Source organism: Microbacterium sp. ZW T6_19, assembly GCF_044987465.1.
In the GTDB taxonomy this organism is placed as follows: domain Bacteria; phylum Actinomycetota; class Actinomycetes; order Actinomycetales; family Microbacteriaceae; genus Microbacterium; species Microbacterium natoriense_A.
In genome coordinates this window covers 1-210,976 of sequence record NZ_JBJDRH010000008.1, presented here as the reverse complement: position 1 = coordinate 210,976, position 210,976 = coordinate 1, and the positions used below count along the sequence as shown (strand labels likewise).

Annotated in this window: 190 protein-coding genes, 1 tRNA gene and 1 pseudogene; 95 read left to right on the top strand and 97 right to left on the bottom strand. The window is 68.8% G+C overall.

Features of this window, described 5'->3' with window-relative positions:
* Positions 1 to 1,029 (bottom strand): MFS transporter (locus ACI3KT_RS13965; protein WP_404904922.1); only part of this gene is annotated, 1,029 nt, incomplete at its 3' end.
* A 206-nt stretch (positions 1,030 to 1,235) separates the two neighbouring features.
* On the opposite strand from ACI3KT_RS13965, the gene ACI3KT_RS13960 reads away from it, so the two are divergent.
* From ACI3KT_RS13960 to ACI3KT_RS13935, 6 genes are all read left to right on the top strand, one after another.
* Positions 1,236 to 2,474 carry a sensor histidine kinase gene (locus ACI3KT_RS13960; protein ID WP_307292386.1) on the top strand — a complete coding sequence of 413 codons (1,239 nt, stop codon included), beginning with the start codon at positions 1,236 to 1,238 and terminating at the stop codon, positions 2,472 to 2,474.
* Positions 2,471 to 3,193, top strand: a complete 723-nt coding sequence (locus ACI3KT_RS13955; protein ID WP_404904919.1) for a response regulator — start codon at positions 2,471 to 2,473, stop codon at positions 3,191 to 3,193. The genes ACI3KT_RS13960 and ACI3KT_RS13955 overlap by 4 nt, the downstream gene beginning before the upstream one ends.
* A gap of 36 nt (positions 3,194 to 3,229) precedes the next feature.
* The gene (locus tag ACI3KT_RS13950) at positions 3,230 to 4,411 is read left to right on the top strand and encodes a benzoate/H(+) symporter BenE family transporter (protein ID WP_404904916.1); all 1,182 of its coding nucleotides are present in this window, start codon (positions 3,230 to 3,232) and stop codon (positions 4,409 to 4,411) included.
* Between the two features lie 9 nt (positions 4,412 to 4,420).
* Positions 4,421 to 5,560 carry a hypothetical protein gene (locus ACI3KT_RS13945; RefSeq protein WP_292905021.1) on the top strand — a complete coding sequence of 380 codons (1,140 nt, stop codon included), beginning with the start codon at positions 4,421 to 4,423 and terminating at the stop codon, positions 5,558 to 5,560.
* Positions 5,561 to 5,671: 111 nt separating this feature from the next.
* Entirely contained in the window at positions 5,672 to 6,568 is an 897-nt protein-coding gene (locus ACI3KT_RS13940; RefSeq protein WP_404904914.1) for an ABC transporter ATP-binding protein, read from the top strand.
* The gene (locus ACI3KT_RS13935; protein WP_404904912.1) at positions 6,565 to 7,650 is read left to right on the top strand and encodes an ABC transporter permease; all 1,086 of its coding nucleotides are present in this window, start codon (positions 6,565 to 6,567) and stop codon (positions 7,648 to 7,650) included. The genes ACI3KT_RS13940 and ACI3KT_RS13935 overlap by 4 nt, the downstream gene beginning before the upstream one ends.
* Before the next feature lie 186 nt (positions 7,651 to 7,836).
* Here ACI3KT_RS13935 and ACI3KT_RS13930 read toward each other — a convergent pair whose 3' ends face one another.
* Complete coding sequence (locus ACI3KT_RS13930) at positions 7,837 to 11,331, bottom strand: proline dehydrogenase family protein (protein ID WP_404904909.1); 3,495 nt, start codon at positions 11,329 to 11,331, stop codon at positions 7,837 to 7,839.
* Between the two features lie 141 nt (positions 11,332 to 11,472).
* Here ACI3KT_RS13930 and ACI3KT_RS13925 point away from each other — a divergent pair, with 141 nt between their 5' ends.
* On the top strand, positions 11,473 to 12,381 hold the full coding sequence (locus ACI3KT_RS13925) for a LysR family transcriptional regulator (RefSeq protein ID WP_292905013.1): 909 nt from the start codon (positions 11,473 to 11,475) through the stop codon (positions 12,379 to 12,381).
* Here the strand turns inward: ACI3KT_RS13925 and ACI3KT_RS13920 are convergent.
* From ACI3KT_RS13920 to ACI3KT_RS13900, 5 genes are all read right to left on the bottom strand, one after another.
* Positions 12,326 to 13,312, bottom strand: a complete 987-nt coding sequence (locus tag ACI3KT_RS13920) for a carbohydrate kinase (RefSeq protein ID WP_404904907.1) — start codon at positions 13,310 to 13,312, stop codon at positions 12,326 to 12,328. The genes ACI3KT_RS13925 and ACI3KT_RS13920 overlap by 56 nt on opposite strands.
* Positions 13,309 to 13,614, bottom strand: coding sequence for a putative quinol monooxygenase (locus ACI3KT_RS13915; RefSeq protein WP_404904906.1), 306 nt, complete (start codon positions 13,612 to 13,614; stop codon positions 13,309 to 13,311). Before ACI3KT_RS13915 ends, ACI3KT_RS13920 begins: the two co-directional genes overlap by 4 nt.
* A complete protein-coding gene (locus ACI3KT_RS13910) occupies positions 13,611 to 14,411 on the bottom strand; it encodes an ATP-binding cassette domain-containing protein (protein WP_404904904.1) in 801 nt (266 codons plus the stop codon). The genes ACI3KT_RS13915 and ACI3KT_RS13910 overlap by 4 nt, the downstream gene beginning before the upstream one ends.
* Positions 14,408 to 15,439: an ABC transporter permease gene (locus tag ACI3KT_RS13905; RefSeq protein ID WP_292905005.1), complete on the bottom strand. Its 1,032-nt coding sequence runs from the start codon at positions 15,437 to 15,439 to the stop codon at positions 14,408 to 14,410. The genes ACI3KT_RS13910 and ACI3KT_RS13905 overlap by 4 nt, the downstream gene beginning before the upstream one ends.
* A gap of 74 nt (positions 15,440 to 15,513) precedes the next feature.
* Complete coding sequence (locus ACI3KT_RS13900; protein ID WP_292905003.1) at positions 15,514 to 16,626, bottom strand: substrate-binding domain-containing protein; 1,113 nt, start codon at positions 16,624 to 16,626, stop codon at positions 15,514 to 15,516.
* 119 nt (positions 16,627 to 16,745) lie between these two features.
* Here ACI3KT_RS13900 and ACI3KT_RS13895 point away from each other — a divergent pair, with 119 nt between their 5' ends.
* From ACI3KT_RS13895 to ACI3KT_RS13885, 3 genes are all read left to right on the top strand, one after another.
* Complete coding sequence (locus tag ACI3KT_RS13895) at positions 16,746 to 17,789, top strand: LacI family DNA-binding transcriptional regulator (RefSeq protein WP_404904903.1); 1,044 nt, start codon at positions 16,746 to 16,748, stop codon at positions 17,787 to 17,789.
* 107 nt (positions 17,790 to 17,896) lie between these two features.
* The gene (locus ACI3KT_RS13890) at positions 17,897 to 20,833 is read left to right on the top strand and encodes a GH32 C-terminal domain-containing protein (RefSeq protein WP_404904900.1); all 2,937 of its coding nucleotides are present in this window, start codon (positions 17,897 to 17,899) and stop codon (positions 20,831 to 20,833) included.
* Between the two features lie 176 nt (positions 20,834 to 21,009).
* The gene (locus ACI3KT_RS13885) at positions 21,010 to 21,597 is read left to right on the top strand and encodes a nitroreductase family protein (protein WP_307292414.1); all 588 of its coding nucleotides are present in this window, start codon (positions 21,010 to 21,012) and stop codon (positions 21,595 to 21,597) included.
* 149 nt (positions 21,598 to 21,746) lie between these two features.
* On the opposite strand, the gene ACI3KT_RS13880 is transcribed toward ACI3KT_RS13885, so the two are convergent.
* From ACI3KT_RS13880 to ACI3KT_RS13870, 3 genes are all read right to left on the bottom strand, one after another.
* Positions 21,747 to 23,543 (bottom strand): glycoside hydrolase family 15 protein, encoded by a 1,797-nt coding sequence (locus ACI3KT_RS13880; protein ID WP_292904997.1) that lies wholly within the window; start codon positions 23,541 to 23,543, stop codon positions 21,747 to 21,749.
* An 85-nt stretch (positions 23,544 to 23,628) separates the two neighbouring features.
* On the bottom strand, positions 23,629 to 25,086 hold the full coding sequence (locus ACI3KT_RS13875; protein WP_404904898.1) for a nucleobase:cation symporter-2 family protein: 1,458 nt from the start codon (positions 25,084 to 25,086) through the stop codon (positions 23,629 to 23,631).
* A gap of 65 nt (positions 25,087 to 25,151) precedes the next feature.
* Complete coding sequence (locus tag ACI3KT_RS13870) at positions 25,152 to 26,519, bottom strand: 8-oxoguanine deaminase (RefSeq protein ID WP_404904896.1); 1,368 nt, start codon at positions 26,517 to 26,519, stop codon at positions 25,152 to 25,154.
* A gap of 263 nt (positions 26,520 to 26,782) precedes the next feature.
* Here ACI3KT_RS13870 and ACI3KT_RS13865 point away from each other — a divergent pair, with 263 nt between their 5' ends.
* Entirely contained in the window at positions 26,783 to 28,147 is a 1,365-nt protein-coding gene (locus tag ACI3KT_RS13865) for a glucose-6-phosphate dehydrogenase (RefSeq protein ID WP_404904894.1), read from the top strand.
* 7 nt (positions 28,148 to 28,154) lie between these two features.
* On the opposite strand, the gene ACI3KT_RS13860 is transcribed toward ACI3KT_RS13865, so the two are convergent.
* The 3 genes from ACI3KT_RS13860 to ACI3KT_RS13850 form a co-directional block, all read right to left on the bottom strand.
* The gene (locus ACI3KT_RS13860; RefSeq protein WP_404904892.1) at positions 28,155 to 29,039 is read right to left on the bottom strand and encodes a hypothetical protein; all 885 of its coding nucleotides are present in this window, start codon (positions 29,037 to 29,039) and stop codon (positions 28,155 to 28,157) included.
* Between the two features lie 163 nt (positions 29,040 to 29,202).
* Positions 29,203 to 30,669: a DUF222 domain-containing protein gene (locus tag ACI3KT_RS13855; protein ID WP_404904890.1), complete on the bottom strand. Its 1,467-nt coding sequence runs from the start codon at positions 30,667 to 30,669 to the stop codon at positions 29,203 to 29,205.
* A 234-nt stretch (positions 30,670 to 30,903) separates the two neighbouring features.
* The gene (locus tag ACI3KT_RS13850; protein WP_404904889.1) at positions 30,904 to 33,108 is read right to left on the bottom strand and encodes an ATP-dependent Clp protease ATP-binding subunit; all 2,205 of its coding nucleotides are present in this window, start codon (positions 33,106 to 33,108) and stop codon (positions 30,904 to 30,906) included.
* A gap of 153 nt (positions 33,109 to 33,261) precedes the next feature.
* On the opposite strand from ACI3KT_RS13850, the gene ACI3KT_RS13845 reads away from it, so the two are divergent.
* Genes ACI3KT_RS13845 through ACI3KT_RS13835 form a run of 3 tightly spaced genes read left to right on the top strand, consistent with a single transcriptional unit; the run spans position 33,262 to position 37,051 of the window.
* The gene (locus ACI3KT_RS13845) at positions 33,262 to 34,506 is read left to right on the top strand and encodes an ATP-binding protein (protein WP_404904887.1); all 1,245 of its coding nucleotides are present in this window, start codon (positions 33,262 to 33,264) and stop codon (positions 34,504 to 34,506) included.
* Positions 34,503 to 35,777 (top strand): tetratricopeptide repeat protein, encoded by a 1,275-nt coding sequence (locus ACI3KT_RS13840; protein WP_404904886.1) that lies wholly within the window; start codon positions 34,503 to 34,505, stop codon positions 35,775 to 35,777. Before ACI3KT_RS13845 ends, ACI3KT_RS13840 begins: the two co-directional genes overlap by 4 nt.
* Positions 35,774 to 37,051: a tetratricopeptide repeat protein gene (locus tag ACI3KT_RS13835; protein WP_404904884.1), complete on the top strand. Its 1,278-nt coding sequence runs from the start codon at positions 35,774 to 35,776 to the stop codon at positions 37,049 to 37,051. The genes ACI3KT_RS13840 and ACI3KT_RS13835 overlap by 4 nt, the downstream gene beginning before the upstream one ends.
* A gap of 37 nt (positions 37,052 to 37,088) precedes the next feature.
* Here the strand turns inward: ACI3KT_RS13835 and allB are convergent, their stop codons facing one another.
* The 7 genes from allB to ACI3KT_RS13800 all read right to left on the bottom strand — a co-directional run bounded on the left by allB (position 37,089) and on the right by ACI3KT_RS13800 (position 45,644).
* The gene (gene allB, locus ACI3KT_RS13830; protein ID WP_307292430.1) at positions 37,089 to 38,489 is read right to left on the bottom strand and encodes an allantoinase AllB; all 1,401 of its coding nucleotides are present in this window, start codon (positions 38,487 to 38,489) and stop codon (positions 37,089 to 37,091) included.
* A 60-nt stretch (positions 38,490 to 38,549) separates the two neighbouring features.
* The gene (locus tag ACI3KT_RS13825) at positions 38,550 to 39,275 is read right to left on the bottom strand and encodes an aspartate/glutamate racemase family protein (RefSeq protein ID WP_404904881.1); all 726 of its coding nucleotides are present in this window, start codon (positions 39,273 to 39,275) and stop codon (positions 38,550 to 38,552) included.
* A 17-nt stretch (positions 39,276 to 39,292) separates the two neighbouring features.
* A complete protein-coding gene (locus tag ACI3KT_RS13820) occupies positions 39,293 to 40,822 on the bottom strand; it encodes an NCS1 family nucleobase:cation symporter-1 (protein ID WP_307292434.1) in 1,530 nt (509 codons plus the stop codon).
* A 155-nt stretch (positions 40,823 to 40,977) separates the two neighbouring features.
* Complete coding sequence (locus ACI3KT_RS13815; RefSeq protein WP_404904880.1) at positions 40,978 to 42,093, bottom strand: glycerate kinase; 1,116 nt, start codon at positions 42,091 to 42,093, stop codon at positions 40,978 to 40,980.
* Between the two features lie 7 nt (positions 42,094 to 42,100).
* Complete coding sequence (gene gcl, locus ACI3KT_RS13810) at positions 42,101 to 43,888, bottom strand: glyoxylate carboligase (RefSeq protein ID WP_404904878.1); 1,788 nt, start codon at positions 43,886 to 43,888, stop codon at positions 42,101 to 42,103.
* A 42-nt stretch (positions 43,889 to 43,930) separates the two neighbouring features.
* Positions 43,931 to 44,806, bottom strand: a complete 876-nt coding sequence (locus ACI3KT_RS13805; RefSeq protein WP_404904877.1) for a 2-hydroxy-3-oxopropionate reductase — start codon at positions 44,804 to 44,806, stop codon at positions 43,931 to 43,933.
* Between the two features lie 34 nt (positions 44,807 to 44,840).
* Positions 44,841 to 45,644, bottom strand: a complete 804-nt coding sequence (locus tag ACI3KT_RS13800) for a hydroxypyruvate isomerase family protein (RefSeq protein ID WP_404904875.1) — start codon at positions 45,642 to 45,644, stop codon at positions 44,841 to 44,843.
* Positions 45,645 to 45,883: 239 nt separating this feature from the next.
* On the opposite strand from ACI3KT_RS13800, the gene ACI3KT_RS13795 reads away from it, so the two are divergent.
* Complete coding sequence (locus tag ACI3KT_RS13795) at positions 45,884 to 47,287, top strand: MFS transporter (protein WP_292904964.1); 1,404 nt, start codon at positions 45,884 to 45,886, stop codon at positions 47,285 to 47,287.
* A 305-nt stretch (positions 47,288 to 47,592) separates the two neighbouring features.
* Here the strand turns inward: ACI3KT_RS13795 and ACI3KT_RS13790 are convergent, their stop codons facing one another.
* From ACI3KT_RS13790 to ACI3KT_RS13780, 3 genes are read right to left on the bottom strand one after another with little or no spacing between them, the layout of a single operon-like run.
* Positions 47,593 to 48,408, bottom strand: a complete 816-nt coding sequence (locus ACI3KT_RS13790; RefSeq protein ID WP_404904873.1) for a bifunctional allantoicase/(S)-ureidoglycine aminohydrolase — start codon at positions 48,406 to 48,408, stop codon at positions 47,593 to 47,595.
* Positions 48,405 to 49,661 carry a DUF6986 family protein gene (locus ACI3KT_RS13785; protein ID WP_292904960.1) on the bottom strand — a complete coding sequence of 419 codons (1,257 nt, stop codon included), beginning with the start codon at positions 49,659 to 49,661 and terminating at the stop codon, positions 48,405 to 48,407. Before ACI3KT_RS13785 ends, ACI3KT_RS13790 begins: the two co-directional genes overlap by 4 nt.
* Positions 49,662 to 49,669: 8 nt before the next feature.
* Positions 49,670 to 51,067 carry an NAD-dependent malic enzyme gene (locus ACI3KT_RS13780; RefSeq protein WP_404904871.1) on the bottom strand — a complete coding sequence of 466 codons (1,398 nt, stop codon included), beginning with the start codon at positions 51,065 to 51,067 and terminating at the stop codon, positions 49,670 to 49,672.
* 197 nt (positions 51,068 to 51,264) lie between these two features.
* Here ACI3KT_RS13780 and ACI3KT_RS13775 point away from each other — a divergent pair, with 197 nt between their 5' ends.
* Positions 51,265 to 52,032 (top strand): IclR family transcriptional regulator, encoded by a 768-nt coding sequence (locus ACI3KT_RS13775; protein WP_307292445.1) that lies wholly within the window; start codon positions 51,265 to 51,267, stop codon positions 52,030 to 52,032.
* Between the two features lie 251 nt (positions 52,033 to 52,283).
* Here ACI3KT_RS13775 and aceE read toward each other — a convergent pair whose 3' ends face one another.
* Positions 52,284 to 54,977 (bottom strand): pyruvate dehydrogenase (acetyl-transferring), homodimeric type, encoded by a 2,694-nt coding sequence (aceE, locus tag ACI3KT_RS13770; RefSeq protein WP_404904870.1) that lies wholly within the window; start codon positions 54,975 to 54,977, stop codon positions 52,284 to 52,286.
* A gap of 56 nt (positions 54,978 to 55,033) precedes the next feature.
* On the opposite strand from aceE, the gene ACI3KT_RS13765 reads away from it, so the two are divergent.
* A complete protein-coding gene (locus ACI3KT_RS13765; protein ID WP_404904868.1) occupies positions 55,034 to 55,780 on the top strand; it encodes an SDR family oxidoreductase in 747 nt (248 codons plus the stop codon).
* Between the two features lie 325 nt (positions 55,781 to 56,105).
* On the opposite strand, the gene ACI3KT_RS13760 is transcribed toward ACI3KT_RS13765, so the two are convergent.
* The 4 genes from ACI3KT_RS13760 to uraD form a co-directional block, all read right to left on the bottom strand.
* Entirely contained in the window at positions 56,106 to 57,623 is a 1,518-nt protein-coding gene (locus tag ACI3KT_RS13760) for a nucleobase:cation symporter-2 family protein (RefSeq protein ID WP_404904865.1), read from the bottom strand.
* Positions 57,624 to 57,823: 200 nt separating this feature from the next.
* A complete protein-coding gene (pucL, locus tag ACI3KT_RS13755; RefSeq protein ID WP_404904864.1) occupies positions 57,824 to 58,717 on the bottom strand; it encodes a factor-independent urate hydroxylase in 894 nt (297 codons plus the stop codon).
* An 8-nt stretch (positions 58,718 to 58,725) separates the two neighbouring features.
* A complete protein-coding gene (uraH, locus tag ACI3KT_RS13750; RefSeq protein ID WP_292904946.1) occupies positions 58,726 to 59,067 on the bottom strand; it encodes a hydroxyisourate hydrolase in 342 nt (113 codons plus the stop codon).
* Entirely contained in the window at positions 59,064 to 59,567 is a 504-nt protein-coding gene (uraD, locus tag ACI3KT_RS13745; protein WP_404904861.1) for a 2-oxo-4-hydroxy-4-carboxy-5-ureidoimidazoline decarboxylase, read from the bottom strand. The genes uraH and uraD overlap by 4 nt, the downstream gene beginning before the upstream one ends.
* Positions 59,568 to 59,909: 342 nt before the next feature.
* On the opposite strand from uraD, the gene ACI3KT_RS13740 reads away from it, so the two are divergent.
* Positions 59,910 to 60,515: a hypothetical protein gene (locus ACI3KT_RS13740; protein ID WP_404904860.1), complete on the top strand. Its 606-nt coding sequence runs from the start codon at positions 59,910 to 59,912 to the stop codon at positions 60,513 to 60,515.
* 27 nt (positions 60,516 to 60,542) lie between these two features.
* On the opposite strand, the gene ACI3KT_RS13735 is transcribed toward ACI3KT_RS13740, so the two are convergent.
* The 4 genes from ACI3KT_RS13735 to coaBC form a co-directional block, all read right to left on the bottom strand.
* Complete coding sequence (locus ACI3KT_RS13735; protein WP_404904858.1) at positions 60,543 to 60,863, bottom strand: PASTA domain-containing protein; 321 nt, start codon at positions 60,861 to 60,863, stop codon at positions 60,543 to 60,545.
* 149 nt (positions 60,864 to 61,012) lie between these two features.
* A complete protein-coding gene (bcp, locus tag ACI3KT_RS13730; RefSeq protein WP_404904856.1) occupies positions 61,013 to 61,477 on the bottom strand; it encodes a thioredoxin-dependent thiol peroxidase in 465 nt (154 codons plus the stop codon).
* Positions 61,478 to 61,554: 77 nt separating this feature from the next.
* Positions 61,555 to 62,421: an HpcH/HpaI aldolase/citrate lyase family protein gene (locus ACI3KT_RS13725; RefSeq protein WP_404904854.1), complete on the bottom strand. Its 867-nt coding sequence runs from the start codon at positions 62,419 to 62,421 to the stop codon at positions 61,555 to 61,557.
* Between the two features lie 46 nt (positions 62,422 to 62,467).
* Positions 62,468 to 63,697: a bifunctional phosphopantothenoylcysteine decarboxylase/phosphopantothenate--cysteine ligase CoaBC gene (gene coaBC / locus ACI3KT_RS13720; protein WP_404904852.1), complete on the bottom strand. Its 1,230-nt coding sequence runs from the start codon at positions 63,695 to 63,697 to the stop codon at positions 62,468 to 62,470.
* Positions 63,698 to 63,751: 54 nt separating this feature from the next.
* Here coaBC and ACI3KT_RS13715 point away from each other — a divergent pair, with 54 nt between their 5' ends.
* The 8 genes from ACI3KT_RS13715 (at position 63,752) to ACI3KT_RS13680 (ending at position 75,620) form a co-directional block, all read left to right on the top strand.
* Positions 63,752 to 64,948 carry a hypothetical protein gene (locus ACI3KT_RS13715; protein ID WP_404904850.1) on the top strand — a complete coding sequence of 399 codons (1,197 nt, stop codon included), beginning with the start codon at positions 63,752 to 63,754 and terminating at the stop codon, positions 64,946 to 64,948.
* 135 nt (positions 64,949 to 65,083) lie between these two features.
* Positions 65,084 to 66,571 (top strand): xanthine dehydrogenase small subunit, encoded by a 1,488-nt coding sequence (locus ACI3KT_RS13710; RefSeq protein WP_404904849.1) that lies wholly within the window; start codon positions 65,084 to 65,086, stop codon positions 66,569 to 66,571.
* A complete protein-coding gene (gene xdhB, locus ACI3KT_RS13705; protein WP_404904847.1) occupies positions 66,568 to 68,964 on the top strand; it encodes a xanthine dehydrogenase molybdopterin binding subunit in 2,397 nt (798 codons plus the stop codon). The genes ACI3KT_RS13710 and xdhB overlap by 4 nt, the downstream gene beginning before the upstream one ends.
* 5 nt (positions 68,965 to 68,969) lie before the next feature.
* Positions 68,970 to 69,797, top strand: coding sequence for a xanthine dehydrogenase accessory protein XdhC (xdhC, locus tag ACI3KT_RS13700; protein WP_404904845.1), 828 nt, complete (start codon positions 68,970 to 68,972; stop codon positions 69,795 to 69,797).
* A gap of 264 nt (positions 69,798 to 70,061) precedes the next feature.
* The gene (locus ACI3KT_RS13695; RefSeq protein ID WP_404904842.1) at positions 70,062 to 71,264 is read left to right on the top strand and encodes an XdhC family protein; all 1,203 of its coding nucleotides are present in this window, start codon (positions 70,062 to 70,064) and stop codon (positions 71,262 to 71,264) included.
* Positions 71,255 to 72,181 carry an FAD binding domain-containing protein gene (locus ACI3KT_RS13690; RefSeq protein WP_404904840.1) on the top strand — a complete coding sequence of 309 codons (927 nt, stop codon included), beginning with the start codon at positions 71,255 to 71,257 and terminating at the stop codon, positions 72,179 to 72,181. Before ACI3KT_RS13695 ends, ACI3KT_RS13690 begins: the two co-directional genes overlap by 10 nt.
* Positions 72,178 to 75,015, top strand: coding sequence for a molybdopterin-dependent oxidoreductase (locus tag ACI3KT_RS13685; protein ID WP_404904838.1), 2,838 nt, complete (start codon positions 72,178 to 72,180; stop codon positions 75,013 to 75,015). Before ACI3KT_RS13690 ends, ACI3KT_RS13685 begins: the two co-directional genes overlap by 4 nt.
* Before the next feature lie 2 nt (positions 75,016 to 75,017).
* Entirely contained in the window at positions 75,018 to 75,620 is a 603-nt protein-coding gene (locus ACI3KT_RS13680; RefSeq protein ID WP_404904931.1) for an NTP transferase domain-containing protein, read from the top strand.
* A 160-nt stretch (positions 75,621 to 75,780) separates the two neighbouring features.
* Here the strand turns inward: ACI3KT_RS13680 and ACI3KT_RS13675 are convergent, their stop codons facing one another.
* Positions 75,781 to 77,292 carry an NCS2 family permease gene (locus ACI3KT_RS13675; protein WP_404904836.1) on the bottom strand — a complete coding sequence of 504 codons (1,512 nt, stop codon included), beginning with the start codon at positions 77,290 to 77,292 and terminating at the stop codon, positions 75,781 to 75,783.
* 87 nt (positions 77,293 to 77,379) lie between these two features.
* Positions 77,380 to 77,877 carry a nucleoside deaminase gene (locus ACI3KT_RS13670; RefSeq protein WP_373426309.1) on the bottom strand — a complete coding sequence of 166 codons (498 nt, stop codon included), beginning with the start codon at positions 77,875 to 77,877 and terminating at the stop codon, positions 77,380 to 77,382.
* Positions 77,878 to 78,134: 257 nt separating this feature from the next.
* Here ACI3KT_RS13670 and ACI3KT_RS13665 point away from each other — a divergent pair, with 257 nt between their 5' ends.
* The 5 genes from ACI3KT_RS13665 to moaA all read left to right on the top strand — a co-directional run bounded on the left by ACI3KT_RS13665 (position 78,135) and on the right by moaA (position 82,459).
* A complete protein-coding gene (locus ACI3KT_RS13665) occupies positions 78,135 to 78,539 on the top strand; it encodes a molybdopterin-binding protein (protein WP_404904834.1) in 405 nt (134 codons plus the stop codon).
* Complete coding sequence (gene modA / locus ACI3KT_RS13660) at positions 78,539 to 79,327, top strand: molybdate ABC transporter substrate-binding protein (RefSeq protein WP_404904832.1); 789 nt, start codon at positions 78,539 to 78,541, stop codon at positions 79,325 to 79,327. Before ACI3KT_RS13665 ends, modA begins: the two co-directional genes overlap by 1 nt.
* Positions 79,328 to 79,362: 35 nt before the next feature.
* Positions 79,363 to 80,142 carry an ABC transporter permease gene (locus ACI3KT_RS13655; RefSeq protein WP_404904829.1) on the top strand — a complete coding sequence of 260 codons (780 nt, stop codon included), beginning with the start codon at positions 79,363 to 79,365 and terminating at the stop codon, positions 80,140 to 80,142.
* Between the two features lie 121 nt (positions 80,143 to 80,263).
* Entirely contained in the window at positions 80,264 to 81,319 is a 1,056-nt protein-coding gene (locus tag ACI3KT_RS13650; protein ID WP_404904827.1) for a sulfate/molybdate ABC transporter ATP-binding protein, read from the top strand.
* 45 nt (positions 81,320 to 81,364) lie between these two features.
* Positions 81,365 to 82,459, top strand: coding sequence for a GTP 3',8-cyclase MoaA (moaA, locus tag ACI3KT_RS13645; RefSeq protein ID WP_292904910.1), 1,095 nt, complete (start codon positions 81,365 to 81,367; stop codon positions 82,457 to 82,459).
* Between the two features lie 17 nt (positions 82,460 to 82,476).
* On the opposite strand, the gene ACI3KT_RS13640 is transcribed toward moaA, so the two are convergent.
* Both ACI3KT_RS13640 and ACI3KT_RS13635 read right to left on the bottom strand, forming a co-directional pair.
* A complete protein-coding gene (locus ACI3KT_RS13640; RefSeq protein ID WP_404904825.1) occupies positions 82,477 to 82,884 on the bottom strand; it encodes a molybdenum cofactor biosynthesis protein MoaE in 408 nt (135 codons plus the stop codon).
* Complete coding sequence (locus ACI3KT_RS13635) at positions 82,881 to 84,089, bottom strand: ThiF family adenylyltransferase (RefSeq protein WP_404904822.1); 1,209 nt, start codon at positions 84,087 to 84,089, stop codon at positions 82,881 to 82,883. Before ACI3KT_RS13635 ends, ACI3KT_RS13640 begins: the two co-directional genes overlap by 4 nt.
* A 160-nt stretch (positions 84,090 to 84,249) precedes the next feature.
* Between ACI3KT_RS13635 and ACI3KT_RS13630 the strand changes: the two genes are divergently transcribed.
* The 7 genes from ACI3KT_RS13630 (at position 84,250) to ACI3KT_RS13600 (ending at position 90,015) form a co-directional block, all read left to right on the top strand.
* On the top strand, positions 84,250 to 84,498 hold the full coding sequence (locus tag ACI3KT_RS13630) for a MoaD/ThiS family protein (RefSeq protein ID WP_292904904.1): 249 nt from the start codon (positions 84,250 to 84,252) through the stop codon (positions 84,496 to 84,498).
* Between the two features lie 5 nt (positions 84,499 to 84,503).
* Positions 84,504 to 85,772 carry a gephyrin-like molybdotransferase Glp gene (gene glp / locus ACI3KT_RS13625; protein WP_404904820.1) on the top strand — a complete coding sequence of 423 codons (1,269 nt, stop codon included), beginning with the start codon at positions 84,504 to 84,506 and terminating at the stop codon, positions 85,770 to 85,772.
* Complete coding sequence (gene moaC, locus ACI3KT_RS13620) at positions 85,765 to 86,235, top strand: cyclic pyranopterin monophosphate synthase MoaC (protein ID WP_292904901.1); 471 nt, start codon at positions 85,765 to 85,767, stop codon at positions 86,233 to 86,235. Before glp ends, moaC begins: the two co-directional genes overlap by 8 nt.
* On the top strand, positions 86,232 to 86,699 hold the full coding sequence (locus tag ACI3KT_RS13615; RefSeq protein ID WP_404904818.1) for a molybdenum cofactor biosynthesis protein B: 468 nt from the start codon (positions 86,232 to 86,234) through the stop codon (positions 86,697 to 86,699). Before moaC ends, ACI3KT_RS13615 begins: the two co-directional genes overlap by 4 nt.
* A complete protein-coding gene (locus ACI3KT_RS13610) occupies positions 86,699 to 87,409 on the top strand; it encodes an NRDE family protein (RefSeq protein WP_404904816.1) in 711 nt (236 codons plus the stop codon). The genes ACI3KT_RS13615 and ACI3KT_RS13610 overlap by 1 nt, the downstream gene beginning before the upstream one ends.
* Before the next feature lie 85 nt (positions 87,410 to 87,494).
* The gene (locus ACI3KT_RS13605) at positions 87,495 to 89,714 is read left to right on the top strand and encodes a chitosanase (protein ID WP_404904815.1); all 2,220 of its coding nucleotides are present in this window, start codon (positions 87,495 to 87,497) and stop codon (positions 89,712 to 89,714) included.
* A 151-nt stretch (positions 89,715 to 89,865) separates the two neighbouring features.
* Positions 89,866 to 90,015: a hypothetical protein gene (locus ACI3KT_RS13600; RefSeq protein WP_404904813.1), complete on the top strand. Its 150-nt coding sequence runs from the start codon at positions 89,866 to 89,868 to the stop codon at positions 90,013 to 90,015.
* A 15-nt stretch (positions 90,016 to 90,030) separates the two neighbouring features.
* Here ACI3KT_RS13600 and ACI3KT_RS13595 read toward each other — a convergent pair whose 3' ends face one another.
* Entirely contained in the window at positions 90,031 to 91,002 is a 972-nt protein-coding gene (locus ACI3KT_RS13595; protein ID WP_404904811.1) for a GlxA family transcriptional regulator, read from the bottom strand.
* A 113-nt stretch (positions 91,003 to 91,115) separates the two neighbouring features.
* Here ACI3KT_RS13595 and ACI3KT_RS13590 point away from each other — a divergent pair, with 113 nt between their 5' ends.
* From ACI3KT_RS13590 to ACI3KT_RS13575, 4 genes are read left to right on the top strand one after another with little or no spacing between them, the layout of a single operon-like run.
* Positions 91,116 to 91,277: a hypothetical protein gene (locus ACI3KT_RS13590; RefSeq protein WP_292904889.1), complete on the top strand. Its 162-nt coding sequence runs from the start codon at positions 91,116 to 91,118 to the stop codon at positions 91,275 to 91,277.
* A 41-nt stretch (positions 91,278 to 91,318) separates the two neighbouring features.
* Positions 91,319 to 91,924 carry a hypothetical protein gene (locus tag ACI3KT_RS13585; RefSeq protein WP_307292521.1) on the top strand — a complete coding sequence of 202 codons (606 nt, stop codon included), beginning with the start codon at positions 91,319 to 91,321 and terminating at the stop codon, positions 91,922 to 91,924.
* Positions 91,925 to 91,937: 13 nt separating this feature from the next.
* Positions 91,938 to 92,399 carry a hypothetical protein gene (locus tag ACI3KT_RS13580; RefSeq protein WP_292904885.1) on the top strand — a complete coding sequence of 154 codons (462 nt, stop codon included), beginning with the start codon at positions 91,938 to 91,940 and terminating at the stop codon, positions 92,397 to 92,399.
* A 46-nt stretch (positions 92,400 to 92,445) separates the two neighbouring features.
* Positions 92,446 to 93,078, top strand: coding sequence for a LysE family translocator (locus ACI3KT_RS13575; protein ID WP_404904808.1), 633 nt, complete (start codon positions 92,446 to 92,448; stop codon positions 93,076 to 93,078).
* 18 nt (positions 93,079 to 93,096) lie between these two features.
* Here the strand turns inward: ACI3KT_RS13575 and ACI3KT_RS13570 are convergent, their stop codons facing one another.
* From ACI3KT_RS13570 to ACI3KT_RS13560, 3 genes are all read right to left on the bottom strand, one after another.
* Entirely contained in the window at positions 93,097 to 94,296 is a 1,200-nt protein-coding gene (locus ACI3KT_RS13570) for a glycosyltransferase (protein ID WP_404904929.1), read from the bottom strand.
* 2 nt (positions 94,297 to 94,298) lie between these two features.
* On the bottom strand, positions 94,299 to 95,498 hold the full coding sequence (locus ACI3KT_RS13565) for a glycosyltransferase (RefSeq protein WP_307292526.1): 1,200 nt from the start codon (positions 95,496 to 95,498) through the stop codon (positions 94,299 to 94,301).
* 106 nt (positions 95,499 to 95,604) lie between these two features.
* Positions 95,605 to 96,588, bottom strand: coding sequence for a hypothetical protein (locus tag ACI3KT_RS13560; RefSeq protein WP_404904805.1), 984 nt, complete (start codon positions 96,586 to 96,588; stop codon positions 95,605 to 95,607).
* A 104-nt stretch (positions 96,589 to 96,692) separates the two neighbouring features.
* Here ACI3KT_RS13560 and ACI3KT_RS13555 point away from each other — a divergent pair, with 104 nt between their 5' ends.
* Positions 96,693 to 97,274, top strand: a complete 582-nt coding sequence (locus ACI3KT_RS13555; RefSeq protein WP_404904803.1) for a hypothetical protein — start codon at positions 96,693 to 96,695, stop codon at positions 97,272 to 97,274.
* A gap of 34 nt (positions 97,275 to 97,308) precedes the next feature.
* Here the strand turns inward: ACI3KT_RS13555 and ACI3KT_RS13550 are convergent, their stop codons facing one another.
* Entirely contained in the window at positions 97,309 to 98,736 is a 1,428-nt protein-coding gene (locus ACI3KT_RS13550) for a DUF222 domain-containing protein (protein ID WP_404904801.1), read from the bottom strand.
* A 118-nt stretch (positions 98,737 to 98,854) separates the two neighbouring features.
* Here ACI3KT_RS13550 and ACI3KT_RS13545 point away from each other — a divergent pair, with 118 nt between their 5' ends.
* Positions 98,855 to 99,316: a MarR family winged helix-turn-helix transcriptional regulator gene (locus tag ACI3KT_RS13545; protein ID WP_307292531.1), complete on the top strand. Its 462-nt coding sequence runs from the start codon at positions 98,855 to 98,857 to the stop codon at positions 99,314 to 99,316.
* Positions 99,313 to 99,960 (top strand): hypothetical protein, encoded by a 648-nt coding sequence (locus ACI3KT_RS13540; RefSeq protein ID WP_404904798.1) that lies wholly within the window; start codon positions 99,313 to 99,315, stop codon positions 99,958 to 99,960. The genes ACI3KT_RS13545 and ACI3KT_RS13540 overlap by 4 nt, the downstream gene beginning before the upstream one ends.
* 3 nt (positions 99,961 to 99,963) lie before the next feature.
* On the opposite strand, the gene ACI3KT_RS13535 is transcribed toward ACI3KT_RS13540, so the two are convergent.
* Entirely contained in the window at positions 99,964 to 100,374 is a 411-nt protein-coding gene (locus ACI3KT_RS13535) for an MmcQ/YjbR family DNA-binding protein (protein WP_292904869.1), read from the bottom strand.
* A 68-nt stretch (positions 100,375 to 100,442) separates the two neighbouring features.
* Between ACI3KT_RS13535 and ACI3KT_RS13530 the strand changes: the two genes are divergently transcribed.
* Positions 100,443 to 101,219: a hypothetical protein gene (locus ACI3KT_RS13530; RefSeq protein WP_404904796.1), complete on the top strand. Its 777-nt coding sequence runs from the start codon at positions 100,443 to 100,445 to the stop codon at positions 101,217 to 101,219.
* Between the two features lie 143 nt (positions 101,220 to 101,362).
* On the opposite strand, the gene ACI3KT_RS13525 is transcribed toward ACI3KT_RS13530, so the two are convergent.
* The 5 genes from ACI3KT_RS13525 to ACI3KT_RS13505 all read right to left on the bottom strand — a co-directional run bounded on the left by ACI3KT_RS13525 (position 101,363) and on the right by ACI3KT_RS13505 (position 109,044).
* Positions 101,363 to 104,353, bottom strand: a complete 2,991-nt coding sequence (locus ACI3KT_RS13525) for an alpha-mannosidase (protein ID WP_404904794.1) — start codon at positions 104,351 to 104,353, stop codon at positions 101,363 to 101,365.
* Positions 104,354 to 104,440: 87 nt separating this feature from the next.
* Entirely contained in the window at positions 104,441 to 105,910 is a 1,470-nt protein-coding gene (locus ACI3KT_RS13520) for a family 20 glycosylhydrolase (protein WP_404904792.1), read from the bottom strand.
* On the bottom strand, positions 105,907 to 106,797 hold the full coding sequence (locus ACI3KT_RS13515) for a carbohydrate ABC transporter permease (protein WP_292904859.1): 891 nt from the start codon (positions 106,795 to 106,797) through the stop codon (positions 105,907 to 105,909). Before ACI3KT_RS13515 ends, ACI3KT_RS13520 begins: the two co-directional genes overlap by 4 nt.
* The gene (locus ACI3KT_RS13510; RefSeq protein ID WP_292904857.1) at positions 106,794 to 107,741 is read right to left on the bottom strand and encodes a carbohydrate ABC transporter permease; all 948 of its coding nucleotides are present in this window, start codon (positions 107,739 to 107,741) and stop codon (positions 106,794 to 106,796) included. The genes ACI3KT_RS13515 and ACI3KT_RS13510 overlap by 4 nt, the downstream gene beginning before the upstream one ends.
* Before the next feature lie 25 nt (positions 107,742 to 107,766).
* Positions 107,767 to 109,044, bottom strand: coding sequence for an ABC transporter substrate-binding protein (locus tag ACI3KT_RS13505; protein ID WP_404904789.1), 1,278 nt, complete (start codon positions 109,042 to 109,044; stop codon positions 107,767 to 107,769).
* A 158-nt stretch (positions 109,045 to 109,202) separates the two neighbouring features.
* Between ACI3KT_RS13505 and ACI3KT_RS13500 the strand changes: the two genes are divergently transcribed.
* Positions 109,203 to 110,489, top strand: a complete 1,287-nt coding sequence (locus ACI3KT_RS13500) for a glycosyl hydrolase (protein ID WP_404904787.1) — start codon at positions 109,203 to 109,205, stop codon at positions 110,487 to 110,489.
* 7 nt (positions 110,490 to 110,496) lie between these two features.
* Here ACI3KT_RS13500 and ACI3KT_RS13495 read toward each other — a convergent pair whose 3' ends face one another.
* Positions 110,497 to 111,519, bottom strand: a complete 1,023-nt coding sequence (locus ACI3KT_RS13495; RefSeq protein WP_404904786.1) for a LacI family DNA-binding transcriptional regulator — start codon at positions 111,517 to 111,519, stop codon at positions 110,497 to 110,499.
* A 138-nt stretch (positions 111,520 to 111,657) separates the two neighbouring features.
* On the opposite strand from ACI3KT_RS13495, the gene ACI3KT_RS13490 reads away from it, so the two are divergent.
* Positions 111,658 to 112,932, top strand: coding sequence for a hypothetical protein (locus ACI3KT_RS13490; RefSeq protein WP_404904784.1), 1,275 nt, complete (start codon positions 111,658 to 111,660; stop codon positions 112,930 to 112,932).
* Between the two features lie 118 nt (positions 112,933 to 113,050).
* Here the strand turns inward: ACI3KT_RS13490 and ACI3KT_RS13485 are convergent, their stop codons facing one another.
* The 4 genes from ACI3KT_RS13485 to ACI3KT_RS13470 form a co-directional block, all read right to left on the bottom strand.
* Positions 113,051 to 114,685 carry a fucose isomerase gene (locus ACI3KT_RS13485; protein WP_404904781.1) on the bottom strand — a complete coding sequence of 545 codons (1,635 nt, stop codon included), beginning with the start codon at positions 114,683 to 114,685 and terminating at the stop codon, positions 113,051 to 113,053.
* On the bottom strand, positions 114,682 to 117,231 hold the full coding sequence (locus ACI3KT_RS13480; protein ID WP_404904780.1) for a GH116 family glycosyl hydrolase: 2,550 nt from the start codon (positions 117,229 to 117,231) through the stop codon (positions 114,682 to 114,684). The genes ACI3KT_RS13485 and ACI3KT_RS13480 overlap by 4 nt, the downstream gene beginning before the upstream one ends.
* On the bottom strand, positions 117,228 to 118,724 hold the full coding sequence (locus ACI3KT_RS13475) for an FGGY-family carbohydrate kinase (protein WP_404904778.1): 1,497 nt from the start codon (positions 118,722 to 118,724) through the stop codon (positions 117,228 to 117,230). The genes ACI3KT_RS13480 and ACI3KT_RS13475 overlap by 4 nt, the downstream gene beginning before the upstream one ends.
* Positions 118,725 to 118,836: 112 nt before the next feature.
* A complete protein-coding gene (locus ACI3KT_RS13470) occupies positions 118,837 to 119,823 on the bottom strand; it encodes a LacI family DNA-binding transcriptional regulator (RefSeq protein WP_292904841.1) in 987 nt (328 codons plus the stop codon).
* A 104-nt stretch (positions 119,824 to 119,927) separates the two neighbouring features.
* On the opposite strand from ACI3KT_RS13470, the gene ACI3KT_RS13465 reads away from it, so the two are divergent.
* Together ACI3KT_RS13465 and ACI3KT_RS13460 are read left to right on the top strand one after the other, a co-directional pair.
* Positions 119,928 to 121,061 carry a glycoside hydrolase family 172 protein gene (locus ACI3KT_RS13465; RefSeq protein ID WP_307292546.1) on the top strand — a complete coding sequence of 378 codons (1,134 nt, stop codon included), beginning with the start codon at positions 119,928 to 119,930 and terminating at the stop codon, positions 121,059 to 121,061.
* A gap of 10 nt (positions 121,062 to 121,071) precedes the next feature.
* Complete coding sequence (locus ACI3KT_RS13460; RefSeq protein WP_404904776.1) at positions 121,072 to 121,659, top strand: hypothetical protein; 588 nt, start codon at positions 121,072 to 121,074, stop codon at positions 121,657 to 121,659.
* 119 nt (positions 121,660 to 121,778) lie between these two features.
* Here the strand turns inward: ACI3KT_RS13460 and ACI3KT_RS13455 are convergent, their stop codons facing one another.
* The 6 genes from ACI3KT_RS13455 to ACI3KT_RS13430 all read right to left on the bottom strand — a co-directional run bounded on the left by ACI3KT_RS13455 (position 121,779) and on the right by ACI3KT_RS13430 (position 128,032).
* A complete protein-coding gene (locus ACI3KT_RS13455; protein ID WP_404904774.1) occupies positions 121,779 to 122,219 on the bottom strand; it encodes a DoxX family protein in 441 nt (146 codons plus the stop codon).
* A 125-nt stretch (positions 122,220 to 122,344) separates the two neighbouring features.
* Positions 122,345 to 123,445, bottom strand: coding sequence for a DUF4185 domain-containing protein (locus ACI3KT_RS13450; RefSeq protein ID WP_404904773.1), 1,101 nt, complete (start codon positions 123,443 to 123,445; stop codon positions 122,345 to 122,347).
* 32 nt (positions 123,446 to 123,477) lie between these two features.
* A complete protein-coding gene (locus ACI3KT_RS13445) occupies positions 123,478 to 124,371 on the bottom strand; it encodes a carbohydrate ABC transporter permease (protein ID WP_404904771.1) in 894 nt (297 codons plus the stop codon).
* Positions 124,371 to 125,297, bottom strand: a complete 927-nt coding sequence (locus tag ACI3KT_RS13440; RefSeq protein WP_404904769.1) for a carbohydrate ABC transporter permease — start codon at positions 125,295 to 125,297, stop codon at positions 124,371 to 124,373. The genes ACI3KT_RS13445 and ACI3KT_RS13440 overlap by 1 nt, the downstream gene beginning before the upstream one ends.
* Before the next feature lie 73 nt (positions 125,298 to 125,370).
* A complete protein-coding gene (locus ACI3KT_RS13435) occupies positions 125,371 to 126,735 on the bottom strand; it encodes an extracellular solute-binding protein (RefSeq protein ID WP_404904768.1) in 1,365 nt (454 codons plus the stop codon).
* Between the two features lie 151 nt (positions 126,736 to 126,886).
* Positions 126,887 to 128,032: a DUF4185 domain-containing protein gene (locus ACI3KT_RS13430; RefSeq protein ID WP_404904766.1), complete on the bottom strand. Its 1,146-nt coding sequence runs from the start codon at positions 128,030 to 128,032 to the stop codon at positions 126,887 to 126,889.
* A gap of 73 nt (positions 128,033 to 128,105) precedes the next feature.
* On the opposite strand from ACI3KT_RS13430, the gene ACI3KT_RS13425 reads away from it, so the two are divergent.
* Together ACI3KT_RS13425 and ACI3KT_RS13420 are read left to right on the top strand one after the other, a co-directional pair.
* The gene (locus ACI3KT_RS13425; RefSeq protein WP_404904764.1) at positions 128,106 to 128,279 is read left to right on the top strand and encodes a hypothetical protein; all 174 of its coding nucleotides are present in this window, start codon (positions 128,106 to 128,108) and stop codon (positions 128,277 to 128,279) included.
* Positions 128,280 to 128,338: 59 nt separating this feature from the next.
* Entirely contained in the window at positions 128,339 to 128,986 is a 648-nt protein-coding gene (locus ACI3KT_RS13420) for a Pr6Pr family membrane protein (protein WP_404904762.1), read from the top strand.
* Here the strand turns inward: ACI3KT_RS13420 and ACI3KT_RS13415 are convergent.
* The 5 genes from ACI3KT_RS13415 to dnaK all read right to left on the bottom strand — a co-directional run bounded on the left by ACI3KT_RS13415 (position 128,967) and on the right by dnaK (position 134,321).
* Positions 128,967 to 130,328 (bottom strand): FAD-dependent oxidoreductase, encoded by a 1,362-nt coding sequence (locus tag ACI3KT_RS13415; RefSeq protein WP_404904760.1) that lies wholly within the window; start codon positions 130,326 to 130,328, stop codon positions 128,967 to 128,969. The genes ACI3KT_RS13420 and ACI3KT_RS13415 overlap by 20 nt on opposite strands.
* A 72-nt stretch (positions 130,329 to 130,400) precedes the next feature.
* On the bottom strand, positions 130,401 to 130,832 hold the full coding sequence (locus ACI3KT_RS13410) for a heat shock protein transcriptional repressor HspR (protein ID WP_292904809.1): 432 nt from the start codon (positions 130,830 to 130,832) through the stop codon (positions 130,401 to 130,403).
* A 27-nt stretch (positions 130,833 to 130,859) separates the two neighbouring features.
* Positions 130,860 to 131,840 carry a DnaJ C-terminal domain-containing protein gene (locus ACI3KT_RS13405; protein ID WP_404904758.1) on the bottom strand — a complete coding sequence of 327 codons (981 nt, stop codon included), beginning with the start codon at positions 131,838 to 131,840 and terminating at the stop codon, positions 130,860 to 130,862.
* Positions 131,841 to 131,847: 7 nt separating this feature from the next.
* On the bottom strand, positions 131,848 to 132,459 hold the full coding sequence (locus ACI3KT_RS13400; RefSeq protein WP_404904756.1) for a nucleotide exchange factor GrpE: 612 nt from the start codon (positions 132,457 to 132,459) through the stop codon (positions 131,848 to 131,850).
* 2 nt (positions 132,460 to 132,461) lie between these two features.
* Positions 132,462 to 134,321: a molecular chaperone DnaK gene (dnaK, locus tag ACI3KT_RS13395; protein WP_292904803.1), complete on the bottom strand. Its 1,860-nt coding sequence runs from the start codon at positions 134,319 to 134,321 to the stop codon at positions 132,462 to 132,464.
* Between the two features lie 200 nt (positions 134,322 to 134,521).
* On the opposite strand from dnaK, the gene ACI3KT_RS13390 reads away from it, so the two are divergent.
* From ACI3KT_RS13390 to ACI3KT_RS13360, 7 genes are all read left to right on the top strand, one after another.
* Positions 134,522 to 134,998, top strand: a complete 477-nt coding sequence (locus ACI3KT_RS13390; RefSeq protein ID WP_404904754.1) for a hypothetical protein — start codon at positions 134,522 to 134,524, stop codon at positions 134,996 to 134,998.
* A 153-nt stretch (positions 134,999 to 135,151) separates the two neighbouring features.
* Positions 135,152 to 135,865, top strand: coding sequence for a DUF1684 domain-containing protein (locus tag ACI3KT_RS13385; protein ID WP_404904752.1), 714 nt, complete (start codon positions 135,152 to 135,154; stop codon positions 135,863 to 135,865).
* 63 nt (positions 135,866 to 135,928) lie between these two features.
* Complete coding sequence (locus ACI3KT_RS13380) at positions 135,929 to 137,419, top strand: ABC transporter substrate-binding protein (protein ID WP_292904797.1); 1,491 nt, start codon at positions 135,929 to 135,931, stop codon at positions 137,417 to 137,419.
* A 78-nt stretch (positions 137,420 to 137,497) separates the two neighbouring features.
* Positions 137,498 to 138,457, top strand: a complete 960-nt coding sequence (locus ACI3KT_RS13375; protein ID WP_404904749.1) for an ABC transporter permease — start codon at positions 137,498 to 137,500, stop codon at positions 138,455 to 138,457.
* The gene (locus ACI3KT_RS13370; protein WP_404904747.1) at positions 138,454 to 139,308 is read left to right on the top strand and encodes an ABC transporter permease; all 855 of its coding nucleotides are present in this window, start codon (positions 138,454 to 138,456) and stop codon (positions 139,306 to 139,308) included. The genes ACI3KT_RS13375 and ACI3KT_RS13370 overlap by 4 nt, the downstream gene beginning before the upstream one ends.
* A complete protein-coding gene (locus ACI3KT_RS13365; protein ID WP_404904745.1) occupies positions 139,305 to 140,111 on the top strand; it encodes an ABC transporter ATP-binding protein in 807 nt (268 codons plus the stop codon). The genes ACI3KT_RS13370 and ACI3KT_RS13365 overlap by 4 nt, the downstream gene beginning before the upstream one ends.
* Entirely contained in the window at positions 140,108 to 140,881 is a 774-nt protein-coding gene (locus tag ACI3KT_RS13360) for an ABC transporter ATP-binding protein (protein WP_404904742.1), read from the top strand. Before ACI3KT_RS13365 ends, ACI3KT_RS13360 begins: the two co-directional genes overlap by 4 nt.
* Before the next feature lie 74 nt (positions 140,882 to 140,955).
* On the opposite strand, the gene ACI3KT_RS13355 is transcribed toward ACI3KT_RS13360, so the two are convergent.
* The gene (locus ACI3KT_RS13355; protein WP_307292586.1) at positions 140,956 to 142,290 is read right to left on the bottom strand and encodes an HNH endonuclease signature motif containing protein; all 1,335 of its coding nucleotides are present in this window, start codon (positions 142,288 to 142,290) and stop codon (positions 140,956 to 140,958) included.
* 214 nt (positions 142,291 to 142,504) lie between these two features.
* Between ACI3KT_RS13355 and ACI3KT_RS13350 the strand changes: the two genes are divergently transcribed.
* From ACI3KT_RS13350 to ACI3KT_RS13290, 13 genes are all read left to right on the top strand, one after another.
* Positions 142,505 to 143,173: a sirohydrochlorin chelatase gene (locus ACI3KT_RS13350; protein WP_404904740.1), complete on the top strand. Its 669-nt coding sequence runs from the start codon at positions 142,505 to 142,507 to the stop codon at positions 143,171 to 143,173.
* A 343-nt stretch (positions 143,174 to 143,516) separates the two neighbouring features.
* On the top strand, positions 143,517 to 145,238 hold the full coding sequence (locus tag ACI3KT_RS13345; RefSeq protein WP_292904783.1) for a nitrite/sulfite reductase: 1,722 nt from the start codon (positions 143,517 to 143,519) through the stop codon (positions 145,236 to 145,238).
* Positions 145,235 to 145,996, top strand: a complete 762-nt coding sequence (locus ACI3KT_RS13340) for a phosphoadenylyl-sulfate reductase (protein ID WP_404904738.1) — start codon at positions 145,235 to 145,237, stop codon at positions 145,994 to 145,996. The genes ACI3KT_RS13345 and ACI3KT_RS13340 overlap by 4 nt, the downstream gene beginning before the upstream one ends.
* The gene (gene cysD, locus ACI3KT_RS13335) at positions 145,993 to 146,943 is read left to right on the top strand and encodes a sulfate adenylyltransferase subunit CysD (RefSeq protein ID WP_292904779.1); all 951 of its coding nucleotides are present in this window, start codon (positions 145,993 to 145,995) and stop codon (positions 146,941 to 146,943) included. The genes ACI3KT_RS13340 and cysD overlap by 4 nt, the downstream gene beginning before the upstream one ends.
* Positions 146,943 to 148,286 (top strand): sulfate adenylyltransferase subunit 1, encoded by a 1,344-nt coding sequence (locus ACI3KT_RS13330; RefSeq protein ID WP_404904737.1) that lies wholly within the window; start codon positions 146,943 to 146,945, stop codon positions 148,284 to 148,286. The genes cysD and ACI3KT_RS13330 overlap by 1 nt, the downstream gene beginning before the upstream one ends.
* A gap of 87 nt (positions 148,287 to 148,373) precedes the next feature.
* Entirely contained in the window at positions 148,374 to 149,396 is a 1,023-nt protein-coding gene (locus tag ACI3KT_RS13325; protein ID WP_404904927.1) for an ABC transporter substrate-binding protein, read from the top strand.
* Positions 149,393 to 150,274, top strand: coding sequence for an ABC transporter ATP-binding protein (locus tag ACI3KT_RS13320; RefSeq protein ID WP_373426311.1), 882 nt, complete (start codon positions 149,393 to 149,395; stop codon positions 150,272 to 150,274). Before ACI3KT_RS13325 ends, ACI3KT_RS13320 begins: the two co-directional genes overlap by 4 nt.
* Positions 150,264 to 151,169 (top strand): ABC transporter permease, encoded by a 906-nt coding sequence (locus ACI3KT_RS13315; RefSeq protein ID WP_292904773.1) that lies wholly within the window; start codon positions 150,264 to 150,266, stop codon positions 151,167 to 151,169. Before ACI3KT_RS13320 ends, ACI3KT_RS13315 begins: the two co-directional genes overlap by 11 nt.
* On the top strand, positions 151,166 to 152,086 hold the full coding sequence (gene cobA, locus ACI3KT_RS13310; RefSeq protein ID WP_404904734.1) for a uroporphyrinogen-III C-methyltransferase: 921 nt from the start codon (positions 151,166 to 151,168) through the stop codon (positions 152,084 to 152,086). The genes ACI3KT_RS13315 and cobA overlap by 4 nt, the downstream gene beginning before the upstream one ends.
* Before the next feature lie 19 nt (positions 152,087 to 152,105).
* Positions 152,106 to 153,554 (top strand): FAD-dependent oxidoreductase, encoded by a 1,449-nt coding sequence (locus tag ACI3KT_RS13305; protein ID WP_404904732.1) that lies wholly within the window; start codon positions 152,106 to 152,108, stop codon positions 153,552 to 153,554.
* A complete protein-coding gene (gene fdxA, locus ACI3KT_RS13300) occupies positions 153,551 to 153,880 on the top strand; it encodes a ferredoxin (protein ID WP_292904767.1) in 330 nt (109 codons plus the stop codon). The genes ACI3KT_RS13305 and fdxA overlap by 4 nt, the downstream gene beginning before the upstream one ends.
* Positions 153,873 to 154,796 (top strand): NAD(P)/FAD-dependent oxidoreductase, encoded by a 924-nt coding sequence (locus ACI3KT_RS13295; RefSeq protein WP_404904730.1) that lies wholly within the window; start codon positions 153,873 to 153,875, stop codon positions 154,794 to 154,796. The genes fdxA and ACI3KT_RS13295 overlap by 8 nt, the downstream gene beginning before the upstream one ends.
* A 39-nt stretch (positions 154,797 to 154,835) precedes the next feature.
* The gene (locus ACI3KT_RS13290) at positions 154,836 to 155,498 is read left to right on the top strand and encodes a hypothetical protein (protein ID WP_404904728.1); all 663 of its coding nucleotides are present in this window, start codon (positions 154,836 to 154,838) and stop codon (positions 155,496 to 155,498) included.
* 15 nt (positions 155,499 to 155,513) lie between these two features.
* Here the strand turns inward: ACI3KT_RS13290 and ACI3KT_RS13285 are convergent, their stop codons facing one another.
* Positions 155,514 to 155,996, bottom strand: coding sequence for a DUF3817 domain-containing protein (locus ACI3KT_RS13285; RefSeq protein ID WP_404904726.1), 483 nt, complete (start codon positions 155,994 to 155,996; stop codon positions 155,514 to 155,516).
* Between the two features lie 118 nt (positions 155,997 to 156,114).
* Here ACI3KT_RS13285 and ACI3KT_RS13280 point away from each other — a divergent pair, with 118 nt between their 5' ends.
* Positions 156,115 to 157,023 carry a helix-turn-helix domain-containing protein gene (locus ACI3KT_RS13280; protein ID WP_307292610.1) on the top strand — a complete coding sequence of 303 codons (909 nt, stop codon included), beginning with the start codon at positions 156,115 to 156,117 and terminating at the stop codon, positions 157,021 to 157,023.
* A gap of 157 nt (positions 157,024 to 157,180) precedes the next feature.
* On the opposite strand, the gene ACI3KT_RS13275 is transcribed toward ACI3KT_RS13280, so the two are convergent.
* A complete protein-coding gene (locus ACI3KT_RS13275) occupies positions 157,181 to 158,386 on the bottom strand; it encodes an MFS transporter (RefSeq protein ID WP_307292612.1) in 1,206 nt (401 codons plus the stop codon).
* Between the two features lie 103 nt (positions 158,387 to 158,489).
* Complete coding sequence (locus ACI3KT_RS13270) at positions 158,490 to 159,398, bottom strand: RNA polymerase subunit sigma-70 (protein WP_404904724.1); 909 nt, start codon at positions 159,396 to 159,398, stop codon at positions 158,490 to 158,492.
* A 114-nt stretch (positions 159,399 to 159,512) separates the two neighbouring features.
* Here ACI3KT_RS13270 and ACI3KT_RS13265 point away from each other — a divergent pair, with 114 nt between their 5' ends.
* Entirely contained in the window at positions 159,513 to 159,884 is a 372-nt protein-coding gene (locus tag ACI3KT_RS13265; protein ID WP_292904752.1) for a nuclear transport factor 2 family protein, read from the top strand.
* Positions 159,885 to 160,066: 182 nt separating this feature from the next.
* Positions 160,067 to 160,912: a serine protein kinase RIO gene (locus ACI3KT_RS13260; protein ID WP_404904722.1), complete on the top strand. Its 846-nt coding sequence runs from the start codon at positions 160,067 to 160,069 to the stop codon at positions 160,910 to 160,912.
* 222 nt (positions 160,913 to 161,134) lie between these two features.
* On the opposite strand, the pseudogene ACI3KT_RS13255 reads toward ACI3KT_RS13260, so the two are convergent.
* A pseudogene (locus tag ACI3KT_RS13255) lies at positions 161,135 to 161,407 on the bottom strand (arginase family protein); the annotation flags it as partial.
* A gap of 189 nt (positions 161,408 to 161,596) precedes the next feature.
* Here ACI3KT_RS13255 and ACI3KT_RS13250 point away from each other — a divergent pair.
* Both ACI3KT_RS13250 and ACI3KT_RS13245 read left to right on the top strand, forming a co-directional pair.
* Positions 161,597 to 163,006 carry an MFS transporter gene (locus ACI3KT_RS13250; RefSeq protein ID WP_404904720.1) on the top strand — a complete coding sequence of 470 codons (1,410 nt, stop codon included), beginning with the start codon at positions 161,597 to 161,599 and terminating at the stop codon, positions 163,004 to 163,006.
* A 29-nt stretch (positions 163,007 to 163,035) separates the two neighbouring features.
* Positions 163,036 to 163,959, top strand: coding sequence for a cation diffusion facilitator family transporter (locus ACI3KT_RS13245; protein WP_404904719.1), 924 nt, complete (start codon positions 163,036 to 163,038; stop codon positions 163,957 to 163,959).
* Here ACI3KT_RS13245 and ACI3KT_RS13240 read toward each other — a convergent pair.
* Positions 163,956 to 164,516: a MarR family winged helix-turn-helix transcriptional regulator gene (locus tag ACI3KT_RS13240; protein WP_404904717.1), complete on the bottom strand. Its 561-nt coding sequence runs from the start codon at positions 164,514 to 164,516 to the stop codon at positions 163,956 to 163,958. The two genes, ACI3KT_RS13245 and ACI3KT_RS13240, sit on opposite strands and share 4 nt — an antisense overlap.
* A gap of 104 nt (positions 164,517 to 164,620) precedes the next feature.
* On the opposite strand from ACI3KT_RS13240, the gene ACI3KT_RS13235 reads away from it, so the two are divergent.
* Complete coding sequence (locus tag ACI3KT_RS13235; RefSeq protein ID WP_404904715.1) at positions 164,621 to 165,415, top strand: MarR family winged helix-turn-helix transcriptional regulator; 795 nt, start codon at positions 164,621 to 164,623, stop codon at positions 165,413 to 165,415.
* 92 nt (positions 165,416 to 165,507) lie between these two features.
* Here ACI3KT_RS13235 and ACI3KT_RS13230 read toward each other — a convergent pair whose 3' ends face one another.
* Together ACI3KT_RS13230 and dcd are read right to left on the bottom strand one after the other, a co-directional pair.
* Complete coding sequence (locus ACI3KT_RS13230) at positions 165,508 to 166,464, bottom strand: hypothetical protein (protein ID WP_404904713.1); 957 nt, start codon at positions 166,462 to 166,464, stop codon at positions 165,508 to 165,510.
* Position 166,465: 1 nt separating this feature from the next.
* Positions 166,466 to 167,071, bottom strand: a complete 606-nt coding sequence (gene dcd / locus ACI3KT_RS13225) for a dCTP deaminase (RefSeq protein ID WP_045257217.1) — start codon at positions 167,069 to 167,071, stop codon at positions 166,466 to 166,468.
* A 197-nt stretch (positions 167,072 to 167,268) separates the two neighbouring features.
* Here dcd and ACI3KT_RS13220 point away from each other — a divergent pair.
* The 5 genes from ACI3KT_RS13220 to ACI3KT_RS13200 all read left to right on the top strand — a co-directional run bounded on the left by ACI3KT_RS13220 (position 167,269) and on the right by ACI3KT_RS13200 (position 173,758).
* A tRNA-Gly gene (locus ACI3KT_RS13220) sits at positions 167,269 to 167,342 on the top strand.
* 3 nt (positions 167,343 to 167,345) lie between these two features.
* Positions 167,346 to 169,022, top strand: coding sequence for an MFS transporter (locus ACI3KT_RS13215; RefSeq protein ID WP_404904711.1), 1,677 nt, complete (start codon positions 167,346 to 167,348; stop codon positions 169,020 to 169,022).
* 153 nt (positions 169,023 to 169,175) lie between these two features.
* On the top strand, positions 169,176 to 171,608 hold the full coding sequence (locus ACI3KT_RS13210; RefSeq protein WP_404904709.1) for a glycosyl hydrolase family 95 catalytic domain-containing protein: 2,433 nt from the start codon (positions 169,176 to 169,178) through the stop codon (positions 171,606 to 171,608).
* Positions 171,598 to 172,569, top strand: coding sequence for an acetylxylan esterase (locus ACI3KT_RS13205; RefSeq protein WP_404904707.1), 972 nt, complete (start codon positions 171,598 to 171,600; stop codon positions 172,567 to 172,569). The genes ACI3KT_RS13210 and ACI3KT_RS13205 overlap by 11 nt, the downstream gene beginning before the upstream one ends.
* 22 nt (positions 172,570 to 172,591) lie before the next feature.
* Complete coding sequence (locus ACI3KT_RS13200) at positions 172,592 to 173,758, top strand: ROK family protein (RefSeq protein ID WP_404904705.1); 1,167 nt, start codon at positions 172,592 to 172,594, stop codon at positions 173,756 to 173,758.
* An 88-nt stretch (positions 173,759 to 173,846) separates the two neighbouring features.
* Here ACI3KT_RS13200 and ACI3KT_RS13195 read toward each other — a convergent pair whose 3' ends face one another.
* Genes ACI3KT_RS13195 through ACI3KT_RS13185 form a run of 3 tightly spaced genes read right to left on the bottom strand, consistent with a single transcriptional unit; the run spans position 173,847 to position 177,484 of the window.
* Entirely contained in the window at positions 173,847 to 175,478 is a 1,632-nt protein-coding gene (locus ACI3KT_RS13195) for an extracellular solute-binding protein (RefSeq protein WP_404904703.1), read from the bottom strand.
* A 57-nt stretch (positions 175,479 to 175,535) separates the two neighbouring features.
* Positions 175,536 to 176,516 carry a carbohydrate ABC transporter permease gene (locus ACI3KT_RS13190; RefSeq protein WP_307292646.1) on the bottom strand — a complete coding sequence of 327 codons (981 nt, stop codon included), beginning with the start codon at positions 176,514 to 176,516 and terminating at the stop codon, positions 175,536 to 175,538.
* Positions 176,510 to 177,484 (bottom strand): ABC transporter permease, encoded by a 975-nt coding sequence (locus tag ACI3KT_RS13185; protein WP_404904702.1) that lies wholly within the window; start codon positions 177,482 to 177,484, stop codon positions 176,510 to 176,512. Before ACI3KT_RS13185 ends, ACI3KT_RS13190 begins: the two co-directional genes overlap by 7 nt.
* A gap of 242 nt (positions 177,485 to 177,726) precedes the next feature.
* Between ACI3KT_RS13185 and ACI3KT_RS13180 the strand changes: the two genes are divergently transcribed.
* The 3 genes from ACI3KT_RS13180 (at position 177,727) to ACI3KT_RS13170 (ending at position 183,831) form a co-directional block, all read left to right on the top strand.
* A complete protein-coding gene (locus ACI3KT_RS13180; RefSeq protein WP_404904700.1) occupies positions 177,727 to 179,931 on the top strand; it encodes an alpha-galactosidase in 2,205 nt (734 codons plus the stop codon).
* A gap of 104 nt (positions 179,932 to 180,035) precedes the next feature.
* Positions 180,036 to 182,651, top strand: a complete 2,616-nt coding sequence (locus ACI3KT_RS13175) for a X2-like carbohydrate binding domain-containing protein (protein WP_404904698.1) — start codon at positions 180,036 to 180,038, stop codon at positions 182,649 to 182,651.
* 70 nt (positions 182,652 to 182,721) lie between these two features.
* On the top strand, positions 182,722 to 183,831 hold the full coding sequence (locus tag ACI3KT_RS13170; protein ID WP_404904696.1) for a mandelate racemase/muconate lactonizing enzyme family protein: 1,110 nt from the start codon (positions 182,722 to 182,724) through the stop codon (positions 183,829 to 183,831).
* A 27-nt stretch (positions 183,832 to 183,858) separates the two neighbouring features.
* Here the strand turns inward: ACI3KT_RS13170 and ACI3KT_RS13165 are convergent, their stop codons facing one another.
* From ACI3KT_RS13165 to ACI3KT_RS13140, 6 genes are all read right to left on the bottom strand, one after another.
* Positions 183,859 to 184,326, bottom strand: a complete 468-nt coding sequence (locus tag ACI3KT_RS13165) for a MerR family transcriptional regulator (protein ID WP_404904694.1) — start codon at positions 184,324 to 184,326, stop codon at positions 183,859 to 183,861.
* 18 nt (positions 184,327 to 184,344) lie between these two features.
* Complete coding sequence (locus ACI3KT_RS13160; RefSeq protein WP_404904692.1) at positions 184,345 to 185,217, bottom strand: SDR family NAD(P)-dependent oxidoreductase; 873 nt, start codon at positions 185,215 to 185,217, stop codon at positions 184,345 to 184,347.
* Positions 185,218 to 185,265: 48 nt separating this feature from the next.
* A complete protein-coding gene (locus tag ACI3KT_RS13155; RefSeq protein WP_404904691.1) occupies positions 185,266 to 185,634 on the bottom strand; it encodes a hypothetical protein in 369 nt (122 codons plus the stop codon).
* On the bottom strand, positions 185,631 to 185,801 hold the full coding sequence (locus ACI3KT_RS13150) for a hypothetical protein (RefSeq protein WP_292904729.1): 171 nt from the start codon (positions 185,799 to 185,801) through the stop codon (positions 185,631 to 185,633). The genes ACI3KT_RS13155 and ACI3KT_RS13150 overlap by 4 nt, the downstream gene beginning before the upstream one ends.
* A gap of 86 nt (positions 185,802 to 185,887) precedes the next feature.
* Complete coding sequence (locus ACI3KT_RS13145; RefSeq protein ID WP_292904727.1) at positions 185,888 to 186,697, bottom strand: CPBP family intramembrane glutamic endopeptidase; 810 nt, start codon at positions 186,695 to 186,697, stop codon at positions 185,888 to 185,890.
* A gap of 155 nt (positions 186,698 to 186,852) precedes the next feature.
* Positions 186,853 to 187,338 (bottom strand): MarR family winged helix-turn-helix transcriptional regulator, encoded by a 486-nt coding sequence (locus ACI3KT_RS13140; protein WP_404904688.1) that lies wholly within the window; start codon positions 187,336 to 187,338, stop codon positions 186,853 to 186,855.
* 78 nt (positions 187,339 to 187,416) lie between these two features.
* On the opposite strand from ACI3KT_RS13140, the gene ACI3KT_RS13135 reads away from it, so the two are divergent.
* Both ACI3KT_RS13135 and ACI3KT_RS13130 read left to right on the top strand, forming a co-directional pair.
* Complete coding sequence (locus ACI3KT_RS13135) at positions 187,417 to 188,616, top strand: FAD-dependent oxidoreductase (RefSeq protein WP_404904686.1); 1,200 nt, start codon at positions 187,417 to 187,419, stop codon at positions 188,614 to 188,616.
* 51 nt (positions 188,617 to 188,667) lie between these two features.
* Positions 188,668 to 189,090: a hypothetical protein gene (locus ACI3KT_RS13130; RefSeq protein ID WP_404904685.1), complete on the top strand. Its 423-nt coding sequence runs from the start codon at positions 188,668 to 188,670 to the stop codon at positions 189,088 to 189,090.
* Between the two features lie 33 nt (positions 189,091 to 189,123).
* Here ACI3KT_RS13130 and ACI3KT_RS13125 read toward each other — a convergent pair whose 3' ends face one another.
* Positions 189,124 to 189,645, bottom strand: a complete 522-nt coding sequence (locus ACI3KT_RS13125; protein ID WP_404904683.1) for a helix-turn-helix domain-containing protein — start codon at positions 189,643 to 189,645, stop codon at positions 189,124 to 189,126.
* Positions 189,646 to 189,719: 74 nt separating this feature from the next.
* Between ACI3KT_RS13125 and ACI3KT_RS13120 the strand changes: the two genes are divergently transcribed.
* Positions 189,720 to 190,484: an ABC transporter ATP-binding protein gene (locus ACI3KT_RS13120; protein WP_404904682.1), complete on the top strand. Its 765-nt coding sequence runs from the start codon at positions 189,720 to 189,722 to the stop codon at positions 190,482 to 190,484.
* Positions 190,481 to 191,281, top strand: coding sequence for an ABC transporter permease (locus ACI3KT_RS13115; RefSeq protein WP_404904680.1), 801 nt, complete (start codon positions 190,481 to 190,483; stop codon positions 191,279 to 191,281). Before ACI3KT_RS13120 ends, ACI3KT_RS13115 begins: the two co-directional genes overlap by 4 nt.
* A 24-nt stretch (positions 191,282 to 191,305) precedes the next feature.
* On the opposite strand, the gene ACI3KT_RS13110 is transcribed toward ACI3KT_RS13115, so the two are convergent.
* A complete protein-coding gene (locus ACI3KT_RS13110) occupies positions 191,306 to 191,902 on the bottom strand; it encodes a hypothetical protein (RefSeq protein ID WP_404904678.1) in 597 nt (198 codons plus the stop codon).
* A 132-nt stretch (positions 191,903 to 192,034) separates the two neighbouring features.
* On the bottom strand, positions 192,035 to 192,679 hold the full coding sequence (locus ACI3KT_RS13105) for an MIP/aquaporin family protein (protein ID WP_404904676.1): 645 nt from the start codon (positions 192,677 to 192,679) through the stop codon (positions 192,035 to 192,037).
* Between the two features lie 243 nt (positions 192,680 to 192,922).
* Between ACI3KT_RS13105 and ACI3KT_RS13100 the strand changes: the two genes are divergently transcribed.
* Complete coding sequence (locus ACI3KT_RS13100) at positions 192,923 to 194,275, top strand: APC family permease (protein ID WP_404904673.1); 1,353 nt, start codon at positions 192,923 to 192,925, stop codon at positions 194,273 to 194,275.
* Here the strand turns inward: ACI3KT_RS13100 and corA are convergent.
* Together corA and ACI3KT_RS13090 are read right to left on the bottom strand one after the other, a co-directional pair.
* Complete coding sequence (gene corA / locus ACI3KT_RS13095) at positions 194,253 to 195,269, bottom strand: magnesium/cobalt transporter CorA (RefSeq protein WP_404904671.1); 1,017 nt, start codon at positions 195,267 to 195,269, stop codon at positions 194,253 to 194,255. The two genes, ACI3KT_RS13100 and corA, sit on opposite strands and share 23 nt — an antisense overlap.
* A 25-nt stretch (positions 195,270 to 195,294) precedes the next feature.
* Positions 195,295 to 196,581, bottom strand: a complete 1,287-nt coding sequence (locus tag ACI3KT_RS13090; protein ID WP_292904709.1) for a serine hydrolase domain-containing protein — start codon at positions 196,579 to 196,581, stop codon at positions 195,295 to 195,297.
* A gap of 87 nt (positions 196,582 to 196,668) precedes the next feature.
* On the opposite strand from ACI3KT_RS13090, the gene ACI3KT_RS13085 reads away from it, so the two are divergent.
* Together ACI3KT_RS13085 and ACI3KT_RS13080 are read left to right on the top strand one after the other, a co-directional pair.
* Positions 196,669 to 196,983, top strand: coding sequence for a DUF2470 domain-containing protein (locus ACI3KT_RS13085; RefSeq protein ID WP_404904669.1), 315 nt, complete (start codon positions 196,669 to 196,671; stop codon positions 196,981 to 196,983).
* A gap of 32 nt (positions 196,984 to 197,015) precedes the next feature.
* Complete coding sequence (locus tag ACI3KT_RS13080) at positions 197,016 to 197,663, top strand: heme oxygenase (biliverdin-producing) (RefSeq protein ID WP_292904705.1); 648 nt, start codon at positions 197,016 to 197,018, stop codon at positions 197,661 to 197,663.
* 86 nt (positions 197,664 to 197,749) lie between these two features.
* Here ACI3KT_RS13080 and ACI3KT_RS13075 read toward each other — a convergent pair whose 3' ends face one another.
* Positions 197,750 to 199,135 (bottom strand): ATP-dependent RecD-like DNA helicase, encoded by a 1,386-nt coding sequence (locus tag ACI3KT_RS13075; protein ID WP_307292681.1) that lies wholly within the window; start codon positions 199,133 to 199,135, stop codon positions 197,750 to 197,752.
* 112 nt (positions 199,136 to 199,247) lie between these two features.
* Between ACI3KT_RS13075 and ACI3KT_RS13070 the strand changes: the two genes are divergently transcribed.
* Complete coding sequence (locus tag ACI3KT_RS13070; protein WP_404904667.1) at positions 199,248 to 200,321, top strand: hypothetical protein; 1,074 nt, start codon at positions 199,248 to 199,250, stop codon at positions 200,319 to 200,321.
* Positions 200,322 to 200,333: 12 nt separating this feature from the next.
* Here ACI3KT_RS13070 and ACI3KT_RS13065 read toward each other — a convergent pair whose 3' ends face one another.
* The 6 genes from ACI3KT_RS13065 to rpmB all read right to left on the bottom strand — a co-directional run bounded on the left by ACI3KT_RS13065 (position 200,334) and on the right by rpmB (position 204,919).
* Entirely contained in the window at positions 200,334 to 202,331 is a 1,998-nt protein-coding gene (locus ACI3KT_RS13065) for a cytochrome c oxidase assembly protein (protein WP_404904665.1), read from the bottom strand.
* A 97-nt stretch (positions 202,332 to 202,428) separates the two neighbouring features.
* Positions 202,429 to 202,716 carry an HU family DNA-binding protein gene (locus ACI3KT_RS13060; RefSeq protein WP_045257248.1) on the bottom strand — a complete coding sequence of 96 codons (288 nt, stop codon included), beginning with the start codon at positions 202,714 to 202,716 and terminating at the stop codon, positions 202,429 to 202,431.
* A gap of 357 nt (positions 202,717 to 203,073) precedes the next feature.
* Positions 203,074 to 203,898: an endonuclease domain-containing protein gene (locus ACI3KT_RS13055; protein WP_404904664.1), complete on the bottom strand. Its 825-nt coding sequence runs from the start codon at positions 203,896 to 203,898 to the stop codon at positions 203,074 to 203,076.
* Positions 203,899 to 204,203: 305 nt separating this feature from the next.
* Positions 204,204 to 204,509, bottom strand: coding sequence for a 30S ribosomal protein S14 (gene rpsN / locus ACI3KT_RS13050; RefSeq protein WP_017829734.1), 306 nt, complete (start codon positions 204,507 to 204,509; stop codon positions 204,204 to 204,206).
* Positions 204,510 to 204,512: 3 nt separating this feature from the next.
* On the bottom strand, positions 204,513 to 204,683 hold the full coding sequence (rpmG, locus tag ACI3KT_RS13045; RefSeq protein ID WP_045250846.1) for a 50S ribosomal protein L33: 171 nt from the start codon (positions 204,681 to 204,683) through the stop codon (positions 204,513 to 204,515).
* The gene (gene rpmB / locus ACI3KT_RS13040) at positions 204,683 to 204,919 is read right to left on the bottom strand and encodes a 50S ribosomal protein L28 (RefSeq protein ID WP_017203559.1); all 237 of its coding nucleotides are present in this window, start codon (positions 204,917 to 204,919) and stop codon (positions 204,683 to 204,685) included. Before rpmB ends, rpmG begins: the two co-directional genes overlap by 1 nt.
* A gap of 202 nt (positions 204,920 to 205,121) precedes the next feature.
* Between rpmB and ACI3KT_RS13035 the strand changes: the two genes are divergently transcribed.
* Complete coding sequence (locus ACI3KT_RS13035; RefSeq protein ID WP_404904663.1) at positions 205,122 to 205,784, top strand: hypothetical protein; 663 nt, start codon at positions 205,122 to 205,124, stop codon at positions 205,782 to 205,784.
* Positions 205,785 to 205,812: 28 nt separating this feature from the next.
* Here ACI3KT_RS13035 and ACI3KT_RS13030 read toward each other — a convergent pair whose 3' ends face one another.
* The 5 genes from ACI3KT_RS13030 to ACI3KT_RS13010 are packed head-to-tail and all read right to left on the bottom strand — an operon-like array spanning position 205,813 to position 210,783.
* Positions 205,813 to 206,502, bottom strand: a complete 690-nt coding sequence (locus tag ACI3KT_RS13030) for a DNA-3-methyladenine glycosylase (RefSeq protein WP_404904924.1) — start codon at positions 206,500 to 206,502, stop codon at positions 205,813 to 205,815.
* A complete protein-coding gene (locus ACI3KT_RS13025; RefSeq protein ID WP_404904661.1) occupies positions 206,502 to 208,538 on the bottom strand; it encodes a hypothetical protein in 2,037 nt (678 codons plus the stop codon). The genes ACI3KT_RS13030 and ACI3KT_RS13025 overlap by 1 nt, the downstream gene beginning before the upstream one ends.
* The gene (locus ACI3KT_RS13020; protein WP_292904688.1) at positions 208,528 to 209,265 is read right to left on the bottom strand and encodes a TIGR03943 family putative permease subunit; all 738 of its coding nucleotides are present in this window, start codon (positions 209,263 to 209,265) and stop codon (positions 208,528 to 208,530) included. Before ACI3KT_RS13020 ends, ACI3KT_RS13025 begins: the two co-directional genes overlap by 11 nt.
* A complete protein-coding gene (locus tag ACI3KT_RS13015) occupies positions 209,258 to 210,355 on the bottom strand; it encodes a permease (protein ID WP_307292773.1) in 1,098 nt (365 codons plus the stop codon). Before ACI3KT_RS13015 ends, ACI3KT_RS13020 begins: the two co-directional genes overlap by 8 nt.
* Positions 210,352 to 210,783 (bottom strand): Fur family transcriptional regulator, encoded by a 432-nt coding sequence (locus ACI3KT_RS13010; protein ID WP_292904684.1) that lies wholly within the window; start codon positions 210,781 to 210,783, stop codon positions 210,352 to 210,354. Before ACI3KT_RS13010 ends, ACI3KT_RS13015 begins: the two co-directional genes overlap by 4 nt.
* Positions 210,784 to 210,976 lie beyond the last annotated feature (193 nt).

The following is a 210,976-nucleotide window of genomic DNA, read 5'->3' as shown; positions in this document are numbered from 1 at the left end:
ATCCCCCAGCTCCCGCCCCAGCTCGGCGCTGCCCATCGTGCGGCCCATGCGCTCCGGAGGGGTCGAGGCGGCGAGATGCGAGAACGCCACAGGTGTTGCGGCGCCCACCCCCGCACCGACGAGAACGGCCGCCACCACGAGGGAGACAGGGTGATCGACCGCCGCGACAAGCCCGATGCCCGCCGCGATGAGCCCGAGACCGCCGACCGCACCCAGACGGACGGATATGCGACCTCGGTCGTTCGCCGCGCCGACCAACGGCTGAATGACACTGGACACGACGGCCAGCACGGTCACGATCGCCATGCTGCCGACGGTGCCGAGACCGATCTGCCGCCCGAGCAGGGGCAGGAAGCCGACAGCCACGGCGAGCGCGCCCGTGGTCGCAGCGAGCACGAGGGTCGGTACGAGGAAGCCGGGAGCGATCAGCTCGCGCCCGAGGTCGACGAGGGTGACGCGCTTTCGCGGCAGCACGGGCACCTCGGGCACGGCGAACCCCACCCAGGCCGCGGCCGCGACCCCCAGCACGGCGAGAGCCCAGAACAGCGCCGGCATCCCTCCCCAGACGACGAGGACCGCTCCGAGCAGCGGACCGAGCGCGTAGCCGAGGCTCTTCCACGATCCGTACCGGCCGAAATAGCGCCCGCGCGACGAATCGTCGACGAGGCGGGCCACGGCCGCGCTGGAGGCGGGCGAGAAAGCGGATGCGGCGGCCCCCTGCCCGAATCGGGCGATCACCAGCGCGATCATCCCCGGCGCCACCGCACCCACCACGGAGAAGACCGAGAACGCGAGCAGACCGCCCACGATCACGGGGCGCACGCCGACGCGGTCGCTGAGCGCTCCGAACAGCGGCTTGAGCAGGACCTCGGCCAGGTCGTACAGGGCGAGGGTGAACCCGAAGGCGAGCAGGGTCCAGCCGATGTCCTCGCTCTCGGCGCCCAAAGCCGCCGCGATGCCGTGCGCGCCGAAAGCGGTCGTGAAGCCGGCGAGATAGAGCGGAGCCAGGCGGGGGCGCGGGGAGGTCACGCTCGATTCTCGCAGGGTGGGGTGTGGTCGATTCGGCACCGCCGGCGCGCGTGAGTGGCCACTTTCGCTGCTCCGCGGGGAGATCGCGGTGCATTTTCGACCACTCACGGCGGGGACGCGGGGCGGGCGAGGCGGGGAGCGCGGGCTCCGCCCATCCACCGCGAGGGGGATGCCGCAGCATCCCCCTCCGCCCTACCGTGGAGAGCATGCCCTTCATGCGCACCCCCTCCGCTCGCGAGCACCGCGGCGATCTCGTGCTCGCCGGCGTCCTGCTCGTCGGCACGGTGCTCAGCGCTGCGCTCTCCTCGATCGCGCAGGTGTACGGCGATGAGGCCCAGGAACTGTGGACCGCCCTCGTCTACGCCGTGTTCATCGCGGTTCCTCTCGCCGTGCGTCGGCGTTGGCCGGGCATCGTCGCGATCGTCGTCTCACTCGCATACTTCGCCGCGGTCTCGCTGAAGGTGCCGGAGATCTTCGTCGGCAACATCTCGATGTTCGTCGCCCTGTACACGGTCGGCGCCTGGATGAACGACCGCCGCCGAGCCATGATCGTACGGATCGGGATCATCGTCGGCATGTTCGTGTGGCTCATCATCACGATGTACCGCGACGCGATCACCGAGGCCGACAAGGCGGATGTCGCGGCGGGCCTGTTCTCTCCCTACATCGCGTACATGCTGATCCAGCTGCTGCTGAACATCCTGTACTTCGGCGGCGCGTACTACTTCGGCGAGCGAGCCTGGGCTGCAGCCGCCGAACGAGCCGTGCTCGAGGAGCGCACCGCCGAGCTGGAGCGCGAGCGCGAGGTCACCGCGGCGCAGGCGGTCGCCCTCGATCGGGTGCGCATCGCCCGCGAGCTGCACGACGTCGTCGCCCATCACGTTTCGGTCATGGGCGTGCAGGCGGGCGCCGCGCGACTCGTGATCGAGCAGGACCCCGACGGCGCCCGCCAGCTGCTCACGGGCGTCGAGACCTCGGCGCGAGAGGCCATCCGCGAGCTGCACCAGCTTCTCGAGACCCTGCGCACCCCGGGCGGAGACGCGACCGAGACCGCGTCGACCCTCGGCCTCGACGACATCGCCGAGCTCGCCGCCTCTTCCACGGAGGCGGGCCTGCCCGCCGACTACGCCGTGATCGGAGACCCCGTCCCGGTGCCGCCCATGATCGCGGTCAACCTGTACCGCATCGCCCAGGAGTCGCTCACGAACGCGCGCCGCCACGCCGGAGCCGGCGCGACCGCCGATGTGCGGGTGCGGTACGACGACGACGGTGTCGAAGTCGAGATCGTGAACACGGGCCGCAGCATCGTGAACCTCCGTCCCGGCCTCGGCCAGCTCGGCATGCGCGAGCGGGCGACCGCGTCGGGGGGCACGCTCGAGGTGACTCCGCGGCCCAGCGGCGGACTGCGGGTGCGGGCCCGGGTCCCCCTGGAGGCACGCGCGTGATCCGGGTGCTGCTGGTCGACGACCACGCCATGCTGCGGGCCGGATTCCGCACGATCCTCGAGAGCCAGCCCGACATCACCGTCGTCGGCGAGGCGGGTACCGGGGCGGATGCAGTCGACCAGGCATCGACGCTGCTCCCCGACGTCATCACGATGGACGTGCAGATGCCCGACATGGACGGCATCGAGGCCACCCGCCGTATCGTCGCCGACCCGCGGGTATCTTCCGCCATCGCGATCGTGACGACCTTCGACCGCGACGACTACCTCTTCCAGGCGCTGGACGCAGGGGCCGCGGGATTCCTCCTCAAGAACGCCGGACCGGAAGACCTCATCACCGCGGTCCGCGCACTCGCCGCAGGCGACGGGATGCTGTCGCCCGAGGTGACGCGACGCGTGCTCGCTCGATTCGCCACGACGCCCGGGATCCGCGGCCGGACCGACCGACACGACGCACCCGCGGCGGTCGCGGCATCCGCTCCCGGTACCGCAACGCGCCCGTCGTCCACCACGCCGGTCGTGCTGGCCGAGCCCCTCACCGACCGCGAGGCCGAAGTGCTCGTGCTGCTCGCCGACGCCCGCAGCAACGCGGAGATCGCGACCGCCCTGTACATCGGCGAGGCGACCGTGAAGACGCACGTGTCGAGGATCCTGCAGAAGCTGGGCGCCCGCGACCGGGTGCAGGCCGTCGTGACGGCGCACCGGCTGGGGCTCGCCTAGACCAGCACCGGAGCGACCAGCGATAACCTCGGAGGCATGCCCGAGGCCGCACCGTTGACCCGCCCGATCACGGCCGGCGTCGTCACCGCCCTCGTCGGATTCACGAGCTCTTTCGCCGTGGTGCTCACGGGGCTGTCCGCCGTCGGCGCGACGCCCGCGCAGGCTGCGAGCGGGCTGCTCGCGGTGTGCCTCACGATGGGCGTCGCGTGCGTTGTGCTCGCCTGGCGGTATCGGATGCCGATCACCGTCGCCTGGTCCACCCCCGGGGCCGCCCTGCTCGCCGCGACCGGCGCGGTGGAGGGCGGATGGTCAGCAGCCGTCGGCGCGTTCCTCCTCACCGGCGCGCTGATCCTGCTGACCGCCCTGTGGCCCGCTCTCGGGGCCCTGATCGCGCGCATCCCGCCGTCCATCGCTCAGGCGATGCTCGCCGGGGTCCTCCTTCCGCTGTGTCTCGCACCGATCACGGGCCTCGTCGAGAACCCCTGGGGCGTCGTGCCGGTCGTGCTCACCTGGCTGGTGTTCGCCCGGCTCGCGCCGCGCTGGGCCGTGCCGCTCGCGTTCGTCGCGGCATCCGTCGTCGTCGCGATCTCGCTCGTGCAGACCGGATCCCCCGTCGACCCTGCCCTGCTGCTGCCACGGATCGAGCTGACGGCGCCCACGTTCTCCCTGGGCGCCGCGGTCGGCATCGCCCTGCCGCTGTTCATCGTGACCATGGCCTCGCAGAACGTGCCGGGAATCGCCATCATGCGCAGCTTCGGCTACGAGGTCCCCTGGCGGCCGGCGATGCTCGTGACCGGGCTCGGCACCGCGCTCGGCGCCACCGCGGGCGGTCACGCGATCAACCTCGCCGCCATCAGCGCCGCTCTCGCGGCCGCCCCCGATGCCGATCCGGACCCGAAGCGCCGCTGGATCGCCGGCGTCTCGACCGGTGTCTCCTATCTCGTGCTCGGCGGATTCTCGGCGGCGTTCGCCGCTCTGGTGCTGCTGGCTCCGCAGGCCGTCATCCCGGCGGTCGCGGGCCTCGCCCTGTTCGCAGCCTTCGGCTCGGCCGTGCAGCAGGCCATCGACGACCCCGGCGAGCGCCTGCCCGCGGTCGCGACCTTCCTCGTCGCGGCATCCGGAATCGCCGTGCTGGGAGTGAGCGCCGCCTTCTGGGCTCTCGTCGCCGGCCTGCTCGTGCGGGCGGTGCTGCACGCGGGGAAGCGCCCGCAGGGTTAGCGTGGAACCGTGACCGCCCCCGGATTCTTCGACGCCCGGCCCCTCGTCGATCCCGTCGACAACGCCGAGGTCGCGCGGTTCGCCCGCGCGCAGCGCACGTCGCAAGCCTCGGGCGCGCAGGTCGCCATGTACATCATCCTCGGCGTCCTCCTCGCCTTCTTCGTGCTTCCGATCATCTACGTGATGGCGATGGGTCTCGGCTACGCGATCGCCCGCGGCACGGGTGCGGCTGTCGCCGCGCTCGTCGCCACCGTGTTCACGGGTGGACTCGTCACGCTCGCCGTGATCGCGGCACAGCGCGGCAGGGCGGCACGCGAACTCGCGAGCTACCGGCTCTCCGGCTTCGCCGCCGCGAACTCGATGGAGTACTTCGCCAAGCTCGACGCCCCACCGCTGCCGGGCATGATCTATTCGCACGGAACGAGCCGTATGTCGACCGACGTCGTGCGCGGAACCACCCCTCGTTTCGTCGAGTTCGGCAACTATCAGTACACGACCAGCAACGGCAAGAACTCGACCACCCACCGCTGGGGCTACGTCGCGATCAAGCTCGACGTGCCGCTGCCGCACATCGTGCTCGATGCGCTGAGCGACAACACACTGGGATCCGACGTGGCCGCGGGATTCTCCCGCGAGCAGCGGCTGTCGCTCGAGGGCGACTTCGACCGGTACTTCTCGCTGTTCTGCCCGTCGGGCTATGAGGTCGACGCGCTCTACCTGTTCGCCCCCGATGTCATGGCGCGCTTCATCGACAACCTCGCGCAGCTCAACGTCGAGATCGTCGACGACTGGATGTTCTTCTACACGCGTCGCCCGGTGTCGACGCTGGACCCCGCGACCTGGTCGTGGCTGTTCGGCGCCGTCGGCGCCATGATGACCAAGCTCGATCAGTGGGCACGCTGGCGCGACGACCGGCTGCGAGCGATGGCGCAGCCCGTCGTCGCGGCGCCTTCGGCTGCGGCATCCGCTCTGCCCTTCGCACCGCCGGCCGCGCTGCTCACCCCGCCGCCGCCGGGTGTCGCCCCGCCGGGTCAGCGCCTGCGCACCCGGAGCCCGTGGCTGATCATCACGATCCTCCTCGTCGTGGTGGGCGGGATGGCGCTGCTGCCCTTCGCCTTCGCCGTCATCGCGGTGCTCTTCGCGCGCTGATCCACCCTCAGGGGGACTCCGCGGCAATCCCCCCTGCGGAGGATGCCCCCGCGTGGCCTGCGGTCATAGCGTGAAGCCATGCGATGCACTGACCGAACGGAGTGAGCCGAAGTGACCACAGGAAAGCTCGAATTGAGCGGCATCACCAAGAGCTATGGCTCGCGGCTCGTGCTCGACGACGTCTCGTTCCAGGTCGCCCCCGGGCGCCTCACGGGCTTCGTCGGCGGCAACGGAGCCGGCAAGACGACGACCATGCGGATCGTGCTCGGCCTGCTATCGGCCGACGGCGGACGTGTCGAGCTCGACGGCTCGCCGCTCACCGCCGAGGACCGCAGGCACTTCGGCTACATGCCGGAGGAACGCGGGCTCTACCCGAAGATGAAGGTGCTCGAGCAGATCGTCTACCTCGCGCGACTGCACGGATTCAGCAAAGCGGATGCCGCGGCTCGTGCCACGGCCCTTCTCACCGAACTCGGACTCGACGCCCGCCTGAACGACACCATCGAGTCGCTCTCGCTCGGCAACCAGCAGCGTGCGCAGATCGCGGCGTCCCTCGTGCACGATCCCGAGGTGCTGATCCTCGACGAGCCGTTCTCCGGTCTCGACCCCCTCGCGGTCGACGTGGTCGCGGGAGTACTGCAGGCGAGCGCCGCGAAGGGCGCCTCGATCCTGTTCTCCTCCCACCAGCTCGACGTCGTCGAGCGGCTCTGCGACGACCTCGTCATCCTCGCCGGCGGCACGATCCGCGCGTCCGGATCCCGCGACGCGCTGCGCGCCGAGCACGCCGGAGACCGCTACGAGCTGGTGTCGGCGGGCGACGCCGGCTGGCTGCGCACCGAGCCGGGCGTGAAGGTGCTCGACTTCGAAGGCGGGTACGCCCTGTTCGAGGCCGAGAGCGCCGACGTCGCGCAGCGCGTGCTGCGTGCCGCAGTCGACCGCGGCGATGTCGCGAGCTTCGCCCCCAAGCATCCGTCTCTCGCCCAGATCTTCAAGGAGGTCATCCAGTGAACCCTTCGACCGGCTCAGGGACCCAGGCTGTCTGGCTCGTCGCCGAGCGCGAGATCGCCTCGAAGCTGCGCAGCAAGACGTTCCTGATCTCCACCGGCATCCTGCTTCTCATCGCGCTCGCCGGCATCCTGATCGGCGGGTTCGCCAGCAAGAACCCCGAGGCCACCGCCGTGGCCGCGACCTCGCAGACGATCGCCGCCGTCGAGGCGCTGCCGAACGTCGAGGTCACCGAGGTGGCCGACCGCGGAGAGGCCGAGAAGCTCGTCCGCTCGGAGGACGTCGAGGCGGCCGTGCTGCCTGACGACGGCCCGCTCGGCTACACCGTGATCGCGCTCACCGATGCACCGGGCAGCATCGTCAGCGGGCTGTCGGTCTCGCCGTCCGTCGAGATCCTGGAACCGGCGACCACCAACCCGCTGCTGCGGTACTTCATCGCGATCGGGTTCGGTCTGGTGTTCTTCATGGCCGCGTCGACGTTCGGCGCCACGATCGCGCAGAGCGTGGTCGAAGAGAAGCAGACCCGCGTCGTCGAGGTGCTGCTGTCGTCGATCTCGGCGCGCACGCTGCTCGCCGGGAAGGTGATCGGCAACACGGTGCTGGCGATGGCGCAGATCATCGCCCTCGCCGCGATCGCCACGGTGGGGCTCATCATCACCGGGCAGAACGCGGTGCTCGCCGGTCTCGGCGCCCCGATCATCTGGTTCGCCGTGTTCTTCCTGTTCGGCTTCGTGCTGCTGGCGGCGCTGTACGCTGCGGCCGCGTCGATGGTGTCGCGCATGGAGGACATCGGATCGACCACGACGCCGATCATGATGCTCGTGATGGCGCCGTACTTCCTGGTGATCTTCTTCAACGACAACCCCCTCGTGCTGACGATCATGTCGTACGTGCCGTTCTCGGCTCCGGTGGGGATGCCGATGCGACTGTTCGTCGGCGAGGCGCAGTGGTGGGAGCCGCTGATCAGCCTCGTGATCCTGCTCGCCTCCTGCGTCGCCGCGATCATGATCGGCGCGAAGATCTACGAGAACTCGCTGCTGCGCATGGGTACCAGGGTCAAGTTGGCGGACGCGCTGCGCGGCTGACTCGCCCGGCCCGATCACCGAGACCCCCTGTCGCCACCGAGACCCCCAGCTGCAACCGGGGGTCTCGGTGGCAACGGGGGGTCTCGGCGTTACGCGACGTCGGCAGCTGGGGGTCTGGCCGGCGTCAGAGGGTGCCGGCGTTGGGGCGGCGGCACCGGGGGAAGCGGGGATCGTCCCGCGAGGGGTTCAGATCACGCCGTCGGCCAGCGCGGTCGGGTTGCCGAAGCGGTGGTTGGTGATCGAGACGGCCTGCTCGTGCAGGAACGGCAGCATCTCGACGCGGCCGGCGCCGGTCACGGCGTGCGACCAGACGGCGACGTCGGGGATCCCGCCGAGAGCCTCGAACAGGGGGGCCGGGTCGCCGCCGACGAGACGGACGCGCTGCCAGGTGTGCGCGGCCTTCGCCTGAGCCTTCGCGACGTGCTTGACCCACGAGGCATCCTTCTCGTGCGTGACGGCGATGCCCGCTGTGCGCAGCGCCTTCTCGACCGATGAGGGCAGGGCGGGTGCCGAAACCGTGAACGGGCTTCCGCTGCGCAGGGCCGCGGCCAGGACGCGGATGCCGTCGGCGAGAGGCGCCTGCTCGGCGATGCGCACGTCGACGGCGGTCGGACGGTAGCGGAACACGTTGCGTTCGACTCCGAGGCCGGACTTGTCGCTGATCACGCCGAACTCGTTCGTCCAGGCCTGCTCATCGGAGGCCGCAGCGGAGCGCAGCCACTCGGCTTCCGCCGCGTCGAGCACACCGTCGGCGGCGGCGAGCAGCCGGGCGACCGGCTCCGAGACGGCGGCGCCGGGCGCTGCAGCGGGAAGCTCGGCGGGCGTCCACTCCCCCAGGCCGAACAGATAGTTCGGGCCGCCGGCCTTGGCGCCGGCGCCCACGGCCGAGCGCTTCCATCCGCCGAAGGGTTGACGCTGCACGATCGCACCCGTGATGCCGCGGTTCACATAGAGGTTGCCGGCCTCGACGCGGTCGAGCCACGTGGCGACCTCATCGGAGTCGAGCGAGTGCAGCCCTGCGGTCAGGCCGTAGTCGACGGCGTTCTGCAGGCGGATGGCCTCGTCGAGGTCCTTCGCGCGCATGACGCCGAGCACCGGGCCGAAGAACTCGGTCATGTGCGTCGTGGATCCGGGGGCGACTCCGGTCTTCACGCCGGGAGTCCACTGCCGGCCCTCGTCGTCGAGCTTCTTCGGCTCGACGAGCCAGCGCTCGCCCCGCTCGAGGGTCGTGAGGGCCTTGAGCAGCTTGCCGTTCGCAGGCTCGATGATCGGGCCCATCTGGGTGGCCGGGTCGCTCGGCAGGCCGACGCGCATCGAGGTCACGGCGTCGACGAGCTGGCGCTCGAACCTCTTCGAGTCGGCGACCGAGCCGACGAGGATCGCGAGCGATGCCGCAGAGCACTTCTGCCCCGCGTGACCGAAGGCGCTGCGCGCCACGTCTGCGGCGGCGAGGTCGAGATCGGCCGACGGCGTCACGATGATCGCGTTCTTGCCGCTCGTCTCGGCGAGCAGCGGCAGATCCGAGCGGAACGAGCGGAACAGCTGGGCGGTCTCGTACGCGCCGGTGAGGATCACCCGGTCGACGATCGGGCTCGAGACGAGCTGCGTGCCGAGCTCGCGCGAGCCGAGATCGACGAGCGCGAGCAGGTCGCGCGGCACGCCCGCAGCCCACAGCGCCTCGACCATCACGGCTCCGCAGCGCTGGGTGAGCTTGGCGGGCTTGATGACCGCGGCCGAGCCGGACGCGAGGGCGGCGAGCACACCGCCGGCGGGGATCGCGACGGGGAAGTTCCACGGCGGGGTGACGACCGTGACCTTCGACGGAACGAACTCCGCACCGGGGATCTTCTCGAGATCGAGGGCGCGCTCGGCGTAGTAGTGCGCGAAGTCGATCGCCTCGGAGACCTCGGGGTCGGCCTCGGCGATGGTCTTGCCCGCCTCGTGAGCCATGATCTCGATGAGCTGGCCCCGTCGCGCGGCCAGCTCGGCGCCCGCACGGTGCAGTACGGCGGCGCGGTCGGCGGCAGGCAGCGCGGCCCACTTCTCGGCGGCGGCGGATGCGGCGGCGAACACGTTATCGAGCTGCGCGGGCGACTCGACGCGCGCAGCCGCGATGGCCCCTTCGCCCAACGTCGTGCTCACACTGCGGCGCAGGATCTCGCGCCCCCACGCGCGGTTCGCGGCGAGCGCCGGATCGGTGTCGGCCTGGTTGTGGAAGCCGGTGCCCGTCGACGGGCTCTGGGACCCAGCGGATTCCGCCTCCTCCGCGCGGTTCTGCACGCGGTGCGGGGCCGGAACCCCGCGGTCGGCCTCGAGGCCGGCGAGCGAGCGTTCGAAGCGCTCGCGCTCGCGCGTCAGCAGAGCGGGGTTCGAGGCGAGCTCGAACACCGCGGACATGAAGTTCTCGGGGCTCGCGTTCTCTTCGAGCCGGCGCACGAGATAGGCGATCGCGACGTCGAACTCGGCCGGGTTCACGACCGGCGTGTACAGCAGCAGGCGGCCGACGTCCTTGCGGACCGCCTCGGCCTGGCCGGTGGCCATGCCCAGCAGCATCTCGTACTCGACGGGCGCCTGCCCTGAGCTTGTCGAAGGGTCGGTGACGCCCCGCGCCTTCGCGAGCAGCCACGTGTATGCGATGTCGAAGAGGTTGTGCCCCGCGACGCCGATGCGCACCGCGTCCAGCCGCTCCGGAGTCATCGCCCAGTCCAGCACGCGCTTGTAGTTCGTGTCGGAGTCCTGCTTGGTCGAGTAGGTCGCGAGCGGCCAGTCGTGGATCTTCGCATCGACCTCCTCCATCGCGAGGTTCGCGCCCTTGACGACGCGCACCTTGATGGGCGCTCCGCCCTTGGCGCGGCGCGCTGCCGCCCACTCCTGCAGGTGCTGCATGGCGCCGAGGGCGTCGGGGAGGTAGGCCTGCAGGACGATGCCGGCCTCGAGGTTCTCGAGTCCCGGCTGATCGAGGATGCTGGTGAATGCCGCGATCGTGAGATCGAGGTCGCGGTACTCCTCCATGTCGAGGTTGATGAACTTCGCCTTGCCCTTCGCCTCTGCGGCGGCGGCGAGCTCGTACAGCGGGGTGAGCTTCTCGACGACGTCGGCGACCGCTTCGTCGAACGACCACATCGACAGCTGGCTGACGACGCTGGACACCTTGATCGACACGTAGTCGACGTCGTCGCGAGCCAGGAAGTCGTAGGTGCCCTTGAGGCGTCGTCCGGCCTCGCGCTCGCCGAGCACGGCCTCGCCGAGCAGGTTGAGGTTCAGGCGGTTGCCGCTCTTGCGCAGCTTCGCGATCGCGGGCCCGAGCTTCGAGGGTGTGGCGTCGAGCACGAGGTGTCCGACCATGGCGCGCAGCACCCGGCGCGAGATCGGCACGACGACGCCGGGGAGCTTGGGCGCCCAGAAGCCGCCGGTCTTGATCGCGGCGCGCAGATAGCCGGGTAGAAGGGTCGGCGTAATCTCGGCGAGATCGGCGAGCTTGCGACCGGCGACGCGGAGGTCTTCGGGCCGCATCACTCCGTCGACGAAGCCGACGGTGAAGTCGAGGCCGTTCGGGTCCTTGAGCACCTCGGAGAGGCGCTGGGCCGCGGGCTCGACGGGGTGCGTCTCGCTCTCCTTCAGCCAGCGCTGCACGAGAGCGGCGACCTCTTCGGTACGCGGAGTGGTGTCGACGACGGTCATTGGCGGGGAACCTTCCACAGACGGGGCGCACACCCGGGTCGCGTACGTCTCCCGATCATTGTGCGACCCGCGAGTAGGCTACGTCTATCAACCGATCTGCGTGATTTCTGTTCGGTTTCACTGAACAATGAAGAGGGACGGATGCTCGACGTCAATCGACTGCGGATGCTCGTCGAGCTGAGCCGCCGCGGCACTCTCTCGGCCGTCGCCGACGCGCTCTCCTACAGCAAGGCCACGGTGTCTCAGCAGCTGAGCGCGCTGGAGCGCGAGGTGGGTGCGCCGCTGCTGCGCCGCGTGGGCCGAGGAGTGCAGTTCACCCCGCAGGGGAACGTGCTCGTGGCGGAGGCCGTCGGCATCCTCGACCAGCTCGAGCACGCGCAGGTCGCCGTCGCCGAATCGCTCACCGAGGTCACCGGCACCGTGCGCATCGCCGTGTTCCAGACCGCCGCGCACGCACTGCTCCCTCCCGCACTGCTCGCCCTGCAGGCGCAGCATCCGGCGCTCCGCGTCGATGTCACCGAGAGCGACCCCGAGACGAGCCTCGTGGGCGTCGCGAGCCGCGACTTCGACCTCATGCTCGCCGAGCAGTACCCGGGGCGCACCCGTCCGATCAACGCCGACCTCGACCGCGTCGTGCTCACGCACGACACGATCGCCCTGGCCCGGCAGCCGGGCGCCCGGCCGATGGCAGATGCCGCCGCGGCCCTCTGGGCGACCCGCGACGATCCCTGGGTGCTCGAGCCGGCGGGCACCGCGTCCCGCGCGTGGGCCGAGCAGCTGTGCCGGACGGCGGGCTTCGAGCCCGACGTGCATTTCGAGGTCGCCGACCTCACCACGCACGTCCGCCTGATCAGGGCGGGGCTCGCGGTCGGGCTGCTGCCCGAGCTCGTCTGGGCCGGCGACGCCCCGACGGTCGACCTCGCTCCCCTGCCGGGGGCCCCTCGGCGCGAGATCTTCTCGTCGGCGCGACGCGTGTCGGCAGCAGCCCCCTCGATCAGGGCCGTGCGTCGTGCATTGGCAGAGGCGGCATCCGTGATCCTGCCGGACTGACGCCCTCGGAGGGTCCGGCCACCTCGTCGAGGCGAGGAGGATCCGCGCCAGGGCGCGAGACCGTCACCGCGGCCGCCGCTGCACCGAACGCGAGCATCGCACGCACGAGCTCCTCGTCGACGCCGCGCAGCGCCTCACGAGAGGCCGCTCCGGAGAGCCCCGCATCCCGCAGAGAATGGATCAGCGCAGCCATGAACGTGTCACCCGCGCCGACCGTGTCGACGACGTCGACTCGGTGGCCGCCGACGCGGACCACACCGGCGGCGGTGACTGCATCCGCGCCGTCACCGCCACGCGTCACCACCACGATGGCGGGGCCCGAGCGCTGCAGACGCTGCGCGACCTCGAGCGGATCCTCTCCGGGGTACAACCAGCCGAGGTCCTCGTCGCTCGCCTTGACGACGTCCGACGCGGCGACGAGAGCCTCGACGTCTCGCAGAGCCTGCGCGCGGTCGGGAACCAGCGCCGGGCGGATGTTGGGGTCGTAGCTGATCAGCGCATCGGGCCGCAGAGCCTCGAGCAGCGAGCGCACGACGTCGGCTCCCGGATGCAGCAGAGCGGCGACGGAGCCCACGTGCACGATACCCGGGTGCTCGCCGACGACGGACTCCGGATCGACGCCGTCGAGAGTCCAGCCCAGATCGAACTCGTACCGGGCCGATCCGTCGGGGCCGAGCTGCGCCGACGCGGTCGAGGTGCGCTCCGCCCCGGCCACGAGCACGTCGACGCCTGACGCCGCGAGCCAGGCCCGCACGGCCCTCCCGCGCGGATCTTCTCCGAGCTGAGTCAGCAGCAGCGGTTCGTCGCCGAGGCGGGCGAGTGCGAGAGCGACGTTCGCGGGACTGCCCCCGGGAGTCTCCTCGATGCGGCCGGCCTCACGATGAACGATGTCGACGAGGGCCTCACCGATCACCAGGACGTCGCGGCTCACGCGCGCCGCACCGGCGTGAGGAAGCTGAGAACACTGTGCGGCTCGACGATCAGCGGTTCGAGACGTGCGTTGAACGCACCGCCGGCCTCACCGCCGAGATGCTCGTCGAAGGCCGCACGATCACGGTAGACCTCGAAGACGACGAACCGGTGGTCGTCCTCGTGCCGCCGAAACACCTCGAATACCTGGTTCCCCGGCTCCGTGCGAACGACCTCGGCGTACTCGCCGATCAGCCCCTCGACCGTGCCCGCAGCTCCCGATACCGCCGTGAACTCGGCGTACAGCGCGACCTGCTCGCTCATGCGGTCGCCGCTCCCGTCATGATCGCGACGGCATCCGTCATCGAGTGCGATTCAGGTGTGATGGTGGCCGCCTTCTTGCCCAGACGCTGGATGTGGATGCGATCCGCGACCTGGAAGACGTGCGGCATGTTGTGCGAGATGACGATCACGGGAACCCGGTTCTGTCGGAGCCGCTGGATCAGTTCGAGCACCTGGTTCGACTCGCGCACTCCGAGAGCGGCAGTCGGCTCGTCGAGGATGACGACCTTCGACCCGAACGCCGCGGCACGTGCGACCGCGACGGCCTGGCGCTGACCACCCGACAGGTTCTCGACCGGCACCGTGACGTCCTGAAGAGTGGAGATGCCCAATCGCTGAACCTCGGCGCGGGCGTCCGCCCGCATCCCCTTCGTGTCCAGCGCGCGGAACAGCGAACCCATGATGCCCGGTTTGCGCCGCTCCCGGCCGAGGTAGAGGTTCGTGGCCACATCGAGCGCGGGTGAGACCGCGAGGTTCTGATACACGGTCTCGATCCCGGCGTTGCGCGCGTCCTGCGGTCCGCGGAACTGCACCGGCTGACCGTCGAGAAGCAGCTGGCCTTCATCCGGGATGTACGCCCCGGTGAGGCATTTGATCAGGGTCGACTTCCCGGCGCCGTTGTCGCCGATGATGGCCAGCACCTCTCCGGGGAAGACCTTGAGGCTGACGCCGTCGAGACCGACCACACGACCGAAGGTCTTGACGAGGCGCTTCGCCTCGAGCACGGGAAGGCCTTCCGGAGTCGGTGCTTCGAAGGGCTGGGTTTCGGTGGCGCTCACTTGCGTACCTTCCTGATCCACTGGTCGATGGCGACCGCGACGATGACGAGGATGCCGATGGCGAGGGTCTGGTACAGACCGTCGACGCCGGCGAGGAACAGACCGTTGCGGAACACGCCGACGATGATCGCGCCGAGCAGGGTTCCCCAGATGATGCCGCGTCCACCGAACAGCGACGTTCCGCCGATGACCACGGCGGTGATCGAGTCGAGGTTGAGGTCGGCGCCCGCGTTGGGGCTCGCCGCCCCGGAGCGCCCGATCTGGATCCACGCGGCGACGGCGAGCACCGCTCCCGCGGCCACGTAGACGCTCATCAGCACCTTCTTGGTCGAGATGCCGGCGAGGCGGGCCGCCTCCGCATCGTCGCCGACGGCGTAGACGTGCCGGCCCCAGGCGGTGCGCCCGAGCACGTACGCGACAACGAGGTACAGCGCGAGCATGATGACGACGCCCACGGTGAGCCGCACATCTCCGAGCGGGATGGCGGTCGAGGTCCAGGTGAGGAGCTCGGGCATGTCCGCCTTGCGGATCGTCTGCCCGCCGCTGTACAGCAGCGTCAGCGCGATGAAGACGTTGAACGTGCCGAGCGTGGCGATGAACGGAGGCAGCTTCACCCTCGTCACGAGCAGTCCGTTCAGGGCGCCTGCGGCGAGTGCGGCGATCAGGCCGGCCAGCAGGGCGATCGGAGCAGGCAGCCCGTTGTTCGCGGCGGTCTGTGCCATCACCATCGAGGTGCCGATCATGAGCGCACCGACCGAGAGGTCGATGCCTGCGGTGAGGATGATGAGGGTCTGCGCGATCGCGACGGTGCCGACGACGGCGACCTGGTCGAGCACCAGGGAGAGGTTCGCCGCGGCGAAGAAGCGCGGGTTGATGATACCGAAGACGATGACGGCGATCACCAGCACGACTGCGGGGCTGATGGCGGGATAGCGGTGGAGCAGGCCGCGGATGCGGTCGACCGGTGTCCGCCGGTCGAGGAACTCTGCGGCGAGATCCAGGGTCGAGGTGGCTGCTTGCTGAGTCACGGGGTCACTTCCGATCGTGGGTTGGACGGATGCCGCGACCGGACGAGTCGACGGTCGCGGCATCCGAGAAGGTGTTACTTGCCGCCCCAGCAGATGTCGAGAGCAGCGGCGGTGTCGATCGACTCGACGCCGTCCACGGGCGTGTCGGTGACGAGAGCGACACCCGTGTTGAAGAAGTCGAGCCCCTCGGAGTTCGCGGGCTTCGTGCCGTCCTTCACGAGGTCGACGATCGACTTCACTCCGAGCTCGGCCATCTTCACCGGGTACTGCTGGCTGGTGGCGTCGATGATGCCGTCCTTCACCTGGCCGACGCCTGCGCAGCCGCCGTCGATCGACACGATCAGCACGTCGTCCTTGCTCTTGCCTGCAGCCTCGAGCGCCTGGTATGCGCCGTAGGCCGCCGGCTCGTTGATCGTGTAGACGACGTTGATGTCGGGGTTCTTGGCGAGGAGGTTCTCCATCGCCGTGCGTCCGCCGTCTTCGGCGCCCTGGGACGCCTCGTTGCCCACGATCTCGTACGAGCCGCCCTTGCCACCGGTGTAGCTGCCGGTCGTCTCCTCGTCGCCGTTCACCTGCTCGTCGCCGAGGTCGACCCCCAGCCCGGAGAGGAAGCCCTGGTCGCGGCTGTAGTCGACGCTGACGGCCTTGTCGTCGAAGAGGTCGATCAGGCCGATGACGGCGTCCTTGCCGTCGAGCGCGCCGGCGGTCCACTGGCCGACGTACTCGCCCGCGAGGAAGTTGTCGGTGGCGAACGTGATGTCGACGGCGTCGGCGGGGTCGGGAACCGTGTCGAGGGCGATCACGAAGATGCCCGCCTGACGAGCCTTGTCGATCGCGTCCAGCACAGCGGGGCCGTTGGGCGTGATGAGGATTCCCTTGTCACCCTTGGAGATGGCCGCCTCGATCGCCTGGATCTGGGTGTCTTCGTCGCCGTCCTCCTTGCCCGCGGCGAGGGTCAGCTTCACGCCGTCCTTCTCGGCGGCGGCCTTGGCGCCGTCCTGCATGGCGATGAAGAACGGGTTGGAGTTGGTCTTGACGATCAGCGAGACGCCGATTTCGTCATCGGAGCCGCCTCCGGCCGCCGGGCCGGAACCGGCGCATCCGGTCAGGGAGACGGCGAGTGCTGCGGATGCTCCGATCGCAGCGGCGAGCACACGGCGGCTGCGACGGGTGAAGTGCTTCGTCATTGAATGGTCCTCTCGGGCGGTTCGTCGCCTCGTTGACAACGATGTCAGGGACAGTTGTACCCGCATCGCCCAGTAGAGTCAAGTGCAGTCGCCAGAATCGAGACAATCCCGTGACACCGATGTCAGAGCCCCGCCATTCCACCGGATCCCGCCCGAGGGCCACCATGAAGCAGGTCGCCGCCCTCGCCGGGGTCGGCACGAAGACGGTGTCGCGCGTCATCAACGACGAGCCCAACGTCTCCGAAGCCACGGCCGCGCGCGTGTGGGACGCGATTCGCGCACTCGACTACCAACCGGATCTGCAGGCGGGAAGTCTGCGCCGATCGGACGGCCGCACCCGTACGTTGGGCCTGCTCGTGGGAAGCGTCGACAACCCGTTCGCCGGCGCGATCCACCGCGTGGTCGAGGATCTGGCCGCTGAACGCGGCATGGCCGTCTTCGCGTCGAGTCTCGACGACGATCCTGCCCGCGAGGGCAGCGCGGTCCGCGCCTTCTTGCAGCGCAGGGTCGACGGTCTCATCCTCACCACGGCATCCCGCCGGCCCGACTATCTCGGCCAGCTGCAGGAACGCCGCATCCCCGCCGTGTTCGTGGACCGCGAGCCCCTCATCGACGGCGTCGACACGGTCGCCAGCGACAACCACGCCGGCGCGTCGGCCGGAGTCGCACATCTCATCGCACGCGGGCATCGACGAATCGCGCTTCTCGCCGACCGTCTCGATCTGACGACCGCGAGTCAGCGTCAGCAGGGATACCTCGACGCACTCGCTTCGGCCGGCATCTCACGCTCGGACGCGCTCATGGCGACCGACCTGCATGACGTCGAATCCGCGCGCGCCGCACTGGAGCGGATGCTCCGCGCCCCCGAACCTCCGACCGCGGTGTTCAGCGCGCAGAACCTCATCACGATCGGGGCCCTTCACGCACTGCGCGATGCCGGGCGCTCGCACGTCGTCGCGCTCGTGGGCTTCGACGATCTGCCCCTGGCGGATCTGCTCGACCCCGGCGTGACGGTCGTGGCCCAGGACCCGCAGGAGATCGGCCGCCGCGCCGCCGAACGGCTCTTCGCCCTGCTCGAAGGCGCCGACGGCGCTCCGGTCCGCGAAGTCGTGCCCACGCGCCTGATCGCCCGCGGCTCCGGCGAGATCGCTCCTCCCGCCTGACTCGCCTCCGAACTCGGCCTTGCGTTGTCCACTGGACAGGCCGTAAGTTCTCGCGACAGAGATTGACATCGATGTCAATCCTGAGTGTCACGCACGAAGGAGCGCGAATGATCCCCCCTCTGAATCGTCCTCGCGGCAAGCGCCCGAGAGCCCGCACCACTGTGGCCGTCGCGCTGGGAGCGGTGCTGATGATCGGATGCGTCGGCCTGCCGGCCGTCGCCGCCGACGTGGCGCCCGGCGACGAGCAGTACCGGCCACTGGTCCACTTCACCCCCGAGCAGAACTGGATGAACGACCCGAACGGGCTCGTCTACGCCGACGGCGTCTATCACCTGTTCTTCCAGCACAACCCGCAGGGGACCACCTGGGGCAACATGAGCTGGGGACATGCCACGTCGACCGACCTGCTGCATTGGACGCAGCAGCCTCTCGCGATCCCGCAGACGTTCGATGAGGCCGGCCGCCCGATCGAGGACATCTTCTCGGGTTCGATCGTCGTCGACCACGACAATTCCGCCGGGTTCGGCCCCGCAGGATCCAGCCCCATGGTGGCGATCTACACCTCGGCGTACACCGCGCAGCATCCGCAGCACGCCGGACTGCAGGCTCAGTCGCTCGCCTACAGCCTCGACGACGGTCAGACCTGGACCAAGTACGAGGGCAACCCGGTTCTCGACCGCGGCTCGGCGAACTTCCGCGATCCGAAGGTCTTCGAGTACGACGGTCCGGCCGGCAGGTACTGGGTGATGGTCGCCGTGGAAGCTCTCGAGCACAAGGTCGTGATCTCCAAGAGCACTGATCTGAAGAACTGGGAGCACCTGTCGGACTTCGGGCCGGCGAACGCCACCGGCGGCATCTGGGAATGCCCCGACCTCTTCCCGCTTCCGGTCGACGGAGATCCGGGGAACACGAAATGGGTCATGGTCGTGAACCTCAATCCGGGCGGGCCGAACGGCGGCAGCACCGGACAGTACTTCGTCGGCGATTTCGACGGCACGACGTTCACCTCCGAGACGACGGACTCCGCGCCGACGGCGCCGGAAGGCCGCGTGTTCGCCGGATTCGATGGCGGTGACTACGACGGATGGACCGTGGGCAACGATCGGTCCAGCGAGATCGCCGGTCCCTGGGGTGCAGCGCCGGCCGCCGGCACGATCCCCGGACAGCAGGCGGTCTCGGGCTGGATCGGCGACGGGCTGGTGAACGGATTCCTCGGCGGCGACGCCCCGACGGGGACTCTCGAGTCGCCGGCGTTCACGATCGAGGACGACTACATCGACCTGCTGGTCGGCGGCGGCGATCATCCGCACGTCGAGGGCTCCCAGCTCTCCAATCTGCCTCCCGCCGGATCCACGGCGCTGTACGACTTCGAGCTGCCGGACGGGCAGAACCTCGCCGAGTCGGGGTGGAAGCTGACGAACGACTTCGCGACCGACCCCGATCGCAGCCCGTCCACCCAGGGTGGCGAGGGCTATCTCGGCACCCGGCGCATCAACACCTTCGAGGCAGGGCCCAACGGCGATGCGAACCGCGGCGACATGACCTCGCCGGCGTTCACCATCGACGGCGACCACGTGTCGTTCCTCATCGGCGGCGGGCGGCGCACCGACGGGTCGCTGCAGGCGGAACTGCTCGTGGACGGCGAGGTCGTCCGCACCCAGACCGGCGCGAACTCCGGGAGCCTCAACTGGGCCTCCTGGAACGTCGCGGACCTTCGCGGCGAACAGGCCGAGATCCGGATCCACGACGACACCGACGGCGGATGGGGCCATCTGACCTTCGACAACGTCGTGATCGGAGACGAACCGGCCCAGGTCCGCTCCGACGAGACCTCCGTGAACCTCGTCGTCGACGGCCGGATCGTGCGCACCGCCACCGGCTCGAACAGCGAGGCCCTGACGTGGAGGTCGTGGAACGTGGCCGAGCTGCGCGGTGAGCAGGCGCGGATCGTCGCGATCGACAACAACAGCAGCGGCTGGGGTCATCTGCTCTTCGACCAGGTGACCTTCTCATCCGCCGGCGTGCCGGTCCCCGCAGAGGGATACGACTGGCTCGACTGGGGTCGCGACTACTACGCGGGCGTGTCGTACTCGGGCACTGCTGACCCCGGGACACGTGTCATGCAGGCGTGGATGAACGACTGGGACTATGCGGGGGACATCCCGACATCGACCTGGCGCAGTTCGATGGCGCTCCCCCGCGAGGTGCGCCTCGTGAGCACGCCCGAAGGTCCGCGGCTGGCGCAGCGCGTCGTCTCGCAGCTCGACGGCCAGCTCGATCTCAGCAGGGTGCAGACCCGCACGGGTGTCGACGTGGAGGGCCCGACGCCGCTCGGTTTCTCTGCGGAGGTCGCGAAGATCGAGGTCGTGCTGGAGCCAGGGTCCGCGCAGAAGGCGGGGATCACCGTCTTCGGCGATGAGACGAGCGGAACCCGCATCGGCTACGACGCGGAAGAGCAGCGGGTCTTCATCGATCGCACCGACTCGGGAGCCGTCGGCTTCAACCCGTCGTTCGCATCGGTCGACGACGCTCCGCTGCCCGGTGCGACGCTCGCAGCCGACGGCTCGGTGACCCTCGAGCTCTACATCGATCGGGCATCCGTCGAGCTGTTCACGGCCGATGGCCGCGTGTCGCTGACGGACCAGGTGTTCCCGAATGCCGGGGCCGATGCCATATCGGCGTGGTCCGAGGGCGGCGCAGCGCGGATCCGCAGCATCTCGGTGACGCCGATCACGGCGACGATGTGGCAGAGCACGGACGACGGGGCGACCGCTCCCCCGGCGAAGGGGAAGCTCTCGGATTCGAAGACCTCGCAGGGATTCACGGTCAGCATGACCCAGAAGAAGGGCGAGGAGGCGACGGTGTTCCGGCTGTACGAGAACGGAACCCTGATCTCCACCACGCCTGTCGACGCGCACGCGGGGCAGCGTTCCGTGGACGTGCATCTCACCGGCCGTGCGCCGGGGACCTACGTCTACACGGGCGAGCTGGAGAATTCGCAGGGAATCACGACGACCTCGAGCACGAAGATCAAGGTCAAGTGACCGGGACCTGATCCGCGAGGTGGATGCCGCGGCGAGTCGTCACGGCATCCACCTCGCATTTTTTCGTCATCCAGGGAACTTTTCGTCATCCAGGGAATATGCATGCAAATACATGTGTTCCGGCACTGTGTACCCGGACGAAGGAGTCCGATCCGCTCCTTCCGAAAGGCATCCTCATGAGCACTCCCGTTCTCGACCGCACCGCCCCCACCGAGCACCCCGTCCTCGACGTGCTCGCCGCCCGCTGGAGCCCGCGCGCCTACGACGCCGCGAACAAGATCGACGACGCCAAGCTGAACGCCGCGCTCGAGGCCGCGCGCTGGTCGCCCTCGGCGTACAACCTGCAGCCGTGGCGCTTCATCGTCGCCCACCGCGGCACTGCTCTCTTCGACCAGATCGTCGACTCGCTCGTCGAGTTCAACCAGCTCTGGGCCGCGAACGCCTCCGTGCTGATCGTCTCGATCGCCGAGACCGAGTCGGAGGACGGCAAGCCGATCAGCCACGCCGTCTACGACCTCGGCCAGGCCGTCGCGCACTTCTCGGTCCAGGCGCACCACGAGGGTCTCCTCGTGCACCAGATGAGCGGCTTCGACCCCGAGGTCGTGCGCGAGTTCGCCGATCTCGCTCCGCGATTCAGCCCCACCACCGTCATCGCCGTGGGCGAGCTCGGCGACGCGACCGGCCTTCCCGAGGGCCTGCAGCAGGCCGAGACGGCCCCGCGCGTGCGCCGCCCGATCGCCGAGACGGTCATCCTCAGCGCCTGAGCGCCGACCCATCGCACGCCGGCGCCCCCGCTCGGCTGCAGCGCCCCTGCGGAGTCACGTCACTCGGCAGGGGCCTCGCAGCTGAGCGGGGGCGCCGTTGCGTACGACGCGCCGCCGCCGCCGCGACGTGGCGACCGCCGCGCCCCGCGTCACCGCGGTCGGTGCGCGTTCCGCGCCAGAGCATCGGCGGCGCGCACGAGCGCCAGGTGCGAGAAAGCCTGCGGGGTGTTCCCGAGCTGACGGCCGGCGACCGTGTCGTACTCCTCCGACAGCATCCCGACATCGTTCGTCAGCCCGCACAGACGGTCCATGAGTACGTGGGCCTCTTCGTGGCGACCGGTGACCGCGTACTGCTCGACCAGCCAGAACGAGCACGCGAGGAAAGCACCTTCTGACCCGGCGAGACCGTCGACTCCAGTGCCGGTGCGGTAGCGGCGGACGAGCCCGTCGGGCATGAGGGTCTGCTCGATGCGCTCGACCGTCGCCAGCATCCGCGGATCATCCGGGCGGCAGTATCCGACCTGCGGAAGCAGCAGCAGCGATGCGTCGACCTCGGTCGTGCCGTAGTACTGCACGAAGTGCCCGTCGACCACACCCTGACCGTCGATCTCGGCACGCATGCGCTCGCGCAGTCCTCGCCAGCGCTCGACGGGACCTTCCAGCCCGAAGTCCTCGACTGCACGCACCGCGCGGTCGAACGCGGCCCACATCATGACCCGGGAATGGGTGAAGTGGTGCGCATCGCCCCTGATCTCCCACAACCCCTGGTCGGGCCGCTCGAGCTGCTCAGAGGCGAACCGCACCAGCTGCCGCTCGAGCGGCCAGGAGAACTCCGACTCGTCGAGACCCGCCGAACGCGCGGCCGAGAGCGTCACGAGCACCTCGCCCACGACGTCCGCCTGATACTGGGCGGCCGCGCCGTTGCCCAGACGCACCGGCGACGAGCCCTGATAGCCCGGGAACTCCGGCAGCACGCGCTCCAGCAGGTCGCGCTCCCCCGCGAGGCCGTACATGATCTGCAGATCGGCCGGATCGCCCGCGACCGCGCGCAGCAGCCACTCGCGCCAGCGGTCGGCGACGGTGAGGAAGCCGTGATCCAGCAGCGCCTCCAGCGTGAGGGCCGCGTCGCGCAGCCAGACGTAGCGGTAGTCCCAGTTGCGCTCTCCGCCGATCTCCTCCGGCAGCGCCATGGTCGCAGCCGCCGCGATGCCGCCGGTCTCGTGGTTGGTCAGGGCGCGCAGCAGCAGCAGGGAGCGCACGACGTCGCCGCGCCGCGGGCCGTCGTGCGAGATGCGGTCGGCCCAGCTCTGCCACCAGTCCTTGGTTCGCTCGACCTCGTCGTCGACGTCGAGAACCGGGGGCACGTCGCGATGCGAGGGGAACCACGTCAGTTGCAGATCGTGCTCCTCGCCCGCGACCGCCGTCAACTCGCCCCGGTGCTGGTGGTCGACGGCCGTCAACCGCCCACCGCGGATGGCCACGGCATCCGGGCCGCCCATCGCCACCAGACAGGGCTCGTCGGCGGTGCCCGTCTGCCGCACCCACGGCATTCCCCGCGAGTAGTCGAAGCGGATGCTGACCTGCTGCACGAAGTCGATCTCACCCTGCACGCCGACGATCCTGCGGACGAGATCCGTGCGGCGGATGGCGATGTCGGGATCGAGCCCGATCGGCATGAAGTCGTGCACCTCGGCGACCGCGTCGCCGAGCGTCCAGCGGGTGATGAGCACGAAGGTGTCGCCGTCGTACCGCCGCGAGCACTCGGCATCGGGGTCGGCCGGATGCAGTTCCCAGCGGCCGTGCGCCTCGTCGCCCAGCAGGGCGCCGAACACCGACGGGGAGTCGAGGCGAGGCAGACACAGCCAGTCGATGCTGCCCGCCTTCGACACGAGCGCGGCCGTGCGGCAGTTGCTCAGAAGCGCGTAGTCCTCGATGCGGGCAGCCATGACCGGAGTGTTGCACCTCCCCGCATCCGACTCAAGCGGCCGCTCCGCCGAGCCTGCAGAGTTCTCGGCCCGTGGCCACGCCGGCTCAGTGCGCCGGTCTGTCGACGACGACCTCGTTGCCCTCCTTGTCGACCACCTTGCCGTCGACGACGGAGTCGCCGTCTTGGAGGGCGTCGAGGATCGCGATCGGGATGCTGCGGGTCGGCGCCGACACGAATGCGTTCTTGCGGTTCACGCTGCCCAGATGGTTGAACAGCAGGTTGAGCAGGATCGCGGCGACCGCAGCCGAGCTGATGCCGGAGTGGAAGATCGTGTTGAACCAGTCGGGCATCTGGTCGTAGATCGCGGGGGCCGCGATCGGCAGCATGCCGATGCCGAGGGAGGCCGCGACGATGATGAGGTTCATGTTGCCGCGGTAGTCGACTTTCGCCAGGGTGCGGATGCCGCTGGCCGCGACGCTTCCGAACAGGACGATTCCGGCGCCTCCCAGCACGGGCGCCGGGATCGCGCCCACGACGCGTCCGAGTACCGGCAGCAGGCCGAGCACGACGAGCACGACACCACCGGCGGTGACCACGAACCGGCTCTTCACGCCCGTGATCGCGACCAGACCGACGTTCTGCGCGAACGCCGACTGGGTGAAGGTGCCGAAGACCGGTGAGACGGCGCTCGAGAGCATGTCGGCGCGGAGCCCCGCGGCGATGCGCTTGGAATCGACCTTGGTGCCCACGATCTCGCCGACGGCGAGGATGTCGGCCGTGGTCTCGGTCAGCGTCACGAGGATGACGATGAACATCGAGATGATGCCGGCGATCTCGAAGGTCGGCAGACCGAACGCGAACGGCGTCGGGAACGCGAAGATCTCTCCCTCACCGACGGCGCTGAAGTCGACCCGTCCGATGATCGCCGCGAAGATCGTGCCGAGCACGATGGCGAGCAGGATCGACAGCCGTGAGACGGCGCCGACGGGGACCTTGCTGAGCACCAGCACGATGGCAAGGGTCACGAACGCGAGCAGCAGGTTCTGCGGGGCGCCGAAGTCGTCGGCGCCGTCGTTGCCGCCCATGGCCCAGCGGGCGGCGACAGGCAGCAGCGTGAGTCCGATCGTGGTGATCACGACGCCGGTGACGACCGGCGGGAAGAACCGGATGACCATCGCGAACACCGGAGCGATGAGCAGGCCTATGACGGATGCCACGATCACCGCGCCGAACACCGCCGGCAGTCCTCCGCCGTTCGTGACGATCGCGCCCATGGTAGCCACACCGGCGAACGAGACGCCCTGCACGAGTGGCAGCTGCGAGCCGAAGAACGGGATGCCGACGGTCTGCAGGATCGTCGCGAGACCGCCCATGAACAGGCAGGATGCGATCAGCACGCCGATCTCGGCCGAGCTCAGGCCGGCCATCTGGCCGATGATGAGCGGCGGGGCGATGATGCCGCCGTACATCGTCAGCACGTGCTGGAGGCCGTACCCGAAGGTGGCTCCGATAGACAGCCGTTCGTCTTCCGGCCGCGTGGCGACCGCGTTCTTCTTGCTCATATCGACCTCTTCGTCGTGTTTCCGTGGATGCGGGTGGTTCGAGTCGTTCGGGTGGGCGTTCGGGTTCAGGAGTGACGGGCGAGGAGACCGCGCGCCGCCTCGCTGTGGTGGGCGATGAGCCGCGGAACGTCGAGGCCGTCTATCCTGCCGTCGATCACGCGCCAGCGTCCGGCGACCATCACCCGGTCGGCACGATCCGCGCCGCACAGCAGCAGGGCGGCCACCGGATCGTGGCTGCCGGAGAACCGCAGCTCGTCGAGAGTGAACATCGCGAGGTCGGCCTGCGCGCCGGGAGCGAGCACGCCGATGTCACCGCGACCGAGGGCACGGGCGGAACCCGAGGTCGCCCAGCCGAGCGCGCGTTCCGGCGTGATCGCGGCGGCGCCGTAGCGCAGGCGCTGCAGGTACAGCGCCTGGCGCACCTCCTGGATCATGTTCGAGCCGTCGTTCGAGGCCGAACCGTCGACGCCGAGCCCCACGGGAGCGCCGGCCTCTTCGAGTTCGAGCGCACGGGCGATGCCCGAGGCGAGACGCATGTTCGAGGTCGCGCAGTGCGACACCGCGGTGCCTGCCGCCCCCAGTCGGGCTATCTCGGCGTCGTCGAAGTGGATGCCGTGCGCCAGCCACGTGCGATCCGACAACCAGCCGACGCTCTCGAGGTAGTCGACGGTGCGCAGGCCGAACATCTCGCGGCAGAAGTCCTCCTCATCGAGCGTCTCGGCCAGATGCGTGTGCAGGCGGACGTCGAGTCGGTCGGCGAGGGCCGCGGTGTCGCGCATGACGCCGGTGGTCACGGAGAACGGCGAGCACGGTGCGAGACCGATCTGCACGAAGGCGCCGTCGCCGCGCTCGTGATAGGCGCCGATCAGCCGCTCGCTGTCGGCGAGGATCGTGTCGGCATCCTGCACAGTCCGCTGCGGCGGCAGCCCGCCGTCATCCTCACCCAGCGACATCGACCCGCGAGTCAGCGTCGCTCGCATTCCGAGCTTCCTCACGACGTCGACCTGCACGTCGATGCCTTCTTCGAGCCCATTCGGGAACAGGTAGTGGTGATCGGCGGCCGTCGTGCAGCCCGAGAGCAGCAACTCGGCGAGCGCCACGGTCGTGGCGAGCTCGAGGTCGCGCGGCGTGATGCCCGCCCAGACCCCGTAGAGGCCTTTCAGCCAGGGGAAGAGCTCGGCGCTCACAACGGGCCGCCATGCGCGCGTGAGCGTCTGATAGAAGTGGTGGTGCGTGTTGATGAGCCCGGGGATCACGACGTGGCGGGCGGCGTCGAAGACCGAGTCGACCGGGGCTGTAGGCGCGCCACCGGCGGGCACGAGTTCGCTCACGACGGCGCCCTCGAGGACGATCCCGCCCGCGGCATCCGCATCGGTCCCCGTGAAGATGCCGAGCGGATTCTTGATCCAGGTGCGGGCGGCGGGCTGGGACATGGCGACTCCATCTGTGACGGTGGAGCCGGGGAACGGCCCCACGAGGGGCCAGCTCAGTTTCCCTGTCTGCTGATCCAGGTGCCCCGTCATCGGAACAGTTCAGGTCTACCAGCCGCGCGTCGAGACAGTCAAGGCTTTTCTCATATCTCGGACTCGGCATTCCATAAAGCGGAATAGATCGACGGATGCTGCACGGTTGCCACACCGGTACGCGCATCGCCAGAGGGTGGCCTTCGGCTGCGGATCGGGATAACGTCACGGCCATGGCGACCACTCCCACGACCCTGTTCATCCTCGGCGCCTCTGGCGACCTGACGTCCCGGCTGCTGCTCCCCTCGCTCGCCGCTCTGCTCGCGCGGCAACCGCAGCGTCGTGTGGTCCTGCGCGGCTCGGGCACGGAAGAGCAGGATCACGAGGCCTGGAAGAAGCTCGTGGGCGTCGCCTTCTCGGACTTCCCCGGCACGATCGACCGCGTGACGACCGGCGACTACACCTCCGCCGACGTGACCGACCGGGACGCGGTCGCCGCCCTCGTCGACACCCTCGAACCGGGCACCGTGCTGTACTTCGCGCTTCCGCCGGCGGTGACGCGCGCGGCGATCGCGGCCATGCAGGGCATGACGCTCCCCGAGGGCACGGTGCTCGCGATGGAGAAGCCCTTCGGCGACGACGAGAAGACGGCCCGCGAGCTCAACGAGATGCTCACCGCTCTCGTGCCCGAACGTCAGATCTTCCGTGTCGACCACTTCCTCGGCCGCTCGATGCTGCTCAACCTCATGGGCGTGCGGCTGGCCAACCGCATCTGGGAACCGGTCTGGTCGGCGGAGCACATCGAGTCGGTGCTCATCCGATTCGACGAGAGCATCGCCCTGGAAGGCAGAGCCCGCTACTACGACAAGGCGGGCGCGATGATCGACATGATCCAGAGCCATCTGCTGCAGGTGCTCGCCCTCGTCGCGATGGACCCGCCGGCGAGCATCGACGAGCGCGACCTGCGCGATGCGAAGGCCTCGATACTCCGGGCGACGCACGTGCTCGGCGACGACCCGGCGCAGTCGTCCCGCCGGGCCAGATACACGGCCGGGCGGATCGACGATCGAGACCTGCCCTCGTACGCGGACGAGGACGGCGTGGATGCCGCTCGCGACACCGAGACCCTGGCCGAAGTCGTGTTCGAGGTCGCGAACGACCGCTGGGCCGGCGTGCCCTTCGTGCTGCGTTCGGGCAAGGCTCTGGCGGCGAAGAAGTCGGAGGTCGTCGTGACGTTCCGGCCGGTGCGGCACGTGCCGAAGGGACTCGCGGGCTCGCCCGTCGACGGCGGCCGGCTGACCTTCTCGCTGGGGCCCGACGAGATGCGGCTGAAGCTGCACGTGACCGGCGGCGACGACCCCTTCGCGCTGCGCGACGAGGAGCTGTGCGCCGATCTCGGCGAGGGGCAGCGCCGGTCGTACGAGGAGGTCATCGACGAGCTCCTCGACGGCGAGGTCGCCCTGTCGGTGCGCGCAGACGAGGCCGAGGAGTGCTGGCGCATCATCCAGCCGGTCCGAGACGCCTGGGCGTCGGGCGCCGCGCCCGTCGAGGACTATCCCGCCGGGTCCACGGGGCCCGAGGACTGGGCGACGAGCTGAGGAAGGATCAGCGGCGTCTGCCTACCGGCGGAAGATCGGGCAGGGCGACTTCGCGATCGAGAGCCAGGAGAGACGGATGCTCTCGCACCGCGTCGAGGCCGTGCGTCTGCAGCACTGTGAACACGGCTGCGAGTGCTGCGTCATCACCACTTAACAACAACGGCTCGGCTTCCGCGAACTGGCAGACGAGCGTCGCGGCCGCGGCTTCGGGATACACCGCTGTCATCGCGGTGTAGTCGAATGAGAGCCATCGGCCGCCCGCGTGCACCGCAAGCCTGCGGTTCGACACGTACACTGCCGACGCTTGCCATTCCCGCCACTGCGGGGCCGCCTCAGCAGCGGCCCGTGAACGCGCCGAGGAGTTGGCGATAGCCGTGACGGCGAGCGCGCCGACGACGAACGCCGGATTGCCGAGAGCGATCGTCGACGACTGCGAGTACATCACGTCGCGCCCGTAATAGCGCGCGTACGTCAGCTGCGTCCGCGCGAAGAATACTTCGCCGGCATAGGGGACGACGTCCCACTGTGAGATCGTCGCGGGCACCTGATGGCGGAGCAGTGCGATGCGCGCGGCACGAGCCCGCTCCCACGCGTCGCTCGCGAGGAGGCCCCGATCGAGCATCGATTGCTCCCGCTTGGTGAAGCGTCCCTTGGCGCGTTGCGCTCGACGATGCGTACGCGTCATCTGCACGATCGCACGGATCAGCAGGATGACCGGTACCACGACGGCCGCCGCCAGCGCCGCAAACTGGGCGAGCGCGAACCAGACGACGGCCGTCGGGTCGGTCGCTTTGTCACCGGCCGCCGACGACGCCTGCACCACAAGCATGAGCAGCACGTAAGACACGGGGACGGCTGCCAGCAGGATCATCCAGTGCAGGTGGCGTCGCATGACGCCCATGCTGGCAGAGCCCGCAGACGTAAGTACCGCGTCGGCGACGACGTACGTGAAACCCACAACGCGTGAGGACAACAACAGTCATGTCTTGCCACCACGAAGACCTTCGAGCGAGAGCGAGCGTCGTCGGCCCTATCGCATCGACGAGAACGATTCCTCACCCGGTGCGGGCCGCCGCCAGTCCGAGCGATTCGAGAGTGATGCGCGGGGTTCGCCACCGGCGGTCGGGATCCCACCAGGCAGGACCCCGGATCTGCGGAACGCCCTCGAATATGCGTATCTCCCAGCCGGAGGTGTCGAGAGAGCGGTGATGCCACCAGCACAGGGGCACCCCGTTGTCGGTGTGCGTCGGGCCGCCTCTGGAGTGCTCGGTCACGTGATGGATCTCGCACCATGAAGCCGAGACGTGGCACCCCGGGATCAGGCACTCTCGGTCGCGGGCGACGATCGCCCGCCGCTGGTGCACCGTGAACACGCGGTCGGTGACCGTGATCCCGATGATGCGGCCCTCGTCGAAGAGCACCCGTTGGATCGCCCCGGTGCATGCCGTATGCCGCGCGACCGACAGCGGCACGGCGGCCTCCGCACCGGGAAGACGTGCCCAACCCGTTCCCTGTGCCAGGTCGGCGGCATCGACGTGCACGACCAGCGTGGGTGCTGCGCCGCCAAGGCGCGGCATGTCATCGTGCCGCGCGGCGATGCCGAGCGCCGCGGCGAGCGCGTCATGACGCTTCTGGCCGGACGTGCGGGTGTCGATCCGATGCTGCGCGTCGTCGTTGAAAGGATCGCCTTCTACATCCTCGCCGTCGTCGAAGGCGACCACGGGCGCCGGGGCGCCGCCCACCTTCGGGTTGTTGAACGCGTCGAAGATGAGCTGCAGCTGCGCCACGAGTTCGGGCGTGAAGTCGCCGCGCACAGGGTGCACACCGTTGCGCAGACGCCCGACGCTCAGGCTCCGACATGCCTGCGCCGCACGGTCGGAGGGCTCGGCGCCGTCGGGGTCGAGCACCGCCGTGAGGTACTCGGCGGCGTGCCGCAGGTCTTCCGGCGTGGCGGGCGGCCCTTGTCGCGTCTCGGAGGCATCAGCGGTGTCGCCGCCGCAGGAGCGGTCGTCGCCCGGAGACCCCTCTTCGGAGACCGGGCAGCCCCTGGCGTAGCGGGCGAGGTGCTCGTCGACGAGCAGCCGCTCCCCGACGCCGATGCGAGTGTGCGCCCGCTCGATGGGGGCGGTGGCCGCGAGCAGACCTGCGACCCCGATCACTCCGTCGAGCAGAGCCTCGCGCAGCTGCGGCCACGCGGCGGGCAGCCGCTCGCCCGACACGATGCTGACCTCTCGACGCACCACGTTCGAGACCCGGATGATCTTCGACGCGGTCGCGGCGTCGGTCAGCAGCGCCCGCTGGAGGAACTCGTTCGTGCCGCGGCATCCGAACTGGTGCCCGAAGTCCGCCTCGGCAGTGGCGACCGTCTCGACGACGCCTGCGTCGACCAGTCGAGCGACCTCCCCGAAGCCCCGGAGAACCTCGGCGCGTTCGGCGTCGCTCAGCCCGGCGAGGACGTCGCCGGCCAGCACCGTACGCAGGTCGGAGGCGACCTGGGCGAGAGCGTCGGCGGTGCTGGTCATGCCTCTATTCAACAGGGGGCCACCGACATTCCGACCCTGGAAACAGCCCGGTCAGATGATATTTCTTGAGACTTTACCGCCACCCCTCCTAGCGACGCTCTTCGCGCCTCGAGGTGGCAGTTCGTGCCGCTTCAACCGTCGCGAGGCGGCACGAAGGGCCACGCTCGGGCGACTCTCGCCGGAGACGGGAAGAGGGGCGGATGCCGCAGCATCCGCCCCTCTTCCCGACGCGGCTCACTCGTCGAGCAGTTCGGCCTCGATCACGTCGTCATCGGTCGCACCGGGCACCGGTTCGGCCTTTTCGGCGGTGAGGACGAGCCCCGTGCCATCTGCCGCGATGTCGACTCGCACCGTGTCGCCGTCGTGCACGCCGCCCGACAGCAGCGCGGTCGCCAGCTTGTTCTGCACCTCGCTCTGGATGAGCCGGCGCAGCGGGCGAGCACCGAACACGGGGTCGTAGCCGCGCTCGGCGAGCCACGACCGCGCGTCGGGCGTGACGGCGAGCGAGAGCCTGCGGTCATGCAGCCGCTTCTGCAGCGCGTCGATCGTGAGCTCGACGATCTGCGCGAGGTCGTCTTCGCTGAGCGAGGAGAACATCACGATGTCGTCGAGACGGTTCAGGAACTCGGGGCGGAAGACCTGGCGCACGAGCGCAATGACCTGCTCGCGCTTGTCGTCCACCGACAGCGTCGGATCGATCAGGATCGGCGAGCCGAGGTTCGAGGTGAGGATCAGGATGACGTTCGTGAAGTCGACCGTCCGGCCCTGGCCGTCTGTGAGACGGCCATCGTCGAGCACCTGCAGCAGCACGTCGAACACCTCGGGGTGCGCCTTCTCGACCTCGTCGAGCAGGATCACGCTGTACGGGCGACGACGGACGGCTTCGGTGAGCTGGCCGCCCTGCTCGTAGCCGATGTATCCAGGGGGCGCTCCGACCAGGCGCGAGACCGAGTGCTTCTCGCCGTACTCCGACATGTCGATGCGGACCATCGCGTGCTCGTCGTCGAACAGGAACTCGGCGAGCGCCTTGGCCAGCTCGGTCTTTCCCACCCCGGTCGGACCGAGGAACAGGAACGAACCGGTCGGACGACCGGGATCGCTGATGCCGGCGCGCGAGCGGCGCACCGCATCCGACACCGCCTTCACGGCTTCCTTCTGTCCGATCAGTCGCTTGCCCAGCTCGGACTCGAGGTGCAGCAGCTTCTCGCTCTCGCCCTGCAGGAGGCGGCCGACGGGGATGCCGGTCCATGCCGCGATCACGGCGGCGATGTCCTCGTCGGTGACCTGCTCGTTGACCATGCGGGGCTCGGTCGATGCGGTCGCCTCGGCCTGCTCGGCCTCGGCGATGTCGCGCTCGAGGCGCTTGATGGTCTCGTATTCGAGCTTCGACGCCTTCGTGTAGTCGGCGTTGCGCATCGCGAGGTCGCGCTGCGTGATCGCGTCGTCGAGCTGCTTCTTCAGCTCGCCGACCCGGTTGAGCCCCTGACGCTCGCGAGCCCAGCGGGCCTCGAGCTCGGCCAGCTGCTTCTCCATGCCGACCAGCTGCTCTCGCAGAACGCCGAGGCGCTCCTTGGACGCGGCGTCCTTCTCGCGCTTGAGAGCGAGCTCCTCGAGCTTCATCCGGTCGACCTGGCGCTTGAGCTGGTCGATCTCCACAGGCGAGGAGTCGATCTCCATCTTGAGCCGAGACATCGACTCGTCGATCAGGTCGATCGCCTTGTCCGGCAGCTGCCGCGCGGGGAGGTAGCGGTTCGACAGAGCGGCGGCCGCGACCAGTGCGCTGTCGGAGATCGTCACCCCGTGATGCGCCTCGTAGCGGCCCTTGAGTCCGCGCAGGATCGCGATCGTGTCTTCGACCGACGGCTCGCCGACGTACACCTGCTGGAACCGGCGCTCGAGCGCCGCATCCTTCTCGATGAACTCCCGGTACTCGTTGAGGGTGGTCGCGCCGATCATGCGCAGCTCTCCGCGGGCCAGCATCGGCTTGAGCATGTTGGATGCCGCGACCGAGCCCTCCCCGCCACCGGCGCCCATCAGGACGTGCAGCTCGTCGATGAAGGTGATGATCCGCCCGTCGGACTCGGTGATCTCCTTCAGGACGCTCTTCAGACGCTCCTCGAACTGACCGCGGTACATCGCACCCGCCACGAGGGCGGAGATGTCGAGCGAGACCAGCTCCTTGTCCTTGAGCGACTCGGCGACGTCGCCCGCGACGATGCGCTGCGCGAGGCCCTCGACCACGGCGGTCTTGCCGACGCCCGGCTCGCCGATGAGCACCGGGTTGTTCTTGGTGCGCCGGGTCAGCACCTGGCTGACGCGGCGGATCTCGCTGTCTCGGCCGATCACGGGGTCGAGCTTGCCCTGCCGGGCGCGATCGGTGAGGTTTATGCCGAACTGCTCGAGTGCGGATTGCTGTTCTTCGGTCTGAGGCGTGGCCATTCGGTTCTCCCGATGCTCCCTTTCAAAGTTGAGTGACTATGACTCAACTTTACCGCCTGCTGCTCCGTAGATCAACCGCTGAGCGTTCATGCGTCAGGATTCGGCGCGTCTGCAAGAATCGAGGTGGTCGTTGACGACAGCTGAGGGGGCACTATGGCGCACGACGACGAGTTTCTCGCGGTGATCGCTGCCGAGGTCGCGCAGGATCCGCAGAACATCGCGCTGCGGGAGGACTTCATAACCCTGCTGCTGGAACGAGATGCGGATCAGGCGGCGACCGAGATCGACGCCTTCGAGGCGCACGGCGGCGACCCCGCCCGCGCCCGCGTGCTCCGGGCGCGCGTGATGGCCGCACGGCTGCGCAGCGGAAAGGCGAACACCGCGCCATCAGACACGCCGCGCGCGCCCGTGGAACCGGACTCGGCGCGGGTCCCCGAGCCGGAGGCGCCATCGCGAGCCCCGGTCGCGGCCGACGACGACGCTGCGACCGGGGATCGGATCGAGCAGCCCGGCTTGTGGGATGCGGAGCGCCCGCAGGTGACCCTCGCCGACGTGGCCGGTCTCGCCGAGGTCAAGCAGCACCTCGACTCGACGTTCCTCGCCCCGCTGCGCAACCCTGCACTCGCGGCGGCGTTCGGGCAGAAGCCGGGCGGGTCGCTCCTGATGTACGGTCCGCCCGGCTGCGGGAAGACGTTCATCGCTAAGGCGATCGCCGGCGACCTCGGCGCCTCCTTCATCCACGTCACCCTCGCCGATCTGCTCAGCGCCTGGATCGGCGAGAGCGAGAGGGCGATCCAGAGCGTGTTCCGCGATGCCAGAGCAGCCGCGCCGTGCGTGATCTTCTTCGACGAGTTCGACGCTCTCGGAGGACGCCGGGCATCGGGCGGCGGCGGATCGCAGTCGATGCGGATGATCGTGACCCAGCTGCTCGAAGAGCTCGACGGCGTGACGAGTGAGAACGACGGGGTCTACTTCCTCGCCGCCACGAACCGGCCGTGGGACATCGACCCCGCCCTGCGTCGCCCCGGTCGCATCGACAAGACCGTGCTCGTGCTGCCGCCGGATGCGGTCGCCCGCGCCGCGATCCTGCAGGGCGACCTCGACGGCAAGCCGCAGGACGACGTCGATGTCATCGCCGTCGCCGCTGCGACCGAGGGGTTCTCGGGAGCCGACATCGCCCAGGTCGCGAAGCACGCGCTGCAGCGCTCGCTCACCGAGTCGATGGCGGCGGGAGCGATCGTCCCCGTCACCACCGAGGGCCTGCTCGAGTCCGCGGCGAGCATCACTCCCTCCACCACGAGCTGGTTCGACCAGGTGGCCCCCGTGCTCGAATACGGCGTCGACGACGGCACCTTCGACCAGCTGCGCGCCTACCGGGTCAAGCAGGGCATGCGGTGACACACCACGACGACCGCGACAACCTCGAGCAGGTCGCCATCGTCCGAGACCGCGACCTCGCCCTCGAGCTGCTCGGCGCGCAGCCGACCAACCGCAGGATCGCCACCCTGGCCCACAGCGTCCTCGCACGCGAACCCCGCTTCACCGGCACCTACCTCATCCTCGCCCTTCATCACCAGGCACGAGGCGAGCTCGATGACGCGCGTCGAGAGCTGCGTCAGCTCATCGGCTTTCAGGACGGCTACCGCCTCACTGCGGTCCGCATCCTCCGCGACCTCGAGTACGAGAACCGGAGATTCGATGAGGCCCTCCGGCTCGCCGAGCACGCGATGCAGGGCGGGGAAGAGGTCGAGTGGCTCGACCTGATGATGCTCGGCGCCGCGACCGTGTTCACCGGCAGCCGCACCGACGGGTGGGACCTCATGGACGAGGCGGTGGTGTGGACGGGTCGAGTCGATCCCACCCTCATTCCGAAGGTCCTCGCCAAGCGGGCGCTGCTGTTCCTCTCGACCGGGGCGCCGCCCGAGCGCTTCCTCCCGGCCGCCGAGGCGGCGATCGCTGCGAGCCCGTGGGAGAGGCTGCTCTCGATCGCCCTGGCGTACGCCTATCTGTACGACTACCGCGCGGCGGACGCGCGCGACCTCTTCCAGCGCGTGCTCCGCGAGGACCCGACCGACACCGTCGCGCAGGGCGGCATGATCATGGCGCGCGGTTTCCTCGAACCGATCGAGCGCGGCGACGCGACGATGGACCAGCTCCGCGAGGCGGGCATGGGAGAGATGGCCTGGCGGATCATGCACGAGCAGATCTTCGATCTCGACATCGAGCACGCGCTGGCCGCGCTGAGCCGCGTGCTGCCGCGCGCGCTCGTACGGGCACTGCGCGGACCCCTGCGCAGGAAGAAGCTCGAGGCCACGGAGGGAAACCGCTCCCTCCTCGGCTGGCATGACGGTCAAGACCCCGGCACCGGCTACGCCTGGGGGCTCGGCGAACCGGTTCGGCTGCTCTCGGGCGCCGAGGTCGACGCGATGGCGGCCGCCGCTCAGGACCCAGGCGCCTGGCCGGCGTGGTCCGAGGACGACGCCTTCGTCCCGATCGCGACCGACGACGCGGGCTCGTACTTCTTCGAGGGGTACGCCTCGCGCCTGTACCGCCGGACGGTCGGCGGCCCGGATGTCGAGGTCGCCCCCAGCCTCGCCGACTGGGTCTGGGATCGCGTCGTCGACTTCGGCGGCGAGGAGCCGCGACCAGGAAGGGCTCCGAGAGGATGAACACGACGACGAACGACGAACGATCGGCCATCGAGCACGACCGTGACCTCGCGTGGGAGCTCTGGGATGCGCAGCCGACCCATCCGCGCATCCCTGAGCTCGCGCACAGCGTGCTCGCCCGCGAGCCCTCGTTCACCGGCATGATCGTGCTCATCGCTCTGCACCGCGAGGCGTGCGGCGAGATCGACGAGGCGAGACGCCTGCTTCGAGACCTCATCGGGCGGCGGGACCGCCAGTATCTGAACGCGGTGAAGAAGCTCCGCGACCTCGAGATGTCCGACGGCGACTTCGCCGAGGCTCTCCGGCTCTGCGAGATCGTGCTGCGCGAGCAGCCGGATGCCGATTGGATCGAGCACATGGAGCTCGGCAGCGCCCTGGCGTACACCGGCCGCGCCGAGGAAGGCTGGCGCCGCATCGACGAGGCGGTGGGGATCGCCGCGGCGCAGGGCGCGCAGGAGCATGCCATCGCGCTGGGACAGCGCGCCACACGACTCTTCGCCACGGCGGCTGACCCCGAGCGCCTCCTGCCCGCCGCGGAGGAGGCGTACGCCGCAGATCCGACGGAGTACCTGCTCGCGGTGACGCTCGGCTACGCATACCTGAACAGCTATCGGCCAGACGAGGCGCTCGATCTGTTCCAGCGAGCGCTGCGCGAGGACCCGACCTTCGAACTCGCGCAGAACGGCGTCAAGGTCACGAGAGGCTTCCTCGAGCCGATCCGCACCGGCGCCGCGACGATGGACACGATGCGCGAGATGCAGATGGGGGAATACGTCTGGCGACGCTTCGTGGCGAAGGCCTTCGGCGCCGATCTCGCGGATGCGCTCGTCGCGCTCGACGAGGTGATGCCCGAGGCTCTGGCGGCGACTCTGCGCCCGCCGCTCGACCAGGCTGCCGCCGTCGCATCGGGCGGCCTGGACACGATCTTCGCCTGGCATGACGGCCAGGCGGCCGGAACCGGCGAGCTCTGGGGCCCCGGGGAGCGCTTCCGGCTGATGACCGGCGCCGAGGTGGCCGAGATGAATGACGGGGTCGAGCAGGACCCCGCCGCCTGGGGCGACTGGGACGACAAGCCCGACCATTTCTGGGTGATCTTCACGGACGATGCCGGCGACTACCTCCTCGAGGGGCTCGGAGGGAAGCTGTATCGTCGTTCGCCCGGGGTGCCCGACGTCGAGGTCGCGCCGAGTCCGGCGGAGTGGATCTGGGATCGCGTCGCCGCTTTCGGCGGTCGCGATCCCCGCCCGGGTCGCAGTCGACGCACAGCCGGCTGAGCGCTGCCGAGCACCCCGCTGACGGTCATTCCACGGGTCACTCCGAGTCGGTCATGCCCCGGCGCAGCAGGCGTCCGCGCGGGGTCTCGAAGTCGATGACCTCGCCGTGCAGGTACGTCGTGCGCACGACGCCGGCCAGCGCCTTGCCGTGATAGGGCGTCAGGTGGTTCTTGTGGTGAAGCTTCTCCACGTCGACCACGTAGGCGTCGTCGGCCGCGAACACCGAGAAGTCGGCATCGTAGCCGGGCGCGATGCGCCCCTTTCCGGTGAGGCCGGCGAACTGCGCGGGGCGCTCGCTCATCCACGACACGACCGTCTCGAGAGACAGTCCGCGCTGACGCGCCTCGGTCCAGATCAGCGACAGACCGAGCTGCAGCGAGGCGACACCACCCCAGGCCACGGCGAAGTCGCCGTTCTCGAGGTCCTTGAGGTCGAGCGTCGACGGCGAGTGGTCCGAGACGATGAAGTCGATCGTGCCGTCTTCGAGTCCCTGCCACAACAGCTCGCGGTTGCCGGCCTCGCGGATCGGCGGGCAGCACTTGAACTGGGTGGCCCCGTGCGGGATCTCCTCGGCCGTGAGCGTCAGGTAGTGCGGGCACGTCTCGACCGTGATCTTCAGCCCGTCGTGCTTGGCGGTGCGGAGCATGGCCAGGGCGTCGGATGACGACAGGTGGAGGATGTGCGCGCGGGCGCCCGTCCAGCGAGCACGCTCGATGACCTCGGCGATCGCCAGGTTCTCAGCTCCCCTCGGACGCGAGGCGAGGAACTTGCTGTAGTCGTCGCCTTCGGGCTGCGGAGCGCGGTCGATCGCCCGGGAGTCTTCGGCGTGCACGATCATGACCGAGTCGAAGTTCGAGAGCTCGCGCATGTCCTTCTCGAGCTCGTCCGCGTCGAGCGGCGGGAACTCGTCGACGCCCGAGTGCAGCAGGAAGCACTTGAAGCCGAAGACACCGGCGTCGTGCAGGGGTCTCAGGTCGGCCGTGTTTCCCGGCACCGCCCCGCCCCAGAAGCCGACGTCGACATGCGTCTGCCCCTTGGCGGCCTCGCGCTTGACGTTCAGCGCCTCGACGCTGACGGTGGGCGGGATGCTGTTCAGCGGCATGTCGACGATGGTCGTGACTCCGCCGGCCGCGGCGGCGCGGGTGGCGGAGGCGAAGCCCTCCCACTCGGTGCGACCGGGCTCGTTGACGTGCACGTGCGTGTCGACGAGGCCGGGGATCAAGGTCTCATCGGCGGCGAGTTCGATGACCTCTCCGCCGTTCAGGTTGTTGCCGAGCGGCTGCATCGCGACGATGACGCCACCGCGGACGCCGACCTCGCGAGGCCGGATGCCGGCAGAGGTGAGCACGCGCTCCCCGCGGATCACGAGGTCGTAGTGCTCCCCCGTCGGGTCGAGCGAGGCCTGTCCGGCATCCTGCTGTTCGAACTCCTGCGACATGTCGCCGTTCCCTTCCGCCGGCGCAGCCGGCTGTGTGTCCTGAATAGATTCTGCGCGTGTTCAGCGCGTGCGGGTTCCGAAGCCGGTGATCCGCTTCGGGCGAGGCGGTGCGTAGGTGCGCACCTTCGAGGTGGTCAGCCCCAGCCGCACGAGTCCCTCGGCGACCGCGACCGCGGCCTGCACCCCGTCGACGACGGGAACGCCGCACAGCTCGACGACGCGCTGCTTCAGCTCGGCCATGCCTCCGCAGCCGAGGACGATGACCTCGGCGCGATCGATCTCGACCGCGCGCTGAGCCTCGGCCGCGATCGCCTGGATCGCCCGTTCGGGATCGGACTCGAGCTCCAGCACACCGAGACCTGAGGAGCGCACGGATGCGCACCGATCGTGGAGGCCGGCGAGGATCAGCCGGTCCTCGATCAGGGGCACTGCGCGATCGAGGGTCGTGACGACGGAGTAGGAGCGTCCGAGGTACATCGCGGTGGATGCCGCGGCATCCGTGATGTCCACGACGGGCACCGTGAGCAGCTCCTGCAGGCCCTCGCGCCCGTGCTCCCCGTACCCGGCCTGGATGACCGCGTCGTATTGGCCCTCGTACTTGACCACCTTGTCCATCACGGCGATCGCCGCGAGATAGCTCTCGAAGTTGCCCTCGCAGGACTCGGCGCCGAAGTCGGGGGTGAGCCCGATGATCTCGGTGCCGGGCGCGGCCACAGCTCGAGCGGCCTCGGCGATGCCATCGGTCATCGTCTGGGTGGTGTTCACGTTCGCGACGAGGATGCGCATGATCGATGCCTTCCGGGTCAGTGGGTCGGAGTGACGGCGATGTCGCCGGCGGGGACGTCGTGGAACGGGCCGCGACGGTCGGCGATCACGCCGTAGACGACGGCCGCCAGACCCGCCGCGAAGAACCACGAGAACTCGCGAACGGACTCGAAGACCGGCATGAAGGTGAGCAGAAGCGAGATGCCGCCGGCCACGATCAGCGCGATGACCGCCCGCGGGTTGAAGCCGCGAGAGTACGCGTACTCGGCGACGGGCGAAGTCGAGTACAGCTCGGGCACGTTGATGCGCTGCTTCTTGATCAGCCAGTAGTCGACCATGATGATGCCGAAGAGCGGACCGAGCAGGGCGCCGAGACCGCCGAGGAAGACGTTGATCACGACCGGGGAGTTGTACAGGTTCCATGGTGTGATGACGAGTCCGATCACGGCTGACAGGAGCGCCGCCTTGCGGAAGTTCAGGTGCCTGGGCAGCAGGTTCGTGAACGCATAGGTCGGGGCGACGAAGTTCGCCATGAGGTTCACCGCCACCGTGAGGGCGATGAGCGCGAGCGAGGCCAGCACGAGCAGGAGCGTGTTCGGGATCGCGGCGACGACGTCGGCCGGAGAGGTGATGACCGTGCCGTCGATCTCGAAGGTGCCGCCGGCGAGGATCACGACGATCAGTCCGAAGAAGAGCATGTTGATCGGGATGCCCCAGAAATTGCCCTTGACGATCGCCTTGCGCGACTTCGCGCCGCGGGTGAAGTCGCAGAAGTTGAGCACGAAGGTGCCGTAGATCGAGACCCAGAGAGAGGCGGCGCCGAGCATCTTGAGCCACAGCTCGCCGCCCTCGGCGGTCCCGTGCGGCGCCCAGTTGATCTGGAAGCCGCTCTGCACGAGCACCCACACCGCGAGGATGACGAAGGTGCCGAGGATGATCGGTCCGGCGAAGGCCTCGTACTTGCGGATCATCTCCATGCCGTAGCTGACGATGATGACCTGCACGATCCAGAGCGCGACGAAGGTGATCCAGCCGAGGGCCGAGAGGCCGAGGAACGCCCCCTCCTGAAGCGATGCGGCGCCCGGAGCGACCGCGAGGATCACGACCTGGAGCACTTGCGAGGCGAGGAAGGTCTGCACTCCGAACCACGCGATGGCCACGATGCCGCGCAGCAGGCCCGGGATCTGAGCGCCGTGCACGCCGAACGCGATGCGGCTCATGACCGGGAACGGGACGCCCGTCTTCTCTCCCATGAATCCCGAGAAGGTGAGCAGCAGGAACAGGAACAGCGCGCCGAATGCCAGCGCCCCCAGGATCGCCCCGCCGCTGAGACCGAGCGCGAAGAGGCCGATCGCGAACGCGTAGTTGCCGAGGCTGTGCACGTCGTTGGCCCAGAGGCTGAAGATGCTGTAGGCGCTCCAGTGCCGGCCCTCACGGGTGGTCGGAGCCAGGTCGCTGTTGTACAGTCGCGGGCTGATGCCGGCCTGCACGGCGACCGTGATCGAGGGGGCCTCATCGAGGCCTTCGGATGCGCGGCTGGGTATGTGGACGAACTCTTCGGTGGACATGAGCGCCCTTCTTGACTGCGTTGTCAGATGAGTTGTGGAGAGGGAGGATGTTGATTCCGTATCATGGAATCAAACTTTCAGCTAAGGAAATCTCACCACACACGAAGCGCGTTGTCAATGATTTGGCATACCAAAACATTGGACGGCATACCAAATCAGGCGAATTCTGTCGCGATCCGCGCGCCGACCTCGACGAGCAGCGATCTGGCGTTCGCCATGCTCGTGGCCGCATCGGGTTCGAGCTCGCTGAGCGGATAGACGCGACGGAATCCGGCGCCCGCCGCCTGCCCCTCGGACAGCGTCGACCGCCCGCAGACGGCCACGACAGGCACACCGGCAGCCCGCGCAGCGGCGGCCACGCCGAGAGGCGTCTTGCCCCCGAGGCTCTGATCGTCGAGGCTGCCCTCGCCGGTGATGACGAGGTCGACACCCGCCAGACGATCGGCGAGGCCGGTGAGCCTCTGCACCACGTCGATGCCCGGTTCTCTTCGCGCACCGAGCACCGCGAGGGCCGCATAGCCCACGCCTCCCGCAGCACCCGCTCCGGCCGCGCCGGCCGCCGGTCGCACTCCCGGCTGCTGCTCGAGCAGTTCCGAGAACCGGCGCAGGCCCGTCTCGAGGACGGCGACATCGTCGGCGCTCGCCCCCTTCTGCGGCGCGAACACCGAAGCCGCCCCCCGGTCTCCCAGCAGAGGATTGTCGACGTCGCTCGCCAGCACGATCGTCGCGCCGGCGAGGCGCGGATCGAGACCCGATGCATCGACCTCGACGAGCTCGGCCAGCGCCGCACCGCCCGGCCGCACAGGGCGGTCGTGCGCACGCAGCGAGACGCCGAGCGCCTGCAGCATCCCCGCTCCCCCGTCGGTGTTCGCGCTGCCCCCGACTCCGAGCACGATCGTCGTGCACCCACGGTCGAGCGCCGCGGCGATGAGTTCGCCGGTGCCGTGGCTGGTCGCCGTGAGCGCGGCCTTCTCGCCCCGGGGCAGCACGTCCAGCCCGCTCGCCGCCGCCATCTCGATGATCGCCTCGTCACCGCGCACGGCGAACCGCGCATCAAGTGGCGCGCCGGTCGGGCCCGTGACTCGCACGCTGACCGCCTCGAACCCGCTCGCGATCGCGGCCTCGACGGTGCCCTCGCCGCCATCGGCGACGGGCACCGTCTCGATCTCGGCATCCGGCGTCACCGAACGGATGCCGTCACCGAGTGCGGCCGCGACCTCGGCTCCTGTCGCGGAGCCCTTGAACTTGTCGGAGGCGATCAGGACGCGCATGTCGTGCTCAGTCCAGCAGTGCGTACACGGCCTCGGGCGCGTCGGCCGCCGTCGTCGCGAGGTCCTCGAACTCGTTCATGGTGTCGAGATCGGCGCCCATCGCGATGTTGGTCACCCGCTCGAGGATCACCTCGACGACCACCGGCACCTGGAACTCCTCACGCAGACGCTCAGCTTCGGCGAAGCCCGCGGCGAGGTCCTCCGGACGCTCCACGCGGATCGCCTTGCAACCGAGGCCTTCGGCGACCTTGACGTGGTCGACGCCGTAGCCCTGCGCGACGCTGTTCTCGTCGTAGGGGGTGTTGATGTTGTCGAAGGCGAGGGAGACCTCGTAGTCCATCTCGAACGGACGCTGCGACTGGCGGATCAGGCCGAGATAGCTGTTGTTCACCACGACGTGGATGTAGGGCAGCTTGTGCTGCGCCCCCACCGCGAGCTCCTCGATCATGAACTGGAAGTCGTAGTCGCCGCTCAGGGCGACGACGGTCTGCTCCGGCTTGCCCCGCACGACGCCGAGAGCGGCGGGCAGGGTCCAGCCGAGGGGTCCGGCCTGGCCCGCATTGATCCACTGACGGGGTCCGTACACGTGCAGCAGCTGGGCGCCGGCGATCTGCGACAGGCCGATCGTCGTCACGTAGGTGGTGTCATGGCCGAAGGCCGACAGCATCTCCTGATAGACGCGGTGCGGCTTCATGGGCACGTCGTCGAAGTTCGTCTTGCGCTGCAGACGCGCCTTGCGGTCGCGGCACTCCTGCGCCCAGCCGTTGTAGTCGGGCAGCTCGGCGACGCGGTCGCGCGCGGCCCCGAGCAGCGCGTCGATGAACGCGCCGGCGTCGGAGACCACACCGTAATCGGGCGCGAACACACGGCCGATCTGCGTGGGCTCGATGTCGACGTGCACGAAGGTGCGGCCCTTGCGGTACGTGTCGAGACCGCCGGTGTGGCGGTTCGCCCACCGGTTGCCGATGCCGAGCACGAAGTCGCTCTCGAGGAAGCTCGCGTTGCCGTAGCGCTGCGAGGTCTGGATGCCGACGAGGCCTCCGGCCAGCGGGTGGTCGTCGCCGATCGCCCCCCAGCCCATCAGGGTCGGGAACACCGGCGCGCCCAGGGTCTCGGCGAGCTCGACGAGCTTCGCCGAGGCACCGGAGTTCACGATGCCGCCGCCGGCGATGATCGCGGGATGCTTCGAGCCGATGAGCATGTCGAGCACCTTCTCGGCCTGTGCACGCGTCGCCGTCGGCTTCGCGACAGGCAGGGGCTCGTACGTGTCGATGTCGAACTCGATCTCGGTCATCTGCACGTCGAAGGGCAGATCGAGCAGCGCCGGACCGGGGCGCCCCGAGCGCATGATCTGGAACGCCGTCTGGAAGGCGCCAGGGATCTGGCCCGCCTCGAGCACGGTCTTGGCGAACTTCGTGACCGGCTTCGCGATCGAGGCGATGTCGACGGCCTGGAAGTCCTCCTTGTCGAGCTTGGCCACCGGCGCCTGGCCGGTGATGCACAGCATCGGGATGCTGTCGGCGATCGCCGCGTAGAGGCCGGTGATCATGTCGGTGCCCGCGGGGCCCGAGGTGCCGATGCAGATGCCGATGCGGCCGTCGCCGGTGCGGCTGTAGCCGTCGGCCATGTGGCTGGCGCCCTCGACGTGACGGGCCAGGGTGTGCCGGATGCCGCCGCCCTGGCGCATCGCGGAGTACAGGGGGTTGATGGCAGCGCCTGGCAGGCCGAACGCCTCGGTGGCGCCCTCCTTCACCAGGATCTGGACGATGGCGTCCACTGCACGCATGCGAGTCATGAGAAGTCCTTAGGAATCAAGTCGGATCGGGATGCGCTGAGCTCAGCGACCGGAGAGTTCGGCGGTGAGCTTGAAGAGGCCCGAGTGGTCGAGGCCGCCGTCGCCACGGGCGACGAGGGCGTTCACGAGCTGCGCGACGGCTGCACCGAGGGGGACGGTGACCCCCACGGAACGTGCGGCCGAGGTGACGATGCCCAGATCCTTGTTGTGGAGGGCGAGGCGGAATCCGGGGGCGAAGTCGCGGTTCAGCATCTTCTGCCCCTTCTGGTCGAGGACCTTGGAGCCGGCGAGGCCGCCCCCGAGGACCGTGAGTGCGGCATCCATGTCGACGCCGAACGCCTCCAGGAAGACGACGGCCTCGGCGAGCGCCTGGATGTTCACCGCGACGATGAGCTGGTTGGCCGCCTTGACGGTCTGACCGGCACCGGCGGGGCCGACGTGGATGATGGTCTTGCCGATCGCCTGCAACACGGGCTCAGCGGCCGCGAAGTGCTCTGGAGATCCGCCGACCATGATCGAGAGGACGCCGTCGATCGCGCCCTGCTCGCCGCCCGAGACGGGGGCATCGACCGCACCGAATCCTGCGGCGACGGCCTCTTCGGCGAGCGTCTTGGCGACATCGGGACGGATCGAGGAGTTGTCGATCCAGAGCGCGCCGGACTTCGCGTTCGCGAACACTCCGTCCTCGCCGCGCACGACGCCCTCGACGTCGGGGGAATCCGGAACCATCGTGATGACGACATCCGCGTCCTTGACGGCATCCGCGATGCTGGTGGCGCCCGTGCCGCCGGCCTCGACGAGCTTGTCGATCGGCTCCTGACTGCGGTTGAAACCGGTCACGTCGTAGCCGGCCTTGACGAGGTTCTCGGCCATGGGCAGGCCCATGATGCCGAGGCCGATGATGGCGATGCTGGTCATGTCTTCGCTCCTTCGCGGATCTTCTGTCGGTGGTTCAGGCGTTCGTGCTCGTGGTCGAGCTCAGCCAGGCGAAGGGGTCGGCCTGGGTCGCCTTGTATTCGAGCCCGATGGGGCCGGTGTAGCCGCCGGCCCGTGCGTCGGCGATCCACTGCTCCAGAGGCAGGTCGCCCGTGCCCGGCTCGCCGCGCCCCGGGGCGTCGGCGATCTGGACGTGACCGAACTCGGCGGCGTGGCCGGCGATGACCGCGGGGACGTCGTCGCCGTTCACGGCAAGGTGGTAGAAATCGGCGAGAAGCTTGACGTTGTCGACGCCGTGCTCGTCCTTGACGCGCTGGATGATCGCGAGCGCGTCGGCCGCGGTCTTCAGCGGGTAGGCATCCATGCCGGAGACGGGTTCGAGCAGGACGACGCCGCCGATCTTCGCGACGGCCGCGCCGGCGAACGCGAGGTTCTGCACGGCCAGGTCGTCCTGCGCCTGCGGATCCGTGCCTTCGATGCGATTGCCGTAGAGCGCGTTGAACGCCTTGGTGCCGAGGCGCTCGCCGATGCGGACGACGACATCGACGTTGGCGCGGAACTCGTCATCGCGGCCGACCCACGAGACGAGGCCGCGGTCGCCGCCGGGCATGTCGCCGGCGAAGAAGTTGAGACCGGTGAGCCGGACGCCCGCTTCCTCGATGGCCGTGGCGAACTCGTCGACCTCGTCCTGCGCGGGGACCGCGGAGGAGAACGGCCACCAGAACTCGACGGCATCGAAGCCGGCTGCCTTGACCGCCGCGGGCCGCTCGGTGATCGGCAGCTCGGTCAGCAGGATCGAAGCGTTGACGGTGTAGCTCATGACATCATCCTTGATTATCGGATTGTGGAAGAAAAGTTCCTTGTGATGAAAAGAGTACGCCCGCGTCGCGGGCGCTGTCAACCGGCACGACGGCGCGGTGGTGATCCTCAGTTCTTTCATATCGTGGATATGAACTTCTCTATTGCGGAATAGTCCGCTCCGGCGTTACTGTTCTCGAACGCCCTCATTCGGAGAGGCGTCCAGACTCAACTCGATGACGAGCAAGAGAGGTCTCCTCCATGTCTTCCACTGAATCGCCCGATCCTGTCCGATCGCCCACCGGGCACAAGGATCTGATCCCCCGCACCGGACTGATCGTCCCGAAAGCGAAGAAGGTCGGCCGCGTCCGCTGGGCCATCGGCTTCCTGCTGTTCTTCGCGGTGCTGATCAATTACATCGACCGCAGCTCGATGTCCATCGCGGAGCACGACATGAGGATGGAGTTCGGGCTCACAGAGGGTCAGATCGGCATCATCCTCGGCAGCTTCGGCTGGTCGTATGCGCTCATGCAGATCCCCATGGGAATGCTCCTGGACAAGATCGGCATCAAGTGGGTCATGCGGGCCGCGACAGTCCTGTGGGCCGTCTCGTGCTTCCTCACCGCCATGATCAGCGGCATGGGCCTGCTTCTCATCGCCCGGCTGATCCTCGGCCTCGCCGAGGCGCCGATCTTCCCCGGCGCCATGAAGACCACGAGCTACTGGTTCCCGCGCAGCGAGCGCGGAATGGCCACCGTGATCTTCGACAGCGGCCAGCGCCTCTCCAACGTGATCGGCTTCCCCCTCGTCGGCGCCGCCGTCGCCCTGTTCGGATGGCGCGGCGCGTTCATCACCATCGGCGTGCTCAGCCTGATCTACTTCATCGTCTTCTTCGTCTTCTACCGAGACCCGAAGGAGATGAACCGCAAGGGCCGGCTGAGCGACGCCGAACTGAGCCACATCCTCGACGGCGGCGCGCAGCACGAAGACGCTCCGACGCCGAACCCGCTCGCCAACCTCGGATACATCCTGCGCCAGCGCAAGGTCTGGGGCATGTCGCTCGGACTCGGCTGCGCCGGCTACGTGCAGTGGATGCTGCTCACCTGGCTGCCGGGGTTCCTGCAGTCCCAGATGCACATGGACGTCGCGAAGTCGGGTCTGTTCACCGCCGTCCCCTGGTTGTTCGCCGTCGTCGTGCAGTACCTGCTGCCCGGCTATCTGTTGGATCGACTGGTTCGCAACGGGAAGTCCAGCACCGCGGTTCGACGAGTGTTCATCATCGGCGGCATGGTGCTCGCCACCACGATCGTCGGAACGGCGTTCACCACCGACCTCGTCTGGTCGCTCATCTGGATCACGCTGGGGATCACGGGCATCACCATCACCTTCAGCGTGACGAACTCGCTGCCCGCCCTGATCGCCCCGGAGGGCTCTGTGGGTGCGACGGGTGCTGTCATGAACACGGTGAACAACCTCATCGGCACGACCGCCCCGATCGTCACCGGGTTCATCGTGCAGTTCACCGGCAGCTTCGCCTGGGCATTCATCGTCGCCGGCGTCATGCTGGTCATCGGCATCATCTTCTACACGGTGGTGCTCGGCCGGATCGAGCAGATCCCGACCGTCGAGGAGCGTGCCGCCGCCGAGGTCGCGACGAGCGCCTGACCCGTCGGATCCGTCGAAGGGGGTGTTGCCGGTACCGGCACACCCCCTTCGCGCGTCCCTCTGCGCTGACGGTTCGGTCACGTCTGTGGCGGGCCGCCCGGCTCCGCACCCTGCCGATGCGTGACCGAACCCCAGGGCTGTCACGCTCGCGGTGAGCCGAATCCCATCACACCCTGCCGAGGCGTGACCGAGGTGCGCCCACCGCTGACCATGCGCCGACGGATGCGGGCGGGCCGAAATGCGCCGGACAAGCGAATCGCACCTCCCCAGGACGGAGAGGTGCGATTCGTTCGTCAGGACGGCGCTCAGGTGAGCTTGATCTGGCGGTTCATGTCCTTGTAGAGCAGGTAGCGGAAGTCCTCGGGGCCGCCGGCGTAGCAAGCCTGGGGGCAGAAGGCGCGCAGCAGCATGTAGTCGCCGGCCTCGCACTCGACCCAGTCGTCGTTGAGGCGGTAGACGGCCTTGCCCTGCAGCACGAACAGTCCGTGCTCCATGACGTGCGTCTCGGCGAACGGGATCGATCCGCCCGGCTTGAAGGTGACGATGTTCACCTGCATGTCGTGCGCCATGTCGCTCGCGTCGGAGAAGCGCGTGGTCGACCACACGTCGTCGGTGTCGGGCATCGAGACCGGCTCGATGTCCTTGTCGCTCGTGACGAAGGATGCTGGAGCGTCCACGCCCTCGAGCCACTCGTACGCCTTGCGGATCCAGTGGAAGCTCGTGATCTCCTCGCCATCGTTCGCGAGCGACCATGACGCGCCAGGCGCGATGAAGGCGTAGCCGCCCTCCTCCAGCACGTGCGTCTCGCCCTCGAGCGTGAGCGTGAGGCGCCCGGTCGTGACGAACACGACGCCCTCGACACCCGCCTCGGCCTCGGGCTTCGCCGCTCCACCGCCGGGCGCGATCTCGACGATCAGCTGCGAGAACGTGGTCGCCGAGCTCGGGGTCGGCCGCGCGATGATCCACGCGCGGGTGTTCGTGAAGCCGGGAAGGCTGCTGGTGACGATGTCGCGCAGCACGCCCTTCGGGATGAACGTGTAGGCGAGCTTGACGACCGCGCGATCGGTGAGCAGATCGGTCTGCGGCGGCAGGCCGCCGGCCGGGGTGTAGTAGGACATCATGCCTCCTTGGCGATGAGTTTCGGGTGGGCGAGACGCACGAGCTCTGTCGGCTCGGATCCCGTGGCTGAACGCACCTCGTCGATCGTGACGGCTCCGCACTCCAGTCCGCGCACGACGAAGCGGGCGAGGGCTCTGGCTGTGGCGGGCTCGTCCATGATGGTCGCGTCACTGCCGTGCAGGTAATTGTCGAGGCGCTTCGCCGCGGCGGCGAAGCCTTCGCGGTAGAAGGCGTAGGTCGCGAGGAACCGGGTGGGCAGCTGCGGTGCTGCGAGGTCCCAGCCCTGGTAGTAGCCGCGCTCGAGCGAGCGCCGCACGAGTCGGGCGTGCAGCTGCCACGCGGCCAGCGCGTTCTCCCCCACCGGGATCACGTTGGTCGACCCGTCCGAGAGCCGCACGCCGGTCTCGGCGACGGCGACCTGCATGACCTGCTTGGCGTAGTCGGCGGCCGGATGCTCCATCGACTGGTACGCCGCGGCGATCTGGAGCGAGGCACTGTAGTCGTAGGTGCCGTAGTGCAGCGCCGACACCCGCCCGTTCGCCCGGTGCAGAAGCGCTGCGACCGGCACCGAGCCGTCGGCGGCGACGATCAGCTGCGGGGTCTCCATCTGCACCTCGAAGCGCAGGCGCCCGGCATCCAATCCGAGGCGCTCCTCGAAGACCTCGCACAGCGAGACCATCGCTTCGACCTGCGCGGCCGTGGTCACCTTCGGCAGGGTCAGCACGAGCCCGTCGGGGAGAGGCCCGAGCGAGGCGAGCGTCGACAGGAACAGATCGAGGGTGCGGATGCCGCGGCGCCGGGTCGGCGCCTCGAAGCACTTGAAGCGGATGCCGATGAAGGGCGGGGCGACGCCTGCCGATACGGCTGCGGCGACGCGCTGCGCGGCGAGCACGGCATCCGCGTCCTCCTCGTCATCCGGCCGGGCGCCGTAGCCGTCCTCGAAATCGAGGCGGAGGTCTTCGATCGGCTCGGCGAGGAGCTTGGCGTCGACCAGGGGCGCGAGTTCGCCCGCGAGGTGCCCGAGCCCGATCGCTTCGGCCAGTGCCGCCGTGCCGCCGAACGCGGCCACGGCCTCGGCCGCCTGCGCGCCGAAGCGCGACGGGAGTTCGGGGTCGTACCGATCGGCGGGCACGTACAGCGTGTGCACGGGCTGTCGGGTGCCGTCGTCGCCGGGGTACTCGGTGGCGAGAAGGGCGTCGGTGCCGGCGAGCCGGGAGTCGATGCCGGCGAGGTCGTCCTCGGTGAGAGCTGTCATGGCTGCGGTCACTCTTTCGTCGCGCCGGCTTCGACGACGCGGACGATGGCTTCCGCGACCGCGCCGGCCACCAGCGGGTCGAAGACGCTGGGGATGATGAAGCTCGCGTTGAGCTCGTCCTCCCCCACTCGCGCGGCGATCGCGTCGGCGGCTGCGACCAGCATAGGCGGCGTGATGTCCGACACGCCCGCGTCGAGAAGACCGCGGAAGAAGCCGGGGAACGCGAGCACGTTGTTGATCTGGTTGGGGAAGTCGCTGCGCCCGGTGGCGACGACGGCCGCGTGCCTGGATGCGACGATCGGGTCGATCTCGGGCGTCGGGTTCGCCATCGCGAACACGATCGCGTCGTCGGCCATCGCCGCGATGTCGGCCTCGTCGAGCACGTTCGGAGCGCTGACGCCGATGAAGACGTCGGCGCCGACCACGGCCTCTTTGAGCGAGCCCTGGAATCCGCGCGGGTTGGTGGTCGCGGCGATCTCGACGCGGTGCGCGTCGGCGTACTCGCCACCAGCGTGGATCGCGCCGTCTCGACCGGCGGCGACGATGTCGTGCGCGCCCTCGGCGAGCAGCAGCTGGATGATGGCGTTGCCGGCGGCGCCCACGCCTGAGACGACGATGCGCACATCGCCGATCGACTTGCCGACGACCTTGAGCGCGTTGCGCAGCGCGGCGAGGGTGACGATCGCGGTGCCGTGCTGGTCGTCGTGGAACACCGGGATGTCGAGCTCTTCACGCAGCCGGGCCTCGATCTCGAAGCAGCGCGGAGCCGCGATGTCCTCGAGGTTCACGCCGCCGTACACGGGGGCGATCGCCTTGACGATCTTGATGATCTCCTCGGTGTCCTTGGTGTCGAGGCAGACCGGCCAGGCGTCGACGTTCGCGAACTGCTTGAACAGCGCGGCTTTGCCTTCCATCACGGGGAGCGCGGCCTCGGGGCCGATGTCGCCGAGGCCGAGGACGGCGGTGCCGTCGGTGACGACCGCGATCGTGTTGCGCTTGACTGTGAGCTGTCGAGCCTTGCTCTTGTCCTCGGCGATCGCCATGCAGACGCGGGCGACGCCCGGCGTGTACGCGCGGGACAGGTCGTCGCGGTTGCGCAGCGGGACACGGGGGTTGACCTCGAGTTTGCCGCCCAGGTGCATGAGGAACGTGCGGTCGCTCACGAGACGCACCGTGACGCCCTCGAGCGCTTCGACCGCGTCGCGCACCTGATCGGCGTGCTCCTCACCCGTGGTGTTGCAGGTCAGGTCGACGACGATCGTCGTGGGGTGCGATTCGACGACGTCGAGTGCCGTGATCGCGGCGCCCGCTCCGGCAGCAGCGGCGGCGAGCTCGCTCGTGACGCTGAACTTCGACGGGGCGTCGATGCGCAGGGTGATCGAGTTGCCGGGTCCCGGATTGGCCATGTTTCCTCCTCGTCGAGGTGAGCCGGCCGAGATCGGCGGCACACACGATGCACTTCTCTGAAATCTCCACGATTTTCGTATCGTGGACTCTATTATCTACTTTATGGAAAGTTGATGCAAGCCTGGATACGATGAGGGGCGAGATTTTCGATACGCGGCTTTCGCATGGTGAAATGATGGCGAGCAGGAGGTTCTTAATGGCTGAGAGCAAGACCCCGAAGAGCGCCGGATCCGGTGTGCAGTCGGTCGAGCGCGTGTTCGAGCTCCTGGAGCTGGTGACGGATGCCGGCGGCGACGTCACGCTGAGCGAACTCGCGGCATCCACCGATCTGCCCCTTCCGACGATCCACCGCCTGCTGCGCACACTCGTGACGCTCGGCTACGCCCGGCAGCTGCCGAACAGGCGCTATGCGCTGGGCCCGCGGCTGATCCGCATCGGCGAAGGCGCACAACGCCAGTTCGGAGCGCTGGCGCGGCCGCAGTTGAAGGGCCTCGTCGACGCGCTCGGCGAGAGCGCCAACATGGCCGTGCTCGACGGCGACATGGTCGTCTACGTCGCGCAGGTGCCGTCGCTGCACTCCATGCGCATGTTCACCGAGGTCGGCCGCCGCGCCCACCTGCACGACACGGGCGTCGGAAAGGCGATCCTCGCGCAGCTGCCCGACGAGACCGTGCGCGGCATCGTCTCGCGCGCCGGCATGCCCACTCCGACCGAACACAGCATCGGCACGGTCGACGCCCTGCTCGCGGAGCTCGACGTGATCCGCGAACGCGGCTACGCGATCGACGATCAGGAGCAGGAGATCGGCGTGCGCTGCTTCTCGATGGCCGTGCCTGACGCTCCGACCCCGACCGCGGTGTCGGTCTCGGGTCCGATCTCCCGCGTCGACGAGGCCTTCGGCGCACGCGCCGTGCCGTTGCTGCGCCGCGCCGCCGAGGCGATCGTCGGAGACCTCGCCAGCTGAGGTCCGGCCCGGCGCCCCTGCCGTTCGGGAGGAGCTCGCACGTTCGGGAGGAGGAATCATCCGGATTCCTCCTCCCGAACGTCTTCTCCCCTCCCGACCATTTCTCAGGCGGTCACGCTTCAGCGCACCTGCACGCCCTCGAACCCGCCTGAAGCGCGACCGACACGCGGGTTCAGTCACGCTTCGGCCGGCTGGCGCATTCGCCAACCCGCCTGAAGTGTGACCGAACCCGCGCTCCTGAGCGTGAATCCCTACTCCGCGTCGGAGCCGCTCGTGCCGGCGTTCACGTCGAGCAGGCGGTACTTCTCGAAGGCCTGAGCGGGGAGCGCGGCATCCACCTCTCCGCGCTTCGCGAGCAGCTGCAGAGTGCGCACCACGACCGACGGGCCGTCGATCTTGAAGAACCGTCGGGCGGCGGCGCGGGTGTCCGAGAAGCCGAAGCCGTCGGCGCCCAGGGTCGCCCAGTCGTTGGGAACGAACTGGCGCACCTGATCGGGCAGGTCCTTGGCGTAGTCGCTGACGGCGACGATCGGGCCCTCCGATCCCGCGAGCTGCGACACGAGGAAGGGCGTACGAGAGCCGCGGCCGAGGAACTCGTCCTCCTCGGCGGCGACGGCGTCGCGGCGCAGCTCGGTCCACGAGGTGACCGAGAACACCTCGGCGGCGATGCCCCAGTCGTCGCGCAGCAGCTGCTGCGCCTCGAGCGCCCAGGTCACGCCGATCCCCGAGGCGAGCAGGTGGGTGCGCGGGTTATCGACGGGCGAGATGCGGTGGATGCCGCCGAGGACGCCGGGCACATCCACGTCGGAAGGTTCGGCAGGCTGCACGATCGGCTCGTTGTAGACCATGAGGTTGTAGATCACGTTCCGGTCCTGGGACGAGGGGCCGTACATGCGCTCGATGCCTGCACGCATGATGTGCCCGATCTCGTAGCCGAACGCGGGATCGTAGGTGACGACCGCCGGGTTCGTCGCCGCGAGGATCGGCGAGTGCCCGTCGGCGTGCTGCAGCCCCTCGCCGGTCAGTGTGGTGCGCCCGGCAGTGGCGGAGATCAGGAATCCGCGCGCCATCTGGTCGGCTGCAGCCCACAGGGAGTCGCCCGTGCGCTGGAAGCCGAACATCGAGTAGAACACGTACACGGGGATCAGCGGTACACCGTGCGTGGCGTAGGCGGTGCCCGCGGCGGTGAACGCCGCGATGGAGCCCGCCTCGTTGATGCCGACGTGCAGGATCTGCCCCGACGTGGACTCCTTGTACGAAAGGACGATCTCGCGGTCGACCGCCAGGTAGTTCTGGCCGTTCGGGTTGTAGATCTTCGCGGTCGGGAAGAACGCGTCCATGCCGAAGGTGCGCGCCTCGTCGGGGATGATCGGGACGATCCTCTTGCCGAACTCCGGGTCGCGCATGAGGTCCTTCAACACGCGCACGAACGCCATGGTCGTGGCGGCCTGCTGCTTGCCGGAGCCGCGGGCCGCAACCTCGTACGCCTTCTCGTCGGGCAGGGCGATCTCGCCCGAGGCGTGCGGGCGCCGCTCGGGCAGGTAGCCGCCGAGCGCGCGACGGCGCTCCTGCAGATACGCGATCTCTTCGGCATCCGCCCCCGGGTGAAAGTACGGCGGCCGGTACGGGTCGGCCTCGAGCTGAGCGTCTGTGATCGGCACCCGCAGATGGTCGCGGAAGTCCTTGAGGTCCTGCAGCGTGAGCTTCTTCATCTGGTGGGTCGCGTTGCGCGCCTCGAAGCGCTGACCGAGTCCGTAGCCCTTGACCGTCTTGACGAGGATGACCGTGGGCCTGCCGTTGCGCTCCATGGACTTCGCGTAGGCGGCGTACACCTTGCGGTAGTCGTGGCCGCCTCGCTTGAGGCCCCAGATCTGGTCGTCGGTGAGGCCGTCGACCAGGGCCCGGGTGCGCGGATCGCGACCGAAGAAGTTCTCGCGGATGAATCCGCCCGACTCGGCCTTGTAGGTCTGGTAGTCGCCGTCGACGGTGGTGTTCATGATGTCGACGAGGGCGCCGTCGGCATCCGCGTCGAGCAGCGAGTCCCACTCGCGGCCCCAGATCACCTTGATGACGTTCCATCCGGCACCGCGGAAGAAGCCTTCGAGCTCCTGGATGATCTTTCCGTTGCCGCGCACGGGGCCGTCGAGGCGCTGCAGATTGCAGTTGACGACGAACGTGAGGTTGTCGAGGCCGTCGTTCGCGGCGAGCTGCAGCAGACCGCGCGACTCCGGCTCGTCCATCTCGCCGTCGCCGAGGAACGCCCACACGTGCTGGTCGGAGGTGTCCTTCAGACCGCGGCCTTCCAGGTAGCGGTTCGACTGCGCCTGATAGATCGCGTTCATCGGTCCGATGCCCATCGACACGGTCGGAAACTCCCAGAACTCGGGCATGAGCCGCGGATGCGGGTATGACGAGAGCGCGTGCCCCTGGCGGGACTTCTCCTGGCGGAAGCCGTCGAGATCCTCTTCGCCCAGACGCCCCTCCATGAAGGCGCGAGCGTACATCCCGGGCGAGGCGTGCCCCTGAAAGTAGATCTGATCGCCACCGCCGGGGTGGTCCTTGCCCCGGAAGAAGTGGTTGAAGCCGACCTCGTACAGGGTCGCGGCGCCGGCGTAGGTGGAGATGTGCCCGCCGACGCCGATGCCGGGTCGCTGCGCGCGGTGCACCATGACGGCGGCGTTCCACCGCATCCAGGCGCGGTAGCGTCGCTCGAGCTCCTCGTCACCGGGGTACTCGGGCTCGTCGGCGGACGCGATCGAGTTGACGTAGTCCGTCGTGGCGATCGGCTCGGAGCGGATGCCGGCATGGCCTGCCAGCGTGCGGACGATGTGCTCGCCACGGTCGGAGCCGCGTTCGGCGATGAGCGCATCGAGCGATTCGAGCCACTCAGCGGTCTCCTCGGGGTCGAGGTCGGCTGCGGTGGCGGAGGCGCGAGTGTCGGTCACTGTTCGGCCTTTCTTGTTAGATAGGGGGAGAGGTCAAGATCTGAGAGGACTCGAGGATGAGCGCACGCATCGCCGTCGTGACGGGAGCGGGCTCGGGCATCGGCAGGGCGGTGGCGCGCGCGCTGCTGGATGCCGGCTTCCGGGTCGCGCTGGCCGGACGCCGCGAGGACGCCCTGCGAGAGACGGCGGCCGAGCATCCGGACGCCCTCGTGGTTCCCGCCGACGTCACCGTCGAGGCCGAGGTCGAGGCGCTGTTCGCCGCGGTCGTCGCCGAATGGGGCCGCGTCGACGTACTGTTCAACAACGCCGGGGCCTTCGGCCCCGCAGCATCCGCCGCCGAGATCTCGCTCGCCGACTGGCAGAGCACTCTCGACGTGAACTTGACCGGTGCGCTGCTGTGCGCAGGCGCCGCGATGCGCGCCATGATGGCGCAGAGCCCGCAGGGCGGACGGATCATCAACAACGGATCGATCTCGGCCCAGGTGCCCCGACCGCTGTCGGTCGTGTACACCGTCTCGAAGCACGCGATCACGGGACTCACGAAGTCGATCGATCTCGACGGACGGGCCTATGGCATCTCCGCCGGACAGATCGACATCGGCAACGCCCGGACGTCGATCATGACGGAGATCGGCGTCGGCGACGGGGCTCTGCAGGCCGACGGCTCTCGCAAGGTCGAGCCGACGTTCGATGTGGCGGATGCCGCGCGAGCCGTGCTGTTCATGGCGCAGCTCCCTGCGGAGTCGAATGTCACCAGCCTGACGGTCGCGGCATCGGGCATGCCGTTCGGCGGACGCGGCTGAGAGATCAGACGCGGCTGAGAGACCGGACGCGGCTGAGAGATGATGAGCGGTCCCGATCATGTGCGGACCTCCTCGTCCTGTCGCCGGGTCGGCATCGGGTGTGGCGGGCGTGGTCGGGGTGAGCCCGGTGCGTCATCGGGACGAGCTCACCCCCGATGCTCCGGCATCTGATCCGGCGCACCCGCGTGAACATACATTTCGCATTATGGAATAATAGTTTCAGCATGCGTAACAAGCATGGCGCGCGTCCGAGTGCTTGTCAAGGTGCCGCGGGGTCCGTGCGACTCTGACGGGAACGCACAGACCTCGCGGCAGGAGCCGGCCCTCAATGGGCTGATGAGCCCTCCGGCTCCTCGTCGACGACGGGGATGGCCTTCCCCTTGGCGTCGACGAGCTTTCCGCCTTCGTAGCGGTCTCCTTCGCGGAGAACCCGGATGACGTCGGTCTTGACCGCGCGCACCGGGCTCGCGGCGAAGACCGACGGATTCGACGGGTTGCCCTGGGAGAAGTGGTTGAACACGAGGTTCAGCAGGATCGCCATGATGGCGGCCGAGCTGATGCCCGAGCCGAAGATGACCTGGAACCACGTCGGGAAGTTCATGTAGATGTCATGGTTGACCTCGGGCAGCACGCCGAAGGACAGCGAGGCGGCCACGATGATCAGGTTCATGTTTCCGTCGTACTTGACCTTGGAGAGGGTGCGGATGCCGGAGGCGGTGACCGTGCCGAACAGCACCAGCCCCGCGCCGCCGAGGACGGCGGTGGGCACCGCGGCGACGATGCGGCCGAGAACCGGGAGCAGACCCAGGACGATGAGGATGACACCGCCGGCCGCGACCGCGTAACGGCTCTTGATCTTCGTGACGGCGACGAGGCCGACGTTCTGTGCGAAGGCGCTCTGGGTGAACGAGTTGAAGATCGGCGAGACCGCGCTCGAGACCATGTCGGCCCGGAGCCCCGCCGCGATGCGCTTGCGATCGACCTGGGAGCCGGTTATCTCGGCGACGGCGATGATGTCGGCGGTCGTCTCGGTGAGGATCACGAGCACGACGATCGTCATCGAGACGATCGCGGCGAGGTCGAACGACGGCACGCCGAACGCGAAGGGGCTCGGGAACGCGAAGATCGGGCCGTCGAAGACCCGGGAGAAGTCGGCCTTGCCGATCAGCGCCGCGAAGACCGTGCCGACCACCATCGCGATGAGGATCGACAGGCGCGAGATGGTCGAGTTGCCGAGCTTCGAGAGCAGCATGATGACGAGGAGCGTGAAGCCGGCGATGCCGACGAACACCGGATCGGCGTAGTTGTCGGCCTGCGGGTTCGCCCCCGTGATCCAGCGCGCGGCGACCGGCACGAGCGAGAGGCCGATCATGGTGATCACGGTTCCGGTGACGACGGGCGGGAAGAAGCGCACGATCTGCGCGAAGAACGGCGCGATCACGAGACCGATCAGCGACGCCACGATGACGGCCCCGAACACGGCCGGCAGGCCGCTCCCCCGGTTGACGATCGCGAGCATCGTCGCGACGCCGGCGAAGGAGACGCCCTGCACGAGCGGCAGCTGAGAGCCGAAGAACGGGATGCCGAGGGTCTGCAGCAGCGTCGCGAGGCCGCCCATGAACAGGCACGCGGCGACGAGCACACCGACCTCGGTCGGATTCAGGCCGGCGGCGGCGCCGATGATGAGCGGCGGCGCGATGATGCCGCCGTACATGGTCAGGACGTGCTGGAGTCCGAACATGAAGGCCGTGCCGATTCCGAGACGTTCGTCTTCGGGGCGCCTGGATTCTGCTCCGGTCTTGGTGGAGTTGCTGGTCTTGGTCGAGTTGCGTACAGCGAACATCTGGTGGACCTCCTTGTCCGTGACCCGCTCTTCGGGGTGGGCTCGATGGGCATGACGAATAGCGGTCGCCTCACGTCGAGACGACCTCGATGGTTCAGGGGTGAGTCCGGTGCGTCGGGAACGGACTCACCCCCGGCGCCGGATCGGCGACCCGGCGCGGTGTGTCGGACGGAGAGCGCGGCGGCTCCTCGTCCGGCTGATCAGCAGAAGCCGGCAGAGCCGCTCCACGACCAGTGGTCGGTGTCCGCGCCTTCGCGGAGGAACGACGCCTCGATCAGGCCGTAGGGGCGGTCGGCGGCGAAGAACACCTCGTTCGGGTTCTCCAGTCCGAACGGCGACAGGTCGACGACGAAGTGGTGGCTGTTCGGGGTGGAGAAGCGGATCTCGTCGATCTCTGGGTGCGCCTCGAGCACGGCCTCGGCCATCTCCTTCAGCGTGTGCTGCAGTGCGTAGGAGTAGTTGCGCGAGAAGCCCGCGAGCAGTCGGCTGCGGACGTCGGCGAAGACCTCGTTGAAGTCGAGGTCGTTGCGGTTGTAGCGCCATTTGGCCGTGACGGAGGTGGCGAGGATGCGGTCCTCGGTCTCGGGCAGCGTCGTGTACTTCTCCTTCGGGTAGCCGACGAAGCCGCTCTGGGTCGACTTGAGGACCTTAAGATCCTGCAGCCCGGCGATGACGGTGGTGTCGTCGCCGTCGATCTGCACCAGCGCGGTGCGGGTCTCGGTGCCACCTGCCACGAAGGCGTGATCGTGGGGGCCGTCGTCGCCCTCGATGCGCTGCCAGGTGTATTGCTCGGCTTCCCAGCGTCCGCCGGTGACCCAGTCGAACTCGCCCGTGAAGTGGGCGCCGAGACGGAGCAGGAACTCCTCGGGGCTTCCGATGCCGTCCTTCGCGAAGGCGTAGACGGTGTTCTTCTGCGTGTCGGTCGCGACGACGTGCTCGTTGTTGCCGTCGAAGTGCGCGCTCGCGAAGTTACCGCGCAGTTGCGAGGTGACGTTCAGGTCTTCGATCTCGTGACGAGCGGTGTCGCGCGTGATGCGCACGACACGCACCTCGGCCTTGCCGTACTGGTTCTTGCCCAGAATGATGTCGGTCATTTCGATACTCAGCTTCCTCGGTAAGTGGAATAGGCGAACGGGCTCAGCAGAAGAGGCACGTGATAGTGCGCCTGCTCAGCGTCGACCTGGAAGGTCAACACCACCTCCGGGAAGAAGGCGGCCGTGTCGATGCCGGCGAAGTAGGCCGCCGTGTCGAACCGGAGGCGGTACGCACCGCTCTCCAGCCGCTCGGGGCCCAGTTCTTTCACCCGCCCGTCAGCATCGGTGAGGCCCGAACCGATCCCGACCCATCCGTCGCCGACTCGGGCCTCGAGTTCGACGGCGACGCCGGGCGCGGGGCGCCCGATCGATGTGTCCAGGATGTGGGTGGTCACGTGAGAGACGCTCATGCGCGTGCTCCTTCAGTCTCGATGGCTCCGGCGAGGCGGAGTGCGGCGATCTCGCGCAGCTGCTGGTCGATCACGGTCAGCTCCTGTTCGGGGGTGTTGCCCAGTCGCTGCTGCAGCAGAGCGAGGATGTCGTCGGCCGACCGCCCAGCGGCGCGGACCAGATACACACGGTCGAACTTCGCCTCGTAGGCGCGGTTGCCGGCGGCGAGAGCGTCGGCCGCGCTCGCGTCGACGCCGGCCTGCTCACTGCGCGCGTGCGCCGCTTCGGGACTGTCGCCCTGGGCGCGCTCCCCGATGCGGGGGTGGTGCGCCAGCGCGGCGTCGAGCTCCGCCTCGGTGAGCGGCGCAGCCACGTGCATCGCGGCATCCGTCAGCGCATCGATCGAGGCGTAGGGGCGCCCTGCGATGAGCGCGTCATACCAGCGGGGAACATCCAGCGCAGGTTTCGCGACGCTCAGAGCGGCGACGCGGGTGCTGGAGTTGAAGTCCTCGAGCAACATCTTCGATCCTCATCACATGTTGGCATCCGACGTGTAAGGACTATACGGAGCCTCTGTTTCGAGAGGATTAAATTTCCGTATGTCGGAACTGTTATTTCAACATGTGTAAACAGTATGAGCAGGGATGTTCGTGGTGTCAACCCTTGCCCCCACTTTCTAAACTATGCCTGCCGCCAACGCGTCCCGTCCGCACCAGCCACATCGCCTTCGTTCGATCAATCGAATCGACGATTGCTGTTGACCCCCGCTGTCTCCAGGAGTAGATATATCTCGGGGGAACCGTAATTCGCGAAACCGTGGATGACGGGGGATTTTCATGTCAAAGATGACCTAGGAGGAAAAATGCGCTTTCGTCGCGCCTTTGCCACTTCAGTCGTGGCCCTGACACTCATGATCGCTTCAGCTCCACCGGCGCATGCGTCCCCGCCCCAGCCACCCTCGCCCGAAACCACGTCAACGTTCATGCCGATGATGGTCCTGGAGTACGACGCCGAAGTGGCGGCCGCCAACGGCTACAAGATCGTTACCGAGCCTGACGGGACGCAGTATTCGGTCCCGGTAACGCCCGCAGCAGTCGCTCAGCAACAACATTTTGACCAACTCAAAGCGTCAACCTTGAGCGCCAAGGCTGGTGGCGATGCGTGGGGGGATTGCGGTGGATCGGGAATCTCTGCCGTGAAAGGGTCTCTTGACATCCTCCGCTGGCACACATGGTTCACCGTTTTTGGCGCCGCCACCAGCTACTCGTGGCATGTGAGCGCCATCGGTGCCGTCAGTTCGAACTTTTGGGACATGGGTGGTGCAGGACCCGCCTCAGGCTCAAAGTCGTTCGACGGAGCGGGGAAGGTTGTGGGGCCGGGATATGCGACCGTTCCGATCTGGTCAGTCGTGACGCTAGCGAGTGGCGCTGTGTGCTATTCGCTGGGACCGACAGCCTGGTTCGGTTGAGCAAAACGGGCGGTGGCGGCTCTTTCGTCACCGCCCGAGGTCACCGGGCTGTTCATCAACACGAGCGGAAAGAACCGGCTTTGGCCCACCCGGATGCGATGCCACGTCTTCCCGGGCCTGGCCGTCCGCGACGAACGAAATCCTGATCTGATCCCCCCGGTGCGCTACCGTTCCCTCATCCGGATCTTGAGACGTCACGACGAATATCCCTGGCCACGTGGCTGCAGTGATCGGTTCGCCGTCTGGCTCCGATCCCGCAAGATCGAGTCCAAGCTTGAGCAGTTGGTCCCGAGCGATATGCACGTACTGACCCACGATTCCCGGCACAACGACTAGCGCCGAATCCATGATGAACCTTCCGACGGCGCGGACATTCGATGAGAATCATCATGCATCCGCCAGGCCCGCCAGTCGAGCCACTTCGCTCTAAGCGGACACATCGCACGTGCACGGCGTTCGCCAAGCCCTGACCGAGCAAAGTCCGACCTTCAAAGCCGTCAGACGCCGAGTTCGGCGCGCAGGCGTGCGACGTGGCCGTCCGCGTCGACGCCGTACTCGGCACGCTGCACGACGCCGTCTCCGTCGAGCACGAAGGTCGAGCGGATGACGCCGTCGAAGGTGCGGTCGCCGACGGTCTTCTCGCCCCATACGCCCCAGGCCTTCGCCACGGCGGCGTCGGAATCGGCGAGCAGCGGGAAGGTCAGCCCCTCGGCATCCGCGAAGGCGCGGATCTCGTCGACGCTGTCGGGCGAGACGCCGATCACGGCGTAGCCGGCCGCGTTGAGCGACGACAGGCTGTCGCGGAAGTCGCAGGCCTCTGTCGTGCACCCGGGCGTCGCCGCCTTCGGATAGAAGTAGACGACGACGTTGCGGCCAGCGAAGTCGGCGAGCGAGACGGCGTTGCCGTCCGCGTCGGCGAGCGTGAAGGCAGGAGCGGTGTCGCCTGCGGTGAGTTGCGTCATGGGAATCTCCTCGTGGTCGGATACTGCGTTTCGTCTCGCTCCGCTCGCTCAACGAACGGGTGCCGGATGCTGCTCGGTCAGCGCACGACGACGTGCACGTCGAAGGCCTCGGCGAGCTGCATGATCTTGCGCGCGCGCCCGAGGCGAGGAAGGTCGCTTCCGTCACGGACGATCTGCCCGCGCGCATCGAAGTCCTGCAGGAACTCGTAGGCCCATTCGACATCGGTGCGGGTGGGGCTGATGACCTCGTTGACCACGGGGGTCTGATCGGGAGACAGGCAGAGTTTGCCCGTCATCCCCATCGAGACCGTGATCGCGGACTGCTCGCGGAGGATCGGATGGCTCGACCCGACGGTCGGGCCGTCGATCGGACCGGGGAGCCCAGCGGCCCGGCTCGAGACGACCAGGCGGGCGCGCGGATAGGCCATCGCCTCCCGGTCGGCCGACATGCCGGTGTCTCGACGGAAGTCGCCGCTGCCGAACGCCAGGCGGAACACGCCCTTGGCCCGGGCGATCTCCGTCGCGTTCTCGATGCCGATCGCGGATTCGACGAGTGCCACGACGGGCACCTTCGCGCCGAGGCGGTTGTAGGTGTCCATGGCCTGACCGCCGAGCTCGGTCTTCGCGAGCATCACTCCGCGCAGACCCTGAGCCGCGCGCAGCGCCTCGATGTCGGCGGCCCAGTGCTCGCTCGTGGCGTCGTTGATGCGCACCCAGGCGCTGCCGCCCGAGCTGAGCCAGTCCACGACGTCCTGCCGCGCCGCGTCCTTGCGGCTCGCGTCGACAGCATCCTCGATGTCGAGCACGACCGCATCGGCGTGCGATGCGGCGGCGGCGTCGAACGTCTCCGGCCGGGTGGCCGCGACGAGCAGCCACGAGCGGGCGAGCTCAGGCGCGATCTCGCGCGTGGTCACGGGCGCCAACGGTGCCAGCGGAGCGTTCATTCATTCTTTCCGTTCTGTGAAATTTCATTTCTACTAAACGAAAAGACTACTCCTCGCCTCGGCTGCCCGTCCAGAGCGGACGGACCACATCGAGGATGCCTGCTGCGACCTCGCGCTTGGAACCGGATGCCGTCGCGGCCACGGCGCCGTCTGGGGCGAGCACGATCACGGCGTTCTCGACCGCCTCGAATCCCCGCTCCCAGCCGACCTCGTTCACCACCAGCAGATCGACGCCCTTTCGCTGCTGCTTGCGGCGGGCGCGTGCCAGCAGCTCCTCCTGATCGCCCTCGGTCCCCGGGGTCTCGGCAGCGAATCCGACGATCAGCTGCCCGTCACGGCGCGCTCGCACAAGACCCGCCACGATGTCCTCGTTCTCCGCGAGCTCGATCGCCGGAATCCCGCCCGCCTCCTTGGTCAGCTTGCGCGGCGACACCTCGACCGGCCGGTAGTCGGCGACCGCCGCCGCCATCACGATCGCATCGGCGGAGGCTGCGGCCTCCGCCATCGCCTGCCCGAGCTCGGCCGCGGTTCCCACGTGCCGGATGCGGACGGACGGATGCTGCGCTGGGGCGAGCACGTCGCCGGCGACGTTCGCGGCGACGAGGGTCACCTCGGCGCCCCGGGCCGCCGCCTCTGCGGCGAGCGCGACCCCCTGCCTGCCGCTGGATCGATTGCCGAGATACCGCACCGGGTCGATCGGCTCGCGCGTGCCGCCCGCCGAGATCGCGATCCGCAGCCCCTCGAGGTCGCGCGGGGCGAGAAGGGCGAGCGCGGCATCCGCGATGCCCTCCGGCTCGATCATCCGCCCCGGCCCGCTGTCGCCTCCGGCCAGCTCGCCGACGGCAGGCCCGACGATGTGCACTCCGCGGCTCTGCAGCGTGGCGATGTTCGCCTGGGTGGACGGATGCCGCCACATCTCCGCGTGCATCGCCGGGGCGATGAGCACGGGCGCTTCGGTCGCCAGGAGGGTCGAGCCGAGCAGGTTGTCCGCGATCCCCGCCGTCATCTTCGCGATGGTGTTGGCGGTCGCGGGCGCCACGACGACGAGATCGGCGTCCTGGCCGAGAGCGACGTGGCGCACCTTGGCCACGTCGTCGTGCACGCTGGTGGTCACCGGGTTGCGGCTGATCGCCTCCCAGGTGGGCAGGCCCACGAAGCGCAGCGCGTCTTCCGTGGGGATGACCGTCACCTCGTGCCCCGCCTTGATCAGCAGCCGGACGAGCTGCACGGACTTGTACGCGGCGATTCCACCGGTGACTCCGACGACGATGTTCACGGTTCGATTCTGCCTCGTCCGGCGCTCGCCCGGGTCGCCGTTAGCATCGACTGCATGGGGGATCTCGAGGATTGGGAGGCGGGCGTGGTCCGCGACCCGCACACACCGCCGCAGGCACTGGCCGACATCGCCGAGCGACGTTACGACCTGCACCCTGCGATCGCCGCGCATCCTCGCGTGTATCCGGGACTGCTCCAGTGGATGGCGGCGGTCACTCCCGCCCCGACGGCGACCCCCCAACCCACACCGTACGGCTCCGCGCCGGATCAGCCTGCGCAGAACCCGATCACGCAGGATCTCGCTCGATCAGTCTCCCCGCAGAGCCAACCCTCTCAGCCGTCGTCGGCGCAGTACTACCCCATCTCGGCCGGCCGTCCCGCTCCCCCGCCTCGCCGCCGCGGCGTCGGATGCTGGCTCGCCGGGTGCGGGTGCCTCACCCTCGCCGGGATCTTCCTCGTGGTGCTGTTCATACTCGGCGGGCTCGGGTCTCTGACGTCGCCCGATGAGGGAACGCCTTCCGGGCAGTCGGGGTCGGACGAGATCGCCGAGAACATCGCGACCTACCAAGCCGAACTCGAGACGATCCGCACACTGTCGGCCGACTTCGAGGGGAACCCCGTCGCGCCGCTCATCCTCGATCAGCCTCGGCTCGACGAGATCGCGGCGGAGGCGGCCGATCCGGACATGAACGTCTTCGAGTCCCGCGCGCTCGTGCAGGACATCGGCTGGGTCCGTGCCAACCTCGAGCCGATCGTCGCGGCGGCCCAGCAGCGTCGCGCCAACGCCTCGGGAACCGCGTCGGAGGCGCTCGTCGATCAGGCTGGCAACGGCTACATCGACATCGCGTGGGACGCTGCCGAGCACTGCGGCGAGGTCGGAGAACCGAACAAGGTGACGGTGGCATGTCCGACCGGCGGCTCCTCGCCCGTGCTCCACATCATGGAGGAGTCGTACTACCCGAGCCAGGCCGCCTTCGAGCACGTCGTCCTCCACGAGCTCGCGCACCTGTATCAGTCGGCGGATCAGGCCCGATTCGCCGACAGCGCCGGCGACGTGGACCGACTCCTCGCGCAGGGACTGTTCAACGGAAGCGAGGAGTCGTTCGCCGACTGCTACGCGCTCACCTATCAGAACCTCTGGACGCTGGACTTCGGCAACATCACCTACGGCTACGGCTACATCTGCAACGACTCGGAGCGTCAGGCGCTTCGCGACTGGGCAGCAGCACTGAACGTGCCGATGCCCGGCTGACGCGCCGAAGTCCCTGGTGTCTTGACCACCCAGGACACGAGTCATAGGCTTTCAGAACCCGACAACGACTTTCAGAACTCAGAAGTTCACTTTCGGATGTCGGAAGTTCTACTCACCTCGAGGAGGGAGCCGCCCATGAGCGAATCCGCCGTGACCGTGAACGGGGAGCGCCGCTCCCTCGCCGACACCGCGACGCACACCACCGCCCTGGACTGGCTGCGCGGCCGCGGGCTCTCCGGCAGCAAAGAGGGCTGCGCCGAAGGCGAGTGCGGTGCTTGCGCGATGCTGCTCGCGACGCCCGCCCCCGACGGGGGAACCGCCTGGACGCCCGTGAACGCCTGCCTCGTGCCGGTCTACGCGCTCGACGGACAGGAGATCGTGACGGCCGAGGGGCTCGGCGACCCCGAGCACCTGCACCCCGTGCAGGAGAAGCTCGCCGAGGCCGGCGGATCGCAGTGCGGCTACTGCACTCCCGGCTTCGCGTGCAGCATGGCCGGAGAGTACTACCGCGCCGATCGCGCCGGAGATGAGGACGAAGCCCTCGGCGAGGAGCCCTGCCCCGTGCACGACGCCGAGCACGGTCCGAACGGCTTCGACCTGCACGCACTGAGCGGCAACCTGTGCCGATGCACCGGCTACCGCCCGATCCGCGACGCGGCCTACGCCCTCGGTTCGCCCGAACAGGGCGACCCGCTGCAGCAGCGCCTCTCACAGCCGGCGCCCTCGCCCGTCGCCACCGACGTCGAGGTGGCGGGCCGACGCTTCGGGCGACCGGCATCCCTCGCCGACGCCCTGCGGATCCTCCGCGACGAACCCGACGCCCTCCTCGTCGCCGGATCGACCGACTGGGGCGTCGAGGTGAACCTGCGCGGCCGGCGCGCCCCGTTCGTCATCGCGATCGAGCAGCTGGACGAGCTGCGCGGTCTCACCGTCGGCGACGATTCGATCGAGATCGGCGCGGCGCTCGCGCTCTCCGAGGTCGAGAAGCGCCTCGACGGCGCGGTGCCGCTGCTCGCCGAGATGCTCCCTCAGTTCGCCTCGCGACTGATCCGCAACCGCGGCACATTCGGAGGCAACCTCGGCACCGGCTCCCCCATCGGCGACACTCCCCCTGCACTGCTCGCGCTGGGCGCCCGCCTGGTGCTCACGAGCGCCGGCGAGGACGACCGCATCGTCGAGCGCGAGGTCGAGCTGTCGGAGTACTTCACCGGATACCGGCAGACGATCCGGCAGCCCGGGGAACTCATCAAGGCCGTGCGCATCCCGCGCCCGCTCGCCCGCGTCACGGCCTTCCACAAGATCGCCAAACGCCGCTTCGACGACATCTCCAGCGTCGCCGTCGCGTTCGCGCTCGACATCGAGGGCGGCGTCCTGACCGCCGCGAAGATCGGCCTGGGCGGCGTCGCCGCGACGCCGCTGCGAGCCCTCGCGACCGAGACCGCCCTGGTCGGCCGCCCATGGGACGTCGAGACCGTCCGCACGGCATCCGAGGTCCTGGGTGCGGAGGGCACGCCGATGTCCGATCACCGCGCGAGCTCCGAGTACCGCGCCCTCATGCTCAACACCGCGCTGCTCAAGCTGCACAGCCGAACCGTGATCGAGTCGAAGGAGGTGCCGGCATGAGCACGCTCGCCGACCGCCCCGAGAACCCCGTCGTCGGCCGCCGCGCCGCGCACGAGAGCGCTGCGCTGCACGTCACGGGGGCCGCGATGTACACCGACGACGTCGCAGAGCACACCGCGGGCGTGCTCACCGCGTGGCCCGTGCAGTCGACGAACGCCCACGCCAAAGTGACGATCGACGTCTCCGGCGCCTACGAGGTGCCGGGCGTCGTGCGCGTGCTCACCGCAGACGACGTGCCAGGTCTCAACGACGCCGGCATCCGCAACGACGAGCCCCTGTTCCCGAGCGAGGCCATGTTCTACGGTCACGCGCTCGTGTGGGTGCTCGGCGAGACACCCGAGGCCGCGCGCCTGGGAGCCGAGCGGGTGCAGGTCGAGTACGAACCGCTGCCCTCGATCATCACGGTGCAGGACGCCCTCGACGCGCAGTCCTTCCAGGGGACGCCGCGCACGGTGCAGCGCGGCGACGCGTCCGCCGGGCTCGCAGGATCCGCCCACGTGTTCGAGGGGGTGACCGAGTTCGGCGGCCAGGAGCACTTCTACCTCGAGACGCACGCGTCCTTCGCGATCCGCGACTCCGAGGGGCAGTACTTCATCCAGTGCTCCACTCAGCATCCGTCCGAGACGCAGGAGCTCGTGTCGCACGTGCTCGGCATCCATTCGAACGAGGTCACCGTGCAGTGCCTGCGCATGGGCGGCGGCTTCGGCGGCAAAGAGATGCAGCCGCACGGCTTCGCAGCCATCGCCGCTCTCGGCGCCAAGCTCACCGGTCGCCCCGTGCGACTGCGGCTGAACCGCACTCAGGACATCACGATGACCGGCAAACGGCATCCGTTCCACATCGCCTGGAAGGTCGGCTTCGACGCCGACGGAATGCTGCAGGCGCTGGATGCCGTGCTCACCTGCGACGGCGGCTGGTCGATCGACCTGTCCGAGCCCGTGCTCGGCCGCGCCCTGTGCCACATCGACAACGCCTACTGGATCCCGAACGTGCACGCCTACGGGCAGATCGCGAAGACGAACAAGACCTCGAACACCGCCTACCGCGGTTTCGGCGGTCCGCAGGGTGTGTTCCTGATCGAGGACATCCTCGGCCGTATCGCCCCGCAGCTGGGCATCGATCCGCTCGAGCTGCGTCGACGCAACTTCTACCGGCAGGGGCAGACCACGCCCTACGGCCAGGTCGTGAAGGATGCCGGGCGCATGTCGACGATCTGGGATCAGCTCTCCTCCGAGGCTTCCGTCGATGAGCGTCGAGCCGAGATCGCCAGGTTCAACGCGACGAGCCCGCATGCCAAGCGTGCGCTGTCGATGACGCCGATCAAGTTCGGCATCTCGTTCAACTTCGCCGCCTTCAACCAGGCGGGCGCCCTCGTGCACGTGTACAAGGACGGCTCGATCCTGATCAACCACGGCGGCACCGAGATGGGGCAGGGGCTGCACACCAAGATGCTGCAGGTCGCCGCGACCGCGCTCGGCGTCGAACTGGATGCGGTGCGCCTGGCCCCGACCCGCACCGACAAGGTGCCGAACACCTCGGCGACGGCCGCGTCCTCGGGTGCAGACCTCAACGGCGGCGCCGTGAAGAACGCGTGCGAGCAGATCCGCGACCGCATGGCCGCGGTGGCAGGGCGCCTGCTCGGCGTCGACGAGCGCGATGTGCGCTTCGGCGGCGGGTTCGTGACCGCGCTGGGCGCTCCGCTGAAGCAGGTGACGTTCGCCGAGGTCGCCAAGGCCGCCTACCTGCAGCGGGTGCAGCTGTTCGCCGCGGGCTACTACCGCACCGAGGGTCTGCACTGGAACCCCGAGATCATGCAGGGCTCGCCGTTCAAGTACTTCGCGTACGGGGCGGCCGCGACCGAGGTCGAGGTCGACGAGTTCACCGGGGCGTACCGGGTGCGCCGGGTCGACATCGTGCACGACGTGGGCGACTCGCTCTCGCCCATGCTCGACATCGGCCAGATCGAGGGCGCCTACGTGCAGGGCGTCGGCTGGCTGACCCTCGAAGAGCTGCGCTGGGACGAGAGCGACGGCCCGCATCGCGGTCGCCTGCTGACCCAATCGGCATCGACGTACAAGCTGCCGAGCTTCTCGGAGATGCCGTCGGAGTTCTCGGTCAGACTGTTCGAGAACGCACGCGAAGAGGGAGCCGTCTACGGCTCGAAGGCGGTCGGCGAGCCGCCGTTCATGCTCGCCTTCAGCGCCCGCGAGGCGATTCGGGATGCGGTGGCGGCGTTCGGACCGGCGGGCCATTCGGTCGAACTCGCGTCTCCCGCGACGCCCGAGGCCGTGTTCTGGGCACTGCGTGCGGCGCAGGCGGCGAGCGAATCCGCTTCCGCGCTGAACGACGAGACTTCGACCGCCTCCGAGCCCGCACTGGCACCGGCCGGCTGAACGGGATGGACTGGCTCGACGCCCTGCAGGGGCTGCGCGCACAGCGCAGCCCCGCGGTCGTCGTGACCCTGGCGGTGGTGCGCGGCCACGCTCCTCGCAACGGCGGAGCCAAGATGGTCGTCTCGGCGGATGCCGTGTTCGGCACGGTCGGCGGAGGAAACCTCGAGGAGACAGCGATCGACCGCGCGAGGGAGATGCTCGCTGCAGGCTCCGCCGAACCCGAGCTGCTCACCCTGACCCTGAGCGACAAGGCCGTGACGGAGTACGGCGTGCAGTGCTGCGGAGGAGAGGTCACCATGATGCTCGAGCCGATCAGAGTCATCCCGACCGTCGCGGTGTTCGGCGTCGGCCACGTCGGGCTCGAACTCGCGCGCATCCTCGCCCGGCACGAGGTCGATCTGCACCTGATCGACTCGCGCCCCGCGATGCTCGACGCCGGGCGTCTGGGCGAGCCGGGCCGCAGCGGAGTGTTCGCCGACGCGGTCGCGCGCGTGCACATCACGCACGCGCCGGTACCGGAGTCGGCGCTCGCCGCACTGTCCGAAGGCGCCCACGTGCTGGTCATGACCCACGACCACGTCGAGGACCTGGCGGTGGTCGACATGGCCCTGCGCACGCCAGGGCTCGGCTCGATCGGGTTGATCGGGTCGGCGTCGAAATGGGTGCGCTTCCGCAAGAAGCTCGCCGAACTCGGGCAGACGGATGCCGATCTCGAGCGGGTCATGACCCCCATCGGCATCCCCGAGGTGGCCGGAAAGCAGCCCGCGGCGATCGCCGTGAGCGTGGCGGCGCGCATGCTGCAGCTGATCGACGAGCAGGCGCGGCGGGCGTAGTTCCGGCATCCGATACCCGTACGAATGTCGGCCGAGAAGACGAATGTCGGCCGGGATCGGAGTTCAGGACCGACATCTGTGTTCCGGGCCGGCATCTGTGTCGGGCGGATCGATTCGCATCCACCATACGGAAACCAGAATCCGAAGTATGGACATGCCCGCCGAACTCATCTAGAGTCTCCTCAGGCCTAGGCGGGTTCACACAACCATCTACCGGGCACCCCCGCAGCGAAGACGCTGCGGATCGTGACCCGGAGGTGCTTCATGCTCGACCGTCTGACCGACTACGCCGAATGCCTGGCCGATCCCGATCGCTGGGCGATCGCGACGATCGTCGAGGTCTCCGGCTCCGTGCCTCGCCCTGCGGGAACGTCGATGGCGGTGCGCGATGACGGCCGCACGATCGGTTCGGTGTCGGGCGGCTGCGTCGAGGGTGCGGTGGTGGATGCTGCGCTCGAGTGCCTGCGGACCGGCGAGGTCGAGCTGCACTCCTTCGGCTACGCCGATGACGACGGCATCTCGATCGGGCTCATGTGCGGCGGCGACGTGCGCGTGCTCGTGCAGCCGCTTCGCACCATTCCCAGCGGCATCCTCTCCGAACTCGCCCTCCCCGGTCGTGCCCCGAGGCTCGTGCGGGAGCTGCCGCTCGACGACGCGGCTCGCAACGGAGGAGTCCTCACGTTCGGGCGGAGACTCACGACGGAACCCTCCGCCCGAACACGTGTTCTCCTCCCGACCGAGGCGGCCTCGGACCTCGACGATCGGGTGCGCGCGGCGCTCGAGCTCGGCGGCACGCACGTCGTCGAGATCGCCGACCGATCGCAGCCGGGGTGCCCCGTCATCCGCCGCCTGCTCGTGGAGTCGACGACGACTCCCGCACGCCTCGTGATCTACGGGGCGAACGACTTCTCGGCCGCTCTCGCGCAGGCGGCCGCGCTGCTCGGCCGGCACGTCACGGTGTGCGACGCCCGTCCCGTGTTCGCGACCCACGCCCGTCACCCCGGCGCCCAGGAGGTGGTGCTCATGCACCCCGCCGAGCATCTCGCGCAGGAGATGGACGCCGGACGCATCGACGCCCGCACCGCGATCGTCGTGCTCACGCACGACCCACGCTTCGATCTGCCCGTGCTCGATCGCGCCCTGCGGGCCGACCTCGCCTACGTCGGCGCGATGGGATCGCGCATGACGCACGAGAAGCGGATGCAGGAGCTGCGCGCGGGTGGGCTCGGCGAGGAGCATCTCGCTCGCCTGCAATCGCCGATCGGCCTCGACGTCGGAGCCCGAACGCCCGCCGAGGTGGCGGTGTCGATCCTCGCCGAGCTCATCCTCGTCGAGACCGCGTCCCGCGCCGGCGTCTCGGCCGCTTCGCCGCGCACGCTGCGCGAGGTCTCCGGCGACGTGCACGACACCCGTCGCACCTGCGCAGCCGAACCGCGCAGCCCCGAGGCGGCGATGGCATGGATGTGACGAGCGTCGACGAGGTGCTGATGTGCGCCGACCCCACCGTGTGGCGCCCCGGCGACTCGTGGCTGGCCGGCGGCACGGTCATCTACTCGTACGGCACCGACATCACCCGCGGCGCCCCGACCCGCCTGCTCGACATCACGGGAGCCGGGTGGCAGCCGATCACCTGGCACGACAACGGAGACCTCGAGATCGCCGCCACCTGCCGCATCGCCGATCTGCGCGACCTGGCCGACGACCCTCTGCCCGGCGGGGCGCCGCGCAAAGCGCTGCCGGGGCTCGACGTCATCCCACCGGTCTGCGACTCGTTCGTCGCCTCGTGGAAGATCTGGCACGTCTCGACGGTCGGGGGCAACGTGGCCACAGCGCTGCCCGCCGGCCCGATGATCTCGCTCCTCACCGCGTGGGACGCCACGGCCCTGATCCTGCGTCCCGACGGACGCCGACGCCGCTCGTCGGTCGCCGACCTCGTCACCGGCCCGGCCAGGACCCGGCTCGGCTACGGCGAGCTGATCCGCAGTTTCCTGGTTCCTGCCGAGGCGCTGCGCCAGCCGCACGCGTTCCGTCGCATATCGCTCACCGAGCGCGGTCGATCCGCCGCGCTGCTCATCGGCCGCCGCACGACCGAGCGGAGCGCACGAGTCTCGATCACGGCATCCGTCCCCCGCCCGATCGTGCTCGACCTCGTCGTGACACCACGACGAGCGGATGCCGCCGCCTGGCGCACCGCGATCGATACGGCCGCCGTGAGTGCTGGCGGCTGGTACGACGACATCCACGGCGAGCCGGCCTGGCGCCGCCTGATGACGCATCGGCTCGGCGACGAGATCGTCGCCGAGCTGCTCCCCGGCGCCACCGGGGTCGACGAGGCGAGAGGCCGCGTCACCGGCGATCTGCGCATCGAGAGGAGCGTGGCATGAGCATCATCGAGAGCGGTCTCGGAACGGATGCCGCGAGCACGACGGGGCCCGGCCCGCGCCCGGCGACGCTCGACGGCCGCGAGGTCGAGGTCGCCGCCGAACCCGGCCAGTGCCTGCGCACCTGGCTGCGCGATCAGGGATCCTACGGTGTGAAGAAGGGATGCGACGGAGGAGACTGCGGCGCCTGCACCGTGATCGTCGACGGCGAAGCCGTGCACAGCTGTGTTTACCCCGCGCATCGCGCGGCCGGACGCGAGATCGTCACGGTGCAGGGCCTCGGAACACCGGAGCATCCGCACCCCGTGCAGGAGCGGTTCCGCAAGGCCGCCGGATTCCAGTGCGGTTTCTGCACGGCGGGCATGGTGTGCACGGTCGCAGCGATGCCGGAGAGAGCCGAGCACGATCTCGACCGCACTCTGAAGGGCAACATCTGCCGCTGCACCGGATACCGCAGCATCGACGATGCGGTGCACGGGGTGGAGAACATCGACGACCGCGCCGGTGGCGTGGGGCATGCCACCGGCGCTCCGGCCGCGCTCGGCGTGGTGACCGGAACGGCGCGGTACACGATGGACATCGACCCCGACGAACTCCCCGGAGCGCTGCTCTACGGAGCGGTGGTGCGGAGTCCGCACGCCCATGCGCGCGTCATCCGCATCGACGCCACCCGCGCTCTCGCGGCGCCCGGCGTCGTGCGGGTGCTCACCGCCGACGACGCCCCGCGGACGCTGTTCTCGACCGCCCAGCACGAGCTCGTCGAAGACGACCCCGAAGACACCCGCGTGTTCGACGACGTCGTGCGCTTCGTCGGCCAGCGGGTGTCGCTCGTCGTCGCCGAGTCGCAGCGAGCCGCCGATCGAGCCGCCCGTCTCGTCGAGGTCGAGTACGAGGTGCTGCCGTTCAACCTCGATCCCGAACTCGCCGACCACCCGGCCACCCCCGTGCTGCACGGCGACAGCAACGTCGTGATGCAGCTGCACTCCGAGGTCGGCGATCTCGAGGCCGAGCTGGCAGCATCGGCCATCGTCGAGGAGCGAACCTTCCGCACCCATCGGGTCTCGCACACCGCGCTCGAGACGCACGGCTCGATCGCCTGGCAGGACGCCGACGGACGTTACGTCGTGCGCAGCAGCACGCAGGTGCCGTTTCTCGTGCGGCGGTCGCTCGCTCGCGTGTTCGGGCTGCCGAAGGAGGATGTGCGCGTGTACGCCGCCCGGGTCGGAGGGGGCTTCGGCGGCAAGCAGGAGATGCTCACGGAAGACCTCGCTCTGCTCGCGACGAAAGCCACCGGCCGGCCCGTGCGCATCGAGTTCTCGCGCAAGGAGGTGCTCACCGCGACGACCGTGCGGCATCCGTTCCGCATGCGAGTGCGCATGGGCGCGACTTCGGACGGCGTGATCACCGGCATCGCGGTCGACGTGCGATCCGACACCGGGGCCTACGGCAACCACGGTCCCGGTGTGATGTTCCACGGCGTGGGCGAGTCGATCGCGGTGTACCGGGCGGCGGCGAAGAAGATCGACGCGTCGGTCGTGTACACGAACTCGATCCCGTCAGGGGCGTTCCGCGGCTACGGACTCAGCCAGATGATCTTCGCGATCGAGTCGACGGTCGACGAGCTCGCCCGCGGGCTCGGTCTCGACCCCCTCGAGATGCGCACGAAGAACCTGATCGGCCCCGACGACGCGATGATCGCCGCGCACAAGGAGCTCGACCTCATCATCGGCAGCTACGGGCTCGACGAATGCGTCTCGATCGTGCGCGAGCAGCTGGCGCGCACACGGGAACTGGATGCCGAAGCCCTTCATGGCGCCATAGTGCGCGACCGGCTGGCGCGCACACGAGAAGCGGATGCCGCCGGCCTCGCCTCCGGCTGGACGATCGGCGAAGGCGCGGCCGTCGCCATGATCGCGACGGTCCCTCCGCGCGGACACCACTCTCACGTCACGATCCGGCTCGAGCCCGACGGGGCGTTCGGCCTCGACGTCGGCACGGCCGAGTTCGGCAACGGCACCTCGACCGTGCATCAGCAGATCGCGGCCACCGTGCTGCAGACGACCACGCAGCGCGTGCGGCTGCGTCAGGCCGACTCCGACCTCGTCGAGCACGACACCGGGGCTTTCGGTTCGACCGGCACGGTCGTCGCCGGCCGGGCGACGCATGCGGCCTCGACCTCGCTCGCCCTGACGATCCGCGAACGCGCCGCCGCCGTGTTCGGCGCCCCCGTCGAGGCGTGCCTTCTCGCGGGCGATCGTGTGATGTACGGCGGCGAATCTCTGACGCTGCGTGAACTCGCCGCTTCCGGCTCGATCGAGGCGAGCGGATATTGGGGCGGCAGTCCGCGGTCGGTGGCGTTCAATGTGCAGGGATTCCGGGTCGCGATCGACGAGGGCACCGGGGAGCTGCGGATCCTGCGTTCGATCCACGCGGCGGATGCCGGTGTCGTCGTGAACCCCGAGCAGTGCCGCGGGCAGATCGAGGGCGGCATCGCCCAGGCGATCGGCGCGGCGCTGCACGAGATCGTGCGTCTCGACGAATCGGGGCGGGTGATCAGCGACATCCTCCGGCAGTACCACGTGCCGACCTTCGCCGATGTGCCGCGATCGGAGATCTTCTTCGCGCAGACGAGCGACGTGCTGGGTCCGTTGGGCGCGAAGTCGATGAGCGAATCTCCGTTCAACCCCGTCGCCCCCGCACTGGCGTCCGCCATCCGTGATGCGACCGGTATCCGCCTGACGGCGACTCCCTTCACACGCGACCGGATCCACGCCGCGATCATCGAACGTGACGCCGGCGCGTCGACGGAGCAGGCCACGCCGGAGGCGGACCGTTGACGATGCACCACCGTCACGCGATCGTGCTGGCGGCGGGCAGCGGCACCCGTCTGGGGCTCGGTCCCAAAGCGCTCCTGCCGTGGAACGGCGAGGTGCTCGCCACCCGGGCCACACGAGCGGCCGCGCTGGCCGGCTGCAGCGTCTCGATCGCGATCGGCCCGGAGGCGTCGGAGGTGCGTCGTTGGCTGCGTCGCCGCTCGTCCTCCGCGGTCGCGGTGCACGTGCCCGACGCGCAGCGCGGCATGGGCGTCTCGCTGCGCGCGGCGGTCCGCCATCTCACCGCTGCCCCTGACCGACCGGATGCCGTCATCGTGCTGCTCGTGGACCAGCCGGGAGTCGACGACTCCGTCATCCGTCGCCTGTTCGACGCGCACCGGCCCGGCCGTGTGACGCGTGCCGCCTGGACCGGCGCGCCCGGCAATCCCGTGGTCTTCGACACCGACCACCTCATCGCGGCGGCGTCGGTCGCGACGGGCGATTCCGGCGCGAGGGTGTGGCTCTCGGCGCATCCGCGCCTCATCGACGATGTCGAGTGCGGAGACCTCGGCTCCGGCGCCGACGTCGACGAGCCGTCCGACCTCACCGCCTGGCCCGAACTCGGCTGAGCGCGCGCTTGCGTGCGGCGTGCACTCCGGTCTGCTCCGGCGTCGTCCGTGCCGGCATGCTCCATCGCCGGCGCCCCTCCTCAGCTGCGAGGCCCCTGTTCATCTGCGTAGATGAACAGGGGCCTCGCAATCCGGCAGAAGCCTCCCCGCGCCGGGCGGATCAGCCCGCGAGCATCGTCTCGATCGGACCGCGCACGAAGTAGAGCGCGAAGCCGGCAGCGACGACCCACATGAGCCAGTGCACCTTGCGGGCCCGCCCGGAGAGCGAGTTCACGAGGGCCCACGAGATGAAGCCGACACCGATGCCGTTGGCGATCGAGTACGTGAGCGGCATCGTGACGATCGTGAGGAAGACCGGCAGCGCGACGGCGAAGTTCGTGAACTTGATCTCCTTGATCTGCCCCATCATCATCGCGCCGACGACCACGAGGGCGGCGGATCCGACCTCGATCGGCACGACGAGCGTGAGCGGGGTGAAGAACATCGAGAGCAGGAACAGCACTCCCACCACGACCGCAGCCAGCCCCGTGCGTGCCCCTTCGCCGATGCCCGAAGCGCTGTCGACGTAGACCGTGTTCGACGAGGTCGAGGTCGCACCTCCAGCCACGGCGCCGAGACCCTCGACGACGAAGGCCGAGCGCAGCCGCGGGAATGTGCCGTCCTTGTAGGCGAGGCCCGCGTTCTTCGCGAGACCGGTCATGGTGCCCATGGCGTCGAAGAAGTTCGAGAACACGAGTGTGAACACGAGCATCGTGGCCGACAGGGCTCCGATGCGTCCGAACGATCCGATGAGGTCGAACTGCCCGATCAGCCCGAAGTCGGGGATCGTGACGAGCGCGGTCGGGATCTCCGGGATCGTCATGTGCCAGCCGCCCGGATTCTCGAAGCTCGGGCCGAGCTTGAAGACCGCCTGCGCGATGATCGCGAGGATCGTCGAGGCGACGATGCCGATCAGGATGCCACCCGGCACCTTGCGGGCGACGAGCACGCCGATCAGCACGAGGCCGATCAGGAAGATGAGCGTCGGGATCGAGGTGATCGATCCGCCGTCGCCGAGCTGCACGGGCGGGCCGCCGGGAGTGCGGTTGACGAAGCCCGAGTCGACGAAGCCGATGAACGCGATGAACAGCCCGATACCGACCGTGATCGCCGCCTTCAGCTGGGCGGGCACGGCGTTGAAGATCGCGGTGCGGATGCCGGTGGCCCCGAACAGGACGATCAGGATGCCGTTGATGACGACGAGCCCCATGGCCTCGGGCCAGGTCACCTGGCCCACGACGGAGACGGCGAGGAACGAGTTGATGCCGAGCCCCGCGGCGAGCGCGAACGGCAGTCTCGCGACGAGTCCGAACAGGATCGTCATGACGCCGGCGGTGAGCCCGGTGGCGGCGCCGATCTGCGCGCCGTCGAGGGCGTTCCCCGAGACGTCGGCCACGCCGCCGAGGATCAGCGGGTTGAGGATCACGATGTAGGCCATCGTCACGAAGGTGACGATGCCGCCGCGGATCTCACGGCCGATCGTCGAACCGCGACGGCTGATCTCGAAGAAGCGGTCGAGGGCGTTCTTGGGCTCGGCGTCGACCGTGGCGGTCGCTCCGGTGGCCAGAGGCGGGAATTCCGGCGCGGGGACCGCGCCGGTCTCAGGGTCGTTGAAGACATGTGAAGACATCATCGGCTCCAGGGTTGGTCGTGCAGAAGGTGGGCGGATGCGGGGCGGGAGCTCCGCCATCGGGTCGCTGAGGCGCGAGCCCCGTGCGAGTCAGTAGTCGACGCGCGAGGTGTTGGCGTTCCACTCCGTGAAGGGGGCGACGCGCTCGTCGGGCGTCAGCGACTCCTGGCCGACCGGCATGATGGCCCGGTCTTCGGGGCCGCCTTCGAAGTATCGGTAGAAGACCGCGTCGTCGAAGCCGGCGTCGGCCGCGTCGTGGCGGGAGGCGGCGAAGTAGACCCGGTCGATGCGTGCCCACAGTGAGGTGGCGAGGCACATCGGGCAGGGCTCGCAGCTCGTGTAGAGCGTGGCCCCCGTGAGGTCGAACGTGCCGAGCCCTTGGCACGCGTTGCGGATGGCCGTGACCTCGGCGTGCGCCGAGGGGTCGAGGTTCGCCGTGACCCGGTTGACCCCCTCGAAGACCTGTCCGTCGGCCGACACGACGATCGCGCCGAACGGGCCGCCCGCGTCGCGGACGTTCTCGGTGGCGAGCGCGACGGCCCGGGAGAGGTACTCGGCCGGAGTGGGCTGTGAGTCTGTGGCGGACATGCTGATGCTGCTCATGAAGGCTTCCTTGCTGTCGTCGCAGTGATACGGCTTCCGGCAGGGCCCCGTGGGGATCGGCCTCGAGATATACGTCGAACCGCTAGGTTGTGCTTTCTTGCGCCTGGCGACCGTCATCAGTCGTCCAGCCAGCACGACTGTACTCCCGAGAATCGCGGGCGTCCAGAGTGTTCTGAAATTCACATTCCACAATGCGAGATCGGAGATTGCGAATCCGCGCATGCGGAACTATGGTCGTCATCATGACGCATTTTCGGATCAGCGAAGCCGCCCATCTGCTGGGTGTGAGCGACGACACCGTGCGCCGCTGGGTCGGCGACGGCATCCTCGTGGCGTCGCTCGACTCCTCAGGTCGCCAGGTGGTCGACGGTGCCGCCCTCGCCGACCAGGCCACGAGGCTCGCCGGAGGCGCGGCCGACGACGACCCGGTGCGCCGCAGCGCGCGGAACCGCTTCACCGGCCTCGTCACCAAGGTCGAGATCGACGGGCTGATGGCCCAGGTCGAGCTGCAGAGCGGTCCGCATCGGGTCGTGTCGTTGATGTCGGCCGAGGCGGCGCGCGAGCTGCGCCTCGAGGTGGGCAGCAAGGCGACCGCGGTCGTCAAGGCGACGATGGTCGTCGTCGAGACCGAGAAGCAGGCGTCGTGATGGGTGCCATCCGCCCCCTGGCCGCCGTGGCCCTCACGATCGGCCTGTTCGCGGCGACCGGCTGCACGGCATCCGCTCCTGCCGAGCCCACGGCCACCGCATCCGACGAATTGAGCGGCGAGCTGACGATCTTCGCCGCCGCCTCTCTCTCGCAGGCGTTCGACGAGCTCGCCGCCGATTTCGAGCGGCTGCATCCCGATCTCGACGTCCGGCCGATCTCGTACGACGGGTCCTCCGTGCTCGCCACCCAGCTGATCGAGGGCGCTCAGGCCGACGTGTTCGCCTCGGCCGACGAGAAGAACCTGGCGAAGGTGGCGGATGCGGGGCTCGCGGACGCCGGTGAGCCGTTCGCCACGAACGTGCTGCAGATCGCCGTCGCGCCTGGGAACCCCAAGGGCATCGAGACGCTCGAGGATCTCGCGCGCCCCGGCCTCACCGTGGTCGTGTGCGCCGCCGAGGTGCCGTGCGGCAGCGCCGCTCGCACCCTGCTCGACACGGCGGGAGTCGCGCTCACCCCCGCGAGCGAGGAGCAGAACGTCACGGCCGTGCTGTCGAAGGTGCGCTCGGGCGAAGCCGATGCGGGGCTCGTGTACGCGACCGACGTCAGGGCCGCAGGCGACGCGGTGACGGGCGTCGACATCGAGGGAGCGGATGCGGCCACCAACGTCTACCCGATCGTCGAACTCGCCGGAGCGCAGAATCCTGATGCGGCGCAGGCGTTCGTCGCGTTCGTGCAGTCGGACGCGGGGCGAAAGGTCCTCGAGCGTCTCGGATTCGGGGCGCCGTGACCCGGCGCGGCGAGAGTCGCGCGGCGGCGCGACGGATGCCGGTCTGGCTCTGGATCCCCGCCGGGCTCGGCGCTCTGGTGCTGACTCTGCCGTTCGCCGCGCTCCTGATCCGGCTGGACTGGGCCGCTGTGCCCGCAGCCGTCTCCTCGCCCGAGGCGTTGCAGGCGCTGGGCCTCTCGCTGTCCACCGCCGCCCTCGCGACGGTGGTGTGCGTGCTGCTCGGCGTTCCGCTCGCCCTCGTGATCGCACGGAGCACTGGGCCACTCGCGGCGGTGCTGCGCACCCTCACCACGCTGCCCCTCGTGCTGCCGCCACTCGTCGGCGGCATCGCCCTGCTGTCGCTCCTGGGCCGGAACGGACTGCTCGGCGGGGCTCTCGGAGTGCTCGGCATCCGCATCCCGTTCACGACCGCGGCTGTCGTGATCGCTCAGGTGTTCGTGGCGTTGCCCTTCCTGGTGATCTCGGTCGAGGGCGCGCTGCGCGCGGTCGGCACGGGCCATGAGTCGGTCGCGGCGAGTCTGGGCGCGCGCCCCCTCACGGTGTTCCGCCGCGTCACGCTGCCCCTCGCCGCCCCCGGACTCGTCGCCGGCGCGGTGCTGTGCTTCGCGCGGGCGATGGGCGAGTTCGGCGCGACGGCGCTGTTCGCAGGGAACGCGCCCGGTGTCACGCGGACCATGCCGCTCGCGATCTACACCGCATTCAACGGTGCAGGCGTGCGGGAGGACACCGCGATTGCGCTGTCGCTGCTGCTGATCGTCGTGGCGGTGGCCGTGCTGCTGCTGATGCGCGGCTGGCGAGCGGATGCCGTGCGATGAGCCTCGATACTCGATCCCGACCGCGCGATGTGCGCGCTGATGCCGCCCGACGCCCCTGCACCCGACCACATCACGCACCTGGTGCGGCCCGCGGCCGCCCGCGGGCCTCGGGCACCGTGCGATGAGCCTCGACATCGACATCACCGCCCGCGCCGGGGCGTTCCGGGTCGAGGCGGCGTTCACCGTGGCCCCTGGTGAGGTCCTGGCCGTGCTCGGCCCCAATGGCGCGGGCAAGTCGACGCTGCTCGCGGCCATCGCCGGGCATCGGCCGCACGCCTCGGGCGCGATCTCGCTGAACGGCGCTCCCATCGCCGCTGCCATGCCGCCCGAGCGGCGGCGGATCGGCCTGCTCGGCCAGCGCGCGATGCTGTTCCCGCACCTCTCGGCTCTCGAGAACGTGGCCTTCGGCCCTCGCGCGCAAGGACTTCCCCCCGCCGAGGCGCGGCGGCGCGCCCTCGCTCACCTCGACGAGGTCGGGCTGAGCGACGTCTCGCGCCATCGACCGGCCGAGCTCTCAGGCGGTCAGCAGCAGCGCGTGGCTCTCGCGAGGGCTCTCGCGGCCCAACCGCTCGCGCTTCTCCTCGACGAGCCGTTCGCCTCGCTCGACGCCGAGACCGGCACGCAGGCACGGCGCCTCGTGGCGCAGCTGCGTGAGCACCTCGCGATCCCGATCGTGCTGGTCACACACGATCCGCTCGACGCCGTGATGCTCGCTGCTCGCACCGTCGTCGTCGACGAGGGGCGCATCGTGCAGCAGGGCGTGACGGCCGACGTTCTCGGTCATCCGCGGTCTCGGTTCGCGGCGGCGATCACCGGGGTGAATCTCGTCACGGGCACGGGCGACGCTGCCGGCGCCCTGATGGCGGATGGCGGACTCCGACTCCGACTCCGCGGACACGGCGACGTCCTCGTCGACGGTGAGGCGGGATCGGCGGTGTTCTCCCCGGCATCCGTGCGCGTCCTGCCCGACGGCGACCCCGTGTCCGAGAACTCCTGGCGCGGCACGGTGTCGATCATGGAAGCCGTGGCGGGCGGCATCCGCGTGTTCACCGCGGAGCATCCGCAGCTCGCCGTCGACTGTCCGTCGGGTGCTGCTGCGGCACTCGGCATCCGTCCCGGTGCGACTGTCGCCTTCCGCGTAGATCCCGCCGACGTCTCGGTGCGACGCGAAGGCTGACATCCCGGTCGGCGGTGCTACCGTTGCCACTCGAAAGGGTGGACGATGACGATCTCGACGTCTCGCGGAACCGGCGCGCAGGCTGCCGGCGCGCTTCGTCTGCCCTCCGTCGGTCTCATCGACGCGCGTGAGCGCCCGCTGCGCGACCTCCGCATCTCGGTGACTGACCGCTGCAACTTCCGCTGCGTGTACTGCATGCCGCGCTCGGTGTTCGGCCGGGACTACGCGTTCCTCGATCGCGACGAGCTGCTGAGCTTCGAGGAGATCGAGCGGATCTCGCGCATCGCCGTCGCGCACGGTGTGCGCAAGCTGCGGCTGACCGGCGGCGAGCCGCTGTTGCGTCGCGGGATCGAGGAGCTCATCTCGCGACTGGCGGCGCTGCGGACGCCCGAGGGCCGCAAGGTCGAGATCGCCCTGACGACCAACGGCTCTGCCCTCACGCTCAAGGCGCAGGCCCTGAAGGATGCGGGACTCGATCGGCTCACGGTGTCGGTCGACACGCTCGACGACGAGCTGTTCCAGCGTATGAACGACGTGCGTTTCCCCGTGTCGCGCGTGCTGGAGGGCATCGAGGCTGCGCACGAGGTCGGCATCGGTCCCATCAAGATCAACATGGTCGTCAAACGAGGGCTCAACGACCACGAGATCGAGCCCATGGCGGCCCGTTTCAAGGACACCCCGTACACGCTGCGGTTCATCGAGTACATGGACGTGGGCACCTCGAACGGCTGGGAGCTGGACGAAGTGGTGCCCGCCGCCGAGATCGTCGAACGCGTCGGCGCCCTGTTCCCGCTCGAGCCCGTGGGCGCTCGCGCGACCGGAGAGACGGCCAAGCGCTGGCAGTACGTCGACGGCTCGGGTGAGATCGGGGTCATCTCCTCGGTCACGAACACGTTCTGCGGCACCTGCAATCGCGCGCGCATCTCGACCGAGGGCAAGCTCTTCACGTGCCTCTTCGCAACCGAGGGGCACGACCTGCGCGCCCTGCTGCGCGGAGGCGTGTCGGATGCCGAGCTGTCGCAGGCGATGGCCGGCATCTGGGGAGCGCGCGACGACCGGTACTCCGAGATCCGCTCCGAGCTCACGCCCGAGCTGCGCGCGGCGCGGCCCCGCATCGAGATGAGCTACATCGGCGGCTGAGGCTGGAATCGACCGCCCTACAGCCCGACCCACTCCGAGACGCCGTCGTCGTAGTGCTGGCGTTTCCAGATGGGCACACCGCGCTTGATCTCCTCGACGAGGAGCTCGCAGGCCTCGAAGGCCTCGGCGCGGTGGCCGGCGGATGCTGCGGCGAACAGCGCCACGTCGCCGATGCGCAGATCGCCGACGCGATGGGCCGCCGCGACCCGCCGCCCCGTCTCGGCCGCGATGCGCTCGACGATCTCGCTGAGGAACCGCTCGGCGTCGGGGTGTGCCCGGTAGTCCAGCGACTCGACCGCGCGACCGCCGTCGTGATCGCGCACGACTCCGCAGAACATCACCACCGCGCCGTCGGCGTCGCCGCCCACGGCGGCCCGGACGGCTGCCTCGTCGATCGGCTCGTCGGTGATCAGCGCGAACGTCATGCGGGCACTCCTTCTCCGTGCGGGGCAGCGGTGTCGGCATCCGCTCCGTCGTCGCGACCTGACTCGACGTCGCCGCCGACCGCGACGAAGGAGCGAATGCCGCCCACGACGTAGACCGCGTCGAGGCCCTGTCCGCGCAGTGCCGTGGCGGCTCGGCGCGAGCGGGGGTCCTGCTCGCAGTACACGACGACGGGGAGCGTCGTGTCGACGTTCTCGCCCGCGTCGATCCGTCCGACCGGCAGAAGCTCCGAGCCGTGGATGCGCCGCCCGGCAGCCTCCTCCGCCTCGCGGACGTCGAGCAGCAGCATCCGCTCCCCCGCCCTTCGCCGCCTCAGCAGCTCGGCCGCCGAGATCGACAGGCCGGGATCTGCGGCCGTGCCGCACAGGCGCTCGTAGTCATCGAGGCCGGTGAGCTCCGCGCGCGTCTCGTCGACGGCGTAGGCGATCTCTCGGGTGCGGGCGGTGAGCGCATCGTAGAAGAGGACGCGTCCGAGCAGAGGCTCGCCGATTCCGGCGACCACCTTGATGACCTCGGTCGCCATGAGCGAGCCGATCGCCGTGCACAGGCTCGGCAGCACGCCACCGAGCTCGCAGGAGAGCGCCTCGTCAGCGGGGGGCGGAGCGGGGAAGAGGTCGCGGAAGGTCGGTCCGCGTCCCTTCCAGGCGATGCCGACCTGGCCGTGGAACCGGAGGATCGATCCCCACACGAGAGGCTTGCCGGCGAGCTCTGCGGCGTCGTTCGCGAGGTAGCGCGTGGCGAAGTTGTCGCTGCCGTCGACGAGCAGATCGTAGTCGGCGAGCAGCCGCGGCAGATTCTCGGCGCTGACGCGCTCGCGATGGGGGACGACGGCGATCGCGGGGTCGATCGCCGTCACCGTCTCAGCGAGCGAATCGACCTTGGCCCGACCGACATCGGCCGTTCCGTGGCTGAGCTGGCGGTGCAGGTTCGAGAGCTCGACGACGTCGTCGTCGGCGATGCCGATCGTGCCGACACCCGAGCCCGCGAGCACGGGGACGAGAGCGCTGCCGAGGCCGCCGGCTCCGATCACGAGCACGCGCGCCGCCGCCAGTCGCCGCTGCGCAGACTCGCCGAAACCCGGCAGCATGAGCTGCCTGCTGTATCGGGCGATGCGATCGGAATCCAGCGTCGGCCCCGGTTCGACGAGCCCCGTGCGGACGCGCTCTGGGTCGGCGGGCGGAGTCATGCGGAAAGTCTACGGCGCAGCATCCGTCCGGTCTCCGCTGTCCGCTGCTCCCTTCGGTTCTCTGCCGTGGCCAGAATCGCACCGCACACGCCGCTCCCGGATGCGGATCCGACCACACACCGAGCATCCGGTCTCCGTCGCCCGTCATAGGATGAGCGGCATGGCGATCGTGATGCTGAGGTACTTCGCCGCGGCCGCCGACGCCGCAGGACGCGAGGCGGAAGAGCTCGAACTCGGGGCGGAGCACACGCTCGAGGCCCTGCGAGATGCGCTGACGAGCCGATACGGAGAGCCCATGGCGCGGGTCCTCAAGAGCGGGTCGTTCCTCGTCGACGGCGTCGTGCGCCGCGACCTGACTCTCCCCGCCGGCGAGCACATCGACATCCTGCCCCCGTTCGCGGGCGGATGACCGCGATGTCCACCACCGTCGAAGAACACGCCGCGACCGTCGCCGCGCTGCTCGCACCCGCCCTCGCCGCGGTCGCCGACCCGTCCCGCGCCGAGATGGTGCCGCTCACGCCCGCCGGCCCCGCCCACGGGCGTGTGCTGGCCGCCGACGTCCGCAGCCCCCTCCCGGTGCCGCCCTTCGCGAACTCCCAGATGGACGGCTACGCGGTACGCTCCGCAGACATCGCCGCAGCGACGGGATCGCGCCCCGTGCAGCTGCCGATCGGCAGAGTCCGCGCAGCCGGAGACGCGGCCGACGCCCACGAGCCCGGTACCGCGACCCCGGTCATGACGGGCGCCGCGATCCCCGCCGGCGCGGATGCCGTCGTGCAGATCGAGGCCGCCGACCCGCCGCGCTTTCTCGGTATCGGAGCGGCGGGGGGCGACCCGAGCGCGGGTGTCGCGTTCTCGACGCCGGTGGCACCGGGAACCTTCATCCGCGAAGCCGGCAGCGACGTCACCGCAGGTCAGCTGCTGCTCACCGCCGGCACCCGCCTCGGACCCGCCCAGCTGGCCACGCTCGCGGCGGTGGGCCTCACCACCGCACGCGTGCGTCCGCGGCTGCGGGTGCTGCTGGTCTCCACCGGTCACGAGCTGCGCGCCCCCGGCGAGACGCTCGGATCGGGGCAGATCCACGATGCGAACACGGCATCGCTCGCCGCATCTCTCATCGACACCGGCGCCGAGGTCGCCTGCGCCGCAGCTCCGGACGACGCCGAGGCTCTGCTCGCCGTCATCGCAGCGCACCCTGAGGCGGACCTGCTGATCACGACCGGAGGGGTGAGCGCGGGCGCATTCGAGGTGGTCCGCGACGCGCTCGCGCCCAGAGGGGTGTCGTTCGGGCACGTCGCGATGCAGCCCGGTGGGCCTCAGGGAGCGGGGATGCTGCGCCGGGACGAAGTCGCTCCGCTGCCCGTCGTCGCCTTCCCCGGCAATCCGGTCTCAGCCCTGCTGTCGTTCGAGATGTTCCTGCGTCCACCGCTGCGCCGGGCCGCCGGCCTGCGCGATCGGCGTGAAGTGCGCTGGCTGCCGCTCGCCCACGCGATCGAGTCGCCGCAGGGCAAGCATCAGATCCGCCGCGGGATGCTGCGCGACGACGGAAGCGTCTCGGTGGGCGCACCGGGGTCGCATCTGCTGCATGACTACGCTCGGTCGACGGTGCTCGTGCACGTGCCCGCCGGTATCGCCGCGCTTCCCGCCGGTGCAGAAGTCGAAGTCTGGAGGATCGATGAGTGAGCTCTCGCATCTGCGTGCCGACGGGTCGGCGCACATGGTCGACGTCACCGAGAAGCAGGTGACCCGCCGCGAGGCATCAGCGCAGGCCGTGCTGGTGACGACGCCCGAGGTCGTGGCGATGATCGCCGACGGCTCACTGCCCAAGGGCGAGGCGCTGGGCACCGCACGGCTGGCGGGCATCATGGGCGCCAAGCAGACGTCGACGCTGATCCCGCTGTGCCATCCGCTGCCGTTGACCAAGCTCGCCGTCGACCTCGAGCCGCAGGGCGACCGCGTGCGCATCGTCGCGACGGCCGTCACGAACGGCGTCACCGGGGTCGAGATGGAGGCCTTGACCGGCGCGACTGTGGCGGCCTTGACGCTGTACGACATGATCAAGGCCGTCGACAAGCACGCAGTGATCACCGACGTGCTCGTGCTCGCGAAATCGGGCGGCAAGAGCGGCGACTGGTCACGGCCGTGACCCGCACAGCGTGCGTGCTCGTGGTCTCGACCAGGGCCGCGCACGGCGTGTACGAGGACCGCACCGGTCCGGTCATCGTCGAGTGGCTGCGCGATCGCGGGTTCGCAGTGCAGATCGATGTGGTGGCTGATGCCGGTGTCGGCGATGCTCTGTCGGCACTGCTCGCGCAGCATCCGTCCGTCCTGCTCACGACAGGCGGCACCGGTGTCTCGGCCGACGACCGCACGCCGGAGGCGACCAGGGCTCTGCTCGACATCGAGCTGCCAGGGATCGTCGAAGAGGTCCGCCGCCGAGGTGCGACGGTGACGCCGACCGCCGTCCTCAGCCGGGCGGTCGCGGGAGTGGCCGGCGGATGCGTCGTGATGAATCTCCCCGGATCCACAGGCGGTGTGCGCGACGGGCTCGCCGTGCTCGACGGTGTGCTCGAGCATCTGCTCGACCAGCTCGGTGGCGGGGACCACTGATGTGCACGGTCGTGATCGATGCGGCCGACGCGGCATCCGTCCGCCTGCTGGCCGTGCGCGATGAAGACCCGCAGCGCGAATGGGACGAGCTCGGCGCGTGGTGGCCGGATCGGCATCCCGGGGTGATCGGCATCCGCGACCGCCGAGCCGGTGGCGCCTGGCTGGCCGCGAACCCCGCCGAAGGTCGCCTCGCTGTTCTGCTGAACCGCGCCGATGTGCTCGATCTGCCCGCGGACCTGGCGCTGTCGCGCGGCTCGCTCGCCCTCGAATCGGTCATGGGCCGCTCCCCCGCAGCCCCCGAGCGGATGCACGGATTCAACCTGCTCGAGGTGCGCCCCGAGGGCTCGCGCGTGCTCAGCTGGGACGGCGCCTCGCTGCGCGAGACGCCGATCGAACCAGGCACGCACATGATCGCGCACGACGATCTCGACGACGCAGGCACGCCGCGCATCGCGTCGTGGCTGCCGGAGTTCCGCGCGCTCGGGCCGACCTCCGCGAGCACGGACTGGAGAGCGGACTGGGTGCGGATGCTGGCAGCATCCGCCGCTCTCCCGCCCGAGGACGACAGGGCCATCATCCGCGACAACAGGCCGCATGGCTACCCGACCCAATCGCTGCTGTACTGCACCGCCGACGTCTCTGCGACGGGCATCGACGTCGACTACCACGCCTTGCCGACGCCCGCCCATTGGTCGGCACCCGATGCGTGACCCATTGCTCTGATCGCGCTCCTCGGGTACGTTCCTTCGTAAAGAATCTTTCCTAAAGATTCGTCGTCCATCCACCGGAGGAACCATGCGTCAACGCCGACCCCTGCTGGCCCTGCTGGCCGCCGCCGCCCTGATACCGCTCGCCGGCCTCGTCGCCACCTCGGCTCAAGCGGCGTCTCCCGTCACTCTGCGAGATCCCATCAAGCGCGAGATCGCGCAGGAGATCATCACCTCGGCCGAGAACTCCTCGCTGAACTGGTACGACCAGTACAGCTACATCGAGCCATACCCCGACGGCCGGGGTCTGACGGGTGGGATCGTGGGCTTCACCTCGGGCACCCACGACATGCTCGTGCTCGTGCAGAACTACACGAAGAAGCACCCGGCCAACCGCCTCGCGAAGTGGATCGACGAACTCGAGCAGGTCGACGGCACCGACGAGACGGCGCCACTCGGCGAGGCGTACATGGCCGATTGGAGGGCCGAGGGCGCGGTACCCGCGTTCCAGCAGGCGCAGCGCGACGAGGTCACCGTGCAGTACTTCGATCCCGCGGTCGATCTCGCGATCGCCGATGGGCTCGGTGCGCTCGGGCAGTTCGCCTACTACGACGCGGCCGTGGTGCACGGCTTCTCCGGCTTGCAGGATGTGCGCTCCGAAGCGAAGAAGTCCGCGACGACCCCGGCGTCAGGTGGGAGCCAGACGACCTATCTCAACGCCTTCCTCGACGCTCGCGTCATCGAGATGCAGAAGGAGGAGGCGCACGAAGACGTCAGCCGCATCGAGAACGCACAGCGGGTCTGGCTCGACGCCGGCAACCTCGACCTCGACACTCCGTTGAACTGGTCGGTGTACGGCGATCCGTACTCCATCCCCACCGCCCCGACACCGCACTGGCCGGTCAGCGGCACCACACCCACGCCCACACCGACAACGACCCCGGGCACGGCGACGTTGATCTCGAAGAACAAGCCGGTCACGGCGTCGACGGTCGAGGGCACGGGCTTCGAAGCCGCGAAGGCGGTCGACGGGAACGCGACCACCCGGTGGGCGAGCGTGGAGGGCGTGGACCCGCAGTGGGTGCGCATCGACCTCGGCACCGGCTCCACCGTGAACAAAGTCGTCCTGAAATGGGAAGCCGCATACGCCTCCAAATACCGCATCGAGACCTCGAACGACGGCACCACCTGGACCACCCTCGCCACCGAAGCCGCAGGCAACGGCGGCACCGACGAGTTCACCAACCTCACCGGCACCGGCCGCTACCTCCGCATCTACGGCACCGCCCGCGGCACCGCCTACGGCTACTCCCTCTACGAAGCCGAGGTCTACACGGTGACCGGCGGAGGCACCACTCCCACCTCCACGCCGACGCCCACGCCTACACCGACGCCCACGGCGCCGACCGGGCCGACCTGGCCGGGGTCATCGCAGATCACCGTCGCCGATGGCGCGGACACCTTCGGCACGGACCTCAGCGGGCTGTCGTTCTCGGCCGACGGATCTGCCCTGTGGGCCGTGAACAACGGCTCGGGCACGCTGCACCGCCTCGTCCGCAGCGGATCGAACTGGGCAGAGGCGTCCGGATGGTCCGGCGGGCGGACGCTGCGCTACACGAACGGCTCCGGCGCTCCGGATGCCGAGGGCGTCGTCGCGGTCGGATCCGACCTGTTCGTCGCCTCGGAGCGCAACGGCTCGAGCAAGAGCACGAGCCGCCCATCGATCCTGCAGTACCGCCCGGGCGCGTCTTCAGGCTCATTGACGGCGCTGAAGGAGTGGAACCTCACATCCGACCTGCCGTCGGTCGGCGCCAACGACGGCCTCGAGTCGATCGCGTGGATCCCGGATGCCGACCTCGTCGCCAGCGGGTTCGTCGACCAGCACACCGGCTCGGCGTACTCTCCCGCGTCATACGCGAACCACGGCGACGGCCTGTTCTTCGTCGGGCTCGAGGCTGACGGAAAGGTGTACGCCTATGCACTGAACCTCAGCGGCGGGTTCACTCGGGTGGCGAGCTTCGCCTCGGGCTTCGACACCGTGATGGAGCTCGAGTACCAGCCGAGCACCCGCACGTTGTGGAGCGTGTGCGACGACAGCTGCGACGGCGCGGTGAACGCTCTGAAGGTCACCTCCGGCGCCTTCGCCGTGGCGGCGGAGTACGACCGCCCGGCGGCGATGCCGAACATCAACAACGAAGGCTTCGCGCTCGCGCCGGCGTGCGTCGGCGGTGCGCGGTACGCGATCTGGGCGGACGATTCCGACACCTCGGACCACGCTCTGCGTGCGGGGTCGATGAGCTGCAGCTGAGCGTCAGCCATAGTGCGCCCCGGTCGTCCGCGACCGGGGCGCACGTGCAGGATGCCCTTGACCGGCCCCTCGCTCTCCCGATACCCTTTCCGTAAACCAGAAGAATACTTCCGGATAACGGAAGCGACAGCTCGATGGAGAGGTGACCGACATGGCACGCAACGACCAGACGCCGATGAATCACGACGACCACGAGCAGCCGATCGTCAACATCGATCCGGACTTCTACGTCCCCGCAGGGGCCGAGCGCACGAACAGCTACCTTCGAGCCCTCCGCATCCTGTTCCCGAAAGCCGCCTGAGTCAGGCGGCTCGAGTCACGCCGCCGACTCCGCATCGCTCAGGCACGAGAACCGCGTGCGGTAGGCGGTCGGGGTCATCCCCAGCACGCGAGAGAAGTTCTGACGCAGCACGGCCGCCGACCCGAAGCCGCACTCGTCGGCGATGTGATCGAGCGGCAGGTCGGTGCGCTCCAGCATCCGCTGCGCGTGCAGAATGCGCTGGCGGGCGAACCACGCCGCGGGCGTCACGCCGTAGTCGGCCTTGAACCGGCGTGCGAAGGTGCGCGACGACATCAGTGCACGAGCCGCCATCTCGTCGACGCCGATGTCTTCGCGCAGGTTCTGCACGGCCCACTCGGCCACGGCGGAGAGCGAATCGGATGCCACGTGCGGGATCGGCCGGTCGATGAACTGCGCCTGCCCGCCATCTCGTTGCGGCGGTACGACCATGCGCCGCGCGACGCGGTTCGTGAGCTCGGCGCCGATCTCCTGTCGCAGCAGGTGCAGGCACGCGTCGATGCCCGCGGCGGTGCCGGCGCTCGTGATGATGCGACCGTCCTGCACGAACAGCACGTCGGCGTCGACCTCGATCTCGGGATACATCGCGGCCAGATGCTGCGAGTACATCCAGTGCGTGGTGGCACGACGCCCGTCGAGCACGCCCGCGGCACCCAGGATGAACGAGCCGCTGCACACGCTGATCACCCATGCCTCCCGTGCGACGGCATCTCGGGCCAGATCGAGCAGAGCGGGGTCGATCATGCCCCAGTACTCGCGCGGCACCGGGCAGAAGATCACGAGATCGGCCTCGTAGGCGAAGGAGAGGTCGTTCTCGACGTTGACCGAGAAGCCCATCTTCGAGTTCACGACGCCGGCGCGCGGAGCGACGACGCGGAAGTCGAAGTTCGGGACGCCGTCGTCGGAACGATCGAGCCCGAAGGCCTCACAGGCGACACCGAACTCGAACGGGGCGAACCCCGCCTGGATCACGCAGGCCACTGTCTTCATCGTCAATCACTCCCTCTGGGTTGCTGAGCCTGTCGAAATCATGGCGGTTTTCCTACGTCCAGTGTCACTTCTGCCACTCGTGGCGGTTCTGCATTGAACGTAGCGTTTCTGCCATGGTACTCCTCATCGCACTCATCGCGCTCCTCATCTGGGCTCTCATCGCCACTGTCGTGGAGGTGCGCCGCGACGGTTACCGTGCCGTGCCCACCGACTGGGCCCGCGTCGGCGGCCGGGAAACCGCGGCCCAGCCCGAGGTCATCCAGCGATCCCTCTGAATGACTGCCCAAGAGTGGATGCGGGGGCTACGCTCGACTGCATGAGCGAGCCCCAGCATCCACCCGTTCCGCCGTACGGTCAGCCGAGCCCGACCCCGCAGGCGGCCCCCCAGCCCCCGACCGCTCAGCCCTATTCGCCGCAGCAGCCCTACCAGCAGCCGGCCCAGCCCTACCAGCAGCAGCCGTACGCACAACCGCAGTCGCCCGCTCTCGACGGCGCCCCGCAGGGCCACCCGGGCGCGGCACCGCAGCATTTCGGACAGCAGCAGCCGGGAGGCGACTACCCCGTTCCCGGCTACCCCGGCACCGGCTACCCGGCGCGCCCCGCCGCCTCGGGCAAGGCGCTGGGACGCACCGCGCTCATCATCGCTCTGATCGCGTTCGCCGTCGGCGTGCTCGGCTCGTTCCTGTACCCGCTGCTGTACGGGGCCTTCTCGTACTCGTCCGGGTTCAGCTACGGAATCATCTCCGGCGTCACGGGCTTCCTGGTGCTGGTCGGCTCGACCGTCGCGCTGATCCTCGGCCTGATGGCCATCCGTCGTCCGGGGTCGCCCGTCCTGGCCGGCATCGCGATCGGCATTGCCGCGAGCGAGATCGCGGGCACCGTGATCTCGTGGATCTCGTCCCTGTTCTACGCCTTCGTCTGAGACCGGAGCCATCATGAGCGAACCGCAGCAGCCCTCCGCCCAGCCGTATCCTCCCGCGTCGCCCTACGGCTCTCCTCAGGGAACCCCGCAGTACGGCATGCCCTCTCAGGGAGCCCCGCAGTACGGTGCTCCGCCGCAGGGCGGCCCTCAGTACGGCGCCCCCGCCGCCCCCGGCAATCCGCTCGGACGCACCGCGTTCCTCGTCGCAGTCGTGACAGGCGCCATCGGCATCCTGTTCTCGGTGATCACGCCGTTCCTGTATTCGAGCGGCAACTACGACGTCGCCGATTCCCTGGGCACCGTGATCGGCATCCTGGTGCTGATCGGCGGCATCGCCGCCGGCGTGCTCAGCATCCTGGCCCTGCGCCGTCCTGCTCCGCACCTGCTCGCGGCCATCGCCCTCGGCATCGCCGGCTCTGTCGTCGTCGGCCGGGTCATCACCTGGATGGCCTCGCTGCTGTACTACCTGTTCTGATCGTCGCCGAGGGCCGGCGCGCCCGGCCTCGATGTAGGGTCGGCTCATGACTCCCCTCGACAGCCTTCTGGCGTTCGTGGTCACGTCGATCGTGATCATCGTGATTCCCGGGCCGAGCGTGCTCTTCGTCATCGGTCGTTCGCTGTCACTCGGCCGTCGCGCCGGAGCGCTGAGCGTCGTGGGCAACGCCCTCGGCACCGTCCCCGCCGTCGTGGCCGTCGCATTCGGCGTCGGCGCCATCGTGGCGTCCTCCGTCGTCGCGTTCACGATCATCAAGATCGTCGGCGCCGCCTACCTCGTGTGGCTCGGCGTCCAGGCGATCCGCCACCGTCACGACCATCGCGCGGACGTCGCCCGCGAGCCGGCTTCCGCCTGGCGGCTCCTGCGTCAGGGCTTCATCGTGGGCGCCACGAACCCGAAGACCATCGCGTTCTTCGTCGCCGTGCTGCCCCAGTTCGTCTCTGCATCCGGCGGCCCGGTCTGGGCGCAGCTGCTGCTGCTCGGGCTGGTCTTCCAGACGATCGCGTTGGTCTGCGACAGCGTGTGGGTGCTCGCCGCAGGCACGGCCCGCACCTGGTTCGCACGCTCGCCCCGGCGGATGTCGACGCTGTCGGGCACTGGTGGAGTGATGATGATCGGACTCGGAGGCACGCTGGCGCTCACCGGCGCGAAGAGCTGACGACGCAGGCCGGACGGATCAGTGCGATCCCGCGAGCACGCGCTCGTAGAGATCGATCATGGCGGCTGTCCGCGAGGACTGCCGGAAGGCCTCGGCCGTGGCCTCGAGAGGAACCGGGGCGGTTCCGGACGAGATGTCGGATGCCGCCTGCCGCAGAGTCTGCGCGAGTGCGGCGATCCGCTGCGCCTCCGGCGCATCGGAATCCGGCACCGCCCACAGGCCGCCGCCGAGCTCCGCAGCGATGTCGGGATCGCTGATCACCGACGGCGTGCCCAGAGTCGCCGCCTCGAACGGCGTCATCCCCTGCGTCTCGAAGCCGATCGACGTCTGCACGAGAGCGTCGGCCGCTGCGATCCTGGAGAGCGTCTCGGCGTAGGTCAGCTTGCCGGCGAAGCGCACGTTCGGCAGTCCGGCGACGATCTTCTCGGCGGCAGGACGCTGCGCTCCGCCGCCGATGATCTCGAGCTCGGCGTCGACTCCGGAGGCGACGAACGCCTCGAGGAACGGCAGCAGTCGCTTCTCGGGGCTCATCCGCCCGAGCCAGACGAAGCGCGGCCGTCCCGGCATCCGCTCCTCGGGCGCGGCGGCGAGCGTCGCAGCCCGCACGTCATCGTCGATGCCGTTCCAGACCACATCGACGCGCCCGAACACCCCGTGCTGCTCGAGCCGTCGCGCGAAGTGCGTCGAGGGCGCGGTGACAGCGGATGCACCGGCCGCGAGCCCGCGCAGGAACGCCCACCCGTCAGACCCGGCGCCCGTGCCCGGCAGCGCGCGACGACGCCACAGGTTGAGAACCGCCAGGACGGGCCCGGCGAGCGGCGTGACGGCACGGATGCCCACGTCGACGCGGTTGTGCATGGTGTGCACGACGGGGATCCCGTGACGGCGGGCGAATCGGTGACCGATGAACCCGCCCCAGAAATCAGCCTGCACATGCACGAGATCGACAGGAGGCCTGCGCGTCATGGCCCGATCGAGGAAGCGGTCGGTGCCGCGGCCCGGCCAGCTCATCGAGTACTCGCGGTCGGCGGTGATCGGCATCGAAGGGAGGTCGACGTTCGCCGGATCGTACGCGCCCGAGCGAGGTCCGTGCATCTTCGGCGCCACGACGGTGACGGTGTGCCCGGCGCGCTCCAGGAACTCGCGCTGCAGCCGCATCGACACCTGCGCCCCGCCGAGGGAGTCGAGGTGCTGATCGCCGAAGAAGACGATGTGCATCGTCACTCGGGCAGAGGCTCGTCGCGGTACAGCGCCTCGAAGGTGTCGAGAGTGCGGGTGATGTCGTGGATGATGACGCCGTCGAGAGAGGCGCGCTGCATCCGCTCGTACTCCTCCGGCGTCGCGGTCAGCACGTCGGTGAGGCGCGCGGCCAGTTCGTCGACGTTGCCCGGCTCGAAGAGGTAGCCGTTCTCGCCGTCGTGCACGAGATGAGGCAGCGCGACGGCGTCGGCGGCCACGATCGGCAGTGCTGAGGCCATGGCCTCCATGGTCGCGATCGACTGCAGCTCGGCGATCGAGGCGATCGCGAACACCGACGCCCGGGAGAGCAGCGCCCGCAGTTCCTCGTCGGTCGTGCGACCGTGGAACGTGACGCGGTCGGCCAGGCCCAGCTTGACCGTGAGGTTCTCGAGGTTCTTGCGCTGATCGCCGCCGCCGACGATGTCGAAGGTGGTCTCGAGCGCGGGGTCGAGCTTCGTGATCGCGTGCAGGATGACCTCGACCTGCTTCTCTGCGGTGAGGCGGCCGACGAAGACGATGCGGTTCTTCTCGCGCGGACCGATGACGGGGGTGTACTGCGAGCGGTCGATGCCGCAGCTGATCGGGATCACTCCGCTGACTCCGACGGTCTTCTCGAGGAAATCGGCGGCGCGGCGCGTGGGCGTGGTGACGGCGCGCATCATGTCGAAGGTGCGCTTCGCGTCGGACCAGGCGAACTTCTCGACCTTGCGATCGACGAAGTCGGGGAAGATCGAGTGATCGAGGATGTTCTCGGCCATGACGTGGTTGGTGGCGATCACCGGGATGCCGCGCTCACGTGCGATGTGGGCGAGGCCACGGCCGATCACGATGTGCGACTGGATGTGCACGACGTCGGGCTGCACCCGGTCGAGCACGATGCGCGCGTAGTGCTTGGACCGCCACGGCCAGACGAAGCGGATCCAGTCGTGGGCCAGCCAGCGTACCGACGGCAGACGGTGCAGAGTCATCGGCTCGCCCTCGACGACCTCGGTGCGCGGCTGCGCCCGGCGATAGGCCTGGTTGGGAGCGGCGACGTGGATGTCGTGTCCGCGCTGAACCAGACCGGCGGCGAGGCGCTCGGCGAACCGGGCGGCGCCGTTGATGTCGGGGGCGAACGTGTCGCAGCCGATCAGGATGCGCAGCGGACGATGGTCGGTCGAGTCGGATGCGGGAGAAGACATGCTGCCTTTGGAGGTTTCGACGGCCACGGAGCGCCCGGTCGGGCGGTGGCCACTCTACCCGAGGGCTCTGGCCGAGCCGCCCAGGCGTACCGGCATCCGCCCAGGCTCAGCTCTCGGGAGCGCGTTGTGCAGTCGCGCTCGCCATTCTGATGTGCTGCTCGATCGCCGCATACAGCTCGTCTCCGATGAGGCGACCGACGAAGAGCAGCGTCGTCTTCGCGGGCATCGACCGCACCGTCACGACGTTCTGCGTGCGCCTCAGATCGAAGAGCCGGCTCCACAGGAACCTCGTCGCACCGCCCGGGCCCGTCAGCTCGAGAGCGTCCGGAGTGATCGTCAGGGTCTGCGCGGTGCCGATCGTGAGGCTGCGCTTCACTGTGCGGCTCACCGCCGTCACGACTACCGTCGACGAGATGACGGCGATCGCCATGACGGCGGCGGAGAAGCCGATGACGTCGCCTGGCAGGATGCCGGCCGCCCCCAGCATGAGACCGATCACGCCGATCAGAGCGAGCACTCCGAGGACGACGAACAGCTTCCACGACGCGCGGAGCAGGGCTGCGCGCGCGACGCGCTGATCGACCGCGCTGAAGACGATCGAGGAGCTGAGCACGCCCGTCGCGGAGGCCTCCCCCAAGATGTCGGCGCGATCTTCGGCGACGGCAGGTCGTCCGACCAGCTCGATGGCTCTCGCGAATGCCGCATCGTCGATGAGCCGCCCGGGTATCCCCAGCCGTGCGTTGGATGGTGCGACGGTGACGTAAAGGCCGCCGCCGACACGCTTCAGATTCGACAGCTGTCCCCACCGGATGCGGTCGGCCCCTCCCGCACCGTCGATGTCGAAGGTGCCCTCGGTGATCGCCAGGCTCATCTCGGACCCGAGCGGCAGCTGCTTTCGGGTCACCACGGCCTGTATCCAGATCAGGACCGCCGCCCCCACGAGCGCGCTGACCCCGGCGGCGACGACGGACAGCGCGGCCACCCCGCCGAGCAGGATGAAGACGGTGCGCGACTGGGCGAGATGCCCGCGGAGGACGACTCGCTGATCGTCACGATCGATCGTGATCGTCCGCCGCTCGAACGCGTCCATTCGCTGCCCTCCTGCAGTAAGCATGTCGCACGTCACCCTAGCCCGGTGCTCGACGGAGGTTCGCACACCGGCATCCGCCCAGGCTCAGCCTCTAGCGTGGTCCTATGAGACTGACAGCATCCGCCGATCCCGCTCTCTGGATCCCCGTGACGGACTCGCTCGGCTTCAGGGGGCGCCGGCACCGCAAGGCCGCGATCCGGATGCTGCTCGGCCAGGCCAATCAGGCGCTCGGCCGCACGGAGCGCCCCGGCTCGAAACTCGGCGCGTGGGCCATGAGCCAAGCGGCCCCTCTGCTCATGAAGCGCGCCGACGGTCGTGTGCTGGTGTGGACGTGGAAGGCGGAGCCCGAGCTCGTCGTCGCGATGGTCACGGCGCAGGTGCTCACCCCCGACGTGCGGGTCGCGCGCGCGTCGATGCCGATGGACTACGACGACACCGAGTCGTTCCAGAGCCGCTGGCTCGGCAGGGGCGAGAAGCTCGTCGCGCCTGCACTGTCGGGGACGCCGTTCACGACCTACACGTGGGACACGGGGACGCACCTTGTGACCCTCACCGCCGTGTGCGGAGATCGCGAGCGCTTCGGCACCCTCGGCAGTGCACTCGACGACCTCGCGCGCAGCATCCGCATCGCCGACGATCTGACCGGTGGCGAGTCCCCTGAGGTGCTGCGGCTGCCGCCGGCCTGATCCGGCCTGCGCCTCGCGCGAATGAAGCCGCGGCTCAGCGATTCGCCGGTTCGGGGGCAGCTCTGCTCGGCTGCGAGTGACGCGGGGTGCGCCATCGCCGAGCCGCATCCCACCAGGCCGGCCCGCGGATCTGCGGGATTCCATCGGACATGCGGATCTCCCAGCCGGAGTACTCCAACGATCGATGGTGGTACCAGCACAGGGGCACGCCGTTGTCGGTGTGCGTCGGGCCGCCGCGGGCGTGCTCGGTCACGTGATGGATCTCGCACCAGCTCGCTGCGACGTGGCAGCCGGGAATCAGGCACTCGCGATCGCGAGCCACGATCGCACGCCGCTGATGCACGGCGAATACCCGATCGGTGACGCTGATGCCGACGATCCTGCCCTCGTCGAACAGCACCCGCTGGATAGCTCCGGTGCACGCCGTGTGCAGCGCGACAGATGCTGAGACGGGACCGTCGATACCGGGTATGCGCGCCCAGCCGGCCGCTCCGGCCGCCACTTCTTTCGCGTCGACGTGCACCACGAGCGTGGGGGCGGCGCCGCCGAGCGACGGCATGTCTTCATGCCGAGCCGCGATCCCCAGCGCGGCGGCGAGAGCATCGTGCCGCTTCTGCGCAGGGCTGCGCGGATCGATCACGTTCCGCGGGTCGGAGTTGAAGGGATCTTCGTCATCGGGCGTCGAGTCTGTGAACGCGACCCCCGGCGTTGCTGGACCGCTGCCCTTCGGGTTGAGCTGCGCGTCGATGATCTGCTGCAGCTGCGCCTTCGCCTCGGGGAGCAGATTGCCGCGTACCGGGAATACACCCTCGCGCTCACGGCCGATCGTGAGAAAGCGCGAATTCATCGCGTTGCGATCGTTCGGCTCGGCCCCGTCGGGATCGAGGATCATCGCGATCTCCGAGCCGAACAGCCGCAGATCCTCAGGCGTCGCCGGAGGGGCGACATCTCCGGCAGCCGCACCGTCGACCGAGCTCGCGCCGCGCGCGAAATCGGCGAGCATGACGTCGGCGTGCAGCCGGTCGGTCGTGCCGATCCGCGTGCCGGCGCGCTCGATCGAAGCCGTCGCGGCGAGCAGCCCGCTGACTCCGACTGCTCCGTCGAGCAGCGCCGCCCGCAGAGCCGGCCACCGGGCAGGCAGGGGCGCTCCCGTGATCAGTTCGGTCTCGCTGGTCACCAGCCGCGCAGCCTTCACCAGGAGCGCTGCCCCGCGAGCATCCGTCCGCAGCACTCGCTGCAGGACTTCGTTCATGTTCCGGCAGCCGAGCCTCTGTGCGAAATCCACCGGATCGGCCGTGGCGACCGTCTCGACGACGACCGCCTCCAGACGCCGCAGCGCCTCTCCGGCGACCCTCAGAACGTCCATGCGCTCGGCATCCGACAGCGCCGCCAGAGAATCTGCACCCAGCACGCGATCGACGTCGGCGACGACCTGATCGAGCGTGGCGACAGGGCTGTTCATACCTCTATTCAACAGGGGGCCACCGACATTCAGAGGCGGGTTTCAGGCTGATCAGAGTAGGTATCTGCGGAAAGCACAAATTTGTGCATCATGGTAATAGTGAAGTACGGTAACTATTATGCAACCGTTGCTCCTTGACCGTCTTCTCCAGATCGCCGATCTGTTCCAGAAAGACATGGCCCGTGCTTTCGACGGCACCGGACTCACCCCCGCGCGCGTGCATCTGCTCTGGGCGCTGCAGCACGCCGGCCCCTCTACGCAACAGGCGCTCGCTCGCCTCTGCGGCGTCTCGCCGCGCAACATCACGGGTCTGGTCGACGCCCTCGAGGCATCAGGTCACGTGCGACGCTCCCCTCATCCCTCCGATCGGCGGGCCGTGCTCGTCGAACTCACCGGCACTGCGACCGAGACCATGACGCAGATGCAGCAGGAGCACGCCGACCTCGATGCCACGCTCATCGCCGCGGTCGCGCCAGAGGATCGCGCGGCGGTCGAGCGCGGAATCACGGCGATCGCCCTGCATCTCGAGACGCTGGTGGCGGATGCCGCGGCGAGCGAGCCCGCAAAGGGAGCACCATGACATCCACCGCCGCCCTTCCGACCCGAGGCGCCCGCATCTTCGACGCCGCGCGCAGAGCGCTGCACGCGGAGCTCCGCGTCTACTCGAGCATCGGTCGCGCGATCACTCGTCGCCCCGCGATTCCACCTGGCGGCACCGGCCTCGGCTACCACCGGCCAGTACTGACCGTGCTGTTCATCTTCATCGGCCTGTCGGCCGTCGAGATACCGATCATCGATCTCATCGTGCACCGCTGGCCGCCCGTGCGGATCACCATGCTCGTCATCGGCATCTGGGGAGTCACCTGGATGCTCGGCATGCTCTGCGCGATGCTCATGCGCCCCCACACGGTCGGCCCCGACGGCATCCGCGTGCGCAGCGGCTTGGAGATCGACGTCGCCGTCTCCTGGAACGACATCGCGTCGATCGCCGTGTCGCGCCGGGTCGACGAACCGAAGCAGCCGCGAGTGTCGGACGGTGAGTACTCCGAGCGGATGCAGAACGAGACGAACATCCTCATCGAGCTCGAGCGCCCCACCCGCATCCGCCTACCCGGCCTGGCCCCGAAGGGCGGCGAGCATGTCGTCGACAGCATCCGGCTGTGGACGGACGAGCCGCGCTCGTTCATCGCCGCCGCCCGCCCGTTCCTGACGGCGGCGGCGTGACCGTCATTCCAGCCCGCGGGCGGCGAGCCATTCCTTCGCGACCCGGGCAGGCGCCCTCAGCAGCCAGGCGTCGGCGATGATCTCTACCAAGCGCTCGCTTTCGATCGCGTCGAGCCGCACGAGCAGCCCCGGGTAGCCGTCGAAGTGCGGAATGCTGAACAGCCACTCGGGCTCCGCGGCGAGCAAGGCTTCCTTCTCCTCGACCGAGCCGACCCGCACACCGAGCACCGGGCCCTCCGGCCATGCACGTCCGAGGGACTCGAGTTGACGCAGGTCAGCACCCGTCGGGCCGCGCATCCAGGCGATCTGACCGCTCTTCAGCCGCCAGGCCGGCTCCCCCGTGTGTCCGCCTGTGCGCTCCTCGACCCCCGGCAGCGCCAGCGCGATCTCCCGGACGTCATCGATCGTGGCCATGCCGCCATCGTCCCGCGCAGCGACCGTCGACGCAACGGCCGGTCAATAGACTCGGGGTGGGGGGAAACATGGATTCCGGTCTGCTGTACATCATCGGCCTGTTCGTCGTCGGCATGGGCTTCTCGCTCTGGGCGCTGCTGCGCCCGGATTCGTGGATGCGCGTCGATCGCGTCACGTGGGGGTGGATGCTCAAGGGCGGACGTGACGCAGAGCTGAGCGACGGCGGGCGCACGTGGATCCGCATCCGCGGCGTGATCGGCATCCTCGTCACGGTGATCGCCTGCGGCGTCCTGCTGTCGCTGCGCGCCGACGCGATCGGCCGCGCCGATGCCTCGGACCAGCAGAGGACGAGGGAAGAACAGCGGCAGCAAGTGGCCGAGGCGTGGGGAGCCGCCGGAGACGGCATCCGCGTGCTCGTTCCGACCGGTGGCGCGGCCTCCGATTCGATCGCCCCCGAAGAGGTGGCTTCGACCATCACAGGCTTCCAGGTGGTGCAGGACGACGGTGCGAGTCCCGAGTATCTGCGCGAGCTCCCCGTGTTCCGCAACGGCGACGAGCTCGTGATGCGCAAAGACGAGCTGGCGACGGTCTTCGCAGGCGTCGACCTGCTCATCGGCACCACTTCGGTATGCGACGTGAGCGAGGTGATCGTCACGTCCGAACCGGACCGCGTGGTGCTCGACGTCGTCTACGCGACGACCGCGTCGTATGGCGGCTCGTTCACCTGCACGCAGAAGTCCATCGGAAACGTCGGTCTGACCCCCGTGGACCTGCCGGAGCCGCTGGGCGACAGAACCGTCGCGCTGGCTGACGGCACCACCCTCACGGAGATCGGTTCGCGCTGACCTCCTGCGCTCCGCCGACTGCGCTCCGCCGACTGCGCTCCGCGCGAAAAGTCGGAGTCCCCTGGAGACGCGCCGCCCGGAGCACCCCGGGCACCGTGTGTCGCGACGAGACTCCGACTTTTCGAGCGCGGCGCTGCGCGTTCTCAGCGCACGATGCGGACGGTCCGCACCTCGAAAGGACGCAGCGACAGCGCGGCGCCGAGCCGCGGAGCGTCGAGTTCGTCTTCGATCAGCGTGACTTCGCGCACCTCGCGATGCTCGAAAGCGACCGCGAGTTCGCCTGACACCCGGCGCCCGAGCGACTCGTAGAGCCGCACGATCACATCACCCGAGCCGTCGGCCGCGAGCTTGACGCCCGACACGACGATGCCGTCGCCGGACACGGAGACGAGGGGCTTCACCTCGCGCTCACCATGCACCGTCGTCGACGGGGAATTGAGCGCGATGCCCTCGGCGGTCGCGATGGCGGCGTCCGCTCCGATCACGAAGCCGACCTGGATCTCGTGGCGACCGTGGTCGGTGTCGGGATCAGGGAACCGCGGTGCGCGCAGCATCGAGAGCCGCAAGGTCGTGGTCACGTCGTCGTCGGACACCTCGCGCGAGGTGTCGTAGCCGTAGATCGAGTCGTTCACGAGGGCCACGCCGAAGTCCTGCTCGCGCACCAGCACGAAGCGGTGCATCGAGGTCTCGAACTTCGCCGCCTCCCAGCTCGTGTTCGTGTGCGTCACGCGCGCCTGGTATCCGAACTGCGTCTCGGCCTCGGTGTGCGCAGCCTGCACATCGAGCGGGAACGCGAGCTTCAGCAGCTTCTCGGTCTCGTGCCAGTCGATGTCGTTGCGCAACGCGACGGTACGAGAATCCGGTCGCAGGGAGATGGTCTGCTCGATCGACGACTCGGAGAACCGGCGGGTCACCGTCACGACGGCGGCGCGATCGACGAGGGATGCCGTGATCGACGACACCTCGGTGAGATCGACGACACTGTTGCGGTAGTAGCGGTCGATGTCCCACGCGTCCCACATGTTGGGGAAGTCCTGGTGCACCTGGAACAGGTTCGCGGCGCGCCCCGGCGCCACCGCCTCACGGCCCGTGGACTTGTCGACGGCAGAGGCGATCAGGCCGTCGCCGGAGACGAGCACCGAGACGAGGTCGTTCTCCAGTCGCCAGCCTCCGTCCTCTTCAGTCAGGGAGGTGGGGCGTTTCGTCTCGCTCCGCTCGCTCAACGACCGAGTATCGAGGGCAGCGCCGGTCGTCGGGTCGAACCGCAGTTCGCGCTCGCCTTCGCCCGCGAGCGAACGGCGAGCGGCATCCGAGAGCTTCCGCGCCTGCTCGAGCACCTCGGTGAGCACCTCGACGGCCTCGCGATGCACCCAGGCGATCGAGGTGCCGGGAAGGATGTCGTGGAACTCGTGCAGCAGCACGGTCTGCCACAGGCGATCGAGCTCGTCCTGCGGATACGCGGCCCCCGTGCGCACAGCATCCGTCGCCGCCCACAGCTCAGCCTCGACCAGGGCGTGCTCCGCCCAACGGTGCAGCGCCTTCGTGGCGTGCTGGCTGGTCAGGGTCCCCCGGTGGAGCTCGAGGTACAGCTCTCCGACCCAGATCGCCGGATGCTGCAGCTCGGCGCGCGCGGCGTCGAAGAAGACGTCGGGATGCTCCCAGACCACCTGCGCGCTGCCCTCGAGGTCGGCCAGTCGGGACGCCTTTCCGGTCATCTCGCGCGTGGTGCCTCCGCCGCCGTCGCCCCAGCCCACCGGTGCGATCGAGCGGGAGGAGACGCGGTTCTCCTTGAACTGGCGCGAGGCCTTGGCGACCTCCATCCCGCTCAGCTGCGAGTTGTAGGTGTCCATCGAAGGAAAGTGCGTGAACATCTGCGAACCGTCGATGCCCTCCCACAGGAACGTGTGGTGCGGGAAGACGTTCTGCTGATTCCACGAGATCTTCTGCGTGAAGAACCACTCGAACCCGGCACGGCGCATGAGCTGGGGCAGCGCCGGCGAGTAGCCGAAGCTGTCGGGCAACCACACGCCCTTCGAGCGGATGCCGAACTCGCTCTCGAAGAACCGCTGGCCGTATTGGAACTGGCGCACGAGCGACTCGCCAGATGGCATGACCGTGTCGGACTCGACCCACATGCCGCCCAGCGGCAGGAATCGTCCTTCCGCCACCGCTGCCTTGACGCGGGTGTAGACCTCGGGGCGATGCTCCTTGAGCCAGGCGTACTGCTGCGCGCTGGACATGCCGTACTGGAACCCGGGCTGCTCCTCGAGCAGCGTGGTCATCGACGACGTCGTGCGGGCCACCTTGCGGATCGTCTCGCGCACGGGCCACAGCCAGGCCGAGTCGATGTGGGCGTGGCCGACGGCGGAGATGCGGTGCGCGCTCGCCTCTGCGGGAGCGGCGAGCACGTCAGCGAGCTTCGCCCGAGCGTCGGATGCCGTCTCGGCGATGCGCTGCAGGTCGAGCACATCGAGGGCGTCGTCCATCGCCTGCAGGATGCGCATGCGGCGCGGCGAGGTCGCAGGAAGCTCCGCCTGCAGCTCGAACAGCACCTCGAGGTCGAGGGACAGCTCGAAGATCTCCTGCTCGAACACCGCGAGGTCGATGCGTCGGGTGCGGTACAGCGGCTCGGGAGAGGACGTGCGGATGTCGCCCTCCTGCGTCGGAAGGAAGGGGTGGTAGTCCAGCAGCACGGGGTTCGCGGCCGCCTCGAGGTAGAGCTCGACCGGCTCGTCGCCGTGCGCCGACTCGGCGACGGGCACCCACTGGTTGCGCGGATTGATGCTCTTCACCGGAGTGCCGTCTGGGCGGTACGCGAGCGCCTCGCACTGGAAACCCGGCATGTTGATGTCGAAGCCGAGGTCGATCACAGCCTCGACGCGACGGCCCGCCCACTCCGCGGGAACGCGGCCCGAGAGCTTGAACCACGTGGTCGACCAGGCGGGTCCCCACGCGCTCGGCACGGCGACCGGCGCGAAGTCGAGGGCCAGCCCGTCTGCCGGCGCGATCGGCTCACCCGGCAGCTCGTGAGCCTCGACGGTCAGGGGCACGGATGCCGAGTGGATGGCGGGGCGGATGCGCTCATCGAGCACCCGCTTGACGCGGCCGAGGGTGAGAGTGGTGTCGTCATGCATGAAGGAGCGTCTCCGGTCGACGGTCGAGGTTTACTCAGGTTACTTTACTAAAGCGATATAGCCCACGGGTCGATCCGGTGTCCGACGCTACGGCGCGAGCGGGGTGCTCGGAGCGGGGACGCCGATGCGCTCATCGACCTCGCGGAACTCGGCGAGTGCCAGCTGCGATCCCCCGTTCCAGGCCCGCTCGGCCATGGCGCGAAGCGGCGAGCGGATGCCGGCGAGCACCTGCTCAGCACTCTGCGCGTCCGCGTCGTCCGACCACACCGAGAACGCTGAACCGCGCAGGGAGGACGGGTAGGGCTGGGCGATCTCCTGGCGCGTTCCGTCGGTCAGCGCAGGGAACAGCCCCGGGTGCCAGTCGGCCTCCCATATCCTCGCGCTCGTGGGGTAGACGTACCCCGCCTTCTCGCCCAGCACATAGTAGAACAGCGTGTCGTGGAAGTTCACGAGCTCATGTCCAGCGGTCAGCGCGGCCGACAGCGGGCTCATCCCGGCATGCCAGTTCGTCCACCAGGCCAGCGCCACCTGCGGGTCGAGCGCCACGACCTGCCCTCGCAGCATCCCGTCGTTCCAGACGCGGGCGGCGAGACCGCGCTCACGCAGGTGGACCGCAGTCCGGTTCACGAAGTCGGTGAGCAGATCGAATCCCGTGGCCTGCTCGCCGAAGCGCTCACGTGCCGCCTGCTGAAGCACGGGATAGTCGTCGATGCGGGCGAAGTCGACGAACTCGTCACCGCCGAGGTTCCAGCGCGTGCTGTGAGGGAACAGCCGGGCGACGTCGTCGATCAGCATGTGCGCGAAAGCCACAGCGTCGTCGCGGGTGATGTCGAGAGCGTGGTCGATCGGACGCCCGTCGGATGCGGCGAGCCGCAGCTCAGGACGTGAGGCGAGGACGTGCCCCAAGTGCCCCGGCATGTCGAGCGAAGGGACCAGATCGATGTGCAGGTCGGCTGCAGCATCGGCGATCTTCCGCGCCTCCGCACGTGAGACGTGCAGCGGCGAGACGACCTCGGCGAAAGAGTCGGACCCGATCCGGAACCCCTCGTTCTCCGACAGGTGCCACTGGAACGAGTTGATGCCGACATCGGCGAGAACGGGGAGCAGCTCGAGGATCCACGCCGCAGCGAAGTGCTTGCGCGCCGCGTCCAGATGAAAGCCGCGCTCCGGCACCGCGGGCGCGGACCGCACGCGACCGCGAGGCACCGCGCCCTGAGCTCGCAGGTTGTGCAGCACCTGCCTGGTCGCGCGGAAGGCGCCTTCGGGGGTCGATGCGCGCACCTCGATGTCGTCGTCGACGTCGATCGAGAACGCCTCCGCGACGTCGCCCTCGGCCTCAGTCTCGGCCGGGCGTCGCAGGCGCACGATCTGCCGATCGCCGCCGGGAATGCCCCGCTCTGCGAGCTCGCGCTCGAGACGCAACGCCTCGGCGCTCAGCGACGGCTCGTCGGTGACGACCCGCACGGCGTTCGGCCGCCAGAATCCGCCCGTCAGTGCGGCGAGCTGCGGCTGCGGGATCGCAAGCCACCTCGGCGAGATCTCGGCATCCGCTGTCATCCCTTGACGCTGCCCTCTTCGACGCCCTTGAAGAACTGCCGCTGCAGCGCGGCAAAGAGCAGGATGATCGGCACGAGCGCGATCATCGTGCCGGCGGCGATCACGCGCGGATTCGCCGCGAAGTTGGAGCTCAGGTACTGCATGCCGACCGTGAGCGTGTAGTTCGCTGGATCCGAGAGCACGACGAGCGGCCACAGGAAGTCGTCCCACGCCCCGATGAACGCGAACAGCGCGACCACCGAGACCATGCCGCGTACGTTCGGCCACACGATGTGACGCAGCCGCTGCATGGTGTTCGCACCGTCGATCGTGGCCGCGTCCAGCGTGTCGGGCGGGATCATGCGGCACGCCGCCATCATCAGCAACACGTTGATCGCGGCGATCGCGCCCGGCAGGAAGACGCCCCAGAGCGTGTTCGCGAGACCGAGAGACTTCACCGTGAGGTACTGGCTCGTCAGCGTGACCTCTCCGGGGAGGAGCAGCGTGGAGAAGATGACCGCCAGCACGATCCACTTGCCGCGGAACTTCATGGTTCCCAGCGCGTAGCCGCCGATCGTGGCGAACACGACGTTGGTGACCACGGTGCCCACGCCGACGAGCAGGGAGTGCCAGGCGTAGTCGAGCACCGGGATCGTGCGGAACACCTCGGCGTAGTTGTCGAGCGTCGGCGCCGAGGGGATCAGAGATGGAGGGAAGTCGTAGATGTTCTCGGTCGCACCCTTGAAAGACGTCGACATCTGCCAGAGGAAGGGGAACACCATGATCGCGAGCACGATCAGCAGCAGGGCGTACTTTCCGATCAGGCCGCCGAGCGACGGCTTCATGATGTCGGCCGAGCCCTTGGTGCGGTACGCGCGCTCGCGTCGCAGCTCCTGGTTCACGCTCATCGGGTGACCCCCTGCGCGCTGCGCGCGATCTTGGCGGCCTTCGCGGTGCGCCTCGTGGCGAGCGCCTCCTTGATCGTGTCGCTGTTGTTGATCACGCCGACGACCGCGAGCGGCACGAGTGTCAGGAGGAACAGCACGAGCGAGATCGCCGACGCATACCCCACCTGACCGTTCAGGCCCTTGCCCATCGACTGGATCAGCATGACCATGCTCATCGCCCGACCGCCTGGTCCGCCCGATCCGTTGGAGAGCACGTAGAGCTCGGTGAAGACGCGCATCGCGCCGACGCAGACCAACACCGAGACGAGCATCATCGGCCCGCGCACGCCCGGGACGGTCACGGACCAGAACCGGCGCCAACGGCCGGCGCCGTCCATAGCGGCCGCCTCATGCAGCTCACGGCCGACGTTGCCGAGCGCTGCGAGGTACACGACCATGTAGTAGCCGAGACCCTTCCACACGGTGAGGCCGATCGCGCAGCCGATGAGCAGCCAGCGATCCGAGAGGAACTCGATGGGCCGATCGGCGAGGCCGAAGAACTTCAGCGCGGAGTTCACTGTGCCGCTACCAGAGAACAGGAACTCCCAGACGATCGCCACGACCACGGCCGAGGCGATCACCGGGAAGTAGAAGGTGGTGCGGAAGAACCCGATTCCCGGGATCTTGCTGTGCACGAGCATCGCGAGCAGCAGGGGCAGGAATGTCAGCAGCGGCACGCAGACCACGACGTAGACGAGCGAGGTCGACAGGGCGTACCCGAACCTCTCGTCTTCGAACAGCTTCGCGAAGTTCGCGAGGCCGACGAACTCCGCGGGGCGGAGGGGACGAGCATCCGTGAACGCCAGCATCACGGTGTTCAGGAACGGCCACAGCGCGAACACGAACACCCAGATCACCGCCGGCAGCACCAGCAGATACGGCGTGAACCATCTCTGTCTCTTCACGGTCTCGTCCTCTCCGCCGCGGCGCTCAGTCGACGACGTTCTGCTGGGCGTACTCCACGGCCTTGTCCAGTGCCTCCTGGCCGGAGATCTCGCCGGTGATCGCGAGCGCGATCTGCTGCTTCGCGTAGGTCTCCATGGCCTCGGTGTACTGCGGGGCGCCGGTCTGCTTCGCATCGGCCATCTGCTCGGCGGCGAGGGAGGTCGCGGTGCCCTGCAGCTCGTTCACGGGGGCTTCGGCGAAGACCGACGGGTCGGAGTTGGCCTCGATCGTGCCGGGGAAGAACCCGGCTGCGAGCTTCACGAACTCGATCTGGTTCGCCGTGTTCGTCACGAACTCCGCGAAGGCGAGCGCGGTGGCGGAGTTGTCCGAGTTCTTCGAGACGCTGATGCCCTGCACGAACAGCGGCGGATTGCCGAAGCCGTTCGTCACGTCGACGTCCGGAAGGAGGTTCGGCGCGTTCACCGCGACGTCCTTGTCGATGTAGTTCGGGCCCGCCGTCGTCCAGGCGACCCCGCCGGTGTTGAAGATGTTGATGTTCGAGTTCGCCGTGCCCGCGCCCTGAAGCGCCTCGGCCGTGATCGCCCCGGCCTTGTAGAGCTCGGCGTAGCGGTCGATGATCTTCGCGGCTTCGGGGGTGTTGAAGACGAACTCCCCGTCCTTGTAGATGTCGGGAGCGGCGCCGACGATCTGCAGCGTCTTCGGGCTCGGCACCGAGGAGAACATCGGCACGCCCGCTGCGGCGAGCTTCTCGGCGGCATCCAGGGTCTCGTCGAAGGTCGCGGGGGCCTGCGTCACACCGCCCTTCGCGAGCAGCGCCTTGTTCCAGTAGTTGAGTTCGGTGCCGAGATACCACGGGAATGCGAAGGAGCCCTCGACGCCGTCGTACTGATAGGCGGCGACGCCGCCGGCGACGTAGTCGTCGATCGCCTTCGACGCGCTGCCGAGGTCGAGCAGCTGATCGGCGGAGGCGAGGGAGTACGCGTACTCGGGCGGCAGGTTGATCACGTCGGGCAGCTCACCCGACTCGGCCTGCTGCAGGATCTTGTCCTCGTAGCCGTCGCCGGGCTGGTCGATCCATGTGACCTTCGTGCCGGGGTGCTCCTTCTCGAACGAAGCGACGACGTCTTCGAAGTAGGGCGTGAACTTGTCGTTCTTGAGCGACCAGGTCTGGAAGGTGATCTCGCCGGTGATCTCTCCGTCGCCTCCTCCGCCTGGGGCGGGAGAGCCGCCGCCGGTGCAGCCGGCGAGGATGAGGGATGCCGCGACCGCGAGGCCCGCGACTGCTGTGGAACGGTGCTTCATGGACTTCTCCTTCGAAGTGGCCGGGGCTGGGGCGCCTGCGGGAGGCGCTGTGACAACCCTCACTAAAACGGTATAGTGACCATAGCATGCCACATGTCGCTCGACAGGTCGACCCCGGGATGCGCGCCGTTTCAGCGTCGATACTCGAAAGGACAGCGATGCCCAGCTCCCTCGCTCCGCTGCGCTTCGGCGCCAACTACACACCCCGGTCGCAGTGGATGCACTCGTGGATGTCTCTCGACCTCGACGAGGTGAAGCGCGACTTCGAGGCCCTCGCGGAGCTCGGGCTCGACCACGTGCGCATCTTCCCGCTCTGGACGATCCTGCAGCCGAACCGCACCCTGATCAGAGACCGAGCCGTCGCCGATGTGCGCGCCGTGGTCGAGCTGGCCGGAGACTTCGGCCTCGATGCGAGCGTGGACGTCATCCAGGGGCATCTGTCGAGCTTCGACTTCATCCCGTCGTGGCTGTCCACCTGGCATGACAAGAACATGTTCACGCACCCCGACGCTCTGAGCGGGCAGGTCGAGCTCGTGACCCGGTTGGGTCAGGCCCTGGGATCAGAACCGAATTTCCTCGGCTTCACGCTGGGCAACGAGACGAACCAGTTCTCCGCCGCGACCCATCCCTCCCCCTGGCCGGTGAGCGAGTCCGAGGCCGCGAACTGGATCACGACGTTGCTGGATGCCGCCGCGGCCGCCGCGCCCGCACAGCAGCATGTGCACAGCGAGTACGACGCCGCCTGGTACATGGACGGCCACGGCTTCACCCCCAAGCTGGCGTCCCGCCTCGGCGCCCTCACCACCGTGCACTCGTGGATCTTCAACGGCACCGCCCAGCGGTACGGCGGCAGATCGGCGGCATCCGATCGCCACGCCGAGTACATGATCGAACTCGCGCGCGGCTTCGCGACCGATGCCGATCGCCCGATCTGGCTGCAGGAGGTGGGCGCACCCTCGAACTGCCTCAGCCCTGAGGAGACCCCCGGCTTCCTCGAGGCGACGCTGCGCTCGGTCGCGCGCACGGAGAACCTCTGGGGTGTGACCTGGTGGTGCTCGCACGACGTGAGCCGCAGCCTCGCCGACTTCCCGGAACTGGAGTACACGCTCGGCCTGATCGACGAAGAGGGCGAGGCCAAGCCGATCGGGCGGCGGTTCGCCGAGCTCATCCCCGAGCTGCGCGAACGCCGCACCGCTCCCGCCCGCGCGCTCGGCATCGTGATCGACGTCGACGAGGCGGAGACGCCGCTGAACCGCGGCGCGATGAGCCCCGGCGGATCCGTCTTCCAGGCCTGGGTCGACGCGTGCGAGGCGGGTGTCGACGCCGCGTTCGTCACCTCGATCGATGCCGACAGCCCCCAGGCGCTCTCCGCTCGCGGCATCACAGAACTCGTGCATCCGGCTCCCGACGGCGTGGCGTACGACTCGCACAACACCGTGGTGTGAGTCGCGACTAGCGCGGGGCGCCGGTGCTCTCGCGCACCGTGAGCTGCGGCAGTGCGCCGACCCGATCGTCGAGCAGCTCGGCCACCTCGATCTGCTCGAGGAGGAACGCCGCGGCATCGGCTCCGAGCCCGAACGTGTCGCGCGTGATGCTGGTGATCGACGGATGCACGAGTCCCGCGACCACGGAGTCATCGAAGGACGCGATCGACAGGTCGCCCGGCACCGCCAGCCCCATCTCCTGGGCGATGCGCAGGCCGGCGATCGCCATCACGTCGTTGTCGAACACGACGGCGGTGGGCCGATCGGCCCGGCTGAGGATCCGTCGCATGGTGGCGGATGCGGCGACAGGCGAGAAGTCGGTGGCGATCACCTCTCCGGTCACGCTTCGGGCTGTGAGACCCCGCAGCACATCGGTGCGCAATCGCGTGTGCTGGAACTCTGCGGGGCCGGCGACGTAGACGATCGACCGGTGGCCGAGAGCCGAGAGGTAGTCGAAGAGCGAGTGCGCGACCTGGCTGTCGTCCAGCCACAGCGCCGCCGGGTCTCCATCAGCCGAGGGATGGCTGCCGATCACGACGGCGGGCAGCGCGAGCTCGGTGAGCGCGGCGAGACGCGGATCGTCGTCCCGGGGATCGATCACGATCACTCCGTCGACCTGATTGGCGCTGCGCCAGCGCCGGTATGTCGCCACCTCGTCGTCGATCGACGAGACGAGCACCATCTGCATCGCGATGTGCCGCTCTGCGAGAGCCGACTGCACGCCGGCGATGAGATCCGTGAAGAACGCCTCGGTGCCCAGGGTTCCCGCCGGCCGGTTGACGGCGAAGCCGATGACGCCCGCACGGGCGCCGACGAGCGCACGGGCGGCTGAACTCGGCTGCCATTGATGCTCTGCCGCGATGTCGAGGATGCGCTGCCGAGTCTGCTCGCTGACTCCGGGGCGTCCGTTCAGCGCGAAGGACACCGCCCCCTGAGAGACGCCGGCCAGTCGGGCGATGTCCGTGATCGTCACGCGCTTCGGTTTGGACATTCCCCAACTGTAGCGATCGAGTTCGTTCGCGCTTCTTGGACTGTGCACAGAAGCGGTGCTCTGCTAGTGTCTCGCTAAAGCGCTTAAGTAGTCGCAGTGCTGCGACGCGACTTGAGCATCCCCTCGAAGGAGAGAGCAATGAAGCGAACCACCGCGCTCGGATTGGGCGCACTTCTCACAGGACTCGCGGCGTTCACCGCACAGCCGGCGACGGCCGACGCCGCGTCTCCGGCCGGCGCCGGCGATCCGCTCAGCACGACGCAGTGCGAAGCGGCACCGCAGACCATGGCGTACTACCGAACATGGCGGGACGTCACTGTCCCGCAGAACGCGAATTCGAACCTGCCCGACCCGAACGTGACGCGGATGACCGATCTGCCCGCGGAGATCGACGTCGCGATGGTGTTCGATGCCGGAGCGACAGCCGGCACGGACTACTGGCCGACGCTGCGCGACACCTACGTCCCCGCCCTGCATGCCAGGGGAACCAAGGTCGTCTACACGCTCTGGATCGACAAGCTCGCGAAGGCCGACATCCCGCTCGACGACGCCTCGTACCGCGCCTACGCTCAACAGCTCGTCGACACCTACGTGACCCCGTACGGACTGGACGGCATCGACGTCGACGTCGAGTCCTACCCGCAGGGCGACGACCTCACCCGCGCGATCGGCGTGTTCGACGCCCTCGGCGAGCTCATCGGCCCGAAGTCGGGCAGCGATCGCATCTTCATCTACGACACCAACCAGACCGGCGACACGCCGCTGTTCGAAGCCGTCTCGGGCAACATCTCCTACGTGCTGCTGCAGGCCTACGGTCGTGGGGTCTCGGGCATGCAGGCGACGTGGGAGACCTTCGCCGACGACGTGGCGCCGTGCCGGTTCCTCCCCGGCTTCTCGTTCTACGAGGAGCAGGACCGCACGCACTGGGGCGACGCCGAGGGCATCTACGACTCGACGACCGCTCCCTCCTCGACCGCGTACCAGTACGCCATCTGGCAACCGGAGGAAGGCGCGAAGGGCGGCTTCTTCGCCTACGCCGTCGACCGCGACGGCAAGGTCTACGGCGACGACACCATCACGAAGACCGATTTCACGTGGATGCGCAACCTCTCCCGCGTGCAGGACGACGCGGCAGGCGTCGAGCCTGCACCCCCGGCGGCGCCGACCGCCGCTGTCGACGCCGATCGGGTGACGCTGCGCGGCACCGGCGTCGCCGGCGCCGAGATCTCGGCGACCACGAGCGGCCCTGGGCGCACGGCGACCGCCGCGACTGCGGCTGTCGCCGCCGACGGCACCTGGACGATCGTCCTCGATCGCAAGCTGACTCCTCCGCAGTCTGTCGCCGTGTCGCAGAGCGTGGACGGCTCGGCATCCGAGGCCGTCGAGGTGCGCTTCCGCCCCGGAGCGCACTGACCAGGCGCCTCACTGGCATGCCGCAGAACGCGAACCGCCCTTCCCCGATCAGGGAAGGGCGGTTCGCGCGTGGGCGTGGTCGTGGTCGTGGGCGTGGTCGTGGTCGGGGTCGTGGTCGTCAGAGGCTCACATCTCCGACGAGGTTGACCGCGATCCCCATGCCCGCGAACATCGCCGCCTTGGCGATCAGAGCACGATCGGCGGTCTCGGCATCCGGCGCGTAGACGAGCTGCGCGTGGTTGGCCTTGTGCCGCGCCATGAACTGGTCGCGCGTCTGGCCGCGCAGCACGACATGGGCGATCGGCCACTCGGGGTTCGTGGCCTCCTTGCGGCGTCGGGTCTCCTCCTCCGGCAGCTCTACGACCGAGGCCCGGAAGACATCGGCCTGCAGGATGCCGTCGGCGATGAACACGCGCGACAAGACGATCTCGCCCGGCTTCGAGACGCCGTTGATCGTGGCGCCGCCCGCGGGGAAGAACACGTGACCCTGCCGCCACCCCTCGGCCTGGTCCCAGCCGCCGAGATGCGATGCGGGGACGGAGCCGGAGATCTCGTACACCCAGACGAACTCGCCGTCGTACTCCTCTCCCCACCGGACGTCGTGCAGCGTGTTGTCGGGCACGAGTCCCATCGCGCGCCAGACGCGGTCGGTGACGAGCGCGTCGACCGCGACCCCCTCGTCCGCTTCGTTGAAGTGCGGGAAGGCCCGGCCCTCGTGCAGCACGCGCGAGCCGTCGCGCGAGGTCACGGGAGGGCGCTCGGTGGAGTTCAGGATGCCTTCGGCGAGGTCGGATGCCGGCACGAGGTCCTTGAGCCCCTGCTGATACTGGATGCCGACCGCGTCGAGACCGAAGTCGTCCGCGATGCGGAGAGCGGCGATGTACATCTTCAGCTGCCACTGCACCTGCTCGCGGGTGAGTTCGGTGACGGCATCCTCGCCGTATCGGAAGGTCATTCCGTGGTCGATCAGCCAGTCGTAGGCGGCATCCGCCTCGTCCTCGCCGACCTCGAGCATCTCGGCGTACAGCGCCGACTGGGAGAGCCGCTCCTTGTAAATGCCCGTCTTGTTGAGCAGCTCGTCGTCGAAGATCGCGTTGTACATGCCCATGCACCCCTCGTCGAAGACGCCGATGATCGCCTTCTCCGCGTGGAGCTGGGCGGCGAGCGCCTCACCGAGACGCTTCTCCGGGCTGTCGGGCAACTCGGGCAGCGGACGCACGTGCGAGTCGTCGTGGGTGATGGCGCCGGTCTCGGTCCACTCCCTGATGGCGTCGGTGAACCAGTCGTCGGTGTAATCGACCGACCAGGTCGTCGCGTAGGGCTTGCCCATCTTGGTCAGGCCCGCGTTCAAGCCGAGCAGGCCGACGAGGCCCGGCCAGTCCCCCGCGAAGTTCGCCACGGTGAGGATCGGCCCCTCGTGAGTGCGCAGGCCCGCGAGAACGTGGTGCGAGTACTGCCAGTTTGCGATGGCCACGACGAGGGGGGCGTCGACAGGGATGTCTCGGAACACCTCCAATCCCATCCGCTGGCTGGAGATGAAGCCATGTCCGGTCGCCGGGTCGACGCCGAACGGGCGGACGACCGTCCATCCGAGGCCGTCGAGCACGCCGGTCACGCCCTCCTCGAGTTCGACCTGGGTGGGCCAGCCCGCGACGTTCGCCGACTCCCGGAGATCTCCGGAGGTGATGAGATAGGCGGTCTTCGGGGCGGATGCCGGCCGGACGACGGGTGCGGGCAGGGTGTAGGTGGTCATGATGCCTCCGGTGTCAGGGTGTGGATGGTGTGCGACTCCCCGTCTCGGAGTCGGATGCCGCGTCCGACGCTGCGACCGTGCAGCCGCAGATCGCCGATGTCGAGGGTTCCGCCGTCGAGACGGAGCGTGAGCGCATCGCGGTCGATCTCGACCCGGCCCCAGCCGGAGCCGGTCGTGAACAGGCTGCGGAAGGGCCCGTCAGTCGCCGGAGCGAAAGAGAGAACGCGGTCAGGCGCGTCCCATTGCGCCCCGCTCACGCCGAGCAGCAGCGCCCAGGACGCGAGGGAGCGGGCGTAGTGGTTGCCGCACTCGATCTCGTTCCAGGGGCTGCGGTGGGTGCCGTCGTAGCGAGCGCGGAGCGCCCGTTCGATGCGGAGGGCTTCTTCATAGCGGCCCGCGAAGAGGAGGGAGGCCGCGACCTGGTGCTCCACGCCCGTCCACACCTCGTCCGAATAGACGAAGGGAATCGCCGGACGCCCGCCCCGGGGCCAGGACGCGAGCAGCAGTCCGCCCTCGTCGTTCAGCGCGTACACGCGTTGCGTGCTCTCGTGGGCGGAGAGATCGTCGCGCAGGTTGTAGCTGGCGATAGCGCCGAGCGCCGAGTCGACCCGATCCTCGGGCAGCAGATGACCGAGTCCGTTCACGAAGGCGTGGAACTGTCCGAGCAGCTGGTCGGACAGCACGCCGTCGCCGTACTGGTAGCGATGAGCATCGGCATCGTCGATGACCTGCCGGTAGTACTCGCCGTTCCACAGCGTCGCGTCCATGGCGGCGGCGACGTGCTCGGCGCGCGCGGTCCAGCCGCGGGCGCGCTCGACCTCGCCGAGGTGGGCGGCCATCCGCGCCCCCGCCCGCAGCGCGGCGAGGTACACGCCGTTCGCGAGCGGCTCCGCCCCGTGGAACTCGATGTCGTAGGTGTTGTGCATCTCGCCGTCGAGCAGGCCGTCGCCGTCTCTGTCCCACTCGCGGATCGCGTAGTCGAGGGTGCGGGATGCCGCGGGCCACAGCTCGCGGAGGAACTCCTCGTCGCCGCTGAACCGCCACTCCCGGTGCAGGCGGAGCAGGGTGCCGAGCTGCCCGTCGACGGCAGGACCCATGAACCAGGAGGGGCCGCCGAAGATGCGGTTGCCGCGGAACTTCTGCGCACCGGCGTCGTCGGTCTCGAGCAGGTACTCGACCCGGCGAGCGCTGCGTTCGAGCGAGGGGAACAGCCAGGCGAGCGTCTGCGCGTACGACCACACGTGCGTGCAGGTGCCTTCGCAGGAGCCGCCGTGATCGAACGAGCCCTCCCATGCCGCGAACACCGGCCCCTCCCCCAGCTCCGCGTTCGGGGACTCGACGACGAAACCGGTCGTCGAGCGTGCCGCGGCGACGTTCGCGCCGATCGCATCGACCAGGACCGCGTCGAGGCTGCCGCCGTAGAGGGCGTCGACGAAGGCGTCGGTGGCCCGCTCCAGCGCCGGGAGCTCGTCGTGGAGATGCCGCGCGGCCGTCCATGCGTCCGGCCACAGCGTCGCGTAGTGGTTGCGCACGACGCCGTCGTCCGGGTCGTCGAGGACGATGTGCCCGTGCCACCCCCGACGCCGGTTCGGGAAACTCCACGACAGCACGAACTCGAAGTCGCGGCTCTCCCCGGGCGCGAGCGTGTGAACGATCCCCAAGGAGCCGGTGCGGATCCGCGGCAGCTTCGCGAGCATCTCCTGCTCGGTCAGCGGCGCCGCGTCAGGGTCCGCATCGAGCTCGGCGAACAGCCCGCGAGGGCGATCCTCCAAGGTCAGTCGCGGTTCGGCGGCGAGCAGCCCGTCATCGGTGAGGTCGTTCCAGAACAGCCGCGCGCCGTCTGGCCAGTAGCTGGTCACCCATTGCGGCTTGACGGTGGTCGCGGCATCCGTCGTCGTCAGGCTCAGCGTGCCGTAACCGGGGTCGTCCGGAGGAAGGTCGATGCCGAAGTCGAGTCCGCGCACGACGCCGTCGTCTCGCCAGCGCACGGTCTGCGTGGCGCGCATCCCCCAGGGCGCGTCGGGCCCTGGAGCGGCGCGTCCGGCGGTGTGCGAGACGCTGCCGACCACGGTCACCGCCACCGCACACGCACCGGGATTGGTGACCCGGTAGCGGAGGACCGCGGCGGGGATGCCGGAGGCGTCGGCGTCGAGCGGCACGAGCGGCGTGAACGCGTGCAGCGAGACGTCGACCGGAAGGACGCCGTCGGTGAAGTCGATGTCGACGACCGGATACTCGCCGTGCAGCATCGCAGCATCCAGCCGGGGAAGCCCCGCGAGCTGGTCGAAGGAGTAGCCGGCATCCGCGTCGTGCCGCCCGGTCAGTCGCGCCTCCAGTACCCGCGTCACCGCGGGCCCCGTCTCGGGCGCTGCGTGGATCGCGAAGAAGGAGTACGGGTTCCGGCGACCCTTGTCGGGGAGGTTCTCGAACTCCCAGTCGCGCAGCTCGCCGCGTGCTCCGATCGACACGTTGCCGGTGCCGATGCCACCCAGAGGGAATGCGGTCGCCTGCGAGGTGTGCGGGATTCCGCGGGATCGACGGATCATGCCGCCTCCTTCTTCTGCTCGGCGGCGAGCTCGTGCACGACATCCTTCGATCCTTCGTACAGCCGCAGGTATCGATCGAAGAGCGCGTCGTAGCGAGCGCGCAGCGTCTCATCGGGGTGGATCTTCTCGGCGACCGGGTTCCAGTCGGTGATCACGGGAACGCCGGTCGCCGCGGTGGCGGTCGCGGTCGCCGCGAGGAACGCAGCGCCGTAGCTCGCGCCGATCGTCGTCTCGGGAACGTCCTGCACGAGTCCGGTCGCATCAGACACGATCTGCATCCAGAGCCTCCCCTGCGTGCCGCCGCCGACGGCGACGACGCGACCGATGTCGGCGCCCGCCGCCCGCATCGTCTCGACGTTGTGGCGCACGCCGAGCGCCGTGGCTTCGAGCGCCGCCCGGTACAGATCGCCGCGGGTGTGGCCGAGCGTGAGACCGGCGACGACGCCGCGCGCGTCCGCGTCTTGGATCGGTGTACGTTCGCCGGCGAAGTACGGCAGCATCAGCAGTCCGCGCGCTCCCGGGCCGGACTCCTCGGCCTCGGCGAGGAGCTGCGGATAGTCGGCTCCCGTCAGATCCTTCAGCCACGAAGTCAGCGCCCCTGAGGTGGAGAGACCGCCGGCGAGGTTGCGGGTGCCGGCGAACGCCCCCGCCGTCGTCCACATCGACGGTGTGCGCAGCGTCTCCTCGCCGGTGGCGACGAGGAACATCGTGGTCCCGTACATGAGCATGAGATCGCCGACCTCGTGCGCGCCGACGCTCACGGCCTCGGTCCAGGCGTCGATCGTGCCGGTGATGACGGGCGTGCCCTCCGGGATTCCCGTGGCGGATGCCGCTTCGGGGGTGACCGTGCCGGCCACGTCGCCAGCCCATCGCAGAGGAGGCTGCTCGATCGAACCCGCGTAGCGCGCCCACCAGGGTTCATGCCACCGCTCGCCCTCGATGTCGTAGAGGGGAGAGACCTGACTCGCCGACTGGTGATCGAGCAGGTAGGCGCCGGTCAGTCTGCGGGCGAGCCACGAGGCGGGCATGAACAGCCGCCGCGCTCGAGCCCAGGCCTCCGGCTCCTCCTCCGCGACCCAGACCAGCTTCGGCCCGCCGGCCTGCGAGCTGAGCAGCGAACCACCCACGCGGGCGATCTCTTCGGCGCCGATCTGGGCGGTCATCTGCTCGATCTGCACATGTGCGCGCGTATCCACGCCGTAGAGGATGGCCGGGCGGACCGGCACATCGTCGTCATCGACCAGCAGGATGCACGGCCCCATGCCGCTGACGCCCACTCCGCCGATCTCGGCCTCGGGCACCGCGGCGATCAGCTCTCGCGCGATCGCGACGAACTCGTCCCACCAGACCAGACCATCCATCTCGACCCAGCCGGTGTGCGGACGGCTGACCTCGTGCGCCCTGGTCGCGGTCGCCAGGATCTCGCCGTCGACGTCCACCAGCACGCCCTTGCTGCTGGCTGTGCCGATGTCCACCCCGAGGGTGCAGCGCATGGTGTCCTCCTTGAAACCCGGGCCGTCGATGCGAACCTGTCGCCACTGTACGCGAAATCGATTTCATGACGCAAGACGCTGTGCGTCCGGGCCTTCGGAGTGACGGGATCCGTCAGCCGCGGATGACGGAGGCCGACTGGATCTCGTTGCGCAGCACGACCGTGCGCGCAGGCTGGGCGTCGCCGCCGATGCGCTCCAGAAGCATGCGCGCAGCCGTGACGCCCATGTGCCGCGCTGGCAGCCGGACGACCGTCACGGCGGTCGGCGAGAGCGTGGTGAAGGGCAGCGAGCCGATCACCGCGACGCCCACCTGCGGTGGCGTGAGGCCGTGCTCGGTGAGCACCTGGATAGCGCCGACCCCGATGAGGTTGTTGCCCGCGACGACGGCGTCGGGAGGGTCGGGGAGGGCCAGCAGCTCTTCCATCGCCGCTCTCCCGCCGTCGACCCTGAACGTCGCGAACCGTGCGAGTTCGTCGAGGTCGAGCTCGGGTCGCGACGCTCCCAGCACCGCCCGCCAGCCGGCGGCGCGCTCTGCGGCCGTATCGATGTGCTCAGGACCGCCGATGTAGGCGATTCTGCGATACCCTGCGTCGATCAGGTCTTTCGTGGCCGACGTGCCGGCGGCACGGTTGGCCATCACGACCTCGTCGATGTCGTAGTCGGTGCCGCGGTCGACAGCCACGACCGGCCGCCCCGTGGCGAGGACGCTGTCGAGATCGGTGTGCTCGTCGGCGGTCGCGATGATGATCCCCGACATGTGCTCGGCGATCGCGATCCGGAGATAGGTCGCCTCCTTCTCCACCTGCGCGTCGGAGTTGCAGAGCACGACCGAATATCCGGCTTCGGAGGCCACGTCCTCGACGCCCCTCGCCATCTCGGTGAAGTACGGATTCTCGATATCGGGGATGACGAGGGCGATGACCTCGGAGCTCTGCCGACGCAGCGTCCTCGCGGTGCGATTCGGCGTGAAGTTCAGACGGGCGGCGGCGTCGCGGACAGCGGCCACCTTCTCCTCCGACACGCTCGTGCCGTTGAAGACGCGCGAGACCGTCGCCGGAGAGACTCCGGCGAGCTCTGCGACGTCGTAGATCGTGGACATGCGAACCTCACTGCGTTGTCCGGATGTGCCGGATGTGAAGCAACAGTATCGCGCACGCATCCGTTCTCTGGCGTTCTGAGGTGAAATCGATTACATTGGCGCCCATGACTTTCGCACCCTCTGACCTGGCGACCCTCGCGACGCTGCGCCCCGTGCAGACGCGTTCGATCTCGCCGGAGAACTTCGATGGATCCGCTGGGGGCGGTGGCCGGGCGACCGAGGGCACGGGCGCATCTTGCGCGCGTGACCTCGGCCCCGGCTGGAAGATCTCGCCCAGCGTCGATGTGAAGGCGGGCGAGACGTTCGACCTCGCCCGCATCCAGGGTTCGGGCAAGATCACGCATATCTGGATCACCACGCACACCGACAACTGGCGCACCCTGCTGCTGCGCGCGTACTGGGACGGAGCCGAGGAGCCCGCCGTCGAGGTTCCGTACGGAGACTTCTTCTGCAACGGGTGGGGCGTTTTCGCCCAGGTCAACTCGCAGACGATCGCCGCCAACCCGCACGGCGGGTTCAACTCGTACTGGCCCATGCCGTTCCGCGACGGTGCGCGGCTCACGCTCGAGAACACATCGACCGTCGATGTGCGCATCTACTACCAGGTGACGTACGAGGTCGGCGGAGATCACTCCGGCGACGCCTACTTCCATGCGCAGTGGCGTCGCTCGAACCCTCTCGAGGACCTCACACCGCACGTGATCCTCGAGGGTATCGAAGGCCAGGGGCAGTACGTCGGCACCTACATCGCCTGGGGCGTGAACTCGAACGGCTGGTGGGGTGAGGGCGAGATCAAGTTCTACCTCGACGACGACACCGACTACCCCACGATCTGCGGGACCGGAACGGAGGACTACTTCGGCGGTGCATGGAACTTCGACATCCCCGGGCAGGGGTACACCGAGTTCTCCACCCCCTACCTCGGGATGCCGCAGGTGATCAGGCCCGATGGCCTCTACGTGAGTCAGCAGCGCTTCGGTATGTACCGGTGGCACCTGCTCGACCCGATCCACTTCGCCACCGGCATCCCGAAGGTCGACATCCAGGCTCTCGGCTGGCGCAGCGGATGGCGTTACCTGCCGCTGCGTGACGACATCGCGTCCACCGCGATGTTCTATCTCGATCGCCCGACCGCTCGGCGTCCGAAGACGCCGAGCGCGGACGATCTGGAGGTGCACCTAGGAACCGCTCCCGTGCCCGACATCGGCGCGACGCCTCCGCGCGATCCGCGGGCCTGACGGTGACCGGATGCTGTTCTCGCTGACCGGTGCGAGCGGTGCGGGCAAGTCGACCGTACTCTCGCTCCTCGAGACCGTGGACTGGGGAGCGCCGGTCCGCTGCGAGGAGTTCGACTCGATCGGGGTTCCCGATGGGGCGGACACCGCCTGGCGGCACGGCGCCGTCGAGCACTGGGTACAGCAGGCGCTGATCGCCCAGGCCGACGGCGCCCACGTGCTGCTGTGCGGCCAGGTGCCGATGGGCGAGCTCCTCGCCGCGCCCTCCGCCGATCAGCTCGATGGCATCCGCGTATGCCTGCTCGACTGCTCCCCCGACGTGCGCACGGAGCGGCTGGTGCAGCGCGGCGAGCACCTGGAGGTGATCGTGCACCACAACCGCTTCGGCGAGTGGTTCCTCGCGCACACCCTCGACCCCCGACATGCTCCAGAGGTGATCCGTGTCGCGAGCCCCCTGCCGATGCAGTGGTCGCGCTGGGCCGACCTGGAACCAGGAGACCCGCGGTGGCGGGCCGAGGTGATCGACACCGACGCGCTGACCCCACAGGAGGTCGCCGCATCCGTCGAGTCCTGGATGCGGCGCGAACTCGCGGCGCTCTGACGTTCTCCGCTCCCGTCGCGAAATCTCCGGGTATGGATGCCGATTTCCGGGATTTTCTGCGACGGGAGCGGCCACCGGACCGTCTCAGGACACTCGTCGTTCGTGTGGGGCGCGCCTGTTCAGACCAGCCAGGCGGGTGCGCGTCCTCGCAGGACGGCACCGTCTATCGAGAAGCGACCGGCGCCGGTGAAGGCGAGCGCGAGCGCCGCGACACCGAGCACGGCGACGAACTCGTAGCCGCCCTCGCCGACCCAGAGGCCCGCGGGCAGGTGCACGGCCACGATCGCGACGATCATGTCGATCGCCAGCAGGATGCCGACCGGGCGGGTGAAGAGCCCGAGCGCGAGCATGGCGCCGCCGATGAGCTCGACGAAAGCGACGAACGGCGCCGCGATCTCCGGCAGGGGGACGCCCATGTCGGCGAAGCTGCCGATGGTTCCCGGGAGGGTGTACTCGAAGATCTTCTGCGCACCGTGCGCCACGAAGATCAGGCCGACCACGACGCGCAGGACGAGGAGTCCCAGCGAGGCGGACGAGGAGGGGGCGGTGGTGTTCGTCATGAGGAGTTCTTCCTTCGTGGCAGGACACCCGCGCGCCAGGCGCGGAGCAGGGTCGTTCCCTGCCGACCACGCTAGGAAGGGGATCTATCGGTCTCCTGTGCGTGTGACGCCTCGTTACCGTCGCCTCAGACGAGTCCCTGCACCCGGAACTGCTCGGAGTGGTAGACGCTGTTGTTCCCGGTGTTCCATTGGCTCACGCTCAGATGCAGATCCGACAGCGTCGAACCGGGGATGATGTAGCCGCCGTACAGCTGCGCGACGTGCGAGGCGTCCTCGGTGTTCCACTCGGTGCCGTACAAGAGGGTGGTCTTGGCAGCCGTGTAGAGATTGTCTGTCGGGGTGTTCAGCACCATCGCGTCGATCCGGTACGCGCCGGAGTTGAACCACGTGAGGATCCACTTGCCGCCGAGAGGGCGGAGACACATCTCGCCGAACTGGCCGGAGAGGACCTCGGTGACCGGCTTGCCCCAGCCCCAGGAGCCGTTCGCATACCCCCAGGGCTGGTAGGCGGACAGCGTGGTCATGTTGTTCGACGGCACCCGATAGAGCACGATGCCCTTGTCGCGCTGGAAGCCGGTGCCGTAGATGTACACGTAGCCGTCGTTGCCCTCGCCCCACGTGATGCACTGGAACTTTCCTCCGGCCATGTCGGCGGGGAACTGCAGCCCGGTGTGCTGCCAGGTCGCGCCGTTGTCGTCGGACTTCCACAGCTCCGTCCAGCGCACGGTGCCGAACTGCGGGCCGTTGACGATCGCGTGCAGGTACATGCGCGTGCCGATCGTGATGACGTCTGACGGGATGACCGTCGTGAAGTAGTTGTCGTGCGGGTAGTACCAGAGCTGCGGGGCGGTGCCCTGCGTGTTCGCCCCCGCTCCCGCGGAGCCGTTGAACGTGACCCCGGAGACGAGGTTCGTCGTCGACGAGTACAGGGCGACGGGCGAGCGCCAGTTCGCCCCGCCGACGTGGTCGGCCCAGGTGTCGCCGAACATGAACAGCATCCGCCCGTCCGGAGTGCGCGCGGGGATGCCGAGATCCGTCGCCCCCACCCCGTACTGCACCGGTGCTTGGGTGCCGGCCAGCACCTTGACCCTCGTCACGGTGAGCCCCGCTGCGGATGCCGGTGGCGCCGGCGCCGTCGCGGCGATGAAGGCCGCGCCGAGCACCGCCGCGCCCTGGATGAGTCCTCGGCGGCTGACGCCGCGCTCGTTCGTGCTCTCGGTCTCCATCGACCGCTCCTCTCGTCACCGCATGGGTACTGCTACTTGAGACCTGCCATCTTGATGTTGCCGATGATCTGCCGCTGGAAGATCAGGAAGAGGATGATGACCGGGGCCGCTGCCAGGACGGAGCCGGCCATCAGCAGTCCCAGCTCTGTGCTGCGCTCGGAGCGGAAGGTCGCGAGATACTGCTGCAGCACGAACTTCTCCGGAGAGGTGATCGTGAGGATCGGCCAGACGTAGGAGTTCCAGTAGGCCAGGAACGCGGTGATCCCCATCACGACGAACGGCGGCTTGGAGAGCGGGAGGAAGATCCGCCAGAAGATGCCGAAGCGTCCGCAGCCGTCGAGCATCGCGGCCTCCTCGAGGCTCTTCGGGATGTTCAGGTAGAACTGCCGGATGAAGAACACCATGCCCGCGCTCGCGAGTCCGGGGATGACGAGCACCGCGAGGGTGTCGAGCATCGCCAGCCGGGTGACGACGATGAAGCTCGTGAGCAGGATCGTCATACCGGGGATGAACATGGTCGTGATGACGACTGTCCAGATCAGTCCCTTGAAGCGGAAGTCCAGGCGGGCGAACGCATAGGCGGCGAGCGAGTTCACCGCGAGGCTGCCCACCGTGAACAGGATCGCTCCGAAGAACGTCCAGGCCAGCGTCCGCAGGAAGGTCGGATCCGCCAGGATCTGCGCGTAGTTCTGCCAGAGCCAGACCTCGGGGAAGAACTGGAACGGCGTCTCGACGACCTCGGTCTTCGACTTGAACCCGGCGATCACCATCCAGGCGAGCGGGAACAGCGACGCGATGACGAAGAGGGCGCCGAGGATCACCTTCCCGGTGAGGATCAGCCAGCCGCCGGTGCTGCGCGGGACCCGCTGCGACCGCGGCTCCTTCCCTGCCAGCACGATGCGGGTGGTCTCCTGCATGACGGCCATCAGTCCACCAGCCTCTCGGAATTGACGAACTTGAACACGAGCGCCGAGATCGTCCCCAGCACGACGAACAGCAGCAGAGCGGCCGCGATCGAGTAGCCGACGTTCACGTCGTTGCGGAAGTGGTTGAAGATGAAGAGGTTCGGCAGGGTCGTGGAGTCGAGCGGGCCGCCCTGAGTCATGACGAGGGGCAGCTCGAACTGCTGGATCGCGGCCACGAAGCCGGTGATCAGCAGGTACAGCACGACGTTCTTCATCTGCGGGATCGTGATGTACGCCGTCTTCTGCCCCCAGTTCGCTCCTTCCATCGCCGCCGCCTCGTAGTACTCGACGGGGATGTCGACCATCGCGGCGACCATGATGAGGGAGGTGAGGCCCATCCCGAGCCAGATCGCCGGCACGGCGACTGCCAGCAGCGCCCACTTCGGATCGCCGATCCAGGCGATCGGCTCGATCCCGATCGTGCCCAGGAAGGCGTTCAGGAGTCCGCCGGAGTAGTTGTAGATCAGCACGAAGATGATCGACGCGATCACGGCGGAGATGATCGTCGGGATGTAGATGCTGACCTTCAGGATGCTGGCCGCCCGGCGCGACACGGCGACGACGAGGCTCGCGAAGAGGAAGGCCAGCACGAGCATGACGGGGACCGTCATCAGCACGAACGCGAAGCCGCGTCCGATCGTCGCGAGGAAGAGCGGGTCCTTCAGGACGTTGGCGTAGTTGCGGATGCCGACGAACTCCGGATCCTTGTAGAAGCTCCAGTCCTGGAACGACAGATACCCGGCGTAGATCGCCGGCCAGATGACGAAGATCCCCAGCAGGGCCACCACGGGCAGCAGGAACCAGTAGGCGGTCTTGTTGTCGCGGTATCGATAGCGGTTCTTCTTGCGCCGGATGTCGCGGCGCTCCTCCACAGCCTGGCTGGCCATATCCACCTCGTCGTGCTCTCGGGGCGTCGTCCCGCCCGGGGCCTCTGGGCCCCGGGCGGTCACGCCGACAGGGTCAGTTCTTCGGCGCCTTGTCGGGCAGCCCGTCGCGGTCGATCACGGTCTGGATCGCGGCGTTCGCGGTCTTGATCGCGTCGTCCACCGACGCCGAGCCCTTCATGACAGACTCCATCGCGGTGCCGACGGCCAGGTTCACATCCCACGGGTACGTGGAGCCGGCGATGGCGTCCGGGGCGATCTCGTCGACGATGACCTTCGACCAAGGGGCCTTCGCGGCCTCCTCGCTCGCGGCGACGGCATCCTGCACCGACTGGCGTACGGGCACCTTGGTGAACTGGGTGTTCACGAAGAAAGGCACCAGGTTGTCGGGATCGCCGCCGATCGCCCACGACAGGAACTCGCCCGCGGCATCCGCGTTCTTGGTCTTCGCGTCGACGACCCAGGTGAAGTTGCCCATGGTGGTGGCGGTGCGACCGTCGGCGTTCGAGGCGCTCGGGAAGCGGCCGACGCCTGTCTTGTCGAGCAGGTCGGCGTAGTCGGAGCCGATCTCCGACATCATCCACGAGCCGGAGACCTTGAAGGCGACCTTCTGCTGCCCGAAGTCTTCTCCGGCGACATAGGCCGCGAGGGGCTGCTTGGGCATGTAGCCCTTGTCCCACAGCACCTTGTACTGCTCCATCAGAGCACGGTAGCCCTTGTCGTCGACGTCGGGCGCGGACCAGTCGTCGGTGAGTGCGAGGTGGCCGGAGAAGTTGTACTGCTGACCGACCGTCGACCATGCCATCGTCACGGCGTCCTGCGCGGGAGAGATGCAGTACTGGCCGTCGGCGAGCGTGGGCTGGATCTTCGCGCAGGCGTCGAGGAGGTCGTCCCAGGTCTCGGGGGCCTTGCTGGAGTCGACACCCGCAGCATCGAGCATGTCCGTGTTCCAGAAGAGCACGGTCTGCGGCTCGAGGAGCAGCGGGTACGCGTAGTGCTTGCCGTCGATCTCCGAGATGGAGGAGGCGATGTCGAGGATCTCGCCCAGCGCATCCTTCGAGACGATCGAGTCCAGTTCGTGCACGGATCCCGCGTTCACGAGGTCATGGAGGTTGGCGGAGCTCGTGTACACGTCGGGAGCCTTGCCCGCGGCCTGTGCGGCCTTCATCTTCTGGTCCCAGGCATCCGCCGGCACCTCGGTGTCGACGACCTTGATCTTGTCCTGCGACGCGTTGAACTTCTTGACGATGTCGGCGTACCACTCGTTCTCCACGGGGGTGAAGGAGCGGTGCCAGAACTGCACGGTGGTGACGCCGTCTCCGCTGCCCTCCCCCGCCGACTCGCCTGGGGTGCCGGACCCGCAGGCGGCGAGCATCGAGCCGACCGTCAGCGCTCCGAGAGCGGCGATCGCCGTGCGACGCGTGCGTGTGGTGATTCTCATGGGTTCCTCCTCAGGAACGGACTCCTCATCGAGTCGCTGCTGTGTGCTCGGCTGCCGCCGAAGGGATCCGGCCGCGCGTCGATCCTCGGTGACCGGGTAAGCGCCAGATTATGCGAAATCGATTTCATGCGCAAGGGATCAAATCGTCTTCTCAGCCCGCGCGCACCAGATCCGCCGAGAACCAGAACACGTTGTACGGACCCCAGAGGGAGAGCGTGAAGTAGATCGTGCTGCCGTCGTCGCTCACGTAACGCGGATTGAGGTACGGGGAGTACAGCCCCGGGTACTCATCGCCTGACACGAGCTCGATCGCCTGCCCCCACGGACCCCACGGAGTGACGCCCTCGCGGATGTAGGCGTTGCCCGCATCCGAGTAGGTCATGATCCAGCGATCCAGGTACGTCGACCACATGACCGACAACTCGCCGATCGTCCCCTCGACGACCGCCTCGGCATCCTCGAGATCGCTGCTCCATCGCGGGGTCTCGCCGTCGACGCCGGCGAAGTAGGAGTAGGCATCCTGGTCCTCGACCGCGTCCTCCGTGGCCCGCACACGCATCAGCTGCACACCTCCGAATCGCCCCGACGGGATGGACCAGAAGTAGATCCAGTCCTCGCCGCCTTCGTGCACCTCCGCCGTGGCGAACTGCACGAAGTTCGAGTCGCCGGGCCATTCGACGCCGTCCACGGGCGCCCAGCTCTCTCCCCCGTCGCGTGACACGATCAGCGCGGAACGGTTGGCATCCCAGGCGCCCGGCTCTCCCCAGAACTTCACGGACATGTACGAGACGTAGATCGTCTCGCCGATCGCGAAGCCGTAGGTCGGGATCTTGGTGACCTCGCCTCCCGCACCGTTCGCGTCATGGTCCCCTTCGACGAGCGGAGCAGCCAGACCGATGTCGTCTTCGACCCAGCCGTCGAACGAGATCCCGTCGGACGGGTCGTCGTCGGTCGTCCACGCGGCGACGTTCGAGCGCCAGAAGCCTCCCTGCCCTCCGATCGACTCCGGATCGCGTTCGCCGAATGTGTCTCCGAACAGGAAGAACGTGCGGTCGCCGACGTTGACCATCGACCCGAGATCGGTGCCGGCGACCGAGACCGCCGCGGTGTCGTTCATGGCGTCGGGGCCGGTGAGCTGCGCGATCTCCGCGACCTCGGAGACGCCGTCGAGCACGAAGGGCTTGTCGGGGTTCGGATCGACGCTCACCCCCGCACTCCCGGCGCATCCGGCGAGCACGAGGGCGAGGGCGACGGATGCCGCGACGGCGGCCCTGCGGGATGCGGAAGTGACGGACATGATCCTCCTCGATCGGTGACGGTCATGGATCCGAATCTAGCGAAATCGATTTCAACACACTAGGGTCTTCGGCATGACAGACACCCCCTACACTCCGTGGCTGCGCCCGTCCGCGGCCGACGGTTTCGAACCTCGGTGGGGACACGAGAACGGCATGCAGATCGGCATCCCGCCGACGCCGGAACCTCGCGGACTGCTGCGTGTGTTCACGCCCTATCTCGACCACCCGGAAGAAGGCGCACGCTGACCGCATCCCCCACGCGTGCGCCTGAGGGAGCGTCGAGCGCACTTCCGTAGACTCGCCGGATGGCGAAAGTGCGGGCGCGTGCGGTTTTCGGCGCACTGCGTCTCACCGCGGCAGCCGTGTGCACAGTCGCCCTCGTGCACCGGCTGTTCTGGGGACTCAGCTCACGGACGACCGCGGGCGAGAACTTCTTCGCGTATCTGACGGTCGAATCGAACTGCGCGCTCGTGGTCGTGCTGCTGATCGGCACTGCACTCGCGTTCACGCGAGCGACTGACCCACGCTGGTTCACGATCGCTCTCGCCCTCGTGCTGACCTGGACCATCACGGCCGGGCTCGCCTTCGCCTTGATCGTCTGGCAGGCCGGGCTCCGCGGCATCCGCGTCGATGTGCCCTGGTCCGATCAGGTGCTGCACTTCTGGCTGCCCGCCTGCACGGCGATCGCCTGGGTGCTCACACCCGGCCACCGCCGGGTGTCGTGGTGGATCGTGCCGTGGTCGCTGCTCTTCCCCCTCGCGTGGGGCGGCGTGACGATGTGGCGGGGGCCGCTCGTCGGCTGGTATCCGTACTACTTCCTCGACCCACGACAGGTGTCGGGGATGCCCGAATTCCTCCTCACGAGTGCCGTGGCGCTGTCGATCTTCGCGCTCGTGGCGTGCGTGCTGGTGCTGATCAGCCGGATGCCGCAGATCAGGCGATCGGCTGCATGAACGGCGCCAGCGCGGCCATGGCCGCGGCCTGAGCGGCCTCGTCGTCGAGCGCTGCGAACTCGGCGGCGTCGACGCCCCCGACGATCCCGACGAGGATCGCGTCTCCCGTGACGGGTGCGAGGTTGAACCAGGTGCGGATTGTCTGCTCTGCGCCGACCGCATGCCATATGGTGGCATCCGTGTCGACGAGCGGCTCGTCGAAACGCAGCCAGACGGTCTCGATGAAGCCCATGCCGAGGTCGGCGATCGCCCCGCGCTGCGCGAACGGCAGCTTGGGCGCGAACTCGATGCCGTCGCTCTGCAGCACCCCGAGCGGAACCGTGATGATGACGCGGTCGAACGACAGCGACTCCCCGGTGGCGATGCCGAGGCTCACGCCCGCATCGTCATAGGCGACGCGCGAGACGGCCGATGACAGGCTCACCCTGACGCCGTCGACGAGCTGCGCGAGCACTGCGCCGAGGTCGCCGAGCACGGCCGTGCGGGTGTCGGGCGGCAGCGTGGGCGGGAACCACGACGACGCCTGATCGGGGTCGGACCCGGCGGATGCTGCGACGTAGGCGAGCAGCGCCGCGAGCCCCGGTTCTGCGGGGTCGGCGCCGGCATCGGCGAGCGCCTGCGCCAGAGGGACGTCGGCCGGGAGCGCCTCGGCCGCAGCGATCGCGTCGATGACCGGCTGGCTCGACGGCGCGTCGACAACGCCGTCGGGCGAGCTCCACAGAGCGCTCTCGAGGACCGCTGTGCGGATGTCGAGCGCGTTCAGCTGTTCGCCGAGCTCGGTGTCGTCGGCGCCGATGAGCCAGCCGCCGAGCTGCGCGGGCACGGGCCATCGCTCGTCGTCGACCACGCTCTGGATTCGGCCCCCGGTGCGATCGCGCGATTCGAACACCGTGAGCGCGAGACCCGTCGCGGCGAGGCGTGAGGCGGCGGCGGCTCCTGCGAGTCCGGCGCCGACGATCGCCACGCGCTCTCCTGCGCCGGCTGCGGCCAGCAGTTCCTCGGCCGCGCGGGTGCCGGAGCGGAGCGCTCCGGCCATGGTCCCCGGTGCATCGGCATCGGTCGCCTCACCAGCGAAGAACAGGCGGTCGCGGACCGGTGTCGCGAGCGCGTCACGAGCGGCGCTCTGAACGCCGACCGGAGTGAAGCTCGCCGCACCAAGGGCTGACGGGTCGGTCGACCATGCGCTGCGAGCGAAGGCGATCGGGGCGAGGCTGTCGCCGGTCGGGGTCGGCGAGGGAGTGCGATCAGGCGTGGGTGTGGGCGCCGGCTCCGGAGTGCACGAGGCGAGAAGCACCCCGATCACGCCGGCTCCGGCGCCGACCAGCAGAGTGCGACGCGTCATCCTCATCGTGACGCAACGATACCGCGCTCGCCCTGCTGCGCCCCAATGGCCCCCTGCGCTCCGAGGGAGATGTCAGTCGCGGGCGCGCGGATCCCACAGGACGATCTCGGTGGAGCGGCGGATGCGCCGGCCGTTCGGCACGGGCACGACGCCGGCCGACCCGGCGGCGAACACGCGGACGCCAGGGCGGTTCTCCCGTTCGGCGCGCAATGCGGCCTCGAGGCCCGAGACCTGCCGGCGCAGCATCCGGTTCTCGTCCTCGAGGTCGAGCAGCCGCGCGATCGCCGGCAGGCTCATGCCCTCGGACGACAGCTGGGCGACCTCGCGCAGCTGTTCGATGTTGCGGGTCGAATAGCGCCGCGAGCCGCCGGTCGTACGACCGGGGACCACGAGGCCGATCCGGTCGTACTGACGCAGCGTCTGCGGGTGCATGCCGGCGAGCTCGGCGGCGACGGCGATCGCGAACACCGGAGTGTCGGCATCCATGCCCTGTCGTTCAGCCATCGGACTCACCCGCACAGAGCCCGGTCGTCATCGCCGGGCCTTCGCCATCAGGTCGGCCCGCGGGTTCTCGTCGGGCTCCAGCTCGTGGAACTTCTCGAGCGCCTCGCGAGCTGCCTCGTCGAGGTGCGAGGGCACCGCGATCTGGAGTTCGGCGAGCAGGTCGCCCGACCCCTTGGTCGTGGTGACGCCGCGACCCTTGACCCGCAGCACGCGACCCGAAGGCGTACCGGGGGCGACACGGAGCTTGACCGTGTCGCCGCCCAGCGTGGGGACCTCGATCGTCGCGCCGAGCGCGGCCTCGGTGAAGGTCACCGGGACCACGACGCGGAGGTTGAGCCCGTCGCGGGTGAAGACCGGGTGCGGCTTGACGGCGATCTGCACGACGATGTCGCCGTTCTCACCGCCGTCCGGCGAGGGCCGTCCGCGTCCGCGCAGCTTGATCTTCTGCCCGTCTGCAACGCCGGCCGGGATCTTCACCTTGAACGGCTTGCCGTCCTCGCCCTGCAGGGTGATGGTCTCTCCCTGCACGGCGGTCGTGAAGTCCAGCGTCGTGCGCGCGGTGACGTCGGCGCCGCGCTGCGGGCCTCCGTACCCGCGGAATCCGCCCGAGGTCCGCCCGAAACCGCCGGAGCCGAAGCCTCCGCCGCCCTGGTTGAACATCGAGAAGATGTCCTCGAAATCGGCGCTCTGTCCGCGACCCTGCTGGCCGAACCGGCTGAAGACGTCTTCGAAGCCGCCCGCGCCCTGACCACCCGCGGTGAAGCGGGCGCCAGAGCCCATCGCGCGGATCTCGTCGTACTCCTTGCGCTGTTCGGCATCCGACAGCACCGAGTAGGCCTCGCTGATCTCCTTGAACTTCGCCTCGGCGGCCGCATCGCCCTGATTGGAATCGGGGTGGTACTTCCGCGCGAGCTTGCGATAGGTCTTCTTGAGATCAGCGTCGCTGACGTCCTTCGTGACCCCGAGGGTCTTGTAGAAGTCCTTGTCGAACCAGTCCTGGCTAGCCATCTGTCCCCTACTCGGCAGGTACTGCGACGACGACCTTCGCGGGACGCAGCTCGACGTCGCCGAGCCGGTAGCCGACCTCGACGACCTCGAGGATCGTCGTCTTCTCCGCACCAGGCGTGGGCTGCTGGAAGATCGCCTCGTGCTGCTGCGGGTCGAACTCGTCGCCAGCTTCGCCGTACGAGACGACGCCGAGACGCTCGACCACAGTGCGCACCTTCTCGGCGATCACGGCGAAGGGGGTGCCCTCGACCAGATCACCGTGCTGGGCGGCGCGAGCCAGATCGTCGAGCACGGGGATGAGGCCCTTGGCGGCCTCGCCCTTCGCGCGCTCGATGTCGGTCTGGCGCTGCTCCTCGGTGCGACGGCGGTAGTTCGCGTACTCGGCCTGAAGGCGCTTCAGGTCGTTCAGCAGGGTCGCCTCGGCGTCGGCGATCGCGGCATCCTCTGCGGCAGCCTCGTCGGTCTGCTCGGCGTTCAGGATGTCGTCGACCGTGAGCTCCTCATCGGCGCCTTCGGCGGCCCTGGCCTCATCGGAATCCGGGTTCTGCGGCGCGGGGCCGGATGCCTGAGCATCCGACCCCTCCGGAACCTCGTTCTCTTCGAAGTTCTTGTCCGTCATGATTACTTCTTGTCTTCCTCGTCGTCGACGACCTCTGCGTCGATGACGTCCTCGTCGGAGGAGCTGCTGTCATCGGCGGGGGCGCCCTCGGGGGCGCCGGCTGCGGCATCCGCCTGCGACTGCGCGTAGATCGCCTCGCCGAGCTTGGTCTGCGACTGGTTGAGCTTGTCGAAGGCCGTCTTCACGGCCTCGTCGTCGTCGCCGGCCAGCGCCGTCTTGAGCGCGTCGACATCGGCCTTGACCTCGGTCTTCACGTCTTCGGGCAGCTTGTCGTCGTTCTCGGAGATGAGCTTGTCGATCGAGTACGCGAGCGTCTCGGCCTGGTTGCGGACCTCGGCGGCTTCGCGGCGCGCCTTGTCTTCTGCAGCGTGCTCCTCGGCCTCGCGCACCATGCGGTCGATGTCGTCCTTGCTGAGCGACGAGCCGCCGGTGATCGTCATCGACTGCTCCTTGCCCGTGCCCTTGTCCTTGGCGGACACGTGCACGATGCCGTTGGCGTCGATGTCGAAGGTGACCTCGACCTGCGGGATGCCGCGGGGAGCCGGGGCGATGCCGGTGAGCTCGAAGGTGCCGAGCGGCTTGTTGTCGCGTGTGAAGTCGCGCTCGCCCTGGAAGACCTGGATCGCGACGGACGGCTGGTTGTCGTCGGCCGTCGTGAAGGTCTCGCTGCGCTTGGTCGGGATGGCCGTGTTGCGCTCGATGAGCTTGGTCATCATGCCGCCCTTGGTCTCGATGCCGAGGCTCAGCGGGGTGACGTCGATCAGCAGCACGTCCTTGCGCTCGCCCTTGAGGACACCGGCCTGGAGGGCTGCGCCGACGGCGACGACCTCGTCAGGGTTGACGCCCTTGTTGGCTTCCTTGCCGGCCTCGCGCTTGACGAGTTCGGCGACGGCGGGCATGCGGGTCGAGCCGCCGACGAGGACGACGTGCGCGATGTCGGCGACCTTGATGCCGGCCTCGCGGATGACGTCTTCGAAGGGCTTCTTGGTGCGGTCGAGGAGATCCTTGGTGAGGTCCTCGAACTTCGCGCGGGTGATCGTCTCGGAGAGCGAGACCGGGCCGGACTCGGTCAGCGACAGGTACGGCAGGTTGATGCTCGTGCTGGTCGAGGAGGAGAGCTCCTTCTTCGCCTGCTCGGCGGCCTCCTTGAGACGCTGCAGGGCGATCTTGTCGCCCGAGACGTCGACGCCCGTGGTCTCCTTGAACTGCTTGATCAGGTAGTCGACCAGACGCTGGTCCCAGTCGTCGCCGCCGAGGCGGTTGTCACCGGCGGTCGAGCGCACCTGGATGGTGGAGAAGTCGTCGTCCTTGCCCACCTCGAGGAGGGAGACGTCGAAGGTTCCGCCACCGAGGTCGAAGACGAGGATGAGCTCGTCTTCCTTGCCCTTGTCGAGGCCGTACGCGAGAGCGGCGGCGGTGGGCTCGTTGATGATGCGGAGCACGTTGAGGCCCGAGATCTCGCCGGCCTCCTTGGTGGCCTGCCGTTCGGCGTCGTTGAAGTATGCGGGAACGGTGATGACGGCGTCCGTCACCGTGTCGCCCAGGTACGACTCGGCGTCGCGCTTGAGCTTCATGAGGATGCGCGAGGAGATCTCCTGCGGCGTCCACTTCTTGCCGTCGACGTCGAAGCTCCAGTCGGTGCCCATGTGGCGCTTGACCGACGAGATGGTGCGGTCGACGTTGGTGACGGCCTGGCGCTTGGCCGTCTCGCCGACGAGCACCTCGCCGTCCTTCGTGAAGGCGACGACCGACGGGGTCGTGCGGAAGCCCTCGGCGTTGGCGATGACCTTCGGCTCGCCACCCTCGAGGACGCTGACGACGGAGTTCGTGGTTCCGAGGTCGATTCCAACAGCACGTGCCATGTGTTCTCTCCTTGTATGTGTGGAACGGGAAGTCTGCGGCGATCAGGGAAACCTGAGTCGCGATGACTCAACTGTACTCCGAGGGTCGGATGCTGTCAAAAGAAGTTGATATGAATCGGCTCAACTTTGCTTGTCTCGCTGTGCTCGCTCGACGGCCGGTGGGGTCGTCGCTCCGTCTCGCTCTTGGTTATCGTGGTGCCATGAGCGATGCCGTTGCCTTGCACGTCGATGAGGACGGATTCTTCTGCCTCGTCGCGCCCGATACGTATCGTGGCTTCGTCGATGAGGATTGGGAGCTCGAGCAGCTCCTCACCCACTTCGCAGGGCAGATGAACGCGGAATCCCTGTTCATCGCCTATCCCGGCCCGTATGACACCAACGAGACCGTCGTAGTCGCAGATGGCCATGGTGATGCTCCGGTGCTGCGTCAAGCGGTGGGCGTTGTGAACGTCGGCCCCGGAGGGCTGTGGCTCACCGACTACACGCAGCTGACGATGGCCGCGCAGTTCGACGATGAAGCCCCGACCGCGTCTTACGCGATTCGGCTTCCGATCGCAGAGGGTCGGCACCGGGTCGATCTCCGACAGCTCGACGGCGTCCCGCGCTACGTGCTCACCATCACGCCGCTTGCGGATGATGGCCGCGAACCGGTCAGCGCGGTTCCCTGGTTCTCTTAGCCCGCGCCAGCCGAGCGTCACATCCGGTCCCTCGTCTTCCCGACGCGCAGCCGCGCAGCCGCGCCGCCGGGGAATGGCGCACGCGCCGACCGTGTTTCGCTGAATAACGTTCACATTCCGCGACGCCCATTCCCTTCTTACGATGGATCCGCCATGCCTGCACCCGAAGATCACGCCGCCTGGCGCGCACAGCGCCGCGCCGCCGTCACCGCGCCCACGGGCAACCTCGCCCTCGTCGAGACCCGTTGGACAGGGGCGGAGCGACCCGACATCGACGCAGAGCAGGCGGATGCCGCGGCATCCGTCACTGTGACGCCCATCGAGCGCACCGACATCTCGACCGGAGCCGCCGAGTACGGGTTGCGCGTGTGGGACGCGGACGCTCCCGCGATCCGTGCGTTCGAGAGCATCGACACCTACGACTACGACCCCGCATGGGTGATCGAGGCGCAGTTCTCGCCGGTCGAGGCCTCTCGCACCGTGCCTTTCGAGCACATCCGCGACAACGGAGGCACTCGCGAACTCGTCGTGCCCGGCGACATCACCTTCACGCTGAACGGCGCCGAGCACCGCCTTGCCGCCTTCGATGACGGCGGCCAGCTGCTGCTCGTGTTCGGCGACGCCACCAACGGCGCCGAGACGTACGGATCCGGCCGCTTCCTGTTCGTGCGCCGCGACGACGACAGCGCCTTCGGCGCCTCAGGCACGGTCGTGCTCGACTTCAACCGCGCCTTCGTGCCGCCGTGCGGTTTCTCCGCACAGTACAACTGCCCGCTGCCCCCGGCGCAGAACCGGTTCAGCGAAGCCATCCGCGCCGGCGAGAAGAACGTCGTGTTCTCAGGCGGATTCGACATCTACTCCGCCTGAACTCCACTCAGCATCCGTCACCCGAACCCGCAGCATCCCTCACCCACCCACCAGGAGACCCCTGTGAAGAAGTCCCTCGCGCTCGGCGCGACCATTCTCGTCTCGGCCCTCGTGCTCGCCGGCTGCTCGGCCGGCGGCGGCGCGTCCGCCGATGGTCCGGATGCCACCATCCACATCGGATCGATCTACGAGCCCGTCAACCTCTCCAATGTCGCGGGCGGTGGCCAGGGCGTCACCGAGGCCCTGACAGGCAACGTCTACGAGGGCCTGTACAAGCTCACCGATGACGGAGAGGTCGAGCCGCTGCTCGCCGAGAGCGCCGACGTCAGCGACGACGGCCTGACGTACACGATCACGCTGAAGGACGGCGTCGCCTTCCACTCCGGGAAGAAGCTGACCTCGGCCGACGTGAAGGCGAGCATCGAGGCCGTCACCGCCGAGGAGTCGCAGTCGGCGCGCAAATCGGCCTTCGAGGTGATCACGAGCATCGAGACCCCCGACGACGCGACCGTGGTCTTCACGCTCTCGCAGCGCTCGATCTCGTTCCTCTACAACCTCAGCTACGTGTGGATCGTGAACGCCGACGCGACAGACCTGGAGACCAAGGAGGACGGCACCGGCCCCTACACGCTGGACGAGTGGAAGAAGGGCAGCACCCTGACCCTCGACCGCTGGGACGACTACTGGGGCGAGGCGGCCAAGAACGCCGAGGTCGTCTACACGTACTTCACCGATGCGACAGCCGAGAACAACGCCCTGCTCACCGGTGAGATCGACCTCATCACGAGCGTGCAGAGTCCGGATGCCCTCGCGCAGTTCTCGGGCGACGACTACGTGATCTCGGAAGGCACCTCCACCACCAAGGAGCTGCTGGCGTTCAACGACCGCGTCGCACCGTTCGACAACGCCCTCGTGCGCAAGGCGATCTACTCCGCGATCGACACGAAAAAGCTGCTGAACTCCATCTGGGGCGACTACGGCACACTGATCGGCTCGATGGTCCCGCCGACCGACCCCTGGTACGAAGACCTCACCGCTGTGAACCCGTATGACGTCGACCTCGCCACGCAGCAGCTGGCCGAGGCCGGGTACCCGGACGGCTTCGAGTTCACGCTCGACACCCCCAGCTACGACCCGCACCCGGCCGTGGCCGAGTTCCTGCAGTCGCAGCTGGCCGAGGTCGGCATCACCGTGAACATCAACACGATCAGCGCCGACGAGTGGTACACCAAGGTGTTCAAGGAGCAGGACTTCGAGGCGACGCTGCAGGAGCACGTCAACGACCGAGACGTGGTCTGGTACGGCAACCCCGACTTCTACTGGGGCTACGACAACGCCGATGTGCAGCAGTGGGTGGCCGAGGCGGAACAGGCCACGACCACCGACGAGCAGACCGAGCTGCTGAAGAAGGTCAACGAGCAGATCGCTGCGGACGCCGCAAGCGTCTGGCTGTACCTGTATCCGCAGATCGTCATCGCATCCAGCGACGTCACCGGATACCCTGTCAACGGCCTGAACTCGCAGTTCTTCGCCTACGACATCGTCAAGTCCTGACCTTCTCGACGCCTCGTGGATGTCGTGCCCTCCGGGGCGCCGTCCACGAGGCGTCGCCCGTTTCGTCCCAGAGAACCCATGCTCGCCTATCTCGCCCGTCGTTTCGCGTTCCTCGTGGTGTCGCTCGTCGTCGCCATGATCGTGATCTTCGTGCTGCTGCGACTCCTCCCCGGCGACCCGGCGAACGCCCTGCTCTCCGTGAACGCGACCGATGAGCAGATCGCCGCGGCGCGGGCCCAGGTGGGATCGGATCAGCCGCTGCTGCAGCAGTTCCTCACCTGGGCGGGGCAGATGCTGCGGTTCGACCTCGGCAGCAGCTACATCTCGACTCTGCCCGTCGGGCCCGAGATCTCCGCACGGCTGGTCGTGACCCTGCCGCTCACGTTGCTCGCCTTCGCACTCGCGTCGGTGCTCTCGCTCGTTCTCGGCATCACGGCCGCGGTGAAGGCCCACCGCTGGTACGGCGCGCTGCTGAGCGGCTTCGCGCAGCTCGGCATCGCCGTCCCGGTGTTCTGGGTGGGCATGATCCTGGTCTGGATCTTCGCACTCGGACTGGGCGTCCTGCCCTCGGGCGGATTCCCGCGCGACGACTGGGAGGATCCCGCCGACGCTCTGCGTTCGCTGACCCTTCCCGTGATCACGATCGCGCTCGTGATGAGCGCTTCGCTGAGCAGATACGTGCGCTCCGCCACCCTCGATGTGCTGGGCAGCGACTATCTGCGCACCGCGCGCGCCGGCGGATCAGGGCTCGGCGAGGCGCTGCTGCGTCACGGCCTGCGCAACGGCGCGGTCCCCGTGATCGCCGTGCTCGGCATCGAGCTCTCGACCACCCTGCTCGGCGCCGTCGTCGTCGAGAGCGTGTTCACGCTGCCGGGCCTGGGCAGCATGCTGCTGAACGGCATCGCGCAGCACGACTTCGCGAACATCCAGGGCGTGCTCGTGGTGAGCACCCTGTTCGTGCTCCTGGTCGGCTTCCTCGCCGACATCGTCCAACGACTCGTCGACCCGCGACTGCGTGCCAGGGTGGCCGTCCGATGACCGCGGTGGTCGAGCAGGTGACGGATGCCGCACCCCGACGTCGCCGTCACACGACCCTGGGCCTCGGTCTGGGCTTCACCGGCGTCATCGTCCTCCTCGCTCTCGTCTCGCTGTTCTGGCTGCCCTTCGACCCCTCCGACATCAGCGGCGGACGCCTCGAAGGTCCGAGCCTCGAGCATCTGCTGGGCACGGACAAGCTCGGGCGCGACCTGTTCACTCAGCTCATGATCGGGGCCCGTATCGCGCTCATCGTCGGCACCGCATCCGTCGCCCTCGCCGCCGTGCTGGGTGTCGCGATCGGCCTGACCGCCGCCTTCGCCCGCCCCTGGCTCGACGACTCGCTCTCGGCCACGCTCGACGTGATCATCGCGTTCCCGGTGCTGCTCCTGGCGATGCTCGTGGTCGCCGTGCAGGGAGCCTCGCTGTGGTCGGCGATCCTCGCGATCGGACTCGCCATGTCGGCCGTCGTCGCCCGACTCACCCGCATCCTCGCCCGCCGCGTGCTGCACGAGCAGTTCATCACCGCAGCGCGCACCAGCGGCACCCGTCTTCCGGGGATCGTCTTCTTCCATGTCCTGCCGAACATCGCGCCGACCCTCGGCGTGAACCTCGCCCTGCAGTTCGGCGCCGCCGTGCTGGCCGAGGCGAGCCTGTCGTATCTGGGGCTGGGCGCACCGCCGCCCAACGCATCCTGGGGGCGACTGCTGCAAGAAGCGCAGGGCACTGTGCTCACCGCACCGGTCGGGGCCATCGCGCCCGGAGTCGCGCTCGTCGTGCTCGTGCTCGGTGTGAACTTCATCGCCGACGGCCTGCGCGATTTCGCAGACCCGACTCGCAGGAGGAGCCGATGAGCCTTCTCGAAGTCGCCGGCCTCACAGTCACCGCGGGCGGTCGACGCCTCGTCGACGACGTGTCGTTCACCGTCACGGCGGGTGAGCGCGTCGGTGTGATCGGCGAGTCCGGGTCGGGCAAGTCGGTCACCTCGCTCGCGGTCACCGGGCTCCTCGGCGGAGGGCTCGAGACATCCGGATCGGTTCTGCTGGACGGCACGCAGGTGATCGGAGCCCCGGATCGGATGCTGCGGCCGCTGCGCGGCCCGGTCGCCTCGTTGCTGTTCCAGGAGCCGCTGACCGCCCTCGACCCGCTCATGCGGGTGGAGCGCCAGATCGCGGAGCCGATCCGGCGCCACCTCGGTCTTCGAGGCGCCGCACTGCAGCAGGCCGTGCTCGGCGCCCTGAACGATGTGTCCCTGCCCGACCCTCGCATCGCCCGCGCGTTCCCGCATGAGCTGTCGGGCGGCCAGCGGCAGCGCGTGGCGACCGCGATCGCCCTCGCGGCGAGCCCGAAGCTGCTGATCGCGGACGAGCCGACGACGGCGCTCGACGTGACGGTTCAGGACGAGATCCTGACGCTGCTCGAGCGCCTGGTGGCCGAGCGCGACATGGCGCTGCTGTTCATCAGCCACGACCTCGCGGTGGTCGCGCGGATGACGGAGCGCGTGGTCGTGATGCGACGGGGCGAGGCCGTGGAGCAGGGACCGATCACCGAGATCCTCGGCGACCCACAGCATCCGTACACCCAAGGCCTCGTGGCGAGCGCCCGGGCGCTGGACTCGGCGCTCGACGCCCCCGCCACCCCGGGAGTGGTGCGATGACCGCCCTGCTCGAGCTTCACGACGCCCGGTTCGCCTACGGCCGGCGCACTGTCATCGACGACGTCACACTCGGTGTCTCTGCCGGTCAGGCACTGGGCCTGGTCGGCGAGTCCGGAGCGGGCAAATCGACGATCTTCTCCCTGCTCCTCGGACTCGCCGCGCCGCACGCCGGCGCAGTGCTGTTCGACGGCGCCCCGTTGGACCGGCGCGACCGACGCATGATGCGCCGGTTCCGCACCGAGGTGCAGACGGTGTTCCAGGACCCGTACTCCTCGCTCGACCCGCGTCAGCGCATCGACCGCATCGTGGGCGAACCGCTGCGGTCCCTGGGGATCGCCCGCGGCGCCGAGGCGCAGCAGTCGGTGGCGGAGGCCGTGCGCTCGGTCGGCCTCGACGCCGACGCCCTGCACCGGTACCCGCACGAGTTCTCGGGCGGCCAGCGCCAGCGCATCGCGATCGCCAGGGCCATCGTGTCGAAACCGCGCGTCCTGCTCGCAGACGAGCCGGTCAGCGCACTCGACGTCACCACCCGCATCCAGGTCATCGAGCTGCTGGCCCGTCTGCGCGCCGAGACCGGCATGGCCCTCGTGATGGTGTCGCACGATCTGAGCGCGGTCGCCGCCCTGTGTGAGCGGACCGTCGTGCTGCAGGGCGGGCGCGTCGTCGAAGAGGGGGCGACCCGCGACATCCTCGACGCCCCGACGACCGCCTACACGCGCACCCTCGTCTCGGCGATCCCGCGGTTGCCGCGGTTGCCGCGGGAGGCCTGATTCGGGCACGCCCACGCCGAAGGTGGGATCACCCCCGCCGCGAGCACCGAGGTGCAGCCGCAACGGGTGCGACCTCAGAAGGGCGGCTCGGGTTCGTCGGGAGCTTCGGTGAACGTCACGGTGTTCACCGGCGGAGGCCGGTCGATGTAGATCTGTCCGGTCGGGCTCGTCCACGAGTAGACGCCGCCGTCGAGGTGTTCGACGTGCCACGGGGTGTGATGCTTCAGCACGTGGTGTCTTCGGCACAGTGCACCGAGGTTGGCGTCGGTCGTCTCGCCACCGAAGGCGTGGTCGATCGTGTGGTCGAGGTCGCTGTCTCGGGCCGGCATCCCGCATCCAGGGAATCGGCACCGCTGGTCCCTGGCCTGGAGGTGTCGCCTCAGGTCGGCGGAGGGCCGGTAGCGGTCGACGGCGAGCACGCCACCGGTGACAGGGTGGGTGAGCACGCGATCCCAACCGGATGCTGCACCGACCAGCGCCTTCGCCGTCGCGTCGTCGATCGGGCAGCGACCGTTCAGCTCGGCAGGAGTGCTGTCGACGCCGGCGAGGCTGAGCACCGGGACCGTGACGGACACGGCCGCTGTGATCGCGGCGAGGAGCCCCTCAGGGGTGTCGTGCCCGGCCGGAGCACCGGTGAGGAGCATGTCGAGAGCGAGATCGCAGCGGATCTCGTCGAAGGTCCGAGCGTCGGGCACCACGTCCGGTTCTGTGGCGGAGTCGCCTGTCGCCGCAGGACCGAACGACGCGCCCGTTGGCACGCAGGAGCCTGTCTGCAGCGCCCTGCCCATCGCGGTGATCCGGTCGTACGCACCGTGGATCAGCGCCGCCGGGCCGTGCATGCCGAGCTCGGCCATGCCGTCAGGGCGATCATTCACCCAGATGCGGCGCTTCGTCCGAGCGTCCTTGTGCCGATCGTCGAGACCGCGCGGCTGGAACCGCTCCGCGACGCGCCGCGCCATCCGCCCCACTCGATTCGGGGACTCCGTCTCCGCGAATCCGATGATCTGCTCGGAGTAGGCGTCCCGGTCGGCCGCGTCATCGAGATGCTCCCCGGCCTCGACGATCACGCGCGCATGCCCGGCGCTGATGCGGCCGGCACCCTGTGCCTGCCACACCCGCGGGAATCGCTCGACCAGGAACGACGCCTCCGCCATCCGGCGCTGCACCGTCCGGTCGGACACCCGCAGCGCCGCCCCCAGCTCCGCGGCCACCGTGCGCGTGGACAGGTCGCCGAAATCCTCGTGACCTGCTTCATCTGCGACCTGCAGCGCCAGACGTGACGCGGTGGCGAGAATGCCATCGCGCACCGCCTGCAGCTGACCGATCGTGCGGTCGACATCGACGAGCATGCCGGTGAGCGCGGCCAGCGCGTCCACCTGTTCGATCGTCGCGTCAACCAGTGCCGTCATACCTACATCATGCTCGGGGCCTCCGACATTGACACCCTGATCAGGGGCTGAAAACGGGCAGAATCATCACGGAAGGGCAACGAAGCGCGAATGCTCCGAAACGGGCGTTTCGTCTCGCTTCGCTCGCTCGACGACCGCAGGCTCGGGATCCGGCACCTGGGCGAGGACGCCCCGCTGAAACACCGCAGTCACACATACCCTTTAGAGTCGCTACATGGCTCGACCCTCGCTCCTCGCCGTGTCGCACGGCACCGCCGACGTCGAAGGCGCCGCGGCGATCGCCGCCCTCGTCGCGCAGGTGCGCTCGGCCCTCCCCGACGTCGACGTGATCGAGGCCTTCGTCGATGTGCAGCAGCCGGACGCCGCCGAGCTCGCCCCGCAGCTCGACGGGCCGCTCGTGATCGTGCCGCTGCTGCTGTCCAGCGGGTTCCACGTGCACCACGACCTGCACGGCATCGCGAAGACCCGCCCGTCGACGGTCATCGCGGATCCGATGGGCCCCGATCCGCGCCTCGCCGACGTCCTCGTCCAGCGACTGCCGGAAGGCCAGGATCCGGTGATCCTCGCGGTAGCCGGCTCGCGCGATCCCCGTTCACTGACGGATGCCGAGGGCATGGGCGCGTTTCTCGAAGAGCGTCTCGGCCGAGACGTGCACCTCGCTTACCTCGCCGCGCGGCAGCCCGACCTTCCCTCGGCCCTTGCCGAGCATCCTGACGCGATCGTGTCCACGTACCTGCTCGCCCAGGGATACTTCTTCGACCTCGCCCGGCGGCAGAGCGCCGATCGCGCGCTTACGATGCCGCTCCTCGACGGCGGCCCCGTGCCGCAGCCGCTGATCGATCTCGTGGTCGCCCGCTACGAGGCTGCCGCGGCCCGGCTCTGACGGCCCTCCCGCCGCCACCGCGCCGCATCCCGTTCCGGTTGCAGTTCGTGCCGTCGCAGCATCCGTCTCCCTCGTTCCGGGCGCAGTTCGCGTCGCCGAATTCGCGGTCGACCGGCAGGAACTGCAACCGGAATGAACGGCGCACCGCTGGAGCGGCACGAACTGCGACCGGAAGGGCGCGGTGGCCCGCGCAGCACAGAACCACCGCGAGCACCAGACCCCGCCGTCATATTTCACGTTGCGTGACGTCATATGACGCTCCTTGACGTCACATGTCCGTTCGAGTTCTTGAACGCGGTGCAACCTCCATAGCGTGATGCGAAGCCATCCCAGGGAGCAGTGCATGACGATTCAGCAGCCGACGCCGATCCGCGGTGCCCGCACGCGCACCGCGCGCGTCCCCACGAAACCCCACGGCCAGTGGGCGGTCGACGGCAACGAGCCCCTGAACGGCAACGAGGAGTGGAAGCTCGACGACAACGGGCTCAACGTGCGCGAGCGCATCGAGAACGTGTACGCGCAGGGCGGCTTCGAGAGCATCGATCCGACCGACTTGCACGGGCGCTTCCGCTGGTGGGGTCTGTATACCCAGCGCAAACCCGGCATCGACGGCGGTCGCACCGCCCAACTCGAGCCGCACGAACTCGAAGACGAGTACTTCATGATGCGTGTGCGGATCGACGGCGGGCAGCTGACGACCGAGCAGCTCCGCGTGATCGGCGAGATCTCGACCGAGTTCGCCCGCGACACGGCCGACATCACCGACCGCCAGAACGTGCAGCTGCACTGGGTCGAGGTGCAGAGTGTTCCCGAGATATGGCGCCGCCTCGAAGCCGTCGGCCTGAGCACGACGGAAGCGTGCGGCGATGTGCCCCGCGTGATCCTCGGCTCGCCGGTCGCCGGCATCGCCGCCGACGAGCTGATCGACCCGACGCCGCAGATCCGCGAGATCGCCGACCGCTTCATCGGTGACGTGACTCTGTCGAACCTGCCCCGCAAGTACAAGACCGCGATCACGGGCCACCCCAGCCAGGACGTGGTGCACGAGATCAACGACTGCGCCTTCGTCGCGGTCGAGCACCCCGAACTCGGCATCGGCTACGACCTGTGGGTCGGCGGCGCGCTCTCGGTCGTGCCGCGACTTGGAGAGCGGCTGGGCGTCTTCGTCACCCCCGACCGCGTGGCCGAGGTGTGGCACGGCATCACCCAGATCTTCCGCGACTACGGCTACCGCCGCCTGCGCAACAAGGCCCGCCTGAAGTTCCTGCTCGCCGACTGGGGTGTCGAGAAGTTCCGCGAGGTGCTCGAGACCGAGTACCTCGAGAGTCCGCTCCCCGACGGCCCTGCAGCTCCCAAGCCCACGAGCCTCGGCGATCACGTCGGCATCCACGCGCAGAAGGACGGCAGATTCTTCGTCGGCGCAGCTCCCCTGGTCGGCCGCGTCGCCGGCAGCACTCTCACCGCCCTCGCGGACCTCGCAGAGGCGCACGGCTCGCAGCGCATCCGCACGACGCCGCATCAGAAGCTGCTCGTCCTCGACATCGAGGAGAGCCGGGTCGAGAGCCTGGTGAAGGGACTCGACGCGATCGGGCTGTCGGCTCGCCCGAGCCTGTTCCGCCGCGGCACGATCGCCTGCACCGGCATCGAGTTCTGCAAGCTCGCGATCGTCGAGACCAAGGTCAACGCCGCGAAGGCCATCGAGCAGCTCGAGGAGCGCCTCGGCGCGCTCGAGCCCGAGATCGGACGTCCGATCACTCTGCACGTGAACGGGTGCCCGAACTCCTGCGCGCGCATCCAGACCGCCGACATCGGCCTCAAGGGCCAGCTCGTACTGATCGACGGCGAGCAGGTGCCCGGTTACCAGGTGCACCTCGGCGGCGGACTCGCGAACGTCGATCGCGAAGAAGCAGGACTCGGCCGCACGGTCCGCGGACTCAAGGTGCCGGCAGACGGCATCGCCGACTACGCCGAGCGCGTCATCCGCCGCTACCTCGCCGACCGCGAAAGCGCCGACGAGACCTTCGCGAACTGGGCGCACCGCGCCGACGAGGAGGCGCTGCAATGAGCCACCAGGAATCTGGGTCCCTGAGCCTGTCGAAGGGCCGTCCGGCCCGCCGCTCCCGCGAGGAGCTCAAGGCGCTCGCCGAACGCGGCAACGTCGAGCTGCGCAGCCGGCAGCCCGACGAGGCGAGTCCCGCCGAGGTCGCCGCATGGGTGGCCGAGAACTTCGCCGTCTCGCAGGCCGCGGTCGCGTGCTCGATGGCGGATGCTGCGCTCCCGCACCTCGTCGCCGAGCACCTCCCCGGCGTCGACGTGCTCTTCCTCGACACCGGCTACCACTTCGCCGAGACGACGTTCACGCGCAACGAGGTGGCCGAGAGCCTCGACGTGAACATCGTCGATGTGAAGCCCGAGCAGACCGTGCGCGAGCAGGATGCCGAGTTCGGCAAGAACCTCTTCGAGCGCGATCCCGGCCTGTGCTGCGCGCGCCGCAAGGTCGAGCCGCTGCAGCGCGCGCTCGGCGAGTACGAGGTGTGGTTCACGGGCGTCCGCCGTGAAGAGGCGCCCACCCGCGCCGAGACCGAACTGATCGTCTGGGACGAGCGCAACGGCCTGGTCAAGGTGAACCCGGTCGCGGCGTGGACCTTCGACGACCTGATCGACTACGCCACCGTGCACGAGGTGCCGGTGAACCCGCTCATCGCGAACGGCTACCCCTCGATCGGCTGCGCGCCGTGCACGAAGCAGGTCGCCCCCGGCGAGGACCCCCGGTCCGGCCGCTGGGCCGGCCTGTCCAAGACAGAATGCGGACTCCACCTATGAGCACCATCACCCGGTCGTTGAGCGAGGAGCGCAGCGACGAGACGAAGCGCCCGCAGGGTCTGTCCGCCCTCGACCAGCTCGAGGCGGAAGGCATCCACATCATCCGCGAGGTCGTCGCCGAGTTCGAGCGCCCCGTGCTGCTGTTCTCCGGCGGCAAGGACTCAGTCGTGGTGCTGCACCTCGCCGCGAAGGCGTTCGCACCGGGCAAGGTGCCTTTCCCGGTGCTGCACGTCGACACCGGCCACAACTTCCCCGAGGTCATCGCGTTCCGCGACGAGACCGTCGCCCGCCTGGGCATCGACCTCGAGGTCGCGCGGGTGCAGGACTACATCGACGACGGCCGGCTCGCCGAGCGCCCCGACGGCACCCGCAACCCTCTCCAGACGCAGCCGCTGCTCGACGCGATCGCCGCGGGAAAGCACGACGCCGTGTTCGGCGGGGCCCGCCGCGACGAGGACAAGGCCCGCGCGAAGGAGCGCATCATCTCGCTGCGCGACGAGTTCGGCCAGTGGGACCCGCGCAACCAGCGCCCCGAGCTGTGGAGCCTGTACAACGGCCGGCACCTGCCCGGTCAGCACGTGCGAGCCTTCCCGATCTCGAACTGGACCGAGGCCGACATCTGGAACTACATCGACCGCGAGAACATCGCCCTGCCGCCGCTGTACTACGCGCACCAGCGCGAGGTCTTCCGCCGCGACGGCATGTGGTGGGCAGTCGGCGAGTTCTCGCAGCCGCGCGCCGGTGAAGAGGTCGTCCGCCGCACCGTGCGCTACCGCACCGTCGGCGACATGAGCTGCACGGGTGCGGTGGAGTCGGATGCCGCGGACACGGCATCCGTCGCCGCCGAGGTGCAGCGTTCCACCCTCACGGAACGCGGCGCGACGCGCGCCGACGACCGGATCAGCGAGGCCGCCATGGAGGATCGCAAGAAGGACGGGTACTTCTGATGAGTAACCTCGCTGCAGACGTTTCGCCTCGCTCCGCGCGCTCAACCGCCAGCGAGCGCGCCAGGACCCTGTTCCGGTTCGCGACCGCCGGCTCCGTTGACGACGGCAAGTCGACGCTCGTCGGCCGACTGCTGCACGACGCGAAGGCGATCCTCGCCGACCAACTCGAGCAGGTCGCCGCGACCAGTCGCCAGCGCGGCTTCGCGCACGGCGAGTTCGACTTCGCCCTGCTCACAGACGGCCTGCGCGCCGAGCGCGAGCAGGGCATCACGATCGACGTGGCGTATCGCTACTTCGCGACCGACCGGCGCAGCTTCATCCTCGCCGACTGCCCCGGACACGTGCAGTACACGCGCAACATGGTCACCGGCTCCGCCACTGCCGACGCCGTGATCGTGCTCGTCGATGCACGCAAGGGCATCATCGAGCAGACCCGCCGCCACCTCGCCGTCGTCTCGCTGCTGCGCGTGGCCCACGTCGTCATCGCGGTCAACAAGATCGATCTGGTCGGCTTCGACGAGAACCGCTTCGTCGAGATCGAGCTCGAAGCGGCACGCGTCGCCGAGCAGCTGGGTCTGCCCGGCATCCACGTGCTGCCCGTCTCGGCTCTCGAGGGTGACAACATCGTCGACCGCTCCGAGCGCACGCCCTGGTATCAGGGCCCGACCCTGATCGATCTGCTCGAGTCGCTGCCCACCGCGGTCGAGATCGAAGACACCGCCGCCCCCTTCCGCCTGCCCGTGCAGCTCGTGCTGCGCCCGCAGGGCGGCCTGTCGCCCGAGATCGCCGACCCCGAGCGCTATCGCGACTTCCGCGGATTCGCCGGGCGGATCGCCGCGGGCACCGTGAGCGTCGGCGACTCCGTCGACGTGTTCCCCGGCGGACACTCCACCACGGTCACCGGCATCCACATCGCGGGGCATGAGGCGGATGCAGCCACGGCCGCGCAGTCCGTGACCCTCACCCTCGCGGACGAGATCGATGCCGCACGCGGCGCCGTGATCGCCGCATCCGGCACCATCCCTGCCGGCCGCCGGGAGGCCGTCGTCGAGCTGTTCCAGCTCGACCCGCGTGCGACCACCGCCGGGAGCAAGGTCCTCGTCAAGCACGGCACCGCGACCGTGCAGGCGCTGATCGCCGAGGTGATCGACCGACGCGACCTCGAGACGCTCGCCCATCACGACGCCGAGTCGCTCGCCGTGAACGAGATCGGGCGCGTGCGCCTGCGCTTCGCCGCGGACCTGCCGCTCGAGCCGTATGCGCAGAGCCGTGAAGGCGGCTCGCTCGTGCTCATCCACCCCGCCGACGGCGCGACGCTGGCCGCAGCGACCGTCGAGGACTGACCTGCACCACCCATCACTCGCTAAGGAGGCGAAACCGTGAAGATCAACCGCACCACCACCGCTCTCACCGTCCTGGGACTCACCGCGATGATGCTCGTGGGCTGCGCCTCGGCATCCGCTGACCCGGGCTCGAGCGACGCGAAGGGCGACGACCTCGCCGAGGTGCGCCTCGGCTACTTCGCCAACGTCACGCACGCCCCCGCGCTGGTCGGTCTCTCCGAAGGGCTGTTCCAGGATGCTCTGGGCGACGTCGCGTTGAAGACCGAGGTCTTCAACGCCGGTCCGGCCGCGATCGAGGCGCTCTCCGCCGGTGCGATCGACGCGACCTACATCGGCCCGAATCCCGCGATCAACACCTTCATCCAGTCGGGTGGCGAGTCGGCGAACATCATCGCCGGCGCGACCTCCGGCGGCGCGGCGCTCGTCGTGAACGACAGCATCCAGAGCGTCGACGATCTCAAGGGCAAGAACATCGCGACCCCTCAGCTCGGCAACACGCAGGACGTGGCGCTGCGCAGCTGGCTCGCCGACGAAGGCTTCGAGACCTCGACCTCGGGCGGGGGCGACGTCACGATCACCCCGACCGAGAACGCGCAGACGCTGACGCTGTTCCAGGACGGCGGCGTCGACGGCGCGTGGCTCCCCGAGCCGTGGGTGTCGCGTCTGGTCGTCGAGGCGGGTGCGCACGTGCTCGTGAACGAGGCCGATCTGTGGCCCGACGGGAACTTCCCGACCACGGTGCTGCTGGTGCGCAAGGACTTCGCGAAGGAGCACCCCGAGGTGGTCGACGAACTGCTCGAGGGCCACATCGCGTCTGTCGAGTGGCTCGACGAGCACGCCGATGAGGCGCCGGCCGTGATCAACGACGCGCTCGAGGAGGCGACGGGTAAGAAGCTCTCCGACGAGGTTCTGACGCGGGCGCTCGAGAACGTCACGTTCACGGTCGACCCGGTGGCCTCGACGTTCGAGACCCTCGTGGAGAACGGCCTCGCCGCGGGCACGCAGAAGGAGGGCTCGATCGACGGGCTCTTCGATCTGACCGCGCTGAACAAGCTCCTGAAGGATGCCGGCAAGGACACCGTCTCGGCCGCAGGGCTCGGGGAGGACTGATGAGTGCGCCCGCGGGACCCTTCGGCAAGCTCAGGGACCCAGGTCCCGGTGCCGCATCCGTGGCGCGGCTGACGCCGAGCTTCGACGGCGTCACGCCGCTCGCGGCGCCCGCGCCCGCCGTCGACCCCGCGGTGCGCATCTCGCACGTCACGAAGCGCTACGGTTCGGGCCCGATCGTCCTGGAGGATGTCTCCCTCGACATCGCCCCGGGCGAGTTCGTGTGCCTGCTCGGTGCCTCGGGCTGCGGAAAGTCGACGCTGCTGAACCTCATCGCAGGGCTCGAGCGCACCACCTCCGGCAGCATTCACCTCTCGGCTGGGTCCCTGAGCCCGTCGAAGGGCGGCGCCTCGGTGATGTTCCAGGAGTCCGCGCTGATGCCGTGGCTCACCGCGCGGCAGAACGTCGAGCTCGCACTGCGACTGCGCGGTGTCCCTCGTGCGGAGCGGCGCGAGGAGGCCCTCCGCCTGCTGGCGACCGTGAACCTCGCGGAAGCAGGCGACAAGCGTCCGCACGAGCTCTCCGGCGGCATGCGTCAGCGCGTGGCCCTGGCCCGTGCCCTCGCTCAGGACCGCGACGTGTTGCTGATGGACGAGCCGTTCGCCGCTCTCGACGCGATCACCCGCGATCTGCTGCACGAGGAGCTCGAGCGCGTGTGGCGCGCCACCGGCCGCACGATCGTGTTCGTCACCCACAACGTGCGTGAGGCCGCTCGCCTCGGCCAGCGCGTGATCCTGCTCTCCAGCCGCCCCGGACGCGTCGCGGGCGAGTGGCGCATCGCGAACACCCTCGGCCGACGCATCGAGTCGCCCGAGGTCGCGGCCCTCGCCACCGAGATCACCGCCGAGCTGCGGAAGGAGATCGCCCGCAATGCCTCTTGACTCCACGAAGATCTCCGCCGACGGCGACGCCTACGGAGATCTGGCGACGCTCTCGGCCGGTCTCGACCGCCTGCAGTCCGACGACGTGCAGCGCACTCCGCGATGGCGCGAGTTCCTGAGCAAGGCCCTACCGCCGATCGTGCTGCTGTTCGTGCTGCTGGGCGTGTGGCAGCTGTATGTCGTGATCGCGAACCCGCGCCCCGACAAGGCGCCGAGCCCGGCCGCCGTCGTCGGCGCTCTCGACGAGGCCTGGATGTCGGGGCGCCTGCAGGAGGCGGTCGCGACGAGCCTGGAGCGCGGTGTCATCGGCTTCCTGATCGCCATCGTGGTCGGCACCGCGCTCGGGATGCTGCTCGCCGAGTGGAAGCTGCTGCGCCGCGCCGCGGGTCCGCTCATCTCAGGCCTCACCGTGCTGCCCTCCGTGGCATGGGTGCCCGCCGCGATCATCTGGTTCGCGCTCAGCGACGCAACCGCGTACTTCGTGATCCTGATGGGCGCGATCCCATCGATCGTGAACGGGCTGCTCTCGGGCATCGACCAGGTGCCGCCGCAGCTGCGCCGCGTGGGCATCGTGCTCGGCGCGAGCCGCTGGCAGCTCGCCACCTCCGTCACGTTGCCCGCGGCACTCCCCGGCTACTTCGCGGGCCTGAAGCAGGGCTGGGCGTTCTCATGGCGCTCCCTGATGGCGGCCGAGATCATCACCAGCGGTGGAACGATCGGCTTCGGCCTCGGCACGATGCTGAACCAGTCCCGTGAACTCGCCGACCTCGCAGGAGTCCTGGCCACGATCCTGCTCATCCTCGCGATCGGCATCGTGATCGAGCTGGCCCTGTTCGGCCCGCTCGAGCGGCGGATGCTGCGCAACCGCGGACTGCTGCTGGGAGGCGGACGATGACCGGACACGTCACGCTCGTCGGTGCGGGACCAGGCGACGCCGGGCTCCTGACCGTGCGAGGTCTGAAGGCCCTGCAGAACGCCGACGTGATCGTCGCCGACCGGCTCGGCGCCCGCGCGGTGCTCGAACAGCTCGCGGCCGAAGGCGTCGTGCTGTCAGCCGAAGTCATCGATGTCGGCAAGCTGCCGGGGCACCATCCCGTGCCCCAGGACGGCATCAACGAGCTGCTCGTCGAACTCGCCGCCGCGGGCAGGAACGTCGTGCGGCTCAAAGGCGGCGACCCGTTCGTGTTCGGCCGCGGCCGCGAAGAGCAGCTGTTCTGCGAACAGCGCGGCATCCCGGTCGATGTCGTCCCCGGCGTCACGAGCGCCATCTCGGTGCCTGCCGTCGTCGGCATCCCGCTCACCCATCGGGGTGTCGCCACGTCGTTCACGGTCCTCAGCGGCCACGACCAGATCGATCGGGTGCCCGGCGGAGGCGACCACACGGTCGTCCTGCTGATGGGCGTCAACACGCTCGGGCACTCGGCTCACGTGCTCGCAGCCGGGGCCCGAGGCGCCGACTGCCCAGTCGCGATCATCGAAGACGGCTACGGTGCGACCCAGCGCGTGACGATCGGCACGCTCGGAACGATCACCGGGATCGCTGCCGCCCGACAGGTGCGCTCCCCCGCGGTCATCGTCATCGGCGACGTCGTGCGGTTGAGCCCGCACGCAGCCGGACGATCCACGGATGCGGTGACGATTCACGGAGCATCTTCCGTGAATCCCCCGTCCATCGTCGCCGGCTCCGCAGATCGTCTCTCCTCGAATGCGGATGCCGCGCCCAAACCTCGCTGGACCGATGCCCTCACCGCGGGCCTCGCCGTCGACACCGGACTCGTCCAGGTCGTCGAGACTTCCCTCACCTCCCGCTGAATCACCGAAAGACCAGGCCATGTCAACGACCTCTCTGTCCCTGCGCGTCGCGATCGTCGGCGCCGGGCCCGCCGGCATCTACGCGGGCAATCTGCTCGCCAACGCCGTCAAGGAGCGCGGCGGTCGCGTCGAGATCGACCTGTTCGAGTCGCTCCCCGCGCCTTACGGCCTCATCCGCTACGGCGTCGCACCCGACCACCCCCGCATCAAGGGCATCGTGAACTCTCTGCACGAGATGCTCGACGCGTTCCCCGAGACCGCAGACGGTGACGCTTCGACAGGCTCAGCGACCCAGACCGCGAGTCGCCGCACGATCCGCTTCGTCGGCAACGTCGAGGTGGGCCGCGACATCTCTCTCGACGAGCTGCGCGAGCGCTACCACGCCGTGATCCTCGCCACCGGCGCCATCCGCGACGCGGCTCTCGACATCCCCGGTGTCGACCTGCCCGGCTCCTACGGCGCCGCCGACTTCGTGGCGTGGTTCGACGGCCACCCCGACGTCGCCCGCACCTGGCCGCTCGAGGCCTCGTCTGTCGCCGTGATCGGCAACGGCAACGTCGCCCTCGACGTCGCCCGCGTGCTCGCGAAGCATCCCGTCGACCTGCGCTCCACCGAGATCCCCGACAACGTGCTCGAGGGACTGGAGTCCTCCGCCGTCACCGACGTGCACGTGTTCGGTCGCCGCGGACCCGCCGACATCAAGTTCACGCCGATCGAGCTCCGCGAACTCGGAGAGGTGAACGACGTCGACATCGTGCTGCACGACGAGGACTTCGACGGCGTCGACCCCGCATCCGCCACCAACAACCAGCTCAAGGTCATGTTGCGCACCCTGAACGGCTGGCGCGAGCGCCCCGCCGGCACGGCGTCGCGCCGCCTGCACCTGCACTTCTGGCACGCCCCCGTGGAGATCACGGGCGACGGCAAGGTCGAGAGCATCCGCTTCGAGAGGACGGCGTTCGTCAAGAGCGAGACGGATGCCGAGGGCGCCCTCGTGCGCACCGGCGAGTTCCGCGACTACGACGTGCAGGCCGTCTACCGGGCCGTGGGCTACTACGGCACCCGTGTCGTGGACGCTCCTTTCGACGAAGCCCGCGGCGTCGTTCCGAACGAGGCCGGGCGCGTCGAGGCCGAACCCGGCCTGTACGCGACCGGATGGATCAAGCGCGGCCCGGTCGGTCTGATCGGCCACACCAAATCCGACGCTCTGGAGACGATCACCAACCTCGTGGCGGATGCCGAGGCCGGGCTCCTCACCGCCCCGACATCCGACGAGGACGTCCTCGATGTGCTCGACGCGGGCGGCACCGAGTACACGACGTGGGACGGCTGGCTCGCCCTCGACGCCCACGAGCGCGCTCTCGGAGAGAACCACCGGCACACGCGCGAGCGCGTCAAGGTCGTCCCCCGCGACGAGCAGGTCGCGGTCTCCCGCGACGCCGAGCACGAGAGCGCTCTCGCCCGATGACCTACGTCATCGCGCTTCCGTGTGTCGATGTGAAGGATCGTGCCTGCATCGACGAGTGCCCCGTGGACTGCATCTATGAGGGTGAACGTTCGTTGTACATCCATCCGGATGAGTGCGTGGACTGCGGGGCGTGCGAGCCGGTGTGTCCGGTCGAGGCGATCTACTACGAGGATGATCTGCCTGAGGAATGGGCGGACTACTACAAGGCAAACGTGGAGTTCTTCGACGAGATCGGCTCACCAGGTGGCGCGGCCAAGACCGGCGTCATCGCCTTCGACCACCCGATCATCGCCGCCCTCCCGCCCCAGGACGGCGGTCATGACTGAGCCCTACGACGTCCTCATCGTCGGCGGCGGGCCCGCAGGACTGTCTGCCGCGCTGAACCTCGGCCGTTCGCTCGTGCGCGTGCTCGTCGTCGACGCCGACCGGCCTCGCAACGCCGCGACGCTGAACTCGCACGGCTTCCTCACGCGCGACGGTGTTCCCCCGCACGAGCTGCGCAAGATCGCGCGGCAGGAGCTCGCGGCCTATCCGAACGTCGCGATCCGCTCGCGCGTGAAGGTGACATCCCTCGCGCAGAGCCTCGGCGGGTTCACCGCCGGCATCGGCCGCACCACGTCCACCGAGACCGTGTCAGCACGGTCGGTGCTGCTCGCGACAGGTCTGCGCGAGACGCTCCCCGACGTGCCGAACCTGCGCGGCTTCTACGGCATGAGCCTGTTCAGCTGCGCGGCCTGCGACGCCTGGGAGCTCCGCGGCCGCCGCATGGCGCTGATCGGCGAGTCCGCGGATCTCGCCGATCGCGCTCGACTGATCGGCCGCTGGACCGAGAGTCTCACCGTGTTCACGAACGGCTCAGACGTCGTCACCACGGCAGAGGAGGCGGAGCTCGCCGCCGCCGGAGTGAACGTGCTGCGGCATCCGATCGTCGAGCTCGTCGGTGAGCGCGGACGCCTCGAGGCGATCCGCCTCGCCGACGGCAGCCTCTTCGAGGTCGAGGGCGGTTTCGTGCGTCCGGAGTGGGAGACCGACCTTTCGTTCCTCGACGGGTTCGCGGCATCCGTCGATCGACACGGCCACCTCGTGACCGACCGATCGGGGCGCACCGACGTCCCCGGTCTGTACGCCGCCGGTGACGCCGCGGCTCCCGGCCCGCAGCAGCTCATCGTCGCGGCCGGCGCCGGCGCCCGCGTCGCCGCCGTGATCGTGCACGACACGATCGGCGTCGCGACCGCGCACTGACCCTCTCCTCGGGGGCGCATCAGGGATAGGCTGACCGGCATGACGCGTACATCGGGGGGCCGTCTCGCCGCGGCGATCGTCGTGGGACTCGCCGTGCTGCCGCTGAGCGGCTGCCTGTACGCGCAGATCCCCGAGCATCCGACGATCGTCGATTACGAGCCCGTCCCGACCGATGAGCCGACCGACGAGCCGGCGACCGGACTTCCGACCTCGATGAGCTTCGCGGACGGCGCGGACCTTCCATCCACCGCATACGTCGAGTGGGGCGACGGATTCTTCGCCGATGACGGGTGGAAGGTCACCAAAGCCGACGACGGCAACGGCGGATGGGCCTACGGCACCGTGGACGACGTATGCATCGCACAGTTCTGGCAAGGCGACATCTCGAGCCTGCCGCTCGTCCCCGGCGATGACGGCGCCAGCTCCGACGCGCTGCTGGCGTACGTGCTCGGCAATTCGACCGCGGCGGAGGTCACGCCTCTCGCCGACACGGTGACGCTCGGATACGGAGCCGGAGGCGACCCGTCGCTCGAAGCGCGGCAGGTGGTCGGTGCAGACAGCGGACGCGACTGGTACATCACCGCGCGCGCCTTCACGGCGACCGGCTACGGCGTGTACCTCATCACGGACTGCACGGGCGGCGACGTCGCCGCGACCTTCGCCGAGGTCGTCGAGAAGAACCCCGTCGTCATCACCGGGTGAGGCGCCGAACGGGGCTCAGCCGCAGGAGCAGGGGGCGGAGCCGCCGCCGGGCGGACCCACCAGCAGCAGGATGACGTAGAGCGCGACGACGGCGATCGCGATGAGCGCGCCGAGCACCCACGGCCGTCGCAGGAACCAGCGCATCAGCCTGTCGAACCAGGTGCGGTCGCGCGGGTCGTCGGTCGCGTCCAGGCGCCAGTCGCCCGCGAGGCGGCCGGTGCGGTGCAACCAGATCTCCATCGGGATCGTCGCGTAGGGGACGACCGCACTCGCGACGGCGAGCACGGCGGTTCCGGCATGCCAGCGGTTGTTGAGCGCGACGAGGATCGCCGTCGCGCCGTAGGCGAGGAAGACGAAACCGTGGATGCCGCCGCCGATCGTGACCACGATTCCGGGTGCTCCGGCAGCGCGGGCGATGAGCGCGGCGATGAGGATCGTCCAGGTGATCGCCTCGGCGATCGCCAGCGCGCGATAGAGGCGGGAGGGCTGAGTGAACACGGTGCTCCTGAGGTCGGGGTGATTCCACGCTAGGCGGAGATGCGGCATCCGGAATCCATCGAACGGTTGACACGCCCGTCCGTGGAATAGGCGGAGGCCCGCCGACGTTGCCGAAGGCATGGTGACAGTCGACTCCGAAGCTCTCTCGCAGGTGCTCGGCGCGATCGACCTCAGGGTCGGCGTGGGGCGTCGTGAGCGGCTGGATGCTGGCGGGCTCCTCCCTCTCGCACCGGGAGACGCGACGCTCGTGTACGTCGCAGAAGGTGCGGTGCGCGGCATCCCCCCGCTGGATTCCGGATGCCGGCTCGACATCGATCGCGACTCGCATCGCGTCGAGGTCGACGGGCCGAAGGGATCGGCCGTTCTGCACAGAGGCGACGCGTTCCTCACGCTCGGGCGCGGTCCTGTGGCCCTCGTGTCCGATGAGGCGACGACCCTGATCGTGGTCGCCCTCGAGCTCGCCGACCTCACGCCGGCTCTCCGCAGTGCGCTGCCCGACTACATCACCGTCACCGGATTCGACGTGCTCGAGCCGGCCGCCGCCGCGCTCGCCGAGAACATGGGCCCCGTGGTGCCGTCCGAGCATCCGAAGCGCCAGGGCGACCCGTTGATCTGCCGGCTCATGGCGACGACGGTGCTGCTGTCGGTCATCCGCTCCTGGGCGGAGAACGGCTGCGCCCCGGAAGGCTGGCCCCACGTCTCGAAGGACCCGTTCCTCGACCGTGTGGTCGAGGCGATCCATCAGGCGCCCGGTCGTGAGTGGACCGTCGAGCGGCTGGCCGGCGTGGGCGCCATGTCGCGCTCGGCGTTCGCCGAACGCTTCCGCAGCGCGATCGGCCGCTCCCCCGCCGACTACGTCACCGAGGTGCGCATCGATGCGGCCAAGCGGATGCTCGAGGCGGGCCGCTCCGTGTCGGAGACCTCGCGCGAACTCGGCTACTCCTCGGACGAGGGCTTCAGCCGCGCCTTCCGCCGCCGCACCGGCGTGAACCCGAGCGCCTGGCGCCGGCTGCCGGTCCCCGCGTAGCCCGCGAGGCCGGTGCCCGTCACGCCCGGCACCCGTTCCCACGTTGTGCGAAAAGTCGGAGAGTCCGGCGACACGCCGGGTGCCGCATGCCGTGCACCCGAGTGTCGCGCCAGAACTCCGACTTTTCGCACCGAGCGGGCCGGTGAGACGCGGTGCGCTACGCCACGACCCGCTGCGCGCGCGAGCGGTTCGACAGCCCGAACAGCACCGCGCCGATCACCAGCATCACCGCACCCAGCGCGTAGACGAGTTCGATGCTGAGCGTGTCGACGAGGAGGCCGCCGATTCCCGCCGCGATCGTGATCGCCAGCTGGAAGCCCACGACCACCAGGCTGCCGCCGGCCTCCAGGCGGTCCGGCATCCGATGCCCGACCCAGGTGTTCGCGACGATCAACCAGGACGAGAAGAGGAAGCCCCACACGAGCACGACGATGCCGACACCCAGAACGGTTCCCGAGAGCAGGATCACGGATGCCACGGCCGCCGCGATCACGAGCGGTACGACGACCGACAGGAATGCGAAGGTGCGGTCGATCACGAGGCCGATCACGATGTTGCCGATGAGCCCGCCGAGGCCGAACAGCGCGAGCAGCACCACGATGGTCGACGCGTCGACGTCGGGGATGCGCTCGAGCGCGAGGCGCACGTACGTGTAGGCGAGGAAGTGCCCGAGGACGACGGCGACGTGGCCGATGAGGCCGAGGCCGATTCCCGGCCGGCGGACGGTGTCGACGAGCAGGCGGATGCTCGACGCCTGCGCCGCCGGCACGGAGGGCAGGGTGAAGCGAAGGGCGACGGCGAGCACCACCATGAGCACGCCGGCGAGCGCGAAAACCAGGTGCCAGTCGACGAGTTCGGCGAGCATGACGCCGAGCGGAACCCCTGCGACGGTCGCGAGCGAGACGCCCGCTGAGGTGAACATCACCCCTCGCCCCAGGCGCTCAGGGCCGGCGAGGGTCGCGGCGACGGTGATGGACATCGACCAGAACGCGCTGATCGCGGCGCCGAGGAGGAAACGGGCGGCGAGCACGAGCACGAGGTTCGGCGCGATCGCGACGAGCAGGTTCGATACCGCTGCGGCGAGCGCCATCCACACGAGCAGCGACCGCCGGTCGAGGCGAGGGAAGATCAGGCCGATCGTCGGAGCGACGACCAGACCGACCAGCGCCGTGATCGTGACGGTCTGTCCGGCCTGGCCCGGAGTGACGCCGAGCGAGGCCGCCATCTCGGTGAGCACTCCGTTCGGCAGGAACTCCGCCGTCACCAGCAGGAACCCCATGAGCATGAGCACGATCAGCCCGCCGTAGCGGATGCGGTCGGCGCTCGCGACAGGGGTGGTGGGAACAGGAGCGGTGATCGTCATGCTTCCAGACTGGCAGTACGCGGATGCCGTCACCCGACAGGCCGTCCACGGCATCCGACCGATCGTCCGGGTCGGGCGCCCGGCCGGCGCGCACGCCAGGCCGTCAGCCGAGGAACCGGACGACCCCGCTGACCGTGGCGCCGTCGGAGGCGGCGATGACCATCAGCAGGCCGCGGTCCTCGCCGTCGATCAGACAGCGGAACACCGGATGCCCGCCCGCCCATCCGGAGGGCTCGACGGCGTATGGCGCACCGCGACCGGCGGCACTCGCACGGAGGAACCGTCCGATCGCTTCCCTCCCGTCGTACCGATGCGGCGCAGGCGGCATCGCGAGCCAGGATCGATCGGTGAGGAGCGCGAGCACCCCGTCCACGTCGTCGGCGGCGTAGGCCCGAGCCAGTCGTTCGGCCAGCCGCAGCTCGTCCTTCGGTGCGGCGAGCGGATCGTTCGGCGGCATCGCCGCACGCGCGCGCTGGAGCAGTCCCTTCACCGCGGTGGGAGACGACTCCAGCATCTCGGCACACTCGGCCACCGTGAAGTCGAGCACGTCGCACAGGACCAGGGCCGCGGTCTGGCGGGGCGGCAGGGAGTGCAGGGCGCACAGGAACGCGTACTCGAGACCGTGCCTGACATCCAGCGGGTCTTCGGCCGACGGGGCGGGGTGCGGATGCGGTTCGCACCAGGTCACGCGCTCCTCCCGGCTCGGGGCGGGCGCATCGAAGGGCGGCAGCGGGGCAGTCGGAGGGCGCCTGGCACCGGCGCGCACCGCGTTGAGGCAGCGCGATGTGGCGATCCGGTAGAGCCAGGTCCGAAGCGACGACCGCCCCTCGAATCCGGGGAGCGCCTGCCACGCCGAGAGCAGCGTCTCCTGCAGCGCGTCCTCGGCGTCGTGAAGCGAGCCGAGCATCCGGTAGCAGTGCACCCGCAGCTCGTGCTCGTAGGGGCGCACCAGCTCGGCGAACCCGTCGTCGCCGGGTCGTGCCCGAGAGCTCCCGTCATCCGCGCGGATCATGCAGTCATGATGCCACCGTTCCGATCGGCACGCCGCCGGTGTCTACCCGTTCACACCCCACGCTGCTGCACGCCATCGAGCGTCGGCACCTGCACCCCTTCGAAAGGATCCGCCATGACCGCTCTCGACACCTCTCTCGACTACCTCCGCCTCTGGACCTCGGGGGCGTTCGACGACGCCTGGGCGCTCCTCAGCCCCGACGTCGTCTGCGTCTCACCCGCCGGTGTGCTGAAAGGCCGCACAGCGGTGGTCGCGTTCATGGCGCCGTTCGCCGCAGGACTCGTGAACTCACAGCTGCTCGGCGCCTTCGGCGACGAGGAGCGCGCCCTGATCCTCTACGACACCGCCACCGCGGCGGTCGAGAGCGCGCCGGCAGCCGAGCTGCACACCGTCGTGGACGGGCGGATCACCGGCATCCGCATCGTGTTCGACCGCCTGCCGTTCGCCCTCGCGCGCGGCGACGTCGCTCCGACGACTCCGGCGTGATCCGCGGCCAGGGTGGACAAAGCGCGGCGCGGGGGCCTAGAGTCGACCGCGCACCGGGATCAGCCCGGAAGGCCAGAGCGAGAGGAGCCGAAGACATGACGAACGTCGTTGTCGCGCCCCTCGCCGACATCCTTCCCTGAGGCCACCGCCTGCGTGGCCTCCTCTTCCTGGAGCCGCACATCGTGACCGATCCCCTCGCGTCGTTCGACGCACTCGAACTCTCCCTCACCTTCGCCGACGTCGAGCCAGGCGAAGGGCAGCGCTGGACCACCTGGCCGGCGACCATCCCCACTCAACGCGGACCACAGCCCTGGCCCGCCTGGATCGTGACGGATGCCGGTGCCCTCGACACCGAGCTCGGCATCCTCAAGACCGGCAAGGAGGCCGACGTTTTCCTGCTGGAGCGCGCCGTGCCCGACGATCCCGGGCAGCGCACCCTGCTCGCGGCCAAGCGCTACCGCGGCGAGGAGACCCGCAGCTTCCACCGCTCGGCCGTGTACACCGAGGGCCGCGGCGTGCAGAACACGCGAGATGCCCGTGCCCTCGCCAAGAAGTCCTCGCACGGGCGCGAGGTCGCGGCATCCGCCTGGTCGATCGCCGAGTTCGACGCCCTGTGCCGCATGTACGAACTCGGCGCCCCTGTGCCGTATCCGGTGCAGGTGAACGGCACTGAGATCCTGATGGAGTTCATCGGCGATGCGTCCGGGGCCGCGGCGCCCCGACTCGCGCAGGTGCGCACCTCGCGCGAAGAACTCGCCGGGTACTTCGCGCAGATCGCCGAGCTGATGCGGATCTTCGCGGCGGCGGGCTTCGCGCACGGAGATCTGTCGGCGTACAACCTGCTCGTGCACGAGGGCCGGGTGCGCGTGATCGACCTGCCGCAGATCGTCGACATCATCGCGAATCCGCAGGGTCTCGACCTGCTGCACCGCGATTGCGTCAACGTGTGCGACTGGTTCACCCGGCAGCGGGTCGAGTGCGACGCGGAGGAGTTGTTCGCCGAGCTGCTCGCGGCGTCGTTCGCGTGAAGCCGGTCGCGGTGTGCAGCTTCCGGTCGCAGTTGATGCTGCCTCCATCCCGTCATCCCGTTTCCGGGTGCAGTTGATGCCGCCTCGTTCGTGATCGGACGGCGTCAACTGCACCCGGAGCGACTGGGGAGGCGGACCGGGCGGCAGGAACTGCGACCGGAAGGCGAGAACGGATGCCGGTCGCAGCGTACAGGGGGCGAGCATCCGCGCCCCCTCGGCGGCCTACCGCGCGAGCTGCGCCGCGAGCAAAGTCACGAGTTCGTAGACCACATGGCTCGCGGCGATGCCGGTGATCTGCGCGTGATCGTAGGCGGGCGACACCTCGACGACGTCGGCCCCGACGATGTTCGTCGCCGACAGTGCACGGATGATGCGCAGCAGCTCTCGACTGGTGAGTCCGCCGGCCTCGGGCGTCCCCGTGCCCGGCGCGTGCGCCGGGTCGAGCACGTCGATGTCGATCGACACGTACAGCGGCCTGTCGCGCGCTCTCGGGCGTCACCGCCGTCGAGGCGTGGCTGCACCTCGCGGTGCTCAAAGAGGACTATGCCCGCAAACTCACGACGACCAGGGGCGCGGCGACCCGCCGACGACGGACTCCACAGGCGTGATGGTGCAGCGGACGCCGCAGCATCCGCCCCGGCGCGCCGTCACCGGCCGTTCACCCTACGCCGCCAGACTTCCCTCATGAGCGAACCCGAACGGCGCACCGGCGCGCCTGAGCCCGCCGCGACCGCCAACAGCGGAGCCGTCGGCGTCATCGGCCTCGACCTGCGCGGCGATACTCCGGCCCCGAAGAAGCAGGTGTTCTCGTGGGCGCTGTGGGACTGGGCGACGCAGCCGTTCAACACCGTCATCCTCACCTTCATCTTCACGGCGCTGTACCTCACGACCGAGTCGTTCCTGCCCGCCGACATCGCGGCGCTCGGCGAAGACGACCCTGCCCGCGTCGCTGCGGAAGCGGGCCTCGCGTCTGGCCTCGGGCTCGGCAGCACGATCGCCGCCTTCGCGATCCTCCTGCTCGCACCGGTCCTCGGTCAGCGAGCGGATGCCGCCGGACGCCAGAAGCTGTGGCTGGGCATCGGCACGGGCGCGCTGATCCTCTGCATGTTCGGGCTGTGGTTCGTCGAACCGCAGCCGAGCCTGTTCTGGCTGGGCGTGGCACTGATCTCGGCCGGCTCGGTGTTCGGCGAGATCGCCGCGGTGAACTCCAACGCCATGCTCGTCGGAATCGCGAACCCCAAGACCGTGGGCCGCATCTCTGGTCTCGGCTGGGGTTTCGGCTACCTCGGCGGCATCGTCGCGCTGATCATCGTGGTCGTGTTCTACGCGATGGACTGGTTCGGTCTCTCGGCCGACGGGGGGCTACCGTTCCGGCTCATCGCTGTGGGCTGCGCGGTCTGGGCGATCGTGTTCAGCATCCCGATCTTCCTCAACGTGCCGGAGCCCTCGCTCGGCCGCGCCGAGCGCAAGGTCGGCTTCTTCGCCTCCTACGGGCTGCTCGTCAAGGACGTGATCGGCCTGTACCGCAACCCCGAGACGCGCCAGACGTTCTGGTTCCTGCTCTCCAGCGCCGTGTTCCGCGACGGACTCGGCGGCGTGTTCACGTTCGGCGCGGTGATCGCCGGGCAGGTGTTCCACTTCAAGTTCCTCGAGCTCGTCGCGTTCGGCATCGCCGCGAACCTCATCGCGGGAGTCTCGACGATCATCGCGGGGCGCTTCGACGACAGCTTCGGACCCAAGCGGATCATCCTGACCTCGCTGGGGTCGATGGTCGTCGCAGGTCTCGCTGTCTTCTTCCTCGCGGATGCCGGAAAGGTCGTGTTCTGGGTCGGCGGGCTCATTCTGTGCGCCTTCGTCGGCCCCGCCCAGGCTGCCGCCCGCTCGTTCCTCGCCCGGGTGACGCCCGCGGGCCGCGAGGGTGAGATCTTCGGCCTCTACGCGACGACCGGACGGGCGGCGAGCTGGATGGCGTCGGGAGCCTGGACCGTGCTGATCGCCCTCACAGCGCAGACCGCCTTCGGAATCCTGGGCATCATCGTCGTGCTGATCGCCGGCTTCCTGCTCCTGCTGCCGGTGCGAGCGCCGAAGGCCTGAGGCCCGCCGCTGAGGAGTAGTCTTCCCGCGTGACCGTCTTCATCGCCTTCCTCGCCAACGTCCTGGTCGCGGTCGCGAAGACCGTCGCCGCGCTCATCACCTCCTCGGCGTCGATGGTCGCCGAGGCTGCGCACTCGTGGGCGGATGCCGGCAATGAGGTGTTCCTGCTCATCGCCGACCGCCGCGGCGGGCGCACGAAGGATCAGCGGCATCCGCTCGGATACGGGCGCTCGGCCTTCGTGTGGTCGCTGATCGCCGCGTTCGGCATCTTCACGGCCGGGTCGATCGTGTCGATCATGCACGGCATCCAAGAGTTGTCCGACACCGGTCCCGTCGAGAGTCCCCTGGTCGCGTACACCGTGCTCGGCATCTCGTTCGTGCTCGAGGGCGCCTCGTTCACGCAGGCGATGGTGAAGTCGCGGCGCCTCGCGCGGGAGCGCGGCACATCGACCTGGGATTTCGTGCTCGAGACGAGCGACACGACTCTGCGGGCGGTGTTCTTCGAAGACGCCGCCGCGCTCATCGGTCTCGCGCTGGCGGGCGGGGCGATCGCGATGCATCAGATCACCGGTCTCGCCGCGTGGGATGCCGTGGGCTCGATCCTCGTGGGCGTGCTGCTCGGCATCGTCGCCCTCATCCTCATCAAGCGCAACGTCGCGTTCCTCGTCGGAACGAACGCCTCGCCGACCGTACGGGCACGAGTGGGCCGGGCACTGCTCGCCTCTGAGCAGATCCAGCGCGTCACGTACCTGCACATCGAGTACGTCGGCCCGAACCGCCTGTTCATCGTCGCGGAGGTGGATCTCGCCGGCGACGCCCGCGAACACGACGTGGCGCGGCGGATGCGCGCGATCGAGCAGCAGATCGAGGCCAACGCGGTCGTCGAGACCGTGGTGCTCTCACTGTCGGTCGACGATGAGCCCTCGCTCGATTTCGGCGAGAGCGCCGCCTAGCTCCAGTTGTCGGCGAGCTTGTTCAGCAGCCGGGCGAGCTCGGTGCGCTCGTCGTCGGTGAAGGCCACGAGCGCCTTGCCCAGCGCTTCGCGACGCTCGCCGCGGACGCCTTTCGCCATCCGGCGGCCCTCGTCGGTGAGCGCGATGCGCGTGCGGCGCGCGTCGTCGGGATCGGCCTCCCGACGCACGAACCCGTGCGCGACCCCCTGCTGCACCAGGCGCGAGGCGCGAGGCTGATCCACGCCGATCGCCGCCCCGAGGTCGCTCACGCTGAGCGGGGCGGATGCCGCGGCGAGCGCATCGAGCATCCGCATGCGTGCGGGACCGCCGAAGCGGCCAGCGGGGTCGCCCATCCAGGGCGGTCCCGGGTAGGCGGATCGGCCGGGGTGCCCATGGTGCATGCCGTGATGATCCGGCCCGTCGTGCTCGCCCGCTCGATGGCGCTCCGCGTGGGGGCCGTCGTGCCAGCCGGGCCCTCGCCCGCCGGGTCGGCGCCCGCGCAGGCGCGACAGGGCCTCTGCGATGATCTCGGCCGGGTCGGTCTCTGCTGCGCTCACAGGTCGATTTTACATGTGACTTGACATGCACCAACATCACATGTCACTATACATATACATGCACTGTGACAAGCACATGCACACTGACATTCAAGGACTTCACCATGAACAGCACTTCAGATACACAGAACCCCCGCCCGTTCGGCTACTGGATCAAGGCGGTCGACCGCCTCATGTCCGCCGAGTTCGCCACCGCCTTCGAGAGCGAAGGAGCGACGCGCCGGGACTGGCGCCTGCTCAACGTCATCGACGGATCTGCGCCGGCCGTCCGGCCGATGCACCCCGGCAAGCTCCGCGGACTCGTCGAGCGCGGCTGGGTCGCGAAAGACGGCGACGGTTGGACCCTCACCGATGAAGGACGCGCGGCCAAGGAGCGCCTCGGCGCTGTGGTCGACGGCATCCGGGCACAGGTGGCGGATGCCGTCTCACCCGACGACTTCGGCACCACCGTGGCGACGCTAGAGCAGATCGCTCGCACGTTCGGCTGGGACGAGAACACCCCGCTGCCGCGCGGACGCCGCGGCGAGGGCAGCGGCCACGGCAAGACCCATCGCGGCGAGCACCACGGTCACGGCGAGCACCACGGTCACGGCCGCCGGCACGGCGCGCCGTTCGGCCGCGGGCACGGTTTCGACCGCGGCTTCGATCACGATTTCCGTCACGGCTTCGGTCACGGCTTCCCCCGCGATGCCGACGCGCACGAGTGCCAGCACCCGCACGCGCACGGCGAGGGCCGTGGACGTTCTCACGGCCGTCCGTTCGATCGCGAACGGGGTCCGCGCTTCGCGCCCGAGTTCGGCCACGGCGTCGAGCACCCGCACGGACGCGATCGCCGCGCCGCTCAGGTCGCCTTCGAGCGAGGATTCGACGCCGGCTTCTCCCGCGGTCGCGACGCCTGACCTCCGCGCCACCCGATTCTCGACGCCCCACCGCCGAAGCTGCACACGCAGCGTGGTGGGGCGTCGCCGTCGTGGTGGCGGAGCGCTGAGCCTCAGAGCGGCAGGGCGTAGTAGAACTGCTGCACGGCGCCGGTGCCGTGCACCTGCATGACCCAGGGCTGCGATCCGTCGCCGAGCTTGCTCCAGACGATCGTGGTCTGCGACCCGTCGTCGAACGTGCTCTGCTCGCCCGTGCCGTCTTGGAACGCCGCCCCCGAGTCCGAAGGCTCACCGAGAGATTCGATGAGCAGCTCCTGCGCGTCCTGCGCGGCATCGTCGTCGGTGAAGCGCCAGATCGTGAAGGTCAGCTCACCGTCATCCGATCGATAGTCCGCGCCGACCGCTTCCTCCGCAGACAGCGACGCGGTCTCGACCGTCGACCAGCCGCCCGTCAGCACCCATGTCGACTCCCCGTCGGCACCCACGATCTGCGGACCGACGAGACCGGCGACCTCAACACAGAGATCCGTGCAGAGCGTCCCGGTGAGGGGCTCGGGCGAGGTCTCCTCACGCGGAGCCTGAGGGGTCGCCGACTCCGAGACCTCTGTCGCGACCGGCCGAGGATCAGGATCGGCCGAGGGGAACGACAGCGTCGTGTGCCCGGCGAGGTAGACGATCAGCGCGATCGCGCCCCCGAGCAGCGCCACGAGGAACAGCATGATCACCGCCGTCAGCACGCGGTAGTTGCCGGATGCCGCCACCGATCCGCCGATGTACGGCGAGATCACGGCGTCGGACGGCCACTGCTGATCAGGGGCATCGGGTTCGGCCGATGGCGGCAGCGGGGCGGATGCCGCGGCGTAGCCGACGGGCGGTGCGAGATGGGGGTCGGCGTGCGTGCCGACGGGCGGTGCCGGGGGACGCACGGGCTCCTGTGGCGGGTCCTGCGCGACTGGAGGCGGAGGCACGACCGGGGTCGGAGGCACGACGGGGTCGGGCCCGACGGGAGCAGGCGGCGGCACCGCGCCTCCAGCATCCGCGGGAGTCGGGTCCGTACCGTCGCCGCTCATCTCAGCCGCCGACCGCTCCCACATCGGTCACCCCGACGTCTGTGCGATGGAAGTTCTGGAAGGAGCGGGATGCCGTCGGCCCACGCTGCCCCTGATAGCGGTTGCCGTACGGGCCCGAGCCGTACGGGTTCTCGGCGGGCGAGGTCAGGCGGAAGAAGCACAGCTGGCCGATCTTCATGCCGGGCCACAGCTTGATCGGCAGGGTCGCGACGTTCGCGAGCTCGAGGGTCACGTGCCCGGTGAAACCAGGGTCGATGAAGCCCGCCGTCGAGTGCGTGATGAGACCCAAGCGACCGAGCGACGACTTGCCTTCGAGACGGGCGGCGATGTCGTCCGACAAAGTGACCTGCTCGTAGGTCGCGCCGAGCGCGAACTCGCCGGGATGCAGGATGAACGGCTCGTCCGGGGAGACCTCGATCAGTCGGGTCAGCTCTGGCTGATCGACCGAAGGATCGATGAAGGGATACTTGTGGTTGTCGAACAGCCGGAAGTACCGGTCGAGCCGCACGTCGATGCTCGACGGCTGGATCATTTCCGGCTCGTGAGGCGCGAGGCCGATCCGGCCGGATGCGAGTTCTGCCCTGATGTCGCGATCGCTGAGAAGCACGGCACCAGCCTAGCTGTCGGCGTTGCGGCCCCGTCGCTGCGTTGCGTGGTCAGAATGACATCGCCGCAGGCGGATCCGGATGCTCTTTCGACCACTCATCGACGACAGACCGCGTTCTCGACGCAGTGCCCGGCTCGGATGAGGCTCTGGGCGAGATCGGGTAGGCTGACGGCATCCGCTCTTCACGATGCGGGTGCGGGGCTGTAGTTCAATGGCAGAACTTCTGCTTCCCAAGCAGATAGCGCGGGTTCGATTCCCGTCAGCCCCTCCACAGATGGTGCTCCCCGAGGCCTCCGCAGGTTCGTGGTCCAACGCCGACGAGTTCATGGTCGAGAATGTTCCCGTGTCGGAACATTCGAACAGCACCGGAACCGCTGGATCAGCATGGGCGCCCCTGCGGCACCCGATCTTCCGCATGCTGTGGTTCGCGCAGACCGGCTCGAATCTCGGCGGCTGGATGCAGACGGTCGCCGCGCAGTGGTTCCTCGTCCAGACCGGCGCGGGCTCTGCGGTGGTGGCCTGGGTGCAGGCCGCGAGCCTGCTGCCCGTGCTCTTCCTCTCGCTGTTCGCGGGAGTGCTCGCCGATCGGTTCGATCGTCGCGGGTGGCTCCTCACGATGAACATCGTGTCGGCAGCGTTGGCGCTCGTGCTCACCGTCCTGTCGGCCGTGGGAGCACTCGGGGCACCGTCGCTGCTCCTCATGACGTTCCTGCTCGGCAGTTCGGCCGCGCTCACAGCCCCGGCCTGGCAGGCGATACAGCCCGACCTCGTGCCCCACGACGAGATCCCGGCCGCGGCCGCACTCGGCGGGATCACGGTCAACGCCGCACGCGCCGTCGGTCCGGCCATCGCCGGCGTCCTCGTCGCGTGGTCCGGCCCGACCTCTGTCTTCGCGATCAATGCGGTGTCGTTCGCCGGCGTCGTGTTCGCGCTGCTGCGATGGCCGCGACCCGAGCGCCCGAAACGCGCGTGGAACGAGCCTCTCGGCGAAGCCATCGTGGCCGGCATCCGCTATCTGGTCGCCGGCCCCGTCGTCCGTCGCCTGTTGCTGCGCAGTCTGATGTTCGCGGTCCCGGCCAGCGCGCTGTGGTCGCTCCTTCCGTCAGCCGCCGATGGCGTGCTGCATCTGGGAGCCGCCGGCTACGGCCTGCTGCTCGGCATGCTCGGGATCGGCTCGATTCTCGGCGCGGTCCTGATGCCGCTCATCACGAGACGACTGTCGTCGTCGGCGGTGCTCGGCGTCTCGGCCGCCGTCTTCGCGTTCGGAACGCTGTGCATCGCCTGGTGGCCCCTCGTCATCGTCGTCCCCGTCCTTCTCGTCGCCGGGGTCGCGTGGACCGCCACCCTCACGACGCTGAACGCGGCCATGCAGCTCAGCGCTGCTCCCTGGGTGCGCGCGCGGGCGATCTCGGTCTACCTCCTCGCTCTCCTCGGCGGCCAAGGCGTCGGCGCCGTCCTATGGGGCGCGGTCAGCTCCGTGGCCGGGGTGTCGATGACGCTCGTCATCGCCGCCGGCCTCCTCGGGCTGGTCGCGCTGAGCGTGCTCCTGCTCCCGCTGCACCCGAACACCGGGCGCCTCGATCGTTCCATCCAGCCGTACTGCGCACCCGAGCCGCAGCTCGTCTTCGAACCAGAACCGACCGACGGCCCCCTCACGGTGTCGGTCTCGTACCGAGTGGAACCCGAGAAGGAAGCCGGTTTCCTCGTGGCGATGTCCATCCTCCGCGACAGCCGACGAAGGACAGGCGCAGCGGGGTGGACGCTGGAGCGGTCGGCCGATGCCGCAGGCAGCTTCCGCGAGGAGTTCCGGGTGCGCTCGTGGGGCGAGTACTCCGCCGCCCGCACCGAGCGATGGACCGGACAGGACGCGGCGGTCATGGCGCGCGTCCTGGAGAACGCGGAGGTCGTCACCGAGTCGCACGAGTTCGTCGTGCGGATGCCTCGGCGCTGAGCTCATCGGCGGGCGCACCGGCCAGCGGGGTCGGTTCCGCGGCGCCCTTCATCGGCACGCGGGCTAGTTTATTGACATCGGCAATTAATGCCGCATACGCTGTCGCTGCACCGCGAATCCCCCGCTCCGACTCGATACACACAGGGACCTTCGATGACCGAGACCCTCCGCCTCTCCTGGGCTACGTCCGCCGCACGCTGGGAGGAGGCGACGCCGCTCGGCAACGGCCGCATCGGCGCGATGGCGTTCGGCGGAGCATCCGGAAGGTTCCAGATCAACGACGCCACGGTGTGGTCCGGCACGCCGGACGGCCCTGCGCTGTCGCTTGCGCAGGTGGTCGCCGCCGGAGCGGGACCGCAGCGGCTGGCCGACGTCCGCGCCGCTCTCGACGCCGGCGACGTCCGCACGGCCGAACGGCTGCTGATGGCGTTCCAGGGGCCGTACTCGCAGGAGTTCCTTCCGCTCGCCGACCTGCTCGTCGCCGTGTCCGGAACCGGAGACGGCGACCAGGCGCGAGTGCTCGATCTCGACGAGGCCGTGTTGACGGAGTCGTTGCGCACCCCGTCCGGTGTGGTCCGGAGACGGTCGTGGGTGTCGGCTCCCGCCCAGGGACTCGTCGTGGAGCTCACCGCGGATTCCGCGTTCGACGTCACGATCGAGTTGACCACGCCACTTCGTCGGCTCGATGGCAAGCCCGAAGACGCGACGCGGCACGGGCTGACGCTCGACGTGCTACTTCCCATCGACGGAGCTCCCCTTCACGAAGAGCAGGTCGACGAGCCGCTGCGCTATGCGGATCAGGATGCGGCCTACGACGCCTTCGCGGCCGTCGCCGCCTCGTTGCGCACCGACGGGATCGCCGAGCGGACAGCATCCGGCCTGACGGTGCACGGTGCCCGCCGAGTGCTGATCGCGCTGTCCACAGCGACACGCGCAGAATCCTGGTGGGCCGAGCCCGAGGGCGATTGGCGCACGGTCCCCAGAGAGGCGATCCGCGGGCTCGCCCGCACGAGAGCGGACGCCGCGGCTCGATGCGAGGCGACGGATCTGCTCGCCGACCACATCGCCGACCGCCGGAGCCTCACCCGCACTCGCTTCGCGATCGGCGGGCGGCGCGAAGGCACCTGGGACGTGCATCGCGACGTGCTGCACGGGGACGACCCGCAGCTCCGTGCCACGGTGATCGCCGAGTTCGGGCGCTATCTGCTCGTCTCCTGCTCACGCGCCGGCGGACCCGCGGCGAACCTGCAGGGCATCTGGAACGACCAGCTCCGGCCCGCCTGGTCGTCGAACTACACGATCAACATCAACACGCAGATGAACTACTGGGCCGCGCCCCTGCTCGGCGCTGTCGACGCCTTCGAACCGTTGATCGCTCTCGTCGAGCACCTCGCCCGCACGGGCGCCGACACCGCACGCACGCTCTACGGCGCCCGTGGATGGGTGGCTCACCACAACAGCGATCTGTGGGGCTGGAGCCTCCCGGTCGGCGGTGGACACGGCGCACCCAGCTGGGCGATCTGGATGATGGGCGGGGTGTGGCTCACCCACAATCTGTGGGACGCCTACGAGTTCACCGGAGACCTCGACCTGCTGCGCGCGCGCATCTGGCCTCTCCTGCGCGGGGCGGCCGAGTTCTGTCTCGACTGGCTGGTCGAGGACGCCGAGGGGATGCTGCGCACCTCCCCCTCCACATCCCCGGAGAACTCCTTCTTCGCCGCGGACGGCGCGCCGACCGCACTCGGTCTGACCTCGGCATCCGATCTGCTTCTGATCCGCGCGCTCTTCGAACGTGCGCTCCATGCGGTCGAAGCGCTGGACATCGACGATCCGATCACTGCGGAGCTCGATCACGCGCTCGCACGCCTCACCCCCGTCAGGATCGGCGACGACGGGCGCCTGCGCGAGTGGTCTGCGGAAGTCGAGGAGGTGGAGCCGCTGCACCGGCACATGACCCCGCTCGTCGCGCTCTACCCGCTCGACCTGGTCACCCGCGAGCGGACGCCCGAGCTGTTCGACGCATCGGTGCGACTGCTCGACGCTCGGGGCACCGGAGCCATGGGCTGGTCGTGGGCCTGGAAGGTCGCGCTGCGGGCGCGGATCGGAGACGGGGATGCCGCCGCCGGCCTCCTCGCCGAGGCGCTCGCCCCGTTCGAAGGGGATGCCGCTCGGCACGGCCCCGTCGACGGCTCGGAGTGGGGTGGGCTGCTGCCGAACCTGTTCAGCACGCATCCGCCGTTCCAGATCGACGGCAACCTCGGCTTCCCCGCAGCGATCGCGGAGATGCTCGTGCAGAGTCACGACGGCGTCGTGCGTCTGCTGCCCGCGCTGCCGTCCGATTGGGAACGCGGCGAAGTGCAGGGTGTCCGCGCACGCACGGCGCTCGCCGTCGACCTCGCCTGGAGCGGTGGACGGCTGAGTTCCGCGCATCTGCAGAACCTCTCCGACACAGAGCGCACGGTCACCGTCGAGCATGGAGGGAATCGGATCGCGGTCGAACTCGCCGCCGGGGCGTCGACAGAGCTTCTGCTTGCGGACTTCCGTACGCCGGCCGCAGCACAGGGAGGTGCGCTCCATGCGCGGTGACCTCTCGATCGTCGATGTGCCGACGACGCAGACCGAGCCGGCTGACTTCGACGCGTTCTGGGCGGACACTCTTGCGGTGACCCGCGGGTTTCCGCTCGACGTCGCCCTGACGCCGCATCCCACGCTCCTGACTCAGCTCGAGGTCTTCGACGTCACGTTCCGCGGTTTCGGCGGGACGCCCATCCACGCCTGGCTGCGGGTTCCGGCCCGAGCCACGGGCCCCCTGCCGGGTCTCGTGCAGTTCTTCGGCTACGGCAACGGTCGCGGCCACGCGCTCCGCGATCTGCGCTGGGCATCGGCGGGGTACGCCCATCTCGTCGTCGACGCCCGCGGGCAGGGTCACGGCCACACCGACGACGACCACCCATCGGGTGGCCCCTCAGCGGGCGGCTTCCTCACCCGCGGCATCCGCTCTCCTGAGGAGTACTACTACCGCAGGGTGTTCGCCGACGCGGTGCGCGCCGTGGAGGCGCTGCGCACGCTCGAGCTGGTCGACCCCTCGCGGGTCGGCGTCGTCGGCGCGAGCCAGGGCGGAGGGATCGCACTGGCGATGGCGGGTCTCGTGCCCGACCTCTCGGCCGTGATCATCCAGGCACCCTTCCTGTGCGAGCTCGACCGGGCCGCAGTCCTCAGCACCGAGTTCCCGTACGCGCTCTTGACCCAGTACCTCGCAGACCGCCGAGAGGATGCCGCCGCCGCTCTCGACACTCTGCGGTACTTCGACGGTGTGAATCTCGCCAAGCGGGCCAGCGCGCCTGCCCTCCTCAGCACGGGCCTGCTCGACGGCATCGCGCCGCCCGAGACCGTGCTGCCCGCGTTCACGGCCTACGGCGGCGAGAAGCAGATCGTGCTGTGGCCGTACAACGGGCACGAGGCGGGCGGTGACCTCGACGAGGAGAACGCCCTCGAATTCGCCGCCGCCCGGCTCGCCCCGCGGTCGCTCGCCGATTCGCTACGATGACCGACAGAGACCGAGGGACCAGATGGATCACGAAACCGCAGCACGAACGACCCTCATCCGCTCCGCCTCGGATGCCGGATCGAAGGTGTTCGCGACGATCCTGACCCAGAGCCCGATCAGCCGCATCGACATCGCCCGCCAGACCGGCCTGTCGCAGGCCGCGGTCACCAAGGCCGTCGCCCCCCTCGTGGCCGCGGGCCTGGTCGACGCCCCACCGGTATCTCAGCGCGATGGCACGCCAGGACGCCCCGTGAGCCCGGTGTCGATCGTGCGCGGAGCCATGGTCATGCTGGGGATCAAGGTCAACGTCGACGAAGTGATCGCAGTAGCAACCGACCTCTCCACCCGGATCCTCGTCGGCGAACGGCGCACCCTGACCGCGAGCGATCCCGACACGGTCGTCGGCGCCATCCTCGAGGTGGTGGCCTCCCTCTCCGACCAGCTCGGCGACAAGGCTCCCTCGATCGCGGGCGTCGGCGTGTCCGTCTCCGGCGACGTCGACACCTCGGCGGGTATCGTCCGTGAGTCCACCCTCATGGGGTGGACCGATGTGCCGCTGGGCGACATGCTCGGCGAAAGACTCGGCTGGCCCGTGACGCTGGAGAACGACGTGCACGCGCTCACCGTCGGCGAGCACTGGTTCGGCATGGGTCTCGGAACCGCATCCTTCGCGATCGTCACGATCGGGCGCGGCATCGGCAGCGGGCTCCACCTCAACGGCGAGGTCGTCACCGGCGCGTACGGAGTCGCCGGCGAGATCGGCCACCTCCCGCTCGCGAACCCCGAGCTCGTGTGCCCCTGCGGCCGCCGCGGCTGCGTCGAGGCTGCCGCGTCCACCGGGGCCATCGAGTCCGCGGTGTCGCGTGCGCACGGACGCCGCATCAGGATCGACGAAGCCGTGCGGCTGGCCCACGCCGGCGATCCCGGCGCGCACGCGGCCTTCCGCGAGGCGGCGCGGATCATCGGCACCGCGATCGCCACGCTCGTGAACCTCACCGGCCCTGAAGTCGTCATCATCGGCGGCGAGGGCGTGTCAGACTTCGACCTCTTCGAGGAGACGCTGCGCGACGCATTCCAGGCGCATGCCTTCGGCGCCGCCGCGCGCTGCCGCATCGTCACCCGCCCGCACACCTTCCAGGACTGGGCCCGCGGAGCCGCAGCGGCGGCGATCCAGTCGCTCGTGCGCTGAGCCCGCAGCCGTTGCTGCGCTCGCCTGCCGACGCCGACACGGCGCTGCCCGGGACCCTTCAGAGTCCCGGGCAGTGCCGTGTCGGGGGTCAGATGGCGTCGTAGAGCTTCTTCATCATCTCGAGGTATCGCGGCAGGCCCAGCCCGTCGAGGTCGGAGAGATACGCGTCCCACGCCGCGTCGTCGTTCACGTCGCGCTGCCCTGTGACGAATTCGGCCTGCGCCTGGGTCACGTAGTTCGTGATGTTGGTCTGCAGGTCGGCGAGCTCGGCCGCACTGTCGAGGTCCGGCCACAGCTTCTCGACGGGGAACAGGATGCTCTCGTCGGGCTTGAACGGATCGTACTCCAGCGTCGCGTTGAGCAGACGGCGCTCGTAACCGGAGGGCGAGTAGACGTCCTCGGGCACGACCTGCGCGTTGCGGTACTCGAGCGAGTCCCAGTACTGCCCCATCGAACGCCATGACGCATTCGACGTCTCGTCGTATGTGAGCGGCTTGAAGGTCGGCTCGAGCTCCGGGTCGAGCGCGACATCCCCCGCCTCCGCGGGCACCCACGCCTCGCCCTCGGGTCCCATGGCGCCCAGCCGATCGCCCTCGTCCGTGACCAGGTAGTCGATGACCTTGATCGCCTTGATGCGCTCCTCCTCGGTCGACTTGTTCGTCAGCGCGAACATGCCGAGCGGGTTGACGGGCGAGCGCCAGGTGGCCAGCTGCGTGCCGTCGGGACCTGCGACCGGGGCGACCGCGTCGTAGTTCTTGTCACGGCCGTCCGGGGAGTCGGCCGTGACGAAGTCGTACGGGTGCAGATCGACCGCGGCGCCGAGGACCTCGGCATCCGCATTGTCGCCGAGCGCCTTGAGCGCCTCGGCGTTCTGGGTGAACGCCGCCTTGTCGAGCAGTCCCTCGTCGGCGAGCGACGTGATGTACTTCAGCCCTTCCCGCCAGCCGTCCGACGCCGCGGCCAGCGTGACGTCATCGCCGTCCATCACGAGTCCAGGGGGAGTAGAAGGGCTCGTGTACGGCGCGTAGGTGAATGCGTTCATCAGATAGTTGATGATGGGCTGCGTCGATGATCCGCTCAGCGCCACCTCGTCCTGCACGCCGTTGCCGTTCGGATCGTTCTCCTTGAACGCCCTGAGAACATCACGGAGTTCCTCGGTGGTCGTCGGCTGCGCGAGCCCGAGCTTGTCCAGCCACGTGGTGTTCATCCACAGCTTCGACGGATAGCTGCAGTGGAAGCACTCGCTCCACTGGGTGATCGCGTAGATGTGACCATCAGGCGCCGTGACGGACTCCTTCCAGTCCGGCTTCTCCTCGAAGCGCTCCTTCAAGGCGGGTGCGTACTCGTCGATGAGGTCGTCGAGCGGCACGAGCACGCCCTGCTGGCCGTACTTCAGGATCTCGCTGCGCGAGAAGGCGTCGACCCACGGCACGAGGAAATACGCGTCGGGGTAGTCGCCGCTCGCCAGCGACACCTGACGCTTCTCGCCAGCCACGCTGCCGTCGTAGGTGGTGGTCTGCCAGTCGAAGTCGATGTCGAACTTCTTCTCGACCTGCTGCGTGAACAGGTTGTCCGCGAGCGATCCGTTGTCTCCCTGAGGCCCGAAGGCGACGAGCTTGCCGTTGTCGTCGTCGCTGGGCGAGGTGCAGGCGGAAAGCGCGAGTGCCGTCGTCGCGACTGCTGTCGCTGCCGCGACGACGCGGATGATGCTGTGTTTCATAGCCGGTGACTCCTTTGGCCGGTTCATTCTGGTGGGTGTCGGGTGGGAACGGGGGGATCAGCCCTTTACGGCGCCGATCATGATCCCCTTGGTGAAGTACTTCGCGACGAACGGGTAGGCGATCAGCATCGGCACGGTCGCGATCACGACCGTCGAGAACTTGAGCAGATCCGCGAGTTCGCGGCGACGGAGCTGCTCGGCGACGTCGCCGCCGCCGCCGACGTCGTTCAGGACGAGCAGCCCGCGCAGCACGAGCTGAAGCGGCTGAAGGTCGGCGCTGCGGAGATAGAGCAGAGCGTCGAAATAGGAGTTCCACTGCATGATCGCGTACATCAGCGCGATCACCGCGAGCAGCGGCTTGGCGAGCGGCAGCACGACCGTCCACAGGATCCGCAGCTCGCTGGCGCCGTCGAGCTGCGCCGCCTCGTACACCTCGTCGGGTATCGAACTGCGGAAGAAGACGATCGCGATGATGACCTGCCAGACGCCGATCGCGTTCGGCAGCAGCATCGACCATCGCGTGTCCAGCAGGCCGAGCGACTGCACCACGAGGTACATCGGGATCACGCCGCCGCTGAACAGCATCGTGAACACGACGCCTGCGGTGACCGCCTTGCGCCCGAAGAGGTTGTTGCGTGACAGCGGATAGGCGATCGCCACGGTGCCGAGCACGCTGATCAGGGTGCCGACGACCGTGTAGAAGATGGAGTTCGCGAAGCCCGTGATGATCGCGGGGTTGCTGAGAGCTTCTGTGTACCCGCGGAAGGTGAAGTCCACGGGCCAGAACAGCACTCGCCCCGAGGAGACCGCCTGCGGGCTGGAGAAGGAGCTGGCCAGGATGTTGAGCAGCGGCAGCAGCACCACGAGCAGGAACACCGTGAGCAGGAGGTAGGCCGCGGCGATGAACACCCGATCGGTCCTGGTCTCCTTGACCTTCACGCCGCGCGCGGGCCCCCCGCGTCGGCGTCCGCCCCTCCCCGCTTCGGGAACGACGATCTCCTCTGTGAGGAGGGTTTCATTGCGGAGAACAGTCACCACAGCCCGCTTCCTGTCACTCGCTTGGACACGCCGTTGACGACGAGCAGCAGCACGAGGCTGATCAGCGCGTTGAAGAGGCCGATCGTGGCCCCCAGACTGAAGTTCGCGTTCAGGATGCCGGTCTTGTAGACGTATGTGGGGATGATCTCGGAGGTGGAGAGGTTGAGCGCGTTCTGCAGCAGGAACGCCTTCTCGAATCCGATCGCCATGATGTTGCCGACGCCCAGGATCAGGATGATGGTCGCCGTGGGCAGGAGCGCCGGCACGTCGACGTTCCAGATCTTCTGCAACCTTGTCGCGCCGTCGATCTTGGCGGCCTCGTAGAGCGACACGTCCACCGAGGCGAGGGCTGCGAGGTAGATGACCGCGGAATAGCCCGTTGTGGTCCAGATGTCCGTCGCGACGTAGATGTGGCGGAAGAAGTCGGCATCCGCCAGAAGGTCGACCTGACCGGCGCCGAAGAAGCTGAGCGTGCGCCCGAGTAGGCCGACACGCGGTGACAGCAGGAGGATCGTCATGGAGACGACCACGACGGTCGAGATGAAGTACGGGGCGTAGGTGACGAGCTGCACTGTCCGCTTGAAGAATCGCAGCCGCACCTCGTTGAGCGCGAGGGCCAGGATGATCGGGAGCGGGAAGCTCGCGATCAGCGTGTAGCCCGCGAGGACGACGGTGTTGCCGACGAGACGCGGGAAGACCGGGTTGCGGAAGAGCGCCGCGAAGTTGTCGAAGCCGACCCAGGGGCTGCCCCACACTCCGTCGATCGGGTTGTAGTTCTTGAAGGCGATGATCGCGTTGGCCATTGGAACGTAGCGGAACACGATGAACCAGATCACGGGCAGGAGCAGCAGCAGATAGAGCTGCCAATAGCGACGCAGGCTGCGACGGAACCGCGACCGTGCGGTGACGATGCGCGGACTCGTCGTCGGAGCCTCGTGTGTGGATGTGCGCTCAGCAGTGAGCTTCATGGTCGCCCTCCGGGCAGAGTTACTTTACGCCGTAATATAATCATGCCGAGCGCAAAATGCAAACACTTCCGCGAAGTCGGTCCCGCCGTCGGGGCTCTTCCGATGAGCGGGTGGCGGGAACTTCGGCTTCTCGCTCGGCATCGCTCCGGGCAGTCCCGCCCGGACGCGACCGCTGCGGGTTGCACCCTTCTCGCAAACATGATTTATTGACGTTGTCAAGTAATACTGGAAGGCCTGCATCCATGAACACCAGTGCCGACAATGTCGTCGCGCTCCGCGCGGACGGTGTCGCCTTCATCCTCGAGCTCGCTCAACCTCTCCCCCGGGTCCTGCACTGGGGCGCCGATCTCGGCGAGCCGGTCGGCGAACTCACCAGCGCACTCGCCCTCACCGCCGTTCCCGCGCTGCTGAACAATTCGCCCGACTCGCCACGAGACTTCTCGGTATTGCCGACGGAGTTCGAGGGCTGGTCGGGGACACCTGCGATATCGGGCAACGCGCAGGGGCGGGCGACCACGCCACGTCCTCGCCTCACCGGCCACAGCGTCGACACGTCCACCACAGGGCACGGAGGCTCGATCACGCTCGAGTTCGCCGATGAGATCACCGGCATCCGCACCGAGGTCCGCTATCGGCTCGACCGCTTCGGGGTGCTCTCCGTCGACCTCTCCCTCGTGAGGGATGCAGGACTCAGCCCGCTCAGCGGCGCGATCCCGTACACGCTCGATGGCCTCATCGCGCTCCTGCCCGTTCCCGACCGCGCCACCGAGATCCTCGACTTCACGGGCAAGTGGTGTCGCGAGAGATCGCCGCAGCGTTCGCCCTTGGGGTTCGGCACACACCTGCGGACCGCGCATCGCGGCAAGCCCGGACATGACTCCCCTTTCCTCCTCGCCTGCGGCACGGCGGGCTTCGGCTTCGGCCACGGCGAACTGTGGGCGGTGCATCTCGCCTGGAGCGGAGATCAGCGGTACCTGGCCGAGCGCCTGCCCGAGGGCGCGGGCGCGCTCTCGGCCGCGCTCGGCGCCGGAGAGGCCCTGCACTCCGGCGAGATCATCCTGGACGACGGGGAACGATACGACGCGCCGACCGCGCTCTTCGTGTGGTCGAACCGCGGACTGGATGCCGTCACCGATCGCCTCCACCGCCGCCTGCGAGCACGACCGTCGCACCCGCGCTCCCCGCGCCCGCTCGTCCTCAACACCTGGGAGGCGGTGTACTTCGACCACGACCTCGATCGACTCACCGCGCTGATCGAGCGCGCGGCATCCGTCGGAGTCGAGCGGATCGTCCTCGACGACGGCTGGTTCCGAGGGCGGCGCCAGGCGGATGCCGGACTCGGCGACTGGTTCGTCGATGAGGATGTCTGGCCGGAGGGACTCGCTCCTCTCGTGGAGGTCGTGCGCGCGCACGGGATGCAGTTCGGGCTCTGGTTCGAGCCCGAGATGATCAATCTCGACTCCGACCTGGCGCGGGAGCACCCCGACTGGGTTCTCGGTCCGAGGCAGGGTCTGGGGCCGGCGTCCCGCTCGCAGCACGTCCTCGACATCGCGAACCCGGAGGCGTACGAGTACCTGCTCGAACGCATCGACCACCTCGTGCGACTGCACGAAATCGACTACCTCAAGTGGGATCACAACCGCGATCTGCTCGAGGCCGTGAGCCGGGGCCGTGACGGCGACCGACCGAGCGTGCACCGGCAGACTCTCGCGCTGTATCGGCTGCTCGACGAACTCAGACGACGTCATCCGCACCTAGAGATCGAGACCTGCTCCGGCGGCGGCGGCCGCATCGACCTCGGGATCCTCGATCGGACCGACCGGGTCTGGGCCTCCGATTGCAACGATCCGGTCGAGCGGGCGCAGATCGAACGGTGGACGCGCACGATCGTGCCGCCGGAGTTGATCGGATCGCACCTGGGCGCCGATCGATCGCACACGACGACCCGGAGAACCGATCTGTCCTTCCGGCTGGGCATCGCGCTCACTGCGCACGCGGGCATCGAGCAGGACCTCACGGCCGTAGATGACGAGCAGCTGGCGCTCATCGCCCGCTGGAGCGCCATGTACCGCGAGTTCCGCGCCCTGCTGCACAGCGGCAGGATCGTCAACGCCGACCTGGCCGACGACGCGACGGCGCTGTCCGGCATCGTCTCGGAGGACGGCGGCGAAGCGCTCTTCACCTGGGCACGCTTCGTCACCTCCACACCAGGGCAGTCGGGCAGGATCCGCCTCCCCGGCCTCGACCGCGAACGCGATTATCTGGTGTCCGTCCGCGAAGACCTCGGGGCGGCGAGCCGCCACCAGGGCGACGATCCGGCATGGGTGGCGCTCGCGGCCGAGTCCTCGGTGCGCATGCCCGGGACCCTGCTCGCGGATGCGGGCATCCCCCTGCCGACCCTCAATCCGCAGCAGGCCATGCTCATCCACGTGCGCGCGAGCGCCTGACCCTTTCAGGTTCTCGCCCTTGCGCGATACGTGCGCCCTGTGGTTAGTTAACGCCGGAAAGTAACTTCGCCCCGCGACAGAGACGTCGCGTACGAGAGGAAGCCATGCACAATCCCCCATCCGGACGGCGAGCGCTCACGCTCACCTCGGCCGTCGCCGCAGCAGTGCTCGCACTCACGCTCACCCCCGGTGCCTCCTGGGCCACCGGATCGAGCGGCGAGACCCCGACTCCGTCACCCACGGATTCCGCCACCACGACCCCGCAGGCGACGTCGGCTCCTGAGGCCACTCCGCCGGCTGACGCGACCCCCACGCCGCAGGCGACGCCGTCGTCCGGGCCCGAGCAGACCGCTGTCCCACAGCCCGAGAAATCGGCAGCGCCGGTGACCCCGCCGGCGGTCGTCGCCGACGACGGCGTCTCGGAACTCTCCTCGAAGCCCTACATGGGCTGGAGCAGTTACAGCATGCAGGTGTACTCCGGCAACGGAAAGTGGATCACCGCCGACCAGATCACGGCGCAGTCCGACGCGATGCACGACAAGCTGCAGGACTTCGGCTACGAGTACATCAACGTCGACGCCGGCTGGAACGACGGTGTCGACGACTACGGACGCCCGCTGCCGAGCGCCACCCTGTACCCGGACGGTCTCGACGCGGTGATCGACCATGTCCACGCCAACGGGCAGAAGTTCGGGCTGTATCTGATCCCCGGCGTGAGCCTGCAGATCGCAGAAGCCGCCTACCCGATCCACAACGCGCCGGGCTGCACGACGAACGACATCCTGAAGCGTCCGCTGCAGCAGGGAGACTACTGGGGCATCGGCTACCGTCTCGACTTCTCCAACCCGTGCAGCCAGAAGTACATCGACTCGATCGCCGATCTGCTCGGCGAGTGGGGCGTGGACTTCCTGAAGTTCGACAGCGTCACCCCTGGCTCCGGAGTGAGCGATCTGTCCCTCGACGCGCGCGATGATGTCGCCGCCTGGTCGCAGGCGCTGAAGCGCAACGGCATCTGGTTCGAGCTGTCCTGGGCGGTCGACATCAACTACGCCGACTACTGGAAGCAGTACGCGGACGGCTGGCGCGTGGACTGGGACGTCGAGTGCTACTGCGAGAAGGAGGCGCTGACGACCTGGGACAACATCGCTCGGCTCTTCCCCCGCACCGCGGAGTGGTGGCGGCACGGCGGCCCTGCGGGATGGAACGATCTCGACTCCCTCAATGTGGGCAACGGCACCATGGATGGCTTGACCCGCGACGAACGGCGCACGGCGACGACGCTGTGGGCCATGTCGGCCGCGCCCATGTACCTGGGCAACGACCTCACGAACCTCGACGAATTCGGGCTCAAGCTGCTCACGAACCCGGAGGTCATCGCGGTCGACCAGGCAGGCGTTCCCGCGCAGCCGGTGTCGACGGCGACCAAGCAGCAGGTCTGGTACTCGCTGAACACCGACGGCACGTACACCGTCGCGCTCTACAACCTCGGCCGCACGGAAGCCGACGTCACGGCGTCGTTCTCCGACTTCGGCCTCACCGGGTCCGCCACGGTGCGCGATCTCTGGGCCGGCAAGAACCTCGGCGGCTTCGACGGCTCGTTCACCGCCGAGGACGTGCCGATCCACGGTGTGCGACTGCTCACCGTGACCCCGGCGAAGAAGTCGAAGCTCGCGGTGAACGACGACTCCCTCCGAGTCGCCTACGACGGACAGTGGACCCGCAACGGCGGGGCCGAGGTCGCCGCGACGACTCAGCCGTTCACGGTCGCGGTCACCGATACCCCCGGTGGTGGCCAGCCGAACCCGCCGGAGACGGGACGCACGGTGACGGTGAACGACAACGCGCCCGGCATCACGTACACGGGCAACTGGGGCTACAGCAACAACCGCGGCCTCGGCGACCACGCCGATGATGTGCATTACGCCGAAGCGAACGGCGCCTTCTTCGAGTACGCATTCCAGGGCACCGGGATCGACTTCGTGACCGAGAAGCATGAGTCGCAGGGAGACGTCGACATCTACCTCGACGGGCAGTTCGTGCAGACCGTGAGCACCTACCTCGACCCCGCGCAAGGACGTGGCGTGCAGCAGACCGTGTTCAGCGCCTCGGGCCTTGCGAGTGGGAGCCACACGCTGCGCGTCGTGAAGAAGTCCGGATCGTTCATGCTCCTCGACAAGCTCGTGGTGACACTCGACAGCCTGCTGAGCACGACCTCGGGCGCGTTCAACAAGGCCGACCCCGCAGATGTCGTCGTCGACGTGCTGCGCGATCCGGGCGAGCTGAGCGACGTCTCCGTGAACGGCGAGGCGCTCGAGCGGGGAACCGACTACGAGCTCAGCGGCAGCACGGTGACCATCAGGTCGTCGTTCCTCGCCACCTTGCCGGTGGGCGACGCCACTCTGGACTTCGCCTTCCGCGGCGACCGCCACAGCGACGTCCATGCGACGACGGAGGACGGCGCCTCGGTGTCGTTCACGTTCCGCGGGACCGCGGTGTCGTGGATCACGGCGAAGGGCCCCGACCAGGGCACCGCCGACGTCTACATCGACGGCGTCAAGGTCGAGACCGTCGACACGCACGCCGACACGCGCGTCACCGGCCAGAAGGTCTTCACGGCCGATGGTCTGCGCGACAAGGAGCACACCATCACGATCGTGAAGACCTCGGGAGACGTGCTGCGCACCGACGTCTTCGAGTACACGGTCAAGAAGGTCAAGTGATCCGTCCGGGGGCGGGCCGTACAGCCCGCCCCCGGATGCCCCGGACACCCCAGAGAAGTGAGGAAAGCGGATGACGCGCACTCCCTCCGCAGGCGATCCGATCGTGGCGGCGCGAGCCTGGATCAGCGACATCGCCGTCGAGACGGTCCGCACGGACGCGATCCAGGCTTTCCTGAAGCAGGAGACGATCTTCGTCGAGATCACGACCGCCACAGGCGTGCAGGGTCTCGGCTACAGCTACACGATCGGGATGGGCGGGACATCCGTGCTCGCCCTCCTCGAGAGCACGATCCTGCCCCTGCTGCTCGGGCAGGATGCGCACCGCCCCGAGGCCGTGTGGCGATCCTGTTTCGCCGCGATCCGCTCGACGACCGGAGGCGTCATCGCCGCCCTCGCCCTGGCCGCGGTCGACACCGCGGTGTGGGATGCGCGATCGCGGAGCACGGGTGTTCCGCTCTGGAAGCTCGCGGGCGGCGCGGACCGGTCGATCCCTGTATACGACACCGAGGGCGGGTGGCTGCACCTGAGCGAAGAGGAACTGGTGGCCCAAGCCCTCGCGACCAAGGCGAGAGGGCTGTCCGGTGTCAAGATCAAGGTCGGACGACCAGACCCGCATGAAGACCTCGACCGGTTGCGCGCGGTCCGTGAGGCCGTCGGCTCCGCCTTCGACATCATGGTCGATGCGAACCAGTCCTTCACGGTCGCCCAGGCCGTCCGGAGAGCGCGTCTCTTCGAAGAGGTCGACCTGTACTGGTTCGAGGAGCCTCTGCACGCCGACGACGTGAGCGGGCACGCGGCCCTCTCGCAGCGCTCGACGATTCCGGTCGCGGTCGGCGAGAGCCTGTACTCGATCGGGCGGTTCCGCGACTACCTCGAACGGGGCGCCGCGTCGATCGTGCAGGTCGATGTCGCGAGGATCGGCGGCATCACGCCCTGGCTCAAGGTGGCGCACCTCGCCGAAGCATTCGGCGTCGACGTCGCCCCGCACTTCCTCATGGAACTCCACCTTCCGCTGGTCGCGGCAATACCGAACGGCCTCTACCTCGAGCACATCCCGCAACTGCGGACGCTCACCAGCGAACAAGTGCGGATCGTCGACGGACGTGCGGAGACGTCGGATGCTCCGGGCCTCGGGATCGTGTGGGACCACGACGCCATCAGGAGAGCGCGCGTCTCCTGACGGCGGATGGCGTGCGCAGCCCCCGCCTCACGGCGCGCCGTCGTAGGAGCGGATCTTGTAGTCGGTGGTCGCCAGTGCGAGCGTCAGCTCCTCCAGCTGCCGCGAGATGCGGTCTCGCTGATCGATCATCATCTGCCGCCGCTCGGGCATCGTCTCCACGCCGCGCTCGACCAGTTGCACGTAGTGACGCAGGTCGCCCATGGTCATGCCCGACACCCGCATCCGGATGAGGAAGACGAGTCGGCGCAGATGGGGCGCCGAGTACTCGCGGTATCCCGACGAGTTCCGGGCGGGATGCACGAGCCCTTCCCGCTCGTAGTATCTGAGCGTGTGCGGGGACTGACCGAGCAGCTCCGCCGCCTCGGCGATTCCGAGGCGCGCGGAGGTCTCCTCGACCGTCGAGTCGTCGAGAAGCGTGTGCAAGGCGTCGATGGCCGAGGCGGATGACGCGTGCGGCTCGGCGAGCATGCGTTCGATCAGGTCAGCGGTCGCCATTCCCACACCCTACTTCCGTCAGAACGCCCGGGCAGCGGGGCCCTGGCCGGGGAAGTCGGCGGATGCGCTGAGTTCGGCCCATTTCCGGATCTCGGCGAGACTCCGATCGTGGGCGGTCGTGAGATTCCTCACGGCTTCGGCCCCGAGCGCGAGCCGCAGCGGCGCATCGGGCTCCTGAAGAACCCGCCGGATGATCGAGGCAGCCCTGACCGGATCGCCCTCCTGCCGCCCGTCGGCGCCCGCCATGTCGGCGCGCACGGCCGCGATGACCTCGTCGTACGCGGTGTTCTGCGTGGCCGAGCGAAGCACGTCGCCCGCGTTGAACCGCGTGCGAAAGCGGCTCGGCTCGACGATCAGCACCCGGATGCCGAACGGCGCGACTTCACCCGCCAGAGCTTCCGACCATCCTTCCAGCGCGAACTTCCCGGCGGAGTAGCTGCCGACAGCGGGGAACGACATGCGCCCGCCCTGGCTGCTCATCTGCACGATGACGCCGGACCCCGCCTCGCGCATCCCGGGGAGGACGGCTCTCACGAAGGCGGCGGGACCGAACAGGTGCTGATCGAGCATGTCTCGCAGCTCCTCGCCGGTGACCTCTTCCGCGGCGCCGACCTGGCCGACTCCCGCGTTGTTGACCAGGACGTCCACGCCGCCGAACCGGGCGACCGAATGCGCCACGACCGCCGCCGCTCCCTCCGTGTCACGCACGTCGTGTGCGACAGCGGAGAAGCGGTCGGGGCAGTGCGAAGCGAGATCATCCATCCGCTCCGGACGACGGCCCGTGCCGACGACCTGATCCCCCGCCTCGAGCGAGGCCTCTGCCAGTGCTCGTCCCAGTCCCGAGCCGGCCCCGGTGATGAGCCATGTCTTGTGTCGCTGTGTTGTGTCCATGTCCGCCACGCTAGAGAGTGAAGCGCGCTCGAAGGCAAATGGGCGGACTCAGCTTCTCCGCGACTCCAGGAGCCTCGAGAGTGCGGCGGTGTACGCGTCGCCGCTCGCCCGCGCCGCCTCGCCCTCGCGGAGCACAACGATGAACAGTCCCTGATCTCCCGAGGAGATGCGGGCCGCCAGAAGGGCTCGTTCCCAGAGCAGCACGACCTCCAGCCCACCGGCGTATGCAGGCTCGGCCATGGCGCTGGTCGTGAGGAACCGGCGTCGCTCTGTCGCCCCGGCGAGCGCCGTCAGTCGCGCGCGAACCTCTCTGAACGGCTGAGGAGACGGCGCGTCGTGGGTGAACACGTCGGCGAAGACCCGCGCCGCCACCTGGTCGGCGCCACTGGCGAGCAGGCTCGAGATGGGATCGCTCACGGCGTCGTTCCCCTGCTCTCGAGTTGCGCGACGCGCCGTTCCAGCGCTGCGATCCGGTTGTAGAGATCGACCAGCGTGACGCCGTCGGCGACCACTCCCGGTCGACTGCTGAAGCGGCGGACGAAGTCCTCGCGGGACTCCCCGGGCAACTGGTCGAAGTACCCCATTGCGATCTCCAAGTCTGTGACACGGCGGATTCACTCTGCGTCGAACCACCGTAGCCGCTTCGTCGCCGCATCCGATGCTCAGCGCATCAGCGATCGTGCACGACCATCGCTCCGCCCTTGCGCATCAGCCACACGGCGGCGGCGAGCGTGAGCACCCAGCCGATCACCTCGATGAGCAGATGATCGGTGGCGTTCGGTACGGACTGCAGCAGGAACACGCGGATGCTGTTGATCGCTCCGTGCGTCAGGACGGCGGGCCAGACGCTGCCGGAGCGCCAGCGGAGCGCGAGCAGCAGAGGGGCCCACGGCAGCATGCCCGCGAAGTAGATGACGATGTCCCAGAGGGGCCGATCCCCGATGACGGCGAGCACCGGAAGGTGCCAGACGATCCAGACGAGACCGCTGACGAGGGCGAGACGCCAGAATCCCCACGATGCCGCACGAGTCGCCAACCAGCCACGCCATCCGAACTCCTCGCCGATCGCGAAGACCGACTGCATGACGAACACCGGGATGATCCACACCGACGCGGCCAGGATCTCGTCGACCGGGTTCAGCGGCCAGATTCCGGATGACACGGCGATGGCCGTCTGGATCGCGGCGATCGCGGCTATGAGGCCGATGCCGATCCCGAGCCACTTCGGTGCGCCCCGCCATCCTGTGGCGAAGGTCTCGCGGAACGTGCCCGGCCTTCGCGCGAGCCACATGATGATGGCGGCGAGCAACGGGGTCAGCTGCATGATCGGGGTGATCAGGTTGTAGAGATCCGTCGGCACGAGCCGGAACACCATCGGCACCGAGAGCGCGAAGCACAGCGCGATCGCGATCGCGAAGAACCAGGTGACGTCGACGACGACCGATCGTCCGGTCGCGCGGTGGGCGGGGAGAGATGTCATCGGTGGCCTCTGTCCGTCGGCTCGGGGCGCGAGAAGTCCCTCGCACCACGCACTCTAGGAAGACCGGCCCGGCCACCGGAATGCAGGAAACCCGACACTCTCCGGGGGATATCCGGAACGGACGGCGCCCGGCGCCCGACGCCCGCCGCCCGAGGTCAGCCCCGCCCGGTCCCGCGGAGCGCCTCGATCTGTTCGCGGTTGATCTCGGCGGCCTCGGCCAGCAGGTCGCCCGCGAACTCGATCTGTTCGTCGGTGAGCGTGGCGAGATACTCGTTCCAGCGTTGCGCGACCCTGGCGTAGACCGGTCCGACGCCCGCGAGGACCGGTTCGGGGTTGGCCGTGACGATCACACGCCGACGATCGGCGTCGTCCCGCGTGCGGGTGACATACCCGGCGCGTTCGAGCCGATCGATCATGGCGGTGACGGCTCCACCGGCGGTGAGGCCGGTTCGTGCGGCGAGTTCGCCGGGCGTCGCCGGCCCGGAGCTCATGAGAAGCCCCACAGCCTGCAGGTCGGTGCCGTTGAGGCCGACCGACCGGGCGACGGCGTCTTGGAAGAGCACCGCGCGCGCCATGAACTCCTGCATCGCCTCACCCTGACGCGCGATCGCGGCAGAACGGCGCGCAGATCCGTCGGCCATCTGATAACCTCTCTATTATCGAGAGACTCTCTCTTCGAGACTCTCTGTCTCCTTCCAGACTATCGAAAGGCCGGACCGATGCCCACAGCGCTCATCATCGGCGGCGGAGTCGCAGGACCCGCCGCCGCCCTCTTCCTGCAGAGCGCGGGCTGGGAGGTCGAGATCTTCGAGGCCAGATCAGCCCCCGATGCGTTCGGCGGACTGTTCCTCAACGTCGCGACGAACGGCCTCGCGGTGCTCGAGACCCTGGGCCTGCGCGATCGCCTCCTCGCCGACGGCCACTTGAGCCCGTACATGGAGATGTGGAGCGGACGCGGCCGCAAGCTCGGCACGGTGCCCAACGGCCCCGCCGGAGAGCCGGCACGAGGAAGCGTCGTGGTGCGGCGGGAATGGCTGAACAGCGTCTTGCGCGAGGCGACGGATGCCGCCGGCATCCGCTTCCGATGGGACGCACGTCTCGAACGCATCGAGCAGTCGGATGCAGGCGTGACCGCGTACTTCACGGACGGCACGAGCGCGACCGGCGACATCCTGATCGGCTGCGACGGCATCGGCTCGCCGACACGACGATGGATCGATCCCGCCGCGCCGGACCCGGACTACAGCGGACTGCTCAGCATCGGCGGGTTCGCCCGGGTCGACGGCCTTGCGCCTACGCCTCTCACGCAGCACATGGTCTTCGGCGCCCGCGGGTTCTTCGGCTATCTCGTGCGAGACGATGGCACGGTCTACTGGTTCGCGAATCCTGCCAGGGCCGAGATCGACCGCGACGAGATCCGGGCCGTGCCCGACGAGGCCTGGCTCGACGAACTCCGCACGATGCACGCCGACGACCCGTACCCCGTGCCGCAGATCCTCGACGCCGCGACCGGCGCGGTGGGCGTCTACGGCATCTACGAGCTGCCCCACGTCCCGCACTGGCATCGCGGTCGGGTCGTCGCGGTCGGGGACGCCGTGCACGCGACGTCTCCGAGCGCCGGGCAGGGAGCGTCCCTCGCCCTCGAGGACGCGGCGGTCCTCGCCACGTGCCTGCGTGACGAGCCGGATCACGAGCGCGCCTTCGCTCGTTACGAGTCCATCCGCCGCCGCCGGGCGGAGGAAGTGGTCGCCTACGCGCGCGCCATCAGCGGACAGAAGACCGTGACCTCGTCGAAGTTCGCCGTCATGGTGCGCGACGCCCTGCTTCCGCTCTTCCTTCGCGGCGCGATGCGCGACACCCGCAACAATCATCTGTACAACCATGTGGTCGCCACGGAGGGACGACCTCTCGGCGACTGAGCTCGTGCAGCATGTGGAACACGGGGCCGCACCCGGCATAGTCTCGATGGCATGACCCCTGATCCGCGATACGCGGCCCTGCTCGGCGACTGGTCGGGCGACGAAGAGCTCTTCCCGACCGCCTGGACGGCCGCGGGCAGGGCGCGCGGCGCCCTCACCGTCGAACCTGGCCCCGACGGCATCCTGATCGACTATGTGGAGCTTCAGGACAGCGGGCATCTGCTCGCACATGCGGTGATCGTCGGCACGGGATTCTGGTGGTTCGACTCCTACGGCTTCGTTCCAGAGACTCCCGGTTCCGCCGTCTGGGACGACGACACCCTCGTGCTCGACCGCCGCTCCGCCCGTGGACGCACGATCATGCGGCTGCGCCGCGACGGCGAACGCCTCGAAGTCGCGCTCGATACGGCGGTGCCGGCGGATGCCGACCCGGCCCCGCTCGTGCGCGGAACCTACGCCAAGCAGGACGCCTGATCGCGGGACCTCCGCGCACGTCACCGGTCGCGGTCAGGGCAACAGGATCGTGGCGAGCGTGACCGCTCTCGTGCCCTGCCGGTCCGGGTCGAGGTACGGGGCGAGCAGCTCGCCGAGGCGCACCTGCAGATCGGCGAGATCGTCCGTCGTGACGTGCAGCTGGGTCATGCCGAATCCGAGGTAGTCCCGCGCCTGCGCGTCATCCGAAGACAGTGACTCATCGAAGCGCTCGGCGACCTGACCCAGGTACGTGAGGAAGGCTCGACGCAGCTGCTCGGCGTCCATCGCCTGCAGCTCTTCGCGATCGACGTGCGCCATCCGCTCTCCGAGGGCGAGCGTCCGTTCGACCGCACCACGGATCTTCCGCTCCCCGACCACCGCGACGATGCCGGCGTCGACGAGCGCGGCCACATGACGGTAGAGCGTCGCCGTCGAGACGTCGGGCAGGGTCTCGCGCAGCGCGGTCGTGGTCAGCTCGCGCGCTCCGATCTGCTGGATGATCCGCATCCGCACGGGATGCATGATCACATCGGCGATAGGCGTCGTCTTGCGCATCGGCCCTCGATTCATTATTCTCAGCGTGAGAACATTCGCATCGTTCTCATACGAAGACTACCTGAGGAGCCGAGATGAACCCTGCCCCCACCGACGCGAAGGCCGTGCGGATCGAGGTGCGCAGAATCTCGAAGCGGTTCGGCGACGTCACGGCCGTCGACGACATCACGTTCCGGGCCGAGCCCGGCCGGGTCACCGGGTTCCTGGGACCCAACGGCGCCGGCAAATCGACGACCCTCCGCATCCTGCTCGGGCTCACCCGACCCGACTCCGGCGACGCCCTCCTCGGCGGGATCCGCTACCGCGACCTGCCCAGGCCCGCCCACACGGTCGGCGCGGTCCTCGACATCGCAGGAGCGCACCCGGCGATGACGGCCAGGGCGCACCTCGGTGTCAGCGCCGCCCTCGCCGGCATCCGCGATCACCGCATCGACGAGGTGGCGGAGATCACGGGCATCGCCGGATTCCTCGACCGCCGCATCCGCGGGTTCTCGACGGGCATGCGGCAGCGCCTCGCAATCGCGAACGCCCTGATCGGCGACCCGCAGGTGCTCGTCCTCGATGAACCGTCCAACGGCCTCGACCCAGCGGGGATCGCCTGGCTGCGCTCCTTCCTCCGCGATTTCGCCAGCCGCGGAGGCACCGTCCTGCTGTCGAGTCACGTGCTCTCCGAGTTGGAGCAGTGCATCGACGAACTGGCTCTCATCGATCGGGGCCGCATCGCCTGGGCAGGCCCCCTCGCCGACTTCGTCGCCGACGGCGGAACCCTGGAAGACGCCTTCCTCCGCGCCACCCGACACCCCGAACCCGCCACCCCTTCGCTGGAGCACACCTCATGATCGCCCTCGTCCACGCAGAGATCCGCCGACTGTTCGCCACCCGTCTGATCTGGTGGGCTCTCGTCACCGCAGCTCTGTGCGGCGGCGCCCTGCCCGGCCTCCTCGCCGTCATCGGTCCCGAGAACGCCAATCCTCCCCTGCCGGGGCTCGACACCGCCGCGGGCGTGGAGATGCTGCTGAGCCTCACCTCCGTGCTCCTGTTCGTCCCGGCGCTGATCGGCACGGTGGCAGTCACCTCCGAGTACCGGCACCGCACGATCGGCACGACCTTCCTTCTCGCCCCTCGCCGTGTGGGTGTCGTGCTCGCCAAGCTGGCGGTCTACGCGCTGCTCGGCCTCAGCTACGGCGTCATCGCGTCGACGTCTGCGGCCGCGTCCGTCGCCGGCGGTGCGGCGCTCCGCGGTGAGACTCTGGGGATGCCGTGGAGCGATCTCGCCCCCCTCCTCATCCGGCTCACGCTCGCGGCCGCGATCTACATGATCATCGGCGTCGCGATCGGCGCCCTCGCCCGTCACCAGCTGATCGCGATCGGCGTCACACTCGGGTACTTCTACGTGATCGAGTACGTGCTCATGCTCATCCCGGGAGTGAACCGGATCTACCCGTACCTGCCGGGCGGCGCGACCTCCGCCCTGACCGACTTCACGTTCCTCCGCGACGCGCTCTCGGCCGGACTCCCCGCGGCGGCACCGCCCGCAGGCCTCAGCGCACTCGGTGGAGGCCTCGTCCTCCTGGCGTACGCCGCAGCGGCCATCGTCGTGGCCGTCGTCGTTCCCCTGCGGCGCGACCTCCGCTGACCGCGGCACGATCGCGCTCCCTGATCATGGGACGACGCTCGGATCGATCGCCTCCACGATCACCGGCCCATGGGCATCCGGCATCCCGACGCTCCAGATCCGCACCCGCGACCCGATCGGGGGCACCTGAGTCTGCAGCAGGGTCGCGTCGCCGTTCTCGGGATTGCTGCGATGCCACCGGGCGCGCAGCGGTGCCCCCGGAGCCTCTGCGACCGTGAGGGTGAAGGCCGAGACCCCGCCGTGCTCGGTCAAGGACACCTCGCGCTCGGATACCCGCCCCATGATCGGCTTCGCGTGCTCGCGAGCACGCGCCCACTCCTGCACGAGGTGCGCCTCGCGCCGCGACAGACGTGCGGACTCTCGCAGCGCGACGCCGCATCCGAAGATGAAGAACGTCGGCATCACGGTGAAGATCACCGAGAACCACCAGGGCGCGTCGCTCGTCCACAGCGCCGTCAGCGCCGCGACGGTGCCGATCGCAGCCGCGCCGACCAGCAGCCAGAGCACGATTCGCGTTCGCGGTCGCACCCTGGTCCCGAAGCCGATCGCCGAGGGCGCGGCGTCGTCGTCGAACGACCTCACCAGGTGCACGACGTGCCCGACCGGCGCCTCTTCCTGCATCGCCACTCCTCCGACCTCGATGTCCCGCCCGTTGCCGACGACATCGTAGGGCCTGAAGGTGTCGCGCGGCCGTCGAACGCGGAGATGCCGCGCCCTCCGAAGAGGACGCGGCATCTCTGGTGCAGCGTGGAGTCAGGCGCCGATCTTCTTGGCGTCGTCCGTGTTCAGCACACGGAACAGGACTGCGGCGACGACTGCGCCGACGACCGGAGCGAGGATGTAGAGCCACAGGTTGCTCCACGCGAACTGGCCGCTGATCGAGAGACCGAGCGCCACGGCCGGGTTGAAGCCGCCGCCCGAGATCCCGCCGACCGCCACTGCGCCGACGAAGACCGTGCCACCGATCGCGAGCCCGTAGAACGAGTTGCCGTCGGTGTCCTTCGACGTGGCGGTGTTCAGAACGGCCCACACGAGGGCGAGAGTGAACAGAGCCTCGACGAGGAAGGCAGGGCCGACCTCGATCTCCGTGGCCTTCTCGGCGGCGGGCCAGACGGCGAAGCTGACGAGTGCGGCAAGCGCGCCGCCCACGAACTGCGCCACCATGTACGCGACCAGGTCGATGGCGCTGAGACCGCCGCGGAGGAAGACGCCGACCGAGACCGCCGGGTTCAGGTGGGCGCCGGAGATGTGCCCGGTGCCGTAGATCAGAACCGCGAGGGCGAGGCCGATCGCGAGCGGCGTCAGCGGGCTGCCGCTGTTCACCGCGCCGATGATGCTGAGAACGAAGAGGAATGTGGCGATCGCTTCAGCGAGCGCCTTGCGTGCTGTCCCGGTCATGGGAGTGCTCTCTTTCTTGATGTCGAATGCGGTGAGCACTTCGACCGCCCGCGCACTCCGGCCGATGCACCCTCCATGGCGTCACCGAGAGTAGCGGCCCCGTATGCCGAATCGAGGGAGCCGCGCGGCGATCCTGTGAATCTCCTGAGCGAAATGCCCGGTCCCGATGGAGTCGGTCGCAGGAGTCAGGCATCCTCTGTCAAGCCCTTCGCCTGTCGCACCGCGCCCGCCTACCGTGGCCGGATGACCGATTCGCTGTCCGACGCCGAGCCTTCCACCCGCCTGCGCCGCGCCGTCACCGGCCCGCTGCTTTTCGCCTTCATCCTCGGCGACGTGCTCGGGGCCGGCATCTACGCGCTGATGGGCGTGCTGTCCGAGAAGGTCGGCGGCATGCTGTGGGCTCCGCTGGTCCTCGCGCTCCTCCTGGCCCTGCTCACCGCCGGCTCGTATGCGGAACTCGTGACGAAGTACCCGCGTGCGGGCGGCGCCTCGGTTTTCGCCGAGCGCGCGTTCCGCAGCCCGCTGGTGTCGTTCCTCGTCGGCTTCTGCATGCTGGCCGCCGGGGTCACGAGCGCGGCCGGGCTCGCGATCGCCTTCGCCGGCGACTACCTCGGCACCTTCTTCGACCTGCCCACCATCCCGGTCGCGATCGCGTTCCTCGCCCTCGTCGCCGCACTCAACGCTCGCGGCGTGCGCGAGTCCCTGGGCGCCAACCTCGTGATGACCGCGATCGAGCTGAGCGGCCTCGTGATCGTGATCGTCGTCGTGGCCGGGTTCTTCACCGCCGGCGGCGGCGACGCCTCACGCCTGATGCAGACGCCCGAGGGGACGCCCGCAGCCATAGCCGTTCTCGGCGGAGCGGTGATCGCGTACTACTCCTTCGTGGGCTTCGAGACATCGGCGAACATGATCGAGGAGGTCAGGAACCCTCGCAGGACCTACCCTCGCGCCCTGTTCGCCGCGCTGTTCACGGCGGGCGTCGTCTACCTGCTGGTCGGCCTCGCGAGTTCGATCGCGCTCCCTGCCGCAGAGCTGCAGGAGTCCAGCGGACCGCTGCTCGCGGTGGTCGAGGCGACCGGCGTCAGCATCCCGTCGTGGCTGTTCAGCCTGATCGCCCTCGTCGCCGTCGCGAACGGCGCGCTGTTGACGATGATCATGACGAGCAGGCTGACCTACGGGATGGCCGAGCAGGGCCTGCTCCCCGATGCCCTGTCACGTGTGCTGCCCCGCCGGAAGACGCCCTGGGTGGCGATCCTCGTCACCACAGCCGCCGCCATGCTGCTCACCCTGATCGGCGATCTCGCGACCCTCGCCGAGACGGTCGTGCTGCTCCTGCTCTTCGTCTTCCTCAGTGCGAACGTGTCGGTCCTCGTGCTGCGGCGGGATCGCGTCGAGCACGACCACTTCCGCATCTGGACGCCGATCCCGGTGCTCGGCATCGCCTCGTGCATCCTGCTGCTCACCCAGCAGCGGCCCGTCGTCTGGCTGTACGGAGCAGGTCTGCTCGCGATCGGCATCGTGCTCCACCTGCTTGCCCGCTGGCGGCGCTCGCGCTCCGCCGTGCCACCTGCGCCTACAGCCATCCGTTCTTCTTGAACACGAGATACAGCCCGCCGCCCATCGCGATCATGAGTCCGATGGCCATGGGGTAGCCGAAGACCCAGTCGAGCTCGGGCATGTTCCGGAAGTTCATGCCGTAGATGCCCGCGACGAGGGTCGGTGCGAACAGGATCGCTGCCCAGCCGGAGATCTTCTTGACCTCGTCGTTCTGACGGATGCTCAGCTCCGTCATCCGCTGCATCTCCGCGTTCTGACGACGGGCGACGATCGTCGACTCGACCGTGAGCGCGTTGTCGAGCAGCGTGCGGAAAGTCGTCGCCCTGTCGGCGATCCGGAGCGCATGATCGAGCACGTCGCGCAGGTACTTCTGCAGTTCGTCATCGACGGCGTACTTCTCGGAACCGCGCAGCAGCGACTCCAGCATCCCGGCCAGCGGCTGTGTCGCACGCTGGAAGTCGATGACCTCGCGGCTCAGCTCGTAGATGCGCTGAGTCGCATCGGTGTCCTCTTCGAAGAGCTGGCTCTCGATCTCGTCGATGTCGTTCTCGAGCCCCGCGAGCACAGGCGAGTACTCGTCCACGACCTCGTCGACGATCGCGTACAGCACCGCCTCGGGTCCTCGACGCAGCAGCGCCGCATCGCCCTCGAGCCGACGGCGCACCCGCCCCAGATCAGGGGCCTCGGCGTGGCGGATCGTCACGACGAAGTCCGGTCCGACGATCACGTGCACTTCGCCGAACTCGACCTCTTCGACGTCGTCGAGGTAGCGTGCGGGGCGGAGCACCATGAAGAGGATGTTGCCGTAGCGCTCGAGCTTCGAACGCTGGTGGCCCGTGAGGGCGTCTTCGACGACCAGCTCGTGCACGCCGAACTCGTCTGCCACCGCCCTGATCTCTTCTTCGCTCGGCCGGTACAGCCCGATCCAGCTCATCCCGCCGCGATCGCGCATGCACTCGAACGTCTCGTTCAGGCTCTGCGGATTCGCGGTGCGCACGCCGTCGACGTAGATCGCGTTGTCGACGATGCTCATCGCAGGGCCCGAGCGGGAAGGCGGATCATTCCGCCGGAGCGACGCACGGGATCGCGGCGTCGGTGATCGCCTGGTTGTACTGCTCGGCCGTGAACGGCAGCCCGAACTCGGGCGCCGTCTGCCCTGACGCGGCCGGGGCCTTCGACGCGATCGCTGCCAGCTCCCAGGCCAGGAACTGGGCGAAGGTCGCGCCTGCCGTCGAGTCGTTCAGCACGACGGCGACCGTGAACCCGGTCGCCGGGTCGGAGTACGCCGCGGTCGCGTACCCGGGCGTCCACCCCTGCTGCCCGATCATGGATCCGGCCAGGAACCCGCCCCCGGCGGCCTGGAACCACGACGGAGCACCGTCGTAGGGGGGTAGCGGCGCGTCGAAGCGGGCGGGCTTCTCGTCCTTGCCCCGTAGCGCCTGCGCGGCCTCGGCTTGCGCGTACCGGCCGAGATCGTCGATCGTCGACACGACGCCCGAATCGGTGTATCCGGTGCTGGACGACAGCTCGGTGATGTCGACGGGTGCGGCGCAGTTGTACCCGCCCTCGACCGCCGAGAGGTAGTGCCCGTTCATGACGGACCCGCTCGACGGCGCAGCGGCCGCCGGCGCGGGCAGAGACGTGCCGGACAATCCGAGCGGGCCGGTGACGTACGTCGCGATCAGTTCTGACGCGGTGAGCTTCGATGCGCGCTCGAGTGCAAGACCGAGCATGAGGTAGCCGGCATCCGAATCCCGATACGTGGTGTGCGCCGCCGTGCGGGCCTGGCCGAGGCCGTAGGACGCGAGTTCGAGCGGAGCCCACTCGCGGGCGGGGGTGTTCAGCCACGCGCCCTTCACCGTGGCCTCCGACGATCCGATCCCGCTCGTGCCGTTGCACAGGTCGAGCAGGGTGACGCCGTCCATGGCGGCGGCGCCTGAGACGTAGTCCTCCACGGGCGCGTCGAGCTTCACAGTGCCCTCATCGGCCAGAGCGTAGAGAACGTCGCAGGTCATCAGTCGTGTCACGTCGGCGATGCGGAACGACATGTCGGTGCTGAGTTCGCCGCCTTCACCGCCCGGCTTCTGCGTGCCGACCCCGGTCACCCAGGTTCCGCTCCACGGCACCCACACGCCCACGATCGCTCCCGAGGCGCCGGAGGCGGTCAGCGCGTGAGACACGGCATCCTGCATGGCGGTGACGGTGTCGTCGGGCAGCGAGCCGTCGACCTGAGCGGGGGGTTCGTAGGTGAAGGTGTCGCCGGCGGCGCAGCCGGTGAGCAGGAGGCTGAGCGCAACGACGCCGGCCGCGGCTGCGCGCACGCGGCGCGACGAGAGAAGCTGCATGAAAGGGGACCCCCGGAAGACGTGTCTGCAAAGTCTAGAACGCGGATGCTGAAAACCAGCATCGCGAGACGGCTTAGGGTGAGGTTCGTGACCCACCACTTCGATTCCGATGTCGTCTCCGCCGTCCTGCGCCATATGAACGGCGACCACACCGACGACAATCTGCTGATCGTCCGTGCGTTCGCAACCGAGACGCATGGCGACATCACGGAAGCCGTGATGACCGGCTTCGACGGCGACGGCGGCGTCTGGACGTACACCCGAGACGGCGCGGCATCCGAGCTCCGCGTCCCCTGGCCCGGGGGTCCGATCACCGAGCGTCCGGCCGTGCGACGCGAGGTCGTCGCGATCTACGACCTCGCGTGCGAGCGCCTCGGCGTACCGGCTCGCCCTCACGCCTAGAAATAAGGTTAGGTAACCCTTACACTGAACCCATGTCCGAGATCCTCTCCTTCTCCGCAGCCCTTCGCGAGCGCTCCTCCGGTTCGCACTCCCAGAGCGAAGGCGCGGGCTTCATGTCCGACCTGCTCAAGGGCGAGGGCTCGCGCGAGGACTACATCTCGCTGGTCGCGCAGCACTACTTCATCTACGAGGCTCTCGAGAGCGCAGGCGAGCGGATGCGGGCGGATGCCGTTGCCTCGGTCTTCCTGAGCGACAAGCTCACTCGCCTGCCCGCCCTCGAGGCCGACCTCGAGTTCCTACTCGGCCCCGACTGGCGCGAGCGGATCGCCCCGCTGCCCACCACGCAGCGTTATGTCGAGCGCATCCGCCAGGTCGGCGCGACCTGGGCCGGCGGTTTCGTCGCGCACCACTACACCCGCTATCTCGGCGATCTGTCGGGCGGCATCTTCATCGGTCGTGTCATGGCCCGCCGGTTCGGCTTCGAGACCAACGGCATCGGCTTCTACCTGTTCGACGACATCGCCGACCCTGCCGCGTTCAAGGACGTCTACCGCGAGCAGCTCGACGCCGCCCCCTGGGACGACGCCGAGCGTGAGCGCGTGATCGCCGAGGTGCTCCTCGCCTACCGCTTCAACACCGAGCTGTTCGAAGACCTCGACCGGGCCCGCGCGGCCGCCTGAGGTTCGCTTTCGGTCGTTGAGCGAGGGTTGGCCGTTGAGCGAGCCGCAGGCGAGTCGAAACGCAGAGACGAAACGCCCCGTGCCGCTCAGGCCTTGGGCAGCTCGGGAGTCGACCTGGCCTCCCAGGCCTCGCGCATGAATCGGCGGACATCCTCGTCGACCTTGATGTCGCTCGGACGCAGAGCCCGTGACAGGTAGAGACCGTCGAGCGAGGTCAGCCGGCTGAGCGCAACGTAGGTCTGCCCCGGGGCGAACGCACCAGAGCCGAGGTCGATGATCGCGCGGTCGTATGTCTTGCCCTGCGACTTGTGGATCGTGACCGCCCACGCCAGCCGCAGCGGGAACTGCGTGAACTCGGCGACGACGTCGCGCGTGAGCTTCTTCGTGCTCGGCTCGTAGGAGTATCTGAAGCGCTCCCACACGGCCGGCTCGACGTCGACCTCCTCGCCGTCGATCTCGACGCGCACCTTGTCGCCGAGGATCCGGACGACGGTGCCGATCGTGCCGTTGACCCATCGCGGCGGCTCCCCCGACATCGCCGTGTCGTTGCGCAGGAACATCACCTGCGCTCCGACCTTGAGCTTCAGCTCGGACTCCGCCGGGAGTGCCGCCTCGCCGCGTCCGAAATCGCCGCTGACCTCGGCGCGCGCCGTCTGCTCCTTGCCGGGGAGCGCCGCGAGGTGCCGGCTGTTGATGCCGTTCACGATGTCGTTGCGGGTGGCGAGCGTGATCATGGGCACTTCGCCCGGCTCGGGGTCGGGGGGCGTTCTGGCGCCCTGTGTGTTCAGCACGCCGGCGATCTCGGCCGTCACCCGCCCGTAGCGCACGGCGTTCAGCATGGCCTTGAAGCCGTCATCGGCCTGGCGGTGGATCTGCACGAGTTCGCGCACGTGCAGATCGGCATGCGTGTCGACCGCGAACAGGCCGTCGCCCGACGCCCCCTCGCGCGGCCCGGCCCACACCTTCGCATCGAAGAACCAGAACGAGCGGTAGTGGTCTCGCACGTACGCCAGCTCGTCTCCGCGCGGTGGCACCGGGGCGAGCTGATACGGGTCGCCGAACATCACGATCTGCGCGCCGCCGAACGGAATGCCCCGCTTGCCGCGCGCCTGCCGGAGAGAGCGGTCGATGGCATCCATCAGATCTGCGCTGACCATCGAGATCTCGTCGATCACGAGCGTCTCGATCGCATTCAGGATGCGCCGCGTGTTGTCGTTCTGATCGATGTCGCTGTCGCCGATCAGGCCGATCGGCAGCCGGAACAGCGAGTGGATGGTCTGCCCCTCGACGTTCAGCGCCGCCACGCCGGTGGGTGCGCAGATCGCGATCTGCTTCTTCGTGTTCCACGCGAAATGCTGCAGCAGCGTGGACTTGCCCGTGCCCGCCCGTCCGGTGACGAACACGTGCTCGCTGGTGTCCTCGATGAGCCGGAACAGCTCGTGCTGCTCGTCGGACAGGGCGGGAAAGGACACGGCTCACTCACGAAGGAAGGACGGATGCAGGGCGCTCCCCATGGTACGTGGCATGACCGCCGCGCGGCGTCACCCTCGGCGTCGTCCCAGGCCGCGCTCATAGACTGGCGCCATGGACCACGCGGAGACGACGGCGCCTCGGCGCTCCCGTCTCGGCGCCGACCTGGCCATCCTCGCGCTGGTCGGCGTTCTGCTGATCGCCGCCGTGGGGGCAGGCATCTCGACGCTGTACACCTCGTACTACGGCCCGTCCGCGTTCGTCACGCGCTATCTCGATCTGCTCTCCGCCGGTCGTGCGGCCGACGCGCTGCGCATCCCCGGCGTCGCGATCGACAGCGCGACGCTCGAGGCGGCGGGCATCACCGGTTCCCCCTCGGAGGCGCTGCTGCGCGCCGCAGCGCTGGCGCCGCTCACGGACGTGGCGATCGTCTCCGAGAAGAGCGAGGGCACGCAGACCTCCGTCACGGTGGCGTACGAGGCGGGCGGTCACGCCGGGAAGACGACCTTCCAGGTCGAGCAGGACGGCTGGGCCGGCATCACGCCGAACTGGAGGTTCTCGACGAGCCCGCTCGCCGTCATCGATCTCACCGTGCGCGGGGCGGACCGGTTCTCCGTGAACGGCTTCGAGGTGCAGCGCGGACAGATCTCCGCGGCCGGGGCGGATGCCGCGCCACTCGATCCGCTGCCGATGCTCGTGTTCACGCCCGGGCTGTATGCGGTCTCGGTGGACACGGCGATCTCCACAGCATCCGGCACCGGCGTCCTCGCCGATACACCGCTCGCCACCACTCCCGTCGACGTGCAGACCACCCCCACCGACGACTTCGTCGCGGTCGTGCAGCAGCGCGTCGAGGAGTTCCTCACGCAGTGCGCGACCCAGGAAGTTCTCCAGCCGACGGCGTGCCCGTTCGGGCTCGAGGTGCGCAACCGGCTCGCGTCGCTGCCCGAATGGTCGATCACCGTGCAGCCGAAGGTGTCGGTGGCCCCCGACGGTGCGCAGTGGCAGATCCCTCCCGCCAGCGCGGTCGCTCACATCGAGGTCGAGATCAAATCGCTGTTCGACGGCAGCGTCGAATCGGTGTCCGAGGATGTGCCGTTCCAGGTCGACGGCACGATCACGATCCTCCCCGACGGATCCGCATCGATCAGGGTGGGCTCACCCGGAGATGCCGTCCCGCAGGACTGACGGCGACCCGCGTCAGCGACCTTCGCGCTCGGCCTGTCGCCGGTCGCGTTCGGCGATGCGCGCGAGCCTGGCGTTGTACTCCTCGAGCTCGGCGTCTCCCGTGCGATCGGCATGCCGGTCCCGGCGCTTCTGCAGCTTCGTGTCGCTGCGGCTCCACTGGATCGCGACCGTGATCGCGAGGATGAGGGTGGGGATCTCGCCGATCGACCACGCGATGCCGCCGCCGATGTACTGATCGGCCATCGGGTCGGGTCCCCAGGTGCGGCCCATCGAGCCGAACCAGTCGGCGACGAGGAGCCCGGACTGCATCATCATCGCGATGCCGAAGAACGCGTGCATGGCCATGACGGCGATGAGGGTGATCAGGCGACCGGGGTACGGGAGCCGGTAGGGCACGGGGTCGGCGCCGATCAGGCTCATCACGAACAGGTAGCCGGAGATCAGGAAGTGGATGACCATCCACTCGTGACCCAGGTGCTCGTACATCGACCAGCGCACCAGATCGGTGAAGTAGAACGCCCACAGCGACACGATGAAGATCGCCGCGGCGACGAAGGGGTGCGTGACGATGCGCGCGAAGGGCGAGTGCACGGCCCACATGATCCACTCGCGGCCGCCGCGGGTGCCGTCGTCGCGCTTGTGGATGGCCCGCAGTGCGAGCGTGATCGGAGATCCGGTGACGAGCAGCAGCGGGATCGCCATCGACAGCATCATGTGCCCGAGCATGTGCACGCTGAACAGGTACTCCTGATAGGCGTTGATGGGGCCGCCGGTCACCCACACGAGCATCAGCATGCCGAGCACCCAGAAGACCGTGCGGTGGATCGGCCAGCGGTCGCCCCGCAGCTGCAGGCGGCGGACGCCGGCGAGGTAGAAGAACACCCCGAAGCCTGCGGCGACGAGCCACAGGATGTCGATGTTCCACTGCGTGAACCAGCGGTCGATCGTGAACTCGGGCGGCAGCGCTGAGCCGGTCAGGTGCTCGGCCGGAGTGCGCACGAAGGCGGCTTCTGTGCCCGCGGGCGGCGGGGTGCGAGCCAGCGCGGCAGCCGCGCCGGAAGCCAGGCCCATGAGCCCCACCTCGCACAGCACGAGCAGCCAGAACCACCGAGCGGCACGGTCTCCCTCGAGCTTCGGAATCAGGCGGATGCGGTACCAGGCCCCGAGCACGCCCATCGCGCCGAGCAGCACGACCTTGGCGAGCACGATGATTCCGTAGGGGCTGAACACCGAGCCCCAGTCGCCGATCGCCACGATCGAGCGGGTGACGCCTGACACGGCGACGACGGTGAAGGCTGCGATCGCGAGAGTCGAGTACCGGCGGACGAGGTCGGCCACCGGCATCCGTCCGCGCACCAGCACGACCAGCAGCAGGCCGCCCAGCCACACTGCTGCGCCGACCGTGTGCAGAAGGATCGAGTTCACGGCCATGGTGTGACCGGACAGCTCGCCCGAGTGTCCCTGGGTGGCGAGCGGAACGAAGGATGCCGCGGCGAGCACGGCCGTGATGAGCGTCGCCGTCCAGCTGCGCCACGCGAAGGCGAGGATCGTGACGACCGCTCCGACGATGGTCGTGATGAGCCACGACTGGCCGAGGGGCAGGTTGAGCAGGAACTTGCCGAGCTGTGCGCCGAACAGCGGGTCGGCGCTGAGCTCAGGGGTGAACGCCGCCATGAAGGCGAAGAACCCGCTCACCCCTGACGCGACGGTGAACACGGCGGCGCTCACGGAGGCGGTGTTCAGCGCCAGATCGAACGAGCTGTCGCCGCTGCGGAGGGCGAACAGCGCCAGCACGAGTGAGCCGAGCATGCCTGCTGCGGACAGGTTCATGACGAGCTTCACCAGCGGCAGCGCCCACCGCACGAAAGGACCAGGGTCTCCCAGCAGCAGCGGGGCCGCCGCTCCGCCGTACATCATGGCGATCGTGACGGCCACGAGTCCGGCCGCCAGCAGGATGCCGATTCCGCCGAGACGGTACGCCGTCGTCGTGGTCTGGGCGGGGGAGGTCATCCCTCAAGCCTAAGCCGCGCTGGAGAGGCGTCCGACCGGCGCCCGGACGTACGAAGGCCGCCACCCCGAGGGGCGGCGGCCTTCGTGCGGAAGCGTCTTACTTGACGGCTGCCTTGAGCTTGGAACCAGCGGTCACCTTGACGCGCTTGCCGGCCGGGATCTTGATCTCGGCGCCGGTCTGCGGGTTGCGGCCCGTGCGGGCGGCGGTCGCGACCTGCTCGAACGAGATCCAGCCCGGGATCGAGACCTTGCTGCCCTTGGCGACGGCGTCGGAGACAGAGCCGAAGAGTGCGTCGAGGACACCGGAGACGGTGGCCTGGCTCTGGCCGGTGGCGGAAGCGATGCTCGCGACGAGCTCGGTCTTGGTGATGGACTTGTCAGCCATGTCATCCTCCAGCGACGAGGATCCCGTCGCATCGTTGTGTGAATCGGAGCGGATGCTCCTGGTCGAGTGACCGCCTTGAATGTACCAACCACCACCCACATTTCCGCGTCATTTCGCGGGTTTTGGGCTTTTTCAGGGCGTGTCGCGTCACTTTTGTCACTTCAGTCACAGGAATCGGGGTCTGGCGGGGCGCCGGATCGGGTCGGCACACGTCGCCCCGCGCTCCGGAGGAGAACTCCTGCTCGGGAGGAAGATCTCGGCGCAGAGCTCCTCCCGAGCGTGAGAAGTCCTCCCGAACGGAAGCGGTTGAGAGCTCGTGGGTGGCGCACGCCGTCGCGACGTTCGGTCGCGACCGCCTCACGCAGCCACGTGCAGCCGCTGCCCGATCGCGGCGAGGATCAACCGCAGGACGTCCGCCCAATGGTTCATGAGCTGGTCATAACTGATGCGGATTACGTGGTACCCGTGAAGAGTGAGCAGCGCGTCATGGGCGATGTCGCTGTCGCGCTGCGCTCCCACGTGATGGGCTCCGTCGATCTGCACGACGAGCCGATCGCCGATCACGAAATCGACGCGGTGGCCGAGGATCCACACTTGCGGCGTGATCGGCAGCCTCAGCCATTTCAGTCGAGCGTGGAGGATCGTCTCAGTTCCAGCATCCGCGAAGGGCCTCGCCTCTGCGAGCAGCCGTCGTGCCGCCGGCGGAAGCGGCGCCCGCTCCAACGCGCCAGGATCGATCTTCTTCTGTCGCAGGGCAGACTCCCACGTCGCGAGTGCGCTCTCGTACGGCTGGCATCTCGACAGGATGATCAGGGCGTTCTCGAGCGAGTCCTCGAGAGAGTCGGGATCTCGGGGCAACAGCGGACGGTTCCAATGGATCACGCCGCGCGAAACCGCCGCATGACCCGCGTTCGCGGGCGCTGCGACATGATGCATCGACGAGTCCAGCACCCACAGACCCTTCCGAGCGGCGAGAGTGACGCAACTGAGAACCACCCCGCGACGCGCGGCGGCGACGAGCATCGCGTCCGCTCCAGGGAGGGCGACCCATCCCCGCCGCACCAACATGATCACGCCCGACTCACGCGCCTGCCGGAGCGCGTGCACGGTCACTCCGTCACGGCGCAGGGCCTCGACCCTCGCCACTCCTCCGCGCTCGAGCAGCGCCTCCACCGCATCCATGCCTCGATCATGACGTTCCATCACATCCGCTCGGCATTCAGAACCCGCCACCAGTGGAGAGCCAGCATCGATTCTCGAGTTGTGCAGGGAGAGTGCGCCCCTTGCGCGCGCCCGCGACCATCGCGGTGGTAATCGCGGCGGCTCTGGAGGAGAACCCCGGCCCGGGCGGATGAATCCGCAGCAGACATCCTCCCGAACGGAAAAGTCCTCCCGAAAGGGAGCCTGCGTGCGATCTCCTTCCCAGCGGCCGGGTACGCGAAAGGGGCGAGGATCCGAAGACCCTCGCCCCTTTCAGGTTGCGATGCTTACCAGCTCGACTTGGTCACGCCGGGCAGCTCGCCACGGTGTGCCATGTCACGGAAGCGGACACGCGAGATGCCGAACTTCGTGAGGACACCGCGGGGGCGGCCGTCGATGACGTCGCGCGAACGCACGCGAGCAGGCGACGCGTTGCGCGGCAGCTTCTGCAGGCCGACGCGTGCGGCCTCGCGGGCCTCGTCGGTGGCGTTCGGGTCGACCAGGGTCTTCTTCAGCTCGGCGCGACGCTCGGCGTAACGCTCGACGATGACCTTGCGCTGCTCGTTGCGAGCGATCTTGCTCTTCTTAGCCATTGATCAACGCTCCTCTCGGAATTCGACGTGCTTGCGGACGACCGGGTCGTACTTCTTCAGCACGAGGCGGTCGGGGGTGTTGCGGCGGTTCTTCTTCGTCACGTAGGTGTAACCCGTGCCGGCGGTCGAACGCAGCTTGATGATCGGACGGATGTCCTGAGCCTTCTTGGCCATTAGAGCTTCACACCCTTCGCCTGGAGGTCCTTGACGACGTTCTCGATGCCGCGGACGTCGATCACCTTGATGCCCTTGGCGGACACGTTGAGCGTGATCTTACGACCGAGCGACGGAACGAAATAAGTCTTCTTCTGCACGTTCGGGTCGAAGCGGCGCTTCGTCCGGCGGTGCGAGTGCGAGACGTTGTGACCGAAGCCGGGAACAGCTCCTGTCACCTGGCACACTGCTGCCATGATGTGACTCCTTCTATACCGTGAGACCGGACGGCCTCACCCAAGATCCCTTGTCTGCGCGCTACCCACGACCCGCCGCCCTTCGACAAGCTCAGGGACCGATGAATAGGGGAAGCACACGAACTGCGCACAGGAGTGTGCGCAGACAAGGAGTCAGTTTAGCACGGATGCGGTCTGCCACCGGTCCGTCCAGGATGGAGGCATGAACTGGACCGGCGTGCGCGCCACCACCGCAGTCTCCGCGTTCCTCCTCGGCCTTCTTCTCGGCGCCTTCGCTCCTGCTCTCCTCCCTCTGCCCGGCAGCTTCGCGACGGTCTATTTCGGGGTGCTCCTGATCCCGCTGCCGCTGTGCGTGATGCTGATCGTGACCGCTGTCCTCTTCGGACGCGTCAGAGAGAACGGAGCCGTGACGATCGCCGCCCGCGCAGAGGGCATCGCGAGCGGGACCCTGCGATCGGAGACGACATCGGCGCTCGTCTGGCGAGTGCCGATGCTCGCACGCACGGGGCCGGTCGGCACGATGCTGCAGAGTCCGACCGTCGCGCCGGCTCGACTGGTTCAGTTCCGCGTACTCCCCGCGAACTCGACGGCCCGCCTGGCCCACGCCCTGGTTCCGGTGCACATCACCCTGGCGAAGGGCATGCCTGCCGCACTGTTGCTCGATCGCGCCCACCCCGACCTCGCTCTGCTCGACGACCGCGCCACTCCGGAGACGCTCGCAGCGGTGAACGCCGACCCTCGCTGGACCACCACGAAGTTCCCGAGCGCGTTCGCACACCAGGGCGGCAGAGAGCTGCTGATCGGCCTCGCCGCCGGGTTCGTCACCGCGGTGATCATCGCCCTGATCCTGAACGCCGCGTACTGACCTCGCCGGAGCTCGCACCCACCCCGAGCTATCCGGGGCTCTGGCGCGATTCGGCCTGAGCCAGCTGCGCCCCGCGCCCCCACCGGAACGGCGAGACCGTGGGGTCGCCGTCGATCCAGAAGCGCCAGGGGAAGGCGTCGGTCCCCGCCACCCCGGCGACCCCGACACGGGGCCCGCTGGCGATCTCGACCGAGGCATCGGGCAGCCAGAGTTCGGCCACGGCACCGTTCAGCTCGGCGCCGATGATCGCATCGATCCCATCGTGCCGCGGATGCTGCAGCCCTGAGGCCTGGCCGAATCGCCCGGGTCCGCGCGCCAGATCGCGTCGAGCGGCGGCGGTCAGAGGCAGAGCCGCCCTGCGGCGGCGGGCCGCCGCATCCGCCCCCTCGATCACCTCGCCTGCTCGCAGCAGCACACCGCCCGCGACCCCTTCGGGTCCGCACACGACATTGATGCACGAGTGGATGCCGTGGCTCAGGTACACGTACAGGTGGCCCGGTTCGCCCCACATCGTGGCGTTCCGCGCGGTGCGCCCCATACGGGCGTGCGACCCGGGATCAGGAGTGGGGCCGGTGCCCTGTCCGTGATACGCCTCGACCTCGGTGATGCGCAGGCGCACCTCTGCCGCGTCGACGACGGTGCGCAGGTCCGCTCCGAGCAGCCGCGGCGCGGCCTCGAGAGGCAGCGGAGTGAAATCGTCGCGGGTCGCTCGGCGCATCAGTAGTGCGGGGCGGTCGCGCACCACGACGAATCGAATCCGGTCAGCGCGACCAGCTCCTTGCCGGTGCGCAGGTCGAGCAGGTGCGTCTCGACGTTCTCGGGCAGCGGCAGCAGCATCTGGTCGTAGGCGTTCTTTGCGAGGTCGGGAGCGATCGCCACGGCGGCGTACTGTCCGCTCGGCGATGCGCACGCCTGCAGGATCGAGTCGGTCGATCCGACCTCGACGATCGAGGTCGCCGTGCCCGCGTCATCCACCCGGATGATCGCCTGTCCGTTCGGATAGCCGGTCGCGTCGACCGACACGACGTGTCGCAGGGTGCCACCGGGGAAGGGCACGATCGTGATCGCGCTGCCGTAGTCGGGGTTGGATGCTGCGAGCGGCTGCTCCGAACCGTCGGCGAGGTTCAGCTCGACCACGCTGCCGTCGACGCGCTCCACGACCGCGGTGTACGTCCCGCGGGAGATGCCCTGGATGTTGGCGGCCAGCCCCAGGGACTGCACGCCCGCGTCGGTCGAGTGGTCGATGAGCGAGAGCGCGCCGTTGAAGTCGATGAACAGCATCGCCGCCGAGTCGGGGACGAACTGCCACACCAGGATGCTCGTCTGCTCACCGCCGACTTCGGCGATCTTCGGCTTGTCGCCGCCGGAGAGCGACTGCGTCACGAGCACGCTCGCCCGGCCCTCGTCTTCGCTGATCTCCTTGTCGGAGTACGTGTAGCCGACCAGTCCCCCACGTTCGGAGACCTGGATCGATCCGATGTAGCCCTTGCCCGGAAGCTTCAGCTCTCGCGGGTTCTTGCCGTCGCGGTCCATCACGTAGAGCTTGGAGAGGTCGTCGTCTTCCACCGAGACGACGAGCTTCGTCGACGTCGCGCGGAAGTCGTCGATCTTGTCGTGGCTGTACACCGGCACCGCGTTCTCACCGCTGAGATCCGTGAGGAAGATGGTGTCCTTGCCGGAGACGTCACGGCGCAGGATGAACATCGAGGATGCGGGCGTCGTGAAATGAGCCTTCAGGGTCGCGCTCGGCCCGCCGCCCGTCGACTCGACGTCGGCCACCGTGATCGCGTACTTCGTCGAGTCGTCGAGGGGCACGGTGAAGCGGATGCCGATGCCCCGCCCTGCCGCGTCGACAGTGAAGGGCACGGCAGGCTCGACGGTCACCTGCGAGGCGTCGATCGCCGACAGCGCCTGGTTCGCGGTGAGGATCACGCGGCTGCCGCTCGACTCGATCGCCTCGGCTGGCGCGACCTGGACGTTCGTGATGCGCGGGCCCTGGGTGAGGCTCACGAATCCGAGAGCTGCGCCGACCACGACGAGGACGCCGAGGACGGCGGTGAGGGCGAGCAGGAAACGGCGGGAGGGGGTGCGGGCTTGCGACACCGACGCGGCGGCCTGCTCGGTCGTTGAGCGAGGGGGTTCCTCGCTCGACGGGCGGGCGGTCGGCTCCTCGGTGGTTGAGCGAGCGGCGCGAGACGAAACATCCTCATCCGACGTCGATGCAGGAGACGCGCGCTTCGCCTCGTCACTGCGCTCCTCTCTCGACGAGCGGGGGGCGTTCTCGTCCGACGGGTGAGCGGGTGATTCCTCGGCCAAGGGGCGGAACGGATCCCTGATCGTCGACCGGACGGGACGCGGCGACCGGTCAGGGGCTGGTGCTGCGGCCTCTCGCGCGGCCGCCTCGGCTGCGGCGGCGGCTTCGACCATGGCGGCACGCATCGCCGCTTCGCGCTCGGCGGCGGGGTCGACGGACCGTCCGCCGGCAGCCGAACCGCCTGCTACGGATGCGGCCGACTCCGACGTCACGCTCGTTCCGCCGTCCGCTCCGGGGGTCGACGCGCCAGATCGGGGGATCGATTCGTGATTCCGTCCGACATCTGGCGTGTCGACCCCTGAAGCGTCTTCGGCGGCCGACTCCGACACCGGTTCGGATGCAGCGGCCTCGGCACCAGCCGCGGCCTCGCGCGCGGCGCGCAGTTCAGCGCGTGTGCGCGGGACGACGGGGACCTCGGGCTTCTCGTCGTCAGTACTCATACGGATCCCCCGGCTCGTCGATGGCCTCGACCGTGGTCGGGTCCACGTGCAGAGCGCCGTCGGCATCCGCCTTCACGGTTCCAGTGACCTTGACCCACTGACCGGTCTTGTACTCGCCGGCGTCGATCGTCACTGGCACGTTCGCGGGCTGCGCGTCGATCACGCAGTGCGTGATCACGAGGCGGGTCAGGTCGACCCCGCCGTCGCCCGGCGTGATGAACCCGGTCAACGTCACGGTCGTGCCGTCGTACGACGCCGTGTTGGTCGCGGTGGCGAAGACGCTGGCCCAGTCGCCCACGCCGAAAGTGGAGGTGTCGGCCTTGCCGAGGGTCACGTCATCCGCACCCGCGAACAGCGCCGCAGACTCACCCGCACGCGACATCGCGAGCTCGACCGACAGCGACGCCGGCGGCAGCACCAGCGCGGCGACCACGACTCCTGAGGCGATCACGCCGCCGGCGACGGTCGCGGTCGTGGCGAACACGCCCGACTCCGCATGCTCGTGACCGTGGTCGTGTCCCTCTTCGGCCCCGAGCGGCAGGGTGCACGACCAGATCGCCCCGACCAGCGTCACGACGGCCGCGGCGCACGCGAACCAGACCGACTCGGGGCTGATGTAGAGCGTGAGTCTTCCGGTGAGGCCGAGACCGAGGGTGACGACCGACAGCACCGTCGCGAGGCCGATGCCCAGCCAGCGGGAGCCGAGGGAACGCGTGCGCTCAGACAAAGACGTTCACCCCGATCCCGATCGCGAAGGCGGCGAGCACCACGACGCCGACGATGCCCGCCAGCACACGCGTGGTGAAGGTCGTGCGCATGAGCGCGAGCATCTTCACGTCGACCAGGGGGCCGACGAGCAGGAACGCCACCAGCGCTCCCGACGAGAAGGTCGACGCGAAGGACAGGGCGAAGAAGGCGTCGACGTTCGAGCAGATCGCAACCGTCATCGCGAGGGCCATCATGGCCACGATCGACAGCACGGGGTTCGAGCCGATGGCGAGCAGCACGTCACGCGGGATCAGCACCTGCACGGCTCCGGCGAGCGCGGAGCCGATCACGAGGGCCGGCATCACGGCCCGCAGCTCGACGAGGAACTGCGTGAGGCTGCGGCGCACGGGCGTGCCGGGCTCGTGCGTCACCCGCTCGCAGGTGTCGACGAAGCGCTGCGTGAGCAGGGCGTCGGGCGAGGGATGCCGGCTGTAGATCCAGCCGATGAGGTTCGCGATCAGGTAGCCGCCGACCAGGCGGGCGACGAGGATGCCGTCGTCGAATCCGAATGCGGCGTGAGTGGTGAGGATCACGATCGGATTCACGATCGGCGCCGCGATGAGGAACGTCAGCGCCTCGGCGGGCGCGAGCCCGCGCATCATCAGCCCGCGGGCGAAGGGCACGTTGCCGCACTCGCAGACCGGGATCAGCATCCCGAGCAGCGACAGCACCGCTCTACGCGCCCAGGCGCGCTTCGGCAGCCAGCGGTGGATCACATCGGCAGGCAGCCACACCTGCACCACGATCGACAGCAGCACACCCAGCACGACGAAGGGCAGCGCCTCGATCAGCACGCTCATGGCGAGAGTCAGGCCGTCCTGCGCGCGGTGCGGGAGGGATGCGGTGTACAGGGTCGGGACGAACCGGTCGATCAGGAACAGCGCCGCGACGATGGCCGCGCCCAGCGCGACGCCTATCCACGGCGACCGGCGGGGGCGATCACCCGGACGGTGGCTCCCTGAGCCTCCCCCATGGGCCCCCGAGCCTGTCGAAGGGTGCGAGTGGCCGGCATGGTCCGCAGCCGACGCCCGCGTCGTCGCCGATGTCACGCGACGGGTTCCTCAGGCGGACGCTGAGCCTCGGCATCGCGCTTCGCGGTGCACGCGGCGCACAGTCCGAAGATGTCGACGACGTGCGCAGCATCCGTGAATCCGTGCTGCGCCGCCGTGCGATGCGCCCAGTGCTCGACGTCCTTCGCCTCGATCTCGACGGTCAGCCCGCACGATCGGCAGATGAGGTGGTGGTGGTGGCCCTGCGTGCTGCAGGCGCGGTAGAGGGCTTCGCCCTCGGGGCTCTGTAGCGAATCGGCGTCGCCCGATGCGGCGAGTCCTGCGAGCGCGCGATACACCGTCGCCAGGCCGATGCCGGTGTTGTCGTCGCGGAGTCCCGCATGCAGGGTCTGCGCGCTCACGAATCCATGGGCGTCGGCGAGCGCTTCGCGCACGCGTTCGCGCTGCCAGGTGTTCCGCTGAGCCATGTCTCGAGTCTAATCGCCGGGGTTCTCCGTGGGCTGGGAGGTTCTGCCACCGCCCTCACCTGACTGCTCACGCCGCGAATGCACGGGATGCCGCCGAGCGCACGGGTCGTTCACGTCGACAGGCCGTGCACTCGACACGATGCCGTGCACCCGGCGCTGGCGGGGCCGCGCGGGGGCGGGCGCGACTCAGGGG

What these genes read in the sequence shown, in the direction of transcription:
- ACI3KT_RS13960 (WP_307292386.1), top strand. Translation starts at nt 1,236, where the DNA reads ATGCCCTTCATGCGCACCCCCTCCGCTCGCGAGCACCGCGGCGATCTC.
- ACI3KT_RS13950 (WP_404904916.1), top strand. Translation starts at nt 3,230, where the DNA reads ATGCCCGAGGCCGCACCGTTGACCCGCCCGATCACGGCCGGCGTCGTC.
- ACI3KT_RS13930 (WP_404904909.1), bottom strand. Translation starts at nt 11,331, where the DNA reads ATGACCGTCGTCGACACCACTCCGCGTACCGAAGAGGTCGCCGCTCTC.
- ACI3KT_RS13925 (WP_292905013.1), top strand. Translation starts at nt 11,473, where the DNA reads ATGCTCGACGTCAATCGACTGCGGATGCTCGTCGAGCTGAGCCGCCGC.
- ACI3KT_RS13915 (WP_404904906.1), bottom strand. Translation starts at nt 13,614, where the DNA reads ATGAGCGAGCAGGTCGCGCTGTACGCCGAGTTCACGGCGGTATCGGGA.
- ACI3KT_RS13900 (WP_292905003.1), bottom strand. Translation starts at nt 16,626, where the DNA reads ATGACGAAGCACTTCACCCGTCGCAGCCGCCGTGTGCTCGCCGCTGCG.
- ACI3KT_RS13895 (WP_404904903.1), top strand. Translation starts at nt 16,746, where the DNA reads ATGTCAGAGCCCCGCCATTCCACCGGATCCCGCCCGAGGGCCACCATG.
- ACI3KT_RS13890 (WP_404904900.1), top strand. Translation starts at nt 17,897, where the DNA reads ATGATCCCCCCTCTGAATCGTCCTCGCGGCAAGCGCCCGAGAGCCCGC.
- ACI3KT_RS13885 (WP_307292414.1), top strand. Translation starts at nt 21,010, where the DNA reads ATGAGCACTCCCGTTCTCGACCGCACCGCCCCCACCGAGCACCCCGTC.
- ACI3KT_RS13880 (WP_292904997.1), bottom strand. Translation starts at nt 23,543, where the DNA reads ATGGCTGCCCGCATCGAGGACTACGCGCTTCTGAGCAACTGCCGCACG.
- ACI3KT_RS13875 (WP_404904898.1), bottom strand. Translation starts at nt 25,086, where the DNA reads ATGAGCAAGAAGAACGCGGTCGCCACGCGGCCGGAAGACGAACGGCTG.
- ACI3KT_RS13870 (WP_404904896.1), bottom strand. Translation starts at nt 26,519, where the DNA reads ATGTCCCAGCCCGCCGCCCGCACCTGGATCAAGAATCCGCTCGGCATC.
- ACI3KT_RS13865 (WP_404904894.1), top strand. Translation starts at nt 26,783, where the DNA reads ATGGCGACCACTCCCACGACCCTGTTCATCCTCGGCGCCTCTGGCGAC.
- ACI3KT_RS13860 (WP_404904892.1), bottom strand. Translation starts at nt 29,039, where the DNA reads ATGCGACGCCACCTGCACTGGATGATCCTGCTGGCAGCCGTCCCCGTG.
- ACI3KT_RS13855 (WP_404904890.1), bottom strand. Translation starts at nt 30,669, where the DNA reads ATGACCAGCACCGCCGACGCTCTCGCCCAGGTCGCCTCCGACCTGCGT.
- ACI3KT_RS13850 (WP_404904889.1), bottom strand. Translation starts at nt 33,108, where the DNA reads ATGGCCACGCCTCAGACCGAAGAACAGCAATCCGCACTCGAGCAGTTC.
- ACI3KT_RS13845 (WP_404904887.1), top strand. Translation starts at nt 33,262, where the DNA reads ATGGCGCACGACGACGAGTTTCTCGCGGTGATCGCTGCCGAGGTCGCG.
- ACI3KT_RS13835 (WP_404904884.1), top strand. Translation starts at nt 35,774, where the DNA reads ATGAACACGACGACGAACGACGAACGATCGGCCATCGAGCACGACCGT.
- allB (WP_307292430.1), bottom strand. Translation starts at nt 38,489, where the DNA reads ATGTCGCAGGAGTTCGAACAGCAGGATGCCGGACAGGCCTCGCTCGAC.
- ACI3KT_RS13825 (WP_404904881.1), bottom strand. Translation starts at nt 39,275, where the DNA reads ATGCGCATCCTCGTCGCGAACGTGAACACCACCCAGACGATGACCGAT.
- ACI3KT_RS13820 (WP_307292434.1), bottom strand. Translation starts at nt 40,822, where the DNA reads ATGTCCACCGAAGAGTTCGTCCACATACCCAGCCGCGCATCCGAAGGC.
- ACI3KT_RS13815 (WP_404904880.1), bottom strand. Translation starts at nt 42,093, where the DNA reads ATGCGCGTCCTGATCGCCTCCGACAAGTTCAAGGGCTCCGCGACAGGA.
- gcl (WP_404904878.1), bottom strand. Translation starts at nt 43,888, where the DNA reads ATGACTCGCATGCGTGCAGTGGACGCCATCGTCCAGATCCTGGTGAAG.
- ACI3KT_RS13805 (WP_404904877.1), bottom strand. Translation starts at nt 44,806, where the DNA reads ATGACCAGCATCGCCATCATCGGCCTCGGCATCATGGGCCTGCCCATG.
- ACI3KT_RS13800 (WP_404904875.1), bottom strand. Translation starts at nt 45,644, where the DNA reads ATGAGCTACACCGTCAACGCTTCGATCCTGCTGACCGAGCTGCCGATC.
- ACI3KT_RS13795 (WP_292904964.1), top strand. Translation starts at nt 45,884, where the DNA reads ATGTCTTCCACTGAATCGCCCGATCCTGTCCGATCGCCCACCGGGCAC.
- ACI3KT_RS13790 (WP_404904873.1), bottom strand. Translation starts at nt 48,408, where the DNA reads ATGATGTCCTACTACACCCCGGCCGGCGGCCTGCCGCCGCAGACCGAT.
- ACI3KT_RS13785 (WP_292904960.1), bottom strand. Translation starts at nt 49,661, where the DNA reads ATGACAGCTCTCACCGAGGACGACCTCGCCGGCATCGACTCCCGGCTC.
- ACI3KT_RS13780 (WP_404904871.1), bottom strand. Translation starts at nt 51,067, where the DNA reads ATGGCCAATCCGGGACCCGGCAACTCGATCACCCTGCGCATCGACGCC.
- ACI3KT_RS13775 (WP_307292445.1), top strand. Translation starts at nt 51,265, where the DNA reads ATGGCTGAGAGCAAGACCCCGAAGAGCGCCGGATCCGGTGTGCAGTCG.
- ACI3KT_RS13765 (WP_404904868.1), top strand. Translation starts at nt 55,034, where the DNA reads ATGAGCGCACGCATCGCCGTCGTGACGGGAGCGGGCTCGGGCATCGGC.
- ACI3KT_RS13760 (WP_404904865.1), bottom strand. Translation starts at nt 57,623, where the DNA reads ATGTTCGCTGTACGCAACTCGACCAAGACCAGCAACTCCACCAAGACC.
- pucL (WP_404904864.1), bottom strand. Translation starts at nt 58,717, where the DNA reads ATGACCGACATCATTCTGGGCAAGAACCAGTACGGCAAGGCCGAGGTG.
- uraH (WP_292904946.1), bottom strand. Translation starts at nt 59,067, where the DNA reads ATGAGCGTCTCTCACGTGACCACCCACATCCTGGACACATCGATCGGG.
- uraD (WP_404904861.1), bottom strand. Translation starts at nt 59,567, where the DNA reads ATGTTGCTCGAGGACTTCAACTCCAGCACCCGCGTCGCCGCTCTGAGC.
- ACI3KT_RS13740 (WP_404904860.1), top strand. Translation starts at nt 59,910, where the DNA reads ATGCGCTTTCGTCGCGCCTTTGCCACTTCAGTCGTGGCCCTGACACTC.
- ACI3KT_RS13735 (WP_404904858.1), bottom strand. Translation starts at nt 60,863, where the DNA reads ATGGATTCGGCGCTAGTCGTTGTGCCGGGAATCGTGGGTCAGTACGTG.
- bcp (WP_404904856.1), bottom strand. Translation starts at nt 61,477, where the DNA reads ATGACGCAACTCACCGCAGGCGACACCGCTCCTGCCTTCACGCTCGCC.
- ACI3KT_RS13725 (WP_404904854.1), bottom strand. Translation starts at nt 62,421, where the DNA reads ATGAACGCTCCGCTGGCACCGTTGGCGCCCGTGACCACGCGCGAGATC.
- ACI3KT_RS13715 (WP_404904850.1), top strand. Translation starts at nt 63,752, where the DNA reads ATGGGGGATCTCGAGGATTGGGAGGCGGGCGTGGTCCGCGACCCGCAC.
- ACI3KT_RS13710 (WP_404904849.1), top strand. Translation starts at nt 65,084, where the DNA reads ATGAGCGAATCCGCCGTGACCGTGAACGGGGAGCGCCGCTCCCTCGCC.
- xdhB (WP_404904847.1), top strand. Translation starts at nt 66,568, where the DNA reads ATGAGCACGCTCGCCGACCGCCCCGAGAACCCCGTCGTCGGCCGCCGC.
- xdhC (WP_404904845.1), top strand. Translation starts at nt 68,970, where the DNA reads ATGGACTGGCTCGACGCCCTGCAGGGGCTGCGCGCACAGCGCAGCCCC.
- ACI3KT_RS13695 (WP_404904842.1), top strand. Translation starts at nt 70,062, where the DNA reads ATGCTCGACCGTCTGACCGACTACGCCGAATGCCTGGCCGATCCCGAT.
- ACI3KT_RS13690 (WP_404904840.1), top strand. Translation starts at nt 71,255, where the DNA reads ATGGATGTGACGAGCGTCGACGAGGTGCTGATGTGCGCCGACCCCACC.
- ACI3KT_RS13685 (WP_404904838.1), top strand. Translation starts at nt 72,178, where the DNA reads ATGAGCATCATCGAGAGCGGTCTCGGAACGGATGCCGCGAGCACGACG.
- ACI3KT_RS13680 (WP_404904931.1), top strand. Translation starts at nt 75,018, where the DNA reads ATGCACCACCGTCACGCGATCGTGCTGGCGGCGGGCAGCGGCACCCGT.
- ACI3KT_RS13675 (WP_404904836.1), bottom strand. Translation starts at nt 77,292, where the DNA reads ATGATGTCTTCACATGTCTTCAACGACCCTGAGACCGGCGCGGTCCCC.
- ACI3KT_RS13670 (WP_373426309.1), bottom strand. Translation starts at nt 77,877, where the DNA reads ATGTCCGCCACAGACTCACAGCCCACTCCGGCCGAGTACCTCTCCCGG.
- ACI3KT_RS13665 (WP_404904834.1), top strand. Translation starts at nt 78,135, where the DNA reads ATGACGCATTTTCGGATCAGCGAAGCCGCCCATCTGCTGGGTGTGAGC.
- modA (WP_404904832.1), top strand. Translation starts at nt 78,539, where the DNA reads ATGGGTGCCATCCGCCCCCTGGCCGCCGTGGCCCTCACGATCGGCCTG.
- ACI3KT_RS13655 (WP_404904829.1), top strand. Translation starts at nt 79,363, where the DNA reads ATGCCGGTCTGGCTCTGGATCCCCGCCGGGCTCGGCGCTCTGGTGCTG.
- ACI3KT_RS13650 (WP_404904827.1), top strand. Translation starts at nt 80,264, where the DNA reads ATGAGCCTCGACATCGACATCACCGCCCGCGCCGGGGCGTTCCGGGTC.
- moaA (WP_292904910.1), top strand. Translation starts at nt 81,365, where the DNA reads ATGACGATCTCGACGTCTCGCGGAACCGGCGCGCAGGCTGCCGGCGCG.
- ACI3KT_RS13640 (WP_404904825.1), bottom strand. Translation starts at nt 82,884, where the DNA reads ATGACGTTCGCGCTGATCACCGACGAGCCGATCGACGAGGCAGCCGTC.
- ACI3KT_RS13635 (WP_404904822.1), bottom strand. Translation starts at nt 84,089, where the DNA reads ATGACTCCGCCCGCCGACCCAGAGCGCGTCCGCACGGGGCTCGTCGAA.
- ACI3KT_RS13630 (WP_292904904.1), top strand. Translation starts at nt 84,250, where the DNA reads ATGGCGATCGTGATGCTGAGGTACTTCGCCGCGGCCGCCGACGCCGCA.
- glp (WP_404904820.1), top strand. Translation starts at nt 84,504, where the DNA reads ATGTCCACCACCGTCGAAGAACACGCCGCGACCGTCGCCGCGCTGCTC.
- moaC (WP_292904901.1), top strand. Translation starts at nt 85,765, where the DNA reads ATGAGTGAGCTCTCGCATCTGCGTGCCGACGGGTCGGCGCACATGGTC.
- ACI3KT_RS13610 (WP_404904816.1), top strand. Translation starts at nt 86,699, where the DNA reads ATGTGCACGGTCGTGATCGATGCGGCCGACGCGGCATCCGTCCGCCTG.
- ACI3KT_RS13605 (WP_404904815.1), top strand. Translation starts at nt 87,495, where the DNA reads ATGCGTCAACGCCGACCCCTGCTGGCCCTGCTGGCCGCCGCCGCCCTG.
- ACI3KT_RS13600 (WP_404904813.1), top strand. Translation starts at nt 89,866, where the DNA reads ATGGCACGCAACGACCAGACGCCGATGAATCACGACGACCACGAGCAG.
- ACI3KT_RS13595 (WP_404904811.1), bottom strand. Translation starts at nt 91,002, where the DNA reads ATGAAGACAGTGGCCTGCGTGATCCAGGCGGGGTTCGCCCCGTTCGAG.
- ACI3KT_RS13590 (WP_292904889.1), top strand. Translation starts at nt 91,116, where the DNA reads ATGGTACTCCTCATCGCACTCATCGCGCTCCTCATCTGGGCTCTCATC.
- ACI3KT_RS13585 (WP_307292521.1), top strand. Translation starts at nt 91,319, where the DNA reads ATGAGCGAGCCCCAGCATCCACCCGTTCCGCCGTACGGTCAGCCGAGC.
- ACI3KT_RS13580 (WP_292904885.1), top strand. Translation starts at nt 91,938, where the DNA reads ATGAGCGAACCGCAGCAGCCCTCCGCCCAGCCGTATCCTCCCGCGTCG.
- ACI3KT_RS13575 (WP_404904808.1), top strand. Translation starts at nt 92,446, where the DNA reads ATGACTCCCCTCGACAGCCTTCTGGCGTTCGTGGTCACGTCGATCGTG.
- ACI3KT_RS13570 (WP_404904929.1), bottom strand. Translation starts at nt 94,296, where the DNA reads ATGCACATCGTCTTCTTCGGCGATCAGCACCTCGACTCCCTCGGCGGG.
- ACI3KT_RS13565 (WP_307292526.1), bottom strand. Translation starts at nt 95,498, where the DNA reads ATGTCTTCTCCCGCATCCGACTCGACCGACCATCGTCCGCTGCGCATC.
- ACI3KT_RS13560 (WP_404904805.1), bottom strand. Translation starts at nt 96,588, where the DNA reads ATGGACGCGTTCGAGCGGCGGACGATCACGATCGATCGTGACGATCAG.
- ACI3KT_RS13555 (WP_404904803.1), top strand. Translation starts at nt 96,693, where the DNA reads ATGAGACTGACAGCATCCGCCGATCCCGCTCTCTGGATCCCCGTGACG.
- ACI3KT_RS13550 (WP_404904801.1), bottom strand. Translation starts at nt 98,736, where the DNA reads ATGAACAGCCCTGTCGCCACGCTCGATCAGGTCGTCGCCGACGTCGAT.
- ACI3KT_RS13545 (WP_307292531.1), top strand. Translation starts at nt 98,855, where the DNA reads ATGCAACCGTTGCTCCTTGACCGTCTTCTCCAGATCGCCGATCTGTTC.
- ACI3KT_RS13540 (WP_404904798.1), top strand. Translation starts at nt 99,313, where the DNA reads ATGACATCCACCGCCGCCCTTCCGACCCGAGGCGCCCGCATCTTCGAC.
- ACI3KT_RS13535 (WP_292904869.1), bottom strand. Translation starts at nt 100,374, where the DNA reads ATGGCCACGATCGATGACGTCCGGGAGATCGCGCTGGCGCTGCCGGGG.
- ACI3KT_RS13530 (WP_404904796.1), top strand. Translation starts at nt 100,443, where the DNA reads ATGGATTCCGGTCTGCTGTACATCATCGGCCTGTTCGTCGTCGGCATG.
- ACI3KT_RS13525 (WP_404904794.1), bottom strand. Translation starts at nt 104,353, where the DNA reads ATGCATGACGACACCACTCTCACCCTCGGCCGCGTCAAGCGGGTGCTC.
- ACI3KT_RS13520 (WP_404904792.1), bottom strand. Translation starts at nt 105,910, where the DNA reads ATGACAGCGGATGCCGAGATCTCGCCGAGGTGGCTTGCGATCCCGCAG.
- ACI3KT_RS13515 (WP_292904859.1), bottom strand. Translation starts at nt 106,797, where the DNA reads ATGAGCGTGAACCAGGAGCTGCGACGCGAGCGCGCGTACCGCACCAAG.
- ACI3KT_RS13505 (WP_404904789.1), bottom strand. Translation starts at nt 109,044, where the DNA reads ATGAAGCACCGTTCCACAGCAGTCGCGGGCCTCGCGGTCGCGGCATCC.
- ACI3KT_RS13500 (WP_404904787.1), top strand. Translation starts at nt 109,203, where the DNA reads ATGCCCAGCTCCCTCGCTCCGCTGCGCTTCGGCGCCAACTACACACCC.
- ACI3KT_RS13495 (WP_404904786.1), bottom strand. Translation starts at nt 111,519, where the DNA reads ATGTCCAAACCGAAGCGCGTGACGATCACGGACATCGCCCGACTGGCC.
- ACI3KT_RS13490 (WP_404904784.1), top strand. Translation starts at nt 111,658, where the DNA reads ATGAAGCGAACCACCGCGCTCGGATTGGGCGCACTTCTCACAGGACTC.
- ACI3KT_RS13485 (WP_404904781.1), bottom strand. Translation starts at nt 114,685, where the DNA reads ATGACCACCTACACCCTGCCCGCACCCGTCGTCCGGCCGGCATCCGCC.
- ACI3KT_RS13480 (WP_404904780.1), bottom strand. Translation starts at nt 117,231, where the DNA reads ATGATCCGTCGATCCCGCGGAATCCCGCACACCTCGCAGGCGACCGCA.
- ACI3KT_RS13475 (WP_404904778.1), bottom strand. Translation starts at nt 118,724, where the DNA reads ATGCGCTGCACCCTCGGGGTGGACATCGGCACAGCCAGCAGCAAGGGC.
- ACI3KT_RS13470 (WP_292904841.1), bottom strand. Translation starts at nt 119,823, where the DNA reads ATGTCCACGATCTACGACGTCGCAGAGCTCGCCGGAGTCTCTCCGGCG.
- ACI3KT_RS13465 (WP_307292546.1), top strand. Translation starts at nt 119,928, where the DNA reads ATGACTTTCGCACCCTCTGACCTGGCGACCCTCGCGACGCTGCGCCCC.
- ACI3KT_RS13460 (WP_404904776.1), top strand. Translation starts at nt 121,072, where the DNA reads ATGCTGTTCTCGCTGACCGGTGCGAGCGGTGCGGGCAAGTCGACCGTA.
- ACI3KT_RS13455 (WP_404904774.1), bottom strand. Translation starts at nt 122,219, where the DNA reads ATGACGAACACCACCGCCCCCTCCTCGTCCGCCTCGCTGGGACTCCTC.
- ACI3KT_RS13450 (WP_404904773.1), bottom strand. Translation starts at nt 123,445, where the DNA reads ATGGAGACCGAGAGCACGAACGAGCGCGGCGTCAGCCGCCGAGGACTC.
- ACI3KT_RS13445 (WP_404904771.1), bottom strand. Translation starts at nt 124,371, where the DNA reads ATGGCCGTCATGCAGGAGACCACCCGCATCGTGCTGGCAGGGAAGGAG.
- ACI3KT_RS13440 (WP_404904769.1), bottom strand. Translation starts at nt 125,297, where the DNA reads ATGGCCAGCCAGGCTGTGGAGGAGCGCCGCGACATCCGGCGCAAGAAG.
- ACI3KT_RS13435 (WP_404904768.1), bottom strand. Translation starts at nt 126,735, where the DNA reads ATGAGAATCACCACACGCACGCGTCGCACGGCGATCGCCGCTCTCGGA.
- ACI3KT_RS13430 (WP_404904766.1), bottom strand. Translation starts at nt 128,032, where the DNA reads ATGTCCGTCACTTCCGCATCCCGCAGGGCCGCCGTCGCGGCATCCGTC.
- ACI3KT_RS13425 (WP_404904764.1), top strand. Translation starts at nt 128,106, where the DNA reads ATGACAGACACCCCCTACACTCCGTGGCTGCGCCCGTCCGCGGCCGAC.
- ACI3KT_RS13420 (WP_404904762.1), top strand. Translation starts at nt 128,339, where the DNA reads ATGGCGAAAGTGCGGGCGCGTGCGGTTTTCGGCGCACTGCGTCTCACC.
- ACI3KT_RS13415 (WP_404904760.1), bottom strand. Translation starts at nt 130,328, where the DNA reads ATGACGCGTCGCACTCTGCTGGTCGGCGCCGGAGCCGGCGTGATCGGG.
- ACI3KT_RS13410 (WP_292904809.1), bottom strand. Translation starts at nt 130,832, where the DNA reads ATGGCTGAACGACAGGGCATGGATGCCGACACTCCGGTGTTCGCGATC.
- ACI3KT_RS13405 (WP_404904758.1), bottom strand. Translation starts at nt 131,840, where the DNA reads ATGGCTAGCCAGGACTGGTTCGACAAGGACTTCTACAAGACCCTCGGG.
- ACI3KT_RS13400 (WP_404904756.1), bottom strand. Translation starts at nt 132,459, where the DNA reads ATGACGGACAAGAACTTCGAAGAGAACGAGGTTCCGGAGGGGTCGGAT.
- dnaK (WP_292904803.1), bottom strand. Translation starts at nt 134,321, where the DNA reads ATGGCACGTGCTGTTGGAATCGACCTCGGAACCACGAACTCCGTCGTC.
- ACI3KT_RS13390 (WP_404904754.1), top strand. Translation starts at nt 134,522, where the DNA reads ATGAGCGATGCCGTTGCCTTGCACGTCGATGAGGACGGATTCTTCTGC.
- ACI3KT_RS13385 (WP_404904752.1), top strand. Translation starts at nt 135,152, where the DNA reads ATGCCTGCACCCGAAGATCACGCCGCCTGGCGCGCACAGCGCCGCGCC.
- ACI3KT_RS13375 (WP_404904749.1), top strand. Translation starts at nt 137,498, where the DNA reads ATGCTCGCCTATCTCGCCCGTCGTTTCGCGTTCCTCGTGGTGTCGCTC.
- ACI3KT_RS13370 (WP_404904747.1), top strand. Translation starts at nt 138,454, where the DNA reads ATGACCGCGGTGGTCGAGCAGGTGACGGATGCCGCACCCCGACGTCGC.
- ACI3KT_RS13365 (WP_404904745.1), top strand. Translation starts at nt 139,305, where the DNA reads ATGAGCCTTCTCGAAGTCGCCGGCCTCACAGTCACCGCGGGCGGTCGA.
- ACI3KT_RS13360 (WP_404904742.1), top strand. Translation starts at nt 140,108, where the DNA reads ATGACCGCCCTGCTCGAGCTTCACGACGCCCGGTTCGCCTACGGCCGG.
- ACI3KT_RS13355 (WP_307292586.1), bottom strand. Translation starts at nt 142,290, where the DNA reads ATGACGGCACTGGTTGACGCGACGATCGAACAGGTGGACGCGCTGGCC.
- ACI3KT_RS13350 (WP_404904740.1), top strand. Translation starts at nt 142,505, where the DNA reads ATGGCTCGACCCTCGCTCCTCGCCGTGTCGCACGGCACCGCCGACGTC.
- ACI3KT_RS13345 (WP_292904783.1), top strand. Translation starts at nt 143,517, where the DNA reads ATGACGATTCAGCAGCCGACGCCGATCCGCGGTGCCCGCACGCGCACC.
- ACI3KT_RS13340 (WP_404904738.1), top strand. Translation starts at nt 145,235, where the DNA reads ATGAGCCACCAGGAATCTGGGTCCCTGAGCCTGTCGAAGGGCCGTCCG.
- cysD (WP_292904779.1), top strand. Translation starts at nt 145,993, where the DNA reads ATGAGCACCATCACCCGGTCGTTGAGCGAGGAGCGCAGCGACGAGACG.
- ACI3KT_RS13330 (WP_404904737.1), top strand. Translation starts at nt 146,943, where the DNA reads ATGAGTAACCTCGCTGCAGACGTTTCGCCTCGCTCCGCGCGCTCAACC.
- ACI3KT_RS13325 (WP_404904927.1), top strand. Translation starts at nt 148,374, where the DNA reads ATGATGCTCGTGGGCTGCGCCTCGGCATCCGCTGACCCGGGCTCGAGC.
- ACI3KT_RS13315 (WP_292904773.1), top strand. Translation starts at nt 150,264, where the DNA reads ATGCCTCTTGACTCCACGAAGATCTCCGCCGACGGCGACGCCTACGGA.
- cobA (WP_404904734.1), top strand. Translation starts at nt 151,166, where the DNA reads ATGACCGGACACGTCACGCTCGTCGGTGCGGGACCAGGCGACGCCGGG.
- ACI3KT_RS13305 (WP_404904732.1), top strand. Translation starts at nt 152,106, where the DNA reads ATGTCAACGACCTCTCTGTCCCTGCGCGTCGCGATCGTCGGCGCCGGG.
- fdxA (WP_292904767.1), top strand. Translation starts at nt 153,551, where the DNA reads ATGACCTACGTCATCGCGCTTCCGTGTGTCGATGTGAAGGATCGTGCC.
- ACI3KT_RS13295 (WP_404904730.1), top strand. Translation starts at nt 153,873, where the DNA reads ATGACTGAGCCCTACGACGTCCTCATCGTCGGCGGCGGGCCCGCAGGA.
- ACI3KT_RS13290 (WP_404904728.1), top strand. Translation starts at nt 154,836, where the DNA reads ATGACGCGTACATCGGGGGGCCGTCTCGCCGCGGCGATCGTCGTGGGA.
- ACI3KT_RS13280 (WP_307292610.1), top strand. Translation starts at nt 156,115, where the DNA reads ATGGTGACAGTCGACTCCGAAGCTCTCTCGCAGGTGCTCGGCGCGATC.
- ACI3KT_RS13275 (WP_307292612.1), bottom strand. Translation starts at nt 158,386, where the DNA reads ATGACGATCACCGCTCCTGTTCCCACCACCCCTGTCGCGAGCGCCGAC.
- ACI3KT_RS13270 (WP_404904724.1), bottom strand. Translation starts at nt 159,398, where the DNA reads ATGATCCGCGCGGATGACGGGAGCTCTCGGGCACGACCCGGCGACGAC.
- ACI3KT_RS13265 (WP_292904752.1), top strand. Translation starts at nt 159,513, where the DNA reads ATGACCGCTCTCGACACCTCTCTCGACTACCTCCGCCTCTGGACCTCG.
- ACI3KT_RS13250 (WP_404904720.1), top strand. Translation starts at nt 161,597, where the DNA reads ATGAGCGAACCCGAACGGCGCACCGGCGCGCCTGAGCCCGCCGCGACC.
- ACI3KT_RS13235 (WP_404904715.1), top strand. Translation starts at nt 164,621, where the DNA reads ATGAACAGCACTTCAGATACACAGAACCCCCGCCCGTTCGGCTACTGG.
- ACI3KT_RS13230 (WP_404904713.1), bottom strand. Translation starts at nt 166,464, where the DNA reads ATGAGCGGCGACGGTACGGACCCGACTCCCGCGGATGCTGGAGGCGCG.
- ACI3KT_RS13215 (WP_404904711.1), top strand. Translation starts at nt 167,346, where the DNA reads ATGGTGCTCCCCGAGGCCTCCGCAGGTTCGTGGTCCAACGCCGACGAG.
- ACI3KT_RS13210 (WP_404904709.1), top strand. Translation starts at nt 169,176, where the DNA reads ATGACCGAGACCCTCCGCCTCTCCTGGGCTACGTCCGCCGCACGCTGG.
- ACI3KT_RS13205 (WP_404904707.1), top strand. Translation starts at nt 171,598, where the DNA reads ATGCGCGGTGACCTCTCGATCGTCGATGTGCCGACGACGCAGACCGAG.
- ACI3KT_RS13200 (WP_404904705.1), top strand. Translation starts at nt 172,592, where the DNA reads ATGGATCACGAAACCGCAGCACGAACGACCCTCATCCGCTCCGCCTCG.
- ACI3KT_RS13195 (WP_404904703.1), bottom strand. Translation starts at nt 175,478, where the DNA reads ATGAAACACAGCATCATCCGCGTCGTCGCGGCAGCGACAGCAGTCGCG.
- ACI3KT_RS13185 (WP_404904702.1), bottom strand. Translation starts at nt 177,484, where the DNA reads ATGAAGCTCACTGCTGAGCGCACATCCACACACGAGGCTCCGACGACG.
- ACI3KT_RS13180 (WP_404904700.1), top strand. Translation starts at nt 177,727, where the DNA reads ATGAACACCAGTGCCGACAATGTCGTCGCGCTCCGCGCGGACGGTGTC.
- ACI3KT_RS13175 (WP_404904698.1), top strand. Translation starts at nt 180,036, where the DNA reads ATGCACAATCCCCCATCCGGACGGCGAGCGCTCACGCTCACCTCGGCC.
- ACI3KT_RS13170 (WP_404904696.1), top strand. Translation starts at nt 182,722, where the DNA reads ATGACGCGCACTCCCTCCGCAGGCGATCCGATCGTGGCGGCGCGAGCC.
- ACI3KT_RS13165 (WP_404904694.1), bottom strand. Translation starts at nt 184,326, where the DNA reads ATGGCGACCGCTGACCTGATCGAACGCATGCTCGCCGAGCCGCACGCG.
- ACI3KT_RS13160 (WP_404904692.1), bottom strand. Translation starts at nt 185,217, where the DNA reads ATGGACACAACACAGCGACACAAGACATGGCTCATCACCGGGGCCGGC.
- ACI3KT_RS13150 (WP_292904729.1), bottom strand. Translation starts at nt 185,801, where the DNA reads ATGGGGTACTTCGACCAGTTGCCCGGGGAGTCCCGCGAGGACTTCGTC.
- ACI3KT_RS13145 (WP_292904727.1), bottom strand. Translation starts at nt 186,697, where the DNA reads ATGACATCTCTCCCCGCCCACCGCGCGACCGGACGATCGGTCGTCGTC.
- ACI3KT_RS13140 (WP_404904688.1), bottom strand. Translation starts at nt 187,338, where the DNA reads ATGGCCGACGGATCTGCGCGCCGTTCTGCCGCGATCGCGCGTCAGGGT.
- ACI3KT_RS13135 (WP_404904686.1), top strand. Translation starts at nt 187,417, where the DNA reads ATGCCCACAGCGCTCATCATCGGCGGCGGAGTCGCAGGACCCGCCGCC.
- ACI3KT_RS13130 (WP_404904685.1), top strand. Translation starts at nt 188,668, where the DNA reads ATGACCCCTGATCCGCGATACGCGGCCCTGCTCGGCGACTGGTCGGGC.
- ACI3KT_RS13125 (WP_404904683.1), bottom strand. Translation starts at nt 189,645, where the DNA reads ATGCGCAAGACGACGCCTATCGCCGATGTGATCATGCATCCCGTGCGG.
- ACI3KT_RS13120 (WP_404904682.1), top strand. Translation starts at nt 189,720, where the DNA reads ATGAACCCTGCCCCCACCGACGCGAAGGCCGTGCGGATCGAGGTGCGC.
- ACI3KT_RS13115 (WP_404904680.1), top strand. Translation starts at nt 190,481, where the DNA reads ATGATCGCCCTCGTCCACGCAGAGATCCGCCGACTGTTCGCCACCCGT.
- ACI3KT_RS13110 (WP_404904678.1), bottom strand. Translation starts at nt 191,902, where the DNA reads ATGCAGGAAGAGGCGCCGGTCGGGCACGTCGTGCACCTGGTGAGGTCG.
- ACI3KT_RS13105 (WP_404904676.1), bottom strand. Translation starts at nt 192,679, where the DNA reads ATGACCGGGACAGCACGCAAGGCGCTCGCTGAAGCGATCGCCACATTC.
- ACI3KT_RS13100 (WP_404904673.1), top strand. Translation starts at nt 192,923, where the DNA reads ATGACCGATTCGCTGTCCGACGCCGAGCCTTCCACCCGCCTGCGCCGC.
- corA (WP_404904671.1), bottom strand. Translation starts at nt 195,269, where the DNA reads ATGAGCATCGTCGACAACGCGATCTACGTCGACGGCGTGCGCACCGCG.
- ACI3KT_RS13090 (WP_292904709.1), bottom strand. Translation starts at nt 196,581, where the DNA reads ATGCAGCTTCTCTCGTCGCGCCGCGTGCGCGCAGCCGCGGCCGGCGTC.
- ACI3KT_RS13080 (WP_292904705.1), top strand. Translation starts at nt 197,016, where the DNA reads ATGTCCGAGATCCTCTCCTTCTCCGCAGCCCTTCGCGAGCGCTCCTCC.
- ACI3KT_RS13070 (WP_404904667.1), top strand. Translation starts at nt 199,248, where the DNA reads ATGGACCACGCGGAGACGACGGCGCCTCGGCGCTCCCGTCTCGGCGCC.
- ACI3KT_RS13065 (WP_404904665.1), bottom strand. Translation starts at nt 202,331, where the DNA reads ATGACCTCCCCCGCCCAGACCACGACGACGGCGTACCGTCTCGGCGGA.
- ACI3KT_RS13060 (WP_045257248.1), bottom strand. Translation starts at nt 202,716, where the DNA reads ATGGCTGACAAGTCCATCACCAAGACCGAGCTCGTCGCGAGCATCGCT.
- ACI3KT_RS13055 (WP_404904664.1), bottom strand. Translation starts at nt 203,898, where the DNA reads ATGGATGCGGTGGAGGCGCTGCTCGAGCGCGGAGGAGTGGCGAGGGTC.
- rpsN (WP_017829734.1), bottom strand. Translation starts at nt 204,509, where the DNA reads ATGGCTAAGAAGAGCAAGATCGCTCGCAACGAGCAGCGCAAGGTCATC.
- rpmG (WP_045250846.1), bottom strand. Translation starts at nt 204,683, where the DNA reads ATGGCCAAGAAGGCTCAGGACATCCGTCCGATCATCAAGCTGCGTTCG.
- rpmB (WP_017203559.1), bottom strand. Translation starts at nt 204,919, where the DNA reads ATGGCAGCAGTGTGCCAGGTGACAGGAGCTGTTCCCGGCTTCGGTCAC.
- ACI3KT_RS13035 (WP_404904663.1), top strand. Translation starts at nt 205,122, where the DNA reads ATGAACTGGACCGGCGTGCGCGCCACCACCGCAGTCTCCGCGTTCCTC.
- ACI3KT_RS13030 (WP_404904924.1), bottom strand. Translation starts at nt 206,502, where the DNA reads ATGCGCCGAGCGACCCGCGACGATTTCACTCCGCTGCCTCTCGAGGCC.
- ACI3KT_RS13025 (WP_404904661.1), bottom strand. Translation starts at nt 208,538, where the DNA reads ATGAGTACTGACGACGAGAAGCCCGAGGTCCCCGTCGTCCCGCGCACA.
- ACI3KT_RS13010 (WP_292904684.1), bottom strand. Translation starts at nt 210,783, where the DNA reads ATGGCTCAGCGGAACACCTGGCAGCGCGAACGCGTGCGCGAAGCGCTC.